Origin of the sequence: Aeromonas sp. DSM 116730, assembly GCF_046581335.1 — a bacterium.
GTDB classification, from domain to species: domain Bacteria; phylum Pseudomonadota; class Gammaproteobacteria; order Enterobacterales; family Aeromonadaceae; genus Aeromonas; species Aeromonas rivipollensis.
This window is the reverse complement of sequence record NZ_CP144265.1, coordinates 2,211,130-2,436,333: the sequence shown is the minus strand read 5'-3', so window position 1 is coordinate 2,436,333 and position 225,204 is coordinate 2,211,130. Positions and strand designations below refer to the sequence as shown.

The 225,204-nt window shown below is 61.1% G+C and carries 219 protein-coding genes, 1 other RNA gene, 4 pseudogenes and 1 other annotated feature (2 of these 225 cut by a window edge); of the genes and pseudogenes, 124 read left to right on the top strand and 100 right to left on the bottom strand.

Annotation, left to right across the window (positions count from 1 at the left end; genetic code table 11):
• Positions 1–22, bottom strand: the start of a protein-coding gene (locus tag Aeroheme_RS11175) for an MATE family efflux transporter (RefSeq protein ID WP_106886877.1). It extends 1,358 nt beyond the left edge of the window; only the first 22 of its 1,380 coding nucleotides appear in the window; it begins with the start codon at positions 20–22; its stop codon lies beyond the left edge, outside the window.
• A 151-nt stretch (positions 23–173) separates the two neighbouring features.
• A complete protein-coding gene (locus Aeroheme_RS11170; protein WP_005324956.1) occupies positions 174–380 on the bottom strand; it encodes a YaeP family protein in 207 nt (68 codons plus the stop codon).
• A gap of 136 nt (positions 381–516) precedes the next feature.
• Here Aeroheme_RS11170 and Aeroheme_RS11165 point away from each other — a divergent pair, with 136 nt between their 5' ends.
• The gene (locus Aeroheme_RS11165) at positions 517–1,134 is read left to right on the top strand and encodes a riboflavin synthase subunit alpha (protein ID WP_163137694.1); all 618 of its coding nucleotides are present in this window, start codon (positions 517–519) and stop codon (positions 1,132–1,134) included.
• A 387-nt stretch (positions 1,135–1,521) separates the two neighbouring features.
• Here Aeroheme_RS11165 and Aeroheme_RS11160 read toward each other — a convergent pair whose 3' ends face one another.
• From Aeroheme_RS11160 to Aeroheme_RS11145, 4 genes are all read right to left on the bottom strand, one after another.
• Complete coding sequence (locus tag Aeroheme_RS11160; protein ID WP_005301298.1) at positions 1,522–1,725, bottom strand: CPXCG motif-containing cysteine-rich protein; 204 nt, start codon at positions 1,723–1,725, stop codon at positions 1,522–1,524.
• Between the two features lie 154 nt (positions 1,726–1,879).
• A complete protein-coding gene (gene hxpB, locus Aeroheme_RS11155; protein ID WP_111912684.1) occupies positions 1,880–2,539 on the bottom strand; it encodes a hexitol phosphatase HxpB in 660 nt (219 codons plus the stop codon).
• Positions 2,540–2,666: 127 nt separating this feature from the next.
• Positions 2,667–3,845: a formate-dependent phosphoribosylglycinamide formyltransferase gene (gene purT / locus Aeroheme_RS11150; RefSeq protein WP_411165846.1), complete on the bottom strand. Its 1,179-nt coding sequence runs from the start codon at positions 3,843–3,845 to the stop codon at positions 2,667–2,669.
• Positions 3,846–3,918: 73 nt separating this feature from the next.
• Positions 3,919–4,809 carry a DMT family transporter gene (locus Aeroheme_RS11145; protein ID WP_163155018.1) on the bottom strand — a complete coding sequence of 297 codons (891 nt, stop codon included), beginning with the start codon at positions 4,807–4,809 and terminating at the stop codon, positions 3,919–3,921.
• A 226-nt stretch (positions 4,810–5,035) separates the two neighbouring features.
• Here Aeroheme_RS11145 and Aeroheme_RS11140 point away from each other — a divergent pair, with 226 nt between their 5' ends.
• Positions 5,036–5,623, top strand: a complete 588-nt coding sequence (locus tag Aeroheme_RS11140) for an FMN-dependent NADH-azoreductase (RefSeq protein ID WP_025326879.1) — start codon at positions 5,036–5,038, stop codon at positions 5,621–5,623.
• A gap of 92 nt (positions 5,624–5,715) precedes the next feature.
• Here the strand turns inward: Aeroheme_RS11140 and Aeroheme_RS11135 are convergent, their stop codons facing one another.
• From Aeroheme_RS11135 to Aeroheme_RS11120, 4 genes are all read right to left on the bottom strand, one after another.
• Positions 5,716–5,892 (bottom strand): hypothetical protein, encoded by a 177-nt coding sequence (locus Aeroheme_RS11135; protein ID WP_163137691.1) that lies wholly within the window; start codon positions 5,890–5,892, stop codon positions 5,716–5,718.
• Positions 5,893–6,053: 161 nt separating this feature from the next.
• Positions 6,054–6,242, bottom strand: coding sequence for a DUF4250 domain-containing protein (locus Aeroheme_RS11130; RefSeq protein ID WP_106886871.1), 189 nt, complete (start codon positions 6,240–6,242; stop codon positions 6,054–6,056).
• Positions 6,239–6,709 (bottom strand): MarR family winged helix-turn-helix transcriptional regulator, encoded by a 471-nt coding sequence (locus Aeroheme_RS11125; protein ID WP_005331665.1) that lies wholly within the window; start codon positions 6,707–6,709, stop codon positions 6,239–6,241. Before Aeroheme_RS11125 ends, Aeroheme_RS11130 begins: the two co-directional genes overlap by 4 nt.
• A gap of 150 nt (positions 6,710–6,859) precedes the next feature.
• Positions 6,860–8,092: a UPF0149 family protein gene (locus Aeroheme_RS11120; RefSeq protein ID WP_411165845.1), complete on the bottom strand. Its 1,233-nt coding sequence runs from the start codon at positions 8,090–8,092 to the stop codon at positions 6,860–6,862.
• A gap of 270 nt (positions 8,093–8,362) precedes the next feature.
• Between Aeroheme_RS11120 and Aeroheme_RS11115 the strand changes: the two genes are divergently transcribed.
• Positions 8,363–9,238, top strand: coding sequence for a S1 RNA-binding domain-containing protein (locus tag Aeroheme_RS11115; RefSeq protein WP_106886869.1), 876 nt, complete (start codon positions 8,363–8,365; stop codon positions 9,236–9,238).
• A 1-nt stretch (position 9,239) separates the two neighbouring features.
• The gene (locus Aeroheme_RS11110) at positions 9,240–9,551 is read left to right on the top strand and encodes a DUF1289 domain-containing protein (protein WP_411165844.1); all 312 of its coding nucleotides are present in this window, start codon (positions 9,240–9,242) and stop codon (positions 9,549–9,551) included.
• A gap of 45 nt (positions 9,552–9,596) precedes the next feature.
• Here the strand turns inward: Aeroheme_RS11110 and Aeroheme_RS11105 are convergent, their stop codons facing one another.
• The 6 genes from Aeroheme_RS11105 to minC form a co-directional block, all read right to left on the bottom strand.
• Entirely contained in the window at positions 9,597–9,920 is a 324-nt protein-coding gene (locus Aeroheme_RS11105) for an HI1450 family dsDNA-mimic protein (RefSeq protein WP_005331685.1), read from the bottom strand.
• Between the two features lie 287 nt (positions 9,921–10,207).
• Positions 10,208–10,915, bottom strand: coding sequence for a monofunctional biosynthetic peptidoglycan transglycosylase (gene mtgA / locus Aeroheme_RS11100; protein WP_106886866.1), 708 nt, complete (start codon positions 10,913–10,915; stop codon positions 10,208–10,210).
• Between the two features lie 53 nt (positions 10,916–10,968).
• A complete protein-coding gene (locus tag Aeroheme_RS11095; protein ID WP_041205707.1) occupies positions 10,969–11,295 on the bottom strand; it encodes an HI1450 family dsDNA-mimic protein in 327 nt (108 codons plus the stop codon).
• Positions 11,296–11,473: 178 nt separating this feature from the next.
• Entirely contained in the window at positions 11,474–11,740 is a 267-nt protein-coding gene (gene minE, locus Aeroheme_RS11090) for a cell division topological specificity factor MinE (protein ID WP_005311265.1), read from the bottom strand.
• Between the two features lie 2 nt (positions 11,741–11,742).
• Positions 11,743–12,555, bottom strand: coding sequence for a septum site-determining protein MinD (gene minD, locus Aeroheme_RS11085; RefSeq protein ID WP_098984135.1), 813 nt, complete (start codon positions 12,553–12,555; stop codon positions 11,743–11,745).
• An 18-nt stretch (positions 12,556–12,573) separates the two neighbouring features.
• Positions 12,574–13,290, bottom strand: coding sequence for a septum site-determining protein MinC (gene minC, locus Aeroheme_RS11080; protein ID WP_106886865.1), 717 nt, complete (start codon positions 13,288–13,290; stop codon positions 12,574–12,576).
• A gap of 106 nt (positions 13,291–13,396) precedes the next feature.
• Here minC and Aeroheme_RS11075 point away from each other — a divergent pair, with 106 nt between their 5' ends.
• Complete coding sequence (locus Aeroheme_RS11075) at positions 13,397–13,675, top strand: YcgL domain-containing protein (protein WP_106886864.1); 279 nt, start codon at positions 13,397–13,399, stop codon at positions 13,673–13,675.
• Positions 13,675–14,634 carry a lytic transglycosylase domain-containing protein gene (locus Aeroheme_RS11070; RefSeq protein WP_106886863.1) on the top strand — a complete coding sequence of 320 codons (960 nt, stop codon included), beginning with the start codon at positions 13,675–13,677 and terminating at the stop codon, positions 14,632–14,634. The genes Aeroheme_RS11075 and Aeroheme_RS11070 overlap by 1 nt, the downstream gene beginning before the upstream one ends.
• A gap of 231 nt (positions 14,635–14,865) precedes the next feature.
• Here the strand turns inward: Aeroheme_RS11070 and Aeroheme_RS11065 are convergent, their stop codons facing one another.
• The 3 genes from Aeroheme_RS11065 to Aeroheme_RS11055 all read right to left on the bottom strand — a co-directional run bounded on the left by Aeroheme_RS11065 (position 14,866) and on the right by Aeroheme_RS11055 (position 18,356).
• Positions 14,866–16,236, bottom strand: a complete 1,371-nt coding sequence (locus Aeroheme_RS11065; RefSeq protein ID WP_025326890.1) for an L-serine ammonia-lyase — start codon at positions 16,234–16,236, stop codon at positions 14,866–14,868.
• Positions 16,237–16,522: 286 nt separating this feature from the next.
• Complete coding sequence (locus tag Aeroheme_RS11060) at positions 16,523–17,905, bottom strand: L-serine ammonia-lyase (RefSeq protein ID WP_106886862.1); 1,383 nt, start codon at positions 17,903–17,905, stop codon at positions 16,523–16,525.
• A gap of 166 nt (positions 17,906–18,071) precedes the next feature.
• A complete protein-coding gene (locus tag Aeroheme_RS11055) occupies positions 18,072–18,356 on the bottom strand; it encodes a pyrimidine/purine nucleoside phosphorylase (RefSeq protein ID WP_162520159.1) in 285 nt (94 codons plus the stop codon).
• A gap of 269 nt (positions 18,357–18,625) precedes the next feature.
• Here Aeroheme_RS11055 and Aeroheme_RS11050 point away from each other — a divergent pair, with 269 nt between their 5' ends.
• The gene (locus Aeroheme_RS11050) at positions 18,626–19,870 is read left to right on the top strand and encodes a dicarboxylate/amino acid:cation symporter (RefSeq protein WP_111912704.1); all 1,245 of its coding nucleotides are present in this window, start codon (positions 18,626–18,628) and stop codon (positions 19,868–19,870) included.
• A gap of 94 nt (positions 19,871–19,964) precedes the next feature.
• On the opposite strand, the gene Aeroheme_RS11045 is transcribed toward Aeroheme_RS11050, so the two are convergent.
• Positions 19,965–20,363, bottom strand: a complete 399-nt coding sequence (locus Aeroheme_RS11045) for a MerR family transcriptional regulator (RefSeq protein ID WP_005325128.1) — start codon at positions 20,361–20,363, stop codon at positions 19,965–19,967.
• 132 nt (positions 20,364–20,495) lie between these two features.
• Between Aeroheme_RS11045 and Aeroheme_RS11040 the strand changes: the two genes are divergently transcribed.
• The gene (locus Aeroheme_RS11040; protein ID WP_411165843.1) at positions 20,496–21,659 is read left to right on the top strand and encodes a thiolase family protein; all 1,164 of its coding nucleotides are present in this window, start codon (positions 20,496–20,498) and stop codon (positions 21,657–21,659) included.
• Between the two features lie 97 nt (positions 21,660–21,756).
• Here Aeroheme_RS11040 and Aeroheme_RS11035 read toward each other — a convergent pair whose 3' ends face one another.
• The 11 genes from Aeroheme_RS11035 to Aeroheme_RS10985 all read right to left on the bottom strand — a co-directional run bounded on the left by Aeroheme_RS11035 (position 21,757) and on the right by Aeroheme_RS10985 (position 34,215).
• Positions 21,757–22,980, bottom strand: coding sequence for an EAL and HDOD domain-containing protein (locus Aeroheme_RS11035; protein ID WP_106886859.1), 1,224 nt, complete (start codon positions 22,978–22,980; stop codon positions 21,757–21,759).
• Between the two features lie 114 nt (positions 22,981–23,094).
• Complete coding sequence (locus tag Aeroheme_RS11030; protein WP_392417920.1) at positions 23,095–24,351, bottom strand: OmpP1/FadL family transporter; 1,257 nt, start codon at positions 24,349–24,351, stop codon at positions 23,095–23,097.
• 251 nt (positions 24,352–24,602) lie between these two features.
• A complete protein-coding gene (locus Aeroheme_RS11025; RefSeq protein ID WP_106886857.1) occupies positions 24,603–25,889 on the bottom strand; it encodes an outer membrane protein transport protein in 1,287 nt (428 codons plus the stop codon).
• A gap of 408 nt (positions 25,890–26,297) precedes the next feature.
• Entirely contained in the window at positions 26,298–27,041 is a 744-nt protein-coding gene (locus tag Aeroheme_RS11020; RefSeq protein ID WP_005325140.1) for a DUF3379 domain-containing protein, read from the bottom strand.
• On the bottom strand, positions 27,034–27,624 hold the full coding sequence (locus tag Aeroheme_RS11015; RefSeq protein ID WP_106886855.1) for a sigma-70 family RNA polymerase sigma factor: 591 nt from the start codon (positions 27,622–27,624) through the stop codon (positions 27,034–27,036). Before Aeroheme_RS11015 ends, Aeroheme_RS11020 begins: the two co-directional genes overlap by 8 nt.
• A gap of 39 nt (positions 27,625–27,663) precedes the next feature.
• A complete protein-coding gene (locus Aeroheme_RS11010) occupies positions 27,664–29,184 on the bottom strand; it encodes a hypothetical protein (RefSeq protein ID WP_262110563.1) in 1,521 nt (506 codons plus the stop codon).
• Between the two features lie 29 nt (positions 29,185–29,213).
• Positions 29,214–30,689, bottom strand: coding sequence for a tetratricopeptide repeat protein (locus tag Aeroheme_RS11005; protein ID WP_411165842.1), 1,476 nt, complete (start codon positions 30,687–30,689; stop codon positions 29,214–29,216).
• A gap of 21 nt (positions 30,690–30,710) precedes the next feature.
• Positions 30,711–31,688, bottom strand: a complete 978-nt coding sequence (locus Aeroheme_RS11000; protein WP_411165841.1) for a VWA domain-containing protein — start codon at positions 31,686–31,688, stop codon at positions 30,711–30,713.
• A complete protein-coding gene (locus tag Aeroheme_RS10995) occupies positions 31,685–32,236 on the bottom strand; it encodes a DUF4381 family protein (protein ID WP_411165840.1) in 552 nt (183 codons plus the stop codon). Before Aeroheme_RS10995 ends, Aeroheme_RS11000 begins: the two co-directional genes overlap by 4 nt.
• Positions 32,221–33,111: a DUF58 domain-containing protein gene (locus tag Aeroheme_RS10990; RefSeq protein WP_411165839.1), complete on the bottom strand. Its 891-nt coding sequence runs from the start codon at positions 33,109–33,111 to the stop codon at positions 32,221–32,223. The genes Aeroheme_RS10995 and Aeroheme_RS10990 overlap by 16 nt, the downstream gene beginning before the upstream one ends.
• 153 nt (positions 33,112–33,264) lie before the next feature.
• Complete coding sequence (locus Aeroheme_RS10985; RefSeq protein WP_411165838.1) at positions 33,265–34,215, bottom strand: AAA family ATPase; 951 nt, start codon at positions 34,213–34,215, stop codon at positions 33,265–33,267.
• A gap of 194 nt (positions 34,216–34,409) precedes the next feature.
• Between Aeroheme_RS10985 and fadI the strand changes: the two genes are divergently transcribed.
• The 5 genes and pseudogenes from fadI to Aeroheme_RS10960 all read left to right on the top strand — a co-directional run.
• The gene (gene fadI / locus Aeroheme_RS10980) at positions 34,410–35,720 is read left to right on the top strand and encodes an acetyl-CoA C-acyltransferase FadI (RefSeq protein ID WP_182309985.1); all 1,311 of its coding nucleotides are present in this window, start codon (positions 34,410–34,412) and stop codon (positions 35,718–35,720) included.
• Entirely contained in the window at positions 35,720–37,867 is a 2,148-nt protein-coding gene (fadJ, locus tag Aeroheme_RS10975; protein ID WP_234677042.1) for a fatty acid oxidation complex subunit alpha FadJ, read from the top strand. Before fadI ends, fadJ begins: the two co-directional genes overlap by 1 nt.
• Positions 37,868–38,158: 291 nt before the next feature.
• Positions 38,159–38,299 carry a TIGR02808 family protein gene (locus tag Aeroheme_RS10970; protein WP_005325161.1) on the top strand — a complete coding sequence of 47 codons (141 nt, stop codon included), beginning with the start codon at positions 38,159–38,161 and terminating at the stop codon, positions 38,297–38,299.
• Between the two features lie 189 nt (positions 38,300–38,488).
• Positions 38,489–39,046, top strand: a complete 558-nt coding sequence (locus Aeroheme_RS10965; RefSeq protein ID WP_042648052.1) for a YaeQ family protein — start codon at positions 38,489–38,491, stop codon at positions 39,044–39,046.
• A 12-nt stretch (positions 39,047–39,058) separates the two neighbouring features.
• Positions 39,059–39,220: pseudogene (locus Aeroheme_RS10960) on the top strand (AEC family transporter); the annotation flags it as partial.
• 248 nt (positions 39,221–39,468) lie between these two features.
• Here the strand turns inward: Aeroheme_RS10960 and Aeroheme_RS10955 are convergent.
• Positions 39,469–40,215, bottom strand: coding sequence for a helix-turn-helix transcriptional regulator (locus Aeroheme_RS10955; protein ID WP_411165837.1), 747 nt, complete (start codon positions 40,213–40,215; stop codon positions 39,469–39,471).
• A gap of 408 nt (positions 40,216–40,623) precedes the next feature.
• Here Aeroheme_RS10955 and Aeroheme_RS10950 point away from each other — a divergent pair, with 408 nt between their 5' ends.
• From Aeroheme_RS10950 to Aeroheme_RS10800, 31 genes are all read left to right on the top strand, one after another.
• The gene (locus tag Aeroheme_RS10950) at positions 40,624–42,837 is read left to right on the top strand and encodes a DNA-binding protein (protein WP_411165836.1); all 2,214 of its coding nucleotides are present in this window, start codon (positions 40,624–40,626) and stop codon (positions 42,835–42,837) included.
• A gap of 41 nt (positions 42,838–42,878) precedes the next feature.
• Positions 42,879–43,601: an AAA family ATPase gene (locus Aeroheme_RS10945; RefSeq protein WP_411165835.1), complete on the top strand. Its 723-nt coding sequence runs from the start codon at positions 42,879–42,881 to the stop codon at positions 43,599–43,601.
• A gap of 44 nt (positions 43,602–43,645) precedes the next feature.
• Complete coding sequence (locus Aeroheme_RS10940) at positions 43,646–44,245, top strand: hypothetical protein (RefSeq protein ID WP_408781231.1); 600 nt, start codon at positions 43,646–43,648, stop codon at positions 44,243–44,245.
• Positions 44,229–44,789 carry a transcriptional regulator gene (locus Aeroheme_RS10935; RefSeq protein WP_411165834.1) on the top strand — a complete coding sequence of 187 codons (561 nt, stop codon included), beginning with the start codon at positions 44,229–44,231 and terminating at the stop codon, positions 44,787–44,789. Before Aeroheme_RS10940 ends, Aeroheme_RS10935 begins: the two co-directional genes overlap by 17 nt.
• Before the next feature lie 55 nt (positions 44,790–44,844).
• Positions 44,845–45,075, top strand: coding sequence for a hypothetical protein (locus tag Aeroheme_RS10930; RefSeq protein WP_323939601.1), 231 nt, complete (start codon positions 44,845–44,847; stop codon positions 45,073–45,075).
• A gap of 41 nt (positions 45,076–45,116) precedes the next feature.
• Complete coding sequence (locus Aeroheme_RS10925) at positions 45,117–45,737, top strand: DUF3164 family protein (protein WP_323939600.1); 621 nt, start codon at positions 45,117–45,119, stop codon at positions 45,735–45,737.
• A 13-nt stretch (positions 45,738–45,750) separates the two neighbouring features.
• On the top strand, positions 45,751–45,966 hold the full coding sequence (locus Aeroheme_RS10920; RefSeq protein WP_323939599.1) for a hypothetical protein: 216 nt from the start codon (positions 45,751–45,753) through the stop codon (positions 45,964–45,966).
• An RNA gene (locus Aeroheme_RS10915) (hammerhead ribozyme type II) lies at positions 45,965–46,029 on the top strand. Before Aeroheme_RS10920 ends, Aeroheme_RS10915 begins: the two co-directional genes overlap by 2 nt.
• 40 nt (positions 46,030–46,069) lie before the next feature.
• Complete coding sequence (locus tag Aeroheme_RS10910) at positions 46,070–46,300, top strand: hypothetical protein (protein ID WP_124813036.1); 231 nt, start codon at positions 46,070–46,072, stop codon at positions 46,298–46,300.
• 149 nt (positions 46,301–46,449) lie between these two features.
• Complete coding sequence (locus Aeroheme_RS10905; protein WP_323939598.1) at positions 46,450–47,043, top strand: regulatory protein GemA; 594 nt, start codon at positions 46,450–46,452, stop codon at positions 47,041–47,043.
• Positions 47,036–47,482: a Mor transcription activator family protein gene (locus tag Aeroheme_RS10900; RefSeq protein ID WP_411165833.1), complete on the top strand. Its 447-nt coding sequence runs from the start codon at positions 47,036–47,038 to the stop codon at positions 47,480–47,482. The genes Aeroheme_RS10905 and Aeroheme_RS10900 overlap by 8 nt, the downstream gene beginning before the upstream one ends.
• Before the next feature lie 50 nt (positions 47,483–47,532).
• The gene (locus tag Aeroheme_RS10895) at positions 47,533–48,642 is read left to right on the top strand and encodes a DNA cytosine methyltransferase (RefSeq protein ID WP_411165832.1); all 1,110 of its coding nucleotides are present in this window, start codon (positions 47,533–47,535) and stop codon (positions 48,640–48,642) included.
• A gap of 26 nt (positions 48,643–48,668) precedes the next feature.
• Positions 48,669–49,634, top strand: a complete 966-nt coding sequence (locus Aeroheme_RS10890; protein WP_323939595.1) for an HNH endonuclease — start codon at positions 48,669–48,671, stop codon at positions 49,632–49,634.
• A gap of 114 nt (positions 49,635–49,748) precedes the next feature.
• Entirely contained in the window at positions 49,749–50,336 is a 588-nt protein-coding gene (locus Aeroheme_RS10885) for a glycoside hydrolase family 108 protein (protein ID WP_323939594.1), read from the top strand.
• Positions 50,333–50,644, top strand: coding sequence for a hypothetical protein (locus Aeroheme_RS10880; protein ID WP_323939593.1), 312 nt, complete (start codon positions 50,333–50,335; stop codon positions 50,642–50,644). Before Aeroheme_RS10885 ends, Aeroheme_RS10880 begins: the two co-directional genes overlap by 4 nt.
• Positions 50,637–50,858 carry a hypothetical protein gene (locus Aeroheme_RS10875; protein WP_042074578.1) on the top strand — a complete coding sequence of 74 codons (222 nt, stop codon included), beginning with the start codon at positions 50,637–50,639 and terminating at the stop codon, positions 50,856–50,858. The genes Aeroheme_RS10880 and Aeroheme_RS10875 overlap by 8 nt, the downstream gene beginning before the upstream one ends.
• A 14-nt stretch (positions 50,859–50,872) precedes the next feature.
• Positions 50,873–51,100 carry a TraR/DksA C4-type zinc finger protein gene (locus Aeroheme_RS10870; protein ID WP_124813752.1) on the top strand — a complete coding sequence of 76 codons (228 nt, stop codon included), beginning with the start codon at positions 50,873–50,875 and terminating at the stop codon, positions 51,098–51,100.
• Positions 51,081–51,383: a DUF2730 family protein gene (locus tag Aeroheme_RS10865; protein WP_124813751.1), complete on the top strand. Its 303-nt coding sequence runs from the start codon at positions 51,081–51,083 to the stop codon at positions 51,381–51,383. Before Aeroheme_RS10870 ends, Aeroheme_RS10865 begins: the two co-directional genes overlap by 20 nt.
• Entirely contained in the window at positions 51,380–51,676 is a 297-nt protein-coding gene (locus tag Aeroheme_RS10860) for an ArsR family transcriptional regulator (RefSeq protein WP_124813749.1), read from the top strand. Before Aeroheme_RS10865 ends, Aeroheme_RS10860 begins: the two co-directional genes overlap by 4 nt.
• A 2-nt stretch (positions 51,677–51,678) precedes the next feature.
• Entirely contained in the window at positions 51,679–52,254 is a 576-nt protein-coding gene (locus Aeroheme_RS10855; RefSeq protein WP_323939592.1) for a DUF3486 family protein, read from the top strand.
• Positions 52,254–53,840, top strand: a complete 1,587-nt coding sequence (locus Aeroheme_RS10850) for a terminase large subunit domain-containing protein (protein WP_411165831.1) — start codon at positions 52,254–52,256, stop codon at positions 53,838–53,840. Before Aeroheme_RS10855 ends, Aeroheme_RS10850 begins: the two co-directional genes overlap by 1 nt.
• Positions 53,840–55,411 (top strand): DUF935 domain-containing protein, encoded by a 1,572-nt coding sequence (locus Aeroheme_RS10845; RefSeq protein ID WP_411165830.1) that lies wholly within the window; start codon positions 53,840–53,842, stop codon positions 55,409–55,411. The genes Aeroheme_RS10850 and Aeroheme_RS10845 overlap by 1 nt, the downstream gene beginning before the upstream one ends.
• Positions 55,411–56,886 (top strand): phage minor head protein, encoded by a 1,476-nt coding sequence (locus Aeroheme_RS10840; protein ID WP_411165829.1) that lies wholly within the window; start codon positions 55,411–55,413, stop codon positions 56,884–56,886. The genes Aeroheme_RS10845 and Aeroheme_RS10840 overlap by 1 nt, the downstream gene beginning before the upstream one ends.
• On the top strand, positions 56,883–57,083 hold the full coding sequence (locus Aeroheme_RS10835) for a hypothetical protein (protein WP_411165828.1): 201 nt from the start codon (positions 56,883–56,885) through the stop codon (positions 57,081–57,083). The genes Aeroheme_RS10840 and Aeroheme_RS10835 overlap by 4 nt, the downstream gene beginning before the upstream one ends.
• Positions 57,083–57,529, top strand: a complete 447-nt coding sequence (locus Aeroheme_RS10830) for a phage virion morphogenesis protein (RefSeq protein WP_411165827.1) — start codon at positions 57,083–57,085, stop codon at positions 57,527–57,529. The genes Aeroheme_RS10835 and Aeroheme_RS10830 overlap by 1 nt, the downstream gene beginning before the upstream one ends.
• A gap of 202 nt (positions 57,530–57,731) precedes the next feature.
• Positions 57,732–58,868 carry a phage protease gene (locus Aeroheme_RS10825; protein ID WP_411165826.1) on the top strand — a complete coding sequence of 379 codons (1,137 nt, stop codon included), beginning with the start codon at positions 57,732–57,734 and terminating at the stop codon, positions 58,866–58,868.
• Between the two features lie 54 nt (positions 58,869–58,922).
• Positions 58,923–59,831, top strand: a complete 909-nt coding sequence (locus tag Aeroheme_RS10820) for a Mu-like prophage major head subunit gpT family protein (RefSeq protein WP_263309000.1) — start codon at positions 58,923–58,925, stop codon at positions 59,829–59,831.
• A 103-nt stretch (positions 59,832–59,934) separates the two neighbouring features.
• Positions 59,935–60,420, top strand: coding sequence for a Rho termination factor N-terminal domain-containing protein (locus Aeroheme_RS10815; protein WP_411165825.1), 486 nt, complete (start codon positions 59,935–59,937; stop codon positions 60,418–60,420).
• Between the two features lies 1 nt (position 60,421).
• Positions 60,422–60,835 (top strand): gp436 family protein, encoded by a 414-nt coding sequence (locus Aeroheme_RS10810; protein WP_411165824.1) that lies wholly within the window; start codon positions 60,422–60,424, stop codon positions 60,833–60,835.
• A complete protein-coding gene (locus Aeroheme_RS10805) occupies positions 60,832–61,260 on the top strand; it encodes a hypothetical protein (protein WP_411165823.1) in 429 nt (142 codons plus the stop codon). The genes Aeroheme_RS10810 and Aeroheme_RS10805 overlap by 4 nt, the downstream gene beginning before the upstream one ends.
• Entirely contained in the window at positions 61,260–62,009 is a 750-nt protein-coding gene (locus tag Aeroheme_RS10800) for a hypothetical protein (RefSeq protein WP_411165822.1), read from the top strand. The genes Aeroheme_RS10805 and Aeroheme_RS10800 overlap by 1 nt, the downstream gene beginning before the upstream one ends.
• 100 nt (positions 62,010–62,109) lie before the next feature.
• Here Aeroheme_RS10800 and Aeroheme_RS10795 read toward each other — a convergent pair whose 3' ends face one another.
• Positions 62,110–62,820 (bottom strand): hypothetical protein, encoded by a 711-nt coding sequence (locus Aeroheme_RS10795; protein WP_411165821.1) that lies wholly within the window; start codon positions 62,818–62,820, stop codon positions 62,110–62,112.
• Positions 62,821–62,970: 150 nt separating this feature from the next.
• Between Aeroheme_RS10795 and Aeroheme_RS10790 the strand changes: the two genes are divergently transcribed.
• On the top strand, positions 62,971–63,111 hold the full coding sequence (locus tag Aeroheme_RS10790) for a hypothetical protein (protein WP_411165820.1): 141 nt from the start codon (positions 62,971–62,973) through the stop codon (positions 63,109–63,111).
• Positions 63,112–63,232: 121 nt separating this feature from the next.
• Here the strand turns inward: Aeroheme_RS10790 and Aeroheme_RS10785 are convergent, their stop codons facing one another.
• Positions 63,233–63,949: a hypothetical protein gene (locus Aeroheme_RS10785; RefSeq protein WP_103261838.1), complete on the bottom strand. Its 717-nt coding sequence runs from the start codon at positions 63,947–63,949 to the stop codon at positions 63,233–63,235.
• A gap of 68 nt (positions 63,950–64,017) precedes the next feature.
• Positions 64,018–64,356: a hypothetical protein gene (locus Aeroheme_RS10780; RefSeq protein WP_103261839.1), complete on the bottom strand. Its 339-nt coding sequence runs from the start codon at positions 64,354–64,356 to the stop codon at positions 64,018–64,020.
• Positions 64,357–64,665: 309 nt separating this feature from the next.
• On the opposite strand from Aeroheme_RS10780, the gene Aeroheme_RS10775 reads away from it, so the two are divergent.
• The 9 genes and pseudogenes from Aeroheme_RS10775 to Aeroheme_RS10735 all read left to right on the top strand — a co-directional run.
• Positions 64,666–65,994, top strand: coding sequence for a hypothetical protein (locus Aeroheme_RS10775; protein WP_411165819.1), 1,329 nt, complete (start codon positions 64,666–64,668; stop codon positions 65,992–65,994).
• On the top strand, positions 65,991–66,359 hold the full coding sequence (locus Aeroheme_RS10770) for a hypothetical protein (protein ID WP_411165818.1): 369 nt from the start codon (positions 65,991–65,993) through the stop codon (positions 66,357–66,359). The genes Aeroheme_RS10775 and Aeroheme_RS10770 overlap by 4 nt, the downstream gene beginning before the upstream one ends.
• Complete coding sequence (locus tag Aeroheme_RS10765; RefSeq protein ID WP_411165817.1) at positions 66,356–69,982, top strand: curculin (mannose-binding) lectin protein; 3,627 nt, start codon at positions 66,356–66,358, stop codon at positions 69,980–69,982. Before Aeroheme_RS10770 ends, Aeroheme_RS10765 begins: the two co-directional genes overlap by 4 nt.
• 104 nt (positions 69,983–70,086) lie before the next feature.
• Complete coding sequence (locus Aeroheme_RS10760) at positions 70,087–71,280, top strand: hypothetical protein (RefSeq protein WP_411165816.1); 1,194 nt, start codon at positions 70,087–70,089, stop codon at positions 71,278–71,280.
• A 2-nt stretch (positions 71,281–71,282) separates the two neighbouring features.
• A complete protein-coding gene (locus Aeroheme_RS10755; RefSeq protein ID WP_411165815.1) occupies positions 71,283–72,440 on the top strand; it encodes a hypothetical protein in 1,158 nt (385 codons plus the stop codon).
• Between the two features lie 28 nt (positions 72,441–72,468).
• Entirely contained in the window at positions 72,469–72,873 is a 405-nt protein-coding gene (locus Aeroheme_RS10750) for a hypothetical protein (protein ID WP_411165814.1), read from the top strand.
• 41 nt (positions 72,874–72,914) lie between these two features.
• The gene (locus tag Aeroheme_RS10745; protein ID WP_411165813.1) at positions 72,915–74,864 is read left to right on the top strand and encodes a hypothetical protein; all 1,950 of its coding nucleotides are present in this window, start codon (positions 72,915–72,917) and stop codon (positions 74,862–74,864) included.
• Positions 74,861–75,085: a hypothetical protein gene (locus Aeroheme_RS10740; protein ID WP_411165812.1), complete on the top strand. Its 225-nt coding sequence runs from the start codon at positions 74,861–74,863 to the stop codon at positions 75,083–75,085. Before Aeroheme_RS10745 ends, Aeroheme_RS10740 begins: the two co-directional genes overlap by 4 nt.
• 120 nt (positions 75,086–75,205) lie before the next feature.
• Positions 75,206–75,609 (top strand): annotated as a pseudogene (locus Aeroheme_RS10735) (AEC family transporter); the annotation flags it as partial.
• Positions 75,610–75,687: 78 nt separating this feature from the next.
• Here Aeroheme_RS10735 and Aeroheme_RS10730 read toward each other — a convergent pair.
• From Aeroheme_RS10730 to Aeroheme_RS10705, 6 genes are all read right to left on the bottom strand, one after another.
• On the bottom strand, positions 75,688–76,686 hold the full coding sequence (locus tag Aeroheme_RS10730; protein ID WP_411165811.1) for a hypothetical protein: 999 nt from the start codon (positions 76,684–76,686) through the stop codon (positions 75,688–75,690).
• Between the two features lie 115 nt (positions 76,687–76,801).
• Entirely contained in the window at positions 76,802–77,707 is a 906-nt protein-coding gene (locus tag Aeroheme_RS10725) for a hypothetical protein (RefSeq protein ID WP_411165810.1), read from the bottom strand.
• 344 nt (positions 77,708–78,051) lie between these two features.
• The gene (locus tag Aeroheme_RS10720; protein WP_411165809.1) at positions 78,052–79,281 is read right to left on the bottom strand and encodes an MFS transporter; all 1,230 of its coding nucleotides are present in this window, start codon (positions 79,279–79,281) and stop codon (positions 78,052–78,054) included.
• A gap of 61 nt (positions 79,282–79,342) precedes the next feature.
• Positions 79,343–80,113: an ABC transporter ATP-binding protein gene (locus Aeroheme_RS10715; protein WP_408819307.1), complete on the bottom strand. Its 771-nt coding sequence runs from the start codon at positions 80,111–80,113 to the stop codon at positions 79,343–79,345.
• Complete coding sequence (locus Aeroheme_RS10710) at positions 80,106–81,158, bottom strand: FecCD family ABC transporter permease (RefSeq protein WP_139746157.1); 1,053 nt, start codon at positions 81,156–81,158, stop codon at positions 80,106–80,108. Before Aeroheme_RS10710 ends, Aeroheme_RS10715 begins: the two co-directional genes overlap by 8 nt.
• A gap of 119 nt (positions 81,159–81,277) precedes the next feature.
• Positions 81,278–82,384, bottom strand: a complete 1,107-nt coding sequence (locus Aeroheme_RS10705) for an ABC transporter substrate-binding protein (RefSeq protein ID WP_111912742.1) — start codon at positions 82,382–82,384, stop codon at positions 81,278–81,280.
• 651 nt (positions 82,385–83,035) lie between these two features.
• Between Aeroheme_RS10705 and Aeroheme_RS10700 the strand changes: the two genes are divergently transcribed.
• Positions 83,036–86,254, top strand: a complete 3,219-nt coding sequence (locus Aeroheme_RS10700; RefSeq protein ID WP_411165808.1) for an ExeM/NucH family extracellular endonuclease — start codon at positions 83,036–83,038, stop codon at positions 86,252–86,254.
• A gap of 147 nt (positions 86,255–86,401) precedes the next feature.
• Here the strand turns inward: Aeroheme_RS10700 and Aeroheme_RS10695 are convergent, their stop codons facing one another.
• On the bottom strand, positions 86,402–86,929 hold the full coding sequence (locus Aeroheme_RS10695) for a glycine zipper 2TM domain-containing protein (RefSeq protein ID WP_213344973.1): 528 nt from the start codon (positions 86,927–86,929) through the stop codon (positions 86,402–86,404).
• Between the two features lie 347 nt (positions 86,930–87,276).
• Here Aeroheme_RS10695 and Aeroheme_RS10690 point away from each other — a divergent pair, with 347 nt between their 5' ends.
• The 4 genes from Aeroheme_RS10690 (at position 87,277) to Aeroheme_RS10675 (ending at position 91,055) form a co-directional block, all read left to right on the top strand.
• Positions 87,277–88,899, top strand: coding sequence for an acyl-CoA synthetase (locus Aeroheme_RS10690; protein ID WP_411165807.1), 1,623 nt, complete (start codon positions 87,277–87,279; stop codon positions 88,897–88,899).
• A 177-nt stretch (positions 88,900–89,076) separates the two neighbouring features.
• A complete protein-coding gene (locus tag Aeroheme_RS10685) occupies positions 89,077–89,664 on the top strand; it encodes a TetR family transcriptional regulator (RefSeq protein WP_411165806.1) in 588 nt (195 codons plus the stop codon).
• 101 nt (positions 89,665–89,765) lie between these two features.
• Positions 89,766–90,407, top strand: a complete 642-nt coding sequence (locus Aeroheme_RS10680) for a CatA-like O-acetyltransferase (RefSeq protein ID WP_411165805.1) — start codon at positions 89,766–89,768, stop codon at positions 90,405–90,407.
• Positions 90,408–90,416: 9 nt separating this feature from the next.
• Positions 90,417–91,055: a pentapeptide repeat-containing protein gene (locus Aeroheme_RS10675; protein ID WP_111910567.1), complete on the top strand. Its 639-nt coding sequence runs from the start codon at positions 90,417–90,419 to the stop codon at positions 91,053–91,055.
• Positions 91,056–91,407: 352 nt separating this feature from the next.
• On the opposite strand, the gene Aeroheme_RS10670 is transcribed toward Aeroheme_RS10675, so the two are convergent.
• The 13 genes from Aeroheme_RS10670 to hisG all read right to left on the bottom strand — a co-directional run bounded on the left by Aeroheme_RS10670 (position 91,408) and on the right by hisG (position 107,120).
• Positions 91,408–91,707 carry a hypothetical protein gene (locus Aeroheme_RS10670; protein ID WP_290071944.1) on the bottom strand — a complete coding sequence of 100 codons (300 nt, stop codon included), beginning with the start codon at positions 91,705–91,707 and terminating at the stop codon, positions 91,408–91,410.
• A gap of 107 nt (positions 91,708–91,814) precedes the next feature.
• Positions 91,815–92,105 (bottom strand): hypothetical protein, encoded by a 291-nt coding sequence (locus Aeroheme_RS10665; RefSeq protein WP_262110228.1) that lies wholly within the window; start codon positions 92,103–92,105, stop codon positions 91,815–91,817.
• A gap of 228 nt (positions 92,106–92,333) precedes the next feature.
• Positions 92,334–92,963, bottom strand: a complete 630-nt coding sequence (gene hisIE, locus Aeroheme_RS10660) for a bifunctional phosphoribosyl-AMP cyclohydrolase/phosphoribosyl-ATP diphosphatase HisIE (RefSeq protein ID WP_111910570.1) — start codon at positions 92,961–92,963, stop codon at positions 92,334–92,336.
• Positions 92,956–93,729, bottom strand: coding sequence for an imidazole glycerol phosphate synthase subunit HisF (gene hisF, locus Aeroheme_RS10655; protein WP_025326924.1), 774 nt, complete (start codon positions 93,727–93,729; stop codon positions 92,956–92,958). The genes hisIE and hisF overlap by 8 nt, the downstream gene beginning before the upstream one ends.
• Positions 93,730–93,905: 176 nt before the next feature.
• Positions 93,906–97,874: a PAS domain S-box protein gene (locus tag Aeroheme_RS10650; protein ID WP_411165804.1), complete on the bottom strand. Its 3,969-nt coding sequence runs from the start codon at positions 97,872–97,874 to the stop codon at positions 93,906–93,908.
• Complete coding sequence (locus Aeroheme_RS10645; RefSeq protein WP_411165803.1) at positions 97,871–100,030, bottom strand: PAS domain S-box protein; 2,160 nt, start codon at positions 100,028–100,030, stop codon at positions 97,871–97,873. The genes Aeroheme_RS10650 and Aeroheme_RS10645 overlap by 4 nt, the downstream gene beginning before the upstream one ends.
• The gene (locus tag Aeroheme_RS10640; RefSeq protein WP_411165802.1) at positions 100,023–101,132 is read right to left on the bottom strand and encodes a two-component system response regulator; all 1,110 of its coding nucleotides are present in this window, start codon (positions 101,130–101,132) and stop codon (positions 100,023–100,025) included. The genes Aeroheme_RS10645 and Aeroheme_RS10640 overlap by 8 nt, the downstream gene beginning before the upstream one ends.
• Positions 101,133–101,285: 153 nt before the next feature.
• A complete protein-coding gene (gene hisA, locus Aeroheme_RS10635) occupies positions 101,286–102,020 on the bottom strand; it encodes a 1-(5-phosphoribosyl)-5-[(5-phosphoribosylamino)methylideneamino]imidazole-4-carboxamide isomerase (RefSeq protein ID WP_168235073.1) in 735 nt (244 codons plus the stop codon).
• Positions 102,021–102,025: 5 nt separating this feature from the next.
• Positions 102,026–102,658, bottom strand: coding sequence for an imidazole glycerol phosphate synthase subunit HisH (gene hisH / locus Aeroheme_RS10630; RefSeq protein WP_368169641.1), 633 nt, complete (start codon positions 102,656–102,658; stop codon positions 102,026–102,028).
• A complete protein-coding gene (gene hisB / locus Aeroheme_RS10625; protein ID WP_234690043.1) occupies positions 102,658–103,791 on the bottom strand; it encodes a bifunctional histidinol-phosphatase/imidazoleglycerol-phosphate dehydratase HisB in 1,134 nt (377 codons plus the stop codon). The genes hisH and hisB overlap by 1 nt, the downstream gene beginning before the upstream one ends.
• 12 nt (positions 103,792–103,803) lie before the next feature.
• Positions 103,804–104,904: a histidinol-phosphate transaminase gene (gene hisC / locus Aeroheme_RS10620; RefSeq protein ID WP_163136786.1), complete on the bottom strand. Its 1,101-nt coding sequence runs from the start codon at positions 104,902–104,904 to the stop codon at positions 103,804–103,806.
• Positions 104,901–106,211 carry a histidinol dehydrogenase gene (gene hisD, locus Aeroheme_RS10615; protein WP_411165801.1) on the bottom strand — a complete coding sequence of 437 codons (1,311 nt, stop codon included), beginning with the start codon at positions 106,209–106,211 and terminating at the stop codon, positions 104,901–104,903. The genes hisC and hisD overlap by 4 nt, the downstream gene beginning before the upstream one ends.
• A gap of 12 nt (positions 106,212–106,223) precedes the next feature.
• Positions 106,224–107,120 carry an ATP phosphoribosyltransferase gene (gene hisG / locus Aeroheme_RS10610; protein WP_106886822.1) on the bottom strand — a complete coding sequence of 299 codons (897 nt, stop codon included), beginning with the start codon at positions 107,118–107,120 and terminating at the stop codon, positions 106,224–106,226.
• Between the two features lie 28 nt (positions 107,121–107,148).
• Positions 107,149–107,273: a sequence feature (His leader region), on the bottom strand.
• Between the two features lie 185 nt (positions 107,274–107,458).
• Between hisG and Aeroheme_RS10605 the strand changes: the two genes are divergently transcribed.
• The 7 genes from Aeroheme_RS10605 to rnd all read left to right on the top strand — a co-directional run bounded on the left by Aeroheme_RS10605 (position 107,459) and on the right by rnd (position 115,048).
• Positions 107,459–107,704, top strand: a complete 246-nt coding sequence (locus Aeroheme_RS10605; RefSeq protein ID WP_411165800.1) for a hypothetical protein — start codon at positions 107,459–107,461, stop codon at positions 107,702–107,704.
• Positions 107,705–107,770: 66 nt separating this feature from the next.
• On the top strand, positions 107,771–109,681 hold the full coding sequence (locus Aeroheme_RS10600) for an ATP-dependent DNA helicase (RefSeq protein WP_411165799.1): 1,911 nt from the start codon (positions 107,771–107,773) through the stop codon (positions 109,679–109,681).
• Positions 109,682–109,832: 151 nt separating this feature from the next.
• The gene (gene tsaB, locus Aeroheme_RS10595) at positions 109,833–110,534 is read left to right on the top strand and encodes a tRNA (adenosine(37)-N6)-threonylcarbamoyltransferase complex dimerization subunit type 1 TsaB (RefSeq protein ID WP_411165798.1); all 702 of its coding nucleotides are present in this window, start codon (positions 109,833–109,835) and stop codon (positions 110,532–110,534) included.
• A gap of 67 nt (positions 110,535–110,601) precedes the next feature.
• A complete protein-coding gene (locus tag Aeroheme_RS10590; protein WP_411165797.1) occupies positions 110,602–111,120 on the top strand; it encodes a Slp family lipoprotein in 519 nt (172 codons plus the stop codon).
• Positions 111,120–111,962 (top strand): alpha/beta fold hydrolase, encoded by an 843-nt coding sequence (locus tag Aeroheme_RS10585; RefSeq protein ID WP_411165796.1) that lies wholly within the window; start codon positions 111,120–111,122, stop codon positions 111,960–111,962. The genes Aeroheme_RS10590 and Aeroheme_RS10585 overlap by 1 nt, the downstream gene beginning before the upstream one ends.
• Positions 111,963–112,158: 196 nt before the next feature.
• A complete protein-coding gene (gene fadD, locus Aeroheme_RS10580; RefSeq protein WP_411167238.1) occupies positions 112,159–113,835 on the top strand; it encodes a long-chain-fatty-acid--CoA ligase FadD in 1,677 nt (558 codons plus the stop codon).
• A gap of 100 nt (positions 113,836–113,935) precedes the next feature.
• A complete protein-coding gene (gene rnd / locus Aeroheme_RS10575) occupies positions 113,936–115,048 on the top strand; it encodes a ribonuclease D (RefSeq protein ID WP_025326940.1) in 1,113 nt (370 codons plus the stop codon).
• Positions 115,049–115,226: 178 nt separating this feature from the next.
• On the opposite strand, the gene Aeroheme_RS10570 is transcribed toward rnd, so the two are convergent.
• The 4 genes from Aeroheme_RS10570 to dusC form a co-directional block, all read right to left on the bottom strand.
• Entirely contained in the window at positions 115,227–115,595 is a 369-nt protein-coding gene (locus tag Aeroheme_RS10570; protein ID WP_394293408.1) for a TraR/DksA family transcriptional regulator, read from the bottom strand.
• 81 nt (positions 115,596–115,676) lie between these two features.
• Positions 115,677–116,642 (bottom strand): DMT family transporter, encoded by a 966-nt coding sequence (locus tag Aeroheme_RS10565; protein ID WP_411165795.1) that lies wholly within the window; start codon positions 116,640–116,642, stop codon positions 115,677–115,679.
• A 75-nt stretch (positions 116,643–116,717) separates the two neighbouring features.
• A complete protein-coding gene (locus Aeroheme_RS10560) occupies positions 116,718–117,545 on the bottom strand; it encodes an AraC family ligand binding domain-containing protein (RefSeq protein ID WP_411165794.1) in 828 nt (275 codons plus the stop codon).
• A 56-nt stretch (positions 117,546–117,601) separates the two neighbouring features.
• Entirely contained in the window at positions 117,602–118,546 is a 945-nt protein-coding gene (gene dusC / locus Aeroheme_RS10555) for a tRNA dihydrouridine(16) synthase DusC (protein WP_106886814.1), read from the bottom strand.
• A gap of 177 nt (positions 118,547–118,723) precedes the next feature.
• Between dusC and Aeroheme_RS10550 the strand changes: the two genes are divergently transcribed.
• From Aeroheme_RS10550 to Aeroheme_RS10535, 4 genes are all read left to right on the top strand, one after another.
• Positions 118,724–119,101: a YbaN family protein gene (locus Aeroheme_RS10550; protein ID WP_163136720.1), complete on the top strand. Its 378-nt coding sequence runs from the start codon at positions 118,724–118,726 to the stop codon at positions 119,099–119,101.
• Positions 119,102–119,233: 132 nt separating this feature from the next.
• Complete coding sequence (apt, locus tag Aeroheme_RS10545) at positions 119,234–119,779, top strand: adenine phosphoribosyltransferase (protein ID WP_042650168.1); 546 nt, start codon at positions 119,234–119,236, stop codon at positions 119,777–119,779.
• A 172-nt stretch (positions 119,780–119,951) separates the two neighbouring features.
• The gene (gene dnaX / locus Aeroheme_RS10540; protein WP_411165793.1) at positions 119,952–122,471 is read left to right on the top strand and encodes a DNA polymerase III subunit gamma/tau; all 2,520 of its coding nucleotides are present in this window, start codon (positions 119,952–119,954) and stop codon (positions 122,469–122,471) included.
• Positions 122,472–122,601: 130 nt separating this feature from the next.
• On the top strand, positions 122,602–122,931 hold the full coding sequence (locus tag Aeroheme_RS10535) for a YbaB/EbfC family nucleoid-associated protein (protein WP_011706069.1): 330 nt from the start codon (positions 122,602–122,604) through the stop codon (positions 122,929–122,931).
• 122 nt (positions 122,932–123,053) lie between these two features.
• Here Aeroheme_RS10535 and ycaC read toward each other — a convergent pair whose 3' ends face one another.
• Together ycaC and Aeroheme_RS10525 are read right to left on the bottom strand one after the other, a co-directional pair.
• Positions 123,054–123,680, bottom strand: a complete 627-nt coding sequence (gene ycaC, locus Aeroheme_RS10530; protein ID WP_163154862.1) for an isochorismate family cysteine hydrolase YcaC — start codon at positions 123,678–123,680, stop codon at positions 123,054–123,056.
• A gap of 175 nt (positions 123,681–123,855) precedes the next feature.
• Positions 123,856–124,722: a pirin family protein gene (locus Aeroheme_RS10525; RefSeq protein ID WP_411165792.1), complete on the bottom strand. Its 867-nt coding sequence runs from the start codon at positions 124,720–124,722 to the stop codon at positions 123,856–123,858.
• 97 nt (positions 124,723–124,819) lie between these two features.
• Between Aeroheme_RS10525 and Aeroheme_RS10520 the strand changes: the two genes are divergently transcribed.
• Positions 124,820–125,710, top strand: a complete 891-nt coding sequence (locus tag Aeroheme_RS10520) for a LysR family transcriptional regulator (RefSeq protein WP_411165791.1) — start codon at positions 124,820–124,822, stop codon at positions 125,708–125,710.
• 85 nt (positions 125,711–125,795) lie between these two features.
• Here the strand turns inward: Aeroheme_RS10520 and Aeroheme_RS10515 are convergent, their stop codons facing one another.
• Positions 125,796–127,118, bottom strand: coding sequence for a YjiH family protein (locus tag Aeroheme_RS10515; protein ID WP_411165790.1), 1,323 nt, complete (start codon positions 127,116–127,118; stop codon positions 125,796–125,798).
• Positions 127,119–127,586: 468 nt separating this feature from the next.
• Between Aeroheme_RS10515 and Aeroheme_RS10510 the strand changes: the two genes are divergently transcribed.
• The 5 genes from Aeroheme_RS10510 to rplY all read left to right on the top strand — a co-directional run bounded on the left by Aeroheme_RS10510 (position 127,587) and on the right by rplY (position 134,657).
• A complete protein-coding gene (locus Aeroheme_RS10510) occupies positions 127,587–128,657 on the top strand; it encodes a helix-turn-helix transcriptional regulator (protein WP_111910592.1) in 1,071 nt (356 codons plus the stop codon).
• 82 nt (positions 128,658–128,739) lie between these two features.
• A complete protein-coding gene (locus tag Aeroheme_RS10505; RefSeq protein WP_106886806.1) occupies positions 128,740–129,162 on the top strand; it encodes a CBS domain-containing protein in 423 nt (140 codons plus the stop codon).
• 176 nt (positions 129,163–129,338) lie between these two features.
• Complete coding sequence (hrpA, locus tag Aeroheme_RS10500) at positions 129,339–133,253, top strand: ATP-dependent RNA helicase HrpA (protein WP_411165789.1); 3,915 nt, start codon at positions 129,339–129,341, stop codon at positions 133,251–133,253.
• A 110-nt stretch (positions 133,254–133,363) separates the two neighbouring features.
• Positions 133,364–134,206, top strand: a complete 843-nt coding sequence (locus tag Aeroheme_RS10495; RefSeq protein WP_411165788.1) for a hypothetical protein — start codon at positions 133,364–133,366, stop codon at positions 134,204–134,206.
• Positions 134,207–134,369: 163 nt separating this feature from the next.
• A complete protein-coding gene (gene rplY, locus Aeroheme_RS10490) occupies positions 134,370–134,657 on the top strand; it encodes a 50S ribosomal protein L25 (protein WP_025326956.1) in 288 nt (95 codons plus the stop codon).
• A 118-nt stretch (positions 134,658–134,775) separates the two neighbouring features.
• Here the strand turns inward: rplY and Aeroheme_RS10485 are convergent, their stop codons facing one another.
• Genes Aeroheme_RS10485 through selD form a run of 3 tightly spaced genes read right to left on the bottom strand, consistent with a single transcriptional unit; the run spans position 134,776 to position 137,634 of the window.
• Entirely contained in the window at positions 134,776–135,420 is a 645-nt protein-coding gene (locus Aeroheme_RS10485) for an MBL fold metallo-hydrolase (protein WP_262110290.1), read from the bottom strand.
• The gene (gene mnmH / locus Aeroheme_RS10480) at positions 135,414–136,544 is read right to left on the bottom strand and encodes a tRNA 2-selenouridine(34) synthase MnmH (protein WP_411165787.1); all 1,131 of its coding nucleotides are present in this window, start codon (positions 136,542–136,544) and stop codon (positions 135,414–135,416) included. The genes Aeroheme_RS10485 and mnmH overlap by 7 nt, the downstream gene beginning before the upstream one ends.
• 52 nt (positions 136,545–136,596) lie before the next feature.
• Positions 136,597–137,634 carry a selenide, water dikinase SelD gene (selD, locus tag Aeroheme_RS10475; RefSeq protein WP_411165786.1) on the bottom strand — a complete coding sequence of 346 codons (1,038 nt, stop codon included), beginning with the start codon at positions 137,632–137,634 and terminating at the stop codon, positions 136,597–136,599.
• A gap of 335 nt (positions 137,635–137,969) precedes the next feature.
• On the opposite strand from selD, the gene Aeroheme_RS10470 reads away from it, so the two are divergent.
• The 4 genes from Aeroheme_RS10470 (at position 137,970) to Aeroheme_RS10455 (ending at position 141,326) form a co-directional block, all read left to right on the top strand.
• The gene (locus Aeroheme_RS10470; RefSeq protein WP_411165785.1) at positions 137,970–138,614 is read left to right on the top strand and encodes a glutathione S-transferase family protein; all 645 of its coding nucleotides are present in this window, start codon (positions 137,970–137,972) and stop codon (positions 138,612–138,614) included.
• A 197-nt stretch (positions 138,615–138,811) separates the two neighbouring features.
• Positions 138,812–139,141 (top strand): hypothetical protein, encoded by a 330-nt coding sequence (locus Aeroheme_RS10465; protein WP_411165784.1) that lies wholly within the window; start codon positions 138,812–138,814, stop codon positions 139,139–139,141.
• Positions 139,138–140,793: an alkyl/aryl-sulfatase gene (locus tag Aeroheme_RS10460; protein ID WP_411165783.1), complete on the top strand. Its 1,656-nt coding sequence runs from the start codon at positions 139,138–139,140 to the stop codon at positions 140,791–140,793. Before Aeroheme_RS10465 ends, Aeroheme_RS10460 begins: the two co-directional genes overlap by 4 nt.
• Before the next feature lie 131 nt (positions 140,794–140,924).
• Positions 140,925–141,326: a hypothetical protein gene (locus Aeroheme_RS10455; protein WP_244463656.1), complete on the top strand. Its 402-nt coding sequence runs from the start codon at positions 140,925–140,927 to the stop codon at positions 141,324–141,326.
• A gap of 85 nt (positions 141,327–141,411) precedes the next feature.
• Here the strand turns inward: Aeroheme_RS10455 and Aeroheme_RS10450 are convergent, their stop codons facing one another.
• Together Aeroheme_RS10450 and Aeroheme_RS10445 are read right to left on the bottom strand one after the other, a co-directional pair.
• A complete protein-coding gene (locus Aeroheme_RS10450; RefSeq protein WP_163154837.1) occupies positions 141,412–142,605 on the bottom strand; it encodes a class I SAM-dependent methyltransferase in 1,194 nt (397 codons plus the stop codon).
• A 215-nt stretch (positions 142,606–142,820) separates the two neighbouring features.
• Positions 142,821–144,251 (bottom strand): methyl-accepting chemotaxis protein, encoded by a 1,431-nt coding sequence (locus Aeroheme_RS10445; protein ID WP_106886797.1) that lies wholly within the window; start codon positions 144,249–144,251, stop codon positions 142,821–142,823.
• Between the two features lie 85 nt (positions 144,252–144,336).
• Between Aeroheme_RS10445 and Aeroheme_RS10440 the strand changes: the two genes are divergently transcribed.
• Together Aeroheme_RS10440 and Aeroheme_RS10435 are read left to right on the top strand one after the other, a co-directional pair.
• The gene (locus Aeroheme_RS10440; RefSeq protein WP_106886796.1) at positions 144,337–144,609 is read left to right on the top strand and encodes an acylphosphatase; all 273 of its coding nucleotides are present in this window, start codon (positions 144,337–144,339) and stop codon (positions 144,607–144,609) included.
• 19 nt (positions 144,610–144,628) lie between these two features.
• The gene (locus tag Aeroheme_RS10435) at positions 144,629–145,369 is read left to right on the top strand and encodes a CHAD domain-containing protein (RefSeq protein WP_411165782.1); all 741 of its coding nucleotides are present in this window, start codon (positions 144,629–144,631) and stop codon (positions 145,367–145,369) included.
• 63 nt (positions 145,370–145,432) lie between these two features.
• Here Aeroheme_RS10435 and metG read toward each other — a convergent pair whose 3' ends face one another.
• Complete coding sequence (gene metG, locus Aeroheme_RS10430) at positions 145,433–147,466, bottom strand: methionine--tRNA ligase (protein WP_411165781.1); 2,034 nt, start codon at positions 147,464–147,466, stop codon at positions 145,433–145,435.
• A 185-nt stretch (positions 147,467–147,651) separates the two neighbouring features.
• On the opposite strand from metG, the pseudogene apbC reads away from it, so the two are divergent.
• The 4 genes and pseudogenes from apbC to Aeroheme_RS10410 all read left to right on the top strand — a co-directional run bounded on the left by apbC (position 147,652) and on the right by Aeroheme_RS10410 (position 151,956).
• Positions 147,652–148,735 (top strand): annotated as a pseudogene (gene apbC, locus Aeroheme_RS10425) (iron-sulfur cluster carrier protein ApbC).
• Positions 148,736–148,843: 108 nt separating this feature from the next.
• Positions 148,844–149,488 (top strand): uridine kinase, encoded by a 645-nt coding sequence (gene udk, locus Aeroheme_RS10420; RefSeq protein ID WP_025326970.1) that lies wholly within the window; start codon positions 148,844–148,846, stop codon positions 149,486–149,488.
• Positions 149,489–149,551: 63 nt separating this feature from the next.
• Entirely contained in the window at positions 149,552–150,133 is a 582-nt protein-coding gene (dcd, locus tag Aeroheme_RS10415; protein WP_025326971.1) for a dCTP deaminase, read from the top strand.
• A 350-nt stretch (positions 150,134–150,483) separates the two neighbouring features.
• Entirely contained in the window at positions 150,484–151,956 is a 1,473-nt protein-coding gene (locus Aeroheme_RS10410) for an inorganic phosphate transporter (RefSeq protein ID WP_106886792.1), read from the top strand.
• 665 nt (positions 151,957–152,621) lie between these two features.
• Here Aeroheme_RS10410 and rne read toward each other — a convergent pair.
• Entirely contained in the window at positions 152,622–155,792 is a 3,171-nt protein-coding gene (gene rne / locus Aeroheme_RS10405; protein ID WP_411165780.1) for a ribonuclease E, read from the bottom strand.
• A 413-nt stretch (positions 155,793–156,205) separates the two neighbouring features.
• On the opposite strand from rne, the gene rluC reads away from it, so the two are divergent.
• A complete protein-coding gene (gene rluC, locus Aeroheme_RS10400; RefSeq protein ID WP_411165779.1) occupies positions 156,206–157,150 on the top strand; it encodes a 23S rRNA pseudouridine(955/2504/2580) synthase RluC in 945 nt (314 codons plus the stop codon).
• Positions 157,150–157,221: pseudogene (locus tag Aeroheme_RS10395) on the top strand (HAD family hydrolase); the annotation flags it as partial. The gene rluC and the pseudogene Aeroheme_RS10395, both read left to right, overlap by 1 nt.
• Before the next feature lie 70 nt (positions 157,222–157,291).
• Here the strand turns inward: Aeroheme_RS10395 and Aeroheme_RS10390 are convergent.
• Complete coding sequence (locus Aeroheme_RS10390) at positions 157,292–157,873, bottom strand: Maf family protein (protein ID WP_234678128.1); 582 nt, start codon at positions 157,871–157,873, stop codon at positions 157,292–157,294.
• 163 nt (positions 157,874–158,036) lie between these two features.
• On the opposite strand from Aeroheme_RS10390, the gene Aeroheme_RS10385 reads away from it, so the two are divergent.
• The 16 genes from Aeroheme_RS10385 to Aeroheme_RS10310 all read left to right on the top strand — a co-directional run bounded on the left by Aeroheme_RS10385 (position 158,037) and on the right by Aeroheme_RS10310 (position 171,201).
• On the top strand, positions 158,037–158,690 hold the full coding sequence (locus Aeroheme_RS10385) for an START domain-containing protein (RefSeq protein ID WP_411165778.1): 654 nt from the start codon (positions 158,037–158,039) through the stop codon (positions 158,688–158,690).
• Between the two features lie 287 nt (positions 158,691–158,977).
• Positions 158,978–159,499: a 23S rRNA accumulation protein YceD gene (gene yceD, locus Aeroheme_RS10380; protein WP_025326977.1), complete on the top strand. Its 522-nt coding sequence runs from the start codon at positions 158,978–158,980 to the stop codon at positions 159,497–159,499.
• A gap of 20 nt (positions 159,500–159,519) precedes the next feature.
• Complete coding sequence (gene rpmF, locus Aeroheme_RS10375) at positions 159,520–159,687, top strand: 50S ribosomal protein L32 (protein WP_005300935.1); 168 nt, start codon at positions 159,520–159,522, stop codon at positions 159,685–159,687.
• A 9-nt stretch (positions 159,688–159,696) separates the two neighbouring features.
• Positions 159,697–160,716, top strand: a complete 1,020-nt coding sequence (gene plsX, locus Aeroheme_RS10370; protein WP_408753232.1) for a phosphate acyltransferase PlsX — start codon at positions 159,697–159,699, stop codon at positions 160,714–160,716.
• A 6-nt stretch (positions 160,717–160,722) separates the two neighbouring features.
• Positions 160,723–161,682: a beta-ketoacyl-ACP synthase III gene (locus tag Aeroheme_RS10365; RefSeq protein WP_139434511.1), complete on the top strand. Its 960-nt coding sequence runs from the start codon at positions 160,723–160,725 to the stop codon at positions 161,680–161,682.
• A 67-nt stretch (positions 161,683–161,749) separates the two neighbouring features.
• Positions 161,750–162,685 carry an ACP S-malonyltransferase gene (fabD, locus tag Aeroheme_RS10360; protein WP_368169742.1) on the top strand — a complete coding sequence of 312 codons (936 nt, stop codon included), beginning with the start codon at positions 161,750–161,752 and terminating at the stop codon, positions 162,683–162,685.
• A gap of 13 nt (positions 162,686–162,698) precedes the next feature.
• The gene (gene fabG, locus Aeroheme_RS10355) at positions 162,699–163,433 is read left to right on the top strand and encodes a 3-oxoacyl-ACP reductase FabG (RefSeq protein ID WP_043131873.1); all 735 of its coding nucleotides are present in this window, start codon (positions 162,699–162,701) and stop codon (positions 163,431–163,433) included.
• A gap of 157 nt (positions 163,434–163,590) precedes the next feature.
• On the top strand, positions 163,591–163,827 hold the full coding sequence (acpP, locus tag Aeroheme_RS10350) for an acyl carrier protein (protein ID WP_005300909.1): 237 nt from the start codon (positions 163,591–163,593) through the stop codon (positions 163,825–163,827).
• 82 nt (positions 163,828–163,909) lie between these two features.
• The gene (gene fabF, locus Aeroheme_RS10345) at positions 163,910–165,151 is read left to right on the top strand and encodes a beta-ketoacyl-ACP synthase II (protein WP_025326982.1); all 1,242 of its coding nucleotides are present in this window, start codon (positions 163,910–163,912) and stop codon (positions 165,149–165,151) included.
• A gap of 67 nt (positions 165,152–165,218) precedes the next feature.
• Complete coding sequence (gene pabC / locus Aeroheme_RS10340; protein WP_290028208.1) at positions 165,219–166,025, top strand: aminodeoxychorismate lyase; 807 nt, start codon at positions 165,219–165,221, stop codon at positions 166,023–166,025.
• Positions 166,015–167,016 carry an endolytic transglycosylase MltG gene (gene mltG, locus Aeroheme_RS10335; RefSeq protein WP_162520022.1) on the top strand — a complete coding sequence of 334 codons (1,002 nt, stop codon included), beginning with the start codon at positions 166,015–166,017 and terminating at the stop codon, positions 167,014–167,016. The genes pabC and mltG overlap by 11 nt, the downstream gene beginning before the upstream one ends.
• The gene (tmk, locus tag Aeroheme_RS10330; protein WP_338886687.1) at positions 167,016–167,642 is read left to right on the top strand and encodes a dTMP kinase; all 627 of its coding nucleotides are present in this window, start codon (positions 167,016–167,018) and stop codon (positions 167,640–167,642) included. The genes mltG and tmk overlap by 1 nt, the downstream gene beginning before the upstream one ends.
• Positions 167,627–168,574 carry a DNA polymerase III subunit delta' gene (gene holB / locus Aeroheme_RS10325; protein WP_411165777.1) on the top strand — a complete coding sequence of 316 codons (948 nt, stop codon included), beginning with the start codon at positions 167,627–167,629 and terminating at the stop codon, positions 168,572–168,574. Before tmk ends, holB begins: the two co-directional genes overlap by 16 nt.
• A gap of 18 nt (positions 168,575–168,592) precedes the next feature.
• A complete protein-coding gene (locus Aeroheme_RS10320; protein ID WP_106886784.1) occupies positions 168,593–169,372 on the top strand; it encodes a TatD family hydrolase in 780 nt (259 codons plus the stop codon).
• Between the two features lie 287 nt (positions 169,373–169,659).
• Positions 169,660–170,688, top strand: coding sequence for a site-specific integrase (locus tag Aeroheme_RS10315; RefSeq protein WP_411165776.1), 1,029 nt, complete (start codon positions 169,660–169,662; stop codon positions 170,686–170,688).
• 225 nt (positions 170,689–170,913) lie between these two features.
• The gene (locus Aeroheme_RS10310; RefSeq protein WP_234689969.1) at positions 170,914–171,201 is read left to right on the top strand and encodes a RepB family protein; all 288 of its coding nucleotides are present in this window, start codon (positions 170,914–170,916) and stop codon (positions 171,199–171,201) included.
• A gap of 221 nt (positions 171,202–171,422) precedes the next feature.
• Here Aeroheme_RS10310 and rsmF read toward each other — a convergent pair whose 3' ends face one another.
• The 4 genes from rsmF to Aeroheme_RS10290 all read right to left on the bottom strand — a co-directional run bounded on the left by rsmF (position 171,423) and on the right by Aeroheme_RS10290 (position 176,821).
• Positions 171,423–172,853: a 16S rRNA (cytosine(1407)-C(5))-methyltransferase RsmF gene (gene rsmF, locus Aeroheme_RS10305; RefSeq protein ID WP_411165775.1), complete on the bottom strand. Its 1,431-nt coding sequence runs from the start codon at positions 172,851–172,853 to the stop codon at positions 171,423–171,425.
• 129 nt (positions 172,854–172,982) lie between these two features.
• Positions 172,983–175,535: an MlaD family protein gene (locus Aeroheme_RS10300; RefSeq protein WP_408819381.1), complete on the bottom strand. Its 2,553-nt coding sequence runs from the start codon at positions 175,533–175,535 to the stop codon at positions 172,983–172,985.
• 55 nt (positions 175,536–175,590) lie between these two features.
• Positions 175,591–176,199, bottom strand: coding sequence for a paraquat-inducible protein A (locus Aeroheme_RS10295; protein WP_411165774.1), 609 nt, complete (start codon positions 176,197–176,199; stop codon positions 175,591–175,593).
• Positions 176,177–176,821 carry a paraquat-inducible protein A gene (locus Aeroheme_RS10290; RefSeq protein WP_106886778.1) on the bottom strand — a complete coding sequence of 215 codons (645 nt, stop codon included), beginning with the start codon at positions 176,819–176,821 and terminating at the stop codon, positions 176,177–176,179. Before Aeroheme_RS10290 ends, Aeroheme_RS10295 begins: the two co-directional genes overlap by 23 nt.
• A 256-nt stretch (positions 176,822–177,077) precedes the next feature.
• On the opposite strand from Aeroheme_RS10290, the gene Aeroheme_RS10285 reads away from it, so the two are divergent.
• The 3 genes from Aeroheme_RS10285 to Aeroheme_RS10275 all read left to right on the top strand — a co-directional run bounded on the left by Aeroheme_RS10285 (position 177,078) and on the right by Aeroheme_RS10275 (position 179,469).
• Complete coding sequence (locus tag Aeroheme_RS10285) at positions 177,078–177,383, top strand: YebG family protein (RefSeq protein ID WP_139743885.1); 306 nt, start codon at positions 177,078–177,080, stop codon at positions 177,381–177,383.
• A gap of 288 nt (positions 177,384–177,671) precedes the next feature.
• The gene (locus Aeroheme_RS10280; protein WP_368169610.1) at positions 177,672–178,949 is read left to right on the top strand and encodes a tyrosine-type recombinase/integrase; all 1,278 of its coding nucleotides are present in this window, start codon (positions 177,672–177,674) and stop codon (positions 178,947–178,949) included.
• 163 nt (positions 178,950–179,112) lie between these two features.
• Positions 179,113–179,469 carry a DUF3653 domain-containing protein gene (locus Aeroheme_RS10275; RefSeq protein WP_411165773.1) on the top strand — a complete coding sequence of 119 codons (357 nt, stop codon included), beginning with the start codon at positions 179,113–179,115 and terminating at the stop codon, positions 179,467–179,469.
• A 169-nt stretch (positions 179,470–179,638) separates the two neighbouring features.
• Here the strand turns inward: Aeroheme_RS10275 and Aeroheme_RS10270 are convergent, their stop codons facing one another.
• The 10 genes from Aeroheme_RS10270 to Aeroheme_RS10225 form a co-directional block, all read right to left on the bottom strand.
• Positions 179,639–180,079 carry a hypothetical protein gene (locus tag Aeroheme_RS10270; RefSeq protein ID WP_408836254.1) on the bottom strand — a complete coding sequence of 147 codons (441 nt, stop codon included), beginning with the start codon at positions 180,077–180,079 and terminating at the stop codon, positions 179,639–179,641.
• 248 nt (positions 180,080–180,327) lie between these two features.
• A complete protein-coding gene (locus Aeroheme_RS10265) occupies positions 180,328–180,507 on the bottom strand; it encodes a hypothetical protein (protein WP_408836253.1) in 180 nt (59 codons plus the stop codon).
• A 29-nt stretch (positions 180,508–180,536) separates the two neighbouring features.
• Complete coding sequence (locus Aeroheme_RS10260) at positions 180,537–181,739, bottom strand: zonular occludens toxin domain-containing protein (protein WP_411165772.1); 1,203 nt, start codon at positions 181,737–181,739, stop codon at positions 180,537–180,539.
• Positions 181,740–181,748: 9 nt separating this feature from the next.
• Complete coding sequence (locus tag Aeroheme_RS10255) at positions 181,749–182,069, bottom strand: DUF5455 family protein (protein ID WP_159392313.1); 321 nt, start codon at positions 182,067–182,069, stop codon at positions 181,749–181,751.
• Entirely contained in the window at positions 182,069–183,421 is a 1,353-nt protein-coding gene (locus tag Aeroheme_RS10250; protein ID WP_411167206.1) for a hypothetical protein, read from the bottom strand. Before Aeroheme_RS10250 ends, Aeroheme_RS10255 begins: the two co-directional genes overlap by 1 nt.
• A gap of 64 nt (positions 183,422–183,485) precedes the next feature.
• Positions 183,486–183,728, bottom strand: coding sequence for a hypothetical protein (locus Aeroheme_RS10245; protein WP_106886770.1), 243 nt, complete (start codon positions 183,726–183,728; stop codon positions 183,486–183,488).
• A 272-nt stretch (positions 183,729–184,000) separates the two neighbouring features.
• Positions 184,001–184,315, bottom strand: a complete 315-nt coding sequence (locus Aeroheme_RS10240; RefSeq protein ID WP_106886769.1) for a chemotaxis protein — start codon at positions 184,313–184,315, stop codon at positions 184,001–184,003.
• Between the two features lie 54 nt (positions 184,316–184,369).
• On the bottom strand, positions 184,370–186,625 hold the full coding sequence (locus Aeroheme_RS10235; protein ID WP_411167205.1) for a replication endonuclease: 2,256 nt from the start codon (positions 186,623–186,625) through the stop codon (positions 184,370–184,372).
• Positions 186,622–186,759, bottom strand: coding sequence for a hypothetical protein (locus tag Aeroheme_RS10230; protein WP_159392311.1), 138 nt, complete (start codon positions 186,757–186,759; stop codon positions 186,622–186,624). The genes Aeroheme_RS10235 and Aeroheme_RS10230 overlap by 4 nt, the downstream gene beginning before the upstream one ends.
• Positions 186,752–186,961 carry a hypothetical protein gene (locus tag Aeroheme_RS10225; protein WP_411167204.1) on the bottom strand — a complete coding sequence of 70 codons (210 nt, stop codon included), beginning with the start codon at positions 186,959–186,961 and terminating at the stop codon, positions 186,752–186,754. Before Aeroheme_RS10225 ends, Aeroheme_RS10230 begins: the two co-directional genes overlap by 8 nt.
• A 128-nt stretch (positions 186,962–187,089) precedes the next feature.
• Here Aeroheme_RS10225 and Aeroheme_RS10220 point away from each other — a divergent pair, with 128 nt between their 5' ends.
• The 3 genes from Aeroheme_RS10220 (at position 187,090) to fabA (ending at position 190,148) form a co-directional block, all read left to right on the top strand.
• A complete protein-coding gene (locus Aeroheme_RS10220; protein WP_411167203.1) occupies positions 187,090–187,452 on the top strand; it encodes a DUF3693 domain-containing protein in 363 nt (120 codons plus the stop codon).
• 80 nt (positions 187,453–187,532) lie between these two features.
• A complete protein-coding gene (locus Aeroheme_RS10215; protein ID WP_368169609.1) occupies positions 187,533–189,509 on the top strand; it encodes a Lon protease family protein in 1,977 nt (658 codons plus the stop codon).
• A gap of 78 nt (positions 189,510–189,587) precedes the next feature.
• Positions 189,588–190,148, top strand: coding sequence for a 3-hydroxyacyl-[acyl-carrier-protein] dehydratase FabA (gene fabA, locus Aeroheme_RS10210; RefSeq protein ID WP_106886764.1), 561 nt, complete (start codon positions 189,588–189,590; stop codon positions 190,146–190,148).
• An 84-nt stretch (positions 190,149–190,232) separates the two neighbouring features.
• On the opposite strand, the gene rmf is transcribed toward fabA, so the two are convergent.
• The 14 genes from rmf to Aeroheme_RS10140 form a co-directional block, all read right to left on the bottom strand.
• Positions 190,233–190,412, bottom strand: a complete 180-nt coding sequence (gene rmf, locus Aeroheme_RS10205) for a ribosome modulation factor (protein WP_005315693.1) — start codon at positions 190,410–190,412, stop codon at positions 190,233–190,235.
• 158 nt (positions 190,413–190,570) lie between these two features.
• The gene (locus Aeroheme_RS10200) at positions 190,571–192,217 is read right to left on the bottom strand and encodes a DUF3466 family protein (RefSeq protein WP_368169608.1); all 1,647 of its coding nucleotides are present in this window, start codon (positions 192,215–192,217) and stop codon (positions 190,571–190,573) included.
• 8 nt (positions 192,218–192,225) lie between these two features.
• Positions 192,226–194,136: an ABC transporter ATP-binding protein gene (locus tag Aeroheme_RS10195; protein ID WP_408753226.1), complete on the bottom strand. Its 1,911-nt coding sequence runs from the start codon at positions 194,134–194,136 to the stop codon at positions 192,226–192,228.
• A gap of 68 nt (positions 194,137–194,204) precedes the next feature.
• On the bottom strand, positions 194,205–194,435 hold the full coding sequence (locus Aeroheme_RS10190; protein ID WP_106886761.1) for a glutaredoxin family protein: 231 nt from the start codon (positions 194,433–194,435) through the stop codon (positions 194,205–194,207).
• The gene (gene rlmKL / locus Aeroheme_RS10185; RefSeq protein WP_411167202.1) at positions 194,435–196,606 is read right to left on the bottom strand and encodes a bifunctional 23S rRNA (guanine(2069)-N(7))-methyltransferase RlmK/23S rRNA (guanine(2445)-N(2))-methyltransferase RlmL; all 2,172 of its coding nucleotides are present in this window, start codon (positions 196,604–196,606) and stop codon (positions 194,435–194,437) included. The genes Aeroheme_RS10190 and rlmKL overlap by 1 nt, the downstream gene beginning before the upstream one ends.
• A gap of 285 nt (positions 196,607–196,891) precedes the next feature.
• Positions 196,892–197,428 (bottom strand): cell division protein ZapC, encoded by a 537-nt coding sequence (locus Aeroheme_RS10180; protein ID WP_163148858.1) that lies wholly within the window; start codon positions 197,426–197,428, stop codon positions 196,892–196,894.
• Positions 197,429–197,513: 85 nt separating this feature from the next.
• Positions 197,514–198,524, bottom strand: a complete 1,011-nt coding sequence (pyrD, locus tag Aeroheme_RS10175; RefSeq protein WP_111910624.1) for a quinone-dependent dihydroorotate dehydrogenase — start codon at positions 198,522–198,524, stop codon at positions 197,514–197,516.
• A gap of 46 nt (positions 198,525–198,570) precedes the next feature.
• Entirely contained in the window at positions 198,571–203,412 is a 4,842-nt protein-coding gene (locus Aeroheme_RS10170) for an NAD-glutamate dehydrogenase (protein ID WP_411167201.1), read from the bottom strand.
• Between the two features lie 447 nt (positions 203,413–203,859).
• Positions 203,860–204,081 carry a DUF2835 family protein gene (locus tag Aeroheme_RS10165; RefSeq protein ID WP_106886756.1) on the bottom strand — a complete coding sequence of 74 codons (222 nt, stop codon included), beginning with the start codon at positions 204,079–204,081 and terminating at the stop codon, positions 203,860–203,862.
• 64 nt (positions 204,082–204,145) lie between these two features.
• The gene (gene pepN, locus Aeroheme_RS10160) at positions 204,146–206,770 is read right to left on the bottom strand and encodes an aminopeptidase N (RefSeq protein WP_411167200.1); all 2,625 of its coding nucleotides are present in this window, start codon (positions 206,768–206,770) and stop codon (positions 204,146–204,148) included.
• Between the two features lie 139 nt (positions 206,771–206,909).
• Positions 206,910–208,922, bottom strand: coding sequence for a carboxy terminal-processing peptidase (prc, locus tag Aeroheme_RS10155; RefSeq protein ID WP_106886754.1), 2,013 nt, complete (start codon positions 208,920–208,922; stop codon positions 206,910–206,912).
• 8 nt (positions 208,923–208,930) lie between these two features.
• On the bottom strand, positions 208,931–209,569 hold the full coding sequence (gene proQ / locus Aeroheme_RS10150; RefSeq protein WP_106886753.1) for an RNA chaperone ProQ: 639 nt from the start codon (positions 209,567–209,569) through the stop codon (positions 208,931–208,933).
• Between the two features lie 101 nt (positions 209,570–209,670).
• Complete coding sequence (locus tag Aeroheme_RS10145; RefSeq protein WP_303804300.1) at positions 209,671–210,129, bottom strand: GAF domain-containing protein; 459 nt, start codon at positions 210,127–210,129, stop codon at positions 209,671–209,673.
• A 111-nt stretch (positions 210,130–210,240) separates the two neighbouring features.
• The gene (locus Aeroheme_RS10140) at positions 210,241–210,699 is read right to left on the bottom strand and encodes a hypothetical protein (RefSeq protein ID WP_411167199.1); all 459 of its coding nucleotides are present in this window, start codon (positions 210,697–210,699) and stop codon (positions 210,241–210,243) included.
• 281 nt (positions 210,700–210,980) lie between these two features.
• Between Aeroheme_RS10140 and ccoN the strand changes: the two genes are divergently transcribed.
• From ccoN to ttcA, 11 genes are all read left to right on the top strand, one after another.
• Entirely contained in the window at positions 210,981–212,405 is a 1,425-nt protein-coding gene (gene ccoN, locus Aeroheme_RS10135; protein ID WP_111910628.1) for a cytochrome-c oxidase, cbb3-type subunit I, read from the top strand.
• Between the two features lie 18 nt (positions 212,406–212,423).
• Positions 212,424–213,038 (top strand): cytochrome-c oxidase, cbb3-type subunit II, encoded by a 615-nt coding sequence (gene ccoO / locus Aeroheme_RS10130; protein WP_106886750.1) that lies wholly within the window; start codon positions 212,424–212,426, stop codon positions 213,036–213,038.
• A gap of 11 nt (positions 213,039–213,049) precedes the next feature.
• On the top strand, positions 213,050–213,229 hold the full coding sequence (locus Aeroheme_RS10125) for a cbb3-type cytochrome oxidase subunit 3 (RefSeq protein ID WP_005329633.1): 180 nt from the start codon (positions 213,050–213,052) through the stop codon (positions 213,227–213,229).
• Entirely contained in the window at positions 213,229–214,206 is a 978-nt protein-coding gene (ccoP, locus tag Aeroheme_RS10120; RefSeq protein WP_106886749.1) for a cytochrome-c oxidase, cbb3-type subunit III, read from the top strand. The genes Aeroheme_RS10125 and ccoP overlap by 1 nt, the downstream gene beginning before the upstream one ends.
• Before the next feature lie 125 nt (positions 214,207–214,331).
• Entirely contained in the window at positions 214,332–214,820 is a 489-nt protein-coding gene (locus Aeroheme_RS10115) for a FixH family protein (RefSeq protein WP_411167198.1), read from the top strand.
• Positions 214,821–214,909: 89 nt separating this feature from the next.
• Entirely contained in the window at positions 214,910–217,294 is a 2,385-nt protein-coding gene (locus tag Aeroheme_RS10110) for a heavy metal translocating P-type ATPase (RefSeq protein ID WP_411167197.1), read from the top strand.
• Between the two features lie 135 nt (positions 217,295–217,429).
• Positions 217,430–217,618 (top strand): cbb3-type cytochrome oxidase assembly protein CcoS, encoded by a 189-nt coding sequence (ccoS, locus tag Aeroheme_RS10105; RefSeq protein WP_139743874.1) that lies wholly within the window; start codon positions 217,430–217,432, stop codon positions 217,616–217,618.
• Positions 217,602–218,288 (top strand): sulfite exporter TauE/SafE family protein, encoded by a 687-nt coding sequence (locus Aeroheme_RS10100; RefSeq protein WP_111910630.1) that lies wholly within the window; start codon positions 217,602–217,604, stop codon positions 218,286–218,288. The genes ccoS and Aeroheme_RS10100 overlap by 17 nt, the downstream gene beginning before the upstream one ends.
• A 68-nt stretch (positions 218,289–218,356) precedes the next feature.
• Positions 218,357–219,112 carry an FNR family transcription factor gene (locus Aeroheme_RS10095; RefSeq protein WP_025327016.1) on the top strand — a complete coding sequence of 252 codons (756 nt, stop codon included), beginning with the start codon at positions 218,357–218,359 and terminating at the stop codon, positions 219,110–219,112.
• Between the two features lie 136 nt (positions 219,113–219,248).
• Positions 219,249–220,196 carry a universal stress protein UspE gene (uspE, locus tag Aeroheme_RS10090; RefSeq protein ID WP_025327017.1) on the top strand — a complete coding sequence of 316 codons (948 nt, stop codon included), beginning with the start codon at positions 219,249–219,251 and terminating at the stop codon, positions 220,194–220,196.
• A gap of 67 nt (positions 220,197–220,263) precedes the next feature.
• A complete protein-coding gene (gene ttcA, locus Aeroheme_RS10085) occupies positions 220,264–221,172 on the top strand; it encodes a tRNA 2-thiocytidine(32) synthetase TtcA (protein ID WP_025327018.1) in 909 nt (302 codons plus the stop codon).
• Between the two features lie 72 nt (positions 221,173–221,244).
• On the opposite strand, the gene Aeroheme_RS10080 is transcribed toward ttcA, so the two are convergent.
• Positions 221,245–221,922: a DUF2987 domain-containing protein gene (locus Aeroheme_RS10080; RefSeq protein WP_234676799.1), complete on the bottom strand. Its 678-nt coding sequence runs from the start codon at positions 221,920–221,922 to the stop codon at positions 221,245–221,247.
• 16 nt (positions 221,923–221,938) lie between these two features.
• Entirely contained in the window at positions 221,939–222,697 is a 759-nt protein-coding gene (locus Aeroheme_RS10075) for a hypothetical protein (RefSeq protein ID WP_163138052.1), read from the bottom strand.
• A gap of 270 nt (positions 222,698–222,967) precedes the next feature.
• Here Aeroheme_RS10075 and Aeroheme_RS10070 point away from each other — a divergent pair, with 270 nt between their 5' ends.
• From Aeroheme_RS10070 to rbsA, 3 genes are all read left to right on the top strand, one after another.
• The gene (locus tag Aeroheme_RS10070; protein ID WP_408794879.1) at positions 222,968–223,585 is read left to right on the top strand and encodes a glutathione S-transferase family protein; all 618 of its coding nucleotides are present in this window, start codon (positions 222,968–222,970) and stop codon (positions 223,583–223,585) included.
• Between the two features lie 208 nt (positions 223,586–223,793).
• A complete protein-coding gene (gene rbsD, locus Aeroheme_RS10065) occupies positions 223,794–224,213 on the top strand; it encodes a D-ribose pyranase (protein ID WP_111910634.1) in 420 nt (139 codons plus the stop codon).
• Between the two features lie 21 nt (positions 224,214–224,234).
• Positions 224,235–225,204 carry the 5' portion of a ribose ABC transporter ATP-binding protein RbsA gene (gene rbsA / locus Aeroheme_RS10060; RefSeq protein WP_411167196.1) on the top strand. It continues 560 nt past the right edge of the window, so the window shows 970 of its 1,530 coding nt (coding positions 1–970); the start codon lies at positions 224,235–224,237; the stop codon falls past the right edge of the window.

Below are 225,204 nucleotides of genomic sequence, written 5' to 3'. Positions count from 1 at the left end.
CCTCGGTCCAATAACGTTGCACTGACACCTCCGAGTGGATCAGATAAAAGAGAAAAGAACGGGTAAATGAGAGGGGCTTTTATCTCCTGCCGGGAGGAGACAAAACGCGGGGGTGTCATTCTAGCCTGAAAATCCGCCAACGGGGAAGGTTGGCGGCGCATTTCTACCCGGGATCAGGCGTCCTCGTGATCGCTGATCAGCAGGTTGGCGGCGGCGTAGGCGGCCTGCTCGCGCAGATCTGCGGGCACCCTATCGTCGCTCGCCACGGCGTTGAGCGCCCGTATGCTGGCGGCGATGGCCTGGGGCACATAGCCCTGCTCACCTGAGCCTATCTGGTTGTAGGCGATGCGAATGGCTTCACAGCATTGATATACCTGCATTTTTGTTTCCTCGTTAAGCCTGGATTGAATGGGGTCACTATAACGATCGGGGCCTGCCTTGTCAGCCGGCATGCTTGTCTTGCACTGTGGCCGGGGGTAACCTGCCGACAATTTTGTTACAGCGTGGAGACGAGACATGTTCACCGGCATAGTACAGGGGACCGCCGAACTGGTGGCCATCGAAGAGCTGCCCAACTTTCGCACCCATGTGATCCGCATGCCGAGCCCGGCCTGGGGCGAGGGGCTGGCACTCGGCGCCTCCGTGGCCCACAACGGCTGCTGCCTGACGGTCACCCGCATCGAGGGGGAACTGGTCAGCTTCGATCTGATGCAGGAGACCCTGCGCCTGACCAACCTCGGCTCGCTGGCTGTCGGGGACAAGGTCAATGTGGAGCGGGCCGCCCGCTTTGGGGACGAGATTGGCGGCCATGCCATGTCCGGCCACATCATGGGCACGGCCGAGGTCAGTGCCGTCATCGACACCCCCAACAATCGCCAGCTGTGGTACCGCCTTGCCCCCGCGCTCATGAAATACGTGCTGACCAAGGGCTACATCGGCATCGACGGCATCAGCCTGACCGTGGGCGAGGTGCGCGGCCATGAGTTCTGCGTCAACCTGATCCCCGAGACCCTGGCCCGCACCAACCTGGGTTGGGTCAAGGCGGGCTGGCAGACCAACATAGAGATCGATCCCCAGACCCAAGCCATAGTCGACACCGTGGAGCGGGTGCTGGCGGCGCGCCAGCCAGCCTGATCCGCCCAAGTCCGCCATCTCAAGCAGGGTCCGCAGCAGGGGGCCCTGTTCTGTCTCGTGAATATGAGGTGAGGCTTCGGGCAGAACGCCATCCCTTGTGTGGCAGCCAACCCTGGCTTACGGAGCCTGAGCTTCAGAGGCTGGCCTAAGGATGAAACCGTGCCTACACTTCTTGTGTCTGGCACATCCATGAGCCGACAACCATCACATAAGAGACAAGGCCCCTTGGCGAACTTCAGGATGATTTGAGGTTCTCCGAGGGGCTTTTCTTTATGAGGGAATGTGCCGCGAAGGGGAGGGACTCAGGCATCTGGGGAGAAGCAAGCAGGGGATGGGCGGCATGGCGTCGCCCCAGTCCCCCTCGCTTGCCTGGTCAGCGAAAGGCAATCAGAACATCTGCTCGTCGTCCGCATCCACAAACAGCTGCAAACAGTCGCGGGCTTCGTCCCGGTGCAACCGCAGGTGGATCGGATTGCAACAGGCCATGCAGTCCTCGTAGAACTCCTGATCCCCCTGGCTGGCATCCAGCTCGACCCGGGTGTGGTGGCCGCAGTGGGGGCAGACGATGCGCTTGCTGGTGTACTCGATCATGGTGACCTCCTCGGGCCGACTGGCCGCCTCTTTCCCCTGATTCTAGTCGGCAAGAGGCGGCGCAACCGCGAGCGGGCGCACGTTTATGACAGGGATCAGGGGATGCGCCTAGCCCCTAAGGTCTGACCCGGCGCACCACTGGCCCCGTGCGGATTCACCCCACCCAGCGGGCCAGCATGTCTGCATCCAGCTCGGCGAGCGAACGCAGCTGGTGATCGGCGATGGCCAGACGGGGATCCCCCACCAGCGCCGGGTCCGGCACTATCAGCGCCTGCATGGACGCCGCCTTGGCTGCCAGCAGGCCGGTGAAGCTGTCCTCGATGGCCAGACAGTGCACAGGTTCGACGCCCAGCTTCTCGGCGGCGTGGATATAGACGTCCGGGTGGGGTTTGCCGAAGCGCTCCACCTCGGCGGAGTGCACCGCCATGAAGCGATCCTGGATACCGAGCTTGCCGAGCACAGCCTCCACCATGGTGAAGGGGGAAGAGGTAGCCAGGCCAATCTTGAGGCCACGGGCCTCGATGAGGGAGAGGGCCTCCAGCACGCCCTCCTTGGCCTGACCTTCCTGCAGGATGAGTGCTATCACCTGATCCAGGATGCGCTGCACTACCTCTTCCTGGGTCGGGCCGCTCCAGGGACGCAGGCGATACCAGTGGGCCACCAGCTGATCGATGCGCACCCCTATGGTGGAGTTGCAGTCCTCCTCGGTGTGGAAGTGGCCCAGCTCGGAGAAGACGGCCATCTGGGCCCGTTGCCAAAAGGGTTCCGAGTCGATCAGAACACCATCCATATCGAAGATCACGGCAGTTAACATCTTGTACTCCTGACATAGGTGAAGGGGGATTATAAGCCCGGCGACTCAATGGAAAAGGGGCAGAAGCCCGCCCCTTGCGCCGGATCACGCAGATAAACGTTTGTTTTTACGTGACAAAGAATGCGCTCTAGAGGAGCACCTCGATCCGGGCGGCGACCGCCTTGGCCTTTTCCACCGCCTCTTCGCACCCTTGCCCACGGGCCAGCGCCACCCCGAGACGACGGCGACCGGCGATCTCGGGCTTGCCAAAGAGACGCAGCTGAGCGCCCGGCACCAGGGCCAGCGCCTCGGCAACCCCCTGATAGCGGATATTCTGGCTGTGGCCATCGCGCAGCACCACGGCGGAGGCACTTGGCCCGAACTGGGTGATGGTGCCGACCGGCAGCCCCAGGATGGCGCGCACGTGCAGGGCGAACTCGGAGAGATCCTGGGAGATCAGGGTCACCATGCCGGTGTCGTGGGGGCGGGGAGAGACCTCGCTGAACCACACCTCGTCACCCTTGATGAAGAGCTCCACCCCGAACAGGCCATGGCCACCCAGGGCCTCGACCACCTTGGCGGCGACCTCCTTGGCGCGGGCCAGCGCCAGCTCGCTCATCGCCTGGGGTTGCCAGGATTCGCGGTAGTCGCCGTCTTCCTGACGATGGCCTATGGGATCACAGAAGTGGATGCCGTCCACGGCGCGCACGGTGAGCAAGGTTATCTCGTACTCGAAGGGGACGAAGCCTTCGACTATCACCTTGCCACGGCCGGCGCGGCCCCCCTCCTGGGCATAGGTCCAGCTCTCGTCCAGCTTGGCGAGATCCCGCAGCAGGCTCTGGCCCTTGCCGGACGAACTCATCACGGGTTTCACCACGCAGGGCAGGCCTATGGCCTCGACGGCGGCGATGAACTCCTCCTTGCTCTGGGCGAAGCGGTAGGAGGAGGTGGGCAGACCCAGCTCTTCGGCGGCGAGCCGGCGGATCCCCTCCCGATTCATGGTGAGCTGGGTGGCGCGGGCGTTGGGCACGACCCTGACCCCTTCCTGCTCAAGCTCTGCCAGGGTATAGGTGGCGATGGCCTCAATCTCGGGGATGATGAGGTCGGGCTTGACCTCGGCCACCAGGGCGCGCAGGGCGGCGCCATCGAGCATGTCCAGCACCTGGGCGGCGTGGGCGACCTGCATGGCGGGGGCATTGGCGTAGCGGTCGGCGGCGATCACTTCTATGCCAAGGCGTTGCAGCTCGATGGCGACTTCCTTGCCGAGTTCGCCTGAGCCGAGCAGCAGGGCACGGGTGGCGCCGGGGCGGGTGGCGGTTCCAAACATCTGATCTCTCCTGATGTCCATGGTCAGGGTTGCTGACCCGAGTGAGTAAAAAAAGAGGCACGCATGGCGTACCTCAGGAAACGGATTTGTGGGCGCGCTGCTCCAGATGGGTCAGCAGTGTGATGGCGCCTATGATGATGGCGGCGCCGAGCCACAATCGGCCGGGAGGCGCCCAGCCAAACACCAGCCAACCCGCCAGTACGTTCATGGGCAGCTTGGCAAAGTCAAAGGGCTGCACGAAGGAGGCCTCGGCCACGCTGTAGGCGCGGGCGATGGACATCTGGGCCAGGGCCGACAGCACCCCTGAGACCGCCACCAGCAGCCACTGGGTTTCGCTCGGCCACTGCCACTCCGGCAGGGCCAGCATGGCGTTGAAGGGGGTGCTGAAGATGAGCAGGTAGACCACTATGGTGTGGGACGATTCGCTCGCCGCCTGATAGCGCACCAGCAGGGAGTAGCCGGCCCAGAACAGGGCGGCCGCCACCGGCAGCAGGGAGGCCCAGCTGAAGTCATCGGTCCAGGGAGCCAGGATCAGCATGGCCCCGACAAAGCCCGCCAGGGTGGCCAGGATGCGCGCCCGGCTCACCTGCTCCTTGAGCAGCAAGGCCGACCCTAAGGTGGCGAACAGGGGGGAGGTCATCAAGAGCGCTATGCCCTGCCAGATGGGCACGGGCACAGCCAGGGCCCAGAGCCAGAACTGGATGCCGATGACCGCCAGGGCGACCCGCAGCAGGTGCAGCCGCAGCTGGTTGGTCATCAGGGATTGGCGCAGGCCGTGGCGGATAAGCCAGGGCAGCAGGCAGATCAGGGCGACCAGGTACTGGTGAAAGGCGACCTGGGTCGAGGGGAGGCCGAGCTTGAAGCTGACATACTGGCTCAGGCTGTTGACGGCGGCAAAGCAGAGGCCTGCCACCATCATCCAGACGGCGCCGGCAAAGGGGGAGTGCCTGCGGGAGGGTGCCATGGGATCCGGGTCACTTAAAAAAAGTGCGGCGGATCATAACGGCAATCGTTTGTTCTGCCAAGGCCGGGGTGCTTGGTGAGTACCTCGCTGGCGACTAAGCGTACAAGCATCAAAATATTTGAATAACTTGAGCATCTATTTTCGCTATCCGCCTTGAACCTCAATCTTTATAGTGACCTCCATCGACAGCACAGCTGTTCAACCGACAACCAAATGGAGTTTCACCATGGCCAATATCCTCGTTCTCAAGTCCAGCATCCTGGGCCAGTATTCCCAATCCAACGCCCTGATCGACGGCTACCTGGCCGAGCGCCAGGGTGACAGCGTCACCGTGCGTGATCTGGCAACCCTGAACCTGCCGGTGCTCGACGGCGAGCTGGCCATGGGCCTGCGCGGCGGTGAGAACCTGAACGAGCGTCAGCTGGCCGTGCTGGCCCAGTCCGACGAGCTGGTGGCCGAGCTCAAGGCGAGTGATCTGGTGATCATCGCGGCCCCCATGTACAACTTCAACATCCCGACCCAGCTGAAGAACTGGATCGATCTGGTGGCCCGTGCCGGCGTGACCTTCCGCTACACCGAGACCGGCCCGGTCGGCCTGGTGGAGAACACCCGCGCCCTGGTGGTCAGCCCCCGCGGCGGCCTGCACCTGGGTAATCCTACCGATCTGGTGACCCCCTACATGCGCACCGTGCTGGGCTTTATCGGCATCAACGAGGTGGACTTCATCTACGCCGAGGGCATGGGCATGGGTCCCGAGGCGCAGGCCAAGGGCATAGAGCAGGCCAAGGAGCAGCTGGAAACCCTGGCATACTGATGCCGTGACGCTTGCCTGCTCACCCAGGTCCAGAAACAACAACGCAGCCATCAGGCTGCGTTGTTGTTTTCAGATGGCGGGGACGCCAGTCTTCAATCCCAGATGAAGCGACGGCAGCCGCTGCCGACCAGCAGGCAGACCGCCACCAGGGATCCCAGCAGCAGGCTGCTGAGCCACTGCTCCGTACTCTGGGGCAGATGAGGGGAGAAGAGGCCGATCGTGAAGAGGGCGCTGATGATGATCAGGCTGGTCTGTCGGGTCAGGATCATGGTGTCGTCCTTGGCTGATGGTGAGCAAATTAAGGCTAACCGCCGTCTGTGACAGCCTGATGTATCCATACCTCAGGCCCAGGGTCCAGCGGGGTTGCCTCTCACCTTAGCAGTTTTTGCCGCCACGGCCAGCGCCACGAGACAGCTTGTGATCCGGATCCCTATCTGAACTGCTTTTGATCAGGCTGGTAGTGGAAATCGCCGCCGGCCAGCCGCGCAGTCAGGGCCTCCTTGTCGAGATCCTGCGCCCGGCAGAGATCGTCCAGATCGGCGTAATGATCACGAAGCTGCATGTTGACCAGGCTCAGCAGCATGTTGATGTCCATGGTGGCAAAGCGGGTCAGTGTCATGATTGTTGCTCGCTGTCCAGCAGGTGGAGTTGTTCTATGGCGTCGCTCACGCTTTGCAGATGCAGCCGTATGCTCTGGCGCGCCTCGGCAGGCAGATAGTCGGTGAGGGTGTGCTGCCAGCTGCCCGCTTCGGTCTTGAGCTGCTGGAACAGGGTGAGCCCCGCCGGGGTGAAGGAGACCAGACTGATGCGCTTGTCCTGGGCGCTGCTCTCGGTGAACAGGATGCCCTTCTCCACCAGACGGTGGATCTCGCGGGAGATCCGCACCTTGTCCATTCCGCTCGCCTCCACCAGTTCTTTCTGGCTGATGGGGTAGTGGGGGCCAAGCACCATCATCAGGCGCCATTGGGGCACCGTCAGCTGGTACCGCTGCTGGTAAAACTGTTCAAAGGTATCGCGCACCATCTCAGCGGCATGGACCAGCTGATAGGGGGGATAGTGCGCGAGCAGCTCTATGATCTTCGACATATGACATCCTGCTGTGGCGGCTGCATCGGGTGCAGTTTCTCTTGATACTTTGACCTTGATGATACGTAACACAAGGGCATTTGTCTGAACGGGCACCAGAAAAATGTGCGTTTGCGCACGTGTTGCGTCACGGATCCGGCAACCAGGGGCTCAACTGGCCTTGCTGTTTACACTTTTACGCAGCCAGATCAAGGCATTATGAGCAAGCCAGGCCTCGCGGCTCTGGAGCGCATAGAGCGCTGCCTCGTCGCGGCTCCCCCCCTGCCAGTGGCGGGGCTCCTGCTTGGGCAGCCTGCGCTGGCCCAGCAGGGTGGCGGGCACATGGGGGTTGGCGCCAAGGGCGGCGGCCAGATGGGGCTGCGCCGCCAGCTCGCCTTCGGTGGCAAACACCATCAGCGCCTTGTTGTAGCGCAGCCAGCAGGAGGCTTCATTGAAGCGCACCAGCAGGCCCTGCAGGGCGGCCCAGTCCCCTTGCCAGGCATAGAGGCTGGAGAGAGGGTGACGACAGCCAGGCTCGTCGGCCTGACAAAGGTCGAGCAGGGCCAGGTATGCCTGGCGGGCCTGCTCCTGCTGCCCCAGTCGCAGCAGGCAATCGGCCCGGCCCGCCTGGGCCGCGATCAGTGGGCGGGCCTCGGGGGAGCTCCAGCCGCGGCCTGCGTGTTGTTGCCAGAAGGCCTCGTCGAACAGGGGGCTGGCATCGGCGATGATGCGGTCAAACCAGGAGAGGCGGGCGAGGGGATCGCGGCACTGCGCCGCCTGCTCGAACCACTGCTGCCACTGGCGGGTCTGTTCGTTGTCGGGAAGCGGTTCTTCTTCATGCCGTGCCCCATCCTGATCCAGGGTCAGCAGAAGGTTGAGGGCCGTCTTCATCTGCTGGCGCTGCCGCTTGCAAAAATCCAGGAAGGGCAGCTCGCTGGCCGCGGCCTGATGCAGCATCTGGGCCATGGGCCTGTCACGGAACAGGCAGAGTTCGGCCACCAGGCTGAAGCGGTGCCGGGTGGCGGGATCGTTCAGATCCGTCGGCGTGGGCCAGCGGGCCACCCCCTGACTGAAGCCGTAACTCCACTGGCCGAGGGGGTGGCTCTGCTCGAATACCTGCTCTGGGGTCTCGTTAGAGAGCCGGCACTGGCTCGGCAGGACCAACTGGGCGTCGTCGGCCTGGGCCTCCAGCTCGGCGATCAGGTGATGCAGCGCCTCGGCACTCTTCTCGTCAAGCTCGACCTCATGGGGCAGCAGCCCGGCCAGGGGATCTTGCCAGTCAGGGGCGGTCGGCCCCGTCAGACGGGCGCAGAGAAAGCCGTGCAGGGCCGGGTAACTCATGTCCTGCTGGCTGTGGCTCTGGATCCATTGATTGAGATGACGGGTACGAGTGGCTGGGTTCATCGACGCTTCCTCTGGATTTGACGGCCGCGAAGTCTACCTAAAAGTGGGGTTATTTGCAGCCAAGGGGCGACCGAGTGCTGCTAATATCGCCAATGCCGGGTCGCCCCGAGGTGAAAATCCTGTGGGGGGACGGGCAAGGGACTAGGTCCTGTCACGGCTCTGGGGTAACATGCGCGCCTGCATGAAAAACCTGAGCCCTTGTCCTCCCTCAGCCGACGACAGGGGCGATGCACATTATTACGGGCCATGAACTGCAGGCCCATCCAGATATTGAAAGAAGAGATCACCATGTTACAGATTGGCAAGATGAACACCCTCACCGTAGTCGAGCTCGAAGATCGTGGCGCCTGGCTGGCCGCGGGGGAATATGGCGAGCTGCTGTTGCCCAAGCGTCAGCTGCCGGAAGGCGTCGCCGAAGATGGCGAGGTGTCCGTCTTTCTCTATCTGGACGCAGATTGCGAGCCGGTGATCACCACCGACAAGCCCTTTGCCATGGTGGGTGACATCGTCGGCCTCAAGGTGGTCAACGCCAACAAGATCGGCGCCTTCCTCGACTGGGGCATGAAAAAGGATCTGTTCGTGCCAAGCCGCGAGCAGAACAAGCCGATGCAGGTGGGCCATGTCTATCTGGTACACCTGATGCTGGACAACGAGGGGCGCATGGTGGGCACCAGCCGCCTCGAGCGTTTCCTGCGCGTCGATCCCCCCTTCAAGGCCGGTGACGAGGTCACTGCGCTGCCCGGGGAACACACCCCCCTCGGCATCAAGGCCGTGGTCAATGGTCAGTACTCCGGCATGCTGTTCAAGAACGAGGTGTTCGGCCGCTTGATGACGGGCCGACCGCTGACCGCCTGGGTCAAGCAGGTCCGTGAGGATGGCAAGCTGGACCTGACCCTGCAAAAACCGGGGCAGGATCGGATGGATGATGCCGGCGGCCGTATTCTCACCCGCTTGCAGAAGCAGGGCGGCAGCCTGGCGGTGGGGGACAAGAGCGAACCCGAGCTCATCTACAAGATGTTCAACATGAGCAAGGGCACCTTCAAGAAGGCCATAGGCGGGCTCTACAAGCAGGGCAAGATCGTCATCGAAGACAACTGCATCACGCTGGTTGCAGCAGAGACCAGCTCGGCCCAGGACGGCGAATAAGGTGCCGAGTCCCTGCATCGGCGACTGCCGGGCCAAGGATGGGCTCTGCCTCGGTTGCGGCCGTACCCTGACCGAGATAGGCCAGTGGTCCGCCATGGACAGCGAGGCCCAGCTGGCCCGCATGGCCGAGCTGGATGGCACGCGCAGCACTCATCAGTGCCCGGGATGCGGCGAGCCGGCGTTTTGCGCCGTCTCCGCCGGTGAACCCATAGAGCGCTGCTGGTGCAGCCAGCTGCCCCCCTTGCCCATGAACGAGGCGAGCGCCTGCTGGTGTCGTCGCTGTCTGGCCAAAGCCATAGCGGTTCGTCCCTGAAGGGGTAAATCGCAGAGACGAAAAAGGCGCCAGGGGCGCCTTTTCTTATGCCTGCTGCTGGCGGTGCCAGCGAACATGGACCTCGTGTTCACTCTGATCCCGAGGCAGCAGGAAGGTGGCATAGATCACCTCGAATTCCTCCTGATGATCCAGCAAGCCGACCCACACCTCGGCCCAACGCTCCATGTCGACCGGCACGCCGAGTTCGGTCGACCAGTCGGCGTTGGGCAGGGTCGCCTCGACGGCGCCACGCTGCTCGAATTCGAGGGTGATGTCGACGATTTGTTCGGGGGCCAGCATGTCGGCGGCCTGCTCCAGAAACTGATCATAGGCCCACTCGACCAGCTGATCCGGGCTACGTTGTTCCATGAAATCACTCCAGATACGTCCAGGTTCGCCACTTTAACAATTATTGGGGATGGCGGCCAGCGCGTGAGGCTGGCAACCCCGTGCTGTCAAATGGCCGAAACAGGGGATAAGGTTAACAGAGCCGCCGCCATCGGGCGGCATGATGAGGCATCTGGGCAGCATGAAGCGACGACAGTACAGGCGGCAGATCAAGCGGCGACGGGAGACCTGGTGGTGGCACTATTTGCCGTTGCACCGGGAGGTCATCGGCGGCCATCTGGGGCCGGCCTCCGACCCCGTCGACGAACCTAGCCGGCCTCGTGCACCCGGTTCAGGGTGACCTGGCCGAGCTGACTCATCTGGCGGCGGATCCAGGCCGAGCGCTGCTGTACATAGGGCGAGGGGGGCTTGACCCGGTAGCGCCAGGGATTGGGCAGGGCGGCGGCCAGCAAGGAGGCCTCGTAGCGGGTCAGGCGCGCCGCCGGTTTGCCGAAGTAGTGCCTGGCGGCGGCCTCGGCACCATAGATGCCGGGCCCGAACTCCACTATGTTCAGGTACACCTCGAGGATGCGGGACTTGTCCCAGCCCAGCTCCATCAGCAGGGTGAACCAGGCCTCTATCCCCTTGCGCAGCAAGCTGCGATCGCTCCACATGAAGAGGTTCTTCGCCGTCTGCTGGCTCAGGGTACTGGCCCCGCGCACCCGCCGGCTTTGCTGGTTGTGTTTGAGGGCCGAGCTGATGGCATCCATGTCGAAGCCGTTGTGATCGGCGAAGCGCTGATCCTCGGCGGCGATCACCGCCAGTTGCAACTCCCGCGAGATACGCTCGAGGGGCACCCAGTCGTGCTTGACCTCGGCCACCTTGGCGGGCGGAAACAGCGCCCGCTCGAGGCGCCAGGTCCACATGGGGGGATCGATGAAGCGCAGCAGCGCCACCGAGACGATGGAGCTGACCAGCGCCGCCAGCAGCAGCTTGCCGAGCCAGCCCAGAAGGCGCCGCCAGCGCGTCGGTCTCACGGGCTCAGGCTCTGAGTCCCACTCATAGTGACCGGGATCGTCGGGATCCGGAATTATTGGGGCAGCCATTCGATGTGGCAGAACTTCTCGTCGACACGGCGGGAGAGCAGCATGCGGGCAAACAGGTGCTCATACTCTTGCTCGGCATTGCCAAGGCCAACCCAGATCTCGGCGTACTCGGCATCGCTCACGGCAAACCCCACGTCCGCTTCCCAGTCATCGGCGGGGTCGGTCTCCGCCAGCAGACCCCGATCGTTGAAGGCCTGGTTGAACAGGGCTATCTCCTGCTCGGGCAGGTTGTCCGAGGCCAGCTCCATGAAGAGTTCGAGGGCGGTATCGAGCAGTTCCTCGACGCTGTGCATTTCGTCATTCAAAGACATAAGACCTGTATTCCAGATGAGGGGGAGAGGTCCCGTCGGCAGGACCGAGGGGGCGGGCAGTATTCTAGCTGGCCCCGCACGCCTTGGCGAGATGCCTCTGCGCCAGGCAATAAAAAACCGGATCCTGCTACAGGATCCGGTCTTCATTGGGGGAAGGGGTCACGCATGGGGCGTCAGCTCATCCCTTCTTGTCATCGGCGAAGGTGATGTTGAGCTCCAGTACCGACAGCTCGTCACTCTTCTTATCGAGCTGGACGGTGATCTTGTCCGGATCGATCTGCACATACTTGCGGATCACGTCGAGGAGGTCCTGCTTGAGCTGGGGCAGGTAATCCGGCCCCCCTCTTGAAGAACGCTCGTGCGCGACTATGATCTGCAACCGCTCTTTGGCCAGTTGTGCGGTGTTTTGTTTCTTGTTGGAACGAAAATAATCCAATAATGACATGTTTAACTCCCGAACAGTCGGCTAAAGAAGCCCTTCTTTTCTTCTTCCAGAAAACGAAAATCCTTGGTGTCACCCAGCAGGCGGGCAACGGCGTCCTCATAGGCCTGACCGGCATCGGACTCCTTGTCCAGAATGACCGGCTCCCCCGAGTTGGAGGCGCGCAGCACCGCCTGGGACTCCGGGATCACCCCGAGCAGTTTGATGGCCAGGATCTCCTGCACATCCTGCACGCTCAGCATGTCGCCACGGCTGACGCGAGTCGGGCAGTAGCGGGTCAGCAACAGGTGCTCCTTGATGGGGTCTTCCCCGCGCTCGGCGCGGCGGGACTTGGAGGCCAGGATGCCGAGGATGCGATCCGAGTCACGCACGGAAGAGACTTCCGGGTTGGTGGTGACGATGGCCTCGTCGGCGAAATAGAGCGCCATCAGGGCCCCCGCCTCGATGCCGGCCGGGGAGTCGCAGACGATGTAATCGAACTTCATCTCCGCCAGCTGATCCAGGATCTTCTCGACCCCTTCGCGGGTCAGGGCGTCCTTGTCCCGGGTCTGGGAGGCAGGCAGGATGAACAGATTCTCGGAACGCTTGTCCTTGATGAGGGCCTGGTTGAGGTTGGCCTCACCGTTGATCACATTGACGAAGTCATACACCACGCGCCGCTCGCAGCCCATGATGAGATCCAGGTTTCGCAGGCCAATGTCAAAATCGATGACCACTGTCTTGTGGCCACGCTGGGCCAAGCCGGTGCTCAGGGCCGCGCTGGTTGTGGTCTTGCCAACGCCACCTTTGCCCGATGTAACGACTATGATTCGCGCCATTCTCGCTTCCTTGTAACTCTATTTGATGCGGTCTATTCGGAGTTGTTCGTTGTCCAGCCGGATATGGACTGGCTCTTGTATCAGGCCTGCCGGCAGTGCGTCGCTGAGCTGGAAGGTGCCCGCGATGGAGAGCAGCTCGGCCTGCAATTGCTGGCAATAAATGCGGGCAAGGGGATTGCCCTTGGCCCCCGCGATGGCACGGCCACGCAGGGCGCCATAAATATGGATGCTGTCGTCGGCGATGACTTCGGCCCCCGGACTGACCGAGCCCAGCACCACCAGCGAGGTGCCGGCAGCATAGATCTGCTGGCCGGAGCGCACCGGCCCGACGTGGACCTTGGTCGGCTCCAGGGCATGAACCGGGGCGACCTGGGCCACCTCCACGGGTTCAGGTGCTGGCGCCGGTGCCACAGGCTCGGCCTTGCGGCTCTTGCCCGACACCATGACGGCCAACCCGGCCGCCTTGGCCGCCGTCTTCATCGCCTCATCCCGCGCCCCCGTGATGCCGACCAGCACGAAATCTTCCGACTCGACCAGCTCCCTGAGCTGCTCGAAATCGGGGATATCGCTGAGGCGTTCCACATTGAGGACGAGGGGGGCACAATTAAAAAACTGGGGAGCTTGCGCGACCTTGGCCTCCAGCAGTTGTCGGATCCGGTCCGGATTGCCATCGCTGAGATGCAACACAGAAATAGTGAAGGTGGTCCCTTTCAATTCGTTATCGCGTTCAACCATGAATCTTCCCCGAACCGAGACGGTAATACGTTATTGTTATTCAATTCCTGATGTTATAGTTTGCCACCACCAGAGGCAATGAACCCGTCGGATTATATCAATTTCCATGTTGTGTGCAGTCTATAAAAGTCGCAAAAAAGCCGAGACCTATCTCTTTATTGAAAGAAGAGAGGACTTTTCCCGTGTGCCAGAGGCACTGATGAGTACCTTCGGACGCCCCGAGCTGGTTTTGATGACCAAGCTGGACCCGGCCAAGCCCCTGGGGATCGCTTCCACCGAGCGGGTGATGGCGGCCTTGCAGAGCCAGGGTTTCTACCTGCAGGTGCCCCCTCCACCGGAAAATTTGCTGGAGCAGCACAAGGCACAATTAAAAGGCTCCCGCTGATGCAGGGGAGGCTGGCACTGTTATTGTTGAGCGCACTATTAAGTGCGCCCCTGAAGGCCAGCGTCGATTTTGACCATTATGTGACGAGTCTCAAACAGCAAGCCCTGGCGGCCGGCATCCAGCCTGCGACGGTAACGGCCGCTTTTGCCGATATTCGCCTCATAGAGGCGGCCATCAAGCACGACAAAAATCAGCCGGAATTCAAACTGACCCTGGATTCCTATATTCCCCGTGCCGTGCCCCAATGGAAAGTCAAGCAAGCCCGCGCCTTATATCGCCAGCATCTGCCGCTGCTCACGAAAATAGGCGATGAATATGGGGTGCAGCCCCGTTTTATTGTCGCCTTGTGGGGCATAGAAACCAATTTTGGCAAACTCACCGGTAATTTCCCGCTGGTCTCCTCCCTGGCGACCCTGGCCTGGGAAGGGCGACGGGAAACCTTCTTCAAGGATCAGCTGTTCGATGCCCTGCGCATCATAGAGCAGGGGCACGTGAGCCCCGCCGCCTTCAAGGGCTCCTGGGCGGGGGCCATGGGGCAGGTGCAGTTCATGCCCTCCTCCTTCCTCAAATACGCAGTCGATCAGGACGGGGATGGCAGGAAGGATCTGTGGGGGAATCTGGCGGATGTGTTTGGATCGGCAGCCAATTATCTGCATCAGAACGGCTGGCGAGAGGATGAAACCTGGGGACGGCGGGTGAGGGTGCCCGACTCCCTCAAGCCCGCCCTGTTTGGCCTGGAGCAGCGCAAGCCGCTCCAGGCCTGGCAGGTGCTCGGGGTGCGGCAACTGGATGGCTCACCGCTGCCGAAGGCCGACATGCAGGCCTCCCTCATCCGGCCCGATGACGTCCATGGCCGCAGTTATCTTGCCTATGACAATTATCGGGTGCTGCGCCACTGGAACCGCTCCCCCTATTTCGTGGTGGCGGTCGGCACCCTGGCGGATCGGATAGTGGAATAAAAGTGGAATAGAAGAGCGGAGCAAGTGCGGGATAAGAGTGGGATAAGAGCGGAATAAGATGGTGGGGAGGTCGCCGAATAAGATAGCAAAATCATCCCTCCCCACTTTGACCCCTGACGGATGAATTGCCCCCTTACTCTTTATTCTTCATGTCAGTGCGTCTGTCCCTGAAAAAATGGCAGAAAAAAGGCGGGAATCTCTCCCGCCTTTTTTGCATCTGCTGTTTGCCGCTTATTCGCAGGCAACCTGCATCACCTTGATGGCCAGGCCACCGCGGGAGGTTTCACGGTACTTGGAGTCCATGTCCTTGCCGGTGATGTACATGGTCTCGATGACCTTGTCCAATGACACGCGTGGCTTGGAGGTACGACGCAGGGCCATGCGGGAGGAGTTGACCGCCTTCATGGCGGCGATGGCGTTGCGCTCGATGCAGGGCACCTGTACCTGGCCAGCGACCGGATCGCAGGTCAGACCCAGGTTGTGCTCCATGCCGATCTCGGCCGCTTCACACACCTGCTCCGGGCTGCCGCCCATGAGTTCAGTCAGGCCGGCGGCGGCCATGGAGCAGGAGACGCCCACCTCACCCTGGCAACCCACTTCGGCACCTGAGATGGAGGCGTTCATCTTGTAGAGCATGCCGACGGCGGCGGCGGCCAGGTAGAAGCGGGTGTATTCGTCGCGGCCGACCGGCTGGATGAACTTGTCGTAGTAGGCCAGCACGGCCGGGATGATGCCCGCGGCGCCGTTGGTCGGGGCGGTGACGACGCGGCCACCGGCGGCGTTCTCTTCACTCACCGCGAGAGCGAACATGTTGACCCAGTCAACGATGCTCATGGGGTCGTTGGAGAGATGCTCGTTGGTGGTCAGCTGACGGTAGAGGGGAGCGGCACGGCGCGGCACCCGCAGCGGGCCGGCCAGGACACCCTCGGTACGGCAGCCGCGCTCTATCCCTTCACGCATGGTGGTCCAGATCTTGCCGAGCTTCTTGTAGATCTCTTCCGGGGTGTTGAAGCACTTCTCGTTCTCCAGCATCAGGGCGGAGATGGAGAGACCGGTCTGGCCGCAGTGGGCGAGCAGCTCGGCGGCGCTCTTGAAGGGGTAGTTGACGGTCATGTCGCCGCTGTCGGCCTTGCCGAAGCTCTCTTCATCGACGATGAAGCCACCGCCGATGGAGTAATAGGTCTTGCTGTAGATGGCCTCGTCTTCGATGAAGGCGGTCAGCTTCATGCCGTTCTCGTGCAGGGGCAGGGCCTCGTCATGGAACACCATGGCGCCTTTCGGGAAGCTGACGGTGTGGCAGTGCAGGCCTATGGGCAGACGACCGGTCTGCTCGACCCGGGAGATGAATTCAGGAATGCCGTCGATGTCGACATTTTCCGGCAGGTTGCCGGCCAGCCCCATGATGATGGCGGTGTCTGTGTGGTGGCCTTTGCCGGTCCAGGAGAGGGAGCCATAGACGTCAACCTGGATCCGGGTGATGTCACGGATCTTGCCGCTAGCACGCAGATCATCCACGAACTGTTTGGCTGCTTTCATCGGGCCGACAGTGTGGGAAGAGGAGGGGCCAACACCGATTTTGAAGATATCAAAAACGCTGATCATGTAACAATTACCTCAGGGTAGAAGGGGGCGCCATGCCCGCTCGCAGAAAGGGTGATCCATGGGACGGGTCTGTCGTCACAAAGGCCAGGGAACCAGATAACCGCAGTGTAACGGCTTCCTGCCTAAAAAAAGTTGAAATAGATCTATTTTTGTTGAATTCACGGCGCGAGTATAAAATTTATTTTGATGGTTATCCATTTTGTTAAGCGCAAGGCAAACGTTTTGCGAAAAAATACCCGGCCAGGCCGGGTATCTGAGGGTCATCTGAGGTCGTTTTTACCCAGGCTTAACATTCGGTGATGTTGACGGCGAGGCCGCCGCGGGCTGTCTCCTTGTACTTGGTCTTCATGTCGTTGCCGGTTTCCCACATGGTCCTGATCACCTTGTCCAGGGAGACCTTGTGCTCGCCTGTGCCACGCAGGGCCAGGCGGGCGGCATTGATCGCCTTGACCGCCCCCATGGCGTTGCGCTCTATGCAGGGCACCTGTACCAGGCCGCCGATGGGATCGCAGGTCAACCCTAAGTTGTGCTCCATGCCGATCTCGGCGGCGTTCTCGACCACGGCCGGGCTGCCGCCCTGCAGCTCGGCCAGGGCGCCGGCGGCCATGGAGCAGGCGACCCCCACTTCTCCCTGACAGCCCACCTCGGCCCCCGACAGGGAGGCGTTCTTCTTATATAAGATGCCGATGGCGGCGGCGGTGAGGAAGTATTGCATCAGCAGCTCGTCATCCACCTTGCGCACGAAGCGATCGTAATAGTGCAGCACGGCGGGGATGATGCCGGCGGCGCCGTTGGTGGGGGCTGTCACCACCCGGCCACCGGCGGCATTCTCCTCGTTGACGGCCAGGGCAAACAGATCCACCCACTCCATCACCATCAGGGGATCCTTGTTGAAGTTGGTCTCGCCGCAGAGCTGGCGATAGAGGGCAGGGGCGCGGCGCTTCACCTTGAGCCCCCCTGGCAACACCCCCTCGCTCCTGCAACCGCGCTCGACACAGCCCTGCATCGCCTGCCAGATCTTGCGCAGGCCCGCCTTTATCTCGGCTTCGCTGCGAAACACCTTCTCATTGGCCAGCATCAATCCCGAGATGGAGAGGCCGCTCTCCTGGCAGTGGGCCAGCAGCTGGGCCCCGCTCTCGAAGGGGTAGGGGACGGGGTGGGCGGCATCGAAGCGGGCGGCCTCTTCCCGGGCGTTGGCGAAGTGGCTCTCCTCTATGATGAAGCCGCCACCGATGGAGTAGTAGGTCTGCTCAAACAGCAGGCTGTCGCCCGCGAAGGCACGCAGTGTCATGCCGTTGGAGTGGGCGGGCAGGGTCTTGCGCCGATTGAAGAGGATGGCACCGACGCGGGGGAACTGGCTCGGTTGCTCCCCCCCCAGCCGCAGGGTCTGGCTGTGCTCCACCTGATCGAGGAAGGCGGGGATGGCCTCGATGTCCACGGATTCGGGTTCAAAGCCGGCCAGCCCCAGGATGATGGCCTTGCCGGTGCCATGACCCTTGCCGGTCTGGCCGAGGGAGCCGTAGCACTCGACCACGACGCGTTCGGTGCGGGAGAGAAGTGCGCTCTGCTTGAGGGTGTGCACGAAGGCGCAGGCTGCCCGCATCGGCCCCACTGTGTGGGAGGAGGAGGGACCAATCCCGATGGAAAACAGGTCGAAGACACTGATCATGACGTACTCCGATTATGGATTTCGTCTAAACATTGTAAATTTTTTGTAGTCGATGAAAAGGGGGGAAGCAACAGCCTGTGATGGCGGTGTGGAAATGGGGCAAAACAGGGGGATCAGGGGCGCCAGGAGGAGCGGATCTGCATCTCATGGCCCCCCTGAGGGGCTATCAGTCGAGGAACTCGCACAGGTAGGCGGTGGCTGTCTTCACTTCCAGCTTGAAGGAGGAGTGACCGGCCACGTCGAAGGACTCGCCCTGATGGTAGCTGTGCCACTCGTCTTCATCGGCCAGCTGGATGCGAAGGACACCCTTGACCACCGTCATTCGCTCCGGGGCGGCGGTGTTGAACTGGTAATCACCCGCTTCCATCACGCCGACCGTGGCTTTCTCGCCTTTTTGCTCGAAACCGATAGATTTAACATTTCCGTCAAAATATTCGTTAACTTTCAGCATCTTTTCTTCCCTGTATGCACGTTTGCAAAGCCAAAGTAGCACATTATTTTGGCGATTGTCATGGTGAAATAGGGGAAAAACGGTGAGTTTCTTGTGGGTCTCAACTTTGTGAAAAATCATAAAAATTCGTTTCGTTCAGGGATCACGATGTTAAACGGGTAATAAATATGAGATAAAGCGCGCCGCCAGAGCAATGGAGAGGATTTGACGCTCTGGGTGGTCATTTACGCTGCAACAGTGTGAGTAATTGCTTAATAAAGGAACATTCTGTGTTGACAAAAGGATTAATTAAAAATATCGGCTTCCAGGTTGTGGTCGCCATGATCCTGGGGGCGCTGGTGGGTGCCCTCATGGGTGAGCAGGCGACCGTCTTCGCCCCCTTGGGTACGCTCTTCATCCAGCTGATCAAGATGCTGGTGATCCCGCTGGTGGCGGTCGCCATCCTGTCCGGGGCCGCCAATCTGGGGGCCAGCCCGGCCGCGGGCAAGATAGGGGTGACCACGCTCGCCTTCTTCCTCGGTACCTCCGCCCTGGCGGTGCTGCTGGCGCTGGTGATGGGTCAAATCTTCAAGCCCGGTGTCGGGGTCGATTTCGGCTCCACGGCCGCCATGTTTGCCGGTGACTACGCCGACAAGGGCGCCCTGCCAGACGCCGTGGCTACCCTGCTTGGGATGATCCCGACCAATGTGTTCAGCGCCCTGAACGAGGCGAACATACTGCAGATCCTGGTGTTCTGCATGTTCCTCGGCATAGCGCTGGCCAAGCAGCCACGCGAGCGCGCCAAGCCGCTGGTGGATGGCCTCAACACCCTGGTGGACGCCTTCGTCTGGATGATCAACAAGGTGATGCTGATTGCCCCCATCGGGGTCTTCGGCCTGATGGCCGATGCCATCGGCACCTATGGCTTCGACGTGCTGACCCTGGTGCTCAAGCTGTTCGTGGTCTATGTCGCCGCCATCCTCATCTTCGGCTTCGTGGTCTACCCGCTGCTGATCGCCTTCTTCTCCAACACGCCGGTACGCAAGTACTTCTCGGCGATGAAGAAGCCGCAGATAGTGGCTTTCTCCACCGCCTCGTCCATGGCGACCCTGCCGGTCAACATGGAGACCTGCGAGCACGATCTGAAGGTGACCAACGCCACCGCCTCCTTCGTGCTGCCGCTGGGTGCCACCATCAACATGAGCGGCAACGCCATCTATTACGGTCTGGTGGCCATCTTCTTCGCCCAGGTCTACAACATCGATCTCAGCATGGGCGCCTGGGCGGCCATCATAGTCACCTCGACCCTGGGTGCCATCGGCCAGGCCGGCGTGCCGGGCCCGAGCTTCCTGGTGGTGGCCGTGCTGCTGGCGGCCGGTATCCCCATCGAGGGGCTGCCGCTGCTGTTCGCACTGGATCGCCTGTTCGACATGATACGTACCGCCCTCAACATCACCGGCGATGCGGCTTGCGCCATCATAGTCGATCGTTACAGCCCGGATTACGATCCGAACCGCTGGAGCAAGGAAGCCTGAGACCAGGCTCACTGCCATGAATGACAAGAGGGAGGCGCAAGCCTCCCTCTTTCTATTTTCCTGGGGCCGCGATGGCTGCCCCTCCCTTGCCCACTCAGGGGGTCAGCTGGCCCAGCGCCTGCCGGCAGCGCTGCTCGGCGGCCTCCAGCTCCAGCAAGACCATCTGGATGTCTTCCAGTTGCTGCTGCAGGGTCTCCCGCTTGTCGGCCACCAGCCCCAGCATGGTCTGCAACTGGGAGCGGCTGCTCTTGTCTGCGTCATAGAGATCGAACAGCTCGCGGATGTCCGCGAGGCTGAAGCCCAGCCGTTTGCCACGCAGGGTCAGCTTGAGGCGCACCCTGTCCTGACGACTGTAGATCCGGGTCTGCCCCTGGCGCGTCGGGTTCAGCAGACCCTGATCCTCGTAGAATCGGATACTGCGGGTGGTCACATCGAATTCACGGGCCAGCTCGCTGATGCTGAAGGTCCGGGCGTCATCCTTGGATTTGGTCATAGGGCTGTCTTGGCTGTCATCTGGTTGTCAATGCAGGCTGGCACCTTACCCAAACGTCAACTTCCCCGCAAGTCTTGTTCCGGGGACGGCGGCGGCATATGTTATCCCAATGTAACAAGGAGAGTGCGATTGATGGATATAGTGATTGTGGCGGCCAAACGTACCCCCATGGGGGCCTTTCAAGGGGCCTTGAGCGCCCTGAGTGCGCCCGAGCTTGGCGCCTGCGCCATCCGCGCCGCCCTGGCGGCAGCCGGGATAGACGCAACTCGGGTCGATGAGGTCTATCTGGGCAATGTGCTGAGCGCCGGGGTCGGGCAGGCACCGGCCCGTCAGGCGGCGCTCAAGGCCGGGCTGCCGGACAGCGTGCCCTGCACCACCATCAACAAGGTGTGCGGCTCCGGCATGAAGGCGGTGATGCTGGCGGCAGACGGGTTGCGGCTGGGGGAGGTGGATGTGGTGGTGGCGGGCGGCATGGAGAGCATGAGCCGGGCCCCCTATCTGCTGGACAAGGCGCGCAGCGGTTTTCGCATGGGCCACCAAAGCGTGCTGGATCACATGTTCCTCGACGGCTTGCAGGATGCCTACGAGGGGCACCTGATGGGCCACTACGCCCAGCTGAGCGCGGACAGGGCCGGGCTGACCCGGGCCGACATGGATGCCTTCGCCATCGCTTCCCTGGAGCGGGCCCTGACGGCGCAGCGAAGTGGCGCCTTCGGGGCAGAGCTGGCGCCCGTGATGGCGGCAGACACCCTGCTGCTGGCCGACGACGAGCAACCGGGCAAGGCCAGGCCCGACAAGATACCGACCCTGAAACCGGCCTTCAGCAAGACGGGCACCATCACGGCGGCCAATGCCAGCTCCATCTCGGACGGGGCGGCGGCACTGGTGTTGATGCGGTCCGAGACCGCCGAGCGCCTGGGTTTGCCCGTGCTGGCCAGGGTGGTCGGCTACCAGAGCCATGCCGCCCTGCCGGCGGAGTTTACCAGTGCCCCCGTGGGGGCCATCGACAAGCTGCTGGCCCGGGTGGGCTGGTCGGTGGAGGAGGTGGATCTGTTCGAGGTGAACGAGGCCTTCGCCATGGTGAGCATGCTGGCCATGGCGGGGTGCCAGATCCCCCATCACAAGCTGAACGTGAACGGGGGCGCCTGTGCCCTGGGCCATCCCCTGGGGGCCAGCGGTGCCCGCATCCTGGTCACCCTGATCCATGCCCTGCACACGCGGGGCCTGCGGCGAGGGGTGGCGAGCCTGTGCATCGGCGGCGGGGAGGCGACCGCCATGGCCATCGAACTGGGCTGAGGAGTCGCACCCAAGGCGATTGCCGATAAATGCACAACGTCCCTCACGCAGGGACGTTGTCATTTTCGGGGGGGATAGGTGAAAGCGGGGAGTGGGTTCAGTCCGTCCCTTCCATGGCCTGGAGCTGCTGATTGACCCAGGTGGTGGCGGCCAGATAGAGGTGGCTGACCTTCTCTTCATTGAGCCCCAGGCGGGCGGTGCTGGCGGCGATCCGTTGCCAGTTGGCCTTCTCGTAGTCTTCACAAAACGCCAGATAGAACCCCAGATTGCCCTTGCGCTCCAGCAGGGCGGCGCGGATCTCGGCGGTCAGGGGTATGGTGCCGAGCAGTTGATCCAGCGGTTGCCCCATCAGCACGTCCAGCAGGGAGAAGAGCCCGGTGATGAAGGCTTGCTGCGCCTGCTGGGTGGGGGCATGGGTCTGTGCCAGCAGCTCGCAGAAGCGGGCCCGGATGAGGGACATCTGGTAGAGCTCGGCACTCTTGTCGTGACCGGCGCTGGTGGCGGCGATCAGGGCCACGAAACGCTTGAGCTGGGCGTGCCCCAGGGAGCTGGCGGCCTGGCGAAACGAGGCGATGGGCTGGGGAAAGCGCTTGAGGTGGTTGACGTAGCGCAGCAGCTTGAGGGAGAGGGAGAGATCCTGGTTGAGCAGCTGCTCTATCTTGTCCAGATCCGGCTCGGCCTGGTTGACCACCTTGAGCAACTGCATCACCACCAGCTGGGTCGGGGGCATGGTGGTTTGCTGCACCATCTGGGGCCGGCTGAAGAAGAAGCCCTGGAACAACTCGACCCCGAGCCCCTTCATCCGTTCAAACTCGTCCTTGTCCTCCACCTTTTCGGCGAGGTAGGTGAGCGGCAGGTGGCTATGGGTCAGCATGAACTTCTCTATGCTGGCGAGCGGTGTGGCCCGCAGATCGAACTTGATGATGTGGATATAGGGCAGGAACCTGTCCCAGGCCGGGACCAGGGTGAAATCATCCAGCGCCAGCCGATAGCCCAGCCCGTGGAGCTGGATCACCTTGTCCAGCAGGGCATCGTCGGGCTCTGCATCTTCCAGTATCTCGATCACCACCTTGTCCTGGGGCAGGCATTCAGCCAGACCGTCCAGCAGCAGGGAGTGAGGAAAGTTGATGAAACAGGGGTGGCCGCCAAGCAGCTGATCGATGTTCTGTTGCAGGAATTGCTCCGTCACCAGTCGGGAGGTGGCCAGTTGGGCGGAGATGGGGGGAAACACATTATCCAGGCTGTCGCGAAACAGCAGCTCATAGGCATGGGTCTTCAATTCCCGATCCAGGATGGGCTGCCTTGCTACATAGGAATACATGCATTTCTCCAGCATGGGTGAAGGCTTGATTCTATGGTGAAGCGGATCACTATGCCAGTGCCGACCGGGTCGAAAGGGTCAGCAACTGGCATAGTATTGCCAGGGGTGGCGGGATCAGAAGAGGTAGTTGAGCTGCAGGCCGGCCAGCCAGGCGTCCCCTTCCGAGGTGCCCTGGAAGGTGGAGGTGGTTTGCGATATCCCGGGTCTGAGCTGCATGGTTTCGTTCACCTCGACCTTCTTGCCGTCGATCAGGGTCAGCCCCAGATCCAGCGACAGGTTGCGGTCTATCTGGTAACCCACACCGGCGCTGTACCATATCCGATCCGAGTCCGGGATGGAGATGGTACGGCGATCGGCGGGGACAGGGCTGCGATCATAGGCCAGGCCGGAGCGAAGCTGCCACTTCGGAGCCAGCTGATAGGTCAGGCCGAGGGCGTAGCGCCAGCTGTCTTCCCAGTGCTCGTCCTTGATGTGCATGGTGCCATGGTGATCGAGCTCGGATTCGAGCTGCACGAATTTGCTCCAGTTGGTCCAGTTGATGCTCGAATGCAGCGCCAGGGCCGGGGTCAGCTGATGGAACAGGGCCAGCTCCGCGGTGGCGGGCAAGGGCAAGTCCAGGGTGCCGGTGTCGGTGAAGGTGCGGCCCAGCAGATCGGTGCCGACGGCATCCCCGGAGAGGGTCAGGTTGACATCATGGCGATAGGAGAGGCCGATGCGGGTGGCAGGGGACAGCTCCAGCAGGGTGCCGAGATGCCAGCCAAGGGCCCAGCCATCCCCCTTGAGGTGCTTGGCAATCTTGTTGTTGGAGGGGAAGGTACCGCCCACTTCCCCTTCGCCATGGATGGCGGAGAGGCCGGCGCCGATCGACCAGTTCCGGTTGATGCGATAGGCCAGGGAGGCACCGAGATCCACCGTCTTGATGTCGGAGACGTTGCCGAAGTGACCGGCGTTGTAGTTGTCCGGCATCTGGACGCCGAGGCCATAGTAGGAGGTGGCCGCCAGCCCCAGCCACCACTGATCATTCAGGGGCAGGATGAGATAGGCGTTGGGCACCCAGGCACCGTCCGCGATGTCGTTGGCGCTCGCATCCAGGGTCACCGGGCCCTGGGTGGTGGGGACCCGGGTCACCCCCTCTATGTTGACGTCAGGCTGGATATGAATGACGCCGCCGGAGAAGGCGGTGCGCTCGAAGCGGGTCATGGCGGCGGCGTTACGGGCGAGCACGCTGGCGTTGTCGGCGATGGCTGCCTCCCCGGCGAAGGCGCGGCCCATGCCGGTGGCCGATTGCTCCGCCAGCTGGAAACCGGCCGCCAGGACCTGACCAGGCAGCAAGATCAGGGCGATAAGGGAGGGCTTGATGGTCGACTGCATTGCTTTTCCTCGGGATGAACTGAGGGTTCATTCTGTGATTCGGTTGGGGGCGGGATTTTATATGGTATGACCAGCAAGGCAACGGGGGCGGGGACCGAGAGGGCAAAACGGGATTAAATGCTGGAGGTATCGCCTCTAACAGTTTGATAAAAAACAAAAAGAGTACAGCTGTTTGCTACAGGTGTGCGCTGAGATGGGGATGTCGCATAAAAAAAGAGCGCCCGGAGGCGCTCTGTTTGATCGCGATGAAATCAGAATTTCATGTTGAACTGGGCGGATGCCAGCAAGGCGTTGCCGTGGGAGGTGCCCTTCCAGCGTACCGGATCGGTATGGCTGGTCAGACCTTCGTTCACGTCCACTTCCTTGCCGTCCAGGTAGGCCATGCCGAAATCGACGCTCATGTCCTGATCGATGTGGTAGGTGGCGCCGGCGCTGTACCAGACACGGTCGGAGTCAGGAATGCTCAGGCTGCGGTATTCCGGCTCGATCGGGCTGTTGTCGTAGGCGAAGCCGATGCGGGCTTCCCAGGACGGGTTGACGTACCAGGTACCACCGATGGCGTAGCGGGCGGAATCCTTGAACTTCTCATCTTTTTGCAGGCAGATCCCACCAGCGCAGGAGTTGCTGGTGGCCTTGAGCTCCTGGAAGGCGCTCCAGTCGGTCCAGTTGACGGAGTAGTGCACCGCAAACTGCTGATTCAGACGGTGGTAACCGGCGAACTCGGCCTGGGCAGGCAGATCCAGCTTCAGGTTGCCATCGACGGTCTTGTAACCTGAGGTCAGCCCCTTGAAGTCGCCGTCAAAGCTCAGGTCTACCTGGGAGCGGTAGGTCAGGGCCAGACGGTTGTTGTCGTTGATCTCGTACAGGGCGCCGACGTTCCAGCCAAAGCCCCAGGTGTCACCCTTGAGGTGAGCGATGGCGGTGTCGCTGTTGTGCGGCACGCCGGTTTTGGCGGTCAGGCCAGGTGCCAGGGCACCGGCATAGCGGTTCAGCTCGGCCTGGGCATAGACGGCATTGACACCGGCACCCACGCTGAAGTTGGAGTTGATGCGGTAGGCGATGTTGGGGTTGATGTTGAAGGTCAACAGCTCGGTATCACCTGCACCGGCACCGGCCGGGAAGGTCTTGGAGTACTCGGTGGCGAGGCCGTAGTTGGAGAAGAGGCCAATCCCCCAGGCCCACTGATCGTTCAGGGGCTGGATGAAGTAGGTGGCCGGTACGAAGGCATCGGGGGCGATGTCGCTCTCGCTGGAAGAGGCCAGCTTGGCCGGACCGGCATAGATGTCACCCGCGACATCCACGTCGGGCTTGATATAGGTACCGGAAACAGACAGTGCCATCTTGTCGAAGGTGGTCATGGCGGCCGGGTTGCGGGACAGCACGGACGCATTGTCGGCGATGGCGGCTTCACCGGCATAGGCGCGGCCCAGACCGGAGGCCGAGTGTTCGTTCAGCTGGAACGCGGCGGCGAAGGTCTGAGTGCTGGCCAGGGTGACGGCCGCGGCGATCAGGCTTTTCTTGAAAAAGGCAGTTGTCATAGTGTTCTCTCTTTGTAAGCAGATTTTCTGTCGATATCAGGGCTCTTTGGCCGCTATAGACGACAAGATCTGTTGTTATGTCAGCTTCTTCCCATTCACTTCTGGCGTGATTCTATGGATCTGGTAGGAGGTAAGAAATCAGACCAGTGACAGCAGAATACATAAAAGTTTCCATTGTGTTAATCATTTGTTTTAACTTGCCGTTTAAATAGTCTGTTTTATCCATTATTGGATAAATAACACACAATGAGTTCCTTTTGAATCGTTCAAAAAAAAGTGTAAAAATGTGACTTCAGGTGGGTATCAGGCGGGAAGTTGTCGGGATTCTGAGATGAACAGGCAGACAACGACCGTGTCTGCCTGTGATATGGAAGTGACCGGGGCCCGGTCAGCCCCAGTCAAGATCTGTTAAATGGACCAGTGCAAACGTGACTCAAGCTGCTGGGCAACCGGGGCCAGTGACTCCTGCATGTCTCCAATCAGCACCATGTTTGCCCCCTTGAGCGGGAGTATCTCCCCCTTGAGGGTGCCGTCTGCAAAATCGGGCTGGATAGTGAGTGGCACATGCTTGGGCACCAGGAACAGGGTGACCGGGCCCATCTTGCCCTGGATCACCATGTGCAGAGCCGGCCCCTGATAAAAGGCACAGTGATTGACATAGGTGATCTTCATGCCGGGCATGTCCATCAGGGTGGCGCCATATTTTTCCATCTTGGCGTTGATGGTCTGCAGGCTCACCTTCTCATCCACCCCCTGGATGAAGGGCTCCTCCCCATAGACATGGGCCATGGCTACCTGGGCCAGCGACAGCGGCTCCGATGCCGGTGGCCAGCTGATCCAGCGGGTACTCATGCCGAGCAGGAAGGCGACCGATGCCGCGATGGCGAGGGAGCGCCAGCCGGTGCTTTTGGCCGGGGAGGGCAGTGGCACCACCACATCGTCACTCGCTTCCATCGCCTGGCGGAGCAAGATCCGCTCGGCGAGACCGGCGGGCACCTCGACCTCCATCGCCCGTTGCAGGCTGCGATCGAGCTGCTTCATCTCGTCCAGGTGCTTGCGATTGGCGACAGACGCCTCTGCCGCGGCGAGGAAGGCAGGATCCCTGTCCGAGGGATGGGTGATGGCCCGGCGGCGAAATTCAAGCTCATCCATTGGTGTGACCTCTCTGTTGTACCGCAGCCTCCATGGCCTCTTTGATCTGGTTGCGAGCCCGGAACAGCCGCGTCATGACGGTGTTCTTGTTCAGGCCGAGCTGGGCGGCGATCTCCTCGCCGCTGAACCCCCCCAGCACCTGCAACAGCAGGGGCTCCTGATACTCGGCGGGCAGGCGGGCTATGTGGCGCCTAAGCCACTCGTGCTCCATCTCCTGCTCGCTGTGCAGCGCATCCTGATCGCTTTGGGGATGCTCGTCGAGATCGATGAGATCGAACTGCTTGCGCTCGAAGCGCCGGGCATTTTCCCGCCGCAATATGGTGATGAGCCAGGCCTTGGCGGCCTTGTCATCGATCAGGGAATCGATCGCCTTCCAGGCCCGCAGGAAGGTCTCCTGCACCAGATCCTCGGCGACTTGCGGATCCCGGCACAGCCAGTAGGCGTAGCGGTAGATGTCCCCGTGCAGGGCATGCACCAGGGCCTCGTATTTCGTTTGTTTGTCTGCCATATCCCCATAGACCGGGGTAGCAGAGGGATCCTTTCCCGTTCCCGCCTTTTTTTTTCTAAAAAAACCTAACGTCATGAATGCGATTCCTTTTTCATGAGTGGTTTGGCGCAGGCGTCAAGGACGTGCCCACGCCAGTTTTCTGAGGACATAGGCTATCGCAAAAGTCTCCCTGGCGCACAGCGCCAGGGCCAGCCCCTGCCAGTCGACCCCTTGGCCGGCAGCCTCGGGGGCGGCAAAACAGGCCCTGTCCAGATCATCGAGTCGCGTGCCCATGGCGGGATCGCCATGGCAGGGCAGGCTGGCCAGGTGCTGGCAAGGCTGCCCCCAGCGAAGCCCAGCCCAGGCCAGCAAGGCCCACCTGGCCAGATCAGGCTCCCGGGCCGCCAGGGCCCGTTGCAGCCGATAGAAGGCGAGCCAGCGCGGCCCGCCTTGCCACAAGGTGCGCAGCAGCAGCGCCAACAGCACCCAGATGAGGCTCCCTGTGCCGGGCGCCCTGGCGGGATCGGAAGGGGCGGCGTCGCCCTCGATGTGCAGCGTCTGCGCCGGCAGTTGGGCCTGCTCGATGCGCCCGGTACTGGTGTTGAACCAGGGGAGGGTCACGGCGGGCAGGGTATAGCTGCCCGCGGTTTCAGCGGTCAGGGCCTGGCGCCACTGGCGTTCGACCCGCAGCGCCCCCTTGGCCACGAAACGCTCCTGCTGCTGTTCGCCGTCCGGTTTCATCGAAAGGCCCTGCGGCAATGCCGGGGCCGGGATCTGTGGCAGGCGGTTGCCATCCCCCCCCTCCATCACCAGGGTGAGGGTGCGGATCACCGGCTCCCCGACTCTGGCTCCCCTGGCCGGGCTGAACTGCTGGCGCAGGACCAGGCTGCTCGCCACCGGCTCCACCGGCGCCTTGTCCACCTTGACGAAGAGGGTGGCCGCCCTGGCCGAGAGCAGATCCCCTGCGTCGCTTTGCGTGGCGGTGTCCGGGTCCTGGGGCAATCGACCCTGGAATCGGGGGGACTCCAGGGGATGCAGCCCGGGCTCCCTGGCCTGCAGCAGCCATTTGCGGATCAGGCGCCCGGGCATGCCGGGGCTGGCGGGGGACTCCCAGCGATCGTCGCCGAGGCGGCGTATGGTGAAGCCTTGACCGAGGGGCTCGCTGAGGTTGGGGGCCTCCATGTTGGCGGGCAGCCAGAGGCTCAGCTCATAGATGAAGGGTTGCCCCGGATAAAGGGGGCCCTGATGCAGCACCCTGGCCTGCAGCTCAACGGGGGAGACGCGCGTCTCGGGTTGCTGCGTCAGTGTGCCCGTCTGGGGGCGCGTCGGAATAGGCAACGCGGGTGTCTGCTCGGCGCCGAGGGGCAGGGGCGGCACCTGGCGGGGGCTGGTCTCCAGCAGGTGAAGCGGGATCTGCCAGCGGATCAGGCTGCTCACCTGGGTGTTGACGCGGCTGATGCTGACCCGGCCCACCGCAAACTGGCGCAGCAGGGGGAGCAGGCTGAGCTCGTCACCCTTGAGCTCCCCGTCGGCTTCGATGACGAGCAGCCAGTCGCGATCGCTTTCCCCCGCCAGCAGCTCGGCGCGAGGGGGGGCGGCCTGCACCTGGGTGACCAGCAGCATGGCGAGCAGCCACCCGCCGCTTGGCCCCTTCATCAACCGGATGAGTGAACGCAACCAGGGGATCACCAAGGCTCCTCCACCTTGAGAAGGGGACGGCGCTCGGCCTCCTTGCGCAGCCGCTGCTCCAGCAAGAGCACGGGGGGCGCCGGGGGGCGGGGGTTGTCCGAGGCGGCAGAGGGCTCGGGTGGCTCGCCGGTTTCGGGCGCCTGGGGAGCAGGGGTCGCCTGTGGGGGGCTGGCCCGCAGCAGTGCCAGGTTATGGAGGGCATCCTGATGCCCAGGCTCCTGCTTGAGGGCGGCCAGGTAGGCCTGCTCGGCCCCCTTGAGATCCCCGAGCCACACCAGCGCATTGCCCCTGTTGTAGTGGGCGGTGGCCGTGTCGGCGCGGCCATAGGCGGCGACGGCCCTGGCATAGTCACCGGCCCTGTACCAGGCATTGCCCTGCCAGACGGGATCCTGGAAGGCGCGGGCCGCCTCCTGATAGCGCCCCTGGGAGAAGGCTTGCCAACCCGGCGCCGCCTCGGCGGGCCACCAGGGAGCGGGCGCCGCCTGCAGGGGGTGCGGGGGGAAGATCACCACCATGAGCAGCAGCAACCAGTGCGCGCCTATGCGAGCCAGCAGCGCCAGGGGCAGCAGAGGGAGCAGCAACCAGGGGCCCAGATCGAGGGACTGGGCCCCGGTCTGGGTCTGGCTCATGGGCAGGGGGGCAAAGGAGGGGAGCCCGGCCTGCAGCCATTGCAGCCTTCCCCCTGTGCTGGCCGCGAGATCCGCCATGGCGGCGCCGTCCGGTGCCGGCAGAGTCTGCCCCAGGGCGCTGCCAAGTTGCCACCCCTCGGCAGGTGGCGGGGGCAGCACAGCGCGCTCGCCGGCATTGGCCAGCAGGATGTCGAGTCGGGGGGACGACGCCTGCGGGCAGAAGAGGCTATCCAGGCAGGGCCAGAGGGCGGCGATGCGCGCCATCTGGCTGTCCGAGAGGCCGTCTGTGATGAGCAGCAGGCGTGCCTGCTGGCCCGGGGGGATCTGCGTCAAGGCCAGCGCCACGGCCCGCTCCGGCGCGCTGCCCTGAAGCGGCATGATGGCCGGGCGCAAGTCCGGCAGCAGCAGCGAGATGGCCTGATGATCCCGGGTGGGGGGCATGGCGAGGTAGGCATCCCCGGCAAACAGGATGAGTCCGAGGGGATGGGGTTCCTGCCGGGCCGTCGCTTCGGCCAGCATGTCCTGAAGCAGCAGGCGCACCCGGGTCGCCCGATCCGGGGGCAGATCCTTGGCCTGCATGGAGCTTGAGAGATCCAGCAACCAGATGTCGAGGGCCGGGCTGCTGATGGTCTGGCTCTGCTGGCGCAGGGCGGGACCCGCGAGTGCCAGGATCACCGGCAGTGTGGCCAGCCAGAGCCAGGGGATGGCCCGGCCCCGGGTCGGCAACAGATAGGCCTGCATGGCGGGGGCCAGCAAGGGGCGCTGCCGACGGCGGCGCCACCCCTGCCACAGCCAGGGCAACAGGGCCAGCAGCCAGAGCGGGCGCAGCAGCATCAGCTCCATGATGAGGCTCCTTCAAGCCACTTATTCATGGGGCGACTCCGGATCTTCTCTGCCCGTTCGCCGCATCGACCAGCGCAGTCGGGCCGACCACACCAGCAGCAGCCAGGCCAGCGCCAGGGGCCAGGGGTAGAGCTCATGGTGGGGGCGATAGAGGGTCTGCGGGCGGGCGGCCGGCTCCAGGGTGTCTATGGCCTGATTGATGGCCGAGAGATCGGCCTGGCTGCGGGCACGAAAATAGCGGCCATGGCCCAGCTCGGCCAGTTGCTGCAACAAGGGCTCATCCAGCTCGGCGCTGGGATCTGCCCCTCCCAGGGGGGAGGCAAAGGTGTCGGGATCGGCCCCCACCCCCAGGGTATAGAGGCGGATGCCTGCGGCGGCGGCCTGCCTGGCCTCGGTCAGGGGCTCTGCGTTGCCCGCGGTGTTGCGTCCATCGGTGATCAGCAGCAGGGCGGTGGGCCGGGCGGGGTCGGCGTGCTGGCGTGCCAGCAGTATGGCCTCGCCGAGCGCCGTGGTGCGCCCCACCAGATCGAAATCGAGCTCGCGGGTCAGTGCCAGCAGGGCCCGGGTCTCCTGGGTCAGGGGGGAGAGCAGGTAGGCGTGATCCGCAAAGACGATGAGGGCGATGCGATCGCCGGGGCGCTCGCCGATGAGGTGCGCTATCTGCTGGCGCACCGCAGAGAGGCGATCGCGCTGCTCCCCCTCATCCAGCATGTCCTGGGTGCGCATGCTGTCGGAGAGATCCACCGCCAGGATGAGATCCCGGCTGGCCTGGTAGTGAATGAGGGGAGCCTCCTGCCACTGGGGGCGGCACAGGGCCAGCACCAGGGCGCACCAGCACAGGGCCATGCGCCACAAAGGCTGCCCGGCCTGGGGCAGCAGCAGGGGGAAGCCGGCATGGGCCAGCCTGGCGCGGCCCGCGCGGGAGAGCGGGGGCAGGCCGAAGCGCACTAGCAGCGGCAATGCCAGGGCGAGGGCAAACCAGGGCCAGGCGAGGATCATCTGGCCCCTCCGCTGCGCGGGCGGCGCCACAGCACAGGGCGCGCCATCCAGCGCGGTGCACTGACGCAGCGGCGCCCCCAGTTGAGGTAGGCAAGGCGCAGCCGCGCCCGCTGCGCCCCATCTGGCGTGTCTGAGCCATAGAGCCAGCCCGGCCACTGGCGGGCGAACTCGCCAAAATGGCAGCCCCCCCGGCGGTCGAGCCAGGCGAGCCACTCATCCCCTTGCAGCGTACGGGCCTCTGGCCAGCGGGCGATGGCCGCCTCTCTCAGGGCGGCGTGCAGGCCAGGCACCAGATCGGCGGCCTGCCAGTCTATCTGGCGTTCCCAGCGGCGCTGACGCCATAGCGTGTTTATCGTGGCCCCGATCAGCAAGGCGGCGAGCAGGGCGATCAGCAGCCAGCCCCAGGCCAGCAGACGGGGATCGCTCGCGCTCTCCAGGGGCGGGCCCGGATGGATGTCGCGAAGCTGCCCCTGGATCTCCTGAAGCCGCGTCAGCGAGGAGGTCTGCCCGGGCGGGTGTTGGAGGGGGGCGCTTAGAACAGACGGCATCCAGCCTCCTGCCACTGGCGTTGCAGGGGCAAACCGTTGTCGAGGCGGTAGAGTCGCTGCACCAGGGGCAACAGCTGCTGCTGGCAGGCGTCGGCCTGCTGCCTTGCCGCTTCCTGGTAGCGCCAGCGAAAGAGGGTCTGTCCGGCATCGAGCCAGCCGCTGCGCTTGCCCGATTGCACCGCCAGTTGCCCCTGCTCGGGCAGGGCCGCTTCCAGGGGATCCCGGATCTGCCAATAGTGGATGTCGTGGCGCTGGCCGAGGCGTTGCAACTGCTGGCTGAGCCCCTGATCAAGGGGCTGATGGTGGCTGATCAGCGTCAGTCTGGCGCCATGGGGCAGGCTGAGGCGCGCCAGGGTCTGGGCCAGGGAGTTGGCCAGAGGGGCCCGATCCAGCCCCGCCTCATAGTGGTGACAGAGTGCCTCCAGCAGGGGGATCAGGGAGTCACGCTGAGATTCGTGTCGGGTCTCGATCCCGTGGCAGACCAGGGTGTTTGCCTGCTTCTCCCCCTGCCAGAGCAGGGCGGCGGCGAGCTCGCAGCCGAGGCGGGCCTTGAGCTGGGGGCCTGAACCGAAATACATGGCGGGGGAGAGGTCCAGCAGCAGCCAGTGGGCCTGCTCCTGCTCCTCGCCATACAGCCGGGTGTGGGGGCGCCCGAGGCGGGCGGTGACCCGCCAGTCGATGTGGCGCACTTCGTCCCCGGCCTGATAGAGGCGCAGCTCACGAAAATTCAGGCCAGGCTGTCGTCCGAGCCGTCCTTGACGAGCCTGATGGATGCGCGCCCGCTGACCCTGTCTCGCCCACAGCCGGATGGCCAGCAACTGGGCCAGGGGCAGGGCGATATCGGGATGGGCGCGGGGATCAGCGGGTCTGGTCATGGGCGCCGATCATCAGGGGCATGGCACAGGGCAGGCGGGCTGTCAGGGACATGGGATAAGATCCAGCAGGCGAGCGATCAGGGTATCGTTGTCGAGGTTGTCCGCCAGGGCCTGATAGCTGGGGATTAAGCGGTGGCGATGAACGGCGGGCTGTCAGGGACATGGAATGGCATCCAGCAGACGGGCGATCAGGGTGTCGTTGTCGAGGTTGTCCGCCAGGGCCTGATAACTGGGGATGAGGCGATGACGCAGCACGGCCGGGGCCAGTTGCTGGATGTCTTCCGGCAGCACGAAATCCCGTCCGGCGAGCCAGGCCCGGGCGCGGGCGGCGCGGGCCAGGCCTATGCTGGCCCTGGGGCTGGCGCCCACCGCGATGAGGGGCTCCAGCTCGGGGCAGAAGCCGCTACCGGGGCGGGTGGCACAGATAAGTTGCACCAGATAGTGCTCGAGCCGGCTCTGCATCTGCACGGCCTGCACCGCGCTGCGGGCCGAGAGCAGGGCGGCCTGGCTCAGGGTTAGGGGGGGTGGTGGCAGCTGCTCGCCTCCGGCGTTGAGCTGCAAGATGGCCAGCTCCATGGCGGGGCTGGGGTAATCCACCATGAGTTTCAGCAGGAAGCGATCGAGCTGGGCCTCCGGCAGGGGATAGGTCCCCTCTTGTTCTATCGGGTTTTGGGTCGCCGCCACCATAAAGAGCGGCGGCAGGCGCCAGCTCTTCTTGCCCACGGTGATCTGCTGCTCGGCCATGGCCTCCAGCAGGGCGGACTGCACCTTGGCCGGGGCCCGGTTTATCTCGTCCGCCAGCACCAGGTGGTTGAACAATGGGCCGGGCTGGAACACGAAGCTGGCATCCTGAGGGTGAAACACCTCGCTGCCGGTGAGATCGGCGGGGAGCAGGTCCGGGGTGAACTGGATGCGGGCGAAGCGCCCCTCGACGGCGCCGGCCAGCGCCTTGACGGCCCGGGTCTTGGCAAGGCCAGGGGCCCCCTCGATCAACACATGTCCTTCACATAGCAGGGCGATCAGCAGCCCCTCGATGAGAGGACCCTGTCCCAGGATCTGACTGCCAAGATAGTCCCCAAGCGCTCTGAATTCGGCCGCTGCCATGTAATGAACCCGTTGTTTTCATAGAAGTTGATCTTTTTATACTCCAGTTGGCCCCCAAGGGCGAGGGAGGGTGGCAAGATGGCGGCAATTTAGTTTCAATCAGCTGTATGAAAGTTGTGAGTGGATTGTTAAGATGTGGCGCAATGAGGTCAGACCTCTTCCTTTTAATCTTCTCGTTTAACCAAGGAGCCAGGATGAAACAGCCATTGAAACTGACGACTCGCCAGGGCGAACGGATTGCCGTCGTGGCGGGTCTGCGAACCCCCTTTGCCAAGCAGGCCACGGCCTTCCACGGCGTGCCTGCGGTGGATCTCGGCAAACTGGTGGTGAGCGAGATGCTCGCCCGCACCGATCTCGATCCCAAGCTCATCGACCAACTGGTGTTCGGCCAGGTGGTCCAGATGCCCGAAGCGCCCAACATAGCCCGCGAAATCGTGCTCGGCACCGGCATGAGCGTCAGCACCGATGCCTATAGCGTGTCGCGCGCCTGCGCCACCAGTTTCCAGGCGGTGGCCAACGTCACCGAATCCATCATGGCCGGCACTGTCGACATCGCCATCGCAGGCGGCGCCGACTCCTCCTCCGTGCTCCCCATCGGGGTGAGCAAGACCCTGGCCCGCGCCCTGGTGGATCTCAACAAGGCGCGGAGTCTCCAGCAGCGTTTCAATATTCTGCGGCGTCTGCGCTTGAAAGACTTGATGCCGGTGCCGCCCGCGGTGGCCGAGTACTCCACCGGCCTCTCCATGGGACAGACCGCCGAGCAGATGGCCAAGAGCCACCAGATCAGCCGCGAGGCGCAGGACGCCCTGGCCCACCGCTCCCACACTCTGGCGGCCCAGGCCTGGGCCGAGGGCAAGCTCAGTGGCGAGGTGTTCACCGCCCACGTGCCCCCCTACAAGTCGCCGTTGGAGCGGGACAACAACATCCGTGAAAGCTCCGATCTGGCGAGCTACGCCAAACTCAAGCCGGTGTTTGACCGGCTGCATGGCTCGGTCACCGCCGCCAACGCCACCCCGCTCACCGACGGCGCCGCCGCCGTGCTGTTGATGCGCGAAGGGCGGGCGAAAGAGTTGGGGCTGGAGCCGCTGGGTTACATCCGCAGCTTCGCGTTTTCCGCCATCGACGTCTGGCAGGACATGCTGATGGGTCCCTCCTATGCCACGCCGCTGGCGCTGGACCGCGCCGGCATCACGCTGGCCGATCTGACCCTCATCGACATGCACGAAGCCTTTGCCGCCCAGACCCTGGCCAACCTCAAGATGTTTGCCAGTGCCGAATTCGCCCGTGACAAACTGGGCCGGGATCAGGCCATCGGTGAGGTGGACATGGACAAATTCAACGTCCTCGGCGGCTCCCTGGCCTATGGCCACCCCTTTGCCGCCACAGGTGCGCGCATGATCACCCAGACCCTGCACGAGCTGCGGCGTCGGGGTGGGGGACTGGGGCTCAACACCGCCTGTGCGGCGGGTGGGCTGGGTGTGGCCATGGTGCTGGAGGTTGAATGATGAGCGCTAAGACTTTTTCACTGGATATTCGCAAAGACGGCATCGGCATCCTCACCATGGATGTGCCCGGTGAGAGCATGAACACCCTCAAGGCCGCCTTCGCAGACGAGATCCGCTCCGTGCTGGCCGAGATAAAAGGGAACCGCGATCTGATCGGTCTGGTGATCGCCTCCGGCAAGAAGGACTCCTTCATCGCCGGGGCCGACATCAGCATGCTGGCCGCCTGCACCAGTGCCCGTGACGCCGAGACGCTGTCGCGGGAAGGGCAGGTGGTCTTCGCCGAGATCGAGGCACTGACCATACCCGTGATCGCCGCCATTCACGGCCCCTGCCTGGGCGGCGGGCTGGAGCTGGCGCTCGCCTGCCATGGCCGGGTGGTGACCGAACACGGCAAGACGGTGCTGGGGCTGCCGGAAGTGCAGCTCGGCCTGCTGCCGGGCTCCGGCGGTACCCAGCGTCTGCCGCGCCTCATCGGGGTGGCCAAGGCGCTGGATCTGATGCTGACCGGCAAGCAGGTCAGGGCCAGGCAGGCCAAAAAACTGGGGCTGGTGGACGATGTGGTGCCCCCCTCCATACTGCTGGAGGCCGCTATCAAGCTGGCGAAGAAGGGCAAGCCCCGCCATACCCTGAAGCGGGATCTGCAGGGCAAGGTGCTGGAGACCAATGCCCTGGGTCGCAAGGTGCTGTTCGATCAGGCCCGCAAGGGGGTCAAGGCCAAGACCCGTGGCAACTACCCGGCCCCTGAGCGGATCCTCGAGGTGGTGCGCATCGGCGTGGAGGAGGGGATGCAGGCCGGCCTCGCCGCCGAGTCCCGCCACTTCGGCGAGCTGGTGATGACGGCGGAATCTGCCGCCCTGCGCTCAATTTTCTTCGCCACCACAGAGATGAAGAAAGAGGTCAGCTACCAGGGGGCCGAGCCGCGCAAGGTGGCCCATGCCGCCGTGCTGGGCGGTGGCCTGATGGGGGGCGGCATCGCCTTCGTCACCGCCACCAAGGCCGGGGTACCGGTGCGGATCAAGGACGTAGGGAGCGCCGGAATAGGCAACGCCATGCGCTACAGCTATGACCTGCTGGCCAGGAAGCTCAAGCGCCGCCAACTGCTGCGCAGCGAGCTGGAGAAGCAGATGAGCCTGCTCACCGGCACCCTGGACTACGCCGGTTTCCACCGGGTGGACATGGTGGTGGAGGCGGTGTTCGAGGATCTCGCCCTCAAGCACCAGATGGTGGCGGACGTGGAGCGCGAGTGCGGTGAACACACCGTCTTTGCCTCCAACACCTCCTCCCTGCCCATCCACCAGATAGCGGCCAATGCCGCCCATCCGGAGCGGGTGGTGGGGCTGCACTACTTCAGCCCGGTGGACAAGATGCCGCTGGCCGAAATCATCCCTCATGCCGGCACCAGCCCCGAGACGGTGGCCACCACCCTGGCGTTTGCCCGTGCCCAGGGCAAGACACCTATCGTGGTCAAAGACGAGGCCGGTTTCTACGTGAACCGCATCCTGGCCCCCTACATGAACGAGGCGGCGCGCCTGGTGCTGGAAGGGGAGCCGGTGGAGGTGCTGGACAGTGCCCTGCTGGACTTCGGCTTCCCGGTCGGCCCCATCACCTTGCTCGATGAGGTCGGCATAGACGTGGGGGCCAAGATCTCCCCCATCCTCGAGAAAGAGCTCGGCGGCGAGCAGTTCCAGGCTCCCAAGGCCTTTGACAAGCTGCTGCAAGACGATCGCAAGGGGCGCAAGAACGGCAAGGGCTTCTACCTCTACGGCAAGGCGGCGCCGCGCAACCGCCTCACAGGCAAGGAGGGCAAGAAGACGGTGGACGAGAGCGTCTACGCCGTGCTCGGGGTCAAGGTATCGCCCAAGCTGGCCCGCCAGGAGATCGCCGAGCGCTGCGTGCTGCTGATGCTCAACGAAGCGGCCATGGCGCTCGACAGCGGCGTGGTGGCCTCGGCCCGTGACGGCGACATAGGTGCCATTTTCGGCATCGGCTTCCCGCCTTTCCTCGGCGGCCCCTTCCGCTACATGGACAGCCTCGGCATCGATCATTTGGTGGGGCGCCTCGAGCACTACCAGAAGCGTCACGGCGATAGGTTCGCCCCCTGCGCACGCCTCAAGGCGATGGCGGCGGAGCAGCAGCGCTTCTACTGAGCCGCGCTTCTACTGATCAGTGGCGAGCAGCCTAGAAAGCACGCGAGGCGACCCCGGGGTCGCCTCGTTTTTTTCGCCTGACCGGGGGCAGGGAAGGGGGGAACGCTCGCCCCCATGGGCAAAAAAGCGGCGCATCAGGGGCCAAATCATTGATCTGGCGCAAACTGGTGCCCCATTTATTACTTTGGTGGCATAGGACTCAGGCGCTGGTTGAGGTCAAATAGCCTTATCAGGAACGGGGACTACCCCGTCACGAAAGGGACACCCATTTCACTGGATGAAGGACACACTATGAGTCTGCTTGAACAAACCATCTGGAACATATTGGGATACGGGGCCATGCCCTTTATCTTCCTGAGCGGCTTCGTGGCCGTGGCAGTGACCTGCTGCCTGCTGCTCAATGCCTTCGGGGTCAAGTCCGCCGAGAAGTGAGTCACTCTCGTTAATGCCGCCAAATGCCAGTCCTCGGACTGGCATTTGTTTTATGTGTTTTTTAACGCATTTATCCAGGCCAAGGCGGGGAAAACTGTGGTCAATATGGTCGAACCCGGCGGCCATTTTGATTACACTGGCGCCCGGCATGTCCGCCCCTTTCTCTTTTATCAGGTGTTCACGATTTCTATGGCGCTCAAGGCAACCATCTTCAAGGCCCAGATCAGCTTGTCTGACATGGATCGCAATCTCTATCAGGACTACTCCCTCACCCTGGCCCGTCACCCCTCCGAGACCGACGAGCGGATGATGATCCGGCTGGCGGCCTTTGCCTGGCACGCCGCCGAGCGACTGGAGTTCACCAAGGGACTCTCGGCGGATGACGAGCCCGAGCTCTGGCGCAAGAACTATTCCGACGAGATCGAGCTCTGGATTGAACTCGGCCAGCCCGACGAGAAGCGCCTCAAGAAGGCGTGCAACCGCTCCCGCCAGGTGGTGCTCTATCTCTACGGTGGCCGTGGCACCAGCGTCTGGTGGAAGCAGAACCAGGGCAAGCTCGGCCTGCACGACAACCTGACCGTGATCGAGCTCTCCGACAGCCAGACCCTGCCCCTGACCGCCATGGTGGAGCGCACCATGCAGCTCACCTGCACCATCTCGGACGGCCAGCTCTGGGTCAGCAACGGCACCCTGGAGGTCACCCTTGACCCTGTTGTGCTGATGGGGCGCGCCGCCCGCGAACTCTAAGACGGACTCCCCATGCTCAGTGCACTGCTCGATATCGTCATCCCGGTGTTTGCGGTGGCGGGCCTCGGCGCCCTCTACGGGCGGCTGCGCGGGGGAGCCGAACTCGGTTACATCAACCGGGCCAACATAGAGCTCTTCTCCCCGGCGCTGGTCTTCTCGGCGCTGGTGAAATACTGTAACCGACCACTGAGAATGAAAAAACCGGGAGCAGCCGAAAACAAGTGGGATCTCGTGGGATAAACTCAAGGCTGATAAGGCTTAGAGGGGGAGCGGGAGGTTCTAGTCGCAGGCGCCGCCAAAATGAAAGACGGCGCACGACACTTGGGGTGAATGCGGCAAAAATGAAAACCTAGGTGAGGGCCTATTCAGATGGTGTTCCAAGTTTAAATTGCTATTTAAGTCCGATTTTCGGACTCACGAAACTAAAAAAAGTCGTGCCCGGCCCAGACTACCTTGCCGATCACGGTCAGGCTTTCCAGCTGATTGGAGGGAACGACTTGCAGGGGGTAATCATCACGGTTATCGCTGATGATTGTGATCCCGCCATCGAAGTTCTTCTGTAAGCGCTTGGCATAGAGTTCCTCTCCAAGCCGCAACACGAAGATGGAGCCATCTTCGATCTGATTCTTGCTGATATCGACCAGGATGGAGTCGCCAGAGTGAATGGTGGGTTCCATGCTGTCGCCTTTGGCAAAGACCACCACCAGGTTATCCGGGTTCAACTTGCGAAACGTGAGCCACTTGCGGCGAAAGGCCAGCTTACGTTTAACCTCATGGTCATCATTGAAAGCTCCATGGCCGGTACTCACGGTGACATGGTAGCCATCGATCAGCGCGTACTCCTCATCAAACTCATCAGGTCGCACAGTCTGCTCGGCAACACCATCGGGATGTTTCGGGCCCTGACCCGTGGCCAGCCACTCCAGATTCACATTGCACGTTCGTGCAATGCGCAGCGCCTTGTCGATGGTGGGCAGTGAATTAAACGGGGGGAAGTATTTGCGCATCCCCGACTCACTCATCCCCACCAGTTCGGCAAATGCCTTGTAGCTCAGACTCCCACGCAGCTCATCCAGGCGGTCACTCAGAGTATCCATTCCAGCCATCAGAAAAGATACTTCACCGTCTTTTTGTGCTGATTGTGGTTTTTCTTCATAACGCTCTGACATACAAGGAATTCTCGGCTAGTGGCTATTGCTGGTGAGTCGATAGACAAAAAATTCCGCACAAAAAGACTTGTCAATCTTTTTGGGGTGATCAATCATTCATATGTGACGCATTACGACATAAAATCATTCTTTTATGAATGATAAAGGTACGCGTTGCGACACTTGATGATACCGAAACGGGGTGAGTATGTCAGGGAAAACACCAGAGTGGATCAGGGCTGAGCTCATAAAACGCGGATATTCCCAGGCTGCTTGGGCCCGCGCCAAAGGGTTGCATCCCAGAGCTGTGCAGCGCTGCATCAAGCAATATGCCCCATCCATGGGCGTCAGCCCCAAGCGAAGGGAAAGCCGTTCCATCATGACGCTGCTTTCCGAATCGCTGGGCCTCGATTTGCTGGGAGGTGACCAATGAGCACCTGGTTAACCGCCCAATTGCTGGCCGGATTGGTTGGTATGCCAGCCTATCCCGACGGTGTGCGCAAGAAGGCAGAGCGTGAAGAGTGGCAAAGTCGCAAGCGTGAGAAAGGCAAGGGCACCGAATACCACATCAGCTCTTTGCCTGCCGAGACCCGTCGTTATCTGGCCGAACGCGCAGTGGCTGAGCAAGGTCAGGCGGTGACCGATCATGCGGCCGGTGGCAAGGCGATGGCCAAGCTGCTTGCTCGTGAAGTGCCAGTGAAGCCGGATGCGGGCCGCAAATTGCTGACCCTGGGCGCTGCCGCCCGCAAGAAGGTAGATGCCCGGCTGTTGATCCTGCAGGCCGCCGATCTCTTCCTGGCTCCTTATCAAGCATGTCAGCAAGGGGAGGTGGGGCGCCGCGCCTTTATCGAGGCATACCGCACCCGCAGCCTGTCACTACCTGTGAGCGTCTATGAGCAGCAAAAGCCGTTCAGCCTGATCACCTTGCGGCGCTGGCAAGGCACCCTGGCCGATGCCGGCCCGGCGGCACTGGCAGGCAACTACCAGCGGGAGCGGCCATCCAGCGTCGAGCAAAGCCCGGATCTGGCCCGGTTCCTCACGGCATTAATCACCGCCAAACCGCACTTGGCCAACAAGTGGGGGGCGCTGCATGAGTTGGCGACCCAGTACAGCGAGATGAACCAGCTTGGCTGGCAGATCCCCAGCCAGTCCTCCTTGCGCCGCTGGCTGGTCAAGTGGTTGGCAGAGAACAAGGTGGCCTTTACCTATGCCACCAACCCCGACGCTTACAACAACAAGTACCGCACTGCCATCGAAGAGATGTACCCCTGGATGGGCCAGCCCAACGACGTCTGGGAGTTCGACAGTACCCCTGTCGATGCCATGTTGGTGGAAGGCCGCCACAGCATTATCGCGGTGATCGATGTGTTCACCCGTCGGGTGCGGTTGCTGGTGGCCAAGACCTCATCGAGCGAGGGGATCTGCCTGCTGCTGCGCAAGACTCTGCTGACCTGGGGCACCCTCAACGACAACGGGGTGATGCGTACCGACAACGGTTCCGATTACGTGAGCCAGCGGGTCATGTCCATCTGCACCCTGCTCGGCATGAACGTCAGCCGATCCAACGCCTATTCGGGATGGGAGAAGCCGCATATCGAGCGCTTCTTCCGCACTCTTTCCCACGGTCTGATCGAGTTGCTGCCCGCCTATATCGGGCACTGCGTGGCCGATCGCCAAGTGATCGAGGCTCGCAAGAGCTTTGCCCAGCGGCTGGAGGAGAAGCGCAAGCCGGATGCGGAAAAAGAGATCTACGAACTTGCCATGACAGCCGGCCAGTTACAGACCCTGCTCGATGACTGGCTCGATGCCCGTTATCACAACCGCAAACACAGTTCGCTCGGGATGACCCCCAACGAGAAGTACCAAAGCGCCCGCTATCAGCGCCGCGCGATCGTCGATGAGTCGGCGCTGGATCTGCTGCTCAACCATATCGGTGAGGCCACTGTCTCCAAGGGCTTCATCAAGGCCGGCGGCCTCAAGTACAGCGCCCCGGAGTTACTGGAGAACAGTTGGAAGAGCCAGCGGGTCAGCGTGTTCCTCGACCCGAGCGATGTGGGCCGGGCCATCTTGTATCGCACTGGCGACTGGAACGAGCGGATCGAGGCCGTGAACCTCGACCTGCTGGGGAACGGGGTGAGCCCGGATGCCTTCCGCGCCGCCAAGCGTGCCGATGCCAAGGCGCTGGCGAGTTTTCGCCGTGAGATGCGCAGCCTCGCCAAGACCTTCGGCATCAACGAACTGCATCAGGATGTGGTGCGCCACTTCGTTGACCAGGCGCGTGATGTTGCCCAGTTCCAACGCAGTGATCTCGGGCTCGATAACCCGGCATTGGCGGCGCTCTCAGGCATTGCCGCACCCACTGAACCTGCCCAATTCAGCGCGGCAGAGCTGGCTGCGATAGAAGCCCGCCGCGAAGAGAAAGCAGCCCGCGCACAGGCGACTGCCGGGCAGGAATCCAGGGCGCTCAAGACCGAGTACGAACAGGCCATGTATCTGGCCGAGAAGGAGTTGGATACCCCGCTGACCGAGCGGGAGAAGGAGTGGCTGACCAAGTACCTCTACAGCCACAAGCTGATGGCGAAACGGATTATCCGCCATCTGGAAAACATCAGGGCCACTCGCAACACCCACGCAAAAGGTTAACGAGCGGCCCTGTACATCTACTTCATAAGGACAAGAAGACTATGAAACACAAGATCGTCGAAGTCAAAAACATGATCAAGACCGAGCAGTTGCTCGACAACTTGCTCAACCGATCCAGCATCGTGCCGGGCATCGGGTTGATCCACGGCCCTTCCGGCTTTGGCAAGACCACCGCCGTGGAGTGGTTGTTCAACCAGGACGAAGTGAACGGCATCTATGTGCGCTGCTACAAGGCCGACACCGTGACCAGCTTGCTGGAGCAGATCTCCAAAGAGATCGGCATTCCTCAGCGCCACAACCTGCGGGCCCAGGTCGATAGCATCGTCGAAGCGGTACGGGCCGAGGAGCTGGCCATCTTCGTGGACGAGGCGGATTACGTGGTCGGGAATGCCCGCATCATGGAGACCCTGCGCGATATCTATGACGCCACCGAACAGCCGCTGATCCTGGTGGGGATGGAGGAGATTGCCCGTCGCATCAGCCAGCGCAAGCAGCTGTTTAACCGCATCTCTCAGTGGATCGAATTCAAGCCCGCCGACCTGGAGGATGTCTCCCTCATCGCCAACGAGATGCTGGAGGTTGACGTGGAGATTGACGACGCCCTGCTGGACCTTATCCGCAAACGCTCGAACGGGGTGGTGCGCACCATCGTCTCGGCCCTGGACAAGATAGAGAAGATGGCCATGGCCTCTGATGCCCGGATTATCCGGCTGGAGGACGTGGACGCGAGCGAACTGCTGCATGACGTGCGCCGCAGCCGGTAGCCCAAGGACAGCACATAACAACAAAGCACGGGAGGGATTCCAGGGTGGATAAAAACAGTGAACCCATGACGGCACGCGCTTGGCAATGGATGTGCGAGCAGGAGACTTTCGTCATCAAGGATGTGGTTGCCGTGACCGGTATGTCAGAGCCCCACATTTACAAGGTTGTGAGAGATTGGCTTTCCTCTGGCCATCTGATTAAAAACCCAGCTGGTGTTGCGACGAAACCGGCTTGGTTCAAGGTAGCCACTTTGGGCAAGGCCCCGCCAATAGGGAAAAACAGTGGAACGAAAAAGCCCAAATGTCGGAGCAAGCGCAAAACGAATCAGCAGAAGATGTGGAACACCATGAAGATCAGCGGCCGATTTACCTTGGCGGATTTGATGCTCACCGCCAACGTCAGCCAGCGTCAAGCCTGGCATTTCACTAACTGCCTGGTTAAAGCGGGTTATGTGAATGTCCTCTACAAGGTGGACAAATTTTTGCCGGTGCGAGCGAGAACAGGTTTAACAGGGCGGTTCCAACTGGTCAGGGATACCGGTCGCCATTCCCCTATCTGTCGGGCCAATGGTTGTTGGGATCAAAACCAGAAGCAGCTTTATCCGTTCCTGATGGAGGGGGATAAGCATGGACACGTGGCTTGAGGTATTGCAGGCCGAAGTCGGGGCCAGTTCGTTGGCCGTGGTGGCCGAGAAGCTTGGTCTGTCCCGCACCACGATAAGCCAGGTCTGCAACGAGAAGTACCCAGGAGATCTGGCCCGGGTGCAGAAGCTGGTGGAAGGCAACCTGATGGGACACAAGGTGACCTGCCCCATTTTGGGGGAGATCCCGGTGCATCAGTGCCTGGCCCATCAGCGGCGACGGGCGGACGAGGTTGGGACCAGACCGATGGACATCAAGCTCTGGAAGGCCTGTCACAGTGGCTGCCCCCATAGCCAGCTCAGTGAAGATCAGCAACTGCGCCGGCCGATGCGCCTCGCCGTCGAACAGGTTGGCAGAAGTGTGGAGAAGGGCGCCCGCTATGACGCAGAGGCCACCCTCTCCAGGTTGCGCCGCCAAGCGAAAAGCGATGGAGAGAACGCCAGCAGCAGCCTGCGCATCTTGGCTGAGCTGCTGGCCGAGGAGCTCAAGATCCTGGGCATTAAATACAACCGGCTGCTCGACAAGGTTGAGAAGCACGGCCAGTAAACCAGCGGGCTCGGGGTGTGCAGTGGGCCCAGTGAGACATCACAAGGAGAACGGGATGAACAGAAATCTGCAGAACACCGCCGACCAGCTGCGCCTCTGGCTGACGGCAAACGGGTGCAAGGTTCGCACCGGCCAGGTGCGCCATACCCCGCTGCTGATGGTAACGGGGCCCTTACCCCCGGAGATGACGCGGCGGGCGGTGTGGGGGCGCGAGTACCTAGCCGGTGTGGTCAGTGAGGTGGCCATGGTGCGCTTTGGCGGCTGTGTCCTGCACTGGCGCCAGTAAGCGACCACCAAACCACAACGGGATAAATCAAGGAGAGCCTTATGCAAGAAGCACAGACCAAAGAGACGACGCCGATGCGGCAGAACGCCCAGGGGCACTGGGTACCGGAAACCTTAATCGCCCCAGCGGACAAGCTGCGCGATGAGGTGGTGATGAACATCATCGCGGCAGCCAAGGAAGAGCGCTCCCGCCTGGCCGCCTTCAAGATCGGCGCCATGCAGCAGATCGCCGACTTTGTGGACCTCTCGGCTGAGCAGTACGGGGTGGCCTGGGGCGGCACCAAGGGCAACGTCACCCTGCTCAGCTTCGACGGCCGCTACAAGCTCGTTCGAGCGGTGGGGGAACACCGAAAATTTGATGAACGGATCCAGGCGGCCAAGGTGCTGATCGATAGCTGCATCGAGCGCTGGAGCGATGGGGCTGACGCCAAGTTGCGGGCCCTGGTGGACCACGCCTTTCGGGTTTCCAAGGCCGGTCATATCGACGTCAACCAGGTGCTCTCCCTGCGTCAGCTCAACATCGAGGACGCCGACTGGGAGCAGGCCATGCAAGCCATCGCCGACGCCATCCAGGTGACCGGCACCAGCCAATACCTGCGGCTCTACGAGCGGGACGGCCAGGGCCGTTACGTTCAGATGAGCCTGGATCTGGCCAAGTTGTAAGGAGAGATGCGAGATGGAAAACGTAAAGGCTCTGCTGAACACCAGCGTGGCCGATGCCAAGAGCTCCCTAGAGTGCCAGCTGCGCAGTAATCCGCGCCTTGCCTTGAGCGATGCGCAGCTCGCTCTGGATTTTATGGATTCGCAAGAAGTCACCGGGGCGGTGCACAAGTCTCGCCGTGCGATGCTGTGCACCATCGTCAGCAAGGCGAGAAAAGCACTATCCCACTAAGCGAAACGGGGGCTTGCCCCCGTCTATCCAGCGTGGTGGCTGGATACTGATGAGCAGCCGACCTGGGCCCAGGTCTTCACCGCCTCGATAAAGGAGCACGGCGATGACCAAAACAGAGATGGATATTCGGCTTACCAAGATATTCAGCGCGGCCGCCATTGCACAGGCGACCCCTGATAAACGGGCTGTGTGCAGACAGCTCAAGCAGTTTGATAGAGAAGCTCGTGCGCAGGGGCTGTTTGCCCTGGCAGGGGAGGCCAGCCAGATGCGCTGGCAACTCGTGGCAGAGTTGCAGCAAGCCAGAGCGGCAGAGGTCAGCCATGGCTGCGTCTAATTGGCAGGGTTTGCTGGCCTATGTGATGAAGTTCGGCCCATTGAGCCAGCAAGGCGCCGAGCAGTGGCTCGATCGTCATTGTCCGCAATGGCGTAGTGGGCGCGACGTGGCCGCCGGCCAGATCTGGGTGGCAAAAGTGGGGAGAAATCATGACAGCAAACAATGAGCGTACCCGCTTGATCCGGTTGGTACAGGTGGGCCGCCGCTCCCTGGGGCTGGATGAGGAAACCTATCGGGAGCTGCTGGCCCAGCAGAGTGGCAAGCGCTCGGCGGCAGAACTGACGCTCCAGGAGTTGGACAAAGTGCTGCTGGCCATGAAGGGGGTGGGGTTTAAACCGATCGTTAAACGTGCCGTAAACGGGGGCAAACCAAAGCGTTTAAGCCCGGTTCGCGGCGCCCCGACCAAGACAGCCGAGATAGGCGTGATCCGGGCTATCTGGATCACCATGCACCGCCATGGCCTGCTGCGTGATGGTAGCGAGACGGCGCTCAATCAATATGTGGAGCGTCAGACGGTGCGGATCAACAACGGGGTTGGTGTAGCCGAAGTGGCCTGGCTCAGCGAGGCGCTGGCTTACCCGGTACTGGAGTCCCTCAAAAACTGGCACAAGCGGGAGATGGTCAAGGCGCTGCAGGCGGCCGAGCGAGCTATCCCTCTCAGCAAGAACGGGGAGCGGGTGGCGGGTTACCAGGCCGTGCTGGCAGCTTTCGAGCAGATGCAAGCGGAGATGCAACATGGATGAACTGAAACACAACCAGGGGAACCTGGACCTGTTTGCCGATGACCATGAATCTCTGGGTCAGCTGGTGGACCGGCTCGACCAGATCCCAGTCACTGAGCTGACAGCCAAGTGGCCCAAGGCACTGGCCGAATTGGTCGATGTACTGGCCTGTGAGCTCGGTCGGGGTGGTATGGTGCCCGAGTTGGCCCGTGCCCAAGCCCGTAAGCTGGCGCTGGTACAGGCTCACTATATGGGCGGCCGGGCCTACTACATCCCGACCGGGGAGCACCTCAAGGCGGCACTGCGCGACCGGGCCATCTGGGATGAGTTCAATGGCCGTAATATCGATCAACTGGCCCGAAAGCACGGTCTCTCGGTGCCGCAGACTTATGCCGTAGTGGCGGAACAGCGGCAATTGCAAAGGTCAAGGAGTCAAGAGAGTCTTTTTTCTGAGCAATGAATTCCTGTGTCCTAGCACTCTCTCTTCCAGAAACGTATACTCCGATGCCTATGATTGAAGATGATATAGAGTTCCACATGCAGCAGAAAAAATACCGCCTCATTGACCTTTTTTCCGGGGCTGGGGGGATGACACTTGGATTTACAGATCACCGCTTTGGCGGTGGCTTTGAGTGCGTCCTGTCTGTTGATAACAATGCAGCGGCTATGGCTACTCATGAGGCTGCGTATGCTGCCCCATGTATCGTGGGTAACATCGAAGAATGGATAAAAACGAATCCTGTTATACCTGCTGCAGATGTTGTGATCGGTGGTCCTCCTTGCCAAGGGTTTAGCCTTCTCAATAAGAACAGAGACGGAGATGGAAGACGTGCCCTATGGGAACCCTATATGGATGTGGTGCATCTTTGTGGCGCTAAGATGTTTGTTATGGAGAATGTAACAGAACTACTACGTTCTGATGAGTTCGGCGACATAGCAAAACGAGCTGCTGATATGGGGTTTGATCTAATATTTGACGTATTTAATGCGGCAGATTATGGGACACCTCAAACGAGAAAAAGAGCAATCATCATTGGTTGGAAGAAAGGGTTCGTTGTAGATCCTATCCTGCCTGCACCAACGCACTCTAAAGACCCAGAGAATGGATTGTTGGCATGGCGAACAGTCAAAGATGCTATTGCAGATCTCCCCGAACCTATAGGGACAGAGATACGCGATTGTAAACCACCGCTGAATCTTCACTTTGGTCGCAAGCCAACAGACGTCAGCCTAGCTCGCTATAAAGTTGTGCCCCCTGGTGGAAATCGATTTGACCTACAAAGGAACGCACCGGAAATCACGCCTGCGTGCTGGATAAAGAAAACTTCCGGTGGAACTGACTTGTTTGGTCGTCTGTGGTGGGATCGCCCAAGCGTGACGATTAGAACCGAATTTTTCAAACCAGAAAAAGGGCGTTATCTACATCCTGAAAAGCATCGACCCATTACTCACCGTGAAGCGGCCAGGCTGATGGGGTTCCCTGATGATTTTCCTTTCAAGGGCTCTAAGACCGAAATCGCACGTCAGATAGGTAATGCTGTGCCACCACCGCTGGCCGGTGCTATTGCCAATTCAGTTTATCGCGCACTCGCTAATCAGACCTCAAGCCAAGCGGCTTGAGGTCGTTCTGATACTCGGGGAAAAGTATGGCAAGAAGATCTCGCCAAGAAGATCCAGAGTTTTTACGTCAAAAGCTGCTTGTTCTTATTCAGAATTTTGAAGATGAGCTTAAAAATGGAGACCTAAGAAGCAAGGTAATAGCTTTGGTTCCTGCTCATCATATTTTCCGTGATCTTGGGAGTTCTCTGATCCCACGAGAAGAGGCAAAATCGGCTCGGGACAGAATTGAGCGATATCTAACTTGTTACCCACGTCAGATTATCAAAGGGGACGAATTGATGGTCGTCTCAGGTATTGGCGAGTGGGCTAGACGGGTTCGTGAACTTAGGGTCCAATTTGGATGGAATATTGCGACTGGCATCACAGCTAGAGAGATGCAGGATGCAGGTGATTTTTCATTCAGTGAGCTAGGCAAAGACAAGCTCGGCCCTGATGACTATGTTCTGTTGGATGAACACCAAGATAAAGAAGCTGCATATCGTTGGCACACCGCCAATGATATTCGAAAAAAATCGATAGCAGTGAAAGATAAATTACTGGAGTTTCTGAAGGCGAACGTTGGACAACCAGTAACTGGTGAAGAACTTCGTTATGTGGCTAAAGACTCAACAGAATGGGCCCGTAGGGTTAGAGAACTAAGGACAGAAGAAGGTTGGGCCGTCGCATCACGTTCAACAGGTCGTCCTGATCTCCCGATCGGGGTCTATGTGTTAGAAAACACGCATCAAACCCCGCCCCATGACCGTAAAATACCTGATGATGTTAGACGTTCTGTATTGGTTAGAGATAAATATGCGTGCCAAAAATGTCATTGGAGTCATGACATGTGGAACAAAGCAGACCCCCGTCATTTGGAATTACATCATGTTGAACACCATGCGAGAGGTGGGGCGAATACAGAGTCAAATCTGATCACTCTTTGTACCGTTTGTCACGACAAGGTGCATCGTGATGAAAGAAAAAATAAAGGCATCAAATACAGCACAGATTGATGTCTAAATAGCCAACTGTTTGGAACCTTGGTCGTTCGTACTAACGCACCATAAACCCACCTTCATAAGGCCCCTCGGTACGCTGCGATAACGCAGTTAATCGAGGGGCCTTTTATGTTGCCTGATACCTATCCCATAGCGCTTGCCTGGTTGCTTCGCCCCGATGTGGAAGGGGGCGAGGTCAACCACCCGGCCGACCGTGGCGGCCATACCAAGTTCGGCATGGCGGATGCCGCCGACGGCAAGAAAGACGGCATGCTCGATCTCGATCGCGATGGCCGGCCGGATATTGCCGTCGGCGATGCGACCCCTGCCCACGCCAAGCTGTTTTACCGCGCGAACTACTGGCTGCCAGCCCGCTGTGATCGGGTCGATAGTGTCTGCCCGCTGATTGCCATCGCCCTGTTCGACGGCGCCGTGCATCACGGCCCTGGCCGCTCGGTACGCCAGCTGCAGCAGGCGCTTGGCGTCTTAGCTGATGGGCTACTGGGCTCCCATACCCTGCGGGTGCTGGCAGCCAAGACAGGGCGAGACGGTGGCCGCGCCCTGTTGCTTGCGCTGCTTGAGGTCCGCGCCGGCTTCATGCTCGGCATCGTGCGCAAAGACCCGAGCCAGTGGGCCAATGCCCATGGCTGGAGCAACCGCCTGCTGCGCCTGCAGAGCTACCTGCTCTCTACCCGGTTCGGGGAGGGGGTTGCATGAGCAAACCTAGCCTCATCAACAAGCGTCGTCAGGCGTTGCAAGGGATCCAGGCCGCTGGCTATTTCGGCATCCCCGAACTCAAGAACCCCCGTTACCTCGCCTGCTTCAAGGATGGGCGTCGCGCCCATCTGAAGGCCTATCTGACCGAACCCGCCCCCACGGACCTGGAGACGATCCCGCTCTACAGCCATCACCCCACCCGACAGTCCCTGTTTGCCCAGGGCTGGCGGTCGGTGGGCGAGCTGGATCGCCTGGGGGCCCGTGCCCGTCTTACCCCAACCCAACATAAGGACGCTCATCATGCCTGATTCCCTGTTACCCCAAGCAAAGCCTGCGCTCAAAAGCCGCGCCGTGATCGGCGGTGTGATTGCCGTGGGGGCCGGTATCGCCGGCCTGTTCGGCGTACCGGTCGATGCCGGTACCCAAGCCAGCCTGGCCACCACCATCGTGGATCTGGCCAGTGCCATCGGTGGCCTGCTGGCCATCTGGGGGCGTCTCAAGGCGACCCATGTCATCAAGTAGGCCAGGAGACTCCCTTGAGCGACCCCATAGACCGCGCCCAGCAGCTCGATGCCGAGCGAACCGGGCGCCTTATTCAGTCCCATCAAACAAGGGCAAGGCCCCATGGGGATGGCATCTGCTGCGATTGCGATGACGCCATCCCGCCCTTGCGCCTTGCAGCAGAACCTGGTGCCGAGCGCTGCATCGAGTGCCAGACCCTATTCGAGCGCAAGGAGGCTGTCCGTGTGGGAATTCATCGTTAAGAACTGGGGCCCGCTTTATGCGTTGGCCAGCCTAGTGGGCCTGGTGGTCATCATTCTGCTCTCCAAGACCTACGCCAAACGCGAAGACCTCACCGGTCTGACAGAGCGGGTGCAGCGGGTGGAGCAGGTGCTGACCGATCTGCCGAGCGAGCGGGAGCTGCACAAACTGCAGCTGGAGATCAGCGAACTTCGCGGCGAGCTGCGGGAGATGAAGCCGGACCTGCGGCAAAACCGTCGCCTTGCCGAGCTGCTGCTGGAAAATGAACTCAAGGAGAAGGCATGAGCATTCAAGGAATATTGGACGCCCAGCAACGCCTGGTGATCTTGCGCTCTCTGCTCGATATCGGCGGGGCGGCCAACGAGTCGATCCTTAACGATTGCCTCGATCAGTTGGGCACCGGCCGGGTGTCCCGGGACAAGGTCAAGACCCTGCTGGCCTGGCTGGAAGAGCAGGGGCTGGTGCGCATCGAACGCCTCGCCCAGGTGCAGGTGGCCCATCTCACCGGTCGGGGTCAAGATGTGGCCGAGGGGCGGTCCAGCGTGCCCGGCGTCAAGAAGCCCAGGGCGGAGGATTGACCATGGCCGAGAAACCGACCCGGGGCCGCCCCAACAAGATCTGGCTGCTGCCCGAGACTATCCGCGATGCCCTCAACGCCATGCTGCGGGATCGGGCCAACAGCCAGGCCGCCATCCTGGACGAGATCAACGGCCTTATCGAGGGGGCGGGGTTACCCGATGACCTCAAACTTTCCCGCTCGGGCTTGAGTCGCCACGCCAGCCAGGTGGAACAGGTGGGCCAGCACCTGCGGGACTTGCGGGAGACTACAGCGGCACTGACCTCCCAGCTTGGTGACAAGCCGATGGGGGAGACCACCAAGCTCATCCTGGAACTCGGCCGCTCCCAGTTGTTCAAGGCGATGCTGGCCCAGGTGCAAAACCCGGAGGAGGCGGTGGATATCGACATGCTGAAAAACGCCATGCTGGCAGCTCAGCGGCTCGAATCCACCGCCATGCAGAGCCACAAGCGGGAGAAGGAGATCCGCCAGGCCTTTGCCGAGGAGGTGGCCGAACGTACCTCGGCCATCGTTATCCAGGCAGGCCTGAGCGGTGAAGCCGCCGCCGCCCTTCGCCGTGAAATACTGGGGATTGCCTGATGACCGCCATTGCTCAGACCCCTATCGCCCAGCAGTTGGCCCAGACACTCGGTACCGAATACAACCCCGACGAGGTGCTGCTGCCCTACCAGCGCATCTGGATTGCCGACGAAAGCCCCCTCAAGATCGCCGAGAAGAGCCGCCGCACCGGTATTACCTGGGCGGAGGCGGCTGATGCAGCTCTGACGGCCTCCAAGGCCAAGGCGGCCGGCGGCTGCCACCACTTCTATGTGGGCAGCAACAAGGAGATGGCCCGCGAGTTTATCGACGCCGTGGCCATGTGGGCCAAGGCCTACAACAAGGCGGCTGGTGAGATCCAGGAGGCGGTGTTCACCGACGACGAGGACAAGGCGATCCTCACCTTCGTGGTCTATTTCGCCTCTGGCTTCAAGGTGCAGGCGCTCTCCAGCAACCCCTCCAACCTGCGGGGGATGCAGGGCAATGTGACTATCGACGAAGCCGCCTTCCATGATCGGTTGGCCGAGGTGCTCAAGGCTGCCATGGCGCTGACCATGTGGGGGGCCAAGGTGCGCCTTATCAGTACCCACAACGGCGTCGATAACCTGTTTAACCAGCTGATAAACGACAGCCGGGCGGGTCGTAAAGACTATTCCATTCACACCATCAGCCTGGACGACGCCTGCCGTCAGGGGCTCTATCGCCGCATCTGCCAGGTCAAGGGCACACCCTGGACACCGGACGCCGAGGAGAGCTGGAAGGCTGGGCTGCTCAAGGCCACCGCCACCGAGGAAGACGCGTTGGAGGAGTATTTCTGCGTGCCCAAGCAGAGCAGCGGCGTCTACATCAAGCGCACCCTGATCGAGCGGGCCATGCAGCCGAATATCCCCATCCTGCGCTTCACTTCCCCTGCGGACTTCGAGCTGCAAAGCGAGGAGACCCGCAAGGCGGTGGCGGAGATCTGGTGCGAGGAGAACCTCAAGCCCTGCCTGGAAGCACTCGATCGCAGCTGCCGCCATGTGCTCGGCGAGGATTTTGCCCGCAAAGGGGATCTCTCGGTGTTTGTCCCGCTCGAAATCGCGGCCAACCTGCGCAAGCGGGTGCCCTTCGTAGTGGAGCTAGTCAATGCCCCCTATGAGACCCAGCGCCAGATCCTCTTTTACCTGCTGCAGGGGCTACACCGCTTCACGGCGGCCGCCTTCGATGCCACCGGCAACGGCGGCTATCTGGCAGAAGCTGCCCGGCTGCGCTGGGGCGCCAGCATGATCGAGTGCGTGATGCTCAATGACCCCTGGTACCGGGAGTGGATGCCCAAGCTCAAGGCCGAGTTCGAGGACGACAACCTGGTGATCCCGCGCCATGCAGACGTGCAGGACGACCTCGGCAAAATCCAGGTCATCAACGGCATTCCCAAGATCGACAAGGGCAAGAACACCGGCCAGGGCGGCCAGCAGCGCCACGGCGACTTTGCCGTGGCCTTGGCCATGGCCGTGCGGGCGAGTTGGATGGAGGGGGGCGCCATCGAGTTCACCCCCTTACCTGGTAAACACGGGCGCGACAGCAACGACGACTATCACCCATCCCTCGGGACGAGGGATCTGATCAAAAGTGAGAGAGGGGGTTGGTAATGGCCGGACTCATCGACATTCATGGCAACTCGCTGCGCCTGCAGAAAGAGCCGCAAACCGAAAACGATGCCAAGCTGGCCCAGCTGCGCCGTCACTACAGCGAACACCCCACGGTGGGGCTTACCCCGGGCAAGGCGGCCGCTGCGCTGAAAGAGGCGGAGGAGGGAAGCCTCATCGCCCAGTGCGAGCTGGCCGAAGACATGGAAGAGAAGGACGCTCACCTGCAGAGCGAGCTTGGCAAGCGGCGCCGGTCCCTGCTCGGGGTGAGCTGGACCATAGAGCCGCCCCGTAATGCCACTCCCGCCGAGCAGCGCGACTGCGAGATGATCCGCGAGCTGCTGGAGGACTTCACCTGGCTGGACGACGCAATCTTTGACGCCACCGATGCGGTGCTCAAGGGGTTCAGTGCCCAGGAGTTCAGCGGCTGGGAGATGGTGGAGGGGCTGCAGCTCCCCAAGGGCATCGTCTGGCGCGATCCCGCCTGGTTCCAGACCCACCCGGATGACTGGAACCAGTTGCGACTGCGGGACGGCAGCAAGGAGGGGGCGGCCCTCAATCCGTTCGGCTGGATCATGCACAAGGCCAAGTCGAAGTCGGGGTATCTCGCCCGCACGGGCCTTATCAGCACCCTGGTCTGGCCCTTCCTGTTCAAGAACTACAGCGTGCGCGATCTGGCCGAGTTTCTGGAGATCTACGGCCTGCCGGTGCGCCTCGGCAAATACCCGGAAGGGGCGACCGAGAAGGAGAAATCCACCTTGCTGCAGGCGGTGCTCTCCATCGGCCATAACGCCGGCGGCATCATCCCCCGGGGGATGGAGATCGAGTTCCAGAACGCGGCCAATGGCCAGGCCGATCCCTTTGTTGTGATGATGGATTGGTGCGAACGCTCCATGAGCAAGGCCATCCTGGGAGGCACCTTGACCAGCCAGGCCGACGGCAAGAGCTCGACCAATGCGCTCGGCAATGTGCATAACGAGGTGCGCCAGGAGGTGCGGGACGCCGACCTTCGCCAGCTCGCCGCGACCCTGACCCGGGATCTGGTCTATCCGCTGTTTGCCCTGAACGGCAAGAGCTTCCAGGGGCCGCGCCGCTGCCCGCGCCTGGAGTTCGATGTGACCGAGCCTGAGGACATGCGCGATCTGGCCTATCCGCTGCGGGCCCTGGTGGGCATGGGGATGCAGATCCCGGCGCAGTGGGTGCGTGACAAACTGCAGATCCCGGCGCCCAAGGAAGGGGAAGAGGTGCTGGTCATCGTCGATAAGCAGGCAGGGGCCGGGGAGGCGGCCCTGACGGCGCAAGGGTTGGCGGCGCTGGCGGCAAAGCACCCTGCCCGGGGTGATAACAACGACGCCCAGCTGGCCCGCCTGCAGGCCGAGGCGGCCCCCTTGCTCGCTGGCATGACCGATGCCGTCCAGGCACTGGTGATGCAGGCCACCACCATGGAGGAGATCCGGGATGGCTTGCTGGCGCTGGAGCCCAACCTCAGTCATGACGAACTGGGGGCGCTGCTGGCCCAGGCCATTGCCGCCAGCGAACTGCTCGGCATGTTGGAGATGGAGGAGGGCAACTGATGCCCGTTCGTTACGGCAGTCTGCCGTTCGAGGAGGCGATCGCCTTCTTTCGCCAGAAGCTGAATATGCCGAGCGAGCGTTGGGCCGATGTGTGGCGCGATGCCCATAACCGCGCCTTTATGGTGGCGGGGGCGACCAAGACTGACTTGCTGGCGGACCTGCGCGGCGCGGTGGACAAGGCGATAAGCGAGGGGCAATCCCTCGGCGCGTTCCAGAAGGCGTTCAAGGATATCGTGGCTCGCCACGGTTGGGAGCATACCGGCCCAGCCTCCTGGCGCTCTCGCGTCATCTTCGAGACCAACCTGCGCCAGAGCTATAACGCCGGGCGTGATGACCAGATTGAGCGCATCAAGCACAAGCGCCCCTATGCCCTTTATCGTCACGGCGACTCCGAGCACCCCAGGGAACTGCACCTCAAGTGGAACAACCTGGTGCTGCTGGTGGACCATCCCTGGTGGGATACCCACAGCCCAAGCAACGGCTATGGCTGTAAGTGCAAGAAGTTCCTGCTCTCCGAGGCGGATCTCAAGCGGCGTGGGTTGACAGTGGGCCAGGCACCGGATGACGGCAATTATGAGTGGGTGGACAAGGCGACCGGGGAGATACACCGGATCCCCCGTGGCATCGATCCGGGTTTCGATTACCGGCCAAAGACGCCCGCCGCCCTGACCGAGGCCATGGCCAAGCGGGAGGCGGCGAAACCCGCGCTGGCCGAGCGCTTGCCGCAGCGGATGGTGGAGAGCGCGTTTTCGACCGCCAAGGGGGTGACGGCGCAGGGGGTCAGCGATCTGCTGGCCCAGCTTCCCGCACCCCAGCGCGAGCCCTTGGCGGCCTTCCTCAAGGCGCAACCAATCAAGACCTTGTTTATCAAGCAGACCGAGATGGGGAAGGGGGCGGCAGGGCTCAAGGTTGCGCCGGCCATTGCCGAGTACCTGGGCACAGACCCTTACCTGGTGCGGTCCCTCTATTACACGCGCCGGGCCAGCGCGACCAACGGCTTTACGGCCAAAAGCTGGGGCCATCTGGTTATCAAAGTGAAGGCGGGTGATACACTCAAAGCAGTGGACATGCAGGCGGTGCAAGCGGCGGCGGCCGAGGTGGTGACCGATGCCCATGCCAACACTGGGCCCCGTCACTGGTTGCCAAGGGGGACCAGTGGCGAGACCTTGCGCCGTCACTGGAGCATCTCCGCCAACGTCGGCGGCAAGCAGGGGGAATCAGCCCAGCGGCTCTCTACCTGGTTGCATGAGCTGGGCCACCAGGTTCACTTCTGGGCCGGGGAGCCTGACCTGACGGGGGTGGGACTGCTGACGGAGTATGCCGGCAAGACCAGGATGGAAGCCGCCGCCGAGGCATTTGCCGCCTGGGTCTTGGCGAGGGATGCCATGGTGACGCATTTCCCCGAACTGGCCAAACGAGTGGAGGCCATGCTGGCCCAGGCCACGACCGCCAGCCGCAAAGGAGAGAAAGGATGACCCTGTTGGAACAAGCCAGCGCCCTGCTGGCAGAAGATGGCCCCTTTACCCTGGCACAGGCCAAGGCGCTGGATGCCTTGTGCGAACAAGCCGAAGGTGAAGAGGCAGAACTGTTGGGGGATCTCTGGGCCGCCGCCATGGCTGCGGCTGATGAAGAGGCCATGCACTTTATGACCACCTTCGAGGATGAGGCCTGATGGCGGGCAGCTTTATCGCCATCAGCCACCACGGGGTGGCCGATGCCCATGAGCTGCTGGCCAGGCTCTATCAGCGTACCGGTGATCTGAGCGAGCCCCTGGCGGATATCGGCGAGGGACTGCTGCTGTCGCACCGAGATCGCTGGGATGCGCAGGAGACCCCGGAAGGAGAGCCCTGGGCCCCGCTCTCGGACAAGTACCGCGCCCGCAAGCCGCGCCATGCCGACGAGGTGCTGCGCCTCAACGACGATCTGCGCGACACCCTCAACTATCAGGCCGATCCCCAGGCCCTCTACTTCGGCACCCCGCTGGAATACGGCGCCACTCACCAGTTCGGCCGCCCCGAGATCAACCTGCCTGAGCGCCCCTATCTGGGGCTGTCGGAAACAGACCAGCAGAGCGTACTGGAGACGCTGGAAGGCTATCTGACGGCGGACGCGCCCTAAGCCTCTGGGCGCGTTTACGGGGACAGGGCCGGTGCGATGGTATGGCCCGTCCGCTCTTCGCCCAGCAAAACGGTGTTTAAACACCCTTAAACAGTACCGGCACCCCCTGCTGTTGCAGTAACCCACCATAAACCCCACCCCTTGCTCTCCTCCCTGACACTGGCGCCAGTGATTTTTGCTGTGACCAGCCGGAGTGAGAGTGATGCCCCCATCTGCGATTGCCGTGGCCATCTTGAATGCCAGACCCTCCCCCCTGGGGCTGGCTGTGCTCGATGCGGCACTTGGCCCGAGCGACGACGGCTGGCACCAGTTGCTGCCGGTCGGCCCCTTCAAGGCCAGGGATGGCCGTCCCTTCGACGTGCCTGGCGGCCATTGGCTGCTCGACAAGACCATCGCCACCACCCTGATCAACCGTGCCAAGACCCTTGGCCAAGACATCCTCATCGACTACGACCACCAGACCCTCAAGGTGGATCAGAACGGCCAGCCAGCCCCGGCGGCCGGTTGGTACAACGGCGACGAAATTGAGTGGCGCGAGGGCCAGGGCCTCTTTATCAAACCCCGCTGGACCGAGCGGGCCGCCGCCCTGGTCGCTGCCAAAGAGTATCGCTTCCTCTCTGCCGTCTTCCCCTATGACGCTCAGGGCCGCCCCCTGGAGCTGCGCATGACTGCCATCACTAACGACCCCGGGGTGGTAGGTATGCAGGCGCTGGCGGCCTTGAGTGCTCAACCGATCCAACCCGGCCAGCTGGCCACCCCCGCCCATGCGGTACACAAGGAGACTTCCATGAATGAACTGCTGAAAAAGCTGCTGGCCAAGCTCGGTATCGAGTTGACCGGTGACCCGACCGACGAGCAACTGCAGAAGGCGCTCACCGAGCTCGACAGCCTGCAGGCCAGCGCCAAGAAGGCGCCGGAGCTGGAGGCAGCGCTCTCGGCTGAAAAGGCCTCGCTGGCCGCGCTCAAAGCGCAGCCGGGTGGCCAGGTTGACCTGGCGCAATTCGTGCCGGTGGCGACCTATAACGCCCTGGTCACCCAGGTGGCGGCACTGACCGCCCAGGTGGACACCACCGACGCCGCGACCCTCATCAAGGAGGCTCGCACCGCAGGCAAAGTGGTGGCGGCCGAAGAGGAGTACTTGACCGCCTACGCCGCCCAGAAGGGGGTGGCCGCCCTCAAGGCGCTGCTGGAGCCGCGCCCGGCCATCGCCGCGCTCACGGCGAGCCAGACCGCCGCCGTCACCCTGCCGGAGAAAAAGGGGGATGCCGTGCTCTCGGCCGAGGACAAGTACGCCGCCGACCAGCTCGGCATCAGCCACGAGGACTTTGCCAAGGCCTGAGCAAGCCCCGTTTCACGCGAAGGCAGTTCCGTTTAACCAGAGAAGGAATAGACCATGGCCATGATTACACCCGCGCTGCTGCAGTCCCTCTTCACCGGCTTCAAGAAGAACTTTGAAGACGCCAAGAGCGAGGCGCCGACCCAGTACACCAAGATCGCCACCGTGATCAAATCGACCACCAAGTCCAACACCTATGGCTGGCTCGGCAAGTTCCCGAGCTTGCGCAAGTGGGTCGGGGATCGGGTGATCGAGTCGATGAAGACCCACGGTTACCAGATCGTCAACGAAGACTTCGAAGCCACCGTGGCCGTCGATCGCAACGATATCGCGGACGACGAGCTGGGCATCTATGCCCCGCTGTTCGCCGAGATGGGGCGCTCGGCCGGGGTACATCCCGACGAGCTCTGCTTCGGCCTCCTGGGCGCCGGTTTCACCACACCCTGCTACGACGCCCAGTATTTCTTCGATACCGATCACCCGGTCTATCCCAAGGTCGATGGCACCGGCACCCCGGCGCTGGTTGCCAACCTGGTGGTGGATGGCGCCTATACCGGCGAGCCCTGGTTCCTGCTCGATACCAGCCGCGCCCTCAAGCCGATCATCTTCCAGGATCGCAAGTCCCCCGAGCTTATCGCCATGACCAAGATTGACGACGAGGCGGTGTTCACCCGCAAGGAGTTCCGTTACGGGGTGGACTGCCGCGATGCCGCCGGCTTTGGCTTCTGGCAACTGGCGTTCGCCAACAAGCGGGCGCTGACCCCTGACAACCTGTGGGATGCCTTTTCCAGGATGCGTGCCTTCGAGGCGGACGGTGGCCGCAAGCTCGGCATCAAGCCGACCCTGCTGGTGGTGCCGGCCTCCCTGGAAAAGCTGGCGACCCAGATGCTGGAGCGTGAGCTCTCCGAGAGCTCCAGCAACGAGCTCAAGGGCAAGCTGGAACTGGTGGTGGCGGACTACCTGTAACCCACCCGTGCTGTTTAACGGCGGGGTTAAACGAGCACAGTGTGGACGTTTAACCCCCGTTTAAACCGGATCCTGGATTGAACGAGACAGAGGGAAACATGAGATGGAACACGAGATGGAACAGGCTATTCGAGTTGGCATCACATCAACGGTTCGTCAGGTCTATTATCGCGCGGGCCTGGCGATTGCACCTGGCAAATCTGAGCTGGATGTGTCGCCTGTGCAGTGCGAGACCCTGGAGGCCGATCCGCGCCTGGTGGTCACTCGCCTGCTGCTTGAAGGCGTCGCCCTCGCGCCGGCTGATACACCGCAGACGGACCGGGATTTGGACGCAGCAGTGGGCGGCCTGACCGGCTCGAGCTATCTGGCGGGCGTCGCCACGTTGGATGGCAAGGTCACCCCGTTGGCCGAGATGAAGGTCGATGAGCTGCGCGAACTGGCCGTGGAGATGGCGATCCCGGGGGTGGCCGGCATGAAGAAGGCCGAGCTGGCGGCCGCCATTGCGGCGACCGAGGTGCAATACCCGGTCAAGGACGAGGCTGGCACTACCACTGAGCCGCCTGCCGACCCTGTAGCCGAGGGCGCCTGATATGTACGCCAGCGTCAATGACATGGTGATCCGCTTTGGCGAGGCGGAGCTGTTGCGCCTGGCCATGACCCCGGCCGGCGAGCTGGATAGCGCGGCCATCACCATCGCACTGCAGGACGCCGGCGCCTTGATCGACGGCTACCTGGCGGGGCGCTACCCGTTGCCGCTGGCCCATGTCCCGAGTGCCCTTGTTCCGATCTGCGCCGACATTGCCCGCCACCGCCTCTATGGCGAGCAGGCGCCGGAGCAGATAGCCAAGCGCAATGAGGCGGCCCTGGCCTTCCTCAAGTTGGTGGGCAAGGGGGAGCTGGCGCTGGGACTGGCGGCCGATGGCGAGCAGGTGGAGAGCCAGAACCTGGCCCAGTTGCAATCCGATGGCCGGGTCTTTGGTCGAGGCAGTGGGGGCTTCTTATGAGTGGGCCCGAACTTGACTACCTCGCAGCGGGGGAGCGGTTGCGGGAGTTACTGCTGCCTTTGAAGGAGCGGGGGCTCAAGGAGGTGTTTGTGGCCACCGACCTGGATGCGGTGGCCAACCTGGGTCAACACAACCCGGCCATCCATGTGATTTACCAGGGAGAGCGGGAGAGTGAGACCACCCAATCCGGGCGGCAAAGCTCGTTCGATCAGGTCTGGTTGTTGGTGCTGGTGCACAGGGCTGCCCCGAAGGAAACCAGCGCCGGGGTATGGATGGGGCGGATCCTGCAGGCCATCGCTGGCCGTCCCTGTGGTGACAGTACCTTTCGGCGTGAAACCGCACCGGTGAAGCCGAGCTATAAGGGTGGGGTGGTGTATCTGCCCCTTGCCTTCAAGACGACAGTGAAATTCAAGGGAGAACGGTGATGAGCGAAACACTACACCTGGAAGGGGATCTCTATATCGAGACCTTTACCAACAACGTCTCGAACGGGGTGATTGGCCCGGTGGACGTCAACAGCCTGGAGGTCAAACCGGACAGCGATAAGATCAGCATCCCGAGCAAGCGCAAAGGCAAGCTGGGGCAGGCGCGGGAGACCTATTTCGTGCCCAAGCCGGCCACGGTCACCATCAAGACCAGCGAGATCCCGCCGGTGCTGCTGGCCGCCGCCTTTATGGGGCTGGAGAGTCCTATCAACCAGGGGGCGGGGACGCTGACCGAGGTGGCGCTGACCCTGCCGGCGCACCCCAAGTGGGTGAGCCTGGGCAAGACCAATCTCTCGGCCACCGGCCTGGTGGTGAAGGAGGGGGCCACCTCCTTGGTGCTCGGTACCGATTTCGAGATCAACTATGCCCTGGGGCTGCTGCGCGCCACCAAGGCCGGGGCGGTGGCAGACGGTGGTCCGGTGACGGTCAGCGCCAGCTATAACGCCGTCACCGGTTCGCGCATCGCCGGCAATGTGCAGCCGGAGGTGAAGGCGAAGCTCACCCTGGATGGGCGCAGTGTGATCGGTGGGGAGTCCATTATCCTGATTGTGCCCCGTGCCAGCCTGGCCCCCAAGAAGGCGGTGGATTTTCTCAGTGATAAACCCATCGAGATCGAGCTGGAAGGGGAGCTGCTGGCCCTGGATGGCGAGACAGCGCCCTTCTATGTGGACCGGCCTGAGACGGTGTAAGGGGTGGGAAAATAGAAACGGCGGGGAGATCCGCCGTTTTTTTATTTGCAGAGGACGTCAGATTACGTCAACTGGCTTACCAAACATACAGCTCTAAAAATCAACCAGTACGAATATAGGATACCGCTCTCTTGACTGCCCATACTAGCAAGGAGCCGATTAGAAATAGAATTAAAAACATCGGAGTTCCAATGGCATAATCGATCATTATTCTATTTCTTTGTCTTGAAATTTCATCGTCTATGTTCGTTTTAAGCTCAGATAGAATCCTTGAGCCTTCGACGCCTACGGAGAACTCAACTTGTGCGATGCCGTTAGGTATGCTGCATAAACCTGCAGTGTAGGTATCCCCATCATCATTGAAAGTTAACTCGTTGCATCCGAGGGGATTAAACCCTGTCATATCCTTGTGTCCAAATTGTATGGATATTGTCTTTCCCGCCATCATTCGCAGTTGTTCTATAGGTGAGCCGTAGCTGCTGTCAGTGCCCAAATAAGGGGTCGCTGATACAATGTGAACGCCAGGAATGTATCGTGGAGAGCCAGACACAAAGGCATGGGGGAACGAATTATTTTCGTATGGTCGAGTGTTAATATTAAACCATATGGGGTACTGGCTTTTAATTTCTTCATGCCATGGTTCACCCAAACCATCAGTCGTGCGACATTCCTCACTGAGGAAAACAGGACTGCCGCATAGAATTGCAATGTAATTGTGGGGGCGGATTACTGCTCTTGTAAAAATCCCTCCGGCTATAAGTAGAGGTAAAGTTATGACGATCAATAAACGTCGATATTGTGCCGCTGTCATTAACATTCCCTTTGGCAAACAGGCGCGATGTTCACAGCATAATTGAAGATATAAGTCGTGCATGTGACATATCTCAGTAATTCACCATAAATCCAGCCATTCACCCACCCCTTTACCATGGGGCAATCCAATTTTGTCAGGGTTGCCTCCATGTCCAACACCAACCTGAAACTCGCCCTGGAGCTCGCGGCCAAGGTCACCGGCCGCGAGGACCTGGCTGCGCTGGCGGGTGAGGTTTGGCGAATGTCCGATTACGCCTGCCGGCTAATCGCACCTACGCCCACGTTCTGACATGACTGCCGCCGAAACGACGCAGCAGCTGGCCACTCTTAAGGTGGCCAGCTGCTGCCAAGAGGGACATAAACAGGAAGGGGAGAGTTTGCCGCAATCGATGGTTGCGGCAACATAGGGGTCAGCGTAAAAGAAACAGGATATGGCGTTTGTCGTCCTGTTCTGCATAATCGACGACATCAAACTTGCTGCTGCTCTCTTGGGTGATTTGCTGGTGGGTTAATCCGGTGAGGCACCAGGGTTTGAAGCTGCCCGGTTTGATGGGGTAGTCGAGATAGCCGCGAATGGACTGACGCTGTGCGTCGTAAACTTCAATACATTGTGAGGTGAGTTGATTGATACCAATCAACCAGAGCAGGGCCCCGCTCAGGGTTTGCATATCATCACTGACCACGCAGCCATATTTTCCCCGCAGATATTGATAAACTTGTCGGGCAAGGCCGCTGCGGTAATCCGGGTCGATAAAGGCGCCACGGATTTGAATACCCTGTTGATCTTGTGCTTCTGCATTGATGGTCAGCTGTACCGGGTTATAAACAAAGCGGCCCACAACAGTATCGTTGCCGGTGCGGGCATCTGCGACAGAGGCTAGCAGCTCTTCCTCGCTCCACTGGCTGTCATCTTCGATAGCGTCGGTCAGCCACTCATCCACCCCCAGCTCGGTTACCACCAGACAGCATGAAAAGTCGCTGTCGTCGCTCATGCGATATTCAGTCAGCGCCAGTATTGCCAATTTGCGTCGGGCGATCATGAAGTGCTGAAAGGTCACCTCGTTTGTCATGCCTTCGGGGTCGGTATCGAGTTGTTTGCGGTAGGTCTGAACCAGATTGGGGGCCATAGTCTTCCCGGACTTGTCTCAAAAATAAAAAAGCCTGATTCGGAGATCAGGCTTTTACCACTCTTTGTTTATGCCAGCAGTTGCAGCTCTTGGGTCAGCGCTTCGTTGACTGCGCATTTTACCGCCTCGTCAAAACGTGAGTTAACTCTGTGGTGACTCGACGGTTTGACGGCATAACGGAGCTTGTCATTCTTGACTAACAGCTCTGCGATCGGTTCGATGTAGTAGCTTTCGGCACTGCTGTCGTTGCGCTTGGTTTCAAACTCATCACGCCACAGCACTATGTATCTTGGCTGATTGTATCTTGTGATATCACGGCGGATCTGGATGGGGCGCGGAAAGCTGTTATTGCTGACCTCTTTCACCACTTCAGTTTTTTGCAGTAAAGAGTGCATCGAGATTGTCATGTTGCACCTCCTTTGTTGCCGTGCCTGACAGTTGGTTGGTCACTCAGCCTCTTCTTGGCGCTAAGCTTGCTGGCAAGCTTAGCGCCAAGAAGAGGCTGAGTACACACGAATTCGCTTGTAAACCATACAAATATTGGCTGTTAACCCTCCCTTTATGCAGGGATGGAGTGGCAAAATATCACACATCCTTCCTTTCATTCTAGCGTTTCACCTCCTTGTGGCGTTCTTTTTTTAATCCACCATAACCCCTTGGCATCGCCTTGCATGGGCAGAATGAGCATGTCTGTTCACTTGTTGGTAAGGCTGCCCATGTCAGACCCCCGAACCCTCAAACTCGCGCTGGAGCTGGTTGCCCGTGTTGTTGGCCGCGAAGAGCTGCAAGGTCTACTGTCCGAGCTGGAGGCTCTTGGCCCCGGCAGTGCACAGGCGGCCACGGCAACGGCCACCTTGACCGACGCGCAGGAGTCATTGCAGCAGAGCCTGCCCGAGAGTGGCGAACTGCTGGCCCAATCCACCCCCCAGTGGCAGGGCTGGGGCCAACAGTTGGCTGCGGTGGTCGAGACCCTGTTGCTACTGGACAGTCGCTCCACCCAGGCCGCGCAGACCATGGTGAGCGAGCAGCAGTTGATGGGGCAAGCCACCCGCCAAAGCGCCGATGGGGCTGCAGAACTGGCCAAGGCCTTTGCGGCGTTGGGGCTGGATTTCGAGCGGGCCAATGGCCGTATCGGGGCAGGTTTTCAGAAGACCCTGGGCGCCCTGGATGTGCTGGTGCAGCACACCGGTGCCAGTGCCGCCGCCATCGAGGAGGCGTTGGCCAGCGCCTACAACAGCGCAAAAACCAAGGCCGAGATCGATGCGGTGATCGAACGCCAGAAGCAACTGGCCGCCCAGGGCAAGCTCACTGGGGATGCACTGGCCAGATCCATGTCTGTCGCCGCCGACGCCATGAACAAGGTGAAGGGCGGCAGCGGGGAGGCCAAACAGGCGGTGGCCGCCATCGGTGATGGCTTTGATGAAGCCGCCGCGCGGGCCAAGGGCGCAACGGATGCCATGCGCCAGGGCTTGCGCGGCGTGCAGGATGAGGTCGAGCAGACCGGCAGTGCAGTGGCCTCGGCAGGGGGCGGCGTGCAGGATGAGGTCGAGCAGACCGGCAGTGCAGTGGCCTCGGCAGGGGGCGGCGCGGGCAGTGGCCGGGGAGCGGTTACCCGCACGGCCGATGCCGGTTCCTTCTTCTACAAGACGGTGGATATCAACGGCCTGCGCGGCAACGCCGATGCCTTGGCCAACACCCTCGCCGGGGTGGAGGAGGAGCTGGCCCGCTACAGCCAGAAGGTCAAAGACATTCCGGCCTATAGCGAGTGGAGCAAGTATTACGGCGAGAAGTTCCAGAAGGAGATGGAGGCGATGCGCACCAAGCTCCAGCAGGAGCTGAGTAAAGCCCAGGCCAAGGAGGCGGACAAAGCCGCCCCTGAGCCGAGTCAGTCGATCGCCAATGCCAACCAGCCAAGCCAAGGCCAGCCCCAGCTGATCATCATCGAGCTGCGGGCCCCGAACGGGGACAGGGCGCGAGTACAAGCCGATGAAGCCAATGCCCAGGCCTTTATCAGCCTTCTTACACAGCAGGGATTGCGCCAATGAACGTGACCTTAAACAGCGTGCTGTTACCCGATGATCTGGTCTGGCGCGACGAATTCGACTGGGCGCCGGTCGAGCAGGTGGTGACCCCCACCCTGAGCGGGGCGCTGCTGGTCGAAGAGACGGCCAAGCCGTCAGGCCGTCCCATCACCCTGGTGGGTCATTGCCCCCGCGCCACCGTGCAGATCCTCAAGGTGCTGGAGGCTGTGCCGAGCCAACTGCTGACCTTGACCCTGCTCGACGGCGTGGCGCGCACCGTGTTCTGGCGCCGCCCCGGCGTGGTGGTGACGGCCCTGATCGAGATGGCAGACCCCGAAGCGGGCGAGCCCTATGCCCTGACCCTTAACCTGACCGAGGTAACTGCATGACAACCGGGATTTTATCAGGCGACATTCGGCTGATGGCCAGCCAGCGGCTGACTGACACGCCCGATGGTGGTGGCCGGGTTACCGGTCACGAGATCGTGAGCGGGGAGCATAACAGCGTCTTTCCCGACATTTCCGATCTGGATCGCGCCTATGGCGTGGTCAACCTGCGCAAGCTGTTTCTGGCGGTGCAGACCGACGACACGGCCACCTACTATGGCGCCAATGCCACCGTGCTGTTGCCGCCGGCCGATCCCAACGTCGGCCTGTGCCTGATGAGCAGCAAGGATCATCACGACACTCGCACCGAGGCCCGCGACTTGCTGGAGCGCTATCTGGCGCGGGGGCCCAAGTGGCGCGGCTTCCTCTACGACACCCAGTTGCAGGGCCAGCGGGCGATCCGCTTCTTCCAGCGGGTCGAGGTGCGCCTGCCGGAGATCGGCGAGACCCTGGTGCTGGTCGGCAACGAGGGCCAGGCAGGGGAGTTCGAGCAGTACGTCAGGGTACTGGACGTAGGCCAGCAGTTGGCCAAATTCCAGATCCCAGGGGTGCCGGAGTTCACCCGCAACGTGGTGACCTGTACCCTGGCCGATCCCCTGCGCTACACCTTCGAGGGGGAGCAGCCCACCCCCTATGACGTGGTGACCAACCCCAAGACCGCGCTGCGCGAGACGGTGGTGGCCGATGCGGCCAACTACTTCGCCACCACCAAGCTGGCCGAGGATGCCCACTTTGGCGCACTCCAGGTGAAGGCGAAAACCATCTTCACCCAGCTGGTGCCGGCGGCCCGCTCTGAAACCCCGGCCGTGGATTTGACCGCTGCCGGCGAGCTGGCCAGCCTGGTGGATTCGGGCAAGGGGCAGGTGTCTTTCAGTACCGTGGCCAGCATCGCCCCCAGCCGGGGCCTGTTCCTCGGCAGCAGTGCCAAGCCGGGCAGCCTGACCATCACCATCGGCGCCGCCACCATCACCGACAAGGGCGGCGAGTTGGTGGTGGCGGGGTCGGTCATCGGCGCCATCAACTATGGCCGTGGCCAGCTGGAGTTCAACGCCCAGTGCCCGAACTACGGCGGCGCCAGCAAGACGATCGCGTTCTGGCCGGCGGCCAGGCCGTCGCGCATCGCCGACACGGCCCAGATCGAGATCAAGGCCAACAACCGGGGCTATGCCTACACCATCACCCTGATGCCGACCCCGGCGCCGGGCACCCTGACGGTGTCGTTCATGGCGCAAGGCAAATGGTACGACTTGAAGGACAACGGCCGTGGCGAACTGTTCGGGGCCGACAGATCCTACGGGTCAGGTGTGGTCAATCTGGCCACCGGGTCGGTCATGCTGACCCTGGGGGCGCTGCCGGACGTGGACACGGCCATCCTGTTCAGCTGGGCCACCCCGGTCAACTACACCAACCGCAGCGGCCAGCCCATCAGCATCAGCAAGAGCGCCTGGCAACTGCCCCACACCGGCATCACCCCCAAGAGCCTGATCCTGACCTGGGGGTCGGGCCTGACCGCCAACGACGCGGTGGGGGATGGGCGGATCCGGGGTGCCATCACCGGCACCATCAACTACGCCGAGGGCATCATCGACCTGGAGCACATCACCCTGCCGGCGCTGGGCCAGGAGTACGTGGCCCAGTACCAGTATGGGGAGCCGGTGACCGAGCGCCACATCGAGCCCGGCCGTCTGAGCACCCCCGGCCAGGTGGGGCACCTCTCCATCACCCTGGACGGTGACGGCGGTGGTGCGCTCAACCTCACCCCAGGGTCGGTGCGGGTGAAGTTCAACGCGCTTTACAACATCGTGGCCGCCGATGAGCAAATCCTCTCTATCGAGAAGAAAGACCCGATCATCACGCTGCAGGATGACGGTCAGGGCAACCTGAAAGACGCCAGCGGCAATGTGCTGGGAGCCATCGACTACGGTGCCGGCACCTTGCACTTTATGCCGGATGGCACCGCCCTGCTGCCGGAGCCGACCTATGCCTGGGTGCCGGCGGGCAGCCATCAGGATCCGGTGACGGGCACCTGGTACACCGACATGCGCTGGACCCTGACCGGCTTCCAGTACATCAACACCGCCTACACCTTCCCCGATGGCGAGGGGGGCTGGGTCGATGTGACCTACCGCAACAACAACAGCGCCCTGGCGCAGAATGCCACCCTGACCGCCCAGGCGCTGCGTATCGACGTGACCCCGGGATATGCCGAGGCGATCCTGGAGGGCTCGATGCGCTTCACCCTGGGGGGGAGCACCTACGTGGACCGCCAAGGGCTGCTCTACCGCAACCCGGACCCGGAGACCGGTGCCGGCATTCAGGCGGGCACCATCGACTACAGCAACGGGCTGGCGGTGCTGGCCGACTGGGCAGCCGGGCAGGGCGCCCAGCCGTCGCTACAGTCCCTGGCTACCTCGTTCAGCGTCCAGTCGGTGGATGCGGTGACCTTCCGCACCCCGGGTGCCCCGGTGGCCCCTGGCAGCCTCTACCTCAGTGCCAACACCGCCACCGGGCGGCGCATCGAGGCGACGGCGGACGGCGACGGCTATTTCACCACCACCGACATGGACGGGCGGGTGAACTACCAGACCGGGGTGGTGTGGGTGCGCTTTGGCCGCAAGGTCACGGCCGCCGGTAACGAGGGGCAGCCCTGGTATGACGCCGAACAGGTGGGGGAGGATGGCAAGATCTGGCGCCCGCTCAGCGTGGTGGCCGACACCATCCGCTTTAACTGCGTGGTGTTCAGCTATCTGCCGCTCGATGCCGACATCATCGGGCTGGATCCGGTGCGCCTGCCGTCTGACGGTCGGGTGCCATTCCTGCGCAAGGGCAACATCGTGGTGGTGCACAGCACCCGCAAGGCCGCGTTCCCCATGGGGGTCAGTGCCGGGCAGCAGCTCAACACCGGCCGCGAGCGGCTGGCCCATGCCCATGTGGAGGACAAGGACGGCAAGCAGCTGGCCCAGGCGCTCTACAGCGTCAACCTCGACAGCGGCGTGGTGACGCTGGCCAGCCCCTTGAACCTGACCGGCTACGCCGAACCCCTCTACGTGGTGCACCGCATCGAGGACATGAGCCTGGTCAGCGACGTGGAGATCTCGGGCAGGCTGACCCTGGCCCGGCCGCTGTCTCACGCCTATGACGCCGCCGACACCCTGGTGTCCAGTGCGCTCATCATCGGCGACCTGTGGGCGCGCTATACCGGCCTGTTCGATCAGAAGAGTTGGACCAATGTCTGGTCTGATTACCTCATCGGCGACCAGTCCACGGCGCAGTACAACGACACCGACTACCCGATCCAGGTCACCAACCGCGCCACCCTGCAGGAGCGCTGGGCCATCATCTTCACCTCCAGCACCAGCTTTGTGCTGGTCGGGGAGCATGTGGGCCAGATAGCGGTGGGGGACGTGAACACGGACCTGGCCCCCATCAACCCCAACAACGGCCAGCCCTATTTCCGGCTGGATCACCGGGGCTGGGGGTCGGGCTGGTCAAACGGCAACGTGCTGCGCTTCACCACCCAGGCGGCGGCCTATCCGCTCTGGGTGATCCGCACCATCCTGCAGTCGGTGGCGGCGCAAGAGACCGACAAGTTCGAGCTGCAGCTGCGCGGCAACGTCAACCGATAGCAGTGCAGGAAAGTTACGGCGCCGAGGGCCTGCACCCCGTTGACGCGCCAGCCCCTTAATCGGGTGGGGCAGATTGCCCCACCCAACCCAATCAGGAGAACACCATGGCTTTTCCGGTGAAATGGTACGCAAGTCAGATGCAGGGTGCCCCAAGCCTGGGGGACACCAGCGCCGGGGCCCTGACGGCCCTGCTCAAGGCGGTGCTGGTGACCGGGTTCGGCACCCTCACCATCAATGCTCTGGTGTGGGATGCCACCGAGGGCGCCGCCAAGGCCACCATCGCCGGCGGCCATGCCTACCTGCAGGATTCGGTGGTCGAGGTGAGCGGCGCGAGCCCGGCCGCCTACAACGGCGAGCACCGCATCAAGAAGGTCAGCAGCACCGAGGTCTGGTTCGAGCTGGACGGCGGCAACCCGGGCAGTGCCGCCAGCGGCACCATGAGCATGAAGGTGGCGCCGCTGGGCTGGACCCTGACCTTTGAGAGTGGGGACGGCATGGTGGCCATCTACCGGCCGACCAACGTCAGCGAGTCGGGCAATGTGAGCCTTCGCATCGACAACACGGCGTTTTCTGGCTGGACGGGAGCCAGTAATGCTTATCTTGCCAAGGCACAACTGGTTGAGGATGTGGTGGACATCAACACCTATACCTTGATCGCCGACTTCCGCTGGCCCGCCACCAAACGCTACAGCGACGGTCGCTGGGATCTGGTCGGTGACAGCCAACTTTTCTACTTTCTGCCCGCCTATGCCGCGGCCAACTACCAGTTTGTGTACTGCTTTGGTTATCTCAAGTCGGTGCGGCCTGGGGATCGTTATCATGCCTTCATGATGTATTACCCATCTCTTGTCGCCACTGAGGTGAGTCGCAATTGGTTCGGCGGCGCGGGTTCTATTAACACATCCTATGGCAACGGTTTCCCTAACGTTGACGATTCATCCAATCGCAATCTGGCCAGGCCATACCATCAGCTGTTTGGTACTACGGGGATGTGGTTAAAAGGGGTGTTTGCCCGCTTTGGCATAGGTATGAATGCCCCCAATAGCCCAGACAATGCTTTTTATATGAGCACCGACCCCGTCATGGTAATGGAGTCAGGCGGACATCTGCGCGGTTATCAGCCAGGGTTGATCGTACCCTATGCCACCATCGCTGGCTGGGATCGAAAAAATTTTGGCAACCTGCCCGCCCTGCCCGGCAAGATTGTGCGCTTCATTCGGGTGGGGTATGCGGAAAGCCAAGCCGTGGCGGGGCAGATCACCATGATGGGTTTTGATCTCACCGGTCCCTGGAGGTAAGCATGGCAACCGATCAGGCTCTGCGCGATCTTATCCTTGCCAGCAATCCGGTGGTCTATTACCCGCTGGACAACCCCACCAACCTCGGGCAGGACCTGTCGGCCAATGCCCACCACGGCAGCCAAAGCGGCACATTCAGCCAGCAGATAAAGACGTTGTTTAACATGGATCTGACCATGACCAAGGGGGTCAGTTCGCCGCTGGTCACCGTCCCGGATCGGGTCGAGTTTCGGGGTAGCAAGCTGACCATCGAACTGGTGGTGGCCAACGTCGGCGACGCCAACCTGGTGTGGCTGGAGCGAGGCGGGACTAACCGCAACTGGTCGGTGCAATCCATTTCGTCCAGTCAACCATCGGCAGCAGGGCTGCAACCCTCTATCTCGGCCTTTTTGGGGCTGCCGACCCAGCCCGCCATCTTTCAGGGCGGGGCCAACAACCTGCCGGGGATCGCCCATATCGTGCTGATGTTGGATGGCCCCAAACTGACCACCGTCATCAACGGTTCGGCGAGTCAGGTCAGCCTTAACACCGGCAGCAGTGCGCAATTAGATACCACCGCCATTCCGGTGCACCTGTTTTCCCGAGCAGGGGCAGTCGGGGCAGATGGCTACATGGCCCATGTGGCTATCTATAACCGGCTACTGACCCCCGACGAGATCCTGGCCAGGAATACGCTGCTGCTTGGCTCCATGGGATTCAAAACGTCGCGTCTGACCGCCCTCCCGGCCAACCAGGAGCCCCGCGCCCAGTTCCAGCCGCAGGATGTGGCCTGGCGCGGCAGTCCTGGCCATGTCTATGCCGGCCCCATGCCGGCGGTCGCAGTGACGGCTGACCCGCTTTGTCAGGGGCAAGATCTGACCTGGGTCAGGGACGGGAACCAGAACGTGCTGCAGGGCTACATCGAGAGCACGGTCACCATCGACGGGGAGGGGGTCCGGCGCCGAGTGCTCTGCCTCGACCAGGCGGGCAACCTCATCGGGGAGACCTACAGCCGTGCCAGCGATGGCAAATACCGGTTCGACCTGCTCTGGCTCAACCGCCGTTACATGCTGGTCGCCCAGGACGATCCCGCGTTCGGCCCCGCCGATTACAACGCCGTGGCCGCCGACTACCAGCTCCCCACCCCCTACGCCCCCGGTGAGGGGGTCGGCCTGGTCTGACCGGGCTGCATGACCTGCGGAGGTTGATATGCTCGTTTTCTCTGATGCCCTGCGCACCAGCCGCGCCCTGCTGTTGGCGGCCGCCATCGACGAGGGCAGCGCGGGCGCCGCGACCCTCAAGATCTACACCGGCCCCAGACCCGCCCCCGGGGCGGCCATCACCAGCCAGGTGCTATTGGTGGCGCTGCAGTTCCCCCACCCCTGCGCCCAGAGCGTGACGGGCGGGGTGCTGACCCTCAAGCCCCTGGCCGAGCAGATGGCGACCGCCAGCGGGATCCATGCCTGGGGGCGCATCGCCAACCGGGCCGGCGACTTTGTGGCGGATCTTGAGGTAGGGCCGCCCGGCCTAGGTGCCGACATCGAGATCCCCGCCACCGAGCTGTTTACCGGCGCCATGGTGCGCATCAACAGCGCCACTATCACAGAACCATAAGCACCGAACCCTAACCGCTCCCCCTGAGCCCCGAGGTCAGCATGGCCAGAACAGACGCCCGGCTTGAACTGCGCAAGGCCCGCAAGGCCAGCGCCGCCCTGGAGCTGAACCCGCTCTTGGTGGTGCGCTACGTGGCCGTATTGCAGGGCACCAGCCTGCCGCCCAGCCTGACCTGCTCGCCGGGGCTGGTGCTGCCCGCGCTGCTACAGGGGCAGAGCACCGCGCCGGTGTTGGCCACCTCGACCGGGTTGATTCATCCCGGCCACCTGACCGCAGAGCTGGCGGCGCCGGTGCCCGCCATCAGTGCCAGCGTGGTCATCGAGGCCACCCTGGCCAGCACCACCCGGGCGGCGCTGCACGACATCGAGGCGGACTATGACATCAATGTGTTCAGGGGACCGAGCCACACCAGCGCAGGGGATTGGGACAGGGCCGCCATGGTGACCACGGCGGTGGCCAGCGACTGGCAACGGCCAGCACTGACCCCCGCGACCTGTCCAGGTGACTGGCAGGAGGCTGGGCCACTGATGGCGGTGGTGGTGGATCTCAGTGAACAGCTGCCGTGCCACCATGAACCGGTGCGCGGGCTGTTTGACGAGGCCCTGCCGCTGGGTGCGAGCCATGGGCAATGGTTCGACAGCCTGCCACCTGGTCATGCTGTCACCCGCTCGCTCTGGGTCGAGGGGGCCCCGGTCAGCCGCTGGCAGGTGAACGGCTATCGCAACCCGCCGCGCCAGGACAAGGTGTGGCAGCCCGGCAGCTGGCAGCAGGGGGCCCCGCAAGGATTCACCCTGAGCGGCCAGCAGTGGCAGCTTGGCCTGCCCCTGCACAAGGGCTGGCTGGAGCGGTGGGAGGAGGCGATGCAGCCCCCCTGGGGAACCTCGCCACCTCCCAAGCCACCCATTACCCCGGTGCGGCCAGACAAGCGCACCAAGGTGCTGGCGTTTGGCCGCCCCCGGGGGGATGCCTCCCTGGAGTTTGTCTGGTTCGGGCAGGCCCACATCGTTATACCAACCCGGAGGGTTTACCTGGTGAGCAACGCAGCAAGCATTGTGCGGGTCAGGGACGGGATCGACATCCCCGCCACCTCGCTGAGCATCGAGCTCGATACCGACTCCTGGGCCTGGCAGTTCACGGCCCAGATCCCGCTCATCGCGGCAGCCGAAATGACGGACGAGGAGGAGGTGAGTATCCATGTCAATGGCCAGCAGTGGGACTGCGTGTGCGATGGCTGGCAGTCGAGCCAGAGCTTCGCCCGCGAGTCAGCGACCCTCACCGGGCGCTCTCGCACAGCCTACCTGTCGCCGACCCATGTATTGGCTCAATCGGTGAGCGAGAGCGCGGCGGCCACCATGGCCCAGTTGGCGCAGGCCCTGCTGCCGTTCGGCTGGACCCTGGACTGGCAAGCACCGGATTGGCTGGTACCTGGCGATTTCTTCAGCCTGGACAGTCAGACCCCCATCGAGGCGATCAAGTACCTGGCCGAGGCGGCCGGCGGGTTCGTGCTGCCGCACCAGCGCGATCGGCACCTGGTCATCAAGCCTCGCTATCCGACCGTGCCCTGGCAGCTCGACGGGGCGCTGGCCGACGTGGCCATCCCCCGCGCCATCATCACGACGCTGGGCAGCGACTTCCAGCCGGGGCAGGCGGCGAACGGCATCTATGTCAGCGGTGGTCATCAGGGCATCAGTGCCCGGGTGCTGCGCCAAGGCACGGCAGGGGAGCGACAGGCACCGGCCATCACCCACCCGTTGGTGTGCGATGTGGTGGCAGCACGCGCCCAGGGGGTGGTGGGGCTGGCCAAGACCATGCCGAGGCGCACCCAGACCATACAGCTGCCGTTGTCTGCCGATACGGGTCTCATCCTGCCCGGGGCATTGCTCGCGGTGGATGGCTGGAAGGGCTTTAACAGAGGCGTCAGGGTCGCGGTTGAATTGCAGGGCCGGGCCATGACGGTACGCCAGCAACTGAGTGTGGAGCGATTTGTATGAATCTGTTCAAGCAGTTCCAGGAGCTGATACCCGGTGCCGACCCGCTGCTGGTCGGTACCGTCACCGCATCGACGGGAACCAGTACCACACTGGAGACCCCGGGCGGGGGCGTGGTGATCGTGCGAGGGGGAGGGGTGGCCATCGGCCAGAAGGCGTTCTATCAGAGTGGTGCTATCATTGGGCCCGCCCCTGATTTACCAACCTATGAAATCGAGGTTTAAGTACCTGTTAAGCGCCTTTCAATCTTGGCGATTCCTGATTCACCGAGTTTGATAAATGCGGCCGAGCTCTGTTTATCGTTTTACCCAGAAATGTTTTTCATTTTTCGCGGCGGGCTACAGCTGCTGGTGGCCAATCTGCAGATCCCGCTGCCGGACTATCTGGTGACCAGCGCCTCCCTGCTTGGCCAGATAGCTGTGCCCCTGATGCTCTTTGCCCTCGGCATCCGGCTGATGGAAGGGGAGCTGGACCACCTGGGGCTGGCGCTCAAGTGCAACCTGCTCTATCTGCTGGCGGGGGGCATCTCCCTTGGGATCGCCATCTGGCTGCTGCCCCTGGATCCTGCCTGGATCCCGCTCCTGATGCTCTCGGTGGCGCTGCCCCCGGCGGTGTGCTCAATTACATGCTCTGTGAGCAGTACCAGTGCCAGCCCGACAAGGTGGCCAGCATAGTGCTCGGCGGCAATGCGCTTTCGGTGCTGGTGATCCCCCTCGCTGTCTGGCTGGCTCTGCATCTGGGAAGTTAGAGTTTTGGAGGGCTCAATCTGGATCGGGGCAAATTGAACGGCGAAGAGTTCCGCCGCTTTTATTCTGCCAGTGAATTACTATTTCTTATTATTGGTAGTATACATAGCTATTTCACCTAAGAATAAATATGTGTGAATAACAGTTAGCTTGGCTTCATCTAATGTGACATCAACATGTACACCCTTACACGTTTTTTCGTATAAATTATCTAGTCGGCCCGCTACGTGTTCCAATTCAGATTCTAAAAGTGAATAGCTACCTTCGCTATCGTTTAAGCCAGCAAGGTATGCAAGTATACGATTTTTATATTGTTCAGTACCAACTTTGCGCGGGCGTCCTTTTCTGTCGTTCCAATCTTCATCTCTTGCTGGAAAGACTGAGTCTGCAACATCCATAAAAACACGTCTACAAGTAGTTAATGCTGAGGAAAGAGATTCAGCATCTCCATCTCTCATTCTTTCATTTATTGCTACTACTTTTTCAGCTGCTTTAGGGCAATGAGAACGAATGAATGAGTCAACCAATGTTCTTGCTCCTTCAAATATGCCTTCAGCGGCATCACCTAGTTCTACTGATAAATACGTGTCAGTGGCAAAATTATGTATTGCTGCCTTCATTGATGAGTATAAAGATTTACTGGCGGCATAATTTTTCTTTTGTTGAGCTTGAATCGTCAGCTGGGTTGCCATTAAAGCTTCAGTTGCACCCTTTTCAAGGTAGTCCTTAACTGTAGTAGTTGGAGCGCTGACAGAGCGAAGAGAGTTTAATAGGGCTTCATCGGTCTCCGCGTTTGCTTCTAAAGTGGGAAGACTTGACATAATATATGTGGAATCCTTCAAATTAAGCCTTCCTCCTGAAATAGCATATTTTTTACAACTACCAAGTATTGAAAATGAGAATTTATCAGGATACCCCATGGTTTCAAGATCAAGCCATAACTGAGCATCTGTATCTCTCATCAATCTAGCAAGTCGCTTTGCCCGCATAAGAATTGCATCAATATTCGAAGTGGAATTTTCCAAATCATCTAGCAATGCTTCACTAACCTTTCTAGCTTCTTCTATTCGTTTGTTCATCAATAAGCCTCTTCTCATAGTTATGATAATGTTTTTAGAAAGCTTAAAAATATCAATTAATGAATGGGATACGAGTGGTTTGGCATCCGGGGAGTAAACTTTTAATATAAGAAAATTAAGTTGTAGCCGTATTTACACTTTGAGTGGCACCAAAAAGTGCAGCCTCAAGAGTGTCTTTATTTGGAACTTCACCTTGTTCAATGATCTCTAAGAGCACACGCCGCAGTAAATTAAAAGTAGCCAATAAATCATCAGAATTATGTTTTGGTTTACCGTGCGCTGCAGCAGAACGCTTGTCATATAGTTTTGCAATATCCTTTTGTAAAGTATGCCGTAAGGAACCAGGTGGTTCTAGAAACGCTGCGATTAAGGCTGATACACGAAATTTTAGTTCCGCTGTGGATGGAGAAAAAAGTGCTTCAAGTGAACTCCAAAGGGAAACAAGGGCTAATGCGGGCTGCCGGATGAATTGTCCACTGTCAATGGCCTCTACGGCTAATGAGAATTCCGCACTATTAAGTATCAGTTTATGAGTAACTTGCCATCGTTCGGAGAGCCACCGGATATCCTCTGGATTAGCGGTACTTTTATCAACAATAAGAGGAAAGTGGCGTTGTTGAACTTCAAATGGTAGCAAGTGGGCGTCATCATCTTTGACCGCTGAGAGTGCAGAAAATGCGTGATTAGAGAAGACAGGTAGCGTCGTTGCAGGATTAACACCGAGTCGCAAGAGGAAGAGAACTGTTTGTGCCACCTTGAACGTTGAACCGAACTCAGTTTCGATCGTTTTTGGTATATACAATTCAGCACTGATATCGAAGCTGATTCCTCCATGTGCAGCTTTCCAAGGGGCGGGATGGTGGGAGCCTTTCGGTGCGGGTTTAAACGCCATCAAGAACGGAGCCATCAGGTGGGCATATGTCTTTGATAATGTAAGTCCGCAGCCAAGATCAAATGATGGTTCCTGTAGATCAAGGCCCGATAGTCCTGCATGTAGGTTTCCGCTAAGAAGTGCGAGCATTGTTTTGAAGTGCTGTAGGTGTGATTGGCGAAGCATAATCGAATGTTCACACTCTTCCTGTGATACATCACAAGAATTCGCCATAACCCCTTGTTTTACCTTCCTCTACCATGATTCATTTCTGAGAGTTTATTTCATCCTTTTTCTTCTTAACACTCGCCCCAGATCTTTACGGCCAAAATCACCGACCGGGGAGAACTGGCAACATTGGTGAGGTAGGTGTTGGGTTCTTATCCGGCAGGTAACACTGACACCAAACATATCGCTCTGTCTCTGTGGTATGGGATCAGTCGGAAATAATGAGGGAGTAGGAGACAAAAACCGGGCGGCCTTGGCCGCCCGGTTTATTGATTGGTCGCAGGCTGAACCTGACCATCCTTGCGCAGTTGGGTATATAGGCCAAACCCGGCCAGCAGGCCGGTGAGGGCCAGCAGCAGCCAGATGGCGGTGGCAGGGCGGCTGCCTGCATCCCCCAGCATAAAACCGATGAAGAGGTTGCCAAAAAGCGCCATGCAGCCCCCGGCGCTGGCATAGAAGCCGTAGTAGCTGGCGAGCTGCTCTGGGGGGGCGTAGCGGGGCAACTGGGCGGCAAAGAGCGGGAAGCAGAGGATGGAGCCCAAGGAGAGCAGGGCCACCTGGGCCAATACCCCCGCAGTCGGCCAGGGGGAGAGCAGGGGCAGGGCCAGATAGCTCAGTCCCATCATCCCGATACCCAACCCCATGGCGAGCGGCACCCCAAGGCGCTGCTCCACCAGGCGGGATGCCGGCAGCTGGAGCAGGACGCCGATCACCGCCGAGAGGGTGAAGACGCCGCCGAGCAGCTGGGTGGCGTCCGGCAGGCTCTGGATATGGGCAGGCAGGGCCAGATAGAGCTGGTGGAACAGGATCTGGTAGCTGCCCGCCAGCAGGGTGAACCGCATAAAGGGGCGCTGACGCAAAATGGTGCCCCACTGGCGCAGTATGGCGCCGCGCGGGCTCTGGTTGGCCACCGGGCGTTTGGGCAGCACCCGATACTGCAGCACCCCGAGCAGGGCGAACAGGCTAGCCGCCAGAATACCCGTCAGGGCATAGCTCTGCTGGGTCAACGTCAGGCCGACCAGGGGGCCGAGCAGCATGCCCGCCTGGCTGGCGAGATTGTGCAGGGCGAAGGCGCGCTGGCGCTGGCTCGGGGTGCCGCATTCGCTCGCCAGATAGGCCTGGGCGCAGGGGGTGAAGAGGGCCCCGGCAAAGCCGGTGAGGGCCGCCGCCAGCAGCAGTATGGGCAGGGACTCGGCCCAGCCCAGCAGCAGGAAGCCGACCGATCGCACCAGGCAACCCCAGACGATGGCGGGGTGATAGCCGATGCGATCCCCAAGGGTCCCCCCCAAGAGGAAAAGCCCCTGCTGGCTGAAGACCCGCATCCCCATCACCAGGCCGCAGGCCCAGCCGGCGAGGCCAAGGCCGCTGCCCATGTGCTGGGCGAGGAAGGGCAGCATCATGTAGAAGCCGAGGTTGAACGCCAGGCCATTGATGATGAGCAGGCGGGCGGCCGGGCTCATGCCCTGCCAGTCCCGCCAGTAGGAGGCGCCGTTCATCTTGCGCGCACCCGGGGGCCTGTTGCGGGCCAGGCCGAAGGCGCTGTCATGGGAAGTCTCGTCATGATTGTCTTCGCAGGGTACGAAGGAAGGGGATGCCGCTCTGATCGTGGCTTATCTGCACCGGCACCTGATAGAGGCGCTCGATGAGATCGGCGTCGAGCACCTGGGCGGGGGGGCCGAAGGCTTGCAGATCGCCCCCCGCCAGCACGATCAGCTGATCGGCAAACTGGGCCGCCAGGTTGAGATCGTGCAGCACCACCAGGGTGATCCACTGCTGCTCCCGGGTCTGCTGGCAGAGGTGTTCCATCAGTTGCATCTGGTGGTGAAGGTCCAGGGCGCTGACCGGCTCGTCCAGCATCATGATGCGGGGGTCGCGCAGCAGCACCTGGGCGAACAGCACCATCTGCCGCTGGCCGCCGCTTAAGGAGTAAAGGGGGCGATCCGCCAGATGGGCGATGCCAAGGGCCTGCAGGGCGCGACCGGCGGCCAGTATGTCCTCGTCCGCGAGGCGCATGGAGAGGCTGTCGAGACGCCCCAGCACCACCACTTCGATGACGCTCAAATCCAGCTCCAGCTGGATGTTCTGGGGCATGTAGCCAAATTGCTGGCGCCATTTGGCTTGGGTCATCTGGCGGGCGCTCTGGCCCCCCAGGCGGATGTCTCCGGCGGCCGGGGTCAGTTCACCGAACAGGGCGCGCAGAAGCGAGGTCTTGCCGGTCCCGTTCGGGCCGATGATCACATGGACCTGACCCGGATGCAGGGTGAGGTCGAGCTCCCGCAGCAGGGTCTGCTGGCCGAGGGAGAGGGAGAGTCGGGATATCTCAAGCACGTTTACGCCCCCTGCCGAGGATCAACCAGATGAAGAAGGGCACGCCAATGAGCGCAGTGACTATGCCGATGGGGAAGAGGGCCCCCGGAATGATGGACTTGGAGAGCACCGAAGCGGCCGACAGCATACAGGCGCCGCACAGGGCGGAGAGGGGGATCAGGAAGCGCTGATCTTCCCCCACCAGCATGCGGGCTATGTGGGGGGCCACCAGGCCGACGAAGCCGATGATGCCGACGAAGCTGGTGGCGGTGGCGGTGAGCAGGGCGACCAGGATCAGGGTCTTCATGCGCAGCCTGTCCACGTTGACCCCCAGGCTGCGGGCCCTGGCTTCCCCCAGACGCAGGCTGGTAAGGGCCCAAGCGTCCCGGTAGATGAGCAGGGTGCAGATCAGGGTGACGGCAGCGGTGATGATCAGGGCATCCCAGGTGGTGCGCATCAGGCTGCCAAACAGCCAGAACATGATCTGCTGGTTGAGCTCGGGGGAGGAGAGGAACTGCAGCAGGGAGAGCAGGGACTGGAACAGAAACAGCAGGGCTATGCCCGCCAGGATCAGGGTCTGGCTGCTGATGTTGCGCATCATGGCCAGACCAAACAAGAGGCTGGCGGCAAACATGCACAAAATGAAGGCGCCGGCCGGAATGGCAATCAGGGGCGGCAGCCCGAGACCGCCGGTATAGAGCGCCAGTGCGGCGCCAAGCCCGGCCGCGGCCGCGAGCCCTAGCGTGTAGGGGCTGGCCAGGGGGTTGTCCAGCAGGGTCTGCATCTGCACGCCGCCAAGGCCGAGGGAGGCGCCGACCACCAGGGCCATCAGGGCGATGGGCAGGCGCATGTCAAAGACGATGGTGCGGGTCATGGAGTCCGCCTGGGCGGGGGAGAGCAGGGCATCGATCACTTCCCCAAGGGGCAGCAGGGAGGGGCCGGTAGCGATGTCTAGCACCAGGGTAATGCACAGCACCAGGGTGAGCAGCGCCAGCCAGTGCCAGCGGCGGCGCTCCCGTTGTCGCTGGCGGGTGAGGGTCTGCTGCAGGGCAGCCAAATCATTCATGATAACCATCCTGAAACGGGCGCTCTCAAGGGGCGCCCGCAAGGGTTGAAGAGGGATGACGAAGAGGGACTTTCCCGACTCGGGTCGGAAAAGTCCGGCCCGTCAGGTTCAACCTGCCATTACTTGATACCCAGCATAAAGGTGCCCTGGGGACGAATGGGCAGATAGCTGCGGTAGAAGCCCTGATAGGTGGCCAGGGGGTCTAGATCCTCGAACAAGTCGGGGTAGAGCGCCTTGGCCATGAACTCGATGAGGGCGGCATCCATGATGCTGCGGGTGGCGCCGTGATAGACGGCGTAGAGGCGACCCTGCTGCACGGCGGGCAACTCGCTCCAGCCCGGACGGGCGGCAAAGCCCTGCAGACGCTGGCGCACCGTCTCGGCCGAGACGTCCTGACCGACCTGCATCGCCTCTGCGCTGCTGACGCTCTCGTAGCCCGCCATCAGGATCACCTCGGGTTTGCTCGCCAGCAGCTGCTCAGGGTGTATGGGGCCCCAGCGTTCGACGAAGGGGGCCGCGACGTTGTCACCGCCGGCCAGCAGGGCCATGGCGCCCCACATGTCCTTGCCATAGGTGTAGCTGTACTCGGCCGGGCCCTTGTCCCCCAGCTCGATGTAGACCCGGGGCGGTTGGCGCTTCGCCTGGGCAACCCGGGAAGTGATGGTGTCAATCTTGGCCTTGTATTCGTCGGCCATCTTCTGGGCACGGGCCTCCTGGCCGGTCACCTTGCCAAGCAGCAGGGTACTCGCCATGTGGCGGGCTAGGGTCTGGGCGTTGTAGTCCACCACCACCACCGGGATGCCTGCCTGCTCGAGGCGCGGCAGATCCGGGGCCAGGGCCTCGTATTGCCATTGGGCCAGGATCACCAGATCGGGTTTGACCGCCAGGGTCTTCTCGATGGAGAAGCTCTGATCCTGCACGTTGCCAAGGTCGGGCACCTTGGCCAGTTGCGGCAGGCTGGCCACATAGAGGGACCAGATGGCGGGGCGGGACTTGACGAACCAGCCGCGGGACATGCCCACCAGGCGATCGGCGCCCCCTTCACCGGCCACGGCCAGGTAATCCTCGGGATAGAAACCGAGCACTATGCGGCTCGCGGGCAGGCTCAGGGAGACCTTGCGGCCCATCACATCTTCCACTTCAACGGGGGCGGCGGCCTGTGCCATCCAGCTCATCAGGGCGAGCTGACCAAGCAGCAGCAACTTTGCCAGGGGGTGACGAAACATCTTGTGAAACCTCGGGGGATACGGCCTAAAAAAAGAAGTGAGAACTATTGCTATTCGTGAGCCGAAAAGCAATGGCCGTCTGCATGCTCCCCCCTCTTTTTTAGGGCCTGACCGTCTAGCCCCAGTCAGTCAGGATAAAATCCTGTTTCATTTGGCATCGTTTTTCACTGTGGCCATGGGATTTTCCTGCCGACGAGGGGGAATATTGGCTCGCCGACCTTGCGGCGATTTATCCCGGCGCTTCTCCCTGGTTGCCGTTATTCCCCCAGCCTTGTACCGACCGGCTTGCCAAGGCCGCCGTGCCCCCATGGCCGCCCTCGGCCGCACCCTGCCAAGATGCGGATTGGTATCCCTGTGTCAGAGTCTGTTATCCCCTTGTGCGCCGAGACGACACAGAGGCGGCAGAACATATCGGCAAACCCGTCGCCCCGCCTTCGGGAGCGAAATAACCTGCCCATACGGGTATTGCTCGTCACCTGCACGCAACAATTTGTTGGCATTGTTAGCCAGCTCCCAGCGACTCCGCCGCTAAGGGGGCAGAGTAGGCGCGATCTTGGCCGCTGGCCGAGTTCGACATGTATCAAGGTGCTGCGGCCCGCCTTGCGCGGGGCGCCAATAACATAATCTGCCCATAAAAAAAGGAAACTGACCATGTCAGGAAGACACTCTCTGGTGGCGCTCGCGGTCGGGCTGGCGCTCTCAGGACAGGCACAGGCGCAACTGCTGATCAGCGAATACCTGGAAGGCTCTGGCAACAACAAGGCGGTGGAGCTGAGCAACCTCGGCTCGGACCCCGTCGATCTCGCCCAATACCGGCTGGCGCTCTATGCCAACGGCAAACCCCTCACCGATGCCCCCACCAACAGCCTGGCGCTGCAAGGCACCCTGGCCCCGGGGGCCAGCCTGGTGCTGGCCAATCCCTCCGCCAGCGGCGAGATCCTGGCCAAGGCCAATCAGACCAGCGGCAACCTGGTATTCAACGGCGACGACGCCCTGGTGCTCTATCGCGGCAGCGAGATTGCAGACAGCTTAGGCCAGGTGGGGGTGGATCCGGGCACGGCCTGGGTGTCCGGCAGCGTCTCGACCCTGGACATGACACTGCGCCGCAAGGCCACCGTCACCACGGGCCGTACTGATGCGACCGGCCCCTTCGATCCGGCGCAGGAGTATGTAGCCGCCCCCAAGGATGACGCCAGCGGCCTCGGCTGCAGCGGCGATGCTCCCTGCGATGGCACCCAGCCGCCCGTCTTCGTCTGCCCGGTCGATCAGCTGATACCCGTGCCCGCCATCCAGGGCCCTGGCAGCAGCAGCCCGCTGGTGCCGGCCGGCAAGTTCGAATCGGAGCAGGCCTATGCCACCCGTGGTGTCGTCACCCAGGTGGTGAGCGGCCTCTACAAGGGCTTCTTCATTCAGGACGCGCAGGGGGACGGGGATCCGGCCACTTCGGACGGCCTCTTCATCCACAGCACCCAGGTCAACGGCGCCCTGGTGCCGGGAGCCGAGGTGTGCGTCTCGGGCAAGGTCAAAGAGTATTTCAACCAGACCCAGCTCAGTGCCGATCAGCTGGTGATAACCCAACCGGTGGGGGCCTTGCTGCCGGCGGTGGATCTGGTACCGGTGGGAGGCGAGAGCCTGAGCCAGCTGCTGGAGCGCCACGAGGGGATGCAGGTGCGGCTGGTGCCGGAATCCAGCCTGGTGGTGACCCGCAACTTCAGCTTCGACTACGACGGCAAGCGCAACAACCTGGTGCTGGCCTATGGCGCGCCCCTCATCAAGTCGACCCAGAAGTTTGCCGCCCTGAGCCAGGAGGCGAGCGACTGGGCCCTGCACAACCAGCAAAACCAGCTGGTGGTAGAGACGGACGCCAAGGCGCCGGACGGCGTGCTGCCCTGGTATCCCGGCTTCAACGCAGAGGATGGTTACCTGCGTATCGGTGACAAACTCAACGGGCTGGAGGGGGCGCTCGGCTACTCCTACAACCTGTTCCGGCTGGTGGCCAGCAACCGCATCGACAGCAGCGACATCGATCACAGCGGTTGGGACAGGGTAGAGACCCCGGAGCTCGCCGAGGCAGGGGATCTGCGGGTCGCGAGCTTCAACGTGCTCAACTTCTTCACCACTGTGGTGGGCGGGGATACCAACCCCACCGGCAGCAACCGTGGCGCCATGACAGTGGCGGAGTTCGAGAAGCAGCGTACCAAGATCGTCAGCGCCATCACCCGCCTCAACGCCGACGTGGTGGGGCTGATGGAGATAGAGAACAACGGCTACGGCGACAACTCCGCCATCGCCAACCTGGTGGCGGCCCTCAACGCCGCCCAGCCGGACGAGGCGGATCACTACGCCTGGGTGGCTTCCCCCGATGGCCAGCCCATAGGCACAGATGCCATTACCGTGGGCCTCATCTACAGACCCGCCAGCGTGACGCCAGCAGGGGCCGCCAGCCTCATAGTGCTGCCGGTGCAGCAGGCCGAGGCCCAGGACGCCAGCGGCAAACCGGTGGCCATCAACCAGGGCATGCGCGAGTCGCTGCTGCAGCGGTTCAGCTCCCCCAAGGGGGATGCGCCCCTGACCCTGGTGGTCAATCACCTCAAGTCCAAGGGCTCTGCCTGCTTCGAGGATTACCCCGACTACGCCAGCGCCGATCCGCTGGACGGTCAGGGCCACTGCAACGCCCTGCGGGTCTCCGCCGCCAGGGTGCTGGGGGAGCGCCTCAAGGGGGTGAGCGGGGATCTGCTGCTCATCGGGGATCTGAACGCCTACGGCATGGAGGATCCCATCCGGGTGCTGACCGACTATGATCCGGCCGCCCAGGCGCGCCAGATCCTGAGCGCCTCCTTCACCACGTTGGCGGGCCAGCCTTATGAGGAGAGCGGCAGCGCCCTCGGCAAGGGCTATGGTCTGGTAAACCTCAACACCCGCTTCCACGGCACCGACACCTACTCCTACAGCTACGAGGGGGAGCTCGGCAACCTGGATCACGCCCTGGCAAACCCCAGCCTCGCGGCCAAGGTGATCGGCATCGAGGATTGGCACATCAACTCCGCCGAGAGCAACTTCTTCGAGTACGGCAACAAGTACAGCGGCCAGCTGGTGAAATCCGAGGGGCCCTTCAGCGCCTCGGATCACGATCCCGTGCTGGTGGCCATTCAGTACCCGATGCCGCCCGCCGGAGTCTTGAGCCTGGAGAGCGCCGCCGCCAGCGTGGAGGAGGGCAGTACCCTCACGCTGTCCGTGGCGCGCCGGGACGGGAGCCATGGGGAGGCCAGCGTCAGTTACCGCGTCGCCTACGGCAGCGCCGATGCCAAGGACGTGGCGCCACTCACCGGCTCCCTGAACTGGGCGGCTGGCCAGAGCGACAGCCAGACCATCAGCATTCCGGTGAAGAGCGACACCCTGCACGAGGGGGATGAGACCTTCACCCTGGAGCTGTTCGATGCAAGCGGCGCGGCCCTGGGTGAGCAGCACCAGACCCTGGTGACCATCAAGGACAAGCTGGCGCCCTCCACCATAGCCCTGGCGAGCGCCAGCATGAGGGTGAACGAGGGCCAGTGGTTTGCCGAGATCCCCCTGGTGCGCAGCGGCGATCTCAGCAAACCCGCCCGTGCTACTTTGAGCCTTGAGGGGATCACGGCGCGCTGGGGGCTGGATTTCCTGCCCTGGTTCGGCCAGTCGGTGAGCTGGGCCGCAGGCGAGGGGGGCAGCAAGTCCATCAAGGTGCTGATCCTGGACGACTGGTTCGTGGAGTCCACCGAGCAGTTCAGCGTCAACCTCGAGAAGCTGAAAGGGGCCCAGCCGGGGGCGGTGCAGCAGACCCGGGTCGACATCCAGGACAACGACAAGCCCTGGTGGCCCTTCGGTCGCCACTGATGAGAGTGAGCATGCAGATGACACAAGGGGCCCGCGGGCCCCTTCTTGCTGGTTGGCGCTTTGGCCTGATTGGCAGTGCTCCGCCTATGAAAAAGGCCCACCGCGTCGGGTGGGCCTTCTCCATGGCAGGGCGCTCCTAACGGAGTATCAACCCTGCGCGTTGCTCAGTACCAGCTTGCCATCCTTGACCGGAATGGTGGTGCCGGGTTTTTGTTCCATCCGCACTATCCCTTCCTGACCGGCGAGGCGGTAGGTGACGTCATAGCCCAGGGTGCGGGTGCTGCTGTCCTGCACCGTCTTGCAGCGCTGCTCCGTGGTGGTGTAGGTGTCCCCCGCCTGCATGTTGCCCTGCACCTGGTTGCCGGCATAGCCACCGGCGGCGGCCCCGGCGACGGTGGCGACCTTCTTGCCGCTGCCGCCACCGAACTGGTGGCCCACCACGCCCCCGAGGGCCGCACCGACCACTGTGCCCAGGATCTTGTGTTCATCCTGCACCGGCTTGCGGTGGGTGACGGTGACGTTGCGGCACTCCTGGCGCGGCGTCTTGATGGTCTCGGTCACCGGTTTGCTGGCCAGCACCTCGGCAAACTGGGGCTCTGATGAAAACAGGGATCCGCTGGCGGCGGCCGACAATGCCAGTGCAGAGGCCACACCGATCCCGATACCTGCCAACATGGATGTGTTCATCTCTTCTCTCCTTACAGTGATTGCCCTTGGGGCCTGGGCTCATTCTTGGCAATTTTGCCCCCGGGCTCAAGGCAATGGCCCTTCGGGTGCGACAGAGACTGGCTGCGCCAAAAACGGCCCCGGCAAGGGAGCGTCTGTGATTGGCGACAAAAGATGATTGATGGCGTCGCGAGAGTCTGGAGCAGGGCCGCCCCCTTAAGACGTTTCGCTAATACCTGGGCGTGCGCCCCCTTGGTACCCTCGTCGGGTATAAGGATCCGCCGCCTGCCAAGTGCCTTGTGCGCCGTGATCCGCGAGACTCCCCCCGCTTTGTGCCCATATGAGGAAGGAACCCGATGACAAAGCCGCACATCTACGAGACTGGCCTTGGCAAGACGCCCGCCAATTTCGAGGCCCTGACCCCCTTGAGCTTTCTGGCCCGGGCGGCCCGGGTCTATCCCGACTACCCGGCCCTGATCCACGGCCCCCTGCGCCAGAGCTGGGTCCAGACCGAGGTGCGCTGTCGCCAGCTCGCCTCGGCCCTGCGTCTGCAGGGCATCGGCGAGGGGGATACGGTTTCCATCGTCGCCCCCAATGTCCCGGCCATGTTCGAGGCCCACTTCGGCGTGCCCATGAGCGGCGCCGTGCTCAACACCATCAACACCCGGCTCGATGCCGAGTCCATGGCCTTCATCTTCCAGCATGCCCAGAGCAAGGTGGTGCTGGTGGACAGGGAGTTTGGTGCCCTGGTGCGCAAGGCGCTGGCGCTGATCGAGCAAAGCCCCCTGGTGATCGCCATCGACGATCCCCTCTATCGGGAGGGGGAGCTGGTCGGCGAACTGACCTACGAGGACTTTATTGCCGGGGGCAACGGCGACGAGCCCGGCTGGCTGCCGGCGGACGAGTGGCAGGCGATTTCCCTGAACTACACCTCGGGCACCACGGGCAACCCCAAGGGGGTGGTCTATCACCATCGCGGCGCCCACCTCAATGCGGTCAACAACGTGCTCTCCTGGGAGCTGCCCAAGCACCCCGTCTATCTGTGGACCCTGCCGATGTTCCACTGCAACGGCTGGTGCTTCCCCTGGACCCTGGCGGCCACCGCCGGGGTGAGCGTCTGCCTGCGTCATGTGCAGGCGGGCGCCATCTATGTGGCGCTGCACGAACACAGGGTGACGCATTTTTGCGCCGCCCCCATAGTGCTCAACATGCTGAACAACGCCGATCCGGCCCTGAAACTGGGGCTCGATCACCCCATCAAGGCGATGACGGCGGGGGCGGCGCCACCCGCCACCGTGATCGCCGGCATGGAGGCCATGGGGATAGCCGTGACCCATGTCTATGGCCTCACCGAGACTTATGGCCCCTGCGTGGTGTGCGAGCCCCAGCGCAGCTGGCAAGGGCAGGATGCCACTTCGCTCTCCCGGCTCAAGGCGCGCCAGGGGGTGGCCTCTCCATTGCAGGGAGAGATGCGGGTAGTCAACCCCGTCAGCGGCGAGCCTGTGCCCCGGGATGGCAAGACCCTGGGGGAGATCTTCCTGCGCGGCAACATCGTCATGAAGGGCTACCTCAAGAACCCGGCGGCGAGCGAAGAGGCGATGGCGGAGGGCTGGTTTCGTAGCGGGGATCTGGCGGTCTGGCACCCGGATGGCTACGTGGAGATCAAGGACAGATCCAAGGACATCATCATCTCGGGCGGGGAGAACATCTCCAGCCTGGAGGTGGAGGACGTGCTCTATCGCCACCCGGATGTGGACGAGGCCGCGGTGATCGCCATGGCGGACGAGAAGTGGGGGGAAGTGCCCTGCGCCTTCGTGAAACTCAAGGAGGGGCGTGTGCTCAGCCAGGCGGAGCTGATCGCCTTCTGCCGCGAGCAGATGGCCCACTTCAAGGCCCCCAAGCGCATCATATTTACCCCCCTGCCCAAGACCTCCACCGGCAAGGTGCAAAAGTTCATGTTGCGCAAGCAGCTGGAGTGATCCCGTCGAAGGGGATGCGGACGGGCATCTGAGGGCAGTTCATCTCCTGTGGTCATGTAAATGTGTCGCAGGACAGTCCAGGTCAACGGTGTTGAATAACCCATGTCAACGCCGTTGACTTGCATGGGGGACAAACCTAAAATCGCTCCTCATGACGACTTGGAAAGGGAAGGGAATATGATCAAGGATGCTGTTACCGAGGGGGTGGTGAAATTGAGTGGTGCTGACACAACCAAAGCCTTGATCCTGGATGTTGCCCGAAAACTTTTCTCTTCAACCGGCTACAGAGCGACGTCGCTCAGGGCCATCGCAAAGGAAGTCGGGGTCGATCCCGCATTGCTCATCCGCTATTTCGGCTCCAAGGAGGAACTTTTTCTCGAAGCGCTGGCCATCAGCGACTTTTGTGAAAAAGCACTCACAGGTTCATTGGATGGCATGGGATACCGTATCGTTCTTGAACTGATCTCCGGCGACATTAAAAATAAAATGAGTTCCTATGTGTCTTTGGTTCAGGCCTCTGACAGCGAGACCATAAGAGCCCGTTTACAGGATGTCGTTAGAACTCGATTCGTTGAGCAACTGGCGCAGCGTTTACCCGGGCAGGATGCTGAGTTGAGAGCACACCTTATTTCTGCCCAGACGGGGGGGCTTATCAATTCATTGGCTGTTATCCAGCACGAAACACTGCTGACAACGCCAATCGATATTATTGCCGAGCATTATGGCGCAGCGATACAACTCTTGATAGATGGCAAGCCAGCCTGATAACGATTTATTGAGATTGGATTGCTGCTTTAAGCAATGTTGATATCACAAGCTTTTGATGTGAAGCTTTTTTAAACCCATTTAAAACAGGCGGTTTCGCTGTGTCAAACTATCTTCTGGTTGATGAAACCAAGTGGGAGCGTGCACTCCATTGCAATATTTTCAAGAATTTCAGCAATCCACTCTATGGCGTGACCGTTGAGCTGGATGTGACGAAATTTATAAACAAAATCCGCAAGCTGGAGACATCATTCACCTTTGCCATGATATTCGTCACGGCCAGGTGTGCAAATGAAATAGAGGCATTTCGCTACCGATTCTTGGATGGGCGCGTGGTGCTACACGATCAAATCAATACTGTGTTTACTTACCTTGACAAGGAAACAGAGTTATTCAAGGTTGTTGACGCCCCATTGACGGATACGCTGCAGACCTATGTGTTGGCGGCGCAGCAGGCCGCGCTTTCACAACAGGCGTATTTTACAGCGCCAGCGGGAGGCAATGTTTTTCAATTTTCACCGCTACCTTGGTTCTCATATACGCAACTGTCTCATACATTCTCCGGAGACAAAGAGAACGCCATCCCTCTTTTCAATTGGGAAAAGTATTCCGAGAGAGAGGGCCGTGTCATGCTGCCTTTTTCCGTGCAGGTGCATCACGCCTTTGTTGATGGCATTCATATCGGCAGGTTTCTCGAAAAACTGCAAGCAGCACTCAATAAAACTGCAAGCAGCACTCAATGAAGACTGAGCGTGAATGACAGAATTATTGCAATAAGGCTCAATATGAAAGATAGAATAGATGACGGCATCGCCGAGTATTACCAAGAAGAGTTCAATGGTCTCAAGTGTGCCGACACCCATATCTACGCAAAAGTATTTGAAGACTGTGTCTTTGTGAATTGCTCCTTCAATGGAGCCCATTTTCAACGTTGCAAGTTCGTTGACTGCGTCTTCAAAAATTCAGATCTGAGCAACCTCCGCGTTGATAGCAGCCGATTTTTAGCCGTGCTTTACGAAGAGTGTAAAATTATCGGGGTTGACTGGACTAAAGCCGAGTGGTCAAGGTTTGTGGTGCCCGGTCAGCTCATGTTCAAAAAATCTATTTTAAATGACTCTTCGTTCTTTGGTCTTAAATTGCCTGGGATGATCATGGAGGAGTGCAAGGTAAGGGCAGCGGACTTCAGAGGTGGCGACTTCAGCAAATCCGATTTCTCATACTCGGATTTTACTGAAAGCATGTTCGGCAATACCAACCTGAACGGTACTGATTTCAGGGAGGCGACAAATTACCGTATCGATGTGCGGGACAATCACCTGAAAGGGACTAAATTCACACGGCTTGAGGCAATCCACTTGCTGGATGGTTTTGGATTCGAGCTGTTTGATTGAAAGCCAGATGCCAGTCAATGGCTTGTGCCGTGAATATTTTTTTAATCATGCTGAGCAATAAGCCGGGGCATGACCATTATTTGACTGTAAGGTCTTGTTCGGATTTAAAAGGGAGGCATAGGCCTCCCTCTTGTTTATTTTTATTATCACAAAGACTCACCCCTTTAACTGGTCGAGGCAAGCCGGGTGAGCCGTCGGATATCAATACACCGATCATTTTTGATGCCGCTCATGAGGGCGCCGCACCACGTCTTGCAGGGCCCAGCCATTCGTTCTGCGAAGGCCTGTCGCAAGTTCAACAGGCTCACTGCTTGCTGGGGAAGAGATGGCGGGTCTGTCATACCCTAGCCTCTCAGCGGGGAGGATTGGCGCCCCTGATGCGTTTGTGCAGTGCCTCCCACAGGCCGGTGATGAAGTAGTAAAGTCCCCCTGCTTCACTGGCCTTGGTGTACTCCGCGAGCGGCTCTATCATGCCGCTCTTGAACTTGTCGAGCGCCTCTTTCTCGTTGGCTGCGTCGATATAATCCCCCACCACCTCGAAGCCCTGCTCCAGCAATTGCGCCTTTTCAGGTAAAAAAGAGGGGGAAGACATCAGCAAGAAGGTGACGCTGGCGGGATCCTGTCCCTGACGGAAGAACTGGTATTTGCTCATAGGGCCTCTGGGGGTGAACTGTGCCCCTTCATTATCCATGGGGGCTTTCCCGCCGGACAGGCCCCATTTGCGACATCCCAAGGGGCCTTTATTCAGGTCGGCTTCAGTCAGCGCCTTGGTGGTTTGCCCTTGCCAAACAGCCGGGGGGCATTAAGCAGGGTATAAGCGAAGAGGCTTATGGTGCTGGGGCCGCCATAGGGGCGGCTGGGATCGGCCATGTTGAGCTGATGGGATTCGGCCGCCGTGCGGGCATCAGGGGCCAGTATGGGTTCGCCTATGACCTCGAACCCCTGCGCCAGCAAAACGGCCTTGTCTGCCAGGAAGCTGGCCGACGCCATGTCGAGCAAGGTGAAGGCGGCGGGCGCCTCCGGGGTGGAGAAAACCTGAAATTTGTTCATCGCGCCTGGGGAGGTGAGGGTGGTGCGCCATTATCGCCGCCGACCCTGGGATGAGCGACTCCCTGTTCAGGGGGGCAAGCCTTGGTATCCCGGCCCGATCAGGGGAACGGAGCTAATCCCCGAGAAATAGGCTCGAAAGGCGTCAATCCTCCCACGAGGAGGGGGAGACGCTGGTGCATAAAAAACGGGCCCATCAGGGCCCGTTTGCTCTATCTATCGGTGCAAAGACTACTTGTTGTGGCGTTCATGGAGACGCTGCACCACATCCTTCAGACCCAGCCCCTCGTTTTGCAGCAGCACCGTCAGGTGGTAGAGCAGGTCAGCGGATTCGTTGATGAGCTCTTCTCTGTCTTTCGCCATGGCGGCCAGGGCTACTTCCACTCCCTCTTCACCCACCTTCTGGGCGATGCGCTTGGTGCCCTTGCCGTAGAGGCTGGCGGTGTAGCTGGTAGCCGGGTCTGCCCCCTTGCGCGAGGCCAGGATCTGCTCGAGCTCGGCGAGGAAGCCGAGCGGCGGCAGCGGGTGACCGTCGAAGCAGGAAGGGGTGCCCAGGTGGCAGGTGGGGCCGACCGGATCGGCGGCGACCAGCAAGGAGTCCTGATCGCAGTCGGTGCTGATGGCCACGAGTTTGAGCACATGGCCCGAGCTCTCCCCCTTGGTCCAGAGGCGCTGCTTGCTGCGACTGAAGAAGGTGACCTGGCCGGTGGCCTGGGTCTTCTCCAGGGCTTCGCGGGTCATGAAGCCCTGCATCAGCACCTCGCCGCTGGCGGCATGCTGGACGATGGCGGGGATCATGCCGTCACATTTTGCCCAATCGAGGCGGTCGATGAGGGTGGGATCAATCAAGGGATTATTCACGGATGGCGACTCCTTCGTTTTTCAGCCAGCGTTTCAATTCGGGAATGGGGATAAGGCCCTTGTGGAATACGGAGGCCGCCAGGGCCCCGTCCACGTCGGCCTGGGTAAAAGCATCGAGGAAATGTGCCATGGTGCCAGCACCACCTGAGGCAATCAGCGGCACCTTGCAGACGGCTCGTACCAGCTTGAGCTGCTCGAGATCATAGCCCTGGCGCATGCCGTCCTGGTTCATCACGTTCAGCACGATTTCGCCAGCGCCGCGCTTTTGCACCTCCTTGACCCACTCCAGGGTGGTCCAGCTGGTGGTGAGGGTGCGGCTCTCGTCACCGGTGAACTGCTTGACCTGATACTGGCCGCTCGCCGCATCGAAGTAGGAGTCGATGCCCACCACCACGCACTGCACGCCGAAGCGTTCCGCCAGTCGGGTGATCAGGGTGGGATCGGCCAGGGCCGGGGAGTTGATGGAGACCTTGTCGGCACCAAACTCCAGGATCTGGCGGGCATCCTCCACGCTCTTGATGCCGCCGGCGACGCAGAAGGGGATGTCGATGACCTCGGCCACCCGGCTCACCCAGCTCTTGTCTACCACACGGGCGTCGCTCGAGGCGGTGATGTCATAGAACACCAGCTCGTCTGCACCCTCCTCGGCGTAGCGGCGGGCCAGCTCGACTATGCCGCCCATCACCTCGTGGTTGCGAAACTGCACGCCCTTGACCACAACGCCATCTTTGACGTCGAGGCAGGGGATAATACGCTTTGACAACATGCTCATTGCTCCATGTAAAGCACAGTTAAAAAAACTTCGTTCTGCCGGTGACGCAGGATCAGGCGGCGGACGGAAAAGCGGTTGGCATGCTTTCTCTGCTGGATCCTGAGCGGGAAACGGCGCGCACATCGGGCGGCGCGGCCCCGGGGGAACCAACACTATATGCATGACTTTATTCAGTGATTCAACCCTTTGTCTCCCTTCGCCTGGCCCGGGGGCAGCGAAGGGCCGTCGGGCAGGGGGGAGATCACTTCTGTTGGGGGCTCATCTGCTTCCACGCATTGGCGAAGGGTGAGCAGGGCACCGTCGAAGTTGAATGCCTTCAACTGCCTGGCCAGGGTCTCGCTGCGTGGCCCCAGCATGAGCCGCAAGGGGGCGGCATACTGCTCGAACAGCGGGATCACGGCGGTATCGCTTTGCGCCAGCAGCGTCTCCATCTGGTGGCGCAGATCCCCTTGCCACTGGCTGCCAAGCGGGATGAGCTCCGCCGCAGGGGCGGGCGCTTCCTCCCCCAATCGATCGCGCAGGGCAACCAAGGCCCCGGCGATGGCCGTCATCAGGGCGGGCTGTTCAAGGCCATCCTCCGCGAGCCTCTGTTCCAGCTGCAGGCACTGCTGCGCGAGATCTGCCATCCCAAGGGTGCTCGCGACCCCGCGCAAGGTGTGAACCAGTCGGGTGGCGGTCACACTGTCACCGGTTTGCAGATGGTGGCGGAGCAGGACCATGTCCTGGCCATGCTCGCTGGCGAAGTGGCGCAGCAAGGCAAGGTATTTGTCCTGATTGCCCTGCAGTGCCGCCAACCCCTGTTGCAGATCCAGCCCGGGGAAGCCATGCAGGAGGGCGAGGGGGCCTGCCTGCATGTCGCTGGGCAGGTCCTGCTCATCGGGCTCCACCATCCCGTTGCTGGGCAGCCAGCGCCCCAGCGCCTCAAACAGCTTGGCGGGGGTGACAGGCTTGGCGATGAAGTCGTTCATGCCGGCCGATTCGCTCGCCTGCCTGTCTTCCTCGAAGGCGCTTGCCGTCAGGGCCAGTATGGGGATCCGCTCCCGGCCGGGCAGGGCGCGGATGGCGCGGGTGGCGCTGTAGCCATCCATCAGCGGCATCTGTATGTCCATCAGGATGAGATCGTAGGGATGCTGGCGGACGCGCTCCAGCGCCTCCTGACCATTGACGGCGGTCTCGATGACCAGGCCGCTGTGGCAAAGCAGCTCCAGCACCACCTCGCGGTTGATGGCGTTGTCCTCCACCAGCAGCACCCGGGCCCTGTGGTGGAAGAAGGTCTGCGCCAGGCTCTGCGCAGGCGGGAGCTGTTGCGGCGCCTCCCCCTGACCCGCCGAGAGGGCGGCGGTGAACCAGAAACAGCTGCCCTGGCCAAGGGTGCTGTTGACGCCAGCCTCTCCTCCCATCAGGGCGGCAAGCCGACTGGTGATCGCAAGCCCCAGGCCTGTGCCGCCGTATTTGCGGGTGGTGGATACGTCGGCCTGCTCGAAGGCCTGGAACAGCTTCTCGCACTGCTCTTGGCTGATGCCGATGCCGGTATCTTCTACCTCGAAGCGCAGCAGGTAGCCGCCGGCAAGCGGACGGGCCATCCGTACCCGCAGGGTGACAGCGCCCTGCTCGGTAAACTTGATGGCATTGGCGGCGTAGTTGAGCAGTGCCTGGCGCAGGCGGGTGATGTCGCCATGAACCCAGGTGGGGGAGTCTCCCATGTCGACCATGAGGCTGAGGCCCTTGGCGCGGGCCTGCTCGCTCATCAGGGCGCTGACGTTGTCCAGCATGGCGGTGAGGGAGAAGTCACCTTGCTCCAGCGCCATCTTGCCCGCATCTATCTTGGAGAGATCCAGGATGTCATTGATGATGGTAAGCAGGTGCTGGGCGGCATTGTCGATCTTCTCCAGCCGCTCGTGCTGGGTGCTGTCCGGGGTGTCGCGCTTGAGCAGATACGTCAACCCCAGGATGGCGTTCATGGGCGTGCGGATCTCGTGGCTCATGTTGGCCAGGAAGGCGCTCTTGGCGCGGTTGGCGCTTTCGGCGCGCTGATGGGCCTGGGCCAGTTGCAGGGTGCGCTCGTTGACCATCTCCTCCAGGTGGTAACGGTACTGATCCAGCTCCTCGCCGAGCTGTTTCTTCTCTGTGATGTCGGCCTGTACCGCCACATAGTGGGTCACCCCCCCGTTCTCCTGGCGAATGGGGGAGATGGCCGCCAGCACCTGATAGTGTGAGCCGTCCTTGCGCCGGTTGACGAACTCGCCGTGCCAGCGCTGGCCGCGCTTGATGGCATCCCACAGGGCGATATAGGTGGCTCTGGGGGTGAGGCCGGAGCGCAGCAGTGAGGGAGTCTGACCGATGACCTCGTCCTGTCGGTAGCCGCTGATGGCCAGGAAGGCCGCGTTGACATATTCGATGCGGGCCTGGGTATCCGTGATGAAGACGCCATCCGGGCTCTGCTCCAGAGCCAGGGAGAGTTGCCTCAGCTGTTGCTCGGCCTGCTTGCGCTCTGTTATGTCAAGATGGATGCCGAGCAGACGCAGGGGGCGCTGCCAGGCATCCCGATAGACGCTGCCCTTGCTCACCAGCCAGCATAGGTCACCGTTTGGCAGCAGGATCCGGAACTCGATTTCGAAGGGCTTGTCACTGACCGACAGTTCGGACAGCAAGGCGTCGATACGGGGCTTGTCCTCCGGGTGCAGGCAAGCCTGCCAGGCGTGAAAGGTCGTGAGTTGTTCGGCGTGGCGGCCATAGAGGCGGGCGCACTCCGGGGAGAAGAAGAGGTGATCATTGACCATGTCCCACTCCCAGATCCCGACGTGGGCGCCCTCCTGGGCCATCAGCAGCCGTTGCTCGCTCTCGCGCAGGGCGCTGCTGATGGACTCGGCTCGGACCCGGGCACTGATGGCATCGTCCATCAGGTTCAGTGCCGCCAGGCGGGCGCGGCGTTGGGTATCGAGCGCCACCTGCTGATTGTGCAGCAACTGCTGCTCGGCCAGCTTGCGCTCCGTGATGTCCTGCACAGTGCCATAGAGCTCGACGACATTGCCGTCCCCGTCCCGCAAGGCAGCACCACGGGCGATGACCCAGACGGGGTTCCCCTGCTCGTTGATGACGCCGGCATCGCATTCATAGGGTTGCCCGTTGTGCAGGCAGCGCTCGACGGCCTGGGCTAGGGTGTGCCAACCCTCCTGGGTGAAGTATTTTTTCACCTCGGGATAGACGGCGGGGGGGAGGGCGGGATCACGGCCGTAGATGCGGTAGATCTCCGGGGACCAGAAGTGGCTGTCGTCGCTGACACGCCAGCGCCAGTTGCCGATCTTGGCCAGCCGCTGGGATTCTCGCAGTATCCCCTCGTTGCGGCGCAGGGCCTCTTCGGTCTCCTTGTTCTGCTGATTGTCCTCGATGATGGAGATGAAGTAATCGGGCTCTCCCTCGAGATCCCTGACCAGGGCCACCGTCAGTGTCGTCCAGATGATCTCGCCCCCCTTGCGCAGATAGCGCTTCTCCAGGGTGTAGTGGGGCAGCTCCCCTGCCAGCATCCTGGTGACATAGTGCTGATCGATGAAGAGATCGTCCGGGTGGGTGATCTGCTGGAAGCTCATGCCCATTAGCTCATCGGCACTGTAGCCCAGCATGTCGCACAGGCGCTGATTGACCCGCAGCCAGCCCCCATCGGGGGCGACCAGGGCGATGCCGACCGCCGCCTGCTCGAAGGTGACCTGGAAGCGGTTTTCGCTCTGTTGCAGGCGGGATTGGGTGCTGATCAGTTCCTGCCAGCGCTGGATCTCCCGGGCGCGGGAGTGGTGGATGGCGGCGCTGAGCAGGCTGACGAGCACGCCGTTGGCGATCAGGAGTCCCCACTGCACCAGATCCTGACCGGCCGCCACTGTCAGCTCATGGATCGGGGGCAGCAGGAAATAGGTGGTGACCAGGGCAGTGATCAGGGTGCAGAGCAGGCCTGGCAGCAAGCCCCCCAGCAGGGCGCAGATGATGATGGGCAGCATGAAGAGCACCAGCAACGGCCGCTCGCCAAAGGCGATGGGCAGCTGGACCCGGATCTGCAGCATCAGGACGGGCAGCAGCAGGGCCAGCAGGCAGACGCCCCAGCGCTGGGTGGCCGGGCGGACGTGCCACAGTTGCGGTCGGTTCATCATGGGTGCTCCTCCGGCGGCATGGGGGCCTGGGGGTAGGGCGGCGGTAGCCCGAGCTGGCGTGAGAGTTCATTGATCTGGTGCTTGAGGGTCAGCATGGCGAGCTCCCTGTCCACCATCACCTTGTTGAAACGCTCCAGCTCCTCGTTTTGCTGGCGCAGCTCCATGGCCTGGCGGGTCAGTGCCTGCTCGACCTGCTCCCGCTCTGTGACATCGAGCAAGAGCCCGAGCACGGCGGGCTGGCCGCGATAGTCGACACGCCGCCCGTACAGCTCCACCTCCAGGGCCTGGCTGCCGTGGTGCAGGGCGCTGAAGCGGGCATGGATGTCGCCACCCTCCTGCTCGCAGCGCAGCACCAGCTCGGCCACCCGTTCGCTGTCCTCCGGGCTTGCCAGGGCGTGCAGGGGGCCGACGCCGAGCAGGGCACCGGGGGAGTCATAGCCAAACAGGTGGGCAAAACAGGGGTTGATGTAGCAGAGTCTGCCCTGCTGGATGATGTAGATGCCGGCAAGGGATTGCTCCACAAGGGCGCGAAACAGTCCCTCCCGCTCCCGCAAATCTGCCTCGGCACGCTTGAAGCCCGTGATGTCGCGGGAGATACCGAAGATGCCGATCACCTGACCGTCTTTATCCTGCAGCGGCCCCTTGGTGGCGAGGAATACCCGATCGCCGCAGGGCAGGGTGAGATACTCCTCCTCGGTTTGCACCCGGTTGTTTTCTATCACCCGGCGGCCGGCGGCCATCAGCATCCGAGCCTGATCGGGGGGGAAGATGGCCAGGTCATCCTGGCCCAGCATCTCGGCGGCCGGCTTGCCCACGAACTGGCTGGCGGCGCGATTGAACAGTATGTATTTGCCCTCTCTGTCCTTGGCGAAGATGGCATCCTCCGAGCTGTCGGCGATGGCGGAGAGCAGTTGCAACGCCTGCAGCCGTTGTGCCTGGGAGTGGCGGACCTGTTCGGTCATCAGCAGTCGGGTGTGCTGGCGCATCAATATGATGCCGGCGTTGGTGACGAAGAGCACCAGCAGGCTGATGAGACCAATCCAGATGCTCTCCTTGAAGCTGGCCTGGTTGAGCTCGGCCTTGTCTATCTTGGCCAGCAGATACCAGTCCGTGCCCTCGACCGGGTAGACGACGCCAAAGGCCGCCGTGTCGCGATAATCCTTGCCAATGAGCACCCTGGGCCCTCGTTGCCCGGCATCCAGACGCAGATACTGGGCCGCCAGCAAGGTGTCGTGATGGAGCGGAAGGTGCAGGCGAAGGGCCGAGTCGGGGCGGTAACGTAGGTCGCTCAGATACTGCACCTGATCTGCGCGCTGGCGAAACAGCGTGGCTTCACCACTGCTGTCGGGGATGGGCCAGGGTTTGAGGATCTGGTTTATCCAGTGGCTGCCGCTTATCTGCAGCACTATGACGGGCGCCGGCCCCGCCGCCGTGGTCAGAGGCGCCACGAAGTCGATCCTGGGCTGGCCCAGCTCATCCAGATAGGGTCCGACCCTGAGTACCTTGCCCGCGGTCACCCGGGCCAGGGCGCCGCGCAATGTGGCATTCATGACGCCCGCCCCCGGGGTCTGCCACAGGGTCTGGCCAGCCGGGTCGAAGAGGGCCGCGGCATCGAATCCTTCTGCCGAGATGAACTCCACCAGCCGCGTCAGCCGTTGTGCCTGTTCATCAGACGGCTTGGTTCTCTGCCTGGAAGGTGAGAGATCCCCATAGCGCGGGTTGTCGATGATCTGGCGCAGATCCTGCTCCCGATTGCCCAGCCACTCTGTGATACGTCGGCTCTTGAGATCGGCGATGGTTTCGAGCCGGGCGACCTCCTTGTCACGGGTCAGCCCGATGTTCTGGGCGATGGCCATGGCAGTCAGGGCCAGAATGAGGCTGTTGAGCAGCAGTATGGGCAGCCACTGGCGCCCGGAGAGCCGGGGGCTTGCCGTGGATTGATTGATGCGGCGGCGCAGCATGGTATAGAGCATGAGCGCTGTGATGAGGATAAACAGCCAGCCCTTGATGGTGCTGGCCAGGGCGAACTGGGCCGGAGTGCTGAAGAGCCACTCCACCGCCTTGTCCGAGAGCAGGATCCACAGGCTTGCCACGGCGGCATAGGTGAGCACCACGTTGAGCACATGGGCTCGGGTCAGGGGAGGCTGTTCAGCCATGGGCGACCTCGGCGTCATCCTGATAACGCTCGGCTATGGTGACGAACTGTTCGAAATGGCAGTCGAAGACTGCCGCAACGTCCGGGTCAAAATGTCGACCGCTGCCAGAGAGGATCAGGGTGCGCGCCTCCTCATAGGACATGGCTGGTTTGTAGACCCGGACGCTGATGAGGGCGTCAAACACATCCGCCAGCGCCATCAACCTGGCCGAGAGAGGAATGGCGTCGCCACAGAGGCCGTCCGGGTAGCCGCTGCCGTCCCACTTCTCGTGGTGCCAGTGAGCTATCTCCTTGGCCAGGGTGAGGAAGGCCAATGGCTGCTCCATATCCCGCTCGGCCTCCTCGATGGCGTCGCTGCCGAGCTTGGCGTGGGTACGCATGATCTGCCACTCCTCGGGGGTCAGCTTGCCCGGCTTGAGCAGAATATGGTCGGGAATGCCGACCTTGCCGATGTCGTGCAGGGGGGCGGAGCGGCTCAGCAGATCGATGTAATCCGGCGACAGTGTCTCGGCAAAGCGGGGGTGACCGGCAAGGGCGCTCGCCAGCAGCCGTACATAGGCCTGGGTGCGCAGGATGTGATTGCCGGTCTCGGGATCGCGGATCTCCGCCAGATGGGCCAGCGCCCGGATGGAGACCTGCTGGATCAGATCGTTTTCGGTCATCCGGCGAGCGACCTCGGCCTCCAGGGCCGCATTCTGATCGTGCAGACCATCCCGGGCCTGCTTGGCCTCCAGCTGGGTGCGCACCCGCGCCTGGACGATGACAGGCTTGATGGGTTTGGTGATGTAGTCGACGGCCCCGAGCGACAGGCCGAACTCCTCGCTTTGGGGATCGGCGAGGGCGGTGAGCAGTACCACGGGAATGCGGTGGGTCTCAGGGTTGGTGCGCAGCTGTCTGAGTACCTCATAGCCGTCCATGCCGGGCATCATCACGTCCAGCAGGATGAGATCCGGTCTCGCCTTGCCACTGGCAATGCGCAGGCACTTCTCCCCGCTCTGGGCGGCGAGCACCCTATAGGTGGGTGAGAGCAATTCGGTCAGCACCATCAGGTTCTCGGGAGAGTCATCGACGATGAGGATGGTGGCACAGTGAGATGTGAACATAAGCCTTCCGTGACGTTATCTCGATGAGTCCGAGTATAGAGTCAATTGCTTCCAGATTATAAGGGCTTGCCGCTGCGCCCTCAGAAGAAGAGGTGCCTGTTCCGACGCTGATGGCAGGACAGGCACCTTAGGGATCACCGGGTGATCCCGTGGTCATTCATCCCAGCAGGCGATGGCCTGCTTCACGTCGAACTTGCCCTCGAGGAGCGCGCGGCCGAGGATGACCCCCTTGACGCCAGTGTCCTTGAGCGCCTCTATGTCGGCCAGGCCGCCGATGCCGCCTGAGGCCTGAAACGCCACGCTGGGGTAGCGGGCGCAGAGATCCCGGTAGAGCTCGACGTTGCTGCCCGAAAGCGTCCCATCTCGGCTGATGTCGGTGCAGAGCACGTGCTTGAGCCCGGCGGGGAGGAAGCGCTCGATCAGCGCCTCAAGGCTCACGCCGCTGTTCTCCTGCCAACCTGCCACCGCAATCTGGCGATTGCCCTGGGCATCGATATTGACGTCCAGCGCCAGCACTATGCGCTCGGGGCCGTATTTTTCCATCCAGCTTGCCACCAGATCCGGGGACTTGACGGCGGTGGAGCCGACCACTACCCGGTTGGCGCCGGCGGCCAAGAGGTCCGCCACGTCCTGCTCGCTGCGCACGCCGCCGCCCACCTGCACAGGCGCCTGGGTTACGGCGAGCAGCTCGGTGATGAGGGCGAGCTGGCGCGCCTTGGCATCCTTGGCGCCGTCCAGATCCACCAGGTGAAGCTGCTCCGCCCCCTGGGCAACATAGTCGTCGAAGCGGGCCTGGGGGCTGCTGCTGTATGCGGTCTTCTGGCCGTAGTCCCCCTGATAGAGTCGGACTACCTGGCCATTGATGAGGTCAATTGCGGGAATGATCATCCTTGTTACAGCTCCAGAAAGTTTTGCAGTAAACGGGCACCGGCACTCCCTGAGCGTTCCGGGTGGAATTGGGCGCCGAAGAAGTTGTCACGGCCGACGATGGCGGTGAAGGGCTGACCATAGTCGCAGCTGGCGAGGGTCGCCTCCGTCACCTCCAGGGCGTAGGAGTGGACGAAGTAGAAGTAGCTGCCGCTTCGGATCCCTCTCAGCAACGGGTGGGTCTCATCGTGCTCAATCTGGTTCCAGCCCATGTGGGGCAGGCGCAGATTGCCCACCTCCATCAGCCGGATCCTGCCAGGCACTATGCCGAGGCCCTCGATCAAGCCCTCATCCGATCCGTCACTGCCACTCATGGTCTCCTCGGAGGCCTGTGCCAGCATCTGCATGCCGAGACAAAAGCCCAGCAGGGGCTGCTTGGCGGCGCGAATAAGGGGCACCAGTCCCCGTTCGTTGAGGTTTTTCATGGCGGCCACCGCAGTGCCCACCCCGGGCAGGATCAGCTTGTCTGCCTGCTCGATGTCGGCGGCCTGGCAGGAGACCTGCGGCGCCGCGCCGAGACGCTCGAACGCCATCCGCACCGAGGCGAGGTTCGCACAGCCCGTATCGATGATGACGAGGTTTTGCTTACTCAAACCCATCACAGCACCCCCTTGCTGGAGGGGAGTTCGCTCCCTTCCACCCGGATGGCCTGACGCAGTGCGCGGCCAAAGCCCTTGAACAGCGCCTCCACCTGGTGGTGGGTGTTGCCGCTGCCGACCTTCATCTGCAGGGTGATGGCCATGGCGTCCGAGAGGGAGCGGAAGAAGTGGGGCACCATCTCGGTGGCCATCTCGCCCACGCTGTCGCGGCCAAAGCCGCTCGGGCAGTCGAACACGAAGTAGGGGCGGCCGCTCAAATCCAGCGCCGTGGCCACGTCCAGCTCGGTGAGGGAGGGGGTATCGGTGGTATGGCGCGGGCGGCCATCGATCACCGCCTGCACCTCGTCCATCGCCAGCACGAAGCCGAAGCGACCTATGCCGCGCTTGTTGCCAAGGGCCTGGCGCAGGGCCTGACCCAGGGCCAGCCCCACATCTTCCACCGTGTGGTGATCGTCGATGTGCAGATCGCCGCTGACTTTCAGCTTGAGGCGGAACCCGGCGTGGGTGGCTATCTGATCCAGCATGTGATCGAAGAAGCCGATGCCGGTGGCAATCTGGTTGCCGCCGCTCTTGTCCAAGTCCACCGCCACCTGGATGCGGGTCTCCTTGGTGTAGCGCTCCACCTCGGCCACACGCCCCTTGGAGAGCAGCTGATCACGGATGGCAAGCCAGTCGTGATCCTGCGGCTGGTAGCGAATGCCGCGGATGCCCATGTTCTCGGCAAGCTGCAGATCTGTCTGTCTGTCGCCAATCACGAAGGAGTTGGCAAAGTCGATACGACCCGAGGCGAGGTACTCCTTCACCAACCCGAGGTTCGGCTTGCGGCAGCTGCAACCGTCGGTGGGGAAGTGGGGGCAGATCAGCACCTGCTCCCAGTTCACCCCTTGGGATTCAAAGAGGTGCATCATCAGATCCTGAGGGGGCTGGAAGTTCTCCAGCGGCAGGCTGGCGGTGCCCAGCCCATCCTGGTTGGTCACCATCACCAGCACGTATCCGGCGGCCTGCAGCTCGCGCAGCACCGGGATCACCATGGGCTCGAAGCGCAGCTTGGCGAGGCTGTCCACCTGCTTGTCGGTCACCGGCTCTTCTATCAGGGTGCCGTCACGGTCGATAAACAAAAACGGGGTCTTCATCTGGCTACTTCCTTATACGCTGGCGGCAGACGGGTTGCTGGCTGAGGGGGTGCTGTTCGATAGATCGCGCAGCACGGTGAGGACGGCGTCCATCTCTCCCTGATAGCCGATGGTGATGCGGATGCTGTTGTCCAGGCCCGGTTTGCTGGAAAAATCACGCAAGATGATGCCGGCGGCTTTCATGGCGGCAAAGACGGCGGCGCCATCGGTGAAGCGCACCAGCACGAAGTTGCCCTTGTCCTCGAACACCTCTTTCACGCAGCCAAGCCGAAGCAGCTCGGCCTTGATGAGGGCCTTCTGCTTGTTGAGCTCCTGCACCCGCTCCTGCATCAGCGCCAGCCCCATGGGGGAGAGGGCCTGGGCCGCTATCTGGGCGATGGGCTCGGGGATGGGGTAGGGGGCTATCACCTTGGCCAGCATGGTGATCACCTCGGGATTGCCCAAGGTAAAGCCGCAGCGGATCCCCGCCAGGGCAAAGGCCTTGGAGAGGGTGCGAGTCACCACCAGATTGGGGTATTGGTCCAGCAGATCCACCACTGAGCCTTCCGGGCAGAACTCGATGTAGGCCTCGTCCACCACCACTATGGCGCGCTCCCGGGCCTTCTCCAGCAAGGCGATGAGCCCCTTGCGGCCCACCAGATCCCCGGTGGGGTTGTTGGGGGAGCAGAGGAACACCAGCTTCACGTCGGAGAGGCGATCCGCGATGGCGGGCCAGTCCGGCTGACGGCTGGCGGTGAGCGGCTGCTCGACGATGCCGACGCCGCAGGTCTCGGCGCTGATGGCGTACATGCCGTAGGTGGGAGGGCAGATGAGGATCTGATCTTCCCCCGCCTCGCAGAAGGTGCGGATCAGCAGCTCGATGGCCTCGTCGGCGCCGCGACTCACCAGCACCTGGCTCGGATTGACCCCGGCGTAGGCGGCGTAGCCGTTGACCACCTCGGCCGGCTGGCACTCGGGGTAGCGGTTGAGGCGGTTGCCCTCGATGGTGAAGGGGTAGGCCAGCGGCGCCTCGTTGGCATTGAGCCAGACATGACCCTGACCACCGATGCGACGGGCGGATTGATAGGGGGTGAGGGCCCGCACCACGCGGCGAGCCAGATTGGCGATGCTCATGACAAATCCTTCTGCTGCTGGCTTGAAAGTGCGTTCAATCTGAGGGTGACGGCGTTTTTATGGGCATCCAGCCCTTCCGCATCGGCGATGCGCTGGACTATGGGGCCAAGGCCCTGGATCCCCTCGATACTCAGCTCCTGCACCGTGTAGCGGCGCTGGTAATCCGCGAGCCCGAGGCTGGAGCAGGTGCGGGCATAGCCGTAGGTGGGCAGGGTGTGGTTGGTGCCGCTGGCGTAATCGCCGACCGACTCGGGCGTCCAGGCGCCCAAGAAGATGGAGCCGGCGTTCTCGAGTCTGTCCAGCAGATCGCGGGGTGCTTGGGTCTGCACTATCAGGTGCTCCGGCGCATAGGCGTTGGAGATGGCGCAGGCCTCGTCCAGATTGTCGCAGAGGATCACCAGGCTGCTGCCGAGCGCCTGGGCGGCGATATCGCGGCGGCTGAGCTGGCCCAGCTGGCCCTTGATCTCGCCTGCGATGGCGTCTGCCAGGAGCGGCGAAGTGGTCACCAGCACCACCTGGCTGTCGGGACCGTGCTCGGCCTGGGAGAGCAGATCCGCGGCCACGAAGGCAGGATTGGCGCTCTCGTCCGCAATCACCAGCACCTCGGAGGGGCCGGCGGGCATGTCGATGGCGGCGCCGCGCCAGTCGCGGGAGACCTGGCCCTTGGCTTCGGTCACGTAGGCGTTGCCCGGGCCGAAAATCTTGTCCACCTTGGGAATGCTCTGGGTGCCGTAAGCCATGGCGGCGATGGCCTGGGCGCCGCCGATGGCGAACACCTTTTCGACGCCACAGGCGCGGGCGGCAAACAGTATCTCGTCGCTGGCCGGAGAGGGGGTGCAGAGCACCACCTCGCGGCAGCCGGCCAGGCTTGCCGGAATGGCCAGCATCATCACTGTGGAGGGGAGCGGCGCGCTGCCCCCGGGCACATAGAGGCCGACCCGGCTGATGGGCTGGGTGCGCAGCTCGCACACCACCCCGGGCTGGGTCTCCACCCGCACCACGGGCTGCGCTTGCGCGGCGTGGAAGGTGCGAATGTTGGCGATGGCCGCTTCAATGGCACCCTTGATACCGTCATCCAGCCGCGCGCAGGCGGCCTCGATTTCGTCCTCGCTGACGCGCAGCTGTTCGCGGGGGGCGCGCTCGAAGCGCAGGCCGAGTTCCCGCAGGGCGTCGTCGCCACGGCTGCGCACGGCGCCGATGATCTCCTTGACCACGGCACCTATGTCCGCCTCGTCATTGAGCGCCGGCCGGGTCAGCACGTCGGCCTGTTGGGCGGAGGAGAGGGTCTTCCAGATCAGGGTCTGCATGATATCCCTTCCTTATTCCATCATCTTTTCGATGGGCAGCACCAGGATGGAGCTGGCGCCGAGGGCCTTGAGCTGCTCCATGGTCTCCCAGAACAGGGTCTCGCTGGAGACGACGTGCAGCGCCACCTGATTGGTGTCACCGGCCAGCTGCATTATGGTGGGGCGCTCAGCGCCCGGCAGCAGATCCGTGATGGCATCGAGCTTGTCCTTGGGGGCGTGCAGCATGATGTACTTGCTCTCGCGAGCCTGCTGCATCCCCTGGATGCGTGGCAGCAGCTTGTCGATGAGCTTCTGCTTGGCCTCACTCAAGGGGTTGGGGGCCTGCACCAGTACCGCCTTGGAGCGGTAGATCACCTCCACCTCTTTGAGGCCGTTGGCCTCCAGGGTAGCGCCAGTGGAGACCAGATCGCAGATGGCATCGGCCAAGCCTGCGCGAGGCGCCACTTCCACCGAGCCGCCCAGCATCACGCTCTTGAAATTAAGACCCTTCTCGTCGAAGAAGCGCTTGAGCAGCCCGGGGTAGGAGGTGGCGATGCGCTTGCCTGCCAGACTCTGTGGCCCTGTGTAGGTGACATCTTCCGGTACCGCCAGGGAGAGGCGGCAGCCACCGAAGTCGAGCTGCTTGAGGGTCTTGACCTGATAGGGCAGATCCTGGGAGGCGCGAATGAGCTGCACCTCTTCCAGCACGTTCTCGCCTATGATGCCAAGGTCCACCACCCCTTCCATCACCAGCCCCGGGATGTCGTCATCACGCACCCGCAGTATGTCGATGGGCATGTTCTCCACGTGGGCGATAAGGCGCTGCTCGCGCAGGTTGATCTTGAGGCCGCAGCTCTTGAACAGGGCCTGGGAGTCCTGGCTCAGGCGACCGGATTTTTGCATGGCGATGCGCAGACGTTGTGTTTCCATTGCTCGATTTCCTTCTAGTCAAAAACGAAAAAACCCTCGGAAGTGTGTGCTTCCGAGGGTTCATGAATCTTGCGGTCCTTTTGGAAGTCACCAGTTAAGTGTCTTCCAGCAGTCAACCTCCTGAAAGACTAGTCGGGATGATGATGGTGATGATGAGTCTTCAGCAGGGTGAACTTCATGTAATCAATCCTTTACAAATAAGATGTCGTAGTTGACGCCTGATTTAAACTACCTGCCTTGACAGAAAATGCAACCTGAAATTGTGATTTGCCCGATTAAAGTGGAGAAAACGGTTTTCTGGTCGATAACTAATCAAGATAGCCTGAGGAGTGATCACCATGCCCAGCCAGGACCTGTTATTCCCCATCTTGCCGCGCGCGCCGTCGACCCCGAGCCCCGACGACATCAAGCGGGAGGTGACCCAAATCAGCCAGAAGCATCAGTTGCGCAAGGTTGGCACTGACAACGGCGGCGGCGCCCAGCAGTATCAGCAGGGGCATCACCCGGCCAGGCGTGATCAGCCAAAGGCGCAGGAGGATGATCACAAGCCGGATCCGGACCATCAGATCGATCTCTTCGTCTGAACGCATTATCAGTCCCGCTTTCGCCATGCTTTTGGCATAATGGCCGCTTTTGCGCGGGACCCTCCTTTGACCATCCAGACCCTGTTCAAGCCAGATGGCCCTCTGGCCAGCCACATCGAGGGCTTCAAGGCCCGCGCGCCGCAACTGGAGATGGCCGAAGCGGTGGCGCGCGCCATCAAGGGCGGCGGCCGCCTGCTGGTGGAGGCGGGCACCGGCACCGGCAAGACTTACGCCTATCTGGTGCCGGCGCTGGAATCCGGCAAGCGGGTGGTGATCAGCACTGGCTCCAAGAACCTGCAGGAGCAGCTCTTCTACCGGGACCTCCCCACCATCACAGGCGCGCTCTCCTACACCCCGCCGGTGGCCCTGCTCAAGGGGCGCAGCAACTATCTGTGCATCGAGCGGATGAACCGCCTCTTGAGCGAATCCCACCTGCAAAAGCCCGAAATTCTCAGCGATCTGGTCAAGGTGAAGTCCTGGTCCACCGTCACCGACAACGGCGATGTGGGGGACATTCCGGGGCTGCAGGAGAACGCCGAGATCCTCGCCCACGTCACCAGCACCAATGACAACTGCCTCGGTCGCGACTGCCCCTATTATGACGACTGCCATCTGGTGGTGGCCCGGCGCCGGGCCATGGATGCCCAGGTGGTGGTGATCAATCATCACCTCTTCTTCGCCGATATGGCGGTGAAAGACACCGGATTTGGCGAGCTGGTGCCCGAATCGCAAGTCTATGTGTTCGACGAGGCGCACCAGTTGCCGGAGATCGCCACCAACTACTTCGGCAAGTCGGTGGGCAGCCGCACCATCCTGGATCTGGCGCAGGACATCCAGCTCGCCTATAGAGCCGAGGCCCACGACATGGGGCAGCTTGGCAAGGCGGCGGACAGGCTCTCCATCGCCAGCCAGGACTTGCGCCTCGCCTTCGGGATAGACGGGGGGCGTGGCAATACCCGCGATATCCTGCGCCAGCCGCTCTGGGGCCAGGCCCTGGCCCGTCTCAACGACGCCATCGGGCTCTGCTACGAGGTGCTCAAACTCGCGCTCGGGCGTGGCGAGCAGCTGGATCACGCCTTCGAGCGAGTCTGCGAACTGCGCACCCGCCTAGGGGAGGTATTGGCGGTCAACCAGACAGGTTTCTCCTACTGGTATGACTGCTCCCGGCTGCATTTCTCCCTCAATCTCACCCCGCTGTCGGTGGCCGAGCGATTTGGCGCCGAGGTGCAAAAGCCCGAGGTGGCCTGGATCTTTACCTCAGCCACTCTGACGGTGGACAACCGTTTCGATCACTTCAAGGCGGAGCTGGGGCTGGCGGGCAGCGCCGAGCTTATCCTAGACAGCCCCTTTGACTACGCCGAACAGGCGCGACTGTGCGTGCCGCGCTTCCTGCCCGAACCCAATGCCTTCGGGCGGGGGGAACAGCTCGCCAATCTGATGATCCCCCTCATCAACAAGACGCCGGGGGGCTGTTTCTTCCTCTGCACCAGCCATCAGGTGATGCGGCAGGTGGCCGAGGTGCTGCGCCGGGAGATAGGCCGCACCGTCCTGCTGCAGGGAGAGGACAACAAGCAGCGGCTGCTCAAGACCTTCGTGGAGAACGGGCGCGCCGTGCTGGTGGCTACCAGCAGTTTCTGGGAGGGGATAGACGTGCGAGGGGCGGCATTGTCCTGTGTTATCATCGACAAGCTGCCCTTTGCGAGCCCGGACGACCCGCTGCTCAAGGCGCGGGTGGATGATTGCAAGCTCAAGGGGGGAGATCCCTTCGCCGAGCTCCAGCTGCCCAAGGCGGTGATTGCCTTGAAACAGGGGGTGGGGCGGCTCATTCGTGATCGCAGTGATCACGGCGTACTGGTCATCTGTGATCCGCGCATGGTCAACAAGCCCTATGGCGCCACCTTTATCAAGAGTCTGCCCGCCATCCCTCGCACCCGGGAGTTAGAGTCGTTGGGGAGTTTCTTTGACCGGGGCGCTTGAGCCTGACAGGCCGCGTACCCGGCGCGCTCTGCATTCGGCCTGCGATGCTGGCGGGTGGCTAGCGATTGACTGATTTGCCATGTTAAGAAAACGGGTGAGCAGATCCCGCTTGCACGTTATGTCATTGACTGATTTATAGAGATTGGAACCCATGACCGAGTTGAAGATCCTGGCCGTTGATACCGCCACCGAAGCCTGCTCCGCCGCCCTCCTGGTGGGCGACAAGCTGTTCTCCCGTTGGGAAGAGGCGCCGCGGGATCACACCCAAAAAATCCTGCCCATGGTTCAGGCTGTGTTAGACGAGGCAGGTCTATCGTTGGCTGAGCTCGACGCCATCGCCTTCGGGCGTGGACCGGGCTCCTTTACCGGCGTGCGCATCGGGATCAGCGTTGCCCAGGGGCTCGCCTTTGGCGCCGGCGTGCCGCTTATCGGCATCTCCACCCTGGCTGCCATGGCCCAGGGCGCTCATCGTCTCGACGGCGCCGAGCGGGTGTTGACCGCCATAGATGCGCGGATGAACGAGGTCTATTTTGGCCACTACGAGCTGCTTGATGGCCGCATGCAGCTGGTTGGGGAGGAAGTGGTGAGCGATCCCGCCGCCCTCATTGAAGCGCGCGGCAAGCTGGCGGGCAGCCTGAGCTGCGTCGGGACCGGCTTTGAAACCTATGGCGAGACGCTCAACGCCCTGGCTGACGAGCTGGCGGTGAGCCAGGTGCGCTTCCCGGCGGCGGTCGACATGCTGCCCCTGGCACGCAACGCCTGGCTGGCGGGGGAGGCGGTGGCTGTGGAGCAGGCCACACCGGTATATCTGCGCGACAAGGTGACCTGGAAAAAACTGCCGGGTCGCGAGTGACATCCAACGGCGAGCCGCGACTCGACGCCAGCGAGTGAAGGTGGACGGCGCGGACAAGGAGAGGCAAATGATGAAACGCGTGATCATGCTGGGCTTGGCGGGGCTGCTGCTAGTCGGCTGCAGCTCGGTGCCCAAGGAGCTGGCCTATGAGCCGGAAAGCCAGTTGGTGGCCTATCAACCTGCCCTGCAGGGGATGGAGGGCAAGCCCGCGCGCTGGAGCGGCGTCATCTCGGCGGTGCACAACGAGCAGGATCAGAGCGTCATCGAGGTGGTCTACCTGCCGCTCAAAGCCAATGGCGTGCCGACCCAGACGGAACAGAGCCCGGGGCGTTTTCTGGCCGTCATGAAGGGTTTTGTGGATCCGACTCTCTATGCCAAGGGACGCAGCCTGACGGTGCTCGGCGCCCTGGACAAGCCGGTGGACAGCCAGATAGGGGATCACAAGTATCGCTTCTCTGTGCTCAAGGTCACCGCCAGCAAGCTGTGGCCGCCGGTGAAGGAGGTGGAGATCCGCTACATGGACCCCTACTTCTACGACCCCTTCTATGATCCCTTCTGGCCAAGACGCCACTACTCCCGCTGGTGATGATGGAAGAGCGCTTCCTCACCCTGGCCGACGGACGGCGCATCGCCCTGCTGGATAACGGCCGGCAGGGCAAACCCCTGGTCATTGCCCTGCACGGCTGGCTCGACAACGGCGCCAGCTTCCTGCCCCTTGCCCCCCATCTCGATGAGTGCCACCTGGTCTGCGTCGATCTGCCGGGGCACGGCCATTCGGATCACAAAGCCACCCCCTATGTCTTCGTCGACTGGCTCGACGATCTCCATCAGATTGCCCAGGCTGCGGGCTGGCAGCGCTTCACCTTGCTCGGCCACTCTCTCGGGGCCCTGATCGCCAGCGCCTATGCCGGTGTCTTCCCCGAGCAGATAGTGCGGCTCATCCTGCTGGAGGGGCTGGGGCCGCTCAGCCAACCCGATGAGGAGGTGCCTGCCCAGCTGCGGCGGGCCATTCTCAATCGCAGCCGCACTCGCGAGCGAGCGTCCAGTGGGTTTGCCTCCCTCGACGAGGCGGTGGCGGCCCGCTGCAAGGTGGCTGACATCTCCCCGGCGGCGGCGCGCCTTATCTGCGAGCGCCAGCTGGAGGCGCGGGAAGGGCGGCTGCATTGGCGCAGTGATCCCCGTCTGCGGGATCTCTCGCCCATGCGCATGAGCGAAGGCCAGGCTCAGGCGCTGATCCGGGCCATCGCCTGCCCTGTGCTCTTCATCCGTGGCGACCAGGGGTTCCCGAGTCTGCTGACGCAGTGGCAGTTGCGGGGGCCGGCCTTTGGCCAGATTGAAATGGTACAGGTGGCGGGAAATCATCACTTCCATATGGAAAATTCGGCCAAAACCGCCGTTTATATCGAAAACTTCTGTCAGATCCGGTAGGATCGCCGGCTTTGAATCATGTCAGGTTTGCTTTCTCCCTCACACTTCTCGTTGTTAATTTGCTGTTAATCGATGTTGCCTTATGTAACTATGTGCGGCATTAGAGCATGAGCTTAAAACAACTGATTGAAATGGATGTGACAGGGACGGAGGCAACACAGTGAGCGCACAGGTGCTAGTTATGCAGGAGAAGTTCGTGGAAAGAGTCTGGCTGAAGCGTTATCCAGAAGGGGTGCCCGCCGAGATCAATCCAGACCAATACGGCTCCCTGGTCGAGATGTTTGAAGAGTCGGTGACCCAGTTTGCCGACCAGCCCGCCTTCGTCAACATGGGGCAGACCATTACCTATCGCCGGCTGGAAGAGCAGTCCCGTGCCTTTGCCGCCTACCTGCAAAACGAGCTCAAGCTCGGCAAGGGCGACAGGGTGGCGGTGATGATGCCGAACCTGCTGCAATACCCCATCGCCGTGTTTGGCATACTGCGGGCCGGCATGACGGTGGTCAACGTCAACCCCCTCTATACCCCGCGCGAGCTGGAACACCAGCTCAAAGACTCCGGCGCCAAGGCCATCGTCATCGTCTCCAACTTCGCCCATACCCTGGAAAAAGTGGTGCACGACACCCCGGTCAGGCACGTGATCCTGACCCGCATGGGGGACAACCTCGGCCTGGCCAAGGGCTCCCTGGTCAACTTCGTGGTCAAGTACGTCAAGAAGCTGGTGCCCAAATACAACCTGCCCCACGCCAGCACCATGCGCCAGGCACTGGCCAAGGGGCGCTACCTGCAGTACATCAAGCCCGAGATCAGCAACCAGGACATCGCCTTCCTGCAATACACAGGCGGCACCACGGGTCTCTCCAAGGGGGCCATGCTGACTCACCGCAACATGATTGCGAACGTGGAGCAGTGCCTCGGTGTCTATGGCCCCGTGCTGGAGCGGGGCAAGGAGTTCGTGGTCACGGCGCTGCCGCTCTACCACGTCTTCGCCCTGACGGTGAACTGCCTGCTGTTCATGCGCCTGGGTGGCTACAACCTGCTCATCAGCAATCCCCGCGACATCCCGGGCTTTGTCAAAGAGATCAAGAAGTACCCCTTCACCTGCATCACAGGGGTCAACACCCTGTTCAACGCCCTGGTCAACAACGGCGAGTTCCAGAGCATGGACTTCTCCCGCCTGAAGCTCACCATAGGCGGCGGCATGGCGGTGCAGCGTGCGGTGGCCGAGCAGTGGAAGGCGCTGACCCATACCCCGCTGCTGGAAGGCTATGGCCTGACCGAGTGTTCACCCCTGGTGAGCGTCTGCCCCTACGATCTGGTGGATTACAACGGCTCCATCGGTCTGCCGGTCTGCTCCACCGAGATCCGGCTGGTGGATGACAAGGGGCAGGTTATCACCGAGCTGGGCGCCCCCGGCGAGATGCAGGTGCGCGGCCCCCAGGTGATGACGGGCTACTGGCAGCGTCCCGAGGCCACCGCCGAGGTGATGCAGGATGGCTGGCTCTGTACCGGGGACATCGCCGTGTGCGACGAGCAGGGCTTCTTCAAGATCGTCGATCGCAAGAAGGACATGATCCTGGTCTCCGGCTTCAACGTCTATCCGAACGAGATTGAAGACGTGGTGGCGCTCCATCCCAAGGTGCTGGAAGTGGCCGCTGTCGGTGTGCCCAACCCGGTTTCCGGCGAGCTGGTGAAAATCTTCGTGGTCAAGAAAGATGCAAAGCTGGCGGAGGACGAGATAATTGCCCACTGCCGCAAACATCTGACTGCCTATAAGGTGCCGAAACTGGTAGAATTTCGCGACGAACTTCCCAAGACCAATGTGGGCAAGATCCTTAGGCGCGTGCTGCGCGACGAGGAGATTGCCAAGCAGTAACCGGCATGCACTGCTCTGCAGTCAAGCGCTGTCGTTATGCAAAACCGTGGGTCATGCCACGGTTTTTTCTTTCTGGGTCCCGACCAACGTGCAGGCAAAGATGCAATATCAACTCATTTCACAGCAAGCCGAACTGGAGCAGTATCTCGCTTCCCTGGCCGACGTTCCCCTGGCCATAGATACCGAATTCGTTCGCACCCGTACCTACTATCCCCAGCTCGGTCTGTTCCAGATCTATGACGGCGAGCGCCTCGCCCTGCTGGATCCCCTGACCCTGGACCTCTCGGGGCTGTGGCAGCGGCTCGGCCGGGCAGGGCAGATCGCCATACTGCACGCCTCGGGTGAAGATCTGGAGCTCATTCAGCATCAGGCGGGCCACCTCCCCAACCAGATGCACGATACCCAGCTCGCGACGGCATTTCTGGGTTACGGCGTCTCGGTCGGCTTCGGCGCCCTGGTCAAGGAGTTCCTCGGCGTGGAGCTGGAAAAGGATCAGGCCCGCACCGACTGGCTGGCCCGCCCGCTCACCGCGCGCCAGCTCGAGTATGCGGCGGCGGATGTCTTCTACCTGATGCCCCTCTACGAGAAGGTGATGGCCAGGCTGCACGAGAGCGGCAAGTTTGCCTGGTTCGAGCAGGAGTGCCAGAACCACTCCGCCCGCAAGACCCAGGGCAGCGATCCCCGTCAGGCCTACCTCGAGATCATCAACGCCTGGCAACTGGGTCGGCGCGAGCTGGCCATTCTGCGCGAGCTCGCCGCCTGGCGTCAGCAAGAGGCGGTGCGCCGGGATCTGGCTCTGAACTTCGTGGTCAAGGAGTTGCATCTGTTCAAGGTGGCGGAGCGTCGGCCCACTTCATTACGGGATCTCAACGAGCTGGGGCTGGCCCCCATCGAGATCAAGATCCACGGCAAGCGGATGCTGGACATAGTCGCGGCGGCCCAGCAGAGCGACCCCGAAGGCTGGCCCGAGCCCATTCGTCGACTGGTGGATTACCCCCAGTACAAGGCCGAGCTCAAACGCATCAAGGCCATGGTGGAAGAGAAGGCCAAGGCCAGCAACATCCCGCCTGAGCTGGTTGCCAGCAAGAAGATCATCCACCAGTACTTCACCTGGAGCTGGCGGATGAGCGCCGAGGAGCGCGCCCGCGCCGACAAGCCCATGCTGCTGCAAGGCTGGCGTCATGAGCTGGTGGGGCATCTGCTGGCCCAGTAACTTGTCGGGAAGCCGCACTGAAAAGGGGAGTCAATGACTTCCCTTTTTTGTGTCCGTTGCAGTCCGGCCAGCCGGGCGAGCAGGCATGAGCGCCCCTGGCTCAGGGGATCACCTATGGCGGGTAAAGGAAGCGGGGAGAGGAGTCACAGATAAATGGCGGGCACTGAGGGTGCCCCCATCAGAGTTCGTGGGCGTGGAATCCCTTGCGATAACGGGTTTCGCAGCGCGGGCAGCGTTGCAGGCTGGGATCCTGATCCAGCTGGTCGATGGCAAGCGGCTCCTCGCAATCGGAGCAGAGGCCATAGAGCCCCAGTTCCATCTGGCAGAGCGCCGCGTCGAGGCGTTTCAGCCGTGCCACGCTCAGCTCCACCTTGGGCAAGTCGAGGCGACTGGTCAGATCCACCAGTTGATCCCGCTCGCAGCTTCCCACTTTTTGGGCCCAGTCGTCACGACGACAGGCCTTGAGCTGAACAATCAGCTCTTCTCTTGTTTGCGCCCAATCGGTCAGCAGGCGCTCACGCCATTCGGCCAACCGGGCTTGCGTCACTTCACACACAACAGCCCCCAAAGACGAGTGATAAAACTCGGCCAGTATAGGGAAACCCGCGGCTTATCAAGATGACATGAGTCAAGTTAACCGTGCTTTGACGCGTTTTTCCGGCTGGTGTCGCGGCTTGCCGGTGATCACATGGAGCACCCCGACCACCAGGCAGACGACGCCGACCAGGGTACTCATGGGAGGCATGGTGCCACGTAGCATGAAGGCGTAGAGCAGCCCCGCTAGCGTCTCGAACACGATGAGCGGTCCCACCAGCACGGTCGGCAGGCGCTGGCTCGCCTCGTTCCAGCACAGGGTGCCGAGCCAGGAGCAAAAGAGCCCCACCACCCCCATCAGTAGCACGAAGCGCAGGGGCGTCGGCCCGAAGGGCAGGGGGAAGTCCGGTGCGCTCAGGGCGAGATGACCGAGACTGCCGAGATAGGCAATGAGTGCCACCGGCAGTGTCACCAGCCCCTGAGCGGTGGCCCAGACGGCCGGGCTGCGGTCCGGGTGCTCGCGCAGCCAGCGGGCATTGCGCAGGGGATACCAGGTCCAGCACAGCATGGCGACCACCGCCAGGACGAACCCGAACAGCTGCCCGGTGCGTGCCTCTGTCTGCCAGGTCAACTCGGCACGGTTGACCAGATAGAGGCCGACCCCCATCAGCAGCAGTGCCGGGTAGAGACGGGTGCGGGAGAGGCGGCCGTCCCGTGCGCCATAGAGGCGGTTGGCGGCCAGGGCCGTCACCACCGGCAGGGTGCCGATGATCATGGCCGCCAGCGGTGAGCCGATGCGCAAGATGGCTCCCGACAGGCAGAAGTAGTAGATGAGATTCCCCACCAGGGTGAGGGTGAGTGCCTCGCGCCAGTCGCTGGCCGAGAGTGCCGCCAGGCGTTTGCGGGCCTGCCAGGCGAGCGGCAGCACGATGAGGCCGAAGGCGAGGTAGCGGCCGCTGGCGAGCAGGGCGGGGGGATAGCCGTCCACCAGCAGGGGGGCGACGAAGATGAGCCCCCACATCAGGCCGGCCAGCAGGGCAAACAAGACTCCGATCAACATTTTCCATATCCGGTAAAGAAGAAGGAGGCCAGCCTAGCAGGGGGGTAAGGGCTGCGTATTGAACCAGATTGCGCTTTAGAGGCCAGCCTGTACCTGTTTCTGGTAGCGCACCGGGGTGGTGCCATAGCGGCGCAGGAAGGCGCGGTTGAGGTGCGACTGATCGGCCAGACCACAGGCGGCGGCCACCTCGGCGGCGGGCAGGCCGGCGGCCAGCCACCCCTTGGCCCGCTGCAGGCGGATGGCCATCAACATCTGCTGGGGGGTGACATGAAAGCGGGCCTTGAAGCTGCGCTGAAAGTGGTAGGGACTGAGGTTCACCGCCCCCGCCAGCTCGGTCAGGGTAATGGGGCGGGCGAAGTAGGCCTGCATATAGTCGATGGCGCGCCCCAGAGGGTGGGCTGCTTCGCGCGGTGCCGCCAGGGCCCGGGCATGGGGGCGCAGGATCTCGCACACGCCCAGCAGCAGGCCGTCGGCGGCGAGCTCGCTGTCACAGTGCCAGAGGGCGTCCAGGGCCGCCTGCAGGACGGGGGCGGTGCGGGGGTCGCTTCGCACGGCTTCGGCGAAATACCAGCCGCGCTCGCCGCTGATGGCCTCGAGCCGATCGGCGGGCAGGTAGAGCATGCGATAGCGCCACCCCTGCTCGCAGGCCGCCTCGCCCGTGTGCAGCTCATCAGGGTTCATCAGCACCAGGCTGCCGGGGCCTGCCAGGAGCTGGCTGCCGCGATAGCGGAAACGCTCGGCACCGCACTCGATGACACCGAGGCCAAACCCCTCGTGGCTATGGGGATCGAAGATGTGGTGCTGGATGTGGGCGCGATAGAGCTCGGTCGCAGGCTGCCCCGGCAGGGCGCGAAAATCGGCCCTGTCGTGCTGATGGGTAAATGTGACCGGTACTCCCTGCATCCTGACCTCCTGTCATTGAGCCTTCATCATAGGGTGCCGCGCTGCGGCGGCCAAGACTAGGCCCGTGCGGCGCACTCGCGCTCGAGGGCTGTACGGATCTCGTCTGCGGTCTTGATGGTGCGGATGCGGCGAAACAGCTCATCGGCCTGGGGGTATTCCCGCACTATGTAGGAGAACCACTGCTTGATGCGGCTGGGGTAGTAGTCGGCCTTGTCGCTCGCCAGATCCTGCTCGGTGTAGCTCACCATCAGTTGCAACACCTCGGCCCAGCTCATGTGGGCACAGCCGGTTTTCATCACGTTGGCCAGATTGGGCAGGGAGATGGCGCCGCGGCCCACCATGAGGGCGTCGCAGCCGGAGACGCTGGCACAGGCTAGGGCATCCTTATGATCCCAGATCTCACCATTGGCGGTCACCGGAATGGGCAGGGCGCGGCGGATGAGATCCACGTATTCCCAGTGCGCCGGCGCCTTGTAGCCTTCGCGCTTGGTGCGGGCATGGACGGCTAGCTCGTTGGCGCCCCCCTGGAAGACCGCCTGGGCGTTGTCCATATAGAGCTCCTTGTCATCGTAACCCAGGCGGATCTTGGCGCTCACCGGCAGGTGGGCAGGGACGGCTTCGCGCACCGCCTTGACGATGCGATAGACGGTCTCTGGCTCCTTGAGCAGCACGGCGCCCCCCTTGCTCTTGTTGACCGTGGGGGCGGGGCAGCCGAAGTTGAGATCGACCCCGGGGGAGCCGAGCTCGATGGCGCGTACCGCATTCTCTGCCAGCCATTCGGGGTGCTGGCCCAGCAGTTGCACCCGCACCGGGGTGCCGGCACGGGTCTTGCCATCCTGCTTGAGTTCGGGGCAGAGGCGATAGAACACCTTGGCGGGCAGCAGCTGATCGACGACCCGGATGAACTCGCTGACACAGAGGTCGTAATCGTTGACGGAGGTGAGAACCTCCCGCATCAGGTGATCCAGCACCCCCTGCATGGGGGCCAAAATAACGCGCATAGCTGCTTCCGAAGACAAGGGGAGAAAAAAGAGCGCAGATTGTAGTGGCAATGGGCGGCGTTGTCAGCCGTCTGCCCACTCGATGGGCCTAATCGACTGCCGCCGCATGGGCCAGGCTGTCAGCTTCCGGGCCAACTCTGTTAGGCTAAAGGCAGAGATGCATTCAGAGGAGTACCCATGAAACGCTGGTGTCTGATGGCCCTGGGCTGGCTCGCCTTCGCCACCGGGATAGTCGGGATAGTCCTGCCCCTGCTGCCGACCACCCCCTTCATGTTGCTGGCGGCGGCCCTCTTTGCCCGCTCGTCACCCCGTTTTCACCGTTGGCTGCTGGCACACCCCTGGTTTGGGCCCCCCATCCATGACTGGCAGCAATATCGCGGCATTCGGCGCCATGCCCGGCGCCGTGCCATTATCTTCATTCTGCTCTCCTTCTCGGTGTCGCTGCTGGTGGTGCCGCTGCCCTGGGTGAGGCTGCTGCTGGTTGTCATAATGGTGATCCTGCTCACCTGGTTAATGCGTCTGCCGGTGCTGGAGCCAGTTGCAATGGAGAAGTGAAATCCCTAAGCTATTGCGGCAATAATGCTATGGAGTCGGCCTGTCATTTTTTGCATGACGGGCCTTTTTATTGCCCGCTGGCGGGCAGCGCAAGAGACGCCACGCCTGGGCTCAAAAATAAGCGGTCAAATAATGAATCCGGATACCCTGAAGTTTATCGAAGCGAGCATCAAGACCATTCCCGACTATCCGAAGCCGGGCATACTGTTTCGCGACATCACCAGCCTGATCGAGAATGCCGAGGCCTTCAAGGCCACCATAGATCTGCTGGCCGAGCATTATCGTGATCAAGGGATCACCAAGATCGTCGGCACCGAGGCCCGCGGTTTCATCTTCGGCGCCCCTGTGGCCTTCGCCATGGGATTGGGCTTCGTGCCGGTTCGCAAGCCGGGCAAGCTGCCCCGCGCCATCATCGAAGAGTCCTATGCCCTCGAGTACGGCACCGACACCCTGCAACTGCACACCGACGCCATAGTGCCCGGTGACAAGGTGCTGGTGGTGGACGATCTGCTGGCCACCGGCGGCACCGTCGATGCCACCGTCAAGCTCATTCGCCGCGCCGGCGGTGAAGTTGCCGATGCGGCCTTCATCATCTCACTGCCGTCGCTGGGCGGTGATGCCCGCCTGACCGCCGCTGGCGTCAAGGTGGTCTCGCTGGTGGAACTCGCGGGCGAGTAAGCCCCTTGGCAGGCGGGCCTCGTCAACCCGCCAATGCCCCGAACCGGTGCCTGAATGGGCACCGGTTTGAAAATCAAGCGATCCTTCCCACGGCGGCCGATAGCCCATACAGCCCGCCCTCCATTTGTGTTAGCATCCTGCCTCAATGCCTCGTTTTCCAGCATCGAGATCTATGAGCTATCAGGTTCTGGCGCGTAAATGGCGCCCCCATACGTTTGAACAAGTGGTTGGCCAGCAACATGTGCTGACCGCCTTGACCAATGCCCTGGATCAGGGACGGCTGCATCACGCCTACCTGCTGAGCGGCACCCGCGGGGTCGGCAAGACCACCATAGCCCGCATCCTGGCCAAGAGCCTCAACTGCGAGCAGGGGATCAGCAGCCACCCGTGCGGCGTATGCGACACCTGCCGCGAGATCGATCAGGGCAACTTCGTCGATCTGCTGGAGATCGATGCGGCCTCGCGCACCAAGGTGGAAGACACCCGCGAGCTGCTCGACAACGTGCAGTACCGCCCGGCCCGCGGCCGCTTCAAGGTGTATCTCATCGATGAGGTGCACATGCTGTCGCGCCACAGCTTCAATGCACTGCTCAAAACCCTGGAAGAGCCGCCCCCCTATGTGAAGTTCCTGCTGGCCACCACGGATCCGCAGAAACTCCCCATCACCATCTTGTCCCGCTGCCTGCAGTTCCACTTGAAGAGCCTGGATCAGAGCCAGATCGCCAAGCAGCTCGAATGGGTGCTGGATCAGGAAGGTCAGCCGTTCGAGCCCCGCGCCCTGCTGGCCCTGGCCAAGGCGGCCGACGGCAGCATGCGCGATGCCCTGAGCCTCACCGATCAGGCGCTGGCTCACGGCAACGGCAGCGTGCGTCTGGAGAGCGTGCTGACCATGCTGGGCACCCTCGATCACCACCACCTGCACCAGTTGCTGGAGGCCATACTGCGCCAGGATGCCCCGGCCACCATGGCCAAGATCACCGAAATCGCCACCCTGGGGCCGGACTTCGATCAGCTCCACGCCGAGCTGGAAGCCTTGCTCCATCGCGTCGCCATGGCCCAGCTGCTCCCTGCCAGCGTGCAGGAGCAGGGAGCGGATGCGGATGCCCTGTTGCAACTGGCGGGGGCCATGAGCCCGGAAGAGGTGCAGCTCTGCTACCAGATAGTGCTGGGGGGGCGCAAGGACTTGCCCTGGGCGCCCGATGGCCGCACCGCGCTGGAGATGACCTGCCTGCGGATGCTGGCCTTCTCGCCGCGCCGCGAGGCGGTGCATCCCGCCAATCTGAGCGCCTTGCCCGTCTCCATGGGCGCGCTGCCCGGGGCGGGGAGGGAGGCCGTATCGACCCTGCCGGGAAAGCCGTCAGGGGCTGAGCCAGCCCCGCATCAGGCCGCGACGACGGCCAGCACGGCCGCACCCGCAGCCCTGACGCCGACAGCGCCGCTCTTGGCGGTGCAGGCCGATGAGCCGGTTTCCGGCGACGATGAATCAAACGCGACTCTCTTTGCCGAGCAGCATGAGCTACTAGAAGAGGCGCAGCGGATGGGGTACGAGGCGCAGCCGATGCTGCCTGAGCCTCAGACTGGTGGCGCGCCCCAGGCAGTGGAAGCACAGCCCCTTGAACCCGAGCAGCCTGTCTCCTTCCATGAGGAGGCCCTGCCGACGGCGACTCCTGCCATAGCCCCTGAACCCGAGGCAGCCCCCTCGGCGGCCTCCAGCATGCAGAGCCTGCTGGGCAAGCGCAATCTGCTGCGCAGCCGGCTGCGGGGCGACGGCGGGGCGGCGACCAGCTCTGCACCCCCCAGGGCGACGCCGAGCAAACCGGTTGCGCCCCTGGCCACTGCCGCCGTGCAACCTGTGGCGCCAGCGCCCTCTGTACCTGCCAGGCAGGCCGCTGCGGCGCCCGCCTATGCCGGGCCCATGACGGGCTATGAGGATCTGCCGCCCCTCGAGGCCTATGACGACAGCGGTAGCGATTACGAGGAATATCTGAATCAGGGCTTCGGCGACGGGCCGGTCAGCGCTCCCGCAGCGCAAGCGGCGGCGCCAGCGTCAAGGCCGAGTGCTCCGCAAAAGGCCAGTCCCGCCTCGGATGACCTGCCCCCCTGGGATCTGGACGGCGCACCCGCCAGGGCCGCCGCTGCCCCCGTCGCCGCAGCGCCAGTTACGACGCCCCTTGCCGTGCCCGAAAGCGTGCAGCCAACGGCGGCTCAGGTGATGGAGACCATCGACTGGGATGAGCTGGAGAGCGACGCCCAGCCGGATGAGGGGGAGGAGGTCACCCGCCTGATCCCCTCTTCCCTGCTGGTCAACTGCGGCGACGCTTGGGCCGAGCTCATCGCCCGCACCGGGGTCGGTGGTCGGCTGCGCCAGCTCGCCATCAACTCTGTGATGACCCGGCAGGGGGAGCTGGTGTCCCTGGTGCTCAAGCCCGAGCAGCGCCATCTGGTCAGCGATAGAGCCCTTGCCGATCTGGCCGAGATCATAGGCCCGGAGTTCGGACAGCCGGTGCGTGTCGAGGTGACCCTGGGCACGGATCCGGCGCGGGAGACGCCGCTCGAGATCGAGCATCGCCTCTATCTGGGGGTACGTGAGCAGGTGAGCCGGGATCTGGCGGACGATCCCAATGTGCAGTTCCTGCAGCAGCGATTCGGCGCCGTGCTCCATCCCGAGAGCATCGAGCCCCTGAGCCGTTGAGCGCGATGAGTTAAATCCCATGCCGGGACTCGAGTTCCGGTTGAAAAATCTTTTGGCTGCCCCCATATCCGGGGTAGAACAAGCCCACAGCCCGGCGCTGGATGCCGGATTTCAAGACGAGAGACGACCTATGTTTGGTAAAGGTGGAATGGGTAACCTGATGAAACAGGCCCAACAGATGCAAGAGCGCATGCAGAAGATGCAAGAGCAGCTGGCTCAGATGGAAGTCGTCGGCGAAGCCGGCGCTGGCATGGTCAAGGTCACCATGGCCGGCAGCCACAGCGTGCGCCGTATCGAGATCGATCCCAGCCTGATGGAAGATGACAAGGAGATGCTGGAAGATCTGGTCGCCGCCGCCGTCAACGACGCCGTGCGCCGGGTGGAAGAGCAGAACAAGAGCAAGATGGGCGAGCTGACCGGTGGCATGCAACTGCCCCCTGGCTTCAAGATGCCCTTCTAAGGGCTGAACGCCTTTCAAATCTAGAGGCCATCATCCATGGCGATGACGCAGCTGACAGGGTTCCCACCCTGTCAGCTGCGTTTTGTTTTTTCCGTTCCCCGGTTTCCCGGGGCAGGCGTGTACTACTTGCTGCTCTGGACTGTGGTGTAGCTGTTGATCAGATTGCGATAGTCGGGGATGTGGTTGGCGAACAGGGTACCCAGGCCCTCCACGTCATTGCGCCAGTCGCGGTGCAGTTCACAGGCGGCCCCAAACCAGGTCATCAGCTGCGCCCCGGCGGATGACATCCGATCCCAGGCCGAGTGACGGGTGATCTCGTTGAAGGTCCCGGAGGCATCTGTGATGACAAACACCTCGTACCCTTCCTCAAGGGCGGACAGGGTCGGGAATGCCACGCACACCTCGGTGACTATGCCGGCGATGATCAGCTGCTTCTTGCCGGTGGCCTTGACCGCCTTGACGAACTCCTCGTTATCCCAGGCGTTGATCTGCCCGGGGCGGGCAATGTAAGGGGCATCCGGGAAGGTCTCCTTGAGCTCTGTCATCAGCGGGCCGTTGGGCCCGTTTTCGAAACTGGTGGTCAGTATGGTCGGCAGCTCGAAGTACTTGGCCAGCGCGGCCAGCGCCAGCACGTTGTTGCGAAACTTGTCCGGCTCTATGTCACGGACCAGCGAAGACAGCCCTGCCTGGTGATCCACCAGCAGTACGGCAGCGTTGTTCTTGTCGAGTTTGACGTAGGGTTTGTTCATGATTTTTCTCCTGATCTGTGGGCAAAGGAGTTAACGCTGGGGATCCAGCACTTCGTTATGTTGCAGCACCTTGCGCGCGCTCGAGCAACGGCTGTCGGTCTATGGTTTTCAGCGAGTCAGCACCTGGGCGCATTGTCTGCTTGTGCAGCATGCGTTCCTGTTGCCGGCCCGAGGTTCAGCGTCCTATCTGGCCGAAACGGCCACTGTTGTAGTCATTGATGGCCTGCACTATCTCTTCCTGGGTGTTCATCACGAAGGGACCGTGACCGACTATGGGTTCATTGAGGGGGGCGCCATTGAGCAGCAGCAGCGTCGTATCTTCCTCGACATCGATCACCAGCTGGCTGCCGCGGCGCTCCATGACTGCCAGCTCGGCGGCGCGGACAGGGTGGCGGTTGCCGAGGCGAATGGCGCCTTTGAGCACAAACAGCGCCGTGGTGTGCCCTTCCGGCAGTTCGAGCGTCACCCGGTGATGGGCCTTCAGACGCATGTCCCAGACGTTCATCGGGGTGAAGGTGCGGGCAGGGCCGCGGGTATCGCCGAGCTGCCCGGCGATGATGCGAGCCTCCCCTGCGCCCTCTGGCAGTGCCACCCGAGGGATCTCGTCGGCGGTGATGCCTTGATAGCCCGGGGCCGTCATCTTCTCTTTAGCGGGCAAGTTTACCCACAGCTGCACCATCTCGAAGGCGCCGCCCGTCCTGGCAAATGCCGGGCTGTGGTACTCCTCGTGGATAAGGCCGGATGCGGCCGTCATCCACTGCACGTCACCCGGACCTATGGTGCCGCCGCCCCCCGAGGAGTCTCTGTGGGAGACGCCGCCCTCATAGACGATGGTCACGGTTTCGAACCCGCGGTGAGGGTGCTGGCCGACGCCGAGTTGATGGGAGGTGGCCGGGAAATTGGCCGGGCCCGCATGGTCCATCAGCAGGAAGGGGGACATCTCCTCGGCGATGTCGTGGTAGGAGAAGATGCTCCTGACAGGGAAGCCATCGCCGACCCAGTGCCTCTCGTTGCTGCGCTTGATAAATGCCAGTTCTTTCATCTCAATGCCTCCGTTGAATCAATGGAGACAGTGTAGAAAGTAGTCATTTACCGGACTAGATGGTTAAATAAGAAAACACTTTCTAATGAATTGGAAGATGGACTTCAATCAGGTCGTCGTATTCGTCAAGGTCGTGCAAGCGGGCAGTTTCAGCGCCGCGGCGCGTCTGCTGGGGCTGCCGACCTCCACCGTCAGCCATCGGGTGGCCATGCTGGAGAAGCGTCTGGGCGTCACCCTATTACAGCGGACCACCCGCAGGTTGCACCTGACCGATGCCGGACAGATCTATTTCGACCACGCCTCGGCCGGCCTGGTGCATGTGCTTGACGCCGAGGCTGCGGTGACCGAGGCGCGGGAAGAGCCCTGCGGGCTGCTGCGCATCACGGCTCCCGTGGATATCGGCAACCAGATCCTGTCGTCCATCCTGGGGCAGATGCGCAGCCAGTGGCCCAAGGTCGATGTGGAGCTGGTGTTGATGAACCGCTACGTGGATCTGGTCGCCGAGGGGGTCGATGTCGCCATTCGTACCGGCCCTCTCAAGGACTCGACCCTGATCGCCAAGCAGGTGGGCATAGCGCGCTGGGCCCTGTTTGCCAGCCCGGATTACCTTGCCAGCGCCGGGGTGCCAGATGCACCTCAGGCGCTGCGACAGCATGCCTGCCTGCAGTTCACGCCACTGGGCAAGGAGGCCTGGGTACTTCACGACGGGGCCGCCAACAGTGTGACCGTTTCTTTAGCCCAGCAGATACTGATCAACGATGTCGGCCTGATCATGACCATGGTGCAGGCGGGTGGTGGGGTGGCACTGTTGCCCTCCTACCTGTGTCGCCAGGCCTGCGAAGAGGGGAGACTGGTGCCTGTCCTGTCCGAATGGCATGGCAAGGCGGATCCCATCCATATCGTCTATCCCAGGCAGCGCTTCATGGCTCCCAGGTTGCGCGCCTTCGTGGATCTTGCCACGCTGACCCTGCGTCAATGGCTCGAATGACGGGTCGTCGAGGCGGTAACGGCGGCCAGCCCCATAAATAAACAAAGCGCCTGATGGCGCTTTGTTTATTTGATATCACGTCAACCTAGCTGAGCCAGCCCATCGCCATGGCCAGCCGGCCGCACAGGGCCGCCAGCAGGATGCCAAGCAGGGTGCGCAGCAGCCAGATCACCACCAGTTGCCCCAGGCTCACCGGGATCTTGGTGGCCAGGATGCAGGGGATGGAGGCGGAGAAGAAGAGCACAGAACTCACCGAGACCACGGCGGTCACATAGCGCACCAGCAGATCCGCATCCTTGAGCAGGATGGCGGGCAGGAACATCTCCGCCAAGCCAGCCGAGAGCGCTCTTGCGGTCTCCAGCGGCTCTCCCAAGTCCAGCAGCCAGGTGAGGGGCCACAGCAGCCAGCCCAGCAGATCAAACAGCGGCGTGTGCTGGGCCAGCAGCAGCCCCAGCAGGCCGACGGACAAGATGGTGGGCACCACGGCGGCGGCCATGTAGAGGCCATCCTTGAGGTTGTCCTGCAACTGCCGCAGCACGGGATCCGCCTGGCTGGACTGGGTGAGCCCGGAGGCCAGCGCAGCTTGCCAGCGGCTCATGCCCTCCGGCAGCGGCTCGTCGGTCTCGCCCTGGTGCGCCATGGTGCTGATGGGGGGAACCCGCGCCAGGATGGCGGTGATGACGAAGGTGATGACCAGGGTGGACCAGAAGTAGAAGTTCCAGTGCCCCATCAGGTTGAGGGTCTTGGCCACTATGATCATGAAGGCGGCGGAGACGGTGGAGAAGCCGGTGGCGATGATGACAGCTTCCCGTACCGTGTACTTGCCCGCGAGGAAGACCCGGTTGGTGATGAGCAGGCCCACCGAGTAGCTGCCGACGAAGGAGGCGACCGCATCGATGGCGGAGTGGCCCGGGGTGCGCCAGAGGGGGCGCATCACCGGCTGCATCAGCACGCCGATGAGCTCCAGCAGGCCGAAGCCGAGCAGGAAGGTGAGGGCCATGGCGCCTATGGGCACTATGAGACCCACCGACATGGCCAGCTTGTCAAAAAGGAAGGGCAGGCGATCCGGCGTCATCAGCCAGGCGGGGCCCCAGTCGGCCACATACATGATGGCCAGCCCCAGCCCGAGCAGCTTGAACAGGCTCAGCAGTCTGTCGATGGGGCGAGCGCGCCAGCGACCATCCAGCAGCGGGCTGATGGCGCCATAGGCGATCAGCAGCAGGATCAGCCCCAGGGCGAGCGGGCGCTGCGCCATCAGGAAGCCCGCCAGGTGATCCACCAGTATGGTGCTGCGGCCCGCGAGCTCGAAGGGCACGAAAAAGATGGCGATGCCGAGCACACTGGTCAGCAGCAGTTTGATGCCAGCCCCTGAGCGGGCAGGGGCGGTAAGTGCGTGTTCAGGTTCCATTTCCTCTCCTTGTGATCCACATGGTTCAACTCCCTTGACGACCTAATTTGTATATACAATATCGGCGCAAGCCCAAAATGGAAACAACAAATACACCAAAAAGCAACATTCGATGAAAGTGGAATCCGTATGAAGCTTTTCTATGGAGGAGTGCGATCGGGGCAGTGTGGGCTGCTGTCTGGTCTTTACAGAGCGGCCGTGCAAGGAGCGTCATGGCAAGAGAGGCAAGAGAGGCAAGGCGGCAGGAAGGGCAGGCAGGAACCGGGCCAATAAAGCTTTTCCATAACGACCAAAAAAGCGGAAAACCTGAGCCCGGATTTAAACATTTTCACTGCCCTCATCGAGGGAGGCTTTCTTATAACTATTTATGAAATGCTCATAAAGCCTTTGTTCATTTGACTACTTTTCGAGTATCTCATTGCGGAGTAAGATGCCACTTCAATAAAAATAAGAATTAGGAGTTCGGGTGTGAAGGCATTAGAGAAAGAAAGGATATCGCCCTATATCAGCCAGTTATACGAGTGCGGTATTAATGATTCTGACATTAAGTTGGTGGTGGACCAATTTCGCGCCGACCTGTCCGGCAGTTCATCCCTGTTTTTATTGCGGGATGATGACAAGAGCGACGGAATAAAGCTCTTTTCCAGCGGCTTGACCGAGGCCCAGCAGCAATTTTATGTGCAGCACCATCGCCAGGATGTGTGGTTCAATCATTATCTGGACAAGGGCTGCCAGGGGATCGTCAGCGCCAATACCATCTCCAGCTCGGTGGGGCTGCTGGCCAGCTTCGGTGCCCAGTTTGCTGCGGGCGGCGTCTGCCGGGTGAAGGGGCGAGGTCTCAGCACCCTGTGCAGTTACCGCGGCGCCGCTCAGGATGACTTCAGCAGCCGGGATCTCAGCTCCTTGACAGAGATCTATTCTGGTCTGGCCGCCTGGAGCCAGCATTATTGGAACCTGCTGGCCCTGGAAACCCAGAACTATCAGCTGCAGCAACTGGTGAAAAACCATAATAAGCCCAGCGCCATCATAGATGACAAGGGGCATATTCATTATTCCAATGTGGCGTTCAACCGCATCGCCGATGAAAACGTCGAGCTGCGGGCGGTCAATGGTATTTTCTCTTTGCAAAATAAGGAGCAGCAACGCCAGCTCAAGGAGACCTTGAATGGCTTTGCCTATTTGCTGCCAGGCGCCAGCGCCTATATGTCCATTCCCCGTCAGTCCAATCTCAGGCCCCTGCTGATCCAGTGCACCCTGATGAGCGGCCTCAGCCGCTTCGAGCGCTATGTGGAAGTGGTATTGCGCGATCCCGAGCACTCTTTCAACCCGGACATAGAGGCGCTGGCCAGCCTCTATCCCCTCACCATAGGCGAGAAGGAGCTGCTGGTGCTGATGAGTAAGGGCTACAGCAGCAACGACATCGCCGAACTGCGCGGTGTCAAAGTGGAAACAGTGCGCTCCACCCTCAAGGGGGTGTTCAAGAAGACCGACTGCCACAGCCAGAACGAGCTGCTGCTGCTGCTGCAATCCATCTCCTGATAGGCACCAGCTATGCTTGGAGTGAGCCGGGCATAGTGCCTGGCTCGCGCCTCCCGTCGGGAGGCCTGTCGGGGGAAGCGTCATGGAATCACTCAAGGCAAGGGATTATATGCAGACCAAGCCCATCACGTTCAGCGCGGACATGATGGTGCAAAATGCGGTCACCAAGTTTCTCAACAGTCATCAGCTCGGCGGCCCCGTGGTGGACAGCCTGGGGCACCTGATTGGCTGGGTGTCCGAGCAGGATTGCATTGCCGTCATGTTGAAAGAGGCCTATCACTGCGAGCAGGTGGCCCAGGTCAAGGATGTGATGCGCAAGGAGGTGCTGGCCGTGGGGCCAGACACCAGCATCCTGGATCTGGCGGAGATGATGATGGGCCAAAAGCCGAAGATCTATCCCGTGGTGGAGGAGGGTCGTCTGCTCGGGGTGATCAGCCGCCACAACGTGATGCAGGCCATTCACGCCCAGCTGGGGACCTGCTTCGTGCATCAGGCCAGGGTTTGATCCGGTTTTGCCGGATCATCGGGAGCAGGCCGGGGGCCTGCTCTTTTTATTGCCCGCAGCGCCATAGAACCTTGCCGGTGCCGCTTTAAGGCTTGCACCGCCCCCGCTCGCTCTTTAGGATCGCTCCCAGCTTATCGATATGGCCCCTCTGGGCACTTATTTAAGGAATTCCTACCTTGTCTCTCTCTATCGAGGCGCTGCGCCGCCGTCTCTCTGCCTGCATGAATCTCGATGCCCGTCGCCTTTCCAGCCGTCTGCACGGGGTCAAGAAGCTGCCGGAAGGCAAACAGACCGCCATGCTGGAGACCCTAGCAGCCGATCTGGCGGTGGCCGAATCGCGCTATCAATCCCGTCTGGCGGGCGTGCCCAGGGTCACTTACCCGGACAACCTGCCGGTCAGCCAGAAGCAGGCGGAGATAGCAAAGGCGATCAGTGAACACCAGGTGGTGATCATCGCCGGCGAAACCGGCTCGGGCAAGACCACCCAGATCCCCAAGATTTGTCTCTCGCTCGGGCGCGGGGTCAAGGGCTATATAGGCCACACCCAGCCGCGGCGCCTCGCGGCCCGCACGGTAGCGGCCCGTATCGCGGAAGAGATGGAGTCAGAGCTCGGCCAGTACGTGGGCTACAAGGTGCGCTTTACCGATCAGGTGAGCGAGCAGACCCATATCAAGCTGATGACAGACGGTATCCTGCTGGCGGAGATCCAGCACGACCGCATGCTCACCCAGTACGACACCATCATCATCGATGAGGCCCACGAGCGCAGCCTCAACATCGACTTCATCCTGGGCTATCTCAAGCAGCTGCTGCCAAGGCGCCCGGATCTCAAGGTGATCATCACCTCGGCCACCATAGATCCCCAGCGCTTCTCCCGCCATTTCAACCAGGCGCCCATCATAGAAGTCTCAGGGCGCACCTATCCGGTGGAGGTGCGCTACCGCCCCCTGTTTGTTGATAAAAAAAGCAGCGACAAGAGCGAGGGGCTGGAGGAGCGCGACGAGCTGCAGGGCATCTTCGATGCAGTCGAAGAGCTGGCCCGGGAGGGGCTGGGGGACATCCTCATCTTCATGAACGGCGAGCGGGAAATTCGTGACACCGCCGACGCCCTGCGCAAGCTCAACCTGCGCGACACAGATGTGCTGCCGCTCTACGCCCGCCTCTCCAATGCCGAGCAGAACAAGGTGTTCCAGCAACATGCCGGGCGGCGCATAGTGCTCGCCACCAACGTGGCGGAGACCTCGCTGACGGTGCCGGGCATCCGTTACGTCATCGATCCGGGCACCGCCCGCATCAGCCGTTACTCCTGGCGCACCAAGGTGCAGCGCCTGCCCATAGAGCCTGTCTCCCAGGCCAGCGCCAACCAGCGTAAAGGGCGCTGCGGCCGGGTGGCGGACGGTATCTGTATCCGCCTCTACTCGGAAGAAGATTTCAACGGCCGTCCGGCCTTTACCGATCCCGAGATCCTGCGCACCAACCTGGCCTCCGTCATCTTGCAGATGCTGGCGCTCGGCCTTGGCAACATGGAGGCCTTCCCCTTCGTCGAGCCGCCAGAGTCGCGCCATATCAAGGATGGTTTGACTCTCTTGAAAGAGCTAGAGGCGGTCAAAGAGCTGCCCGGCACCCGGGAGCAGGAGCCCAAGCTGCAGCTGACCGAAACCGGTCGCCAGCTCTCGCGCATCCCCCTTGATCCCCGTCTGGCGAAGATGGTGATCACGGCGGCGCAAACCGGCTGTCTGAGCGAGGTGATGGTGATCACCGCCGGCCTCAGCATCCAGGATCCCCGCGAGCGGCCCATGGAGAAGAAACAGGCCGCCGACGAGCAGCACAGACGCTTCGAGGACAAGGATTCCGATTTCTTCGCCTTCGTCAATCTGTGGAATTACCTCAAAGAGCAGCAGGATCTCCTCGGCAGCAACCCCTTCCGCCGCATGTGCCAGAAGGAGTTTCTCTCCTACCTGCGGGTGCGCGAGTGGCAGGACATTCATTTCCAGCTGCGCCAGACGGTGAAAGAGCTTGGCTTCAAAGCCAACCATGAGCCGGCGGATTTCAAGACGGTGCACTGCGCCCTGCTGACGGGGCTGCTCAGCCATATCGGCAACAAGGATCTGGAGAAGCCGGAGTTTCTCGGCGCCCGCAACGGCCGCTTCCACCTCTTCCCGGCCTCGGGCTTGTTCAAGAAGCCGCCCAAGTGGGTGATGGCCGCAGAATTGGTGGAGACTTCCCGCCTCTACGCCCGCATCAACGCCAAGATCGAGCCGGAATGGGTAGAGCCCCTGGCGGCGCACCTCATCAAGCTGCACCACAGCGATCCCCACTGGTCGAAGAAAAACGGCGCCGTCATGGCCAAGGAGAAGGTAACCCTCTACGGCCTGACGCTGGTCAACGAGCGCACCATCAACTTCAGCCGCATCGATCCGGCTCAGTGCCGCGAGCTCTTTATCCGCCGCGCGCTGGTGGAGGGGGACTTCGAGACCCGCCACCGCTTCTTTGGCGAGAACCGCAAGCTGCTGGCCGAGGTGGAGGCGCTGGAGCACAAGTCGCGTCGTCGCGACATCCTGGTGGATGACGAGGATCTGTTCCGCTTCTACGATGCCCGCCTGCCGGAGGAGGTGATCTCCGCCCGTCACTTCGACAAGTGGTGGAAAGAGGCGCAGAAGCAGGATCCCGAGCTGCTCAACTTCGAGAAAGAGATGCTGATGAAGGGGGATGCCGCCCACATCAGCGATCTCGACTACCCCAACTTCTGGCAGCAGGGGCGCCTCAAGCTCAAGCTGACCTACCAGTTCGAGCCGGGGGAGGCCGCCGATGGCGTCACCCTGCATATTCCACTGCCGCTCTTGAATCAGGTGGAGGTGAAGGGGTTCGAGTGGCTGATCCCCGGGCTGCGCCACGAGCTCTTGGTGGCCCTCATCAAGTCGATGCCCAAGCCGATGCGCAAGAACTTCGTGCCGGCCCCGAACTACGCCGATGCGCTGCTCGCCACCCTCAATCCCGAGCAGGGGCCGCTGCTGGACGAGATGGAGCGCCAGCTGCGCCGCATGACTGGGGTCACCGTGCCCCGGGAAGCCTGGGACTGGGCATCGGTACCCGATCACCTGAAACTCACCTTCCGGGTGGTGGACGACAAGCACAAGAAAGTAGCGGAAGGCAAGGATCTGGAGGCGCTGAAGGAATCTCTGCGCGGCAAGGTGCAGGAGACCCTCTCCCAGGTGGCGGACGACGACATCGAGCAGTCGGGCCTGACCCTGTGGAGCTTTGGCGAGCTGCCCCAGGAGTACAGCCAGAAGCGGAGCGGCTTCGAGGTGAAGGCCTATCCGACCCTGGTGGATCAGAAAGACTCGGTCGCCATCCAGCTGGTGGAGAGCCCGGTGGCCCAGCAGCAGCTGATGTGGGCGGGGCAGCGCCGGCTGGTGCTGCTCAACGTGCCATCTCCCATCAAGTATCTGCAGGAGAAGCTGCCGAACAAGGCCAAGCTCGGGCTCTACTTCAACCCCTTTGGCAAGGTGGCCGAGCTGATTGACGACTGCATCGCCTGCGGCTGTGACAAGCTCATGGAGCAGCACGGCGGCCTGGCTTGGGACGAGGCCGGTTTCGAGTCGCTCAAGGAGTTTGTCCGTGCCGAGCTCAACGATGCCGTGGTGGAGGTGGCAAGCCAAGTGGAAGCCGTGCTGACCCTCTCCCATGAGATCAAGAAGCGGCTCAAGGGCAAGATGCAGCTCGACACCGCCTTTGCCATGTCGGATATCCAGTTGCAGCTGGGCAACCTCATTCACAAGGGGTTCGTGACCGAGACCGGATGGCAGCGCCTGCCTGACTTGTTGCGCTACCTGCGCGCCATCGAGCGGCGCCTCGAGAAGCTGGCCATCGATCCCAACCGGGACAGGGTCCATATGCTCAAGGTGCAGAGCGTCGAGAGCGACTACAAGGCGCTGCTCGCCAAGATCCCCAAATCCCAGCCGGTCCCCCCCGAGGTGGCCAATATCCGCTGGATGATAGAGGAGCTGCGGGTCTCCTTCTTCGCCCAGCAGCTGGGGACGCCCTATCCTATCTCGGATAAACGGGTGCAGAGCGCCATAACCCAGTGCTAAGCTGCTATCTATCTGTTTTCTGAGCCATAGCGTGACAAAGAGCGTGGCGAAGAGTGCGACGAAGAGTGTGGCGATAAGAGCCAGGGAAGCGCAGGAAGGGAGGCCATCACATGCTGGGGATCTGGTTGGGGGTTGCGCTGGTCAACATCAGCGGCTATCAGCCCATTGCGGAGCAAACCTGGGTGCAGCTCAACCCGGAGTACTATCCGGTGCACAGAGCCGTGCCTCCCATCTTCGTGGCCTGGCGGGGCAACCAGTTCCCGCCGCTCGAACAGAAGAAGAAGAACGGCCACTGGCAGATCCTGTTTCCCGCCCGTCTGGTGCCCCCCTTCGATCTGTTCGAAGGGGAGGCCCAGCTCTCCAAGGCCTATCTGGCAAGGCTCAAGCGCATCGATGAGATGGCCTATGGCATGGCCCCGCATTCGGCCGTGCAGCCCGTCGCCAGCGGCTCTCTCTCCCCCGAGGATCAGGGAGGGGCGGCCTTTATCGCCGAGTTCTCCTTGCCGGGATCGAGTGCGGGGAGGGGGCGGATGCCGCAGAGCGAGCCGCTGCTGGCCAATTTGATGGGGCGGACTGCGCCCATCTCTCAGGGGACTCCTGCTCAGGTCGGGGCCATGCAAATCGCCAGCCTGGGCCAGGGAGCCGAGGGGACCACCCTGACTCTGTCCGCGACTGCGGCGGGAGGGGCGTCGCGAGTCTGTCATCAGGTGGCGGCGGGGGAGACGCTCTGGCGCATCGCCAGCCAGCTCCAGGCGAAGGTGGGCAGCGGGTCTGATACCTACAGCTATCTGCTGGCGCTGGTGGAGGAGAATCGCCCCGGAATGGGCAAGGGGATAAGGGTACAGACAGGCCAGCGCCTCTACTGCCCCAAGGCCGAGACCCTGGCCCAGTTTGACGCCATGAGCCCGGCCCAGCGCCAGCAGCAGTTTGCCCGTCTGGAGCAGGGGCGCTGAGCCGCGTTCGGATAAGATCTGATGCCGCTGAGGGGCGGGGCAGATGGCGAGTCGCGCGTCCCTTGTATCCACCCCGGGCCCATGCTAGTATTCGCGCTCGTTTTGCGAGGTGCTGACCGGTCGCAGTCAACACCATATATTCATCTTAAAAGAGATAACCACTATGTCTTTCGTATTCCAAGCTGAAGTCCGTTCTGACCTGGGGAAAGGTGCGAGCCGCCGCCTGCGTCATGCTGACCAAGTTCCTGCCATCGTTTACGGTGCAGGCAAAGAAGCCGTGTCCGTTACCCTGGACCACAAAAAGCTGATCCTGGCCCAAGAGAAGCCGGAGTTCTACTCCTCCGAGCTGACCCTGGTCATCAACGGCGAAGAAGTAAAAGTAAACGTCAAGGCGATCCAACGTCACCCGGTACGTTACAAGCTGGTTCACCTGGACTTCGTACGCATCTAATTGCGTCAGTCCGGTTGAATGAAAAGCCACTCCTCGGAGTGGCTTTTTGCATTCTGGCGTTCTTGCCGCAGCCATGAAAGAGGGCGACCCCGGGGTCGCCCTCTCGTCTTTTTCCTCTCTACCAGACCGGCTGGCTGAGGTAGGGATTGCTCGCCTTCTCGCGACCAAAGGTGGAGCTGGGGCCGTGGCCGGGCACGAAGACGATGTCATCCCCGAGGGGCAGCAGGGTCTCGGTGATCGACTTGATCAGGGTAGCGTGATCCCCACGGGGAAAATCGGTACGGCCTATGCTGCCGGCAAAGAGCACGTCTCCCACCCAGGCGAGTCGCTCGGCCTGGCAGAGCAGCACTATGTGCCCCGGGGTATGGCCCGGGCAGAAATAGACCTCCAGCTCGCAGTGGCCCAGCTGCACCTTGTCGCCTTGCTCAAGCCAGCCATCCGGTGTAAAGGCCGGAGCATGGGCGAAGCCGAACATCTGGCTCTGCTGGGGCAGCATGTCGAGCCAGAAGGCATCTTCCTTGTGGGGCCCGGTGATGGGTACGCCGGTCTGCTCGCGTAGCTGGTTGGCGGCCCCCACGTGATCCAGATGACCGTGGGTCAGCAGTATATGGGTCAGGGTCAGCCCCCGTTTGGCGATGGCCGCCAGCAGTTTGTCCGCCTCGCCACCCGGGTCGATCAGCGCCGCCTGATGGGTCTCGTCACACCAGATGAGGGAACAATTCTGGGCGAAAGGGGTGACCGGGATCACCTCGAACTTCAACATGTGGGACTCTCCTGAGGGGTCTGACGGGCGTGCTGCTCGGCGAAGTAGGCGAGGCAGGCCTGCTTGTCACCGCGAAACTGGATCCGCTCGCGTTTGTTGTTCAGCTGATAGAGGTACATGGGGTCATAGTAGCGGGTCAGCAGCAGGCGGATCCAGGCGAGGTGCAGCGCCGTATCCCCAGTGTTGGCCTGCTCCTTGAGGGCGGCCTGCATCAAGCCATCCAGCTCCCGGTGATCCTTGTCCCCGAGGCGGCGCTTGAGCCGGGCCAGGGCATCGGTCAGGTAGCCGGCAAACAGCGGCCAGCCCGCCTCTGGCCCATGCATCTCCAGATAGCGTTGCCAGAGATCCTGCACGTAATCCACCCGGATCTGCTCGGCTCGCTCCTCCTGGGGCACCTCTACCACCACCAGGGGGGCCTGGCACATGGCCTCATAGAGGTTAAGAGGCAGGGCGCAGCGACCGATGAGGCGGCTCTCGTCTTCCACCACGAAGGCATGCTCGCCCTGGTGGCGGCGCTTGAGCAGCTCTATGGCCAGCCGGTTCTCGAAGTTGATGTTGCTGGGCTGGCCTCCCGGCAACTGGCCAAAGGAGGATCCCCTGTGATGGGCGTGCCCTTCCAGATCAACCGACTGGGCAATGTTGGCCAGCATGTGGGTCTTGCCGGAGCCTGTCATGCCGGTCAGCACGCGCCAGTGACACTGGGCGCTGGCGCTCTCCTGGGTATCGATGAGAAAGCGGCGCAGCTCCTTGTAGCCGCCGGCCACCCGGGGGCGGATGACCCCCGCCTCGGACAGCCACTGCTGCACCGTCTGCGAGCGCAGGCCGCCGCGAAAACAGTAGAGCAGGGCATCGGGCTGCTGGCGCAACTGCGCCAGCCATCCTTCGATACGCGCGGCGCGCACGGCGCCCCCCACCAGCTTGTGGCCGAGTTCAATGGCCGCCGCCTGACCCTGCCGCTTGTAACAGGTGCCCACCTGGGCGCGTTCGTCATCCGTCATCAGCGGCAGACTGACGGCGTTGGGAAAGGCCCCTTCCTGAAATTCGACGGGGGCGCGCAGATCGATGAGGGGAATATCCTCCAGGAAGATGGCGGCGAGATCCCTGGCCAGTGGCAGTTCACTCATCGCGCATCCCCCCGGCAGGCCGGTGCCGTCTTGGCAACAAACCGCAGTGCACTCATTTGATGACCTCGATAAAGCGCGCGCCATCCAGTGGCTGCAAGCGGCCAATGGGGGAGAGTCTCAACCCGGCCTGCTCGGCAATGGCGAGGAATTCGGCCTCGGTTTCCTGGCCGACGGCCACCAGCAGGCCGCCGCTGGTCTGGGGATCGCACAGTATGTTGCGGGTGCGCTCACTCATGGCATCGAGCTTGTGGCCATAGGAGTCGTGGTTGCGCAGGGTACCGCCCGGCACGCAGCCCTCGGACAGGTAGTGATCCACCTCGTCCAGCAGGGGCAGCGCCTTGAAGTCGAGGCGAGCGCATACCCCTGAGCCTTCGCACATCTCCAGCAGGTGGCCCGCCAGCCCGAAGCCGGTGACGTCCGTCATGGCGTGCACGCCGGGCAGGGCCGCAAACTGCTGGCCAATCTTGTTGAGGGTGCACATGGCCTCGGGAGCCAGTTGCTCGTGCTCGGGCTTGAGCTTGCCCTTCTTCTGGGCCGTGGTGAGTATGCCGATGCCAAGGGGCTTGGTGAGATAGAGCACATCACCCACCTTGGCGGTGTCGTTCTGCTTGATGGCATCGAGCGGTACTATGCCGGTCACCGCCAGGCCGAAGATGGGCTCGGGGGCATCGATACTGTGGCCACCGGCGAGCGAGATGCCCGCCTCGTGACACACCTGACGACCACCGTCGATCACCTGCTGGGCAATCTCAGGCGCCAGCGTGTTGATGGGCCAGCCGAGGATGGCGATGGCGACTATGGGCTTGCCGCCCATGGCGTAGATGTCGCTGATGGCGTTGGTGGCGGCGATGCGGCCGAAGGTGAAGGGATCGTCGACGATGGGCATGAAGAAGTCGGTGGTGGAGACTATGCCCTGACCGTTGCCGATGTCCACCACGGCGGCGTCATCCTTGCTGCTGTTGCCGACGATCAGGGTAGGATCGTCAAAGCCCGGGATCTGGCTCTTCAAAATGGTGTCGAGCACCTTGGGGGAGATTTTGCACCCACAGCCAGCGCCGTGGCTGTACTGGGTCAGACGAATGGAAGACATGCTTACCCCTCTTGGTTCAAACTCATGTCGGCGCGCGTGACGCGGCGCGATAACGGTGTGACCTGTGTGAAGGGTCCACCAGAGACGGGTGATCCGGATGGGCGGCGGGCCGGCAGGGCGTGCCGGGTGGCATTGAGAGTCTGGCCCCCAGGGTCGCGCCAACGGAGTCACGGGACGGCGCATTATGCCACAAAGAGCGTGAGGATTCCGAACCCCATTGACTGCAAGAGGGCCAGGAGACGCCATCATTGGCGGGGCTGTGGGTGGCCCCGGCGGCAAAGGATGCCAGATGGGAATAGACTGGCAGGGTGCCACCCACACAAGGAGTTATCCCGATGAAACTCTATGCCCATCCCTTTTCGTCCTATAGCCAGAAGGTGCTGATCGCCCTCTACGAGAATGACGTCACGTTTGATTACCTCAACCTGGAGGCGGCGACGGTGAAGGCCGAACTCGCCAGCCTCTGGCCCCTCAAACGCTTTCCGGTGCTGGTGGATCAGGGGCGCACCCTGATAGAGAGCAGCACCATCATCGAATATCTCCAATGGGCGCATCCCGGCCCCCATTGTCTGGTGCCTGAGGGGGAGGCGGGGATCGAGGTTCACATGCTCGATCGCCTGTTCGACAACTATGTGATGACGCCCATGCAGAAGGTGGTGCTGGACAGGATGCGCCCGGCGGGGGATCACGATGGCTACGGCGTCGCCCAGGCCCGGGAGCTGCTGGACAAGATCTACCCCTGGCTGGACCAGCGCCTCGCCGGACGCACCTGGGCGGCAGGGGAGGCGTTCACCCTGGCCGATTGCGCCGCCGCCCCCTCGCTCTTCTATGCCGACTGGGCCCATGAGATCCCGCACTCACTCACCAGGCTGTGTGCCTACCGCGCCCGCCTGCTGGGTCACCCCTCCATAGTCCGGGGGGTGGATGAAGCCCGGCCCTATCGCCACTACTTCCCCCTGGGGGCGCCGGCTCGCGATTGAGATGAGCCTTGCTCATGGGCGACGTACGGTCAGCGTGGTCACAGGAGTACGCCCATTGATTGATGCAACGATAAGTTAACGGAAACAAAGGGTTGTCATTCGATTCCAGTCCACTATATTGGTTGAGCAGTTATCATTTCGTTGCCAATTCGTATTGGTACGATCAACAAACAGGTTAATCAATTGAGGATTCATGCATGAGACTGACCCAGATTGCCAAGAGTGTTGCATTGGCGGGTATGCTCGTCACCGTGGCCATGCCAGGCTTTGCTCAAGAGAGCCCCAAAGAGGCGACGACAGCGACCAAAGCGGCCAATGATGCCCTCTACAAGCAGCTCCCCTTCGCCAACAAGACAGATTTCACCAATGCCCACAAAGGCTTTATCGCCGCGCTGCCAGATGCAGTGATCAAGGGCGAGCAAGGCAATGTGATCTGGGATCCGACCAAATACGCTTTCATCAAGGAGGGGGACAAGGCACCCGATACGATAGCGTCAACCCCAGCCTCTGGCGCCAGTCGCAGTTGATCAACATCAGTGGTCTGTTTGAGGTCACGGATGGCATTTACCAGGTGCGCAACCTCGATCTGTCCAACATGACCATCATCGAAGGCAAGGATGGCATCACCATAGTGGATCCCTTGATTTCGGCGGAGACAGCCAAAATTGGTCTGGATCTCTACTACAAGCATCGCGGCAACAAACCGGTCAAGGCCGTGATCTACACCCACAGCCATGTCGACCACTATGGCGGCGTCAAAGGGGTAGTCAATGAAGAGGACGTCAAGTCCGGCAAGGTCAAGGTCTATGCCCCCGAGGGCTTCATGGAGGCGGCCGTAGCCGAAAACATCATGGCAGGCAACGCCATGAGTCGCCGCGCCAGCTATATGTATGGCAACCTGCTGCCGCCTGATGCCAAGGGGCAGGTGGGCGCAGGGCTAGGTACCACCACGTCCGCCGGTACCGTGACCCTTATTGCGCCAACGAATTACATCACCAAGACGGGTCAGAAAGAGAGTATCGATGGCCTGACCTATGAGTTCATGATGGCACCGGGCTCCGAAGCGCCAGCCGAGATGCTCTGGTACATCGAAGAGAAGAAGGCCATCTCTGCGGCCGAAGATGCCACCCATACCCTGCATAACACCTACTCCCTGCGTGGCGCCAAGATCCGTGAGCCGCTGCCCTGGTCCAAATACCTGAATCAGGCCCTGACCATGTGGGGCGACAAGGCAGAGGTGATCTTCGCCCAGCACCACTGGCCTACCTGGGGGAACGAGGAGGTCACGACACTGCTCAAGTCCCAGCGTGACCTCTATCGCTTTATCAACGATGAAACCCTGCGGATGATCAACCACGGCTATACCCGTGATGAAATCGCCGCCAAGTTCAAGTTGCCGGACAACCTGGCCAACACCTGGTCCAGCCGGGGCTACTATGGCTCCATCAGCCACAACGTCAAGGCGACCTATGTGCTCTATCTGGGCTGGTTTGACGGTAACCCGGCCACCCTGGATGAGCTGCCGCCGGTGGAGGCCGCCAAGAAGTATGTCGATTACATGGGCGGTGCCGACAATATCCTGAAAAAAGCGAAAGAGGATTTTGCTCAAGGCAATTATCGCTGGGTCGCCCAGGTGACCAGCAAGGTGGTCTTCGCCGATCCGGATAACCAGGCGGCTCGCGCCCTGGAAGCCGATGCCCTCGAGCAGTTGGGTTATCAGGCCGAATCCGGCCCGTGGCGTAACTTCTACCTGACCGGTGCCAAGGAGCTGCGTGGTGGTGTCAAGCAGTTGGCGACCCCGAATACCGCCAGCCCGGATACGGTGCGCGCCATGTCACTGGATATGTTCTTTGACTACCTGGCAGTGCGTCTGAACAGTGAAAAGGCAGGCAATGCCCATGCAATGCTGAACTTCGACTTCGGGGATCAGGGAGGTAAGTACAAGATCGAGCTGGAAAATGGTGTGCTCAACAACACCGCCAATGCCCAGGACGAGAAGGCCGATGCGACCATCACGCTCTCGCGCGATGTGCTCAATAACCTGCTGCTCAAGCAAACCACCTTCGAACAGGCGGTGGCCGCAGGGGACATCAAGATCAACGGCAATGCCGATAAACTCAAGGAAGTGCTCAGCTATCTGGACAACTTCGAGTTCTGGTTCAACATCGTTACCCCATGATCAAGCCATTAGCTCGACTCCTGCTCTGCGCCCTGGTCCTGGGGGCTTCCCCCACGACCAGGGCTTGCGGCTATGACATGGCCTGGGATAATCCCTTCCAGCTCAGTTGGCCAGGCTCGTTGGACATCGCAATGGCGACCTCGGCAGCCATCTCGACGGACAAGCTGAACCCCATCCCCGCCATCATGGGCAAAGAGGGGTTTTCCCGCAGCTACCAGTGGCTCAATCAACTGAGAGCGAGTCTGAAAACGACTGGTATTCCGGGCAATGTGTCCATTCTGCTGGTGGATTCAGGGCTCTGGTCCAGGTTGAGGGGCAAACAGACACTGTTGTTGCAGAGTCACACTCAGGGGCCCGTCGAGGGTGACAGGGTGGTGCTGCTGAGCGAGGCTGCCATTGATGCCTTGCTGGCGGGACGTCTCTCGGCGAGCGACGCCGTGGCGTTGGGAGTGATGCGGATCGATGAGGATGCTGGTGGTGTCTTGTTGCAACGGCTGGACCAGGCCCTTGCAAGGGAGATCGCCCGTCGTTGATACAACCGATAACGAAAAGGCCGCCCGTTGGGCGGCCTTTTTATTGGCGACATTCATGCAATGCAGATTGGTGTCGTCGCCAGGATCAGCGGGCGCGCACCACCAGACCCTTGAGGTAGAAGCCTTCCGGATAGGCGGTACCTATGGGGTGATCGGAAGCCTGGGAGAGCAGCTCCAGGATCTGGGCATCGCGACCAGCATCGAGGGCCGCATCGGCCACTATCTTCTGGAACAGGCTCTGCTCCATCAGGCCGGAGCAGGAGTAGGTCAAGAGCACACCACCCGGCGCCAACAGCTGGAACGCCAGCATGTTGATGTCCTTGTAACCGCGGCAGGCACCCAGCAGCTGGGCCTTGCTCTCGGCAAACTTGGGCGGATCCAGCACTATCACATCGAACTTCTCGCCCTTCTCGCGGTATTCCCGCAGCAGCTTGAACACGTCGTGGCGCACGAACTGGGTGGTGCTGGTATCCAGACCATTGAGCTCGGCGTTCTGGCGGGCTATGTCCAGGGCATTCTGGGAGAGATCGACGTTGACCACCTCACGGGCGCCGCCCTTGAGGGCGTAGACGCCAAAACCGCCGGTGTAGCAGAAGCAGTTGAGCACCCGCTTGCCTTCGGTGTACTTGGCGGCGGCCAGGCGGTTGTCGCGCTGATCCAGATAGAAGCCGGTCTTGTGGCCGTTGCGGATATCCACCAGGATCTTGACGCCGCCGTTCTCCTCGATCACCACAGGCTCGGTCGGGGTCTCGCCATGGATGACGCCGGTGCGCTCTTTGAGCCCCTCCTTCTTGCGTACCGCCACGTCGGAACGCTCATAGATGCTGCACTCCGGGTAGAGGGTACGCAGGGCTTGGGTTATCAGCTCGCGCTGGAACTCGGCCCCGGCAGACAGAATTTGGCACACCAGGAAGTTGGCGTAACGGTCTATGGTCAGGCCCGGCAGGCCGTCGGATTCGGCGGCGCAGAGGCGATAGCCGGTGAGGCCCTGACGCTTGATCAGCGGGTCCCGGGACTCCTGGGCATATTTGAGGCGACGGATGAAGAAGTCGAGATCGACGGTTTCATCCTTGTCGAAGGTCCAGACCCGGGCACGGATCTGGGAGCTGCCTGACCAGGCGCCCCGGGCGAGCCACTTGCCATCGTTTGAGTAGATCTCGACGGTATCGCCATCGATGGGGTTGCCCTGCACCTTGTCGATCCCCTTGGAGAAGATCCAGGGGTGACGGCGCAGCAGGGATTTTTCGCGGCCTTTGACGAGATAGATGGAAGCGCTCATGGGTAGTTGCCGATGCTAAAAAGAGAAGGGGGCATATAGTAGGGGCTGTTGCGGTTGGTGCGCAAGCCGCGTCGCAGCGATAAATGCACAGGCGCAGCTGTTGTGGCGCCGCGCGCCATGCGCAAAAACGCCTTGTATCGCCCCGACGGGATGCTGGAAAGGGTGTGAAAAAAAGGCCATCCGCGAGATGGCCTTTCTGTGACACTGGGCTGGCGTCAGATCCGCAGGCCCGTCATGGCCTGGCCGAGCTCGGTGGCGGTGGCCTTGAGGCCTGTGGTGCCGGCGACCGAGGCGCTGGCGGACTCTTCCACCCGGCTGGCCTCGTGGCGCACCTGGTCCAGGTTGCGGGTGATCTCTTCTGCTACCGAGCTCTGCTCTTCGCTGGAGGTGGCGATCTGGGTGCTCATCTCCAGCACGGCGTCGCTGTGGCTGCTCAGCTTGTCGATGTCCTGGCCCACCTCGGTGATGAGTTGCTGGCTGCTGGCGGCGCGCCCGACCGTCTTCTCCATGATGTCGTTAAGCGCCCCAGTGCCGGCCTGCAGCTCTTCAATCATCTGCTGGATCTCCACAGTGGCCTGTTGGGTGCGGCTGGCGAGGGTGCGTACCTCGTCTGCCACCACGGCAAAGCCACGGCCCTGCTCGCCGGCCCGGGCGGCCTCGATGGCGGCGTTGAGCGCCAGCAGGTTGGTCTGCTGGGAGATGGCGTTGATGACGTTGACCACCTCGTTGATGCGGTTGGCATTGTGGGTCAGCCGCTCGACGGCGCCGGAGGCGTTGCCTATCTCGTCCGCCAGGGTACGGATGGCGGCAATGGTGCGAGCCACCCGCTGGGCGCCGTTGGCCGCCTCTTCACTGGATTGGCGGGTCTGCAGCAGGGTGTCGTTGGCATTGCGGGCGACTTCGCGGATCGCCGCAGACATCTGCTCCATGGCGGCGGCCAGGGAGTCCATGTGCTGGCGCTGGGCGCGGGCCAGGGTCTCTCCGTCACTGGCGTGCTCGCGGAACTCGTCGGCGGCCATGGTGAGCGCCTCGGCGGACTCCTCCACAAGTTGCACTATCTTGTGCTGGCGATCGGTGAAGCGGTCGATGCTGCCCGCCAGGATGGAGAACTCGTCCCGCACCGGGAAGAAGTTGAGGCGGAAGGTGAGATCCCCGTTCGCCACCGTCTGCAGCGCCTTGTTGGTGGAGTAGAGGGCCCCGGAGACGAAAGTCATCAGATAGTGGGTGATGAGGGCAAGCAGGGCGGCCAGCACGGCTATGATGGTGAGGGTCGTCCCCTGTCCATCCCACATGGAAAAGTTGCCGGCGTCCAGGGTGCCGCTGACAAAACCAGCCTGACCGGCTTGGGCACTATATTGAAAACGATCTCCCTGCTGGGTCAGACCGGTGCTGCCGGTAGGCGCCAGGGTGAGCTCGGCCGGCAGGGTGAGGGTGGGCTGCTGGGTGATCAGCTGGGCCGTGGTCTCTACCCGTTGCTTGAGTTGATCCAGCCGGATCTGCATCTGCTGATCATGGCCGTCTGCCAGCAGGTACCAGGTGAGAAAGGCGATGAACAACAAGGGGCACCAGAAGGTGATGAGAAATTTTTCGCTGATCGTGAGGTGAATGAGATAACGGTCAACCCACCGGAATTTAACTTCTTTCATAATGGTATTGCGTCCTGCAAGGGGGAGAGAGTGTCGTGCTCATTATCGCCCTGGGGGAAAATTTCTTAAGGGGAAGGTGTGATAAATGGGAGAGCAATCGTTTGTCGTGCGGGTGTGGGGCCAGGTACAGGGGGTGGGGTTTCGTTACTTCACCCGGGAGCGGGCACTGCAGCTGGGGCTGAGGGGGCATGCCTACAACCTGGAAGATGGCTCTGTGGAGATCCTGATCGCCGGCCCTGAGCAGAAGGTGCAGATGATGCTGGGCTGGCTGGAACACGGGCCCCGAACGGCCACGGTGACCCGAATGGAGTGCACCCGGGCATTGCCCCCCACGGGCTCCGGTTTTCATACCAACTGAGCAGGCAGGAGGCTGGCAGATGATGGATCAGGGCAAGGGGCTGGAGCAGGCACGCCGTCTCATGGATCAATACTGGGCCGCCACCCTGGCCCTGCGCCAGCGGGCGGGATCGGAGGAGGTCCATGGCTACCGGATTGCGACTCGTCGCCTGCTGGCCCTGCTCGCCCTCTGGCGTCCCCTGATCCATGAACCCGGACTGGAGCGGCGACTGATGCGCGCGGTGGGCAGACTCTCCGCCCTGCGGGACGCCCAGGTCTATGCGGTGCACTTTGGCGGAAAGCCCCTCCCTGAGGCCGCCCCCCGGGTGCCCATGCTGACGGTGCGACTGGCGCGCTGGCTGGATCGGCTGTTGCTGATCCCTGCCGACTTCAATCCCCTGCCGCTTTTTCAGATTCATCTGGCGCTTGGTCTGGCGGATTGTATGGCCGATCCCGGGCTGGAGCACTCTGCCGGCAACAGGCTGCGGTTGCGTCACTGGCACAGGTTGCGGCTGGTCCTGAAGCAGACCCGTTATGGGGTGGAGCTGCTGGTGGGGCAGGGGGAGGGCGATCCAGCCTGGCTCTCCATGCTGATCGAGTGGCAGGACAGGTTGGGTCAGTTGCAGGACGCTCGGCAATGGCACAGGCGGCTGCGTCGCCAGACGGGGCGGAACAAGCAAGTGCGCGCCCTGCGGGAGGCGATACGCTGCCAGTTGCACCAGCTGGACTGCCGGCAGGCGGAGCTTGTAGGTCTGCGGATGGCGTTGCAGCGCCAAGGCTAGGGAGAAAGAGGAATAAAAAAGAGAGGCGCTGGGCCTCTCTTTTCATTTGGGTGTCGGCTGCGCTTATTTGACGCGCATGCCTGGCTGGGCGCCTTCCTGGGGCTCCAGGATCCAGAGATCCTTGCCGCCCGGGCCTGCGGCCAGCACCATGCCCTCGGACATGCCAAAGCGCATCTTGCGCGGGGCCAGGTTGGCCACCATCACGGTCAGCTTGCCTTCCAGATCTTCCGGGTTGTAGGCGGACTTGATGCCGGCGAACACCTGACGGGTCTCACCGCCGATGTCGAGCTGAAGTTTCAGCAGCTTCTCGGCTTCCGGTACCGCTTCGGCCTTCTTGATCAGCGCCACGCGCAGGTCAAGCTTGGCGAAATCCTCATAAGAGATGGTTGGGCTTATGGGATCGTCTGCCAGCGGGCCTGTCGCTTTTGGCGCCTGCTCCTTGGCCAGATCTTCCTTGGAGGCTTCCACCATGGCTTCCACCTTGGCGGGCTCGATGCGGGAGAAGAGCGCCTTGAAGGGTGCCAGCTGGTGGTGGGTCAATGGCTGGGCCACGCCATCCCAGGAGAGGGTTTCACCCAGGAAGGCTTCGGCACGCTCGGCCAGGTGCGGCATGACGGGCTTGAGGTAGGCCATCAGCACCCGGAACAGGTTGATGCCGACGGAGCAGACGTCCTGCAGCTGCGCATCCGCCCCTTCCTGCTTGGCGATGACCCAGGGAGCCTTGTCATCCACATAGCGGTTGGCCTTGTCGGCGAGTGCCATGATTTCGCGAATGGCGCGGCTGAACTCACGGGCCTCGTAGGCATCGGCAATGGAGGCACTTGCGCTCGCGAACTCGCTATAGAGCTCGGGTTCGCTGCACACATCGGCCAGCTTGCCGTCGAAACGCTTGGCGATAAAGCCGGCGTTGCGGGAGGCCAGATTGACCAGCTTGTTGACCACGTCGGCATTGACCCGGGAGACGAAGTCTTCGAGGTTGAGATCCAGATCGTCGATGCGGCTGTTGAGCTTGGCGGCGTAGTAGTAACGCAGGCACTCGGGATCCAGGTGCTTCAAGTAGGTGGAGGCCTTGATGAAGGTGCCCTTGGACTTGGACATCTTGGCGCCGTTGACGGTCACATAGCCGTGCACGTTGACCTTGGTCGGCTTGCGGAAACCTGCCCCTTCCAGCATGGCTGGCCAGAACAGGCAGTGGAAGTAGGCGATGTCCTTGCCGATGAAGTGATAGAGCTCGGCCTCGGAGTCTGCTTTCCAGTAGCTGTCAAAGTCGATGTCGCCGCGCTTGTCGCACAGGTTCTTGAACGACGCCATATAGCCGATGGGGGCATCCAGCCAGACGTAGAAGTACTTGCCCGGGGCGCCCGGGATCTCGAAGCCGAAGTAGGGGGCGTCGCGGGTGATGTCCCACTGTTGCAGGCCGGATTCGAACCACTCCTGCATCTTGTTGGCCATCTCTTCCTGGATGGCACCGGAGCCGCGCACCCACTCAGAGAGCCATTTTTCAAACTGCGGCAGATCGAAGAAGTAGTGCTCGGAGTCCTTCATCACCGGGGTAGCACCCGAGACGGCGGATTTCGGATCGATCAGCTCGGTCGGGCTGTAGGTGGCGCCGCAAGCGTCGCAGTTGTCACCGTATTGCTCCGGGGACTTGCACTTGGGGCAGGTACCCTTGACGAAGCGGTCCGGCAGGAACATGGACTTTTCCGGATCAAACAGCTGGGAGATGGTGCGGATCTTTATCTTGCCGGACTCTTTGAGGCGGCCATAGATAAGTCCGGCCAGCTCGCGGTTCTCGTCGCTGTGGGTCGAATGATAGTTGTCAAAGCTGATGTTGAAGCCGGCAAAATCCCCCTGATGCTCCTGGGATACGGCAGCGATCATCTCCTCGGGAGTGATCCCCATCTGCTGCGCCTTGAGCATGATGGGGGTACCGTGCGCGTCATCGGCACAGACGAAATGCACCTGATGGCCACGCATTCGCTGATAACGAACCCAGATATCGGCCTGGATGTGTTCCAGCATGTGGCCAAGATGGATGGAGCCGTTGGCATAGGGGAGGGCGCAGGTTACCAGCATTCTACGAGGATCAGTTGCCATAATACGTTCTTGATGTGCCTGTTGGGATGATACAGTGCCGAGCATGTTACCCGAATTGGGGGCGGCCTGCCTAGGGTTGTGGCCCGCAGGCCCGCAGCGGACGGCATCATGAGAACGTCGGCAAGCCACTGATTTGTGTGCGGTAACCCTTCACCTCAGGATAACGACAACATAATGGGGAGTTAATGGTGATTGATTCAGTAAAACAGATCCTTGCCGAATTTAAGCCGGCTGGATGGGGCCAGGATCTGGTGGCGGCCGGTTTTGTGCGTGCCATCGAGCAACATGGGCAGGCCCTGACCATCAAGCTGGTGCTGCCCTTTGCTGGCCAGACCCTGTTTGAACAGATGAAAGAAGCCTTCGATGCCCATATCAGGGCCGCCACGGGGGCCGCCATCGTCGACTGGCAGTGCGACATCGAGGTGGCGAGCATGCCTCGCGCCCAGCAACTGGCGGCGGTACAGGGCATTCGCAACATCCTGGTGGTGGCCTCAGGCAAGGGCGGGGTGGGCAAGTCCACCACCGCCGTCAACCTGGCGCTGGCCCTGCAAAAGGAGGGGGCGCGGGTCGCCATTCTGGATGCGGACATCTATGGCCCCTCGATCCCGACCATGATGGGGACCCTCAAGGAGCGCCCCCACAGCCTGGATGGTAAGTTGATGGAGCCTGTCATGGCCTGTGGTCTCAAGACCAACAGCATCGGCTACCTGGTGGCGGAGCAGGATGCCACCATCTGGCGCGGCCCCATGGCGAGCAAGGCGCTGGCGCAGATCCTCCACGAGACTCGCTGGGGAGAGGTGGATTACCTGGTGGTGGACATGCCGCCAGGCACAGGGGACATTCAGCTCACCCTGGCCCAGCAGGTGCCGACCACGGCCGCCCTGATCGTCACCACACCGCAGGATGTGGCGCTGGCGGATGCCCGCAAGGGGATCGCCATGTTCAACAAGGTCAATGTGCCGGTGCTCGGCATCGTCGAGAACATGAGTTATCACGTCTGCAGTGCCTGCGGTCATCACGAGGCGCTGTTCGGTACCGGTGGCGGCAAGAAGATGGCAGAGCAGTATCAAGTGGCACTGCTTGGTCAGCTGCCGCTGCACATCGACATCCGCCAGCACATGGACGATGGTTGTCCTACCGTGTTCGGATCACCGGAAGGAGGACAGGCTGAGGCCTATCTGAAACTGGCCCGTCGGGTGGGGGCCGAGCTCTATTTCAGCGGTAAACCGATTGCGACCCCCGCTCTACACGGTGGCGCTGGACGAATAATCGGCTGTCGGCCGGTTGCAACAGATTTAGGGTGGGCATGAACCACCCTTTTTTATATAATGGATCGGTTTAAACAATCCCCAGTGCTCTTCTCTTTAGGTATTTTCAATGTCTGATACTCAACATTCGTGTGTGATCATCGGTATTGCTGGTGCGTCCGCATCCGGCAAGAGTCTTATCGCTCAAACCATCTACGAAGAGCTGGTGGCCGAGCTGGGCGCAGGTCAGATTGGTGTGATCACCGAGGATTGCTACTACCGTGATCAGACCCACCTGACCATGGAAGAGCGGGTCAAGACCAACTATGACCATCCCAATGCCCTGGATCACGATCTGCTGGTGCAGCATCTGACCCAGCTGGTGCAAGGGGATGCCGTCAATATCCCCCAGTACTCCTATACCGAACACACGCGCTTGAGCGAAGTTACCGCCTTCGCGCCGCGCCGGGTCATCATTCTGGAAGGCATACTGCTGCTGACCGACAGTCGTCTGCGTGAGCTGATGGATGCCTCCATCTTCATGGATACCCCGCTGGACATCTGTCTGCTGCGCCGTCTGGTACGTGACGTGCAAGAGCGTGGCCGCACCATGGATTCCGTGCTCAAGCAGTATCAGAAGACGGTACGCCCCATGTTCATGCAGTTCATCGACCCGTCCAAGCAGTATGCAGATGTGATAGTGCCCCGTGGCGGCAAGAACCGCATCGCCATCGACATGCTCAAGGCGCGCATCCGCCACATGTTGATTGGTTGATATGAAACAAGCCGGGTGATGCCCGGCTTTTTTAAATGAAACTTTTGTCAGGAGAGTCGCCGAATGCGTCTTTGTGATACCGATATCGAACGCCATCTGGATGAAGGCAAGATCGTCATTGAGCCGAGGCCCGGTGTTGAGCGGATCAGTGGCGTCAGCGTCGATGTGCTGCTCGGCAACGAGTTTCGCGTGTTTCGCGATCATACCGCCCCCTATATCGATCTGAGCGGTCCGAGCAGCGAGATGGCCGATGCCATCGATCGGGTAATGAGCGACGAGATCCACATCCCGGACGGCGAAGCCTTCTATCTGCACCCGGGTCAACTGGCGCTGGCGGTGACCTACGAGTCCGTGACCCTGCCTGCGGACATCGTCGGCTGGCTGGACGGGCGCTCCTCCCTGGCACGGCTCGGCCTCATGGTGCACGTGACCGCGCACCGCATCGATCCGGGCTGGTCCGGTCGCATCGTGCTGGAGTTCTACAACGGCGGCAAACTGCCGTTGGCGTTGCGTCCCAAGATGAAGATAGGGGCGCTGAACTTCGAGATGCTCTCCGGCGCCGCGGCCCGCCCCTACAACAAGCGGGAAAACGCCAAGTACAAGAGCCAGCAAGGTGCGGTGGCCAGCCGCATCAACCAGGACTGATGTCCGCCTTCATACTGCTTATATAGAGGGTGCTTCGGCACCCTTTTGCTTTTCTGCGAAGGGGAGGGGGCGTGCGGTACGGCGGCCAGTGACGTGGGAACCTGATGGGTAAAACGCGTGTAAAATCGCCAGCTTGGCGGTGAGTTGATGGATGATTGGTGTTGATTGACACCTGCCCATGAGGTGTAAACGGGCTTTAATTAATCCATGACAAGCCCCATTCCAGCAGGGCCTAAGACATTTTCTGACGGAATGCCCTTTTTTTTTCTTACTGAAATATTTCAACAACGGGTATGGCGCACCGAGCCTTCTGGCATAATCCGCCGCAACTCATAAACAGGTTCGTTTTTATGTTTGAAATGTTTAGTGGTTTGGGTTTGTGGTGGTCAATAGGTTTGGTATTGGCCGTTTTTTTTGTGCTGGCCTATGAGTTCATCAATGGCTTTCACGATACCGCCAACGCGGTAGCAACGGTTATCTATACCAAGGCCATGCCCGCGCACACCGCGGTAGTGGCTTCCGGCCTGTTCAACTTTGCCGGGGTCATGATGGGGGGATTGGGGGTGGCCTATGCCATTGTCCATCTGTTGCCCATCGATCTGCTGCTCGGCATGGATTCGACCCAGGGTCTGATCATGGTGTTCTCCCTGCTGTTTTCAGCCATTGTCTGGAACCTGGGAACCTGGTACTTCGGCATCCCGGCGTCCAGCTCTCACACGCTGATCGGCTCCATTCTGGGGGTAGGCGGTGCCTATGCCCTGATCAGCGATCAACCTCTGAATGAGGGCATCAACGTCGGCAAAGCCATCGACATCATGCTCTCCCTCATCATCTCTCCCACCGTGGGCTTCATCATTGCCGCCTTGCTGCTGTTCGCGATGAAGCGAGTCTGGCTTGGCAGCAAGATCCACAAAACCCCGGAAGAGCGACTGCTGGTGGACGGCAAGAAGCATCCGCCGTTCTGGGCTCGTGTGACCTTGATTTGTTCTGCCATGGGGGTGAGCTTCGTACACGGCTCCAACGATGGCCAGAAGGGCATAGGTCTGGTGATGCTGGTGCTGATCTGCATGGCGCCCGCCTACTTCGCACTGGACATGAACAGCCGCTCCTACGATCTGGACAGAACCCAGGATGCCAACCAGCGCATCATGGAGATCTACCAGCGCAACCAGGAGCAGGTGTCCACTGTCGTGAACTTCAGTGTTCCTGCCCATGCCCAGGAAGAGTTGATGACTCATTGCGAGGCCGGTGAGGCCCTCGAGGCCATGGCCACCCTGGACAACCGTCTGGGCCAGGTGCGTACCTACGAGCAGATGAGCCTGACCGATCGCCGCGAGGTGCGCCGTCTGCTGCTCTGTATCGACGACACTGCCCGCAAGGTCTCCAAGCTGCCGCTGCCGGCCAAGGAGCTGACCGATCTCGCCAAATGGCGCAAGGACCTGACCGCCACGGCCGAATACGCGCCGACCTGGGTCATCGTCTCCATCGCGCTGGCGCTGGGTTGCGGCACCATGGTGGGCTGGCGTCGTATCGTCTACACAGTGGGCGAGAAGATAGGCTCTTCCGGCATGACCTACAGCCAGGGCATTGCCGCCCAGATCACGGCTGCTGCCTCCATCGGGGTGGCCAGCATGACCGGCATGCCGGTATCCACCACCCATATCCTCTCTTCCGCGGTGGCGGGGACCATGGTGGCGAACAAGTCGGGCCTGCAGAGTCAGACCATCAAGACCATCTTGCTGGCCTGGGTTCTGACCCTGCCGCTTACCATGCTGCTCTCCGGTGGACTCTTCCTGATCAGCAACAATCTGTTTGGTGGCTGACAGCCAACGCATAACATCAATGACAAAGGGCCTGCGGGCCCTTTTTTCATGGCTGGGATCCGGCCGTGGCTAGCCGTCATGCGCGGCAACCGGTAGAAACACGTCTTATATGCCATCAAACAAGAATGTTCATTCACTGATAGATCCCGCCAGCCTGCATCTTCCTCATTCAACCCCCTTGTCAGCAGAAGAGTGTGGGCGCAGTCCATCTCGCCTGTCAGGGATCAGAGGCTACTAAGCCATCGTCTCACCTTCTCATCAGGGCTTCAGCTTTCGCCCTTCATTCCTTGAGTCCAGCCGCTTATGACGTTCGGCGCCGGTGTGACTGGCCATGATTCCTGGCCGTGTTACGGACGCCTTGTTTGTCCCGTGACGGGCTGTGCTTTTCACGATAAGCAAGAGGGCCTGCATGGGGGCCGGGAGCAAGGGCGACGCTCCCTGGCATGGTTCCTGGGGTAGAATTACGGCAATGCAATATACGAAGAGGAGAGGCTGACAGAGAGTGCCGGTTCCCTAGTCTGCCTTGGGCATGCCGCTTCTGTCCCTGCAGATGAGGAAGAAGAGGAGGAGGATAGGACAGGGGATTGAGGGGCAGACCAAACTGTCAGGCAAAAAAAGAGCCACACAAGGTGTGGCTCTTTTATCAGACCAGACAAGCTAGGGGATCAGGGACGACCCGCCGGGCTGGTTGCTACATTGACGGCGGCAGTGCTGCCACCATGGCGGCCTGAGCTCGCGACTTCGCTACGCTCCAGCGGGGCCTGCTCAACCGGCTCACGGGGGGCCGGGGCGGGCACTGCTGCCGGCGTTGCCATGGGCGCAGAAGCCTTGCGGGCACGGGCCAGTACGCCAGCGCCTTTGGCAACCGGCTTGGTGGCCGGGGCGACGACAGGCTCGGGCTGTGCAAGCACAGGGGTGACAGGCTCGGCGGCAGGAGTCACTTCCTCGGCTTGCGGGGCAGGGGCCGGCTCCACCACAACCGGGGCGGCTTCTACCACAGCCTGGTCAGCGATGCTGGCCTCGACCACGACAGGAGCTTCCTCGATAACCACCTCGGCTACCGGCTCGGCAGCGACAGGAGTTGCTTCGATGGCTACCGGGGCCGGCTCGACGGCGGCAGGAGCCGCTTCGACGGGAACGGGTGCTTCAACCAACTCGGCGACCACTGGGGCGGCGACCTCGGCCACAGCCGCTTGAGCCTGCTCATGGGCCTCTTCGGCCACGGCTTCGGCGACTACGTGTTCTGTCAGGGCGGCAGAGGCTTGCAGCGCGGCGGCAACGGCCTCGGCACTCGGGATGGTGATGACAGGCACGGCGGGCTCTTCCACCTTCACCTGAGCAGCATCTGCCTGGGCGGCTGTGGTCAGTTGCACTTCGGCCTGAGGTTCATCATCACGCTGGCCACGGGCATCTTCGTTGATGCGCTTGCGACGCTGGCCTTCGATCCGCTGACTGCGCGGAGTACGGCGAGAGCGGCGCTGACCGTCGGTCTGCTCCTCTTGCTCACCGACCACGGCCGCAGTCTCGACCAGATCATGGGCCTGCTCGTCTACCGGCAGGGCAGGGGTGTCGGTGGCGGCGACATCGACCCGAACCTGCTTGCGCAGCTGGCGACGTTCGCGGCGCTCGGCCACTTTCTGCTCTTTTTCCTGACGCGGCTCGGCGCTGACGGCGGCAGTCTCGACGGTTTCTACCGCTTCAACCACGACCTCGGCACGGGGCTCGCGCGGAGCACGGGGTTCGCGAGCCGGGCGCGGGGCGCGGGGTTCACGTTCCTGACGGGGCTCACGGGGTTCGCGGTCCGCACGAGGCTCGTTGCGTGCTTCGCGGGGCTCACGTTCCATGCGCTGTTCGCTGCGCACTTCACCACGGGGTTCACGCTCCTGACGGGGCTCGCGCTCTTTACGCGGACGACGGTTGCGGCTCTCGCCACCCTCGCGGTTGGCGGCGCCTTCACGCTTCTCGCCGGCGTCGGCCGGGTTGCGGTTGCTGCGGTTGTCATCGCGACGACCACGCTGGCCACGGCTGCGGGTTTCGTCACGTTGATGACGGTGACCCTCATCCTTGCGCGCTTCCCGTTGTGCGGCCGGCTTCTCGGCAGCGGCTTTCGCTTCAGCCGGGGCTGCGTCTGAGCCGAACAGACCTGAGATGGCCTTGAACAGCTTGCCAAACAGACCCGCTTCGGCGGCGACCGGTGTCGGTGCTGCGACGGGGGCCGGGGCGGCAACAGGGGCGGCCGGTTGAGGCGCCTGGACGAAGCCTTGCAGCAGCGGCTGCTCGCGCTCGATGACCTGAGCTTGCTTGGGCTGGTAGACCGGCTTGGCAATCTCGGTTTTCAGCTCGTAGCTGGCCGCTTCCGGGATCTCGTTCTGACGGATGCGGGTCACTTCGTAGTGCGGGGTTTCCAGATGCTGGTTCGGAATGATGTAAACACGGACATCATTGCGCTGTTCCAGACTGGCGATGGAGGCACGCTTCTCGTTAAGCAGATAGGCGGCAACATCGACCGGCACCTGGCCGTGAACCTGCTCTGTGTTGTCCTTCATGGCCTCTTCTTCGATGAGACGCAGGATGGACAGGGCGAGAGATTCATTGTCACGGATGACACCCTGACCCTGGCAACGGGGGCAGATGTGGCTGCTGGACTCGTTGAGGGAGGGGCGCAGACGCTGGCGAGACATCTCCAGCAGACCGAAACGGGAGATCCGGCCCAGCTGGATGCGTGCTCTGTCCTGATGGACAGCTTCACGCAGACGGTTTTCCACTTCGCGCTGATGGCGAACCGGCGTCATGTCGATGAAGTCGATGACAATCAGGCCACCCAGGTCGCGCAGACGCAATTGACGGGCAATTTCGTCGGCTGCTTCCAGGTTGGTCTGCAGCGCCGTCTCTTCGATATCACCGCCCTTGGTAGCGCGGGAGGAGTTGATATCGATGGAGGTCAGCGCTTCGGTCGGATCGATGACGATGCTGCCGCCGGAGGGCAGGCGCACTTCACGCTGGAAGGCAGACTCGATTTGGCTCTCGATCTGGAAGTGGTTGAACAGGGCGACATCACCCTTGTACAGCTTCACACGATTGAGGAAATCGGGGCGAACCAGCTCGATGTGCGACTTGGCACGCTCGAAGATGACCGGATTGTCGATCAGGATCTCGCCCACATCGCGACGCAGATAGTCACGAATCGCGCGCACTATGACGTTACTCTCCTGGTGGATGAGCACGGGCGCGGAGCGATTCTGTGATGCCTTGTGGATGGAATCCCAGTGGTTGAGCAGGACGTTCAGATCCCATTCCAGCTCTTCCGGGGATTTGCCCACACCGGCGGTACGCACGATGAGGCCCATGCCGTCTGGCACTGTCAGTCCGCTCAGGGCTTCTTTCAACTCGGTCCGCTCGTCACCCTCGATACGACGGGAAATACCGCCAGCACGGGGGTTGTTCGGCATCAGCACCAGGTAGCTGCCGGCCAGACTGATGAAGGTGGTGAGGGCCGCACCCTTGGTGCCACGCTCTTCCTTGTCAATCTGGACGATCACTTCCTGGCCTTCGCGGACCACTTCTTTGATGTTGGGACGACCCTGATAGGAGTAACCGGAGGGGAAGTAATTGCGGGCGATTTCCTTTAACGGCAGGAAACCGTGGCGCTCGGCGCCATAGTCAACAAAAGCAGCTTCAAGACTGGGTTCTACGCGGGTGATTTTACCCTTGTAAATGTTCGCTTTCTTCTGCTCGTGTCCCGGACTTTCAATATCCAAATCGTAGAGCTGTTGTCCGTCAACCAGCGCTACGCGCAACTCCTCTTCCTGAGTCGCGTTGATTAGCATTCTTTTCATTGAGTTCTCATTATTTTGTCATTTTGATTCCTCCACAGGATCCTGCCGGTGCCGGCCTCGGGTCTTCAGCATGCTTGGGCAACCTCCCGGTTGGGACATGCATGAGGCGCAAACTAAGGGCACTCTGGTTCAGCCTTCTCGAGAAGGCATGAATTAAGGATACCGGTGTGGAGACAATTAAATCGGTTCTGTTTGCGTTCTCCATGCGTTGTACCTCGCACCCGGGAACCGTCATGTTCTTGTATACACGGTGTTTCGGGATTGGGTGGCATACTTTTTGGCCACTTAGTACAAGGCTTGAACACAATGACAAAACCTTGTTTATTATCCCATTTAAACCACTTTTATAGCAAGACGCCATTTTTTAACAAAGCATGCAGCCAAGGGCTGCCGGCAGTGTTAAAATCCGCGCCATGACACAGATACATCAACAAGTGCAGCTGCTCACCATCGAAGCTGAGCATGAAGGGCAGCGCATCGACAATTTTCTCAAGACTCAGTTAAAGGGCGTCCCCAAGAGCCTGATCTATCGCATCCTTCGCAAAGGAGAGGTGCGCGTCAACAAGAAACGCATCAAACCGGAATACAAACTCTGCGCAGGCGACGAGGTGCGGGTGCCCCCCGTGCGCGTGGCCGAGAAGAACGAATTGCCCTCTGCCAACCTCGGCAGCATCCAGCGTCTGGAGAGCCAGATCCTGTTTGAAGACGAGGCCATGATAGTGCTGAACAAGCCGTCCGGCATGGCGGTGCACGGCGGCAGCGGCTTGAGCTTTGGCGTCATCGAGGGGCTGCGCGCCCTGCGCCCGGAAGCCCGTTTCCTGGAGCTGGTGCACCGACTCGACCGCGACACTTCCGGCGTGCTGCTGGTCGCCAAGAAGCGCAGTGCCCTGCGCAGCCTGCACGAGCAGCTGCGTGTCAAGACAATGCGCAAGCAATACCTGGCGTTGGTGCGCGGTCAGTGGCAGTCCCACGTCAAGGTGGTCAATGCGCCGCTGCGCAAGAACGATCTGCAATCCGGCGAGCGTGTGGTGCGGGTCAGCTGTGACGGCAAGCCTTCCGAGACCCGTTTCCGGATTGCCCGTCAATTTGCCGAAGCCACCCTGATAGAGTGCAGCCCGATCACAGGTCGCACCCACCAGATCCGGGTTCATACTCAGCACGCCGGCCACCCCATCGCCTGTGATGACAAATACGGTGAGGCGGCCTTTGATGAGAAGATGCGGACTCTGGGGCTCAAGCGCCTCTTCTTGCACGCCTGGAAGCTGAGCTTCACCCATCCGGCGGATGATCGCGAGATGCAGGTGGAAGCGCCGCTCGCCCCCGAGCTCGATGCCTTCCTGAACAAGCTGGCACGCTGATGCAGCGCATCCGACTCGCCATTTTCGATTGGGACTGTACCCTGATGGATTCGGTGGGGCGGATCGTCGCCTGAGTTGATGAACACTAAGACAACAATGGGAGCCTTGGCTCCCATTGTTGTCTCTGTTACCTGCTCAGGCTCAAGGCAGATTGAGGCCGTGGCGCGCCAGCAATTCGATCAGACCGATGAGGGGCAGGCCGATCAGGGCGTTGGGATCCCGCCCTTCCAGCCCCTTGAACAACATGATCCCCATGCCCTCACATTTGAAGCTGCCGGCGCAATCGAGGGGCAGCTCAGCCGTCACATAACGGCGCAAGGCTGCCTCATCCAGGGAGCGAAAATGCACGGTGAAGGGTTCCACGAGCTGCTCGGCCCGGCCGTTTGCGGCATTGAGTACGCACAGGCCGGTATAAAAGGTGACGCTCTTGCCCTGGGCCATCATCAGCTGCGCCACCGCATTATCCACAGTGCCCGGCTTGCCGAGGATGCGTCCGTCACAGACACACACCTGATCCGAGCCTATGATCAACCCCTGATCATGTTGGCGGGCGATGGCGCTCGCCTTGGCATGGGCCAGGCGGCTGACCAGTGCCTCGGCCAACTCCCCAGGCAGCGGGGCTTCATCAACCTCGGGAGAGGCACATTGGAACGGCAGGCCGAGTTTTTCCAGCAGCGCCTTGCGATAACGGGAAGTGGAGGCGAGGATCAGGGGCGTGTGCATGTGTCGATGATATCCATTTATAAATCAATTGGTTGATTCTAACTGTGGCAGAAGGCCCACGCAAACCACCCCGAGTACCAGCGCGCCGGAGTTGGTTTACAGCAACAAGCATGCTGACGGCCCGAGAACGGCGTAACCCCAGTTGATGCGGCAGGAGTGCGACATGACAAGATACGGTGTGCTGGCCCTGATGCTGCTCTCCCTCGCGAGCTGGGGGCAGGAGTGGCAGCCAGAGAAGGGGGAGGGCGGCGTACAGCTCTGGACTCAGGCCCGCCCACCATCCCCCTTCCTGGCCTTGCGCCTGGAGATGCGGGTCAAGGCGGATCCCATGGCGTTGCTGACCGTGCTGCGAGACACGGCGCGCCATCGGGAGTGGCTGCCGTCCAGTCGCGAGGTGCGGCTGCTGGCAAAATCCGGCCCGGATGACGATCTGGTTTACACCCGCTTGGCGTCCCCTTGGCCGGTGCAGGACAGGGAACTCATCACCCGTTCGCATCTGATCAGGCGGGCCGACTGCACGCTGGTGCTGGAGGTATGGGCCGAGCCGGACGCCCTGGTACCCCGCCCGGGTCTGTACCGGATCCGGGAGAGTGCCGGCCGCTGGGAGGCACTGCCACAACCCGATGGCAGCACCCTGATCAAGCTCGAAAGCTATACCAACCCGGGCAGCCATCTGCCGGGCTGGCTGGTCAATTCGATGACCATCAAGGCGGCGCTGGGCAGTTTTCAGGCCATACGCCGGTTGATGGAGGCCCAACCCGGAGCCGCGCCTCGACAACTGTTGCTCGGTGGTGGGGGCTGCCCTGCCGCGCCCTGAATCCGATAATGGTGGCTCTCGGGAACGGACCGCCAAGCCGGGTGCCTGGTGAGTGGGTTGCTTGATGGGGAAGGGGCGTGCAACGGCATAAATTGCTCACTGACCCCGAGATCCTGGCCAGAGGGGATGTCCGCACAGGATCCTGTGCGGGATCCCGCGGTTTATGGCATAATCGGCCACCGATGAACACAAGTTCCTCCATACAGGGGCTTGTGCAGGTAAAATCATCGGCGGTAAGGACTTTTTCCTTTGACTATCCCTTGTTGGACCTATAATATTCGCGCCCTATGCAAAAGGTGAAGTTGCCCGTTAAGGTTGATCCAGTCCGTAATGCCTTGAAGCTACTCGATTATGTCGGGATAGTGGAAAAGTCGCAGATGCCCAGACTGGAAGCATCAACCGAAGGCTTGCGAAGTGATGTGGACGTCACTCTGCAGTTTGGCAAAGATGTCCAGAAGTTGACCGTTATGAAAGGCACTGCCCATGCCAAGGTTGACCTGGTTTGCCAGCGTTGTGGAGAGGCTTTCGAGCACCTTTGTGAAGCTAGTTTTATTTACACTCCGCTGTTCGAGAGAACAAACGAGGAAGAGCTGCCGGAAGCTTATGAGCCCATTGAGTTGGACGAAAACGGCGAGATAGATCTTCATCAAATCCTGGAGGATGAACTCATCCTCTCGTTGCCTCAGGTGGCCATGCATCCCATGGATGTCTGCCCCAGAGGAAACATGGAAATGACTTGGGGTGACATCGAGCCTGCTGATGAGCGGCCGAATCCCTTTGCAGTTCTTGAAGAGCTCAAACGTAAGTGAATTTTAGGAGTTAGCCTACCATGGCCGTACAACAGAACCGTAAAACCCGCGCCAAGCGTGGCATGCGTCGTTCCCACGATGCACTGACCACTGCAGCCCTGACTGTTGATCAGACCAGTGGCGAAATTCATCGTCGTCACCACGTGACTGCCGATGGTTTCTACCGCGGTAAAAAGGTAATCGCTTAAGGATTGCCTTTGTCTACGCAAACTGTCGCGCTAGACATAATGGGGGGAGATTTTGGCCCCTCTGAAACAGTGCCTGCCGCCGTGCAGGCACTGTCTCTTCTGCCTCAACTAAATCTTGTTCTGGTCGGTGACCAACACCTGATCGCCCCTCTGTTGCAGCAACATGGCTTGCTGACTCATCCCCGCGTTCGTCTCGTACATGCATCCCAGGTCGTGAGCATGGGCGAAAAGCCGATCGTGGCGCTGCGTACCCTGAAAGATTCCTCCATGCGGGTTGTGCTCAATCTGGTGAAAGCCGGTGAGGCCGATGCCTGCGTCAGTGCCGGCAATACCGGTGCCCTGATGGCCATGGCCAAATGCGTGCTCAAATCCCTGCCGGGGGTCGACAGACCCGCCCTCATCAAGGCGCTGCCGACACTGAGCGGCAAGCGTACTGTGATGCTGGATCTGGGGGCGAACGTGAGCTGCGATGCGGACACCTTGCTGCAATTTGCGGTGATGGGCTCAGTGGTGGCCGAGCAGGTCGAGGGGATAGCGTCCCCCCGGGTGGCGCTGCTCAACGTGGGGGAGGAGGAGATCAAGGGCAATGACCTGGTACGCCACAGCGCCGAGTTGTTGCGCCAGTGCGCCGCACTCAATTTTGTCGGTTTCATCGAGGGGGACAGGATCTTCAGCGGTGACAGCGACGTCATCGTCTGTGACGGTTTCGTCGGCAATGTGGCGCTCAAGACCGCAGAGGGCGTGGTGCGGATGATGGCCGAACTGGCCGGATATCCTCGCAAAAAACGCAGTTTTCTTGGTCGACTCGCCGGATTTATGTTCAAACGGCGTTTTTCTTACCTGAACCCCGACCAGTATAATGGCGCGAGTCTGTTAGGATTGCGCGGCATTGTGGTAAAAAGCCATGGGCGGGCCGAGCGCCGCGCTCTGTGTCATGCGATTCTGCTGGCCGCACAAGAAGCCAAACACCAACTTCCATTGCAAATTGCAGATCGCCTTGAATCTGTCTTTTCCGACAGGGATTTATAAAACTCTATGCATAGCAAAATTCTGGGTACTGGCAGTTATCTGCCGAGTTCGGTTCGTACCAACGCCGATCTTGAGCAGATGGTTGAAACCAGTGACGAGTGGATCGTGGAACGTACCGGGATCCGTGAACGCCGCATCGCCGGGAGCGACGAGAGCGTCGCGACCCTGTCTCATCAGGCGGCCTTGCGGGCGCTGGATGCCGCGGGCCTGACCGCTGCCGATCTGGACATGATAGTGCTGGCGACCACCAGCGCCGAGAACGCCTTCCCGGCCGCGGCCTGCGAACTGCAGGGGCTGCTCGAGGTACCGGGGATCCCGGCCTTTGACGTGGCGGCGGCCTGCGCCGGTTTCACCTATGCGCTCTCCATTGCCGATCAGTTCGTCAAGTCCGGTGCCGCTCGCCATGTCCTGGTGGTCGGTGCCGACGTGCTCTCTCGCATGTGCGATCCGGAAGACAGGGGCACCATCATACTGTTCGGGGATGGAGCCGGTGCCGTGGTGATCGGGGCGAGCGAGACCCCCGGTATCCTCTCCACCCACCTGCATGCCGACGGCCGTTATGGCGAACTGCTCAAGTTGCCGCAGCCTCGTCGTGGCATGCCGGGTGCCGAGCTCGAAGCCTACATGTATATGAAGGGCAACGATGTCTTCAAGGTTGCGGTGACGCGCCTGAGCGAGATCGTGACCGAGACCCTGGCTGCCGCCAACATAGCTCCGAGCGAGCTGGACTGGCTGGTCCCGCATCAAGCCAATTTCCGTATCATCAACGCCACCGCCAAGAAACTCGGCATGGGGCTAGACAAGGTGATCCTGACCCTGGATCGCCACGGCAACACCTCCGCCGCCTCCGTGCCCATCGCCTTCGATGAAGGGGTACGTGACGGCCGTATCAAACCGGGCCAGCTAGTATTGCTGGAAGCCTTCGGCGGCGGTTTTGCCTGGGGCTCGGCGCTGGTTCGCCTCTGATACCAAGCGGCGCCGCGAGTCTCGGGCGCCCGCTTACCGATTTCGTCTTACCTTAAAGGAATCAATGATGACCCGATTTGCCATTGCCTTCCCGGGACAAGGCTCCCAGAGCGTCGGCATGCTGGCGGAACTCGCCGAGCAACACGCCGTGATTAAAGAGACCTTCGCCGAGGCGAGCCAGGTGCTGGGCTATGACCTGTGTGCCCTGGTGCTGAATGGTCCCGCCGAGGATCTGAACAAGACCTGGCGCACCCAGCCGGCACTGCTGACTGCATCCGTTGCCCTGTGGCGCCTGTGGCAACAGCAGGGCGGGGCAACCCCCGCCGTCATGGCCGGTCACAGCCTGGGCGAATATTCCGCCCTGGTGTGCAGCGGTGCCCTGGCGTTTGCCGATGCGGTCAAGCTGGTTGAACTGCGTGGTCTGGCCATGCAGGAAGCCGTGCCGGAAGGCACAGGTGCCATGGCCGCCATCATAGGTCTGGACAACGACTCCATCGCCGCCAACTGCGAGAAAGCGGCGCAAGGCCAGGTGGTCTCTCCGGTCAACTTCAACTCCCCGGGCCAGGTGGTCATCGCCGGTCACAAGGAAGCGGTCGAGCGCGCCAACGTGCTGATGAAAGAGTCCGGCGCCAAGCGTGCACTGCCGCTGCCGGTCTCAGTGCCGTCCCACTGCGCCCTGATGAAACCCGCCGCCGAAAAACTGGCCGCCGCGCTGGATGGGATCGAGATCAAGGTTCCAACCATCGCAGTCATCAATAATGTCGACGTGTCCTGTGAACAGGATCCGGCCACCATCAAGCAAGCCTTGGTGCGTCAGCTGTTCAGCCCGGTCCGTTGGACCGAGACGGTAGAGCGGATGGCAAACGACGGCGTCACCCTCGAGATCGAGATGGGACCGGGCAAGGTGTTGACCGGGCTGGCCAAGCGCATCGACCCGCGCGTGGAAGGCATTCACGCCAACGATGCCGCCTCTTTCGAGCAGGCGCTGGCCCAAGTCAAATAAACAGGAGCAAGTCATGAGTTTTACCGATAAAGTTGTGCTGGTCACCGGCGCCAGCCGTGGCATAGGCCGTGCGATTGCCGAAACTTTTGCGGCCCGTGGCGCGAAAGTGGTGGGAACCGCGACCAGCGAGAGCGGTGCCGAGGCCATCAGCGCCTATCTGGGCGAGCAGGGCTGCGGCATGGCACTGAACGTGACCAGCCAGGAATCCATCGAAACCGTCTTTGCCGCCATCAAGGCACGCTTTGGCGACATCGACATCCTCATCAACAACGCCGGCATCACCCGCGATAACCTGTTGATGCGGATGAAGGATGACGAGTGGAACGAGATAATCGACACCAATCTCACCTCCCTCTACCGTCTGAGCAAGCCGGTGTTGCGTGCCATGATGAAGAAGCGCCATGGTCGCATCATCAGCATCGGCTCCGTGGTCGGTACCATGGGCAACGCCGGTCAGGTCAACTATGCTGCCGCCAAGGCGGGCCTGGTGGGCTTTACCAAGTCATTGGCCCGTGAAGTGGCTTCCCGTGGCATCACGGTGAATGCGGTGGCCCCCGGTTTCATCGAAACCGACATGACCAAGGCGCTCAATGAAGAACAGCGTGCCGGCATCATGAATCAGGTGCCTGCCGCCCGTTTGGGTGATCCGAAAGAAATTGCTGCCGCTGTGGTATTCTTGGCGTCTGACGACGCTGCCTATATCACCGGCGAAACCCTGCATGTTAATGGCGGGATGTACATGGTGTAATCAATTTGTCGTGAGATCTGTTCAAATTTGCGATAATACGCCGAAGTTTGGCGAATTTCGTGGTTTGACCAGCGGCAAGTCACTTGCAAACTCACGTCAATTGAATACACTACCCCAACCAGACGCAATAGCGTATTTTTAAAGGAAAATTCAGGTCATGAGCAACATCGAAGAACGCGTAAAGAAAATCATCATCGAACAACTGGGTGTTAAAGAGGAAGACGTCAAGAACGCTGCCTCCTTCGTCGACGACCTGGGCGCTGACTCTTTGGATACCGTTGAACTGGTAATGGCGCTGGAAGAAGAATTCGATACCGAAATTCCTGATGAAGAAGCCGAGAAGATCACCACTGTTCAAGCGGCTATCGACTACATCACCGCTAATCAGGAATAAGTTCCTGTTCTGAAAGAAGCGGCCCAAGGGCCGCTTCTTTTATGTTTACTCCCTTTCAAAATACCTCTCGGAGACTAGCTCAGTGTCAAAACGCAGAGTCGTGGTAACCGGCCTGGGGATGCTTTCCCCTGTGGGCAATACTGCCGAATCCAGCTGGCAAGCCCTGCTCAACGGGCAGAGCGGCATTTCTCTCATCGATCACTTTGATGCCAGCGAGTTTGCGACCCGTTTCGCAGGCCTGGTCAAAGAGTTCGATCCCGAACAATACGGCATCAACCGCAAAGAAGCCCGCAAGATGGATCTCTTCATCCAGTACGGCGTGGCGGCGGGGGTGCAGGCACTGGATGATTCCGGCCTCGTCATCAACGAAGAGAATGCGGAGCGGGTCGGCGTTGCCATCGGTTCCGGCATTGGCGGTCTGGGTCTCATCGAGCAGAACCACAGCAGCCTGGTCAACGGCGGCCCGCGCAAGCTGAGCCCCTTCTTCGTGCCATCCACCATCATCAATATGGTGTCCGGTCATCTCTCCATCATGAAAGGGCTGCAGGGCCCGAACATCGCTGTGACCACGGCCTGTACCACGGGCACCCACGCCATCGGCATGGCTGGCCGGATGATCGCCTACGGTGATGCGGACGTGATGGTCGCCGGCGGCACCGAGAAAGCCTCCACCCCCATGGGGATGGGTGGCTTTGCGGCGGCCAAGGCGCTCTCTACCCGCAACGACGAACCGCAAAAGGCGAGCCGTCCCTGGGACAAGGATCGCGACGGTTTCGTGCTGGGTGATGGCGCCGGGGTACTGGTGCTGGAAGAGTACGAACACGCCAAGGCCCGTGGCGCCAAGATCTATGCCGAGCTGGTTGGCTTTGGCATGAGCGGCGACGCCTACCATATGACTGCGCCCCCCTCTGATGGCAACGGTGGCGCTCGCGCCATGAAGAATGCCATCAAGGATGCCGGCATAGCGCCGGAGGCGATCGGTTACATCAATGCCCACGGTACCTCCACCCCGCTGGGTGATGTGGCCGAACTGCGTGGCATGAAAGAGGTGTTTGGCGAACATGCCAGCGCCCTGATGATCAGCTCCACCAAGTCCATGACCGGCCACCTGCTGGGGGCGGCGGGGGCCATCGAGGCGATCATCACTGTGTTGGCCCTGCGCGATCAGGTGGCACCGCCCACCATCAACCTGGACAACCCGGATGAGGAGTGCGATCTGGATCTGGTGCCCCATGTGGCCAAACCCGGCCAGTTTGAATATGCCCTCTCCAATTCGTTTGGTTTCGGCGGCACCAATGGCTCCCTGATCTTCAAACGCGTATAATTCGCTTTGGGCGAAATGCTAAGGCCCGATACGACCGTATCGGGCCTTTTTTATCGGAGGGATCCCCTTGCTGATTAATGGAATACCGACAGAAGCAGTGTCCGCCAGGGATAGAGGGCTGGCATACGGGGACGGCCATTTCACCACCATGCTGGTGAAGCAGGGGCAGGTGATCTGGTGGCCGGCACACCTCGCCAGGTTGCAACATGCCTGCGCCAGACTCGGATTTGCGGAACTTCCCTGGGATAGCCTGGCCGCCGAGGTGGTGCAATTGGCAGCAGGGCAGACGCAGGCTGTCGCCAAGATAGTGCTGACCCGTGGCAGCGGGGGACGGGGCTATGATGGCGCGGGATGCAACACGCCCACCCGCATCGTCTCCCTGGCACCATACCCGGCCCACTACCTTGGCTGGCAGCAAAACGGCATCGCCGCCCTGATCTGCCAGCAACAGCTCGGCGATGCTCCCATGCTGGCAGGGCTCAAGACCCTGGGTCGTCTGGAACAAGTTCTGCTCAAAAGCGAACTTGCCGCGCGGGGTGGAGTCGAAGGTATAGTATTGAACAGCCGTGGATTTCTGGTAGAAGGAGTCAGCGCGAATCTGTTTTGGCGTCGTGGCAAGACGGTGTTCACACCGGATCTCTCCCGCGCAGGGATAGATGGCATCATGCGCAAGCGCGTGATCATGATGCTTAAACAGATGGGCATTGAGCTGCGTGTCGTGGAGGCTCCGCTGGAGTCACTGTGGCAGGCTGAAGAAGTCTGGTTGACCAATACCCTGATGGGCATAGTGCCGGTCACCAGCATTGGGGATGTGCATTATCCCAGCCCGGTATTGATCCGCCGTTTACAGGAGCGTTTGGTCATTGAAGTTTAATCGGCTCTACACCCTGCTCGCGGGGGCAGCCCTGACCGTTGCCGTCGCCGGGGGTTATGTGTATTACAAATGGCAGCAGGTGGAGACGCTCACCAACAAGGGGCCGACGCGCCTCTTTACCGTCGAAAAAGGCGCCCATGCGGCGCGCCTGATTGCCGAACTGGGGGAGGGGGAAACCAGCCCCTGGGCGGTGCGGCTCTGGCTGCGTGGTCACCCCGAACTGGTCGCCATCAAGTCGGGTACCTATGAGATCAAGGAAGGGGCCCCGCTCAAGGAGACCCTCTCCCTGTTTGCCTCCGGCAAGGAGTTTCACTTCAGCCTGACCTTTGTCGAGGGTTCCCGTTTCGAGGACTGGTTGAAACAGCTCTCGAGCGCCCCTTACCTGGAGAGGCTGACCGTGGAGCAGAGCGAAACTGAGCTGGCGCAGGAGCTTGGCATCGACAACGGCAAGCTGGAAGGCTGGTTCCTGCCGGAAACCTACGCCTACACCACCCATGCCAGCGACATCTCGATCTTGCGCCGCGCCTATCAGGACATGAAGGCCTTCCTGCAGGAGCGCTGGGAGAAGCGGCAGGCCAATCTGCCCTACAAGACGCCCTATGAGGCGCTCATCATGGCCTCCATCATCGAGAAAGAGACGGGCCAACCGGATGAGCGGGCGCAGATCGCCTCCGTGTTCGTCAATCGGCTTCGCCTTGGCATGAAGCTGCAGACAGATCCTACCGTCATCTACGGGGTGAAGGATCGCTATGACGGCAACATTCGCCGCAGCGATCTCACCGATGTGAACCCCTACAACACCTATGTGATCGATGGCTTGCCGCCCACCCCCATCGCCATGCCGGGCAAGGCCTCCATCGAGGCGGCGCTCAACCCCAAGTCGACCGACTATCTCTATTTCGTCGCCAAGGGGGGCGGGGCCCACTATTTCTCCAGGACCCTCGATGAACACAATAGAGCGGTTCGCGAATTCATATTGAAGAAACCCTAATGTCTAAATTTATCGTGATTGAAGGACTGGAAGGGGCAGGGAAGAGCTCCGCGGTGCGCTATGTGACCGACTATCTGCATGCCCATGGCATCGACAGGATCGAGTGTACCCGTGAGCCGGGCGGCACCCCCCTGGCGGAGCGGATGCGCGCCATCGTCAAGGAGGTGCACGACGAGCGCCTCACCATAGAAGCCGAGTTGCTGCTGATGTATGCCTCCCGGGTGCAACTCGTGGAGACCCGGATCAAGCCGGCGCTGGCCGAGGGCATCTGGGTGGTGGGGGACAGGCACGATCTCTCCTCCCAGGCCTATCAGGGGGGCGGTCGCGGCATCGATGCCCAGCTCATCGGTGCCATCAAGCAGGCGGTGCTCGGCGACTTCAAGCCGGATTTGACCCTCTACCTCGACATCGATCCCGCCCTCGGTCTGCAACGTGCCCGCCATCGCGGCGAGCTCGACAGGATCGAGCTGGAGCAACTCAGCTTCTTCGAGCGCACCCGCACCCGCTACCTGGAACTCGCGGCCAAGGATGACAGCATACTGGTGATCGATGCGAGCCAGACGCCGGATCGGGTCAAGGCCGCCATCGAAGCCGCACTGGACAGCACCCTATGTATCCCTGGCTGATCCCGGATTGGCAGGCCCTGAGTCAGACCGCCCAGGCCGGTCGCCTGGGCCACGCCTGGCTGCTGCTCGGGGATCCCGGTCTTGGCAAGGAGCAGCTTGCAGAACGATTGGCGCGTCTGCACCTCTGCCAGCAACCGGATCGCGGTGAACCCTGCGGTCACTGCCACGCCTGCCAGCTGCTGGACAAGGGTCATCACCCGGATCTCGGCATTATAGGTGCCGACAGCAAGAGCATAGGGGTCGAGGCCATCCGCGAGATCTGCGGCCGCCTGCAGAGCACCTCCCAGCTGGGACGCGGCAAGGTAGTGATCATTCCGGACGCGGAGCGGATGACTGAGTCCGCCGCCAATGCCCTGCTGAAAACCCTGGAAGAGCCGGCCGGCGACAGTCTGCTGCTGCTGATCGCCTCCAGGGTTTCCCGCCTGCTGCCCACCATCCTCAGCCGTTGTCACAAGCATGTCTGTCAGCTACCGACTGAGGGGGAGACACTGCGCTGGCTGAGTGAACAGGGTCATCAGGCCACTCAGGCCCAGGTACGGATCTGTCAGGGGGCGCCACTTCGGGTGCTCAGTTACATCGAAGAGCAGCAGGATGGGGCCAGACGCATGCTGCTCGAGAGCTTCGTCTCCCTGTCACAGACGCCGACCCGGGCGGCGAGTGTCTGTTCCCAGCTGGCGGAGGAGAGTCAGATCAGGTTGCACTGGTTGCAACTCTTCCTGTGCGATGCCCTCAAGATCCAGGCGGGCTGTGGCCATCATCAGCTGGCGATGCCGGATCTGACTGCCCTCAGCGAGCAACTGGCCGAGCGCCACTCCAGCGAAAGATTGCTGGAGGCGGAGCAGCAGCTGGTGACGCTCAAGGCCGCCTGCCAGCCGGGTCAACTCTCCAATCCCACCATCCATCTGATGAACTGGCTCAATCGCTGGTTATGACAAGATACAAGGTTGTCTATGTTACTCGTTGATTCCCATTGCCATCTCGACCGCCTCAGCTATGGCAGCAAGCAGACCGACATGGCCGATGTCCTGGCCAAGGCCGCGAAACGGGATGTGGGATATTTTCTCTGCGTCAGCGTGACCCAGGCGCAGTTCCCGACCATGCTGGCGGCGATCGCCCCTTATCCCCAGGTGTTTGCCTCCTGTGGCGTCCACCCCCTCAATCAGGATCCCGGTGTGGACGCCCCCTTGCTGCTGACCCAGGCGGCGGATGAAAGAGTGGTGGCCATAGGGGAAACCGGGCTCGACTACTTCTATTCGCCGGAAAACAAGGAGGTGCAGCAAGCCTCCTTCCGGGAACACATCCGGGTGGCCCGGGCCCTGAACAAGCCCCTCATCATCCACACCCGGGATGCCCAACAAGACACCTTGCAGATCATGCGTGAAGAGGGGGCCGATCAGGTGGGGGGCGTGCTGCACTGTTTCACCGAGTCTCTCGAGATGGCTCAGGCCGCCATGGAGATGGGGTTTTATATCTCCATCTCGGGGATAGCCACTTTCAAGAATGCCTCGGCACTGCAGGCCGTGGTCAAGGCATTGCCACTGGAGCGATTGCTGATAGAGACGGACTCTCCTTATCTTGCCCCTGTTCCTCACCGGGGGAGGGAGAACGAACCCGCCTTCGTGCGAGACGTCGCGCAATTTATTGCGGATCTGCGGCAGATACCCTTGGCCGAATTGGCAGAGGCCACCAGCCACAATTTCTTTGAGCTATTCAAGATGGCGAAGAAATAATCATAAAGAGCCCCGTCTGCCGGGGCTCTTTATTTAAAATCATCAACCTGATTACCCCCACCAATATCAATTACCTACATCGTTATCTCTCACCGAAATATCAGGTTCGGACTCATCTTCTGGAAAACGCCAGTGACGGATACGAAGTGATCCTGCTCATAATCCCGGGAGGTTGGAGGTATTAAATCAACATTCTATAAGTATCGATAATATTCATTATCGATACTTGATGGATCTGAAAGATCCTGTAAGATCCTGCTAAACTCCATATCGAATCATAGACTTACGTGGCCTATCCAACCATTTCACCACCTGCACATCAGTCATTGCAGACTGTGTTCGATCCTGCGCTCAATAGTCGTGCCCGGCGTTTCCTGCGCAGTGCAAAAGCGGATTCCACCCTCAATGCCTATCAGGCTGATACCCGTATCTTCGTATTCTGGTGCCAGTTGCATGGACTGGATCCGCTGCAAACCAGTCATCACGACATCATGAACTTTCTGGCGGATCAGGCCGACGGCATATTGGCGGACTGGGTATGGCTGGATAAAGAGGAGGGGAAGGGGGAGCTGCGTAACGGGGAGCCTCGAAAACCGGCCACCCTGGTGAGGCGGCTGGCCGGTATCCGCTATGCCTTCAAGCAGAAGGACATTCATCCCATGCCAACCGAACATGTGGAAATAAAGGAGATGATGCGGGGCATAGTGCGCCTCGGTGATAACCGCAAGCGCAAGACGGGAGCCCTGACCCTGCAACCCCTGATCCGGGTGCTCGACGAGATAGACACCTCCACCCTGGCGGGGCTGCGGGATCACACCTTGCTGCTCTTGATGTTCAGCGGCGCCCTGCGCCGTTCGGAGGCGGCTCGCATCGAGGTGGGCGATCTCGACTTCGTGGGGCAGGGGATCCGGCTTCGGCTCAAGCCGAGCAAGCATCAGCTCCATGAAACCGAGATAGCACTCATTCCCGGTAAGCAGTATTGCCCGGTAACCGCCCTCAGCCGCTGGTTGAAAGCAAGCCGCATAAGCCAGGGGCCACTGTTTCGTCGCATGACCCGCTGGGGGCAGCTCACCGCAGAGCCCCTGGGTCCGCAAGGCATCAACCTGATGATCAAGCGGCGAACCGGCCAGGTCATCGACGATCTCTATGTCAGTGGCCACAGCCTGCGCCGAGGCTTCATCACCTCGGCGGTAACCGCGGGCAAGCCCATGAACAAGATCATCGAGGTGACACGGCACAAGGACATGCGTACCCTGCAGGAGTATTTCGACGATGCGCACAAGTTCTCCGATCATGCCCTCGCAGGCTTGCTGTAAGATAACCGCGCCACGGCATTTTTTATGTTAAATGCCATCTGATTGATTTAATGATATATTTATCGCCCTCCGACGCAGTGCCGGTGAAGCGTCAGTACCATGAAGGGAAAAGAGCCAGGTACAGGCGGCGGCTCTTACCCCTTTGCAGGGGAGTGTCATTCCGGCGCCTCTAATCGAGCAGAGGTGAGAGATAACAAGTTCCACTCTCTTAGTTAGCAAGGTCGTATGAGCCAGGAAATGAAGATGAATGTGGCGCAAGACAATGCCGAGCGGCAACGCCAACACGTGAAACGCAAGCAGGAAACCCACAGCAGGCTGCAATGCTGGATCAGCAATCGCCACGCCGAGCGGTTGCAGGAGCTCGGTCAGCATCTGGAAGACAACCAGGCCTCCCTCATCGAGCAGGCGATCGACTTGCTCTATCAGCACGAGCTGGTGCCGCAATATGTTGAAGAGCACAGTGACCAGCACGCTCACCATGAAGAGCAATCTCGGTCGGACACCATAGATTGAGCAGAGTGAGCAAATCGTGGGAATAAAAAAAGCCAGGTACGAATTCCTTGTACCTGGCATAGGGGAATTGGCTCCTTGCAGAGCCGTGCGCTAATTGATATGCGGATTGCCTTAAGCTTAGACAAGGCGCGAGGCATTTCAAGAAGTGACTAAAAGTTCAACCAGAGTGTGGGTTTTCCAGACTCGAACAGGTGTCTGTCCTTGAAATGGCCGCCGACATCTCACTCATTGAACAAGTTGTTGTCCCGCACCAACTCACGGGGCAGGGCATTCTTGATGCGACTCCCCACCCATTTCCCCATACCAAGCGGATGCCCCTGATAGCGGACGATCACTTCCCCCGTTCCCGGAGCCAGCTCGGGCCAGACATCCCGTCCCATCATGAATTCACGCCCGTTGGCGGCATCCAGCTCGACACATCCCCGGGTGGCCAGGCTGCCGTAAGCCAGCGCCCATTCATGGGTGAGGCGATAACCCTTCTTGAAGGTTTCCGCCAGCTTGATGCCGATGCGATCGAAGCGCAGCTTGCCCTGAACCTGCTCAAAGGCGTGAGGGAAGAGCCAGATCTCGTCATTGCGGCCACACAGCTGGCCGCGCGGAACTATCCCGAAGCTCGCCTCTATCTCCCGCAACATGGGCTCGGCTTCTTTCGCCGGCAGAGGGGAGAAGGGGAATTTGCCGAGCTTGCCCGGCTTGAACATGGTGTTCGGCACTGAGTGATGCTTGCTGATCCTGGCGACGAAGAAGCCCTCGCTGTCGAAGATCTGGGGCCAGACATGCAGGTAACCCTCAGGGGTACAGGCCTGCCCGGCACCGGGGAAGAGGTCGGCCAGGGAGTCGACACTCAGGGCGTCGCCGAACTTGTCTCGCAGGGACTGACAGACGGCCTGGTTCTCCTGCAGGCTCAGGGTGCAGGTGGAGTAGACCAGCACGCCGCCGGGCTTGAGGGCGTGGAAGGCACTCTCCAGCAGGCCTTGTTGCACAGCGGCAATCTCCTCGATGCTCTCGAGACTCCAGTTGCGCAGGGCATCTTCATCCTTGCGCACAGTGCCTTCCCCCGAGCAGGGGGCATCGAGCAGGATGGCATCGAAGGTTTCCGGCAACCACTGGCCAAATACCTTGGCATCGAAATGGGTCATGCCCACATTGGTCACGCCACAGCGCTGGATATTGGCGCTCAGCACCTTGAGCCGGCTGCTGGAAAACTCATTGGCAACCAGCATGCCCTGGTTGTCCATCAGGGCCGCTACCTGGGTGGTCTTTGAGCCGGGCGCCGCCGCCGCATCCAGCAGCATGCCATCGTGCTTTATCCGCTCGCTGGCAAAGAGCGCCGTCACCGGCAGCATGGAGCTCGCCTCCTGGATGTAGAAGAGGCCGCACAGGTGCTCGGCGCTGTTGCCAAGGGGCACGCTCTCGTCGGCACGGGTCAGCCAGAAGCCGGTCTCGCACCAGGGCACGGGATCCAGCTGCCAGCCCAGTGGCGCCATGCGTGTCACGAAGTCGGGCACAGAGATCTTGAGGGTGTTGACCCGGATGCTGCGCCGCAGCGGCCGCTGACAGCTCGCCACGAACGCATCCATGGAGAGATGGGCCGGCATGATGTCCGCGATATGACGCAGGAAGTGTTCGGGAAGGTAGGTATTGTCGTGCACAGTGCCGTCTCGCTGACCCAAAAGAGGGGCGACATAGTACCACAGGGGTCGGAATATTCTGAATGGGCGATGGGCAAAACGAGCAAGCCCGGCGCTGGGCCGGGCTTGAGTCAAAGGGTCAGGGGAACATCAGGGCTGGATGCGGGGGCTCCACTCCAGCCACTCCTTCTCCGCCTTGCCATAGAGCGGGTAGTGGTGGCCGGCCTTGACGGTCGGCCCCATCTCCCGCTCCGGGGTGTTGAAGGCGATGCCGCCGGTCAGCAGACTCTGCACGGTTTCCACCTCTATGGTGCCGCCGGTCAGGCCGATGTCGGCCTTGACCCCGGACACGTTCCAGAAGCGGCTGTTGGCGCGTACCAGGTGGGCATATTCCTGAGCGACGTTCACCTCGATCAGCACCTCACTGCCATCCCGGGCCAGCGCCACCCCGCTGACGCTGCCCACCACCATCTTGCGAAACAGCAGGGGGCTGCCGACGCTGATGCCGCTGACGGAGGGGCTCTTGAGGGTCAGGGCCAATCCGATGGGGGTGCTCTGACTCAGGGGGAAACGCTCCTTGCCCGCGCCCTGGCCCGGGCTTGCCTCCACGAAGGCGCCCTTGATCAGGGTGTCGAGGTGGGAGACGCCCCCCAGCCCGAGCTTGGCCTGCACCAGGGTGTAGCGTGCTCCGCTCTGCAGGAAACGGGCGGCGTACTGCCCATCCAGCTCGGCCCTGAAGCTTACCTGACCCAGGGTGGGATCCAGTTCGATCTGCTCCACCTTGCCGATGTCCACCCCGCGATAACGGATGGGACTGCCCACCCCGAGCCCGGGATTGCTGTCGGCGGTCAGGGTCAGGGTGCGCACCTGGGTGCTGGCCTGCTCCTTGCTGTCAAACAGCTGATGACTGCTGCGGCCGGTGCCGAGCCGGTCAAATTCGATGGCGCCGCGAAGCAGGGTGGCGAGGTTGCCCATCTTGACCTGCACCCCGTCGAGCCGGATCTTGCCGTCGATGGCCGCCTTCTTCCAGAACTGGGGCTGCTGCTTGAGCAGGGGGGCGTAGACGGCGTCTATCTCCAGGGTGATGGCCACCCCGCGCTCCTCGGCTTTCAACGCCTTGACCTTGCCCGCCTCCAGCCCCAGATAGAGGACGGGGGAGCCTACGCCTATCCCGTCAGCTTGCTCGGCGCGCAATGTCCAGCGCTCGGGTCTTGCATCACGGCTGCCGAGCAGGGCCAGCTCCTGGCTGGGGTAGAGGCGGTCAATACGCTCCCCCCCGGTGGCCTGGACCAGCTTGATCCCGCCTGCCAGCCAGGCACTCGCCGGGCTGGTCTCCACCTTGAGGCCGCTCAGATCGGCCTGCACCTGCAAGGGGGATGCGCGATAGAAACGGGCCCGCTTCAGCAGATGCTGATAACCCTCGTTCACCACCAGACTGACGCTGGCATTGCCTTTGGCATCCAGAGTCAGCGCGCCCAGCTGACCTATCTGCAACCCCTTGAACCAGAGCGGGGCGCCCTCGTTCAAGCCAGCGAGATCGTCCGCCTGCAGGGTCAGCTTGATGCCATCGCGCTGCTCCTGGCTCGCCAGCGTCATGGTGCTGACCTTTTCACCTGCCACATAGTCGAGACGGATGGCCGGTCCGGCCAGCAGGCGATCCGCGTGCTTGACCCCGGTGGGGGAGAGGGAGACAGTCTCCCAGACCAGACGGCTCTTGCCGGTCATTCGAAATGCCTGCTCGGGGTTGATCAGCGCCGTGACGACCCGGCCCTGCCCGGTCAGGCGAATGGGGTCTATCCTGCCAATCTCTATCCCTTCATAGAGGATGGGCATGCCTTCCTTGACTGGCAGATCCCCCGCCTGGATGCTGATGCGCTCGCCCCGGGCCGCCTCGGCCAGCCCTTTATAGAGGGTGAAATTGAGCCCCTTCTGCGCGACGGGCGACTCCTTGGGGGAGTCGAACGCTATGCCGCCGCTCAATATGGAGGTGAGGCTGCCAGCCTCCACGCTGACACCGGCCAGGCTGAAGGAGCCCTTGATGCCGCTGATGTTCCAGAAGCGGGTATCCACCTTGACCAGGTGCTCGAAGCGCGGCTCTATCACCAGATCCAGGATCACATTCTGGTTATCCTCTCCCAGGCGGGTATTGATGACGCTGCCGACCTCGAGCCCGCGGAAGTAGATCTTGGCCCCGATGCCGACCGACCCCAGGGAGTCGGCGGTCAGGTGCAGGGTGCGCCCCTGGGCCTGATAGCCGGGGGGAGGGCCGTCCAGGGCATCGAACTCGTCCTCCAGCGGGTTGTTGTCCCGACCGGGTTGCAGGTTGATGTAGTTGCCGGAGACCAGGGTATCTAGACCCGAGATCTCGGTGAGGGAGGCCTTGGGGCTCACCAGCCAGAAGTCGGAGCCCTTGCGGATGAGCGGGCGGGCGCGGCTGTCGACCTTGGCGAGTACGGCTATCTTGCGACCGTCCTGTGCCAGCTCCAGATCCTGGACCACCCCTATGGCCACCCCCTGATAACGCAGTTGGGTCTTGCCCGGCAAGATGCCGTTGCCCTGGGCAAAGTTGATGCGAATGAGTTGACCGCTGCTCGTCCACTGCTGGTAGATGAAACCACCCGCCAGCAAGAGGGCGATGAAGGGCAACAACCAGACTGGGGATAACCAGCGATGTTTCTCAATGACGGGTTCAGCCCCGATCATACAGACTCCTTAAATTGGCTGTGATGCACAGCACATCCGATACAGAAAAAATGCATTAACGGGCCGCCTTGTCCCACAGCAGACGGGTGTCGAGCATCCGGGCCGACATCATGGTGAGGATCACCACGCCGGCGAAGGCGGTTGCCCCTGGCCCGGCCCGCACGTTGAGCAAGACACCGCGATCCACCAGGGCCACCATCAACGAGATCACGAACAGGTCCAGCATGGACCAGCGACCGATGAAATCGATGATGCGATACACGATGAGCTGACGCTTGCGCCGCACCGGCTTGCTGCGCTGCAACTGCCAGCAGATCCAGCCCAGCCCCAGTATCTTGCCGATGGGGACTATGATGCTCGCGGTCAGCACTATGGTGGCGATGCCCGACATCTTGCTGCGATAGAGCGCCATGATACCGCTGAAAATGGTATCGGACTGCAGTAATCCCTTGTTGTAGAAGTGGGTGATGGGCAGCAGATTGGCGGGCAGCAGCATGAAGGTGGCGAGCGCCAGCAGGCCCCATGACCAGGCGAGCGAACGGGGGATCCGCATCTGCAGGGGGCTGTGGCAGCGAGGGCAGCTCATGGCACTTTGGTAGCGCACCAGCAGGCCGCAGGTGTGGCAGCGGCAGAGCCCGAGTTCACGGGCGCTGGTCGGTATCATGATCCGGCTCCTGCGAGGCGTTGTGCAGCGGTATCCGCTCCCAGTAGGGGGCGGGGTCAAAGAGAATGAGCAGCGTCATGTTGAGCAGCATCAATATCCCGAGGCTGAGCAGACCGCCCCCCAGACGCACGTCGGCGATGTCGATCAGCTTGAACAGGGCGACCATCAGGCTGACGATGTAGACCTCCAGCATGGCCCAGTGCCGGAACACCTCCACGGCCTTGAGCGTCGGGGCCAGCATGTGCCAGCGTTTGGCAAGGCCGGAGGCAAGCGCAAAGATGCCGAGCAGCAACCCCGCCGGCGCCAGCACGGCGCACCAGAGCACCAGGCTCGCCACCCAGAGTTCCCCCTCCTCAAACAGCATCAGAATGCCTTTGAGCAGGTTGGCATCGGAGTTGACCCCGGCCAGGCGCAGGTAGAGCAGGGGTTCGAAGAAGGCGGAGGGGAGCAGCAGGAAGCCGGTGATGGTGAGGGCCATCAGCTGGGAAGGACGAAAAGCATAGCGCCCATAGAGATGCTGGTGACAGCGCGGACAATGGGCGTGACGACGCAGGGGCAGCAGCTTGCGTTCGATCAGCAAGTCACACGCCGGGCAGACGATCACGGAGTGGGGATCCGACATACGATTCAACCTGTTGAAGGAATTGATAAAATTTACCCTAAAACGCCCTCGCTGTCTTGCCGGAGCGAAACCTCTGACCAAGAAAAGATGGCCTGGCCGGGCAACCCGCTGGGCCATAGAGAGAAACACGGAACACGGTTGCCGGACCAAGGGGAGATGATGCAGTGATGGGCGCGGTGGCGGATCCTGAGTGTTATTTGCAACACTGTATATTCATACATATACTTGCAGTCACTATCATAAGGAGGACGCCACTATGGCCGTTGAGATCAAGTATGTTGTCGTGCGTGGGGGAGTGGAGAAGATGACCTTTGCCAGCAAGAAAGAGGCAGATGCCTATGACAAGCTGCTGGATACCGCCGATGAACTGATGACGCTGCTGGCCGGGGCACCGGTTCAGCTGGCACCCGAGCAGCAGGAGAGCCTCGCCTTTTACCTGGCCGAGCAGCGGGATCTGCTGCAAAACGTGCTGCGCGGTGGCAAGGGGCAGGGGATCAGCCCCAAGGAAGAGAAGGTGGATACCGAGAAGCCCAAGGGAAAATCCCTCAAGAGCGTGGCCTGACAGAATAAGGGCGGGGCAGGGCGTCCAACCCTGGCTTCCGCCCCACAATATTCAATAAGAGTCCATTTTCAGTCATTTTTGTCGCTATTTACCCCGAGAAATTTCCAACAAGACTGCATAGTCATTGAATAAACACCATATACCATAGTGTCCGCGGTCCGCCAGGGAAGCCTTGAGGACTCATCCCCGGGCCATCTGGCATCCCCTGATGCCGATAACCCCATTTATCGGCATCAGGATTGCGCGGCGCCGAGCCAGCTTCACTCAACAAGACTCACAAGCACCATCATGACTCATCCGTCACTGCCACCCGCCATGCCGTTGTTCGATAATCTGCTCCATCTGGAGGCGGGCAATCCCCAGGTCAACCAGTATCTGGCCACTCTCAGCCTGGGCAATGTACCCGATGCCGGCCTCGTCTATGAGCTGGCCGTCGACTGGCTGCTGGAGCAACGCCACAGCGAGAACAACTACAAGACCTACCGCAGCGAGCTGACCACCTTCCTGCATTGGTGTTTCTGCGAGGTGGCCATCAGCCCCAAGGATCTCACCAGGCGCATCATGATGCGCTACCTCGACTACTGCCAGGCTCCGCCACAAGGGCTTATCGCATACCGAAATGTGGCCCAGTTCGTGCTCGACAAGGAGTGGGGAGAGCGCTTGCCCAACCCCTTGTGGCGACCGTTTCTCGGCAAGCGGGAGCTGGGCCGCGAGCTGCCATATCGTCTGAGCGAGCAGGCGATGAAGACCAAGCTCGCCATACTGTCGGCCTTCTTCCAGTTCCTGATCCAGGAGGAGTACATGGACCGCAATCCGGCACTCCTGCTGCAACGGGTGAAGCGGCCGGACAGCCAGGATGTCGGTGAAGAGGCCCAGTCCTTTACCGAATTGCAGTGGTCCTATGTGATGCAGGCCGCCGAGCGGCTGGCAACCGAATGCCCGGCCCAGCATGAGCGCAGCCGGTTTCTCATCTGCCTCATGTACGCCTGTTATCTGCGTATCTCCGAGGTGGCGGCCAGACCGGGCTTCAGCCCCGTCATGAGCCAGTTTCGCCGCGACAGCAAGACCGGCGTCTGGGGCTATGACATACCACGCAGCAAGGGCGGCAAACGCCGCACCGTGGCCGTCTCCCAGGCCTTGTTGGATGCACTGGCACGTTATCGCACCTTTCTTGGGCTCTCGCCGCTGCCAGCCCCGGGCGAACAGACGCCGCTCTTCGTGCGCCACAAGGCGGCGGCCCATGGCCGGGAGCAAGGCGAGCTCAACGCCAATCTCGGGATCCGCCAACTGCGGGATCTGGTGATTGCTGTCTTCGAGCAAGCGGCCAGCCTGGCCGAGCAAGATGGCTTTGCCCAGGATGCCGCCGAGATGCGTACCCTGACGCCGCATTCCATTCGCCATACCGGCATCACCCACGACATCAACCTGCATGGCCGGCCACTGTCACACGTACAGGCAGACGCGGGACACGACAGCATAGACACCACCTCCAAATACCTGCACACCGGCAACAGCGAACGCCACGAGAGTGCCAACCATAAGCCGCTGGATCGCCTGCATGAATGAGTGTCCGTAAAAGTGCTACCCAGCGTATCTGCCAAACGTTATATGGCGGGAAAAAATACCCGCCAATCGCCTTCATACAGACCGCGCATAATTCATGATTACGTTTAAAGGGCCGATTCCGTCCCCGCTGACGATGTTGTCAGTTTCGGACGAGAATGAACGGATGCGACGTAATATCACAAAAAACTTTATATTTCGGTGGTTTGAGTGCGGTTTAAGTGAAGAAGAAACGGCAAAACTTTGTTTTGTTTCTGTGATGGAGGTCACGTTATGGGATGGTGGTAAAAAGATCCCAGACGTATACAAACGAGTCATGAGGATGGCAGTTGGACGGGAGCTGCCAACCATCTTTACCCGCTACTGGGATGGCTGGCGCATGAATGGCCATCACCTGATCACCCCTGCTGGCACCTATCTATCGCGCCAGCGTCTGGAAATCATAGAATCATACGGGTCTGAAGACTTGAAGGCGCTGAAAGACAATGCCGCGCTAAGGCGTTTGCCTACCTCTGAAAGCTGACAGCCTCAAGAGCCGGTTTAGCAGGAGGAGGGGGGCCCCGCCTCTGGTCTAGATGGGCATGTTCCGCCGCCTACCGCATAGTGTCCCCATCACCAGCAGTGGGCGGCTTGTAGGGGCTGACGCCCCTCAGTGCCAAGCAGGATTGGCGATACAATTCCTTCGCGAACACTCAAAAACGAGGGAAAAATGGAGCAAGCACCGGGGTGGTATAACGCCAAGCAGCAACCCTTTTAACCCAATTAGCGGAACTGATTGAATCTGCAATGTAATGAGTGGCCCCCAGGTCATAAACGCAATTACCGCATCCGTCCTGAACAGACCAAACATCAATCCGCCTACCTGGTTCAGGTAGTTCCGTAATAGGGTGCCAACCATCAATCTGAGTATGAGAAAGCTCAGAATCTAAAGGTGCAAGAGGTAAATCAACCTGCTTATGAGCATCACCAACAGGTTGAACAGGCAGCGAAGGTAATTCACCGCTGTTTCTGTAAACAGAAATCAAATGTCGTACCTGTTCCAGGCAACCATCCGGCACCCTGACCATGGTTGTGGTTTCGCCCTTCGGACGTCCGGCACCTGGACGTGCACCACCGCGCTTTGCATCAGACATTTCCGTATCCCCAATTGATTTCCGTTTACATAATTCATTATAGCAGATGAATGATTTACGTATACGAATTTCAATTGTTTTGGATAAAAAAAGTACTGGCCACGGCTTGGTTTTGGGCGGGATTGATCCGGTATCATCTGGCCTCGCTTCGCTCGGGCGCCCTACGGGCGCAGGGCGATGATAGGGGATTACTCCCTATGGAAGTGCGCTATTCCTTTGGACAAAACAAGGGAGGAAAGGGGTGGGAATCAGATCAGCTTAGCCAGGATGAAACCCGCCATAAAGCCAAGCATCAGGCCGACGAGAAAGGCCGCATTGCCTGGTTTAACTGACGGGGAAGGGGCAATGGGAGTAGGGGAAGAGGAAGCATCACGGGGCTGTCTGAAAGGCTTGGGATTGTAGATGACGTCCTTTTTGTTCTTATTCATCACCGGCTTCCTGCTGTGTGAAAAACACACTACAGCATAACCCGGCCATGATAATCCACCGTTGATTTGAGGCCGTAACGACGCAGCCAATATTGCCGACGAATGACGGGGCCGAGTTCAGGGTGAGAGCGGGCGGTGGTATAGCTGACGAGACCCCAGCGCAGCAGAACGGAGGCAAGGGGGACGTTCTGGGAACGAGCAACACGGTCGGCACACTTCATCATGACGTAGCGCGGGATCTGGAGTGGATTGGTGATCGGGAATCGGATTTTTACTGCAGTAGAAGGTGAAGCTACAGCCTCAGTTTTTTGACCATACCACTGATGGATGTACTTGGCAGGGAGGATGGTATAGCAGGCCCGCATATCAACGAAACGGGGCTCTGTGATGCGCTCACAGTCAGGGGTGACGTCGATGGCGGAAGGGTGCAAGTAGGCCTCCTTGTAATCGCCATTGCCAAGCCTAATGCGGCACTTAATCAAGCCCTTTGAATCCCGTACCGGAAAATCAAAAAGCTCTTTGCCGTCGTCAAATTCCTGGGCGGTGTCATAGGCCTTGTAAAGCCAGCGACCCCAGGCGTATTTGGTGCCACAGGGAGATCCCGTTGTCTTGCTCTTGCCTTTAAAGTAGCTGGCAACGTGGATACGGGGAACGCGCAGCACGAACTTGATGAAGAGGCGAGCAAACCAGATAAGCGGATAGACCAGAAACCCCTTAGCCCCCATTGATGCGCTGAACATGGTATCCGTGCTGTAGCACCAGCAGACAGTGCGACAAAGGGCATTGACGATCTGTTTGTCGATAGACTCAATATCCTGGACACCAAGGAAGGCATTCCAGCCGCGCTTACGAACCAGCCGAAGCCACTTGATGAGCTGGGCACGGTCTGGGTTGTTCCAGTCACGGGTGTTCATGAAAAAGGCCGTTTCATCCAGGGCGAGACAGCCGTTCTTTGACTCATCGTAGAGCTGTTCCTCAGCAGACCAGAGGGCGGTTTTCTTGGGGCGCTCATAGGCATAGCCAAGGTTCTCAAGGTCAGAAGAACGGGGCTCCTCCGGCAGCCGGATAATGGGAGTCTGTTTACCGATTTCATTGAGGGGCATGTGCTGGGGGTAAACATCAATGTTGGTGGCAACCGGGCGCCCCTCATTGAGATACCCGACCATAATATTAACCATGTTAACGGTTTTACCCGCCCCAACAGGCCCAGTGACAAAATAAGGAGCTTTCATTTAACCCCCTTATTTGCCATCAAAGGCAGAACGAGCAAGCGCCATCTGCCAGATAAATAGCCATTGGGCAGCCTTGGCAACACCGATTGCAGCAATACAAGCGCCGGTATTTGATGGGAGCAGACCAAGGCCAAACAGGATATATCCGTTAGCTACACTGGACGTTGAAATCCCAGCAAGAACACCATTAATGGCTGATGTAAACGCGACCACCATTGTTGTCATCGCAAGAATCAACGCAGCAACAGCCGCTTTGCGGGAAAAGAAAGAAACTATTTTGGCAAATAGTTCACCAATCTTCTCTATCAAGAAAGCAATTAAAAGTTTCATTACCTACCTCCGACAACAGAAGTCATAGTACGAGACCAAATAGAAAATATATAAATGGCTGTCAGCATATTTAAGAACCAAAAAATAAGCGGGTGAGCGACCTCATTATAAGTTTGGCAAAAAGCACCATTATCGTCGGCTTGAGCAGAACCGGCCTGAATAGTGAACCTGAAGGGATATGGCTGACAATTACCAGTAGGAAGCGTCCACTTGAATATATTTGGCATACTGGAAGGAGGTTGAGCTGTAGGAGCATCAGTTATCATACCCTCCAAGTCGGCCTTTTCATCATTGAGCTTATCGAGCGCGGTTGTAGCAGGTGCAAGCGCAGCAGCAGCCTGGGTAACAGCAGCGGCATCAGCCTTGGCAGCAGCAGCCTCTTGTTTTTTGATGGTCTCCTCCAATTGAGCCTGGGAGATAGGAGCTGTGAGCGATTCATTAGCTGCATCAACCAAAGCCTGTGGCGTGACACCTTGTTGAAGTTGCCCAGCAAGGGCAGCTATTTCAGCCAGCTTTTGAGGTGAAACATAATGAGCTGCATTGGGATTGTTAGATTGCAAAAGTCCCTGAGCATATAAATCAAGTAATTCTTGATCAGACTGAGTAACGCCGGGAATGTAAGGAACCGTATCAGGAAAAATTTCAGGATATGGATAAGGCCAAGGATCAGGAACCATAAAAGCCTGAGCAGCCTTGATTGGGTCTTGAAGCATAAAAGAGATTAAAGAATCATATAAATTGTTGTCACTTATAGGCTCAGGTGTACCAGTGAAAGCAGATAACGCCTCAAGGTAACCCATGCGACCCATGACTTGACCTGTGGCATTAATCTTTAAATCATATATATAAACAGGATTGCCATTAATAGAGGTAAAATAACTAGACATAGTAACCGGACCATAAGAGCCAGCCCAAGCTGAAGCCTGCAAGGCATTGCACTCTGCAACAGTTTTATTTGTTCCGAGAGTGCCATAATTTGTCGTGCAACGGCCTCTATGGGTAGAAACAGGAGCCATGACTTGATTAGTTAATTCATTAATAGCCCAACCAGCAGCAGCCATGGAGGCGAGCCAAGCGGCATACCATGCATTCTTTTTAACTAATGAACCTACATTGCCTTTTACGTGAGACATGAATGTGGCTTTTGGAACATCAACAGACTTAATATTATAAGGGTCGTTCGCAGCAAAGCCTTTTATTGTGGTGCTTACAGTTATGGCGGTATTTGTCGCCGCCGTAACAGCATTAACCTTAATAATCTCGGCTTGTTTAATAACAGAAGCCATTGAAAATCCAGCTGCACCAGCAGTAAAGGAAAGGCAAGCAAAAAATAAGATTGTGAACGGGCGCATATATCCCCCATGAAAAAGGGGGGCAGAGCCCCCCGACAGTACAGGGGCAAAGCCCCGAGGTTGATCAGCCTTGTGCACCCTTGCGGGCGAAGGTCTGGAGCAAACCGAAGCCGATGGACAGGGACAGAACAACCGCCATGATGGCGAAGCCAGCCGCAGAAGCGGTACCAGCGTCAGCGATGACGGCAGTCTTGACGGCGGTCACGGCAGCAGCATCGATTTCAGCGGAAGCGATACCAGAGACCAGGGCAGAGCCAGCAACCAGAACAGGAGCGGCGTACTTACGAACCATGTTGCGAATTTTCATAATCAGTTTCCTTTTGATTACAGTTTCACTTATCAAAAGTTTGATAAGCGTTTACCACTATCAAGACCCGCGAGAGGCCTTTTCCAAAATCTGGCGGGTGTGTCGAAACACCGTGCCAGAACCATATCCGACGAGCCAAACCAGCAGCCCGCCAGCGATATACAGTGCGATTACCGGTTCCATCAGCGTTGATTCCCCCCGTTAAACCCGAAGGCAAACAGCAGCAGATAGGACGCAGCTACCAGCAGTTGGGAGTAGTCAACGTCCATGGCTTACGCCTTTGCCTGGACGCTGGCGGGCAGGTCAACGAGGCGGAACCCGTTGTAAGAGCGGTGACGGTTGTTGTCATCACCGAACGAACCGGAGCGATACTCGACCATGAATTCGGTCGGGCCTTTGCCGACGATGGTCTTGAGCGATGCGTGATACCCGGCTGCCACCTGCTCTTCGGTGATGGCCACATCGATGATCTGACTGGGGTCGGTGCACAACAACTTGACCTGGCCAGTCGTGACTTTGCGGTTGTCACGGTCTTTGGTAGAGGTGGTGATGTCGGTGGCCGACAGGATTTGAGCGATGATTTTCATTTTCTTACCTCGATTCGTTGCGTTGTTTAGTTGGTGGTTGAGTGCTTAGGGCAGTTATTGACACGGGTCCAAGGGGACAGAAGGCGCGCCTGGACAGGAGTCGCCAGCGCTGCGCGCTGCCCACTCCTGCCAGTCGGCCCAGTCGAGTGCGAGGAGCTGGGAGTTATCAAGGTCGTCAAGGAGCTTCTGCCGTCCCTCCTGATACAGGTCATCTGCCATGTGGAGGTATTCGCCGGTTTCAGTGGCAGTGATGAAGTAATCGCGAACGGCCTCGAGGATCTTCTTCTTCTGAGCCTCCCACGCTTCCAGGCTCTTGATCTGGTACCGCTTGAGACGAGTGGCGATATGGATTTGGTTGAACAGAAGGCCGTCGATAGTGGCACGGGCCTTATCGCCATACTGGGTGATGCGCCCCTCGGGGCTCACGAGGAGCTCGAAATCCTCGGCGTTCTGGTGGTATGGGCGACCCACATTGCCCGCATTGAGGCGAGTGAAAGCGCGGGGAGTGGAGTAAGCAGGGCGCAGGGCCTGCTGGTCACGGGGGCAGAAGATGCCGCCCATGGCAACGCAGAACTCGGCCCAGTCACCAGCATCGGCAGAGCGCCGGCAGGCCTCAAGAAGAAGCCAATCGGCTTGAGATAGGGATTCAAATCCGGGCATATCGTAATCCTGTGTAGACATGCGGCGCAGCTCACGCCATGAGGTGACAGTGGGGCCGCCTATCTGCTGAAACTGGCGGATGTTGTTGGCTCCCTTCCAGGCAAGGACACGCTGGACGGTTTGAAGAGCAGCGGTACCAGTCTCGAAATCCTCACCAACTGCGAAGCCATCGACGTTTTTGGCGATGTACTTGGAGCAGTAGCCGACAGCAGAGCCGCGCTTGAGAGATAACGGTTTGCAGGTAAAGCGATGTTTGCGGGCACCAGCTTCATCAGGGGAGTCTTTGAAGCACTCACGGCGGCAAATGGTGCGGAACTCATTGGCCTGCTTGTAGGGCACGAAGATGATGGCGTGCCAGTGCGGCGTACCATCAGCATGGGGCTCGGCGAATCGAAATCCGTAAACAGAAATCGGCTCTTTGGGACTGGCGTCGGTACCCTTGTCAGCGCAGCGACGGCCAATGTTGCGCCATACGCCGTTGAGATAGGCTTGCCCATCCTTGACGGTAGGGCGACCCGCGGCCAGCCAGTTGGGGTTAGGCTTGCCGCCACTGGTCGGGTGAAAGCGGGAAGGGCAGGTGAGAGTGAGGAACAGGGCGGCATGGCGCTCCTGCTTGGCAACCTGCTCAAAGCCCTTGAGACGGGCCATCAGCTCAGCGCGTTGAACCTCGGGATTAGAGACGGAGGCGTCTATGGCATCAGTGAGAGGACATCCATGAAGACCATCAGCAAGACTGACAGCAGCAAGACCTGAAAGAGTGGTTCTATTCTTGCGAGTACGGTGTACCCGGCGAGAGACAAGATAATCAGGTGAATAGGGCTGTCCGTTTTTATGAACAATTCCAGAAAGTCGTGCGGCGTCAAAGAGACGGCGAGCAGCAACACGACGTATAAGCCGAACCAGATGAACAGGGTCAACCCAACGATTGAGCCAATGGCAGGGACGAGGAGCGTCGGAATTTTCGAAATCGTAGTCGAAATCGGGGTCTCGAAAATCGTATCCAACGAGTAAGGTGTGAGCAGCGCGAAACGCCGGGTATTCCTCTTCATCTCCATCGAAATAGTCCCTCCGAAGGGTCATCACATGTTTGGACAGGCGCTCCGCAAATGCCTCAAACCCTTCATCGTCAGAGGTGAGGGAGAGGGTGCCGCAGTCGCCGGAAACGTTCATGAGGTCATAAAGCTCTTTGATGCGCTGATTCGCGGTGAGCAAATCGGCGTACTCAAGGGCTTGGGTGTAGGCAGAACGGAACCAGGGCAGGAGGTAGTGATTGCGCACGGTCATGTCATGACGGTGCTGGCAGTGCTCGGGGGCGTTGATATCGCCATACTTGAGTAAGGCGCTGTCATCGAGATAGGCGAAGGAGCCAACGCGAATAAAGTCGCGGGGCTGGTCAGTAAAGCGCGGTTTGGTGTGAATGGCGTTGTACTGCTCGGAATAAGCGCGATGCAGTATCGAGACGTCATCATCAAAGGGCAGGCCGAGGGTCTGCAAATGATCCAGGTAGTCAGAAGGTGATGGCTGTTCGACGTCTTCTGAAAGCAGGGCAGGGGAGGACAACAGCGAATAAAGACGAAACTTGCCAGATACAGGGGCAGCGCGTGAACCATCGAAGGTGCGCTGGGCGGCATAGGAGGGGAAGCGAATCATTTGAAGAACCCCTTATCACGCAAGAGCATGATGGTGTGATCATCAAAGGTCCAAAGGACAATTTGCTCGGCAATCAAACCAGCAACTGCAATTGCGAGGAGGAGCATGAAAAATAGGCCGACGAATTCACGCATGGCAGTCACCAAAATGAGCTGAATTGATGCCGATAACCCTATTTATCGGCGTAACGGTCGGCAGCTCATCGCTCCAATCAGGGTCGAGCTCGATATCACCGTCCAGAATGCAGAGGTCAGAACAGGCCTCGCAGCCTTCGCCGCCGCACTGCTGGCAGACGTGGTAAATCGGGGGTTGTTGCTGTAGGGTCTGGCGTTCCATGTCAATACACTCATCCGAGGATTACCGAATGCGAGGAGTATTAGACAAGAAAAATCGGGCCACAAGTCCGAGAATTCACGATTCAGAGGTTGTGTTAAAATGAGAAATCAACAAGAAGGAGCATTGAAATGGACTCTAAAACACTGATTCAGGCGTACATGAGAGCCAAAAACATGACTCAGCTTAAAGAAGCTGCCGAAGCACTTGGTTTCTCGACGTCTTACATAACGGAACTGAATCAAGGAAGAAGAGAATTCACTGATGAAACAGCCATTTCCATCGCAAAGGAAATTGGACTAGATCCAGCAGAAGTGATGATTTCACTTCACGCGGTAAGAGCGAAGTCAGATGAAGCCAAAAAGGAATGGTACGACATTCTAAAAAAGTATTGCGGGGCCTCCGCAGCCGCTCTGGTACTGGGCTGGACGATGATGGCGGCCCCACAAAATGAGCCTAATCTAACCGCGCATAATGCATATTATGTTAAATGATGTGTGCTTGTTTCCTGTTACCGCCAATTGAACTGTGTATAATGGAAACAATTGATCCTATCCCCGACCGGATGTCTTAAGTGGCTGAATTAACATCAGAACAATTAAAACCCGCTTTCACGATTGAGCAGTTCCCCACGCTCAGCGAGCTCGAACCCATCCCTTTTGCCGCCCTGCAACCCAGAGCCATTTCCGGCATCAAGCGACTGGCCAGTTTTGATGGTGACTGCCCGGTCATGCTGCTCAACGGCTTCCCGGGTGCGGATTATGAGAGTGTCTGCCAGACCTTGATCGCCTCTTCCAATGGCAAGGATGGCGACCTTTTCGATCTCTGTTACACCGAGAACCTCAACAACCCGTTCAAGCCTATCTGGCTGCGCCTGCAACCCGGTACCGGGTTCGAATTCTGCGAGATGGTTGGCGAGCTGCTCAAGCTGATGAGCCATCACCTGGATGCCGAACGCCTGGTCACCCGGATCATCCGCAAGCAGGAAAATGACCCCAAGATTGTGGACTTTCTCTCCGATCTGGCGGCGCACGTGGCTCAGGGGCTCGAATTCCAGCACCCGGTGCTCATCAACCTGCTGATCCATCACGAAGAGCAGCAGGCCCCCGTCATCTATGGCCGGGACCTGAACTGGGACACCCTGTTTGGCTCCATCAACTATCAGACGGAGCAAGGCTCGGTCTATGCCAACCAGCATCTGCTGGAGCCGGGCCTGCTGCGGGAAGCCAACGGCGGCTATCTCATCCTGCAGCTCGACGAGCTGCTCGATCAGCCCCATCTCTGGTTCAAGCTCAAGAACGCCATGCAAAAAGGCGAGCTGGACTGGAATGCCTATCAGGAAGGCAAGACCCTGACCCCCTTCTTCACCCCCGAGGCTACGCCTATCCGGTTCAAACTGATCCTGGTGGGCGACCGGCTGGAAGTGGCCGAGTTCCAGATGCTGGACAGAGACATGTCCGAGCGCATCTTCCTGCGCGCCGATCTGGTGTCCGAGGTGAACATCGAAGAGGACTTGCCCGAGTTCCTGCAATACCTGGCCTGGCTGCGGCTGCGCTGGAACCTGCTGGACTTCACTCCGGGTGCCCTCCTCGCCCTGTGTCGCCATGCCAGTCGTCTCTGTGACCATCAGGAGTGGCTCTCCCTCTCGGAGGTGCAACTCAGCGCCATCATGCGCATGGCCGACAGCCTGGCCCGCGAGCTGGAGGCAACGACCGTCACCGACGAGCACATACTGCTCGCCCTGGAGGAGCAGGATTACCGCCTCAACTACCTGGTGGAGCAATCCGATCAGGGGGTCATCGATGGCCAGATCCTGCTACAGACCGACGGTGAAGAGGTCGGCCAGATCAACGGCCTCTCCGTCATTCAGGTAGCCGGTCATCCTTATGACTTCGGTGAACCGGTGCGGCTGACCGCCACAGTACACCTGGGGGATGGCGACGTGGCCGACATCGAGCGCAAGGCAGAGCTCGCCGGCCACATTCATGCCAAGGCGATGATGATCATCCACGGCTATCTCTCCAACAAGTTCGGCGCAGAGAACCCCTCGCCACTCTCTGCAAACCTGGTGTTCGAGCAGTCCTATCACGAGATTGACGGCGACAGCGCCTCCCTGACAGGTCTGTGCGCCCTGCTCTCTGCCCTCGCCCGCCAACCCATCTCCCAGCGCTTCGCGGTGACCGGTGCGGTCGATCAGTTCGGCAACGTGCAGGCTGTGGGTGGCGTGAACGAGAAGATCGAAGGCTTCTTCCGGGTGTGCAAAATCCACGGCATCACCGGCAAGCAAGGTATCATTCTGCCCGGTACCAACGCCCAGCAGCTCAACCTCTCCGATGAGGTGATCGCCGCCGTCGAAGCGGGCCAGTTCCATATCCACCCGGTGGATCATGTGGAAGAGGCCATCGAATTGCTGACCGGCTGTGTAGCCGGCGAGCCTGACATGCCGGACACCCTGTTTGGCCGGATCCAGGACAGACTGGATGAACTCAATGGCACTGCACCCAAGAGTGGCGTGCTGCGCAACCTGCTGGGCCGTCTATTCGGCCTCTAAATAAAGTGATCGGAGTTGTTTAGCGAACAACTGTAAGCTAAATTGGCCCGGCTTTGACCCATATGAAGGATAAACAGCGTGACCCTAGATAACGACACCACTAATACCCACCTCTCCCTGTGTGAACAAGGTAAAGAGTCGTTTACCCGTGAAGAGCTGCTTGCTTGCAGCCGTGGCGAATTATTTGGTGAGGGTAACAGCCAACTGCCCGCCCCCAACATGCTGATGATGGATCGCATCGTCAAGATCACTGACAACGGTGGCGAACACGGCAAAGGCGAAATCCTGGCCGAACTCGATATCACTCCGGATCTCTGGTTCTTCGACTGCCATTTCCCTGGCGATCCCGTCATGCCGGGCTGTCTGGGTCTGGATGCCATGTGGCAGCTGGTCGGTTTCTTCCTGGGCTGGAAAGGCGGTCCGGGCAAGGGACGCGCTCTGGGCGTGGGCGAGGTGAAATTCACCGGCCAGATCCTGCCGACCGCCAAGAAAGTGACCTACAAGATCACCTTCAAGCGCGTCATCAACCGCAAGCTGGTGATGGGCATTGCCGACGGCGTGGTCGAGGTGGATGGTCGTCCCATCTACAGCGCGACCGACCTGAAAGTGGGCCTGTTCAAAGACACCACCGCATTCTGATCTGCTCTGACCCGGTCAGAGAGTGACAACGTAAAGGGGCCGCCATGGCCCCTTTCCTTTTTGCAATGAGTGATGAAGTCTCGGTTACTTCATGAAGAGGCCTGAGCCTCGCCCCTCCATGGCGTCGCGCCAACCACCAAGCCAGTGCCCTCTGGCATCCAGGCATTGGTACGGACACGCTTCTTTCTGTTTGCCGACTACGCCAGCCTGATAACCACGAGCGCGTGCTCTTTCCAGACGGTCCCGTTTCTGTCTCTTCATCATCTACGACCCTCTTCGTGGAACAAAAAAGCGACCAAGTTTTCACCGGGTCGCTTTCATCTTTACCCCAGGTGGGAAGCAGGGTCAAACAAAAAATTCCATGCTATTCAGACGTTGTGACACAAGATACTGAACTGCATTAATTTTTGATGACACATTTTTTATCGCTGGTAACGGCGCAGCCAGGCGAAGGGCAAGGCCAGCAGAGTCAACCAGAACAGGCTGCCACCACCACCATCTTCACCATCCTGACCGGTCTGGTTGTTGACCGGGGCATTGCTCACCACATATTCAGCGGGCTTGTTGCCCTGATAGTCCGCCACGGCCGGTGTCAGCTTGACGGCGACCACGGTTGCGTTGGTACGCAGGTTCAGATCGCTCTCGCTGTTGTAGCGATAGGCGGTCGCCGCTATGGTGCCATCGCTGCTGATGCCGCTGGCGTAGGCGATGTGGTAATACTTGCCATTCTGGGCACACTGCTTGGCACCGGCATCATCCAGGCCACAGATCAGGTCGTTCAGGTACCAGTTGTTGCTCGGGGACGCCGCATTGAGCAGGAAGGCTTCCTGCATGCGGTTGGTGCCGTTGGCCACAGGCTGGGTCTGATGACGGGAGTCACGCCAGCCGACCACCATGTTGTGATCGTTGATGGCAGCGCCCTCGGAGCCGGAGCCAGAGAGCGGCTTGTCCTGCAGGGGGATGCTGGCCGCAGAGCTCGGATTGTTCAGATTGAACAGGAACATCTCGGTCGGTCGGTTCTGACCCTTGTTGATGCTGTAACGCTGGTTACCGATCACATAGCCATTCTCGTTGACAGACACAGCCCAGCTATTTTGCAGCACGCTGTCATCCTTGCCAGGCTCGCCATCGGGCAGCGGGATGATCTTGGTGGCACCCACTGTGCCGGCATCGAGGTCCAGGGTCCAGTAGCTGGCCAGGTTGCGGCCGTCGAGATCCCCCGACCCTACCTCACCGGTGGAGCTGTAGCCAACGCCGTACAGGGTGCCGTTGAATGTCGCCGCACCAAATGCAGACGCGGTCTGCAGCACTTCGTCGCGCTGACGGCCATAGTCGCTGGCCTGTATCAGCTTGTTGAAACCACCCGAGCCATTGAGCAGCCAGAAGCTGGCCTGGGTATCGACCCCGGGGCAGTAACGAAAGTCACCATACTCATCGTCATTGCCGGCGAAACACCAGTTATAGAAGTCACCACCCACGTTGTGGCGGTACTTGCCGCTGGCGGCTGTCCCTGTCACCAGGTACTGACCGTTGTCCAGCTTCTTGATGCTGGTCGGGACGCTCAGGCTGTGGGCGCCGGCGGCATCTTTCAGCTCGACCGGGTTGCCGTCATTGACGATGGCAAAGGCGGTGCGCAGCTTGCCGTCCATCTTGTAACCCGCGCGGTCGGTCGGGGCATCCCCCAGAGCCGTTACCAGGCCATCGGTCTGAGTGGTGGCAACATAGCCGATGCCGCTACGCTGATCGACACCATCGAGGAAATCGCGGCGCCACTGGTAGGCAAAGCCCGGATTCTCGTCCCAGAAGGAGTCACAGACGGAGCTTGAAAGGAAGCAACCCTGCTCGAAGCGGAAACGATCGACCAGGAAGTCGGCAGAGCGCACGGTCGAGAAGTACTCAGCCATGTTGTTCTTGGTATTGATCCCGATGAGTCCGCTGCCATCGGTACTGATCCCGCTGGCATATCCTTTGACTTCGTCATCGACAATGGTGAAGAAGGAGCTTTGTGCCGCCTGCGCGTTGAGGCTGGCGCCGACCAGGATGGCCAGCATGGATAATTGCTTTTTCATCTACTTCCTTAGTCTTGATGTTTCAACGCTTCCAACTCCTCCCAACGGGAGAAGGCGTGTTCCAATGCGGCCTCTGCCGCATGCAATGCATCCAGTTTGGACTGGGTCTGCTCCGCCGGCAGGGAGAAGAAGCCGGGATGGTTGATCTCCGCCTGCAGGGCATCGAGTTCCGTTTCCAGCTGCTCCAGCCGGGCTGGCAGATTATCCAGCTCCAGTTGCAACTTGTAAGAGAGTTTGCGTGTTTTTTTCGCCGGCTCAGCCGTCAACGCGACAGGCTCTGCCACCTTGGCCGCGGCCGCCTTGATCGCCTGTTGCTGACTCTGCTGGGCCCGGGTGGCCATCATGTCGGCATAGCCGCCCACATAATCGCTGATCCGCCCATCCCCTTCAAACAGCCAGCAGCCGGTCACCGTATTGTCGATGAAACGGCGATCGTGGCTGACCAGCAGCAGGGTGCCCGGATAATCGGTCAGCAGCTCTTCCAAAAGTTCCAGCGTTTCGACATCCAGGTCGTTGGTTGGTTCATCCAAAATCAACAAGTTACTGGGTTTGAGGAACAGCTTGGCCAACAGTAGACGGTTTTTCTCGCCCCCTGACAAGGCCTTGACCGGGGTCCGCGCCCGTTTGGGTTCAAACAGGAAGTCCTGCAGGTAGCCGAGGATATGGCGGGAGCGGCCGCGCACCATCACTTCCTGCTTGCCCTCCCCCACGTTGTCCACCACAGTCTGCTCGGGATCGAGCTGTTCGCGGTACTGATCGAAATAGGCCACTTCCAGGTTGGTGCCGCCCTTGACCAGCCCGCGGCTCGGCTCGAGCTGACCCAGCAAGAGCTTGATGAGGGTGGATTTGCCGCAGCCGTTGGGGCCGACCAGGGCAATCTTGTCGCCCCGCAGCACCTGCAGATCCAGCCCCTGGAACAGGGTGCGATCGCCAAAGTCCAGTCCTAGCCCTTCGGTCTCGAACACCAGCTTGCCGGAGCGGTTGACGTCGTCCATCTGCAGCTTGGCCTTGCCTTGCAGCTCACGGCGCTGGCTGCGCTCCATGCGCATCGCCTCGAGGGCGCGCACCCGGCCTTCGTTGCGGGTACGGCGGGCCTTGATGCCCTGACGCACCCACACCTCTTCCTGGGCCAGCTTGCGGTCGAACTCGGCGTTTTTCAGCTCCTCGACCCGCAGCCACTCCTCCTTCCCTTGCAGGTACTGATCGTAATTGCCGGGCCAGGAGGTGATGGCGCCCCGATCGAGATCGATGATCCGGGTCGCCAGCTTGTGGATGAACTCCCGATCGTGGGAGATGAAGACGATGGCGCCGCGAAAATCCTTGAGGAACTCTTCCAGCCAGTTGATGGCGTCTATGTCCAGGTGGTTGGTCGGCTCGTCCAGCAGCAGCAGATCCGGGTCACAGGCGAGCGCCCGGGCCAGGGCCACCTTGCGCAGCCAGCCACCGGACAAACTGTCGAGGGTCACGTCGGGATCCAGCCCCAGCAGGGTCAGCACCTGGCTGATCCGGGTCTCGAGCTGCCAGCCGTTCTGATAATCGAGCTGCTCCTGCAACTCGCTCATCTTGCGGATGTTGGCATCGGAGGGATCGTGGCCCAGCTCCAGGGAGATGTGGTGATACTGCTTGAGCAGCTCCCCCACCCCGGCCAGCCCTTCGGCAGCATAGTCGAACACGGTCAGCTCGCTCGAGGCGGGAGGATCCTGCTCGAGACGGGTCACCTTCAAGTCCTGCTGCAACACCAGACGGCCGTCATCCAGGGAGAGCTCACCGGCGATGACCTTCATCAGGGTGGACTTGCCCGCCCCGTTGCGCCCCACCAGACAGAGGCGCTCGCCGCGCTCTATGGTCAGCTCGGCGTTGTCGAGCAGCGGGAAATCACTGAACGACAGACAAGCGCCGTGCAATGTCAAAAGTGCCATGTTTGTTCCTTGTTACTTATGAAAAAACGGGCGGCAGACTCTGCCCCCGTTTCATCGTCAAATCAGTCTCACCCCTGACGGGCAAGCCAGCCCTTGAGCTGTGCCAGGGTGAAGGGCCAGCCCAGTTCGCGGCCGGCGTCATCCCGCAGCACAGGGATGCGCACCCGGTAGGCCGCAAGCCACTGCTCGTCCTCCATGATGTCACACTGGCGAGTACTGGCGGCAAGGCCAGCCTCCTCCACCAGCGCCCAGGCCTGTTCGCACAGGTGGCAGCCGTCGGTGTGAAACAGGGTCAGCATCAGGCCTGCGTCTCGGCGTGGGTGATGATCCAGCAGTTGTGGATATGCTGGTTGCGCTCAAAATCCTTGGGCCGGGTCTTGCCGGTGATGTTCTGGGCCTTGAGGCCAGCGGCCTCGAGACCGGCCAGATCCATCTTGAAGTGGCGCTTGTTGTTGGAGAACACCAGGGTGCCGTCCACCGCCAGCAGGCGTTTGAGGTGCTGCATCAGCAGCAGGTGATCCCGCTGCACGTCGAAGCTCTCGTCCATCCGCTTGGAGTTGGAGAAGGTGGGCGGATCGATGAAGATGAGATCGTACTGATCTTCGGCCTCGGAGAGCCACTTCAGGCAATCGGCCTGGACGAACTTGTGCTGACGGCCCACCAGCGAGTTGAGCCGCATGTTGTCCTGCGCCCAGTTGAGGTAGGTGTGGGACATGTCCACAGTCGTGGTTTCGCTCGCCCCGCCAAGGCCCGCGTGCACGGTGGCACTGCCGGTATAGGCGAACAGGTTCAGGAAGCGCTTGCCCTTGGCCATCTGACCCAGCATGCGACGGGTCTGACGGTGATCGAGGAAGAGGCCGGTATCCAGGTAGTCGTAGAGGTTGACCCACAGACGGGCGCCGTACTCCTGCACCTCCATCCGGTGCTGCTCTTCGGAGAGCTTCTGGTACTGCTGCTTGCCTTCCTGACGCTCGCGCACCTTCAGGATCACCTTCTCGCCGTCCATGCCGGTCACCTTGATGGCGGCCTGCACCATGTCGAGCAGACGCTGACGGGTCTTCTGGGCGGGAATGTCCTTGGGCGCGGCGTACTCCTGCACCACCAGGTAATCCCGATAGCGGTCGATGGCGGCGTTGTATTCCGGCAAGTCGGCGTCATAGAGGCGATAGCAGTCGATCCCCTCCTTGCTGGCCCACTTCTCGAGGGTCTTCAGATTCTTGCGCAGACGGTTTGCGAAGTCCTGGGCCACCTCTTTCTGGGAGGCCACGGAGTCGAGCGCTATCTGGTAGTTGCGCAGCTGGCACTCCAGCGCCCCGTTGAACAGGCGATATTGCTTGTCGGCCCGCAGGCGCAGGCAGCTCAGCAGCTCAGGCGAGGCAGACAGAATAGTGACCTTCCAGCCCTGGAAGCTGCGGCGCAGGGCATCGCCCAGGGCCTGGTGCACTTCCAGCAGGGCCGGGAACTCCCCCAGACGCTCGCCATAGGGCGGGTTGGAGATCAGCATGCCGACTTCGCGGGCCTCCCCTTCCACAGCCGGCATCGGCAACGGGTTCTCAAGCGCGGTCACGTCGGCCTGCTTGAAGGTGATGAGGTGGGCCACACCGGCCGCCTTGGCATTGTCGCGGGCCTTCATCAGCACGCGGGGGTCGGCATCGCAGCCAAACAGCTTCACTTCGCAGCGCTGCATGCCACGCTTGGCGCGCACCTGGGCTTCCATCATCAGGCTCTGCCACAGATCGCCATCGTGTTGCAGCCAGCGATCGAAACCGAAGCGCTCCCGGCGCAGGGCCGGCGCCATGTCGGCGGCGATGAAGGCCGCTTCGATGAGCAGGGTGCCGGAGCCGCACATGGGGTCCATCATGGGCTCGCCGGTCCAGCCGCTGCGCGCAATCATGGCGCAGGCCAGGTTCTCTTTAAGGGGCGCCTCGCCTGTGCCCTGACGGTAGAAGCGCTGATGCAGCGCCGGGCCGGACAGGTCCAGGGTAATGTTGGCCTTGCCCTTGCCCAGGTGCGCCATGATGCGAATGTCCGGCGACTTCTTGTCGACGTCCGGGCGCACATGGCCGCGCTTGGTGAAGCGATCAACGATGGCATCCTTGATCTTCAGCGCGCCGTACTGGGTGTTGCGAATGGCCGGGTTGGTACCGGTGAAGTCCACGGCTATGGTGGCGGTACCGGGGAAGTGCTCTTCCCAGGGAATGGTGTGGGCACCGAGATAGAGATCCAGATCGTCGTTCATCTGGAATTCGGAGAGCACCAGCACGATGCGGGAGGCAAAACGGCTCCACAGGCAGGCCTTGTAGCCGATGGCCAGTTCGCCTTTGAAGTGGACGCCGGCCACGGTCTCACGGACCTGCTCCGCGCCCAGGGTGGTCAGCTCGACGGCCAGCAGGTTTTCCAGCCCCTTGGGGCAGGTTGCAAAAAATTCTTTCATCACGCTCACGGGGATGCCATAAAAATAGTGCCGCATTATACCTTATCGGCCCGCACTCGGCATCCGAACCTTGGGGTTCGCGCGAATATAAAGGGGCTGGCCGGCGCAATGGCTACCATTTTTTGCTCTTGTCGCCGGCACAGAGGGCGCGGGCTCGATGAGGCAACTCAATATCCAGTGCAGAAGGGTGTGCGCCGAGCGGCGACGAATTGACTCAAGGAAGGTGCCGCAATGGCATGGGAGAAACGAGCGATAAATAACCGGCATCGGTTATTCCGAGGGCGTATGAATATCAACCAAAAATAACGTGCAGAGGCAGCATCAGCTGACTTGTCGATATTGTGCCTGGGCACGGGTCCTGGTCTGCATCCGGTTATTCATCACCTTGATCACCGCGAACCTTGGCAGGATCTTGCTGGCGGTCAGCACCAATTCCTCGGTCAGGTTCAGGCAGACGCTCGCCTGATCGCCGGCCTCGATGACCATGAACTCTCCCCTGCCATGGGATGTCTGCATCCACACCAGGGAGCCCATATCCGGCGAGCAATGAGTCTGCTGTTCATGAAAGAACCAGCTTTGTGGCATAAGGGGTTTATAAAAGCGGCTGACGGCGATGGCATTGAGTACCAGCTGAACCTGATGGGGAACACTCCAATCGAGTTCGGCGGCCTTGTCCATCAATTGATAATAGAGGGCGGCATCGTCGACACAAAAGGGCTGGGTCGTGAAGGAGCTGGGGACGAGTTGTCGCCCCTTATATTCGGTGGCGAATATCATGCGATCGGATAAATCCAGCATCAGACGATCATCCTGAGCATCATAATGCCACTGCCAATTGTCATTGGGTTGGATACACATGGAGTTGCCCTTACTTAAGCCGTCCCTCGACTTTATTCCATGTCGAGAATTTGAGCAACTTTAAATAAGGGCAAGCGGTTATCTTTTAAATATGGGTAACTATCTCTTTGACCAGACTCGGGCCCTTATAAATAAAGCCACTGTAAATCTGGACCAGACTGGCACCCGCCGCCAATTTCTCCCGGGCGGCCATGGCGCTGTCAATACCGCCCACCCCAATGATAGGCAGGGCCCCATTGAGGGCCTTGGCCAGCTGGCGGATCACCTCTGTGCTCTTGTGCTGGAGCGGACGGCCGCTGAGGCCCCCGGCTTCACCGGCATGGGGCATGTCATAAATCATGTCACGCTCCAGGGTGGTATTGGTGGCGATGACGCCATCGATCCCGTTTTTGATCAAAGAGGCGGCAACCTGATTAATTTCATCCAGGCTGAGGTCGGGGGCAATTTTAACGGCAAGGGGGACGTACTTCTTATATTGCGCGGCCAGCTCCTGCTGCCGAACCTTGAGGGCAGCCAGCAACTCATCGAGCGCCTCGCCATATTGCAGCGAACGCAGTCCCGGGGTGTTGGGAGAGGAGATATTGACGGCGATATAACCGGCATGATCATAAACCTTGTCCATGCAGATCAGATAATCGTCCTTGCCCTGCTCTATCGGGGTGTCCTTGTTCTTGCCGATATTGATGCCAATCACCCCCTGATATTTGGCCTCTTTCACCTTGGCCACCAGATGATCGACACCCTTGTTGTTGAATCCCATCCGGTTGATGATCCCTTCCGCTGGAATTACCCGGAACAACCGCGGCTTGTCATTTCCGCTCTGGGGCTTGGGGGTCACTGTGCCTACTTCAATAAAGCCGAACCCCATGGCACCAAATGCGTCGATACACTCCCCGTCTTTATCGAGGCCGGCAGCCAGTCCCACCGGATTGGCAAAATTAAGCCCCATGACAGTGACGGGGCGTTGGGGGAGTGAATGACGGAAGAAACAATCGAGCGGTGTACCGAGAAGGCGGGGCAAATACTTGATGGAGAGATCGTGTGCCTGTTCCGGATTGAGTTTGAACAGAAAATGCCTGGCGAGGGGGTACAGCATGTTTGCTCCTTAAAAAAGCCCCGGCAACTGGCCGGGGCTTTTGGGGTTATGCCGAGGTTCGGCAATTCAACTGGAGCAGGTTCAACTCTCGCAAGGCCACCGAGAACTTGGCGAACTCGTGAGTACTCGTGGTCTTGAAGTCGGCCAACATATGGGTCCAACGGGACAAGAGTTGCTCATGCTCCGAAATCCAGTCGGCCAGTATGGTAGCGCATTCCCCCTGCTCTTTGCACCCTTCCAGTACCACTGAGGTGAGGCTGCGTTGCTGCCAGTCCAGATCCTCGCGGAAGGAGGCCCTGGCCATCGCCTGCCAATGGTTGCCCACCGGCTGATGGTTGATCTGCTCGAGGAACCAGTGCAGATCCAGCTTGGCGCCGAGGCGGTAGTAGACGTTGGCGGCGCGCACTATGTCGGTCTTGTGCTCCGCGGCAATCTGCGCCAGATCCAGGCTGGAGAAGAGGCTGCTCATGTGGGCGACCTGACGGGCGATGGCATCCGGCACCTGTTTGGCCACCAGCTCCGCGACCTTCTGCTGATGCTCAGCCACTTCGCTCTCGTCCATCACCTCGTAGAGGTGCTCCCCCAGGGTCTCGAAGGCCGGACGGAAGAAGGCGATGTTCTCCCCTATGCTCCAGCTGCGGTTGCGGGCACGCAGGAACCAGCGGGTGGCACGGCGCACTATGCGGCGGCTGTAGAACATCAGCTCGAGCTGGGTCTCTGCACTCACCAGGTTGTCGCAACCCTCGATGTCGCGCCACAGGGTACCCAGACCGAACACCTCACGGGCCATGGCGAAGCAGCAAGCCACTTCGGCCACAGAGGCACCGGTTTCGTCCTTCATCCGGCTGGCGAAGTTGAGCCCCATGTCGTTGACCAGCATGTTGGCCACCCGGGTCGCGATGATTTCGCCGCGCAGCGGGTGCTGGGCCAGCTCGGCACCGAACTGCTGCTGCAACTGGGCCGGGAAGCTGGTGACCAGCATGTTGGCGAGGAAGGGCTCCTCGGTCACTTCCGGGCAGTTGAGCTGCTCTTTCAGTACCATCTTGCCGTAGGCCACCAGCACGGCGAGCTCGGGACGAGTAAGCCCCTGCCCTGCCGCCATCCGCTCGGAGAGCTCCTCGTCGGAGGGCAGGAACTCCAGCGCACGGTCCAGCTTGCCTTCACGCTCCAGCCCCTGGATGAAACGCTGCTGCTCTTTCAGCTGTTCGGCGCCGCGGAAGGCGGTGACCGAGATGGACTGGGACTGGCGATAGGCGTTGGTGATGACGATCTGCGCCACATCATCGGTCATCTCGTACAGCATCTGGTTGCGCTGCTTGAGGGTCATGTCACCTGCGGCCACCAGCTGGTTCAGCAGTATCTTGATGTTGACCTCGTTGTCGGAGCAATCCACCCCGCCCACGTTGTCGGTAAAGTCGGTGTTGATATGACCGCCCTGGCTGGCGTACTCCACCCGGCCAAGCTGGGTAAAGCCAAGGTTGCCCCCCTCGCCCACGATGCGGGCACGCAGGTCACGGCCATTGACCCGCAGCACGTCGTTGCTGCGATCCCCCACGTCGGCGTCGCTCTCGCGGGCGCTCTTCACGTAGGTGCCTATGCCGCCGTTCCAGAGCAGATCCACGTTGAGGCAGAGCAGCGCCTTGATCAGCTCGTTCGGGGCCATGCTGGCCTTGTCGGTGCCGAGCAGGGTCTGAATTTGCGGGCTCAGCTTGATGGACTTGGCGGAGCGCAGGAAGATGCCGCCCCCTACGGAGATGAGCTCCCGGTTGTAGTCATCCCAGCTCGAGCCAGGCAGCTCGAACAGCCGCTGCCGCTCGACGAAGCTCTTGGCCGCATCGGGAGTCGGGTCGATGAAGATGTGCATGTGGTTGAAGGCGCCCACCAGCTGGGTGTGCTCGGAGAGCAGCATGCCGTTGCCGAACACGTCGCCGGCCATGTCACCTATCCCCACGCAGGTGAAGTCGGTGGTCTGGCAGTTGACGCCGATCTCGCGGAAGTGACGCTTGACCGATTCCCAGGCGCCACGCGCCGTGATGCCCATCTTCTTGTGGTCATAACCGACCGAGCCGCCGGAGGCGAAGGCATCCCCGAGCCAGTGACCATACTCCTGACTTATCTCGTTGGCGATGTCGGAGAAGGTGGCGGTGCCCTTGTCGGCGGCCACGACCAGGTAGTAATCATCCTCGTCGTGGCGTACCACGGATTTCGGCGGGATCACCTCGCCCTTGATGATGTTGTCGGTGACATCGAGCAGGCCGCGAATGAAGAGGCGATAGCAGGCCTTGCCCTCTTCCTGAATGACGGCGCGGGGCGCCCCCACCGGCATCTGCTTGCAATAGAAGCCGCCCTTGGCGCCGACCGGCACTATGACGGTGTTCTTCACCTGCTGCGCCTTGACCAGACCCAACACCTCGGTACGGAAGTCCTCCTTGCGATCGGACCAGCGCAGGCCGCCACGGGCCACCTTGCCCCAGCGCAGATGCACCCCTTCCACCCGCGGCGAGTAGACGAAGATCTCGAATTTCGGCAGCGGCAGCGGCATGTCGGTGATGCTGGCCGGGGCCAGCTTGAAGGAGATGTAGGGCTTGGCTTGACCCTCCTGATCCGGCTGGTAGTAGTTGGTGCGCAGGGTGGCGTCGATCATCTCCATGTAGCGGCGGATGATGCGATCGTCGTCCAGGTTCGCGACCTGATCCAGCTTGGCGGCGAGCTGCTCGTGCAGCTTGACCTGTACCTTGGCATCCTGCTTGATGACGGGATTGAGGCGCTGTTCGAACAGGGTGAACAGCAGCTCTGCGATGTCGGGGTAACGGGTCAGGGTCTCCTCGATATAGGACTGGCTGAAGGAGACGCCGGTCTGGCGCATGTATTTCGCATAGGCGCGCAGCACAGAGACCTGACGACCGGTGAGGCCGGCCCCCAGCACCAGACGGTTGAAGCCGTCATCTTCCAGGGTCTTGTTCCAGATGGCGGCGAAAGCCTGCTGGAAGCGCTGCTGGCTCTGGGCCAGATCGAATGGCTGGGTGCCGCGCAGCAGCATGGAGAAGTCGAGGATCCAGAAGATCTCGCCGCTCGGGGTGCGTACCTGGTACGGGGTCTCGCCGATGACGCGCAGTCCCATGTTTTCCAGCATGGGCAGCACGTCAGAGAGATGGATGGGCTCGGTGCGGTGGAACAGCTTTAGGCGCACCCGGCGATCGTTCTCTTCTTCCTGGGCGCGGTAGAACAGCATGCCCAGCGGCTCGGCTTCACTCAGGCCATCGAGGGCCATGATGTCGGCGACCGCAGAGCCCGGCAGCACGTCCTCTTTATAGGCGCGGGGGAAGGCGGTGCTGAAACGGCGGCGCAGCTCGTTGCCACGGGCCTCCCCATAATGGGAGAGCAACACGGAATCCAGGCGGTCGTCCCAGCTGCGGGCCGCTTCAATCAGGTTGTTCTGTACTTCGTTCACATCCACATCCACGTTGTTGTTGTTGACCCGCACTATGTAGTGGGTCCGTGCCAGCACGCCCTCGGTGAAGTAGACGTTGAACTCCACCTCTTCGTTGCTGCCAAAATACTTCTGCAAAATCTGTTGGGTCTTGACTCGCAGCGCCGTGTTGTAGCGCTCCTTGGTGACATAGACCATGCAGGAGAAGAAGCGGCCGTAGACATCCCGGCGCACGAACAGGCGCAGCATGTCGCGCTCCTGCATCTCCAGCACGCCAAGACCTGTGGCCAGCAGCTCCTCTTCCCGGGCCTGGATCAGCTCATCGCGGGGATAGGTTTCCAGCACGTTCAGCAACGCCTTGTAGGCGTGGGAACCCTTCTCGTGACCGGAGGCGGCCATGATGCGCTCGAGGCGATGGCTGATGAGGGGGATCTGGGTGGCGCTGGTGTTGTAGATGGAGGAGGCGTAGAGACCGATGAAGCGATCTTCCCCCACCACCTTGCCGTGTTCGTCAAAGCGCTTGATGCCGATGTAGTCCACATAGGCCGGGCGGTGTACCCGGGACTTGGAGTTGGACTTGGTGAGGATCAGCAAGTCAGAGCTCAGGGCCGCGTGACGGGCGCTGGCGGGCATGTTGCCAAGGCGCTGCCCCTCGTCCTTGATGGAGTTCTTCATCAGCCCCAGGCTCGACTCTGACAGCGGCAGGATCTCGTGATCCCCCTCCACCGCTTTGACGTCATAACGGCGATAGCCCATCAGGGTGAAGTTGTGGGCGGCGACCCACTTGAGGAAGGCTACACAAGAGTCGACCTCTGCCTGGCTGACCGGGTTCTTGCGCTTGGGCAGCTCCTCGATGATCTCGTTGAGGCGACCCAGCATGGGCTGCCAGTCCCCCACCGCCAGGGCCACTTCCCTCGCCACCGAGTTGAGCTCGGCGGTCAGGGCATCCATCTGTTCCTCATCCGTCAGATGATCGATCTCGATGAGGAAGGCGGTCTCGACCGAGGTCTGGGAGGCCGTGTTGTCCAGATCCAGGATGGCGCCTATCTTGCCATCGCTGCCGCGAATCAGGTGCAGCGGCTGGTGCAGCATCATGTGGGCCGTGATACCCCGGCGCTTGAGGGCCATGCGGATGGAGTCCACCAGGAAGGGAGAGTCCTGCAGGATGATCTCGACGATGGTATGGGGAGACTGCCATCCGTGGCGGGTCAGCTCGGGGTTGTAGACCCGGATATAGGGCTCTGTGCTAGTGCGCTGGTTGAGCGCATTCCACAGGCTGAGCGCCGCCCCGTAGAGATCGCTGTCATTGCGATCGTGCAGGTCGGTGCTCGCCATGTTGCCGTAGAACTTGGCGACGAAGCATTCGACCAGGGAGGCGCTGTTCTTGGGCAGTTTCTGATGGATCAGGCTGAGAACGTTTTCGAGCAGAACTGAGGTAGGGGCGTCTTTCAATGCCATTGCTAGTTTCCTTATCGGACGACATCACAGACACGGCGACATCCACCCAGGATGCGCGCCGGTACAGAGTTGCTGCGAAGTGTAATGACTTGGATCGAGGAAGGCGAGCAAAGGTGATAACGGGATGTTAAAAACAAGGGGCAGATCACGGCTTGGGTTGTGATAAATTTTGCCAAGTCGCTAAAATTTAGAAAATCGCACTGGTTGTCAGCCGATTTACCGGATAGATAGTGACTTAAAGCAGATATTTACCCGGAATAATGTTCATGTTTTGTTAATTTATGCGTTTTGGGCTATCGGGGCGCTCATCGTCCTGCATTTGGCGCCGCAAGCAGGCGAATTCCCCTCTAGTAGGACGCTCACACGAGCGGTTCGACTACGGCAAGCGACCCTTTCGAGGCAAAGGCCACCGGGATGAACGGCGCGCTCTTGGATGGTGAGCGGCCCTCAGGAGATCCTCTCCAGGCGAACAAAGCGGTGATCCTCCTGGGTGACCAGCCGAAAGTGACCGTGCACCCCGTTGACGCTGACAAAGGAGCGGATCTTTTCCAGGCCCAGCTCTATGGTCAACCCCTGTTCGGTGCGCACCACCAGGCGTCTGGCCTGGCCCTGGTACATCAGCATGATCTCGTCGCGGCCAAGGGCCAGTCGAAAGGTGTACTGCCTCATTCCCCCTCCTCTTGATGAAAAAACGGGCAGGAGAGCCTGGCTCCCCTGCCCGTGACCAGCACGCTTACTGCGCCAGCGCCTTGCTTACCTTCTCGAACAGATCCCGTGCCAGCCCCTCGAGGTTGGCCAGACGAGTCAGCTCGGCCCGGATCAGCGTCTTGCGCCCCTCATCCAGTCGCTTGAACTGGATGAGGGGCGTGATGAGGCGGGACGCCACCTGGGGATTGACCTCGTTGAGCGCGATCAAGAGATCGGTCAGGAAACGATAGCCGCTGCCATCCACCGCGTGGAACTGCACCTGGTTGTTCATGGCAAAGCTGCCGATCAGGGCCCGCAGCCGGTTCGGGTTGCGGATGCTGAAGGTAGGATGGGCCATCGCCTGCTTCACCTCATCCAGCACATCGGCGGCAGGCTTGCAGCCCACCAGGCGCAGCCAGTTGTCCAGCACCAGGCCGTCATGGGCCCACTTGCCCTCGAAATCGGCCAGCAGCGCGCTGCGGCATGGCTGCAGATGGTTGTTTGCCACCTGCAACGCCGCCAGGGTGTCGGTCATGTTGTCGGCCGCGGCGTATTGCTCGCGCACCAGCACATCGGCCTGCTCCGCATCCAGTGCCGCCAGATAACCGAGCACCACGGCCTTGAGGGCGCGCTTGGCGGTGTCAGCATGGATAACCCTATAGCCCGTCAGGCGCAGCCCCTCATAGGTGCTGGCCAGCCGGGCACCAAAGGCGTGGGCCAGCGAGGTGTGGATCTCGTTGCGCACCCGATGGATGGCGTCGATATCGGCCACTTCGAACAGCTCGGCCAGGGTCGCCTCACCGGGCAGTGCCAGGATCTCCGCCTTGAGGGCCGAGTCCAGCTCGGCTTCGTCCAGAATGGCGACGAAGGCCGCCAGCAGGGTTGGGGAGAGCTCAACCCCCTGCCCTTGCTGCACCCGCGCCACCCCATCGATGACCGCCTTGTTGATCAGCATCTGGGCCGCATCCCAGCGGGCAAACTCGTTGCGGGCAAAGCGCATCAGGAAGGCCAGCGCCTCGTCGCTGTAGTCATAGTGCAGCTTGACCGGGGCGGAGAAGTCCCGCAGCAGGGAGGGAACCGGCTTGACCGGCACCCGATCGAAGACGAAGGTCTGCTCTGCTTCCAGCACGTCGAGCACGTTGCCGATGGCCTTGCCCTGGTATTGCAGCGCAATGGCGGCACCCTGCTCGTCATAGAGTTCGATGTCGAGGGGGATATGCAGCGGCAGTTTTTGCGGCTGATCCTGGGTCGGCGGGGTGTGCTGGCGCACGTGGAGGCGATAGACGCCGCTGGCGGCATCATAGTCGTCGGTCACGGTCAGCTCGGGGGTGCCGGACTGGCTGTACCAGCGGCGGAAACGGCCGAGATCCACACCGGAGGCATCCTCCATCGCCTGCACGAAGTCATCGCAGGTGGCGGCCGAGCCGTCGTGACGCTCGAAATAGAGGCGCATGCCGGCCTGGAAATTATCCTCACCCAGCAGGGTGTGCAGCATGCGGATCACTTCCGACCCCTTCTCGTAGACGGTCAGGGTGTAGAAGTTGTTCATCTCGATCACCACATCCGGGCGGATGGGGTGGGCCATGGGGCCGGCATCTTCGGCAAACTGCGGGCCGCGCACTGTGCGCACGTTGTTGATGCGGTTGACCCCGCGCGAGCCCAGATCCGAGGAGAACTCCTGATCCCGGAACACCGTCAGCCCCTCTTTGAGGCTGAGCTGGAACCAGTCGCGGCAGGTGACCCGGTTGCCGGTCCAGTTGTGGAAGTATTCGTGGGCGATGACCCGCTCTATGCCGTGGTAATCGCCGTCGGTGGCGGTGGCCGGGTTGGCCAGCACGAACCTGGAGTTGAAGATGTTGAGCCCCTTGTTCTCCATGGCGCCCATATTGAAGAAGTCCACCGCGACGATCATGTAGATGTCGAGGTCATACTCGAGGCCGAAACGCTGCTCGTCCCAGCGCATGGCGTTGATGAGGCTCTCCATGGCGAAACCTGCGCGGTCCAGGTTGCCCTTGTCGACGAAGATCTCGAGGGCCACCTTGCGGCCGCTTTTGGTGTCGTAGTGGCTGCGCTCCACATCGAAGTCACCGGCCACCAGCGCAAACAGGTAGCTCGGCTTGGGGAAGGGATCCTGCCACTGCACGAAGTGGCGACCGCCGTCCAGCTCGCCGCTGTCGACCTTGTTGCCGTTGGAGAGCAGATAGGGGTATTTGGCCTTGTCGGCGGTGATCCGGGTGCTGTAACGGGCCAGAATGTCGGGCCTGTCCAGGTAATAGGTGATGCGGCGAAAGCCCTCCGCTTCACACTGGGTGCAGTAGGCATCACCGGACTTGTAGAGCCCCTCCAGCGCCGTGTTGGCGGCGGGATCCAGATCCGTGACTATGGTCAGCACGCACTCGGCGGGCAGGTTGAACAGGGTCAGGCTGCTCTCCCCCTGCTCGAACCGGGTGTAGGGGACACCGTCCACGCTGACGCTGTGCAAGACCAATCCTTCCCCATCCAGCACCAGGGGCTCGTTGTGCTCGCCGCTGCGGCGCAGCCGGGAGATGCTGGTCACCCGGGTCAGGGGCTCCTGCAGCTGAAAATCGAGATCGATGCTGTCGATCCAGTAGAGGGGCGCCTGGTAATCCTGGCGATACTTGGCCGTCATGGCCTGGGAGTGATCGGTCATTATTGTGTGCTTCCACGCGTTGTTATCAACGTGTCAGAGGCTGTCACAACGGTCCCGCAGGGTCAAATAGTTTGCATTCAGCCAAAAGAGAGGGCGACCTGAGTCGCCCTTGTATTCATGTGGATGTCACCCAGGACACTCAGCCCTTGCTGAGCTTCGCCAGATCCGCCGTGATGTTCGCGGCTTCGATCTGATACTCGTCAGGGGCCTCGAAATCGGCAGGCAGTTCATCCAGGCTCTTCACCGTCGGCTTGCCAAGGCGGGTCAGTCGCTCGTTGGCTCGCGCCAGCGCCTTCTCGTCCTGCTTGGCCTGATCCGCCAGTCGCTCGGCTTCGTTCAGGGAGACCGACTTCTTGTCCTTGTCCGCCTGATACTCCTTGATGTCCTGCATCACGTAGGCAAATTCAGGATCCTTGGCGATCCGCGCCTCGTGAGCCGACTTCAACTTGGACAGCAGACCGGAGAAATCCCCCAGCTTGTCGTAACTGGCCGAGGCTATCTTGTCCCAGGGCAGAGCGTTGAACTCCCGGCTCTCCCCGGTCTCATCCGGCGAGACGGCGGTCGGGAAGTTGATGTCCGGCGCCACCCCCTTGTTCTGGGTGCTGCCGCCATCGATCCGGTAGAACTTGGCGATGGTGTACTGCACGTGACCCAGCGGCTGCTCGTAGAAGTCGTAGACCTTGGCAAGGCTGCGATGCTGCTGCACAGTGCCCTTGCCGAACGAGTTTTCGCCGAGGATCAGGGCGCGGCCGTAATCCTGCATGGCGGCGGCGAAGATCTCGGAGGCCGAGGCGCTGTAGCGGTCGATCATCACCGACATGGGGCCGCCGTAGTAGACGTTGCCGTCATCGTCACCATTGACGGTGATACGACCCATATGATCCCGGATCTGCACCACGGGACCGCTGGCGAAGAAGAGACCGCTCAGGGCCGAGGCTTCCGTCAGGGCGCCGCCACCGTTGCCGCGCAGGTCGACGATGAGACCATCTATCTTCTGCTTGTTGAGGCTGGAGAGCTCCTTGATGACGTCGTCATGGAGATTGACATAGAAGCTCGGGATCTCGAGTACCCCTATCTTCTTGCCTTCGGCGTTGATCACCTTGGACTTGGCGGCCCTGTCTTCCAGGCGCACCTTGTCGCGGGTCAGCTCCACCAGCTCGGTCTTGGCGGTCGCGCCCTTGCCGCGCTGGATCTCCAGCTTCACCTTGCTGCCCTTGGGCCCCTTGATGAGTTCGACCACGTCGTCGAGACGCCAGCCGATCACATCGACAATCTTGCCGTCGTCCTGCCCCACCCCGGTGATCTTGTCATCGGGTTTGAGGTGGTTGGACTTGGCCGCCGGGCCGCCGGGCACCAGGGAGCGGATGACGGTGAAGTCATCTTCCGCCTGCAGCACGGCACCTATGCCCTCCAGCGAGAGGTTCATCTCGGTGTTGAAGCGATCGGCGCTGCGCGGCGAGAGGTAGCTGGTGTGGGGCTCGATGGCACGGGCGAAGGAGTTCATGAAGAGCTGGAACACATCTTCGCTCTCGGTCTGGGACATCCGCTTGATGGCGTTGTTGTAACGCTTGCCAAGCAGCTCCTTGATCTCGGGCCACTCCTTGCCACTGAGCTTGAGGCTCAGGGCATCGAACTTGACCCGTTGACGCCACAGCTCGTTGAGCTCGGCCTCGTCTTTGGGCCAGGGAGCCCCTTCCCGATCGAAGATGTAATTGTCAGGCTGGGTGAAATCCAGGGGAGTGTCGAGCAGTTTGAGGGCGTATTCGAACCGCTCGTAACGCCGCTGCTGACTCAGGTTGAACATCTCGTAGGCCGGAGCCAGACGCCCTCTCTCGAGGTCGGTGTCAAAACCGGTACGGTACTTTTCAAAACGGCTGATGTCAGAGGCCAGAAACAGGTTGCGGCTGTAGTCCAGATTCTCCAGATACTTGTCAAATATCACGGAGGAAAAGGCATCGTCCAACTTGAACTGTTTGTAGTGAGAGCGGGTAAACAGATTGGCAATTCGCTTGCTGGCCGTAGCATGTTGGCTCTCTTGAGCCAACACAGGCAAATCACTTTCCTTGAGCACCGGCTCGATGGCCTGCGCGAGCCCGGCAAGCGCCAGGCTACAGGCAACGAGGGAAAAACGAATCACGCCATGCTTCAACATTCGTCTCCTTAGAGAACCAGATGCTCGAACTTGACCCGCAACATCATGCCGGTCTGCAATTGAACCTGTACGTCATCCTTGGTCACTTCCTTGATGGTCGCAGGCAGGGGAGACTTGCCCAGCATGACGCGCACGCCTTGATCCACTTTCAGGGTGGCGGCATCCACCTTGACCAGGGGAGCATCGGCTACAGGCGCGGCCTTGGGGGCGGACTTGGGCTTGTCGGAGCGAGGAGCATCGGCCTTGCGCGGCGCGTTGCGGCGCGGCTGCTTGGGCTTGTCTTCCTTCTCCTTGGTGTTGGTGCGGCGGCTGGCAAAGACACGCTCTTTGCTCTCCTTGAGGGCCTGTTTGGCATGTTCGATGTGCTCTTCGGTCAGCAGCTCACCGGGGTTGCCATCCAGATCGACACGGGCCTGGCCAGCCTTGAGGCCATGCAGGTAACGCCAGCTGGAGGTGTATTGACGCAGAGCAGAGCGCAGCATGGTCTTGGAGACTCTCTCGTCATCAGCAAGACGCGCGGCCAGATCCTGGAAGATGCCAATCTTGAGTGGCTTGGCCTCTCCTTCAGCGATGAAGCAGGCCGGGAATTTCTCGACCAGGTAGGCAACGATCTCTTTACTGTTCTTCAGCTTTTCAGTGTTTTCCATGTATAACCTTGGCTTTCATATAGACGCACGGGCATGCCCGAACACAACAAAGGCCCTATTATAGAGAGCTTGGGACCTTTTGCGAACCATCTAGCAATGACTTAGAGCATGCTTTCCAAAATTTGCACCGTTTCTTCGAGGCCAATTCGGTCCTCCTGGTCGAAACGGTTAAAAATCGGACTATCCACGTCCAGCACCCCGATGATCTGACCACCGCGACGCAGCGGAATCACGATTTCAGAATTGCTGGCGCCGTCGCAGGCGATGTGACCCGTGAACTGATGTACGTCGTCCACCAGCTGGGTCTTGCCCTCGGCCACCGCAGTGCCGCAGACGCCGCGGCCCACCGGAATGCGCACGCAGGCCGGCTTGCCCTGGAAGGGGCCGAGCACCAGGGTCTCCCCTTGCAACAGATAAAAGCCGACCCAGTTGATGTCAGCCAGCTCCTGATTGAGCAGGGCAGACAGGTTCGCCAGGTTGGCAATCAGGTCGGGTTCACCCTCCAGCAGAGCCTGGGCCTGTTGGTTGAGGGTGCGATAAAATGCTTGTTTTTCAATCATGATTAAATGAACTTCACTCCTTGATAATGAATGCAAGGTACCGACCTGCCTGAAAAATTCAAATCAAATTTCACTTCTCCCCCCTCCTGGGCCGCAAACAGCAGCCCCCTGTCAGGGGGAAACCCCCAGCGCCAGTTGCTGGCGCTGGCCATTGCTCCACTCGATATTGAGCAGCCACTCCATGGCCTCAGTGGTGCAACTTCCCACCTGAGCGGCCCCCTGCCAGCCCCCGTCCTTCGCCTCGAGTTGCACCGGGATGACCCCCATGAACATGGTCTTGCCCTCCAGCCAGGCCTTGGTGGGGGTGATGGCAGGGGATCCCCCCTGAAGGCGCAACACAAAGTCATGTTCAGGGCGGATCGGCAAGCCCTCTATGCTAGCCGTCAGGGGCTTGTCACCGACCAGAAGGGAGCAACTGCTGTGGGACAGATCACAAATCTGATCATTTGTTCCCGTCGCCTCCCCCCTCTCCAGGCCCGAAAACCAGGTCCGATAGGCCATCAGGGAGAGCAAAATGGCCAGCACTATGGTCAAGTGCACGATTTTGCGTGAAGTGAGTCTCTCTTTCATGAAAAAACAGCCCTGTAAGGTACTTTAAAAATGCGATTTTCGTGATCTTGCGCAAGGTAAAAACTGGCGGGCACCAGACCCGCTGGAGCCAAATATATCACTGTTTGTACTGTTATTTTACCGGTCAGTTCAGTATCATTCTCAATGAATTTTCATTTAACCACCTTTTGCTTTTCCTTTTATTAACAGATGTTAACGAGAGGATTTTGCAAATCAGGGGTGAAAATGGCCCCGATTACCGGGCGAAAAACAAACAACAGCATCGGAAGCGGAATACAACGATGAGCCATACAACAAACCACCCTGAGTACAACTACACCGTTGTGCGCCAGTTCACCGTCATGACGATTGTCTGGGGAATTGTCGGTATGTCGGTTGGTGTACTGATCGCAGCCCAGTTAATCTGGCCTGCCCTCAACTTTGATACCCCCTGGCTGACCTACAGCCGCCTGCGTCCCCTGCACACCAATGCGGTCATCTTTGCATTTGGCTGCAGTGCGCTGATGGCCACCTCCTTCTACGTGGTACAACGTACCTGCCAGGTCAGGCTGTTTGGCGGCCCGCTCGCCGCCTTCGTGTTCTGGGGCTGGCAGGCGATCATACTCGCCGCCGCCATCACACTGCCGCTGGGATACACCACTTCCAAGGAGTATGCCGAGCTGGAGTGGCCCATTGACATCGCCATCGCCGTGGTCTGGGTGAGCTATGCCATCGTCTTCTTCGGCACCCTGGTCAAGCGCACCACCTCCCACATCTATGTGGCGAACTGGTTCTTCGGTGCCTTTATCATCACGGTGGCCGTGCTGCACATCGTCAACAACATGGAAGTGCCGCTCTCTGGCATGAAGTCCTACTCCATGTACTCAGGTGCCATGGATGCCATGGTGCAGTGGTGGTATGGCCACAACGCGGTCGGCTTCCTGCTCACCGCCGGCTTCCTGGGGATGATGTACTACTTCGTGCCCAAGCAGGCGGGTCGCCCGGTATACTCCTACCGCCTCTCCATAGTGCACTTCTGGGCGCTGATCTCCCTCTATATCTGGGCCGGTCCGCACCATCTGCACTACACCGCCCTGCCCGACTGGGCCCAGTCCCTTGGCATGGTGATGTCCCTCATCCTGTTCGTCCCCTCCTGGGGCGGCATGATCAACGGCATCATGACCCTGTCCGGTGCCTGGCACAAGCTGCGCTATGACCCCATACTGCGCTTCCTGATCGTGTCCCTGTCGTTCTACGGCATGTCCACTTTCGAAGGCCCCATGATGGCGATCAAGACGGTCAACGCCCTCTCCCACTACACCGACTGGACCATAGGTCACGTTCACTCCGGTGCCCTGGGCTGGGTTGCCATGGTCTCTATCGGCGCCGTATACCATCTGATCCCGAACCTGTTCGATCAGGGCCGCATGTACAGCATCCGCCTGATCAACGTTCACTTCTGGCTGGCGACCGTGGGCACTGTGCTCTACATCGTCTCCATGTGGATTTCCGGGGTGATGCAGGGTCTGATGTGGCGTGCGGTCAACGATGACGGCACCCTGACCTACAGCTTCGTGGAGGCGCTGCAAGCTTCCTATCCCTTCTACTTCGTGCGCTTCCTGGGTGGCTGCTTCTTCGTCACCGGCATGTTGCTGATGGCCTACAACGCCTATCGCACCGTCACTGCGCCCAAGGGTTCCCTGGAACCCGTCGCACAGCCAGCCTGATCTGAAGGGGTTTAAAGCATGAGCAACAACAACCGTCACGAAATTTTTGAAAAGAGCGTCCCCATGCTGGTGATAGGCATCATCTTTGCCATCAGCCTGGGGGGCCTGGTCGAGATCACGCCGCTGTTCTTCCAGAAGCAGACCAACGAGCCGGTGGAGGGCCTCAAGGCCTACACAGCCCTGCAGATGGAAGGACGCGACATCTACATCCGCGAGGGCTGCACCGTCTGCCACAGCCAGATGATCCGCCCGTTCCGCGCCGAGACCGAGCGCTATGGCCACTACTCGGTCGCCGGTGAGAGCGTGTGGGAGCACCCCTTCCTGTGGGGCTCCAAGCGTACTGGTCCGGATCTGGCCCGGGTCGGCGGCCGCTATTCCGATGATTGGCATCGCGCCCACCTCATCAACCCGCGCGACGTGGTGCCCGAGTCCAACATGCCCGCCTTCCCCTGGCTCGAGACCAACGTCCTGACCGGTGAGCTGACCGGCAAGAAACTGGCGCTGTTCCGGGATCACTTCGGGGTGCCCTATACCGACGCCGACATCGAAGGTGCGGCTGAGGCAGTCAAGGGCAAGACCGAGCTGGATGCCCTGGTGGCCTATCTGCAATCACTGGGTCATGCCCTGAAATAAGGAGTCGGGATATGGATTACGGCACATTTCGCGGCCTGTACACCCTGCTGCTGATGATCATCATGATCGGCATCATCGTCTGGGCATACAGCAAGCGCCGCAAGGCCTCCTTCGATGAGGCTGCCAACCTGGTTTTTGCCGATGACGAGCAACCCAGTGCTGATAACAAGAACGCAGGAGCGAAGCAATAATGAGCACTTTGTTTAGCATTTTTGTGACCGTCATAAGTCTGGGCACCATACTCGGCTGCTTCCTGCTGCTGATGTGGTGCATGAAGGACAAGATGGGGACCGAAGAGGGTAAGCCCATGGGGCACACCTTCGACGGCATAGAGGAGATCAACAACCCGCTGCCGAAGTGGTGGTCCTATATGTTCCTCTTCTTCATCGTCACCGGTCTCATCTACCTGCTCGCCTTCCCGGGTCTGGGCAACTGGAAGGGTCTGCTGGGCTGGCAGAGCTCCAACCAGGACGTTCGCTCCCTGGCAGAATCCAAGGCGGCGGCAGCCTCCGCCAAGGACGAAGGGCGCGCGGTGGAATACGATAGGGAACTGGCCAAGGCCGACGAGGTCTATGGCGCCAAGTTCCGCGAGCTGACCTACCAGGCCGACGGCAAGAGCTACAAGGAGATCACCGAGATCGCCAAGGACCCGGAAGCCCTGAAAGTGGGTCAGCGTCTGTTCCTGCAGAACTGCTCCCAGTGCCACGGCTCCGATGCCCGCGGTGGTCGCGGTTTCCCGAACCTGACCGACAGCGAGTGGCAATGGGGCGGAGAGCCTTCCCAGATCAAGACCACCATCATGGGCGGTCGCCAGGGTATCATGGCCGCCTGGGGCGAGATCCTGGGTCAGGACGGAGTCAAGGAAGTGGCCTCCTATGTGCTGAGCCTGTCCGGCCGCAAGGTCGACCTGGTTGAGGCCAAGAAGGGGGAAGCCCGTTTCGCCATGTGCGCCGCCTGTCACGGCCCGGATGCCAAGGGCGGCATCGCCTTCGGCGCGCCGGATCTCACCAACAACACCTGGTTGTATGGTGGCTCCCGTCAGGTGGTCGAGCAGACCATCACCCACGGTCGTCACGGCGTGATGCCGGCCTGGAAGGATATCCTGGGAGAAGACAAGGTCCACCTGCTGGCGTCCTATGTCTATAGTTTGTCCCACCAGGCGCAGTAAAATAAGCAGTAACATGTGATAAGCACGTGATTACGCAGCAAAAAGCCTCGACTCTTCGAGGCTTTTTGTTATCTTGTGTTGGCTAAAATCCCTCCATTTCGTTAACCATATGTTTCGGTAGCACCATGACTCAACCCTGGTATCGCCAATTCTGGCCCTGGTTCATCATCGCCCTCCCCTGCGCCGCCGTGATAGGCAGCATCGCCACCGCCATCATCGCCAGCCAGGATGGGGTCAACCTGGTGGCGGAAGACTATTACAAGCAAGGCAAGGAGATTAATCAGGATCTCAGCAAGTTCGATCGCGCCGAGGCCCTCGGCATCCGCGTAGAGCTCTCGGTCAGCGACAAGGAGCTGACCCTGAAGCCCCTGTCGGGGGAGATCCCCGCCGGTCAGGCGCTGCACCTCTCCCTGTTCCACCCGACCCTGGCGGGCCTGGACATCGATCATCTGCTCACTGCCGATGGCAAGGGGGTCTATCGCCTGATGCTGGACAAGCCCCTCACCGGCAAGTGGCACATCCGGGTCGATGCCTTCAACCACGAGTGGCGCCTGCAAGAGACGGCACAGCTGCCGACCAAGGCCCCGGTGGAACTCGATCCCAAGGGACGCTGAGCCCAGGATGAACGGCAGCGTTCATCCTGGCATCACGGCGTCCTCCCTTATCTCGCCCACGCGGGCAGCTTCCAAGAGGGATAATGACCATGACCGGCTGTTTTCACTGTGGTGAACCGGTTTCCACTGGCAGTGACTTTACCCTGGAGATCAAGGGGATAGCGCAACCCATGTGCTGCCCTGGTTGCCAGGCCGTGGCACAGACCATTCTCGAATGCGGCCTTGCCAGTTACTACGAGCACCGCACCGCACCCGGCATCAAGGGGGAGCTGGTACCCAGCGAGCTGGCCGCCCTCACCCACTACGATCTGGCCGAGGTGCAGCAGGAGTTCGTCACCGAGACGGGCACATTGCGGGAGATCCAGCTCAGTGTGGAGGGGTTGACCTGCGCCGCCTGCGCCTGGCTTATCGAGCGACACCTGATGGGGTTGCCGGGCCTGCACTATGTCAACGTCAACACCACCACCCACCGCGCCCGCATCAAGTGGGATCCGGACAGGCTCTCGTTAAGCGACATCCTCAAGGGATTCGCCAAGATAGGCTACCGCGCCTACCCCTTCCAGACCCACAGCCAGGAAGCCCTCTACGCCCGCGAGGTGCGCAGCTACATGTTTCGCATGGCGCTGGCCGGTCTCGGCTCCATGCAGGTGATGATGTGCGCCGTGGCGCTCTACATGGATCTCTTCATCAGCGTGGAAGAGGAGTTCATGATCTACTTCAAGTGGATAAGCCTGCTGCTCTCCACCCCCATCATGATCTACTCGGCCCAGCCGTTTTACGCAGGCGCCTGGCGCAGCCTGAGACAGGGTCACCTCTCCATGGATGTCTCTGTGTCGCTGGCCCTCATCGGCGCCTTCGTCGCCTCAATCTGGGCCACCGTCTTCAACACGGGTGAGGTCTATTACGACTCCATCACCATGTTCGTCTTCTTCCTGCTGCTGGGGCGCCTGCTCGAGCTGAGGGCCAGACGCAAGGCATCCGAGTCAAGCTCCAACCTGGCGCGCCTGGTGCCCATCATGGCCACCCGCATCGATGCAGATGGCGAGCACGAGGTGGCCGCCAAGACGCTGCGGGTGGGGGACAGGGTCCGGGTGCTGGCCGGCGCCACCCTGCCGGCAGACGGCATCATCACTTTGGGGCAGGCCAGTCTCAACGAAGCCATGCTGACCGGTGAGCAACTGCCCCTTCTCAAGCAGGCGGGGGATCCCGTCTTCGCCGGCACCATCAACACGGATGCGCCGCTGGAGATCCGGGTCAGCCACCCCATCGAAGAGTCGCGCCTCGCCCAGATCATGCGGCTGCAGGATCATGCGCTGGATGACAAACCCGCCATCGCCCAGCTGGCGGATGTGCTCTCCCGCCATTTCATCCTGGTACTGCTGCTTATCGCCGCCGGGGTCTGGACATTCTGGCACTTCCATGCGCCGGAGCGGGCCTTCTGGGTCACCCTGTCGGTGCTGGTGGCCACCTGCCCCTGCGCCCTGTCGCTGGCGACCCCGACTGCGCTCACCTCGGCCACCGCCCACCTGACCCGCAGCGGCATACTGCTGCGCCGCGGCCACGTGCTGGACGTGCTGACCCGGGCCAACCGCATAGTGATGGACAAGACAGGCACCCTGACCACGGGCAACATCAGCCTGGTGGGCGTCCAGCCCCTGGCGGAGCTTGGCGAAGACGAGTGCCTGGCAATCGCCCGCGCGCTGGAAGCCTACTCCGAACACCCCATTGCCCGCGCGTTTCGCAGCAAGGGGGCAGAGGATGCCGTGCTGCCGGCAGCCAGCGAGGTGACCCCCGTCATAGGCCACGGCATCCAGGGCAGGATCGCAGGCAAGCATTACCGCATCGGCAGCGCCCGCTGGCTAGCGCTGGCTGACGAGCAGGAGGCTACTCAGGGGCTGGCCATCTATCTGGCCGACGAGACAGGGCCGCTGGCCCGCTTCACCCTGGCGGATACATTGCGCCCGGATGCCGGTGCCCTGATCCAGGCCTTCAAGGCCGCCGGGCTGCAGACCACCATCCTCACCGGCGACAGCTCCCCTCAAGCCGACGCCGTGGCCCGTGAACTCGGGGTCGATGAGCTGGTGAAAGGGGTCACCCCCGATGGCAAGCTGGCCTACCTCAAGGCCCGGGAAGCGGCGGGAGACATCTGCATCATGGTGGGGGATGGCATCAACGACGCCCCCGTGCTGGCCGGTGCCCATGCCTCCTTCGCCATGGCGGGCGGCACGGATCTGGCGAAAAACAGCGCCGACGCCATTCTGCTGGCCGACGATCTCTCCCGCCTGCTGACTGCCCGCGCCCTGGCGCTGCGCACCCGCAGGATCATCCAGGAGAACTTCGCCTGGTCCATCGGCTACAACCTGCTGGTGCTGCCACTCGCGGCCAGCGGCTGGCTGCCCCCCTATCTGGCGGCGGCGGGCATGTCCCTGAGCTCCCTCATAGTCGTCACCAACTCCATGCGCCTCAATCGATGAGCAGGCTGGAAAATAAGCTGAAAATGTGGCCTGCCTTCGATGCAGGCCACATTTCTCGCTGATAGCGGCTGGCCCCCTGCCCGAACAGGGTTACCATAGGGGTCGATTGCCACGGATGAATGCAAGGTAGCCCCCATGAACATCATTTTTGTCCTGATCCCCATCGCCATCCTGTTCGTCATCATCGCGGGAGCCGTCTTCTTCTGGGCCATTCGCTCGGAGCAGTTCGAGGATCTCGACCGCCAGGGCTCCAACATACTGTTTGACGAGGAGCAACCCGCCACCAAGGGCAAGGATCAGCCGAGCGATGACAAGCAGTCTTGATCTGATGGGCGCCCTGCTGGTGGGACTTGCAGGCTCAGGCCACTGCATCGCCATGTGCGGTGGCGTCTCAGCCGCCCTCTCCATGGCCATCCCCGCCGGGAAGCAGCACTTCTGGGGGCGACTCGGCTACCTGCTCAACTACAACCTGGGGCGGATCCTGAGCTATGTGCTGGCTGGCGCCCTGGTGGGCGGATTGCTGGCCACCACCAGCGAGCTCGGGGCCGGCAAACACGCCATCGCCGGCTTGCGCCTCGTTGCGGCCCTGCTGATGATAGCGCTGGGCCTCTATCTCGCTGGCTGGTGGCAGGGGATACTGCTGCTGGAGCGGCTCGGCGCCAAGCTTTGGCCCTTCATCAAGCCGCTTGCCGGCAAGTTCATCCCCTTCACCTCGGCCTGGCAGGCGCTTCCCTTTGGCATGGTGTGGGGCTGGCTGCCCTGCGGTCTGGTCTACTCCATGCTGACCTGGAGCGCGGCGGCAGGCTCCGCCAGTGGCGGCGCGCTCATCATGCTGAGCTTTGGTCTGGGGACCCTGCCGACACTGTTCGCCCTGGGGGGGCTGGCAGACAGATTGCGCTACTGGTTGACCCTGCGCAGCCTGCGCCTCGGCGGTGCCCTGCTGCTCATTGCCTATGGGCTGCATACCCTCTGGATCGGGCTGGCATCCTTTTGAAACCCTATCCAAAACGGATGAGTTGGTGGTAAACTTGTTTGATATAAATCAATTATTCATATGAGCCTATGATCCCGGACAAGAAACCTGGCAGACGTATTCAGAGCGGTGGCTGTGCAATTCATTGCCAGGATTGCAGCATCAGTCAGCTCTGCATTCCCTTCACCCTGAACGACAGTGAGCTCGATCAGCTGGACAGCATCATCGAGCGCAAAAAGCCGATCCAGAAGGGTGAGGAATTGTTCAAGGCCGGCGATGAACTGAAATCGCTCTACGCCATCCGCTCCGGGACCATCAAGTCATACACCATCACAGAACAGGGTGACGAGCAGATCACCGCCTTCCACCTCGCGGGGGATCTGGTCGGTTTCGATGCCATCCACAAGCAGGCACACCCCTCCTTCGCCCAGGCGCTGGAAACCGCCATGGTGTGCGAGATCCCGTTCGATGTGCTCGACGATCTCTCCGGCAAGATGCCTAAGCTCCGCCAGCAGATCATGCGCCTGATGAGCAACGAGATCATGGGTGACCAGGAGATGATACTGCTGCTCTCCAAGAAGAATGCGGAAGAGCGCCTCGCCGCCTTCCTGCACAATCTCTCGGTACGCTTCTCCGAGCGCGGCTTCTCCGCCAAGGAGTTCCGTCTCTCCATGACCCGGGGTGACATAGGCAACTACCTCGGCCTCACCGTCGAGACCATCAGCCGTCTGCTCGGTCGTTTCCAGAAGTCCGGCCTCATCAGCGTCAAGGGCAAATACATTACAGTGCTGGATCACGTGGCCCTCGGCGTCATGGCCGGTGCCACTCGCCCTGCCTGCGGCTGATCACCCCCTTTCCCCTCTGTTGCCGGATCGGTTCACCCTGAAATTTGATCCGGCACACCTTCCCGTCTCCCCCCTTGGACTAAGCTGTAATGGCTAAAGAGTTGCCATCATTGGCGTTTTTGCCAAGGAGGAGAACATGGTCAAGTACCGAAACATTCTGGTGGTGATCAACCCGGAAGAGGAGCGCCAGATCGCGCTCGAACGCGCGGTCAAGGTCGCCGAGCTGGACGAGGGCGCCCAGCTGACCCTGCTCCTGACGATTTACGACTTCTCGTACGAGATGACCGCCATGCTGTCCGTGGATGAGCGGGAAGAGATGCGCCACGGCGTCATTGCCCAGCGCCGGGAGTGGCTGGACGAGATACTGCAACCCTATCGCGCCAGAGGGCTGGAGTGCGAGATCAAGGTGCTGTGGCACAACCGCCCCTTTGAGTGCGTCATCCAGGAAGTGCTGGAGCATCGCCACGATCTGGTGGTCAAGGCGACCCACAAGCACTCCTTCCTGCAAACCTTCATCTTCACCCCCACCGACTGGCACCTGCTGCGCAAATGCCCCTGCCCCGTCCTGCTGGTCAAGGAGGGTCATTGGCAGCGGGGCGGCAACATCATTGCCGCCATCAACTGCTCGAGCGACGATCTGGAGCAAAAAGTCCTCAATGAGCGCATCACTCGCGAGGGTGTCGCCATCGCCGATCTGCTCGGCTCCAACCTCTATCTGGTCAACACCTACCCCGGCACGCCGGTGAATGTGGCCATCGAGCTGCCCGAGTTCGACCCCAACGCCTACAACGACGCCATCCGCAAGCATCACGAAGATCTACTGCGAGAGCATGCCGATCAATTCGGCATCAATCACATGTGGACCAAGGTGGCGGAAGGGTTGCCGGAGGAAGTGTTGCCGGACATGGCGGACGAACTCAAGTCCACCCTGATGATCATGGGGTGCGTCGGTCGCACCGGCCTCTCCGCCGCCCTGCTCGGCAACACGGCTGAACATGTGGTGGACAGGCTCAACTGCGACATCCTGATCCTCAAACCCGATGATTACAGCTGCCCCGTGGATGACAGACGTCATCCTGCATAAGCGTTTCTTGCCCTCCCCCGGGACATGGCTATAATAAGCCGCTTATTTTTGTCCCGGGTTTGAGGCCATGCTAGAAGAGCTTAACGCCAAAGAGAAATACAGTTTCAACAAGCTGCAGAAACGCCTGCGGCGCAACGTGGGTCAGGCCATCGCCGACTTCAACATGATTGAAGAGGGTGACAAGATCATGGTGTGCCTGTCTGGCGGCAAAGACAGCTTCGCCATGCTCGACATCCTGATGAGCCTGAAGGCCAGCGCCCCCATCCATTTCGATCTCGTGGCCGTCAACCTGGATCAGAAGCAACCCGGCTTCCCCGAGCACGTGCTGCCGGAATACCTGGCAGCTCTCGGCGTCGACTTCAAGATAGTCGAGGAAGACACCTACTCCATCGTCAAGGACAAGGTACCGGAAGGCAAGACCACCTGCGCCCTCTGCTCCCGTCTGCGCCGCGGCATTCTCTACCGCACCGCCCAGGAGCTGGGCTGCACCAAGATTGCCCTCGGCCACCACAGGGATGACATCCTCGAGACCCTGTTCCTCAACATGTTCTACGGCGGCAAGCTCAAGTCCATGCCCCCCAAGCTGGTGAGCGACGATGGCAAGAACGTGGTGATCCGTCCCCTGGCCTACTGCAAGGAGAAGGATCTGGTGCGTTACGCCGAGGTCAAGGCCTTCCCCATCATCCCGTGCAACCTGTGCGGCTCGCAGGAGAACCTGCAGCGCAAGGCCATCAAGCAGATGATGCAGGACTGGGATCGCCGCTTCCCGGGCCGGATAGAGACCATGTTTACCGCCATTCAGGACGTGATCCCGAGCCACCTGCTGGATCACAAGCTGTTTGACTTCAAGAGCATCAACCGCGACTCCGGCATCATAGATGGCGGCGACAAGGCATTCGATCCCCCCGAGCTGCCGACCGCGCCCCTGCTCAACATCGATGAGATGGACGTGCTGGATGTGATAGAGGTGCGCTGAGCGCCCTGCCAGCCACCACGAAAAAGGAGCGCCATGCGCTCCTTTTCTTTATCTGTCTGGCAGCTGCTGTCTTCAGCCCTTGTGCAACCAGGGAGTCAGTCGCAGTATATCTCCCTCAAGCTGCAACTTGCCCGCCGCGAAGTCCGCGAGTTGCTCGTTGCGAAGCAGCAGCTGACCATCCTGCCAGGGGAGAGGCTGCTGACGGGCACCGTCGATGAGGTAGGCGGTGCCGCTCGGCTGCACCAGGGTCACCCGTACCCCCGCCATGTCCGGCAGGAAGTGCTTGCCGACCATGCCGGCCAGCTTGTCCAGCAACGACTGCATCTCCTGCTGGCGTGCCACCACCTCGCTCACCCTGAACGCCGGGCCATCCGACGCAGGGGGCGCATCGGCCATCACCTGCACCGACATGTCGCAGGCGGCGTGTGGTTCGGTCAGCTCCACCACCACGGTCGCCTTGTCGAGATTGAGATCGTCGTCATAGGGCAGGCGCAGCTCGCTGTCTATGGTCACCTCGGCGGCAACGTCCCTGTCCAGGGTCGAGACCCGGGCCGAGGCGAGCCCGCAGCGCTGGCCACTTTGCGGATCGGTCAGATAAAACCCCAGCCTGGCATCACCAAACTCACCCTTGGCAAAGGTCTTCATCTGGCTGTAGAAGGTGCTGTATTGCAGATCCAGCGAGGGCGCCGCCGCGCACAGCACCGGCACTATCAGCAGACTTGCCACCATGCCATGTCGAACCAGCTTCATATGCCATCCTTTTGCATCACGCGTTGAAATGATCGGGCCCTTGCCCGGTGGCGGCATTGTCCGCCACTTCGGTCACCTCCACGGCGACCCCGCACAGATCCCGATAGAGGATCCCCTTGAGATTGAAATAGAGGGGGGCCACCCAGATAAGGCCTATGCCCATGGGGATGATGGCCAGGAAAAACAGCGCCAGCATGACGCCATGCAGCAGCACTATGCTGGGCCAGCCGCGGGCGAACAACTTGAGGGAGACCAGGATGGCCTGGGCCGGCGACAGGCCGCGCTCCAGCACCAGGGGCACGGTGAACACCAGCCCCATGCCCACCAGGGCAGAAGGAATGAAGGCCAGCATCACCGGCAGGCCCAGCATTTCAAACAGGGGGCCGAACAGGCTGGTGATGAGGCTGCCGAGCAGGCTCAGGGAACCCAGACGCAGGAAGTGACGGAAGAAGTCGAACACCTGGTTCGGGCGGGCCCGCACCCCCACCGACTGCTGCAACCCCAACATGTCGAGGGAAGAGGTCATGGGGGACATGATGACGGTGATAAGCAGGCTCAATATCAGGGCCATGTCCATGTCACCCCCTTCCTGGCTGACATAGGGGGCCAGCAGGGTGTTGCTCAGCAGGATCCAGATTGCCATGACCCCGGCGATGGCCAGCGTCAGACCGAAACCGGTGCGGCGGGTCTGTTGCCAGGCCTCTTTCAACACCCCTTGCAGGTCCAGACGATATCCCTGGCTGAGGGACTGTTCGAGGGTTCCACCGATCCGCATTCTATTACTCAATTGACTATCCAACATTCAAAGGCGACTGTTCCAAGGTGGCACATTATAGCGGTTTGACCGGGCATGCGTAGTCGTTTTTCCTGTTATCTTCCGTTCAGAAAGCCATTGATTTCACTGACAAGCGCGCTGTTACCCTGCCCTCTGTTTGTGCCCCGGTCGCCTGGCTTGGCCCTGGCCCGCCATGGGCGTAGGATGGATGGCCAAGACTCGACTGTCTCGCGCACTTCATCCCGGATCACCCACACAAGGAAAGCTGCAATGTCCGAACTGACGCTCTATCTCGCCCCAGGTACCTGTGCCATGGCGGTGCGCATCGCCCTGGTGGAAGCCGGTGCCCCGCACCAGATCAAGCGCCTCGATCTCGCCGCCGGGGAGCAACGCACCCCCGCCTACCTTGCCATCAACCCCAAGGGGCGGGTGCCGGCCCTGGTGACGGAGCGCGGCGTGCTGACCGAAACCCCGGCCCTGCTGCTCTACGTGGCCCAGCGTTTCCCCGATGCCGGGCTCGCCCCCCTGGACGATCCCTTCCTGCTGGCCAGGATGCAGGAGGTGCACAGCTTCCTCGCCTCGACGGTGCACGTCTCCCATGCCCATGGCCGCCGCGGCAGCCGCTGGGCCGATGACGAGCACGCCATCGCCGCCATGAAGGCCAGGATGCCCCAGAACATGCGCGAAGGGTTTGCCGAGATAGAACACCACTATCTGGCCGGTCCCTGGGTGCTGGGGGAACGTTTCAGCCTGGCCGACATCTACCTGTTCGTGGTGGCCAGCTGGCTTGCGAGCGACGGGGTCGCCATCGACGAGTTCCCCAAGGTGGCGTCCCATACCAGGCGCATGCTGGCGCGCCCCGCGGTGCAGCAGGCCCTCCTCCTCTGACCCTTTCTTTCCGTGGTACGGGTGCTCTTCTGGCACCCGTTTTTCCCTCCGACGGCCTGATCACTGAGATCGTTTTCACATTTTCGTCATCTGTTCCTAGACCCGTTAACGGTTAGCGCCTATCTTTCGCCTCAACGACGCAACCGGTTGCGTAACCGGTTGCCCAGATAAATATCGACATGCGGCCCCCATGCCGCCGAGGTGTTGTATGAAACGAGGCAAGCTGCTCAATGCTCCCCTGAGTGCCCTGGTGGCACAGATGGGCCACACCGACGAGATCACCGTCTGCGATGCGGGCCTGCCCATTGCGGCAGGGCCTGAGCGCATCGATCTCGCCCTGATGGCGGGCACTCCCAGCCTGGAAACCGTGCTGACCGCCCTGCTCACCGATCTGGTGGTGGAGAAGGTGATCATGGCAAGCGAAATAAAATTGATCAGCCCGGATGCCCATCAGGCACTGGTTGCGCAGCTAGAGGCGCACGCCTTGGCCCAGGGCAAGCCCATCACCATCGAATACTGCCTGCACGAGGCGTTCAAGACCCGCTCCCGCCAGAGCAAGGCTGTGGTACGCAGCGGCGAGGTGACTCCCTACGCCAACATTATTCTCTGCGCCGGTGTGGCGTTTTAAGCCTCTTCAAGGAAGCTGCAAATGAGCACAACCTCCTCCCCCTCACCCATTCTCGAGCTCACCGGGATCGTCAAGACTTTCCCCGGTGTGCGCGCCCTCGACGAAGCGGGCCTGCGAGTCTATCCGGGCCAGGTGATGGCCCTGCTCGGTGAAAATGGCGCCGGCAAATCCACCCTGATGAAGGTGCTGACCGGCATCTATCAGGCCGATGCGGGCACTATCAGCTATCGCGGCCAGCCGGTGCACTTCAAGGGCCCGCGCGACTCCCAGGATCAGGGGATCAGCATCATCCACCAGGAGCTGAACCTGCTGCCGGAGTTGTCGATTGCCGCCAACATCTTCCTCGGCCGCGAGCCGCGCACCCGCTTTGGCAACATAGATCACAAACAGTTGCGTGAGCGGGCAAGCACCCTGCTGGCCCGTCTCGGCGTCAAGCACGGAGCGGACACCCGGCTCGGGGATCTGTCGATTGGCGAGCAGCAGATGGTGGAGATCGCCAAGGCGCTGTCGTTCGATGCCAGCGTCATCATCATGGACGAGCCCACAGATGCCCTGACCGACACCGAGACGGAGCAGCTGTTCGTGGTCATCCGCGAGCTGCGCCAGCAGGGCTGCGGCATCGTCTACATCTCCCACCGCCTCAAGGAGATCTTCCAGATCTGCGACAGCGTCACCGTGCTGCGGGACGGCAAGTGGATCGGCGAGCAGGCGGTGAGCGATCTCGACGAAGACAGGATCATCGAGATGATGGTGGGCCGCCGGCTGGAGGAGCAGTACCCGCGCCTCGTGCGCGAGCTCGGCCCCGTCAGCCTGCAAGTCAAAGATCTGGCCGGTCCCGGCGTGCGCGGGGTGAGCTTCTCCCTGCGTCAGGGGGAGATCCTCGGCTTCAGCGGCCTCATGGGCTCTGGCCGTACCGAGCTGATGAAGCTCATCTACGGCGCCAGCCCCATCAGCAGTGGCGCTGTCGAAGTCGATGGCAAGGTGCTGGTAC

Excerpts from the sequence above, each read along its gene's own strand:
- Aeroheme_RS11170 (WP_005324956.1), bottom strand. The coding sequence starts at position 380 with ATGCAGGTATATCAATGCTGTGAAGCCATTCGCATCGCCTACAACCAG.
- Aeroheme_RS11165 (WP_163137694.1), top strand. The coding sequence starts at position 517 with ATGTTCACCGGCATAGTACAGGGGACCGCCGAACTGGTGGCCATCGAA.
- Aeroheme_RS11160 (WP_005301298.1), bottom strand. The coding sequence starts at position 1,725 with ATGATCGAGTACACCAGCAAGCGCATCGTCTGCCCCCACTGCGGCCAC.
- hxpB (WP_111912684.1), bottom strand. The coding sequence starts at position 2,539 with ATGTTAACTGCCGTGATCTTCGATATGGATGGTGTTCTGATCGACTCG.
- purT (WP_411165846.1), bottom strand. The coding sequence starts at position 3,845 with ATGTTTGGAACCGCCACCCGCCCCGGCGCCACCCGTGCCCTGCTGCTC.
- Aeroheme_RS11145 (WP_163155018.1), bottom strand. The coding sequence starts at position 4,809 with ATGGCACCCTCCCGCAGGCACTCCCCCTTTGCCGGCGCCGTCTGGATG.
- Aeroheme_RS11140 (WP_025326879.1), top strand. The coding sequence starts at position 5,036 with ATGGCCAATATCCTCGTTCTCAAGTCCAGCATCCTGGGCCAGTATTCC.
- Aeroheme_RS11135 (WP_163137691.1), bottom strand. The coding sequence starts at position 5,892 with ATGATCCTGACCCGACAGACCAGCCTGATCATCATCAGCGCCCTCTTC.
- Aeroheme_RS11130 (WP_106886871.1), bottom strand. The coding sequence starts at position 6,242 with ATGACACTGACCCGCTTTGCCACCATGGACATCAACATGCTGCTGAGC.
- Aeroheme_RS11125 (WP_005331665.1), bottom strand. The coding sequence starts at position 6,709 with ATGTCGAAGATCATAGAGCTGCTCGCGCACTATCCCCCCTATCAGCTG.
- Aeroheme_RS11120 (WP_411165845.1), bottom strand. The coding sequence starts at position 8,092 with ATGAACCCAGCCACTCGTACCCGTCATCTCAATCAATGGATCCAGAGC.
- Aeroheme_RS11105 (WP_005331685.1), bottom strand. The coding sequence starts at position 9,920 with ATGGAACAACGTAGCCCGGATCAGCTGGTCGAGTGGGCCTATGATCAG.
- Aeroheme_RS11095 (WP_041205707.1), bottom strand. The coding sequence starts at position 11,295 with ATGTCTTTGAATGACGAAATGCACAGCGTCGAGGAACTGCTCGATACC.
- minE (WP_005311265.1), bottom strand. The coding sequence starts at position 11,740 with ATGTCATTATTGGATTATTTTCGTTCCAACAAGAAACAAAACACCGCA.
- minD (WP_098984135.1), bottom strand. The coding sequence starts at position 12,555 with ATGGCGCGAATCATAGTCGTTACATCGGGCAAAGGTGGCGTTGGCAAG.
- minC (WP_106886865.1), bottom strand. The coding sequence starts at position 13,290 with ATGGTTGAACGCGATAACGAATTGAAAGGGACCACCTTCACTATTTCT.
- Aeroheme_RS11075 (WP_106886864.1), top strand. The coding sequence starts at position 13,397 with ATGTTGTGTGCAGTCTATAAAAGTCGCAAAAAAGCCGAGACCTATCTC.
- Aeroheme_RS11070 (WP_106886863.1), top strand. The coding sequence starts at position 13,675 with ATGCAGGGGAGGCTGGCACTGTTATTGTTGAGCGCACTATTAAGTGCG.
- Aeroheme_RS11065 (WP_025326890.1), bottom strand. The coding sequence starts at position 16,236 with ATGATCAGCGTTTTTGATATCTTCAAAATCGGTGTTGGCCCCTCCTCT.
- Aeroheme_RS11060 (WP_106886862.1), bottom strand. The coding sequence starts at position 17,905 with ATGATCAGTGTCTTCGACCTGTTTTCCATCGGGATTGGTCCCTCCTCC.
- Aeroheme_RS11055 (WP_162520159.1), bottom strand. The coding sequence starts at position 18,356 with ATGCTGAAAGTTAACGAATATTTTGACGGAAATGTTAAATCTATCGGT.
- Aeroheme_RS11045 (WP_005325128.1), bottom strand. The coding sequence starts at position 20,363 with ATGACCAAATCCAAGGATGACGCCCGGACCTTCAGCATCAGCGAGCTG.
- Aeroheme_RS11040 (WP_411165843.1), top strand. The coding sequence starts at position 20,496 with ATGGATATAGTGATTGTGGCGGCCAAACGTACCCCCATGGGGGCCTTT.
- Aeroheme_RS11035 (WP_106886859.1), bottom strand. The coding sequence starts at position 22,980 with ATGTATTCCTATGTAGCAAGGCAGCCCATCCTGGATCGGGAATTGAAG.
- Aeroheme_RS11030 (WP_392417920.1), bottom strand. The coding sequence starts at position 24,351 with ATGCAGTCGACCATCAAGCCCTCCCTTATCGCCCTGATCTTGCTGCCT.
- Aeroheme_RS11025 (WP_106886857.1), bottom strand. The coding sequence starts at position 25,889 with ATGACAACTGCCTTTTTCAAGAAAAGCCTGATCGCCGCGGCCGTCACC.
- Aeroheme_RS11020 (WP_005325140.1), bottom strand. The coding sequence starts at position 27,041 with ATGGATGAGCTTGAATTTCGCCGCCGGGCCATCACCCATCCCTCGGAC.
- Aeroheme_RS11015 (WP_106886855.1), bottom strand. The coding sequence starts at position 27,624 with ATGACGTTAGGTTTTTTTAGAAAAAAAAAGGCGGGAACGGGAAAGGAT.
- Aeroheme_RS11010 (WP_262110563.1), bottom strand. The coding sequence starts at position 29,184 with ATGAAGGGGCCAAGCGGCGGGTGGCTGCTCGCCATGCTGCTGGTCACC.
- Aeroheme_RS11005 (WP_411165842.1), bottom strand. The coding sequence starts at position 30,689 with ATGGAGCTGATGCTGCTGCGCCCGCTCTGGCTGCTGGCCCTGTTGCCC.
- Aeroheme_RS11000 (WP_411165841.1), bottom strand. The coding sequence starts at position 31,688 with ATGATCCTCGCCTGGCCCTGGTTTGCCCTCGCCCTGGCATTGCCGCTG.
- Aeroheme_RS10995 (WP_411165840.1), bottom strand. The coding sequence starts at position 32,236 with ATGCCGTCTGTTCTAAGCGCCCCCCTCCAACACCCGCCCGGGCAGACC.
- Aeroheme_RS10990 (WP_411165839.1), bottom strand. The coding sequence starts at position 33,111 with ATGACCAGACCCGCTGATCCCCGCGCCCATCCCGATATCGCCCTGCCC.
- Aeroheme_RS10985 (WP_411165838.1), bottom strand. The coding sequence starts at position 34,215 with ATGGCAGCGGCCGAATTCAGAGCGCTTGGGGACTATCTTGGCAGTCAG.
- fadI (WP_182309985.1), top strand. The coding sequence starts at position 34,410 with ATGAAACAGCCATTGAAACTGACGACTCGCCAGGGCGAACGGATTGCC.
- fadJ (WP_234677042.1), top strand. The coding sequence starts at position 35,720 with ATGAGCGCTAAGACTTTTTCACTGGATATTCGCAAAGACGGCATCGGC.
- Aeroheme_RS10970 (WP_005325161.1), top strand. The coding sequence starts at position 38,159 with ATGAGTCTGCTTGAACAAACCATCTGGAACATATTGGGATACGGGGCC.
- Aeroheme_RS10965 (WP_042648052.1), top strand. The coding sequence starts at position 38,489 with ATGGCGCTCAAGGCAACCATCTTCAAGGCCCAGATCAGCTTGTCTGAC.
- Aeroheme_RS10955 (WP_411165837.1), bottom strand. The coding sequence starts at position 40,215 with ATGTCAGAGCGTTATGAAGAAAAACCACAATCAGCACAAAAAGACGGT.
- Aeroheme_RS10950 (WP_411165836.1), top strand. The coding sequence starts at position 40,624 with ATGAGCACCTGGTTAACCGCCCAATTGCTGGCCGGATTGGTTGGTATG.
- Aeroheme_RS10945 (WP_411165835.1), top strand. The coding sequence starts at position 42,879 with ATGAAACACAAGATCGTCGAAGTCAAAAACATGATCAAGACCGAGCAG.
- Aeroheme_RS10935 (WP_411165834.1), top strand. The coding sequence starts at position 44,229 with ATGGACACGTGGCTTGAGGTATTGCAGGCCGAAGTCGGGGCCAGTTCG.
- Aeroheme_RS10930 (WP_323939601.1), top strand. The coding sequence starts at position 44,845 with ATGAACAGAAATCTGCAGAACACCGCCGACCAGCTGCGCCTCTGGCTG.
- Aeroheme_RS10925 (WP_323939600.1), top strand. The coding sequence starts at position 45,117 with ATGCAAGAAGCACAGACCAAAGAGACGACGCCGATGCGGCAGAACGCC.
- Aeroheme_RS10920 (WP_323939599.1), top strand. The coding sequence starts at position 45,751 with ATGGAAAACGTAAAGGCTCTGCTGAACACCAGCGTGGCCGATGCCAAG.
- Aeroheme_RS10910 (WP_124813036.1), top strand. The coding sequence starts at position 46,070 with ATGACCAAAACAGAGATGGATATTCGGCTTACCAAGATATTCAGCGCG.
- Aeroheme_RS10905 (WP_323939598.1), top strand. The coding sequence starts at position 46,450 with ATGACAGCAAACAATGAGCGTACCCGCTTGATCCGGTTGGTACAGGTG.
- Aeroheme_RS10900 (WP_411165833.1), top strand. The coding sequence starts at position 47,036 with ATGGATGAACTGAAACACAACCAGGGGAACCTGGACCTGTTTGCCGAT.
- Aeroheme_RS10895 (WP_411165832.1), top strand. The coding sequence starts at position 47,533 with ATGATTGAAGATGATATAGAGTTCCACATGCAGCAGAAAAAATACCGC.
- Aeroheme_RS10890 (WP_323939595.1), top strand. The coding sequence starts at position 48,669 with ATGGCAAGAAGATCTCGCCAAGAAGATCCAGAGTTTTTACGTCAAAAG.
- Aeroheme_RS10885 (WP_323939594.1), top strand. The coding sequence starts at position 49,749 with ATGTTGCCTGATACCTATCCCATAGCGCTTGCCTGGTTGCTTCGCCCC.
- Aeroheme_RS10880 (WP_323939593.1), top strand. The coding sequence starts at position 50,333 with ATGAGCAAACCTAGCCTCATCAACAAGCGTCGTCAGGCGTTGCAAGGG.
- Aeroheme_RS10875 (WP_042074578.1), top strand. The coding sequence starts at position 50,637 with ATGCCTGATTCCCTGTTACCCCAAGCAAAGCCTGCGCTCAAAAGCCGC.
- Aeroheme_RS10860 (WP_124813749.1), top strand. The coding sequence starts at position 51,380 with ATGAGCATTCAAGGAATATTGGACGCCCAGCAACGCCTGGTGATCTTG.
- Aeroheme_RS10855 (WP_323939592.1), top strand. The coding sequence starts at position 51,679 with ATGGCCGAGAAACCGACCCGGGGCCGCCCCAACAAGATCTGGCTGCTG.
- Aeroheme_RS10850 (WP_411165831.1), top strand. The coding sequence starts at position 52,254 with ATGACCGCCATTGCTCAGACCCCTATCGCCCAGCAGTTGGCCCAGACA.
- Aeroheme_RS10845 (WP_411165830.1), top strand. The coding sequence starts at position 53,840 with ATGGCCGGACTCATCGACATTCATGGCAACTCGCTGCGCCTGCAGAAA.
- Aeroheme_RS10840 (WP_411165829.1), top strand. The coding sequence starts at position 55,411 with ATGCCCGTTCGTTACGGCAGTCTGCCGTTCGAGGAGGCGATCGCCTTC.
- Aeroheme_RS10835 (WP_411165828.1), top strand. The coding sequence starts at position 56,883 with ATGACCCTGTTGGAACAAGCCAGCGCCCTGCTGGCAGAAGATGGCCCC.
- Aeroheme_RS10830 (WP_411165827.1), top strand. The coding sequence starts at position 57,083 with ATGGCGGGCAGCTTTATCGCCATCAGCCACCACGGGGTGGCCGATGCC.
- Aeroheme_RS10825 (WP_411165826.1), top strand. The coding sequence starts at position 57,732 with ATGCCCCCATCTGCGATTGCCGTGGCCATCTTGAATGCCAGACCCTCC.
- Aeroheme_RS10820 (WP_263309000.1), top strand. The coding sequence starts at position 58,923 with ATGGCCATGATTACACCCGCGCTGCTGCAGTCCCTCTTCACCGGCTTC.
- Aeroheme_RS10815 (WP_411165825.1), top strand. The coding sequence starts at position 59,935 with ATGGAACACGAGATGGAACAGGCTATTCGAGTTGGCATCACATCAACG.
- Aeroheme_RS10810 (WP_411165824.1), top strand. The coding sequence starts at position 60,422 with ATGTACGCCAGCGTCAATGACATGGTGATCCGCTTTGGCGAGGCGGAG.
- Aeroheme_RS10805 (WP_411165823.1), top strand. The coding sequence starts at position 60,832 with ATGAGTGGGCCCGAACTTGACTACCTCGCAGCGGGGGAGCGGTTGCGG.
- Aeroheme_RS10800 (WP_411165822.1), top strand. The coding sequence starts at position 61,260 with ATGAGCGAAACACTACACCTGGAAGGGGATCTCTATATCGAGACCTTT.
- Aeroheme_RS10795 (WP_411165821.1), bottom strand. The coding sequence starts at position 62,820 with ATGACAGCGGCACAATATCGACGTTTATTGATCGTCATAACTTTACCT.
- Aeroheme_RS10790 (WP_411165820.1), top strand. The coding sequence starts at position 62,971 with ATGTCCAACACCAACCTGAAACTCGCCCTGGAGCTCGCGGCCAAGGTC.
- Aeroheme_RS10785 (WP_103261838.1), bottom strand. The coding sequence starts at position 63,949 with ATGGCCCCCAATCTGGTTCAGACCTACCGCAAACAACTCGATACCGAC.
- Aeroheme_RS10780 (WP_103261839.1), bottom strand. The coding sequence starts at position 64,356 with ATGACAATCTCGATGCACTCTTTACTGCAAAAAACTGAAGTGGTGAAA.
- Aeroheme_RS10775 (WP_411165819.1), top strand. The coding sequence starts at position 64,666 with ATGTCAGACCCCCGAACCCTCAAACTCGCGCTGGAGCTGGTTGCCCGT.
- Aeroheme_RS10770 (WP_411165818.1), top strand. The coding sequence starts at position 65,991 with ATGAACGTGACCTTAAACAGCGTGCTGTTACCCGATGATCTGGTCTGG.
- Aeroheme_RS10765 (WP_411165817.1), top strand. The coding sequence starts at position 66,356 with ATGACAACCGGGATTTTATCAGGCGACATTCGGCTGATGGCCAGCCAG.
- Aeroheme_RS10760 (WP_411165816.1), top strand. The coding sequence starts at position 70,087 with ATGGCTTTTCCGGTGAAATGGTACGCAAGTCAGATGCAGGGTGCCCCA.
- Aeroheme_RS10755 (WP_411165815.1), top strand. The coding sequence starts at position 71,283 with ATGGCAACCGATCAGGCTCTGCGCGATCTTATCCTTGCCAGCAATCCG.
- Aeroheme_RS10750 (WP_411165814.1), top strand. The coding sequence starts at position 72,469 with ATGCTCGTTTTCTCTGATGCCCTGCGCACCAGCCGCGCCCTGCTGTTG.
- Aeroheme_RS10745 (WP_411165813.1), top strand. The coding sequence starts at position 72,915 with ATGGCCAGAACAGACGCCCGGCTTGAACTGCGCAAGGCCCGCAAGGCC.
- Aeroheme_RS10740 (WP_411165812.1), top strand. The coding sequence starts at position 74,861 with ATGAATCTGTTCAAGCAGTTCCAGGAGCTGATACCCGGTGCCGACCCG.
- Aeroheme_RS10730 (WP_411165811.1), bottom strand. The coding sequence starts at position 76,686 with ATGAACAAACGAATAGAAGAAGCTAGAAAGGTTAGTGAAGCATTGCTA.
- Aeroheme_RS10725 (WP_411165810.1), bottom strand. The coding sequence starts at position 77,707 with ATGCTCGCACTTCTTAGCGGAAACCTACATGCAGGACTATCGGGCCTT.
- Aeroheme_RS10720 (WP_411165809.1), bottom strand. The coding sequence starts at position 79,281 with ATGAACGGCGCCTCCTACTGGCGGGACTGGCAGGGCATGAGCCCGGCC.
- Aeroheme_RS10710 (WP_139746157.1), bottom strand. The coding sequence starts at position 81,158 with ATGAATGATTTGGCTGCCCTGCAGCAGACCCTCACCCGCCAGCGACAA.
- Aeroheme_RS10705 (WP_111912742.1), bottom strand. The coding sequence starts at position 82,384 with ATGTTTCGTCACCCCCTGGCAAAGTTGCTGCTGCTTGGTCAGCTCGCC.
- Aeroheme_RS10700 (WP_411165808.1), top strand. The coding sequence starts at position 83,036 with ATGTCAGGAAGACACTCTCTGGTGGCGCTCGCGGTCGGGCTGGCGCTC.
- Aeroheme_RS10695 (WP_213344973.1), bottom strand. The coding sequence starts at position 86,929 with ATGTTGGCAGGTATCGGGATCGGTGTGGCCTCTGCACTGGCATTGTCG.
- Aeroheme_RS10690 (WP_411165807.1), top strand. The coding sequence starts at position 87,277 with ATGACAAAGCCGCACATCTACGAGACTGGCCTTGGCAAGACGCCCGCC.
- Aeroheme_RS10685 (WP_411165806.1), top strand. The coding sequence starts at position 89,077 with ATGATCAAGGATGCTGTTACCGAGGGGGTGGTGAAATTGAGTGGTGCT.
- Aeroheme_RS10670 (WP_290071944.1), bottom strand. The coding sequence starts at position 91,707 with ATGAGCAAATACCAGTTCTTCCGTCAGGGACAGGATCCCGCCAGCGTC.
- Aeroheme_RS10665 (WP_262110228.1), bottom strand. The coding sequence starts at position 92,105 with ATGAACAAATTTCAGGTTTTCTCCACCCCGGAGGCGCCCGCCGCCTTC.
- hisF (WP_025326924.1), bottom strand. The coding sequence starts at position 93,729 with ATGTTGTCAAAGCGTATTATCCCCTGCCTCGACGTCAAAGATGGCGTT.
- Aeroheme_RS10650 (WP_411165804.1), bottom strand. The coding sequence starts at position 97,874 with ATGATGAACCGACCGCAACTGTGGCACGTCCGCCCGGCCACCCAGCGC.
- Aeroheme_RS10645 (WP_411165803.1), bottom strand. The coding sequence starts at position 100,030 with ATGGCTGAACAGCCTCCCCTGACCCGAGCCCATGTGCTCAACGTGGTG.
- Aeroheme_RS10640 (WP_411165802.1), bottom strand. The coding sequence starts at position 101,132 with ATGTTCACATCTCACTGTGCCACCATCCTCATCGTCGATGACTCTCCC.
- hisA (WP_168235073.1), bottom strand. The coding sequence starts at position 102,020 with ATGATCATTCCCGCAATTGACCTCATCAATGGCCAGGTAGTCCGACTC.
- hisH (WP_368169641.1), bottom strand. The coding sequence starts at position 102,658 with ATGGGTTTGAGTAAGCAAAACCTCGTCATCATCGATACGGGCTGTGCG.
- hisB (WP_234690043.1), bottom strand. The coding sequence starts at position 103,791 with ATGAAGACCCCGTTTTTGTTTATCGACCGTGACGGCACCCTGATAGAA.
- hisC (WP_163136786.1), bottom strand. The coding sequence starts at position 104,904 with ATGAGCATCGCCAATCTGGCTCGCCGCGTGGTGCGGGCCCTCACCCCC.
- hisD (WP_411165801.1), bottom strand. The coding sequence starts at position 106,211 with ATGCAGACCCTGATCTGGAAGACCCTCTCCTCCGCCCAACAGGCCGAC.
- hisG (WP_106886822.1), bottom strand. The coding sequence starts at position 107,120 with ATGGAAACACAACGTCTGCGCATCGCCATGCAAAAATCCGGTCGCCTG.
- Aeroheme_RS10605 (WP_411165800.1), top strand. The coding sequence starts at position 107,459 with ATGCCCAGCCAGGACCTGTTATTCCCCATCTTGCCGCGCGCGCCGTCG.
- tsaB (WP_411165798.1), top strand. The coding sequence starts at position 109,833 with ATGACCGAGTTGAAGATCCTGGCCGTTGATACCGCCACCGAAGCCTGC.
- Aeroheme_RS10590 (WP_411165797.1), top strand. The coding sequence starts at position 110,602 with ATGATGAAACGCGTGATCATGCTGGGCTTGGCGGGGCTGCTGCTAGTC.
- Aeroheme_RS10585 (WP_411165796.1), top strand. The coding sequence starts at position 111,120 with ATGATGGAAGAGCGCTTCCTCACCCTGGCCGACGGACGGCGCATCGCC.
- rnd (WP_025326940.1), top strand. The coding sequence starts at position 113,936 with ATGCAATATCAACTCATTTCACAGCAAGCCGAACTGGAGCAGTATCTC.
- Aeroheme_RS10565 (WP_411165795.1), bottom strand. The coding sequence starts at position 116,642 with ATGTTGATCGGAGTCTTGTTTGCCCTGCTGGCCGGCCTGATGTGGGGG.
- Aeroheme_RS10560 (WP_411165794.1), bottom strand. The coding sequence starts at position 117,545 with ATGCAGGGAGTACCGGTCACATTTACCCATCAGCACGACAGGGCCGAT.
- dusC (WP_106886814.1), bottom strand. The coding sequence starts at position 118,546 with ATGCGCGTTATTTTGGCCCCCATGCAGGGGGTGCTGGATCACCTGATG.
- Aeroheme_RS10550 (WP_163136720.1), top strand. The coding sequence starts at position 118,724 with ATGAAACGCTGGTGTCTGATGGCCCTGGGCTGGCTCGCCTTCGCCACC.
- apt (WP_042650168.1), top strand. The coding sequence starts at position 119,234 with ATGAATCCGGATACCCTGAAGTTTATCGAAGCGAGCATCAAGACCATT.
- dnaX (WP_411165793.1), top strand. The coding sequence starts at position 119,952 with ATGAGCTATCAGGTTCTGGCGCGTAAATGGCGCCCCCATACGTTTGAA.
- Aeroheme_RS10535 (WP_011706069.1), top strand. The coding sequence starts at position 122,602 with ATGTTTGGTAAAGGTGGAATGGGTAACCTGATGAAACAGGCCCAACAG.
- ycaC (WP_163154862.1), bottom strand. The coding sequence starts at position 123,680 with ATGAACAAACCCTACGTCAAACTCGACAAGAACAACGCTGCCGTACTG.
- Aeroheme_RS10525 (WP_411165792.1), bottom strand. The coding sequence starts at position 124,722 with ATGAAAGAACTGGCATTTATCAAGCGCAGCAACGAGAGGCACTGGGTC.
- Aeroheme_RS10520 (WP_411165791.1), top strand. The coding sequence starts at position 124,820 with ATGGACTTCAATCAGGTCGTCGTATTCGTCAAGGTCGTGCAAGCGGGC.
- Aeroheme_RS10515 (WP_411165790.1), bottom strand. The coding sequence starts at position 127,118 with ATGGAACCTGAACACGCACTTACCGCCCCTGCCCGCTCAGGGGCTGGC.
- Aeroheme_RS10505 (WP_106886806.1), top strand. The coding sequence starts at position 128,740 with ATGGAATCACTCAAGGCAAGGGATTATATGCAGACCAAGCCCATCACG.
- Aeroheme_RS10495 (WP_411165788.1), top strand. The coding sequence starts at position 133,364 with ATGCTGGGGATCTGGTTGGGGGTTGCGCTGGTCAACATCAGCGGCTAT.
- rplY (WP_025326956.1), top strand. The coding sequence starts at position 134,370 with ATGTCTTTCGTATTCCAAGCTGAAGTCCGTTCTGACCTGGGGAAAGGT.
- Aeroheme_RS10485 (WP_262110290.1), bottom strand. The coding sequence starts at position 135,420 with ATGTTGAAGTTCGAGGTGATCCCGGTCACCCCTTTCGCCCAGAATTGT.
- mnmH (WP_411165787.1), bottom strand. The coding sequence starts at position 136,544 with ATGAGTGAACTGCCACTGGCCAGGGATCTCGCCGCCATCTTCCTGGAG.
- selD (WP_411165786.1), bottom strand. The coding sequence starts at position 137,634 with ATGTCTTCCATTCGTCTGACCCAGTACAGCCACGGCGCTGGCTGTGGG.
- Aeroheme_RS10470 (WP_411165785.1), top strand. The coding sequence starts at position 137,970 with ATGAAACTCTATGCCCATCCCTTTTCGTCCTATAGCCAGAAGGTGCTG.
- Aeroheme_RS10465 (WP_411165784.1), top strand. The coding sequence starts at position 138,812 with ATGAGACTGACCCAGATTGCCAAGAGTGTTGCATTGGCGGGTATGCTC.
- Aeroheme_RS10455 (WP_244463656.1), top strand. The coding sequence starts at position 140,925 with ATGGCGACCTCGGCAGCCATCTCGACGGACAAGCTGAACCCCATCCCC.
- Aeroheme_RS10450 (WP_163154837.1), bottom strand. The coding sequence starts at position 142,605 with ATGAGCGCTTCCATCTATCTCGTCAAAGGCCGCGAAAAATCCCTGCTG.
- Aeroheme_RS10445 (WP_106886797.1), bottom strand. The coding sequence starts at position 144,251 with ATGAAAGAAGTTAAATTCCGGTGGGTTGACCGTTATCTCATTCACCTC.
- Aeroheme_RS10440 (WP_106886796.1), top strand. The coding sequence starts at position 144,337 with ATGGGAGAGCAATCGTTTGTCGTGCGGGTGTGGGGCCAGGTACAGGGG.
- Aeroheme_RS10435 (WP_411165782.1), top strand. The coding sequence starts at position 144,629 with ATGATGGATCAGGGCAAGGGGCTGGAGCAGGCACGCCGTCTCATGGAT.
- metG (WP_411165781.1), bottom strand. The coding sequence starts at position 147,466 with ATGGCAACTGATCCTCGTAGAATGCTGGTAACCTGCGCCCTCCCCTAT.
- udk (WP_025326970.1), top strand. The coding sequence starts at position 148,844 with ATGTCTGATACTCAACATTCGTGTGTGATCATCGGTATTGCTGGTGCG.
- dcd (WP_025326971.1), top strand. The coding sequence starts at position 149,552 with ATGCGTCTTTGTGATACCGATATCGAACGCCATCTGGATGAAGGCAAG.
- Aeroheme_RS10410 (WP_106886792.1), top strand. The coding sequence starts at position 150,484 with ATGTTTGAAATGTTTAGTGGTTTGGGTTTGTGGTGGTCAATAGGTTTG.
- rne (WP_411165780.1), bottom strand. The coding sequence starts at position 155,792 with ATGAAAAGAATGCTAATCAACGCGACTCAGGAAGAGGAGTTGCGCGTA.
- rluC (WP_411165779.1), top strand. The coding sequence starts at position 156,206 with ATGACACAGATACATCAACAAGTGCAGCTGCTCACCATCGAAGCTGAG.
- Aeroheme_RS10390 (WP_234678128.1), bottom strand. The coding sequence starts at position 157,873 with ATGCACACGCCCCTGATCCTCGCCTCCACTTCCCGTTATCGCAAGGCG.
- Aeroheme_RS10385 (WP_411165778.1), top strand. The coding sequence starts at position 158,037 with ATGACAAGATACGGTGTGCTGGCCCTGATGCTGCTCTCCCTCGCGAGC.
- yceD (WP_025326977.1), top strand. The coding sequence starts at position 158,978 with ATGCAAAAGGTGAAGTTGCCCGTTAAGGTTGATCCAGTCCGTAATGCC.
- rpmF (WP_005300935.1), top strand. The coding sequence starts at position 159,520 with ATGGCCGTACAACAGAACCGTAAAACCCGCGCCAAGCGTGGCATGCGT.
- Aeroheme_RS10365 (WP_139434511.1), top strand. The coding sequence starts at position 160,723 with ATGCATAGCAAAATTCTGGGTACTGGCAGTTATCTGCCGAGTTCGGTT.
- fabD (WP_368169742.1), top strand. The coding sequence starts at position 161,750 with ATGACCCGATTTGCCATTGCCTTCCCGGGACAAGGCTCCCAGAGCGTC.
- fabG (WP_043131873.1), top strand. The coding sequence starts at position 162,699 with ATGAGTTTTACCGATAAAGTTGTGCTGGTCACCGGCGCCAGCCGTGGC.
- acpP (WP_005300909.1), top strand. The coding sequence starts at position 163,591 with ATGAGCAACATCGAAGAACGCGTAAAGAAAATCATCATCGAACAACTG.
- tmk (WP_338886687.1), top strand. The coding sequence starts at position 167,016 with ATGTCTAAATTTATCGTGATTGAAGGACTGGAAGGGGCAGGGAAGAGC.
- holB (WP_411165777.1), top strand. The coding sequence starts at position 167,627 with ATGTATCCCTGGCTGATCCCGGATTGGCAGGCCCTGAGTCAGACCGCC.
- Aeroheme_RS10320 (WP_106886784.1), top strand. The coding sequence starts at position 168,593 with ATGTTACTCGTTGATTCCCATTGCCATCTCGACCGCCTCAGCTATGGC.
- Aeroheme_RS10310 (WP_234689969.1), top strand. The coding sequence starts at position 170,914 with ATGAGCCAGGAAATGAAGATGAATGTGGCGCAAGACAATGCCGAGCGG.
- Aeroheme_RS10300 (WP_408819381.1), bottom strand. The coding sequence starts at position 175,535 with ATGATCGGGGCTGAACCCGTCATTGAGAAACATCGCTGGTTATCCCCA.
- Aeroheme_RS10295 (WP_411165774.1), bottom strand. The coding sequence starts at position 176,199 with ATGATACCGACCAGCGCCCGTGAACTCGGGCTCTGCCGCTGCCACACC.
- Aeroheme_RS10290 (WP_106886778.1), bottom strand. The coding sequence starts at position 176,821 with ATGTCGGATCCCCACTCCGTGATCGTCTGCCCGGCGTGTGACTTGCTG.
- Aeroheme_RS10285 (WP_139743885.1), top strand. The coding sequence starts at position 177,078 with ATGGCCGTTGAGATCAAGTATGTTGTCGTGCGTGGGGGAGTGGAGAAG.
- Aeroheme_RS10280 (WP_368169610.1), top strand. The coding sequence starts at position 177,672 with ATGACTCATCCGTCACTGCCACCCGCCATGCCGTTGTTCGATAATCTG.
- Aeroheme_RS10275 (WP_411165773.1), top strand. The coding sequence starts at position 179,113 with ATGCGACGTAATATCACAAAAAACTTTATATTTCGGTGGTTTGAGTGC.
- Aeroheme_RS10270 (WP_408836254.1), bottom strand. The coding sequence starts at position 180,079 with ATGTCTGATGCAAAGCGCGGTGGTGCACGTCCAGGTGCCGGACGTCCG.
- Aeroheme_RS10265 (WP_408836253.1), bottom strand. The coding sequence starts at position 180,507 with ATGAATAAGAACAAAAAGGACGTCATCTACAATCCCAAGCCTTTCAGA.
- Aeroheme_RS10260 (WP_411165772.1), bottom strand. The coding sequence starts at position 181,739 with ATGAAAGCTCCTTATTTTGTCACTGGGCCTGTTGGGGCGGGTAAAACC.
- Aeroheme_RS10255 (WP_159392313.1), bottom strand. The coding sequence starts at position 182,069 with ATGAAACTTTTAATTGCTTTCTTGATAGAGAAGATTGGTGAACTATTT.
- Aeroheme_RS10250 (WP_411167206.1), bottom strand. The coding sequence starts at position 183,421 with ATGCGCCCGTTCACAATCTTATTTTTTGCTTGCCTTTCCTTTACTGCT.
- Aeroheme_RS10245 (WP_106886770.1), bottom strand. The coding sequence starts at position 183,728 with ATGAAAATTCGCAACATGGTTCGTAAGTACGCCGCTCCTGTTCTGGTT.
- Aeroheme_RS10240 (WP_106886769.1), bottom strand. The coding sequence starts at position 184,315 with ATGAAAATCATCGCTCAAATCCTGTCGGCCACCGACATCACCACCTCT.
- Aeroheme_RS10235 (WP_411167205.1), bottom strand. The coding sequence starts at position 186,625 with ATGATTCGCTTCCCCTCCTATGCCGCCCAGCGCACCTTCGATGGTTCA.
- Aeroheme_RS10230 (WP_159392311.1), bottom strand. The coding sequence starts at position 186,759 with ATGCGTGAATTCGTCGGCCTATTTTTCATGCTCCTCCTCGCAATTGCA.
- Aeroheme_RS10225 (WP_411167204.1), bottom strand. The coding sequence starts at position 186,961 with ATGGAACGCCAGACCCTACAGCAACAACCCCCGATTTACCACGTCTGC.
- Aeroheme_RS10220 (WP_411167203.1), top strand. The coding sequence starts at position 187,090 with ATGGACTCTAAAACACTGATTCAGGCGTACATGAGAGCCAAAAACATG.
- rmf (WP_005315693.1), bottom strand. The coding sequence starts at position 190,412 with ATGATGAAGAGACAGAAACGGGACCGTCTGGAAAGAGCACGCGCTCGT.
- Aeroheme_RS10200 (WP_368169608.1), bottom strand. The coding sequence starts at position 192,217 with ATGAAAAAGCAATTATCCATGCTGGCCATCCTGGTCGGCGCCAGCCTC.
- Aeroheme_RS10195 (WP_408753226.1), bottom strand. The coding sequence starts at position 194,136 with ATGGCACTTTTGACATTGCACGGCGCTTGTCTGTCGTTCAGTGATTTC.
- Aeroheme_RS10190 (WP_106886761.1), bottom strand. The coding sequence starts at position 194,435 with ATGCTGACCCTGTTTCACACCGACGGCTGCCACCTGTGCGAACAGGCC.
- rlmKL (WP_411167202.1), bottom strand. The coding sequence starts at position 196,606 with ATGCGGCACTATTTTTATGGCATCCCCGTGAGCGTGATGAAAGAATTT.
- Aeroheme_RS10180 (WP_163148858.1), bottom strand. The coding sequence starts at position 197,428 with ATGTGTATCCAACCCAATGACAATTGGCAGTGGCATTATGATGCTCAG.
- pyrD (WP_111910624.1), bottom strand. The coding sequence starts at position 198,524 with ATGCTGTACCCCCTCGCCAGGCATTTTCTGTTCAAACTCAATCCGGAA.
- Aeroheme_RS10170 (WP_411167201.1), bottom strand. The coding sequence starts at position 203,412 with ATGGCATTGAAAGACGCCCCTACCTCAGTTCTGCTCGAAAACGTTCTC.
- Aeroheme_RS10165 (WP_106886756.1), bottom strand. The coding sequence starts at position 204,081 with ATGAGGCAGTACACCTTTCGACTGGCCCTTGGCCGCGACGAGATCATG.
- pepN (WP_411167200.1), bottom strand. The coding sequence starts at position 206,770 with ATGACCGATCACTCCCAGGCCATGACGGCCAAGTATCGCCAGGATTAC.
- prc (WP_106886754.1), bottom strand. The coding sequence starts at position 208,922 with ATGTTGAAGCATGGCGTGATTCGTTTTTCCCTCGTTGCCTGTAGCCTG.
- proQ (WP_106886753.1), bottom strand. The coding sequence starts at position 209,569 with ATGGAAAACACTGAAAAGCTGAAGAACAGTAAAGAGATCGTTGCCTAC.
- Aeroheme_RS10145 (WP_303804300.1), bottom strand. The coding sequence starts at position 210,129 with ATGATTGAAAAACAAGCATTTTATCGCACCCTCAACCAACAGGCCCAG.
- Aeroheme_RS10140 (WP_411167199.1), bottom strand. The coding sequence starts at position 210,699 with ATGAAAGAGAGACTCACTTCACGCAAAATCGTGCACTTGACCATAGTG.
- ccoN (WP_111910628.1), top strand. The coding sequence starts at position 210,981 with ATGAGCCATACAACAAACCACCCTGAGTACAACTACACCGTTGTGCGC.
- ccoO (WP_106886750.1), top strand. The coding sequence starts at position 212,424 with ATGAGCAACAACAACCGTCACGAAATTTTTGAAAAGAGCGTCCCCATG.
- Aeroheme_RS10125 (WP_005329633.1), top strand. The coding sequence starts at position 213,050 with ATGGATTACGGCACATTTCGCGGCCTGTACACCCTGCTGCTGATGATC.
- ccoP (WP_106886749.1), top strand. The coding sequence starts at position 213,229 with ATGAGCACTTTGTTTAGCATTTTTGTGACCGTCATAAGTCTGGGCACC.
- Aeroheme_RS10115 (WP_411167198.1), top strand. The coding sequence starts at position 214,332 with ATGACTCAACCCTGGTATCGCCAATTCTGGCCCTGGTTCATCATCGCC.
- Aeroheme_RS10110 (WP_411167197.1), top strand. The coding sequence starts at position 214,910 with ATGACCGGCTGTTTTCACTGTGGTGAACCGGTTTCCACTGGCAGTGAC.
- ccoS (WP_139743874.1), top strand. The coding sequence starts at position 217,430 with ATGAACATCATTTTTGTCCTGATCCCCATCGCCATCCTGTTCGTCATC.
- Aeroheme_RS10100 (WP_111910630.1), top strand. The coding sequence starts at position 217,602 with ATGACAAGCAGTCTTGATCTGATGGGCGCCCTGCTGGTGGGACTTGCA.
- Aeroheme_RS10095 (WP_025327016.1), top strand. The coding sequence starts at position 218,357 with ATGATCCCGGACAAGAAACCTGGCAGACGTATTCAGAGCGGTGGCTGT.
- uspE (WP_025327017.1), top strand. The coding sequence starts at position 219,249 with ATGGTCAAGTACCGAAACATTCTGGTGGTGATCAACCCGGAAGAGGAG.
- ttcA (WP_025327018.1), top strand. The coding sequence starts at position 220,264 with ATGCTAGAAGAGCTTAACGCCAAAGAGAAATACAGTTTCAACAAGCTG.
- Aeroheme_RS10080 (WP_234676799.1), bottom strand. The coding sequence starts at position 221,922 with ATGAAGCTGGTTCGACATGGCATGGTGGCAAGTCTGCTGATAGTGCCG.
- Aeroheme_RS10075 (WP_163138052.1), bottom strand. The coding sequence starts at position 222,697 with ATGCGGATCGGTGGAACCCTCGAACAGTCCCTCAGCCAGGGATATCGT.
- Aeroheme_RS10070 (WP_408794879.1), top strand. The coding sequence starts at position 222,968 with ATGTCCGAACTGACGCTCTATCTCGCCCCAGGTACCTGTGCCATGGCG.
- rbsD (WP_111910634.1), top strand. The coding sequence starts at position 223,794 with ATGAAACGAGGCAAGCTGCTCAATGCTCCCCTGAGTGCCCTGGTGGCA.